General features: G+C 45.9%; 235 protein-coding genes and 6 tRNA genes (2 of these 241 only partly in view). 160 read left to right on the forward strand and 81 right to left on the reverse strand.

Annotated elements, in window-relative coordinates; all coding sequences use genetic code 11:
• Positions 1–309 carry the 3' portion of an FAD/NAD(P)-binding oxidoreductase gene (locus tag A2X74_RS04090; RefSeq protein ID WP_293624688.1) on the forward strand. It extends 1041 nt beyond the left edge of the window, so 309 of the gene's 1350 nt are visible here — the last part of the coding sequence; the start codon falls outside the window, past its left edge; the stop codon is at positions 307–309.
• Positions 310–323: 14 nt separating this feature from the next.
• Positions 324–653: a hypothetical protein gene (locus A2X74_RS04095; protein WP_293624686.1), complete on the forward strand. Its 330-nt coding sequence runs from the start codon at positions 324–326 to the stop codon at positions 651–653.
• Positions 654–671: 18 nt separating this feature from the next.
• On the opposite strand, the gene A2X74_RS04100 is transcribed toward A2X74_RS04095, so the two are convergent.
• On the reverse strand, positions 672–1163 hold the full coding sequence (locus tag A2X74_RS04100; RefSeq protein ID WP_293624684.1) for a hypothetical protein: 492 nt from the start codon (positions 1161–1163) through the stop codon (positions 672–674).
• A gap of 137 nt (positions 1164–1300) precedes the next feature.
• Between A2X74_RS04100 and A2X74_RS04105 the strand changes: the two genes are divergently transcribed.
• Positions 1301–1942 carry a peroxiredoxin gene (locus A2X74_RS04105; RefSeq protein WP_293624683.1) on the forward strand — a complete coding sequence of 214 codons (642 nt, stop codon included), beginning with the start codon at positions 1301–1303 and terminating at the stop codon, positions 1940–1942.
• A 57-nt stretch (positions 1943–1999) separates the two neighbouring features.
• On the opposite strand, the gene A2X74_RS04110 is transcribed toward A2X74_RS04105, so the two are convergent.
• A complete protein-coding gene (locus A2X74_RS04110; RefSeq protein WP_293624682.1) occupies positions 2000–2491 on the reverse strand; it encodes a Dps family protein in 492 nt (163 codons plus the stop codon).
• Positions 2492–2566: 75 nt separating this feature from the next.
• Complete coding sequence (locus A2X74_RS04115) at positions 2567–3115, reverse strand: YggT family protein (protein ID WP_293624681.1); 549 nt, start codon at positions 3113–3115, stop codon at positions 2567–2569.
• Positions 3116–3211: 96 nt separating this feature from the next.
• Here A2X74_RS04115 and A2X74_RS04120 point away from each other — a divergent pair, with 96 nt between their 5' ends.
• Both A2X74_RS04120 and A2X74_RS04125 read left to right on the forward strand, forming a co-directional pair.
• Complete coding sequence (locus A2X74_RS04120; RefSeq protein WP_293624680.1) at positions 3212–4570, forward strand: cytochrome ubiquinol oxidase subunit I; 1359 nt, start codon at positions 3212–3214, stop codon at positions 4568–4570.
• A gap of 2 nt (positions 4571–4572) precedes the next feature.
• A complete protein-coding gene (locus A2X74_RS04125; RefSeq protein ID WP_293624679.1) occupies positions 4573–5589 on the forward strand; it encodes a cytochrome d ubiquinol oxidase subunit II in 1017 nt (338 codons plus the stop codon).
• Between the two features lie 6 nt (positions 5590–5595).
• Here A2X74_RS04125 and A2X74_RS04130 read toward each other — a convergent pair whose 3' ends face one another.
• Together A2X74_RS04130 and A2X74_RS04135 are read right to left on the reverse strand one after the other, a co-directional pair.
• A complete protein-coding gene (locus A2X74_RS04130) occupies positions 5596–5784 on the reverse strand; it encodes a hypothetical protein (protein ID WP_293624677.1) in 189 nt (62 codons plus the stop codon).
• Between the two features lie 24 nt (positions 5785–5808).
• Positions 5809–6879 (reverse strand): ABC transporter ATP-binding protein, encoded by a 1071-nt coding sequence (locus A2X74_RS04135; protein WP_293624675.1) that lies wholly within the window; start codon positions 6877–6879, stop codon positions 5809–5811.
• Positions 6880–6947: 68 nt separating this feature from the next.
• Here A2X74_RS04135 and A2X74_RS04140 point away from each other — a divergent pair, with 68 nt between their 5' ends.
• Together A2X74_RS04140 and A2X74_RS04145 are read left to right on the forward strand one after the other, a co-directional pair.
• Positions 6948–8504, forward strand: coding sequence for an iron ABC transporter permease (locus A2X74_RS04140; protein WP_293624673.1), 1557 nt, complete (start codon positions 6948–6950; stop codon positions 8502–8504).
• Positions 8505–8626: 122 nt separating this feature from the next.
• Positions 8627–9622: an extracellular solute-binding protein gene (locus A2X74_RS04145; RefSeq protein WP_293624797.1), complete on the forward strand. Its 996-nt coding sequence runs from the start codon at positions 8627–8629 to the stop codon at positions 9620–9622.
• On the opposite strand, the gene A2X74_RS04150 is transcribed toward A2X74_RS04145, so the two are convergent.
• On the reverse strand, positions 9613–9921 hold the full coding sequence (locus tag A2X74_RS04150) for a hypothetical protein (RefSeq protein WP_293624671.1): 309 nt from the start codon (positions 9919–9921) through the stop codon (positions 9613–9615). The two genes, A2X74_RS04145 and A2X74_RS04150, sit on opposite strands and share 10 nt — an antisense overlap.
• A 131-nt stretch (positions 9922–10052) precedes the next feature.
• Between A2X74_RS04150 and A2X74_RS04155 the strand changes: the two genes are divergently transcribed.
• A complete protein-coding gene (locus A2X74_RS04155) occupies positions 10053–10322 on the forward strand; it encodes a hypothetical protein (RefSeq protein ID WP_293624669.1) in 270 nt (89 codons plus the stop codon).
• Positions 10323–10333: 11 nt separating this feature from the next.
• Here A2X74_RS04155 and A2X74_RS04160 read toward each other — a convergent pair whose 3' ends face one another.
• Entirely contained in the window at positions 10334–11224 is an 891-nt protein-coding gene (locus tag A2X74_RS04160) for a hypothetical protein (RefSeq protein WP_293624667.1), read from the reverse strand.
• A gap of 229 nt (positions 11225–11453) precedes the next feature.
• Here A2X74_RS04160 and A2X74_RS04165 point away from each other — a divergent pair, with 229 nt between their 5' ends.
• Positions 11454–11675: a YdcH family protein gene (locus tag A2X74_RS04165; protein ID WP_293624665.1), complete on the forward strand. Its 222-nt coding sequence runs from the start codon at positions 11454–11456 to the stop codon at positions 11673–11675.
• 52 nt (positions 11676–11727) lie between these two features.
• On the opposite strand, the gene A2X74_RS04170 is transcribed toward A2X74_RS04165, so the two are convergent.
• Entirely contained in the window at positions 11728–12075 is a 348-nt protein-coding gene (locus tag A2X74_RS04170) for a zinc ribbon domain-containing protein YjdM (RefSeq protein ID WP_293624663.1), read from the reverse strand.
• A 72-nt stretch (positions 12076–12147) separates the two neighbouring features.
• Between A2X74_RS04170 and A2X74_RS04175 the strand changes: the two genes are divergently transcribed.
• Positions 12148–13977 (forward strand): AsmA family protein, encoded by a 1830-nt coding sequence (locus tag A2X74_RS04175; RefSeq protein ID WP_293624662.1) that lies wholly within the window; start codon positions 12148–12150, stop codon positions 13975–13977.
• Between the two features lie 3 nt (positions 13978–13980).
• Here the strand turns inward: A2X74_RS04175 and A2X74_RS04180 are convergent, their stop codons facing one another.
• The 3 genes from A2X74_RS04180 to A2X74_RS04190 are packed head-to-tail and all read right to left on the reverse strand — an operon-like array spanning position 13981 to position 14831.
• Complete coding sequence (locus A2X74_RS04180) at positions 13981–14328, reverse strand: phage holin family protein (RefSeq protein ID WP_293624660.1); 348 nt, start codon at positions 14326–14328, stop codon at positions 13981–13983.
• 56 nt (positions 14329–14384) lie between these two features.
• Complete coding sequence (locus tag A2X74_RS04185; protein WP_293624658.1) at positions 14385–14588, reverse strand: SlyX family protein; 204 nt, start codon at positions 14586–14588, stop codon at positions 14385–14387.
• Positions 14589–14609: 21 nt separating this feature from the next.
• Complete coding sequence (locus A2X74_RS04190; RefSeq protein WP_215387492.1) at positions 14610–14831, reverse strand: hypothetical protein; 222 nt, start codon at positions 14829–14831, stop codon at positions 14610–14612.
• Positions 14832–14864: 33 nt separating this feature from the next.
• Between A2X74_RS04190 and A2X74_RS04195 the strand changes: the two genes are divergently transcribed.
• A complete protein-coding gene (locus A2X74_RS04195; RefSeq protein ID WP_293624656.1) occupies positions 14865–15881 on the forward strand; it encodes an LLM class flavin-dependent oxidoreductase in 1017 nt (338 codons plus the stop codon).
• On the opposite strand, the gene A2X74_RS04200 is transcribed toward A2X74_RS04195, so the two are convergent.
• Positions 15865–16287 (reverse strand): putative toxin-antitoxin system toxin component, PIN family, encoded by a 423-nt coding sequence (locus A2X74_RS04200; protein ID WP_293624654.1) that lies wholly within the window; start codon positions 16285–16287, stop codon positions 15865–15867. The two genes, A2X74_RS04195 and A2X74_RS04200, sit on opposite strands and share 17 nt — an antisense overlap.
• Positions 16284–16832 carry a YaeQ family protein gene (locus A2X74_RS04205; RefSeq protein WP_293624652.1) on the reverse strand — a complete coding sequence of 183 codons (549 nt, stop codon included), beginning with the start codon at positions 16830–16832 and terminating at the stop codon, positions 16284–16286. The genes A2X74_RS04200 and A2X74_RS04205 overlap by 4 nt, the downstream gene beginning before the upstream one ends.
• A gap of 89 nt (positions 16833–16921) precedes the next feature.
• On the opposite strand from A2X74_RS04205, the gene A2X74_RS04210 reads away from it, so the two are divergent.
• The 3 genes from A2X74_RS04210 (at position 16922) to A2X74_RS04220 (ending at position 20771) form a co-directional block, all read left to right on the forward strand.
• A complete protein-coding gene (locus A2X74_RS04210) occupies positions 16922–18532 on the forward strand; it encodes an NAD(P)/FAD-dependent oxidoreductase (protein ID WP_293624650.1) in 1611 nt (536 codons plus the stop codon).
• Between the two features lie 19 nt (positions 18533–18551).
• Positions 18552–19967: an oxygen-independent coproporphyrinogen III oxidase gene (gene hemN / locus A2X74_RS04215; protein ID WP_293624648.1), complete on the forward strand. Its 1416-nt coding sequence runs from the start codon at positions 18552–18554 to the stop codon at positions 19965–19967.
• 177 nt (positions 19968–20144) lie between these two features.
• Positions 20145–20771 (forward strand): OmpW family outer membrane protein, encoded by a 627-nt coding sequence (locus A2X74_RS04220; protein WP_293624646.1) that lies wholly within the window; start codon positions 20145–20147, stop codon positions 20769–20771.
• Between the two features lie 61 nt (positions 20772–20832).
• Here A2X74_RS04220 and A2X74_RS04225 read toward each other — a convergent pair whose 3' ends face one another.
• Positions 20833–21429 carry an ATP-binding protein gene (locus A2X74_RS04225; RefSeq protein WP_293624644.1) on the reverse strand — a complete coding sequence of 199 codons (597 nt, stop codon included), beginning with the start codon at positions 21427–21429 and terminating at the stop codon, positions 20833–20835.
• Positions 21430–21530: 101 nt separating this feature from the next.
• Here A2X74_RS04225 and A2X74_RS04230 point away from each other — a divergent pair, with 101 nt between their 5' ends.
• Entirely contained in the window at positions 21531–23450 is a 1920-nt protein-coding gene (locus A2X74_RS04230) for an ATP-binding cassette domain-containing protein (protein ID WP_293624642.1), read from the forward strand.
• Here the strand turns inward: A2X74_RS04230 and A2X74_RS04235 are convergent.
• The 6 genes from A2X74_RS04235 to A2X74_RS04260 all read right to left on the reverse strand — a co-directional run bounded on the left by A2X74_RS04235 (position 23447) and on the right by A2X74_RS04260 (position 28501).
• A complete protein-coding gene (locus A2X74_RS04235; RefSeq protein ID WP_293624640.1) occupies positions 23447–24331 on the reverse strand; it encodes an APC family permease in 885 nt (294 codons plus the stop codon). The genes A2X74_RS04230 and A2X74_RS04235 overlap by 4 nt on opposite strands.
• Positions 24279–24755 (reverse strand): amino acid permease, encoded by a 477-nt coding sequence (locus tag A2X74_RS04240; RefSeq protein ID WP_293624638.1) that lies wholly within the window; start codon positions 24753–24755, stop codon positions 24279–24281. Before A2X74_RS04240 ends, A2X74_RS04235 begins: the two co-directional genes overlap by 53 nt.
• Positions 24756–24761: 6 nt before the next feature.
• Positions 24762–25079 carry a chaperone modulator CbpM gene (locus A2X74_RS04245; protein ID WP_293624636.1) on the reverse strand — a complete coding sequence of 106 codons (318 nt, stop codon included), beginning with the start codon at positions 25077–25079 and terminating at the stop codon, positions 24762–24764.
• A 5-nt stretch (positions 25080–25084) separates the two neighbouring features.
• On the reverse strand, positions 25085–26065 hold the full coding sequence (locus A2X74_RS04250; protein ID WP_293624634.1) for a DnaJ C-terminal domain-containing protein: 981 nt from the start codon (positions 26063–26065) through the stop codon (positions 25085–25087).
• A 121-nt stretch (positions 26066–26186) separates the two neighbouring features.
• Positions 26187–27734 (reverse strand): altronate dehydratase family protein, encoded by a 1548-nt coding sequence (locus tag A2X74_RS04255; protein WP_293624632.1) that lies wholly within the window; start codon positions 27732–27734, stop codon positions 26187–26189.
• 65 nt (positions 27735–27799) lie between these two features.
• Positions 27800–28501 carry a pirin family protein gene (locus A2X74_RS04260; protein WP_293624630.1) on the reverse strand — a complete coding sequence of 234 codons (702 nt, stop codon included), beginning with the start codon at positions 28499–28501 and terminating at the stop codon, positions 27800–27802.
• A gap of 71 nt (positions 28502–28572) precedes the next feature.
• Here A2X74_RS04260 and A2X74_RS04265 point away from each other — a divergent pair, with 71 nt between their 5' ends.
• Positions 28573–29979, forward strand: a complete 1407-nt coding sequence (locus tag A2X74_RS04265; protein WP_293624628.1) for a TAXI family TRAP transporter solute-binding subunit — start codon at positions 28573–28575, stop codon at positions 29977–29979.
• Between the two features lie 32 nt (positions 29980–30011).
• Positions 30012–31364, forward strand: a complete 1353-nt coding sequence (locus A2X74_RS04270; RefSeq protein ID WP_293624626.1) for a DUF3422 domain-containing protein — start codon at positions 30012–30014, stop codon at positions 31362–31364.
• A gap of 50 nt (positions 31365–31414) precedes the next feature.
• Here A2X74_RS04270 and A2X74_RS04275 read toward each other — a convergent pair whose 3' ends face one another.
• The gene (locus A2X74_RS04275; protein ID WP_293624624.1) at positions 31415–32692 is read right to left on the reverse strand and encodes an NAD(P)/FAD-dependent oxidoreductase; all 1278 of its coding nucleotides are present in this window, start codon (positions 32690–32692) and stop codon (positions 31415–31417) included.
• Between the two features lie 9 nt (positions 32693–32701).
• Positions 32702–33031, reverse strand: a complete 330-nt coding sequence (locus A2X74_RS04280; protein WP_293624622.1) for a c-type cytochrome — start codon at positions 33029–33031, stop codon at positions 32702–32704.
• 184 nt (positions 33032–33215) lie between these two features.
• On the opposite strand from A2X74_RS04280, the gene A2X74_RS04285 reads away from it, so the two are divergent.
• Genes A2X74_RS04285 through A2X74_RS04295 form a run of 3 tightly spaced genes read left to right on the forward strand, consistent with a single transcriptional unit; the run spans position 33216 to position 36801 of the window.
• A complete protein-coding gene (locus A2X74_RS04285; RefSeq protein ID WP_293624620.1) occupies positions 33216–34937 on the forward strand; it encodes a phospholipid carrier-dependent glycosyltransferase in 1722 nt (573 codons plus the stop codon).
• Positions 34934–36181 (forward strand): sialidase family protein, encoded by a 1248-nt coding sequence (locus tag A2X74_RS04290; RefSeq protein WP_293624618.1) that lies wholly within the window; start codon positions 34934–34936, stop codon positions 36179–36181. The genes A2X74_RS04285 and A2X74_RS04290 overlap by 4 nt, the downstream gene beginning before the upstream one ends.
• Complete coding sequence (locus tag A2X74_RS04295; protein WP_293624616.1) at positions 36178–36801, forward strand: hypothetical protein; 624 nt, start codon at positions 36178–36180, stop codon at positions 36799–36801. The genes A2X74_RS04290 and A2X74_RS04295 overlap by 4 nt, the downstream gene beginning before the upstream one ends.
• A 101-nt stretch (positions 36802–36902) precedes the next feature.
• Here the strand turns inward: A2X74_RS04295 and A2X74_RS04300 are convergent, their stop codons facing one another.
• Genes A2X74_RS04300 through fabI form a run of 6 tightly spaced genes read right to left on the reverse strand, consistent with a single transcriptional unit; the run spans position 36903 to position 43263 of the window.
• Complete coding sequence (locus tag A2X74_RS04300; RefSeq protein ID WP_293624614.1) at positions 36903–37895, reverse strand: tripartite tricarboxylate transporter substrate-binding protein; 993 nt, start codon at positions 37893–37895, stop codon at positions 36903–36905.
• A 59-nt stretch (positions 37896–37954) separates the two neighbouring features.
• Positions 37955–38800 (reverse strand): CoA ester lyase, encoded by an 846-nt coding sequence (locus tag A2X74_RS04305; RefSeq protein ID WP_293624612.1) that lies wholly within the window; start codon positions 38798–38800, stop codon positions 37955–37957.
• 54 nt (positions 38801–38854) lie between these two features.
• Positions 38855–40225, reverse strand: a complete 1371-nt coding sequence (locus A2X74_RS04310) for an MmgE/PrpD family protein (RefSeq protein WP_293624610.1) — start codon at positions 40223–40225, stop codon at positions 38855–38857.
• A gap of 14 nt (positions 40226–40239) precedes the next feature.
• The gene (locus A2X74_RS04315; protein ID WP_293624608.1) at positions 40240–41124 is read right to left on the reverse strand and encodes a MaoC family dehydratase N-terminal domain-containing protein; all 885 of its coding nucleotides are present in this window, start codon (positions 41122–41124) and stop codon (positions 40240–40242) included.
• Positions 41125–41155: 31 nt separating this feature from the next.
• Positions 41156–42481 carry a chromate efflux transporter gene (gene chrA / locus A2X74_RS04320; protein ID WP_293624606.1) on the reverse strand — a complete coding sequence of 442 codons (1326 nt, stop codon included), beginning with the start codon at positions 42479–42481 and terminating at the stop codon, positions 41156–41158.
• Complete coding sequence (gene fabI / locus A2X74_RS04325) at positions 42478–43263, reverse strand: enoyl-ACP reductase FabI (protein WP_293624604.1); 786 nt, start codon at positions 43261–43263, stop codon at positions 42478–42480. Before fabI ends, chrA begins: the two co-directional genes overlap by 4 nt.
• A gap of 50 nt (positions 43264–43313) precedes the next feature.
• On the opposite strand from fabI, the gene A2X74_RS04330 reads away from it, so the two are divergent.
• From A2X74_RS04330 to A2X74_RS04350, 5 genes are all read left to right on the forward strand, one after another.
• Positions 43314–45185 carry an extracellular solute-binding protein gene (locus A2X74_RS04330; protein WP_293624602.1) on the forward strand — a complete coding sequence of 624 codons (1872 nt, stop codon included), beginning with the start codon at positions 43314–43316 and terminating at the stop codon, positions 45183–45185.
• Positions 45186–45196: 11 nt separating this feature from the next.
• Entirely contained in the window at positions 45197–46261 is a 1065-nt protein-coding gene (gene yejB / locus A2X74_RS04335; RefSeq protein ID WP_293624795.1) for a microcin C ABC transporter permease YejB, read from the forward strand.
• Positions 46258–47283: an ABC transporter permease gene (locus A2X74_RS04340; RefSeq protein ID WP_293624600.1), complete on the forward strand. Its 1026-nt coding sequence runs from the start codon at positions 46258–46260 to the stop codon at positions 47281–47283. The genes yejB and A2X74_RS04340 overlap by 4 nt, the downstream gene beginning before the upstream one ends.
• Complete coding sequence (locus A2X74_RS04345; protein ID WP_293624598.1) at positions 47280–48959, forward strand: dipeptide ABC transporter ATP-binding protein; 1680 nt, start codon at positions 47280–47282, stop codon at positions 48957–48959. Before A2X74_RS04340 ends, A2X74_RS04345 begins: the two co-directional genes overlap by 4 nt.
• A gap of 136 nt (positions 48960–49095) precedes the next feature.
• Positions 49096–49779, forward strand: a complete 684-nt coding sequence (locus A2X74_RS04350; RefSeq protein ID WP_293624596.1) for a C40 family peptidase — start codon at positions 49096–49098, stop codon at positions 49777–49779.
• An 8-nt stretch (positions 49780–49787) separates the two neighbouring features.
• On the opposite strand, the gene A2X74_RS04355 is transcribed toward A2X74_RS04350, so the two are convergent.
• Both A2X74_RS04355 and A2X74_RS04360 read right to left on the reverse strand, forming a co-directional pair.
• On the reverse strand, positions 49788–50744 hold the full coding sequence (locus tag A2X74_RS04355; RefSeq protein ID WP_293624594.1) for a hypothetical protein: 957 nt from the start codon (positions 50742–50744) through the stop codon (positions 49788–49790).
• 57 nt (positions 50745–50801) lie between these two features.
• The gene (locus A2X74_RS04360) at positions 50802–51716 is read right to left on the reverse strand and encodes a patatin-like phospholipase family protein (RefSeq protein WP_293624592.1); all 915 of its coding nucleotides are present in this window, start codon (positions 51714–51716) and stop codon (positions 50802–50804) included.
• A 201-nt stretch (positions 51717–51917) separates the two neighbouring features.
• Between A2X74_RS04360 and scpB the strand changes: the two genes are divergently transcribed.
• The 16 genes from scpB to A2X74_RS04440 all read left to right on the forward strand — a co-directional run bounded on the left by scpB (position 51918) and on the right by A2X74_RS04440 (position 69220).
• A complete protein-coding gene (gene scpB, locus A2X74_RS04365) occupies positions 51918–52691 on the forward strand; it encodes an SMC-Scp complex subunit ScpB (RefSeq protein ID WP_293624590.1) in 774 nt (257 codons plus the stop codon).
• 6 nt (positions 52692–52697) lie between these two features.
• Entirely contained in the window at positions 52698–54458 is a 1761-nt protein-coding gene (gene rluB / locus A2X74_RS04370; protein ID WP_293624588.1) for a 23S rRNA pseudouridine(2605) synthase RluB, read from the forward strand.
• A gap of 173 nt (positions 54459–54631) precedes the next feature.
• Positions 54632–55123 (forward strand): ribosome maturation factor RimP, encoded by a 492-nt coding sequence (gene rimP, locus A2X74_RS04375; protein WP_215303141.1) that lies wholly within the window; start codon positions 54632–54634, stop codon positions 55121–55123.
• On the forward strand, positions 55120–56601 hold the full coding sequence (nusA, locus tag A2X74_RS04380; RefSeq protein WP_215334709.1) for a transcription termination factor NusA: 1482 nt from the start codon (positions 55120–55122) through the stop codon (positions 56599–56601). Before rimP ends, nusA begins: the two co-directional genes overlap by 4 nt.
• Positions 56602–56614: 13 nt before the next feature.
• Positions 56615–59398, forward strand: a complete 2784-nt coding sequence (gene infB, locus A2X74_RS04385) for a translation initiation factor IF-2 (protein ID WP_299764626.1) — start codon at positions 56615–56617, stop codon at positions 59396–59398.
• Between the two features lie 14 nt (positions 59399–59412).
• Positions 59413–59781 carry a 30S ribosome-binding factor RbfA gene (rbfA, locus tag A2X74_RS04390; protein WP_015420788.1) on the forward strand — a complete coding sequence of 123 codons (369 nt, stop codon included), beginning with the start codon at positions 59413–59415 and terminating at the stop codon, positions 59779–59781.
• Positions 59782–59787: 6 nt separating this feature from the next.
• Positions 59788–60699 carry a tRNA pseudouridine(55) synthase TruB gene (gene truB / locus A2X74_RS04395; protein WP_293625901.1) on the forward strand — a complete coding sequence of 304 codons (912 nt, stop codon included), beginning with the start codon at positions 59788–59790 and terminating at the stop codon, positions 60697–60699.
• 53 nt (positions 60700–60752) lie between these two features.
• Entirely contained in the window at positions 60753–62570 is a 1818-nt protein-coding gene (gene typA / locus A2X74_RS04400; protein WP_293625903.1) for a translational GTPase TypA, read from the forward strand.
• Positions 62571–62664: 94 nt separating this feature from the next.
• Positions 62665–65034, forward strand: a complete 2370-nt coding sequence (locus tag A2X74_RS04405; protein WP_293625905.1) for a Tex family protein — start codon at positions 62665–62667, stop codon at positions 65032–65034.
• Between the two features lie 66 nt (positions 65035–65100).
• A complete protein-coding gene (gene modA, locus A2X74_RS04410) occupies positions 65101–65859 on the forward strand; it encodes a molybdate ABC transporter substrate-binding protein (protein WP_293625907.1) in 759 nt (252 codons plus the stop codon).
• Between the two features lie 37 nt (positions 65860–65896).
• Positions 65897–66226 carry a metalloregulator ArsR/SmtB family transcription factor gene (locus tag A2X74_RS04415; protein ID WP_293625909.1) on the forward strand — a complete coding sequence of 110 codons (330 nt, stop codon included), beginning with the start codon at positions 65897–65899 and terminating at the stop codon, positions 66224–66226.
• Positions 66223–66702 (forward strand): arsenate reductase ArsC, encoded by a 480-nt coding sequence (locus A2X74_RS04420; protein ID WP_215303160.1) that lies wholly within the window; start codon positions 66223–66225, stop codon positions 66700–66702. Before A2X74_RS04415 ends, A2X74_RS04420 begins: the two co-directional genes overlap by 4 nt.
• A complete protein-coding gene (arsB, locus tag A2X74_RS04425; RefSeq protein ID WP_293625913.1) occupies positions 66699–67751 on the forward strand; it encodes an ACR3 family arsenite efflux transporter in 1053 nt (350 codons plus the stop codon). Before A2X74_RS04420 ends, arsB begins: the two co-directional genes overlap by 4 nt.
• Complete coding sequence (gene arsH, locus A2X74_RS04430) at positions 67752–68471, forward strand: arsenical resistance protein ArsH (RefSeq protein ID WP_293625915.1); 720 nt, start codon at positions 67752–67754, stop codon at positions 68469–68471. It abuts the gene before it with no gap.
• 129 nt (positions 68472–68600) lie between these two features.
• Entirely contained in the window at positions 68601–68924 is a 324-nt protein-coding gene (locus A2X74_RS04435) for a type II toxin-antitoxin system RelE/ParE family toxin (RefSeq protein WP_293625917.1), read from the forward strand.
• Positions 68921–69220, forward strand: a complete 300-nt coding sequence (locus A2X74_RS04440; RefSeq protein ID WP_293625919.1) for a helix-turn-helix transcriptional regulator — start codon at positions 68921–68923, stop codon at positions 69218–69220. Before A2X74_RS04435 ends, A2X74_RS04440 begins: the two co-directional genes overlap by 4 nt.
• A gap of 27 nt (positions 69221–69247) precedes the next feature.
• Here A2X74_RS04440 and A2X74_RS04445 read toward each other — a convergent pair whose 3' ends face one another.
• The 3 genes from A2X74_RS04445 to A2X74_RS04455 all read right to left on the reverse strand — a co-directional run bounded on the left by A2X74_RS04445 (position 69248) and on the right by A2X74_RS04455 (position 70873).
• The gene (locus A2X74_RS04445; RefSeq protein WP_293625921.1) at positions 69248–69484 is read right to left on the reverse strand and encodes a hypothetical protein; all 237 of its coding nucleotides are present in this window, start codon (positions 69482–69484) and stop codon (positions 69248–69250) included.
• A 70-nt stretch (positions 69485–69554) separates the two neighbouring features.
• Positions 69555–69980: a universal stress protein gene (locus A2X74_RS04450; RefSeq protein WP_293625923.1), complete on the reverse strand. Its 426-nt coding sequence runs from the start codon at positions 69978–69980 to the stop codon at positions 69555–69557.
• 119 nt (positions 69981–70099) lie between these two features.
• Complete coding sequence (locus tag A2X74_RS04455) at positions 70100–70873, reverse strand: TSUP family transporter (RefSeq protein WP_293625925.1); 774 nt, start codon at positions 70871–70873, stop codon at positions 70100–70102.
• Positions 70874–70988: 115 nt separating this feature from the next.
• On the opposite strand from A2X74_RS04455, the gene A2X74_RS04460 reads away from it, so the two are divergent.
• The 7 genes from A2X74_RS04460 to A2X74_RS04490 all read left to right on the forward strand — a co-directional run bounded on the left by A2X74_RS04460 (position 70989) and on the right by A2X74_RS04490 (position 75928).
• Complete coding sequence (locus tag A2X74_RS04460) at positions 70989–71882, forward strand: pseudouridine synthase (protein WP_293625927.1); 894 nt, start codon at positions 70989–70991, stop codon at positions 71880–71882.
• Positions 71883–71889: 7 nt separating this feature from the next.
• Complete coding sequence (gene dusA / locus A2X74_RS04465) at positions 71890–72972, forward strand: tRNA dihydrouridine(20/20a) synthase DusA (RefSeq protein ID WP_299764649.1); 1083 nt, start codon at positions 71890–71892, stop codon at positions 72970–72972.
• 64 nt (positions 72973–73036) lie between these two features.
• Positions 73037–73112: transfer RNA gene (locus A2X74_RS04470), tRNA-His, on the forward strand.
• A gap of 61 nt (positions 73113–73173) precedes the next feature.
• Positions 73174–73944, forward strand: coding sequence for an SUMF1/EgtB/PvdO family nonheme iron enzyme (locus A2X74_RS04475; RefSeq protein ID WP_293625931.1), 771 nt, complete (start codon positions 73174–73176; stop codon positions 73942–73944).
• 19 nt (positions 73945–73963) lie between these two features.
• Complete coding sequence (locus tag A2X74_RS04480) at positions 73964–75289, forward strand: DEAD/DEAH box helicase (RefSeq protein WP_293625933.1); 1326 nt, start codon at positions 73964–73966, stop codon at positions 75287–75289.
• Between the two features lie 64 nt (positions 75290–75353).
• Complete coding sequence (locus A2X74_RS04485) at positions 75354–75602, forward strand: AbrB/MazE/SpoVT family DNA-binding domain-containing protein (RefSeq protein ID WP_215387881.1); 249 nt, start codon at positions 75354–75356, stop codon at positions 75600–75602.
• A 5-nt stretch (positions 75603–75607) separates the two neighbouring features.
• The gene (locus A2X74_RS04490) at positions 75608–75928 is read left to right on the forward strand and encodes a type II toxin-antitoxin system PemK/MazF family toxin (RefSeq protein WP_216226272.1); all 321 of its coding nucleotides are present in this window, start codon (positions 75608–75610) and stop codon (positions 75926–75928) included.
• An 8-nt stretch (positions 75929–75936) separates the two neighbouring features.
• Here A2X74_RS04490 and ggt read toward each other — a convergent pair whose 3' ends face one another.
• The 7 genes from ggt to A2X74_RS04525 form a co-directional block, all read right to left on the reverse strand.
• Positions 75937–77526 carry a gamma-glutamyltransferase gene (ggt, locus tag A2X74_RS04495; protein ID WP_293625935.1) on the reverse strand — a complete coding sequence of 530 codons (1590 nt, stop codon included), beginning with the start codon at positions 77524–77526 and terminating at the stop codon, positions 75937–75939.
• 13 nt (positions 77527–77539) lie between these two features.
• On the reverse strand, positions 77540–78265 hold the full coding sequence (locus tag A2X74_RS04500; RefSeq protein WP_293625937.1) for an LrgB family protein: 726 nt from the start codon (positions 78263–78265) through the stop codon (positions 77540–77542).
• A complete protein-coding gene (locus tag A2X74_RS04505) occupies positions 78262–78615 on the reverse strand; it encodes a CidA/LrgA family protein (RefSeq protein WP_293625939.1) in 354 nt (117 codons plus the stop codon). The genes A2X74_RS04500 and A2X74_RS04505 overlap by 4 nt, the downstream gene beginning before the upstream one ends.
• Before the next feature lie 23 nt (positions 78616–78638).
• Complete coding sequence (purU, locus tag A2X74_RS04510; protein ID WP_293625941.1) at positions 78639–79493, reverse strand: formyltetrahydrofolate deformylase; 855 nt, start codon at positions 79491–79493, stop codon at positions 78639–78641.
• Between the two features lie 45 nt (positions 79494–79538).
• Positions 79539–79970 carry a hypothetical protein gene (locus A2X74_RS04515; protein WP_293625943.1) on the reverse strand — a complete coding sequence of 144 codons (432 nt, stop codon included), beginning with the start codon at positions 79968–79970 and terminating at the stop codon, positions 79539–79541.
• Positions 79951–80358 (reverse strand): surface-adhesin E family protein, encoded by a 408-nt coding sequence (locus A2X74_RS04520; protein WP_293625945.1) that lies wholly within the window; start codon positions 80356–80358, stop codon positions 79951–79953. Before A2X74_RS04520 ends, A2X74_RS04515 begins: the two co-directional genes overlap by 20 nt.
• A gap of 71 nt (positions 80359–80429) precedes the next feature.
• Complete coding sequence (locus A2X74_RS04525; protein WP_293625947.1) at positions 80430–82895, reverse strand: penicillin acylase family protein; 2466 nt, start codon at positions 82893–82895, stop codon at positions 80430–80432.
• A gap of 134 nt (positions 82896–83029) precedes the next feature.
• Here A2X74_RS04525 and A2X74_RS04530 point away from each other — a divergent pair.
• Together A2X74_RS04530 and A2X74_RS04535 are read left to right on the forward strand one after the other, a co-directional pair.
• Positions 83030–83118 (forward strand) — tRNA-Leu (locus A2X74_RS04530).
• Positions 83119–83139: 21 nt separating this feature from the next.
• The gene (locus A2X74_RS04535) at positions 83140–83586 is read left to right on the forward strand and encodes a hypothetical protein (RefSeq protein ID WP_293625949.1); all 447 of its coding nucleotides are present in this window, start codon (positions 83140–83142) and stop codon (positions 83584–83586) included.
• Here the strand turns inward: A2X74_RS04535 and A2X74_RS04540 are convergent.
• From A2X74_RS04540 to A2X74_RS04560, 5 genes are read right to left on the reverse strand one after another with little or no spacing between them, the layout of a single operon-like run.
• Complete coding sequence (locus A2X74_RS04540) at positions 83583–83996, reverse strand: biopolymer transporter ExbD (RefSeq protein WP_293625951.1); 414 nt, start codon at positions 83994–83996, stop codon at positions 83583–83585. The two genes, A2X74_RS04535 and A2X74_RS04540, sit on opposite strands and share 4 nt — an antisense overlap.
• Positions 83997–83998: 2 nt before the next feature.
• Positions 83999–84691 carry a MotA/TolQ/ExbB proton channel family protein gene (locus tag A2X74_RS04545; protein WP_293625953.1) on the reverse strand — a complete coding sequence of 231 codons (693 nt, stop codon included), beginning with the start codon at positions 84689–84691 and terminating at the stop codon, positions 83999–84001.
• 4 nt (positions 84692–84695) lie between these two features.
• Positions 84696–85391 carry an energy transducer TonB gene (locus A2X74_RS04550; protein ID WP_293625955.1) on the reverse strand — a complete coding sequence of 232 codons (696 nt, stop codon included), beginning with the start codon at positions 85389–85391 and terminating at the stop codon, positions 84696–84698.
• Positions 85388–86194, reverse strand: a complete 807-nt coding sequence (gene murI / locus A2X74_RS04555) for a glutamate racemase (protein WP_293625957.1) — start codon at positions 86192–86194, stop codon at positions 85388–85390. Before murI ends, A2X74_RS04550 begins: the two co-directional genes overlap by 4 nt.
• Positions 86195–86236: 42 nt before the next feature.
• Positions 86237–87760, reverse strand: a complete 1524-nt coding sequence (locus tag A2X74_RS04560; RefSeq protein WP_293625959.1) for a fumarate hydratase — start codon at positions 87758–87760, stop codon at positions 86237–86239.
• Between the two features lie 165 nt (positions 87761–87925).
• Here A2X74_RS04560 and acs point away from each other — a divergent pair, with 165 nt between their 5' ends.
• From acs to A2X74_RS04590, 6 genes are all read left to right on the forward strand, one after another.
• Positions 87926–89899 (forward strand): acetate--CoA ligase, encoded by a 1974-nt coding sequence (gene acs, locus A2X74_RS04565; protein WP_293625961.1) that lies wholly within the window; start codon positions 87926–87928, stop codon positions 89897–89899.
• Between the two features lie 57 nt (positions 89900–89956).
• Positions 89957–90047 (forward strand) — tRNA-Ser (locus A2X74_RS04570).
• A gap of 233 nt (positions 90048–90280) precedes the next feature.
• Positions 90281–90853: a phasin family protein gene (locus tag A2X74_RS04575; protein WP_293625963.1), complete on the forward strand. Its 573-nt coding sequence runs from the start codon at positions 90281–90283 to the stop codon at positions 90851–90853.
• 200 nt (positions 90854–91053) lie between these two features.
• Positions 91054–91395 (forward strand): polymer-forming cytoskeletal protein, encoded by a 342-nt coding sequence (locus tag A2X74_RS04580; RefSeq protein WP_293625965.1) that lies wholly within the window; start codon positions 91054–91056, stop codon positions 91393–91395.
• A gap of 14 nt (positions 91396–91409) precedes the next feature.
• Positions 91410–91850, forward strand: coding sequence for a polymer-forming cytoskeletal protein (locus tag A2X74_RS04585; RefSeq protein ID WP_293625967.1), 441 nt, complete (start codon positions 91410–91412; stop codon positions 91848–91850).
• A gap of 17 nt (positions 91851–91867) precedes the next feature.
• Entirely contained in the window at positions 91868–92317 is a 450-nt protein-coding gene (locus A2X74_RS04590; protein ID WP_293625969.1) for a polymer-forming cytoskeletal protein, read from the forward strand.
• 4 nt (positions 92318–92321) lie between these two features.
• Here A2X74_RS04590 and A2X74_RS04595 read toward each other — a convergent pair whose 3' ends face one another.
• On the reverse strand, positions 92322–93260 hold the full coding sequence (locus tag A2X74_RS04595; protein ID WP_293625971.1) for a peptidoglycan DD-metalloendopeptidase family protein: 939 nt from the start codon (positions 93258–93260) through the stop codon (positions 92322–92324).
• 319 nt (positions 93261–93579) lie between these two features.
• Here A2X74_RS04595 and A2X74_RS04600 point away from each other — a divergent pair, with 319 nt between their 5' ends.
• The 8 genes from A2X74_RS04600 (at position 93580) to nadB (ending at position 103784) form a co-directional block, all read left to right on the forward strand.
• Positions 93580–95979 carry a DUF748 domain-containing protein gene (locus A2X74_RS04600; protein ID WP_299764665.1) on the forward strand — a complete coding sequence of 800 codons (2400 nt, stop codon included), beginning with the start codon at positions 93580–93582 and terminating at the stop codon, positions 95977–95979.
• A gap of 9 nt (positions 95980–95988) precedes the next feature.
• The gene (locus A2X74_RS04605) at positions 95989–96213 is read left to right on the forward strand and encodes a hypothetical protein (RefSeq protein WP_293625977.1); all 225 of its coding nucleotides are present in this window, start codon (positions 95989–95991) and stop codon (positions 96211–96213) included.
• A gap of 200 nt (positions 96214–96413) precedes the next feature.
• Positions 96414–98216: an NAD(P)H-dependent oxidoreductase subunit E gene (locus A2X74_RS04610; RefSeq protein ID WP_293625980.1), complete on the forward strand. Its 1803-nt coding sequence runs from the start codon at positions 96414–96416 to the stop codon at positions 98214–98216.
• Between the two features lie 36 nt (positions 98217–98252).
• Positions 98253–101147, forward strand: a complete 2895-nt coding sequence (fdhF, locus tag A2X74_RS04615) for a formate dehydrogenase subunit alpha (protein ID WP_293625983.1) — start codon at positions 98253–98255, stop codon at positions 101145–101147.
• Positions 101148–101260: 113 nt separating this feature from the next.
• Complete coding sequence (locus A2X74_RS04620; RefSeq protein WP_293625986.1) at positions 101261–101503, forward strand: PbsX family transcriptional regulator; 243 nt, start codon at positions 101261–101263, stop codon at positions 101501–101503.
• Positions 101503–101844, forward strand: coding sequence for an endoribonuclease MazF (gene mazF / locus A2X74_RS04625; RefSeq protein WP_293625989.1), 342 nt, complete (start codon positions 101503–101505; stop codon positions 101842–101844). The genes A2X74_RS04620 and mazF overlap by 1 nt, the downstream gene beginning before the upstream one ends.
• Before the next feature lie 2 nt (positions 101845–101846).
• A complete protein-coding gene (locus tag A2X74_RS04630; protein WP_293625992.1) occupies positions 101847–102074 on the forward strand; it encodes a hypothetical protein in 228 nt (75 codons plus the stop codon).
• A gap of 48 nt (positions 102075–102122) precedes the next feature.
• Positions 102123–103784: an L-aspartate oxidase gene (gene nadB, locus A2X74_RS04635; RefSeq protein ID WP_293625996.1), complete on the forward strand. Its 1662-nt coding sequence runs from the start codon at positions 102123–102125 to the stop codon at positions 103782–103784.
• A 1-nt stretch (position 103785) separates the two neighbouring features.
• Here the strand turns inward: nadB and A2X74_RS04640 are convergent, their stop codons facing one another.
• From A2X74_RS04640 to nadA, 4 genes are all read right to left on the reverse strand, one after another.
• On the reverse strand, positions 103786–104088 hold the full coding sequence (locus A2X74_RS04640; protein ID WP_293625999.1) for an addiction module antidote protein: 303 nt from the start codon (positions 104086–104088) through the stop codon (positions 103786–103788).
• A 9-nt stretch (positions 104089–104097) separates the two neighbouring features.
• The gene (locus A2X74_RS04645; RefSeq protein ID WP_293626003.1) at positions 104098–104388 is read right to left on the reverse strand and encodes a type II toxin-antitoxin system RelE/ParE family toxin; all 291 of its coding nucleotides are present in this window, start codon (positions 104386–104388) and stop codon (positions 104098–104100) included.
• A 74-nt stretch (positions 104389–104462) separates the two neighbouring features.
• Positions 104463–105317 carry a carboxylating nicotinate-nucleotide diphosphorylase gene (nadC, locus tag A2X74_RS04650; RefSeq protein WP_293626007.1) on the reverse strand — a complete coding sequence of 285 codons (855 nt, stop codon included), beginning with the start codon at positions 105315–105317 and terminating at the stop codon, positions 104463–104465.
• A 42-nt stretch (positions 105318–105359) separates the two neighbouring features.
• A complete protein-coding gene (gene nadA / locus A2X74_RS04655; protein WP_293626011.1) occupies positions 105360–106487 on the reverse strand; it encodes a quinolinate synthase NadA in 1128 nt (375 codons plus the stop codon).
• A gap of 105 nt (positions 106488–106592) precedes the next feature.
• On the opposite strand from nadA, the gene A2X74_RS04660 reads away from it, so the two are divergent.
• The 3 genes from A2X74_RS04660 to A2X74_RS04670 all read left to right on the forward strand — a co-directional run bounded on the left by A2X74_RS04660 (position 106593) and on the right by A2X74_RS04670 (position 107552).
• Entirely contained in the window at positions 106593–106856 is a 264-nt protein-coding gene (locus A2X74_RS04660; protein WP_293626014.1) for a type II toxin-antitoxin system RelB/DinJ family antitoxin, read from the forward strand.
• Positions 106843–107022 carry a type II toxin-antitoxin system mRNA interferase toxin, RelE/StbE family gene (locus tag A2X74_RS04665; RefSeq protein WP_293626016.1) on the forward strand — a complete coding sequence of 60 codons (180 nt, stop codon included), beginning with the start codon at positions 106843–106845 and terminating at the stop codon, positions 107020–107022. Before A2X74_RS04660 ends, A2X74_RS04665 begins: the two co-directional genes overlap by 14 nt.
• A gap of 104 nt (positions 107023–107126) precedes the next feature.
• The gene (locus tag A2X74_RS04670; RefSeq protein ID WP_299764674.1) at positions 107127–107552 is read left to right on the forward strand and encodes a hypothetical protein; all 426 of its coding nucleotides are present in this window, start codon (positions 107127–107129) and stop codon (positions 107550–107552) included.
• A 2-nt stretch (positions 107553–107554) separates the two neighbouring features.
• Here A2X74_RS04670 and A2X74_RS04675 read toward each other — a convergent pair whose 3' ends face one another.
• The 5 genes from A2X74_RS04675 to pgi form a co-directional block, all read right to left on the reverse strand.
• Positions 107555–107872 carry a CcdB family protein gene (locus tag A2X74_RS04675; protein ID WP_293626021.1) on the reverse strand — a complete coding sequence of 106 codons (318 nt, stop codon included), beginning with the start codon at positions 107870–107872 and terminating at the stop codon, positions 107555–107557.
• A complete protein-coding gene (locus tag A2X74_RS04680; RefSeq protein WP_293626023.1) occupies positions 107872–108129 on the reverse strand; it encodes a type II toxin-antitoxin system CcdA family antitoxin in 258 nt (85 codons plus the stop codon). The genes A2X74_RS04675 and A2X74_RS04680 overlap by 1 nt, the downstream gene beginning before the upstream one ends.
• A gap of 71 nt (positions 108130–108200) precedes the next feature.
• Complete coding sequence (locus A2X74_RS04685; RefSeq protein WP_293626024.1) at positions 108201–109586, reverse strand: phosphomannomutase/phosphoglucomutase; 1386 nt, start codon at positions 109584–109586, stop codon at positions 108201–108203.
• Between the two features lie 21 nt (positions 109587–109607).
• The gene (locus A2X74_RS04690) at positions 109608–109778 is read right to left on the reverse strand and encodes a hypothetical protein (protein ID WP_293626026.1); all 171 of its coding nucleotides are present in this window, start codon (positions 109776–109778) and stop codon (positions 109608–109610) included.
• Between the two features lie 32 nt (positions 109779–109810).
• Positions 109811–111301 carry a glucose-6-phosphate isomerase gene (gene pgi, locus A2X74_RS04695; RefSeq protein WP_293626028.1) on the reverse strand — a complete coding sequence of 497 codons (1491 nt, stop codon included), beginning with the start codon at positions 111299–111301 and terminating at the stop codon, positions 109811–109813.
• 140 nt (positions 111302–111441) lie between these two features.
• Here pgi and A2X74_RS04700 point away from each other — a divergent pair, with 140 nt between their 5' ends.
• From A2X74_RS04700 to A2X74_RS04775, 16 genes are all read left to right on the forward strand, one after another.
• Complete coding sequence (locus A2X74_RS04700; protein ID WP_293626030.1) at positions 111442–112578, forward strand: NAD(P)/FAD-dependent oxidoreductase; 1137 nt, start codon at positions 111442–111444, stop codon at positions 112576–112578.
• 20 nt (positions 112579–112598) lie between these two features.
• Positions 112599–112688, forward strand: a tRNA-Ser gene (locus A2X74_RS04705).
• 163 nt (positions 112689–112851) lie between these two features.
• Positions 112852–114117: a site-specific integrase gene (locus A2X74_RS04710; RefSeq protein WP_293626032.1), complete on the forward strand. Its 1266-nt coding sequence runs from the start codon at positions 112852–112854 to the stop codon at positions 114115–114117.
• A 2-nt stretch (positions 114118–114119) separates the two neighbouring features.
• On the forward strand, positions 114120–115022 hold the full coding sequence (locus A2X74_RS04715) for a hypothetical protein (RefSeq protein WP_293626034.1): 903 nt from the start codon (positions 114120–114122) through the stop codon (positions 115020–115022).
• Between the two features lie 123 nt (positions 115023–115145).
• Positions 115146–115388, forward strand: a complete 243-nt coding sequence (locus tag A2X74_RS04720; protein WP_299764681.1) for an AlpA family phage regulatory protein — start codon at positions 115146–115148, stop codon at positions 115386–115388.
• Positions 115385–115624 carry a hypothetical protein gene (locus A2X74_RS04725; RefSeq protein WP_293626038.1) on the forward strand — a complete coding sequence of 80 codons (240 nt, stop codon included), beginning with the start codon at positions 115385–115387 and terminating at the stop codon, positions 115622–115624. Before A2X74_RS04720 ends, A2X74_RS04725 begins: the two co-directional genes overlap by 4 nt.
• A complete protein-coding gene (locus A2X74_RS04730; protein ID WP_293626040.1) occupies positions 115621–116085 on the forward strand; it encodes a hypothetical protein in 465 nt (154 codons plus the stop codon). Before A2X74_RS04725 ends, A2X74_RS04730 begins: the two co-directional genes overlap by 4 nt.
• Positions 116082–117458 carry an AAA family ATPase gene (locus tag A2X74_RS04735; RefSeq protein ID WP_293626042.1) on the forward strand — a complete coding sequence of 459 codons (1377 nt, stop codon included), beginning with the start codon at positions 116082–116084 and terminating at the stop codon, positions 117456–117458. Before A2X74_RS04730 ends, A2X74_RS04735 begins: the two co-directional genes overlap by 4 nt.
• Positions 117455–117772 carry a hypothetical protein gene (locus A2X74_RS04740; protein ID WP_293626044.1) on the forward strand — a complete coding sequence of 106 codons (318 nt, stop codon included), beginning with the start codon at positions 117455–117457 and terminating at the stop codon, positions 117770–117772. The genes A2X74_RS04735 and A2X74_RS04740 overlap by 4 nt, the downstream gene beginning before the upstream one ends.
• Positions 117769–118269 (forward strand): hypothetical protein, encoded by a 501-nt coding sequence (locus tag A2X74_RS04745; protein WP_293626046.1) that lies wholly within the window; start codon positions 117769–117771, stop codon positions 118267–118269. The genes A2X74_RS04740 and A2X74_RS04745 overlap by 4 nt, the downstream gene beginning before the upstream one ends.
• Positions 118270–118662: 393 nt before the next feature.
• On the forward strand, positions 118663–119922 hold the full coding sequence (locus tag A2X74_RS04750; protein WP_293626048.1) for a nitrate regulatory protein: 1260 nt from the start codon (positions 118663–118665) through the stop codon (positions 119920–119922).
• Between the two features lie 225 nt (positions 119923–120147).
• Positions 120148–120972, forward strand: a complete 825-nt coding sequence (cobA, locus tag A2X74_RS04755) for a uroporphyrinogen-III C-methyltransferase (protein WP_216168212.1) — start codon at positions 120148–120150, stop codon at positions 120970–120972.
• A gap of 35 nt (positions 120973–121007) precedes the next feature.
• On the forward strand, positions 121008–123476 hold the full coding sequence (gene nirB / locus A2X74_RS04760) for a nitrite reductase large subunit NirB (RefSeq protein ID WP_293626050.1): 2469 nt from the start codon (positions 121008–121010) through the stop codon (positions 123474–123476).
• Positions 123477–123498: 22 nt separating this feature from the next.
• Positions 123499–123810 (forward strand): nitrite reductase small subunit NirD, encoded by a 312-nt coding sequence (gene nirD / locus A2X74_RS04765; RefSeq protein ID WP_293626053.1) that lies wholly within the window; start codon positions 123499–123501, stop codon positions 123808–123810.
• Between the two features lie 46 nt (positions 123811–123856).
• The gene (locus A2X74_RS04770; RefSeq protein ID WP_293626056.1) at positions 123857–124669 is read left to right on the forward strand and encodes a formate/nitrite transporter family protein; all 813 of its coding nucleotides are present in this window, start codon (positions 123857–123859) and stop codon (positions 124667–124669) included.
• 54 nt (positions 124670–124723) lie between these two features.
• Positions 124724–126460 (forward strand): bifunctional protein-serine/threonine kinase/phosphatase, encoded by a 1737-nt coding sequence (locus tag A2X74_RS04775; RefSeq protein WP_293626060.1) that lies wholly within the window; start codon positions 124724–124726, stop codon positions 126458–126460.
• 144 nt (positions 126461–126604) lie between these two features.
• Here the strand turns inward: A2X74_RS04775 and A2X74_RS04780 are convergent, their stop codons facing one another.
• The 5 genes from A2X74_RS04780 to A2X74_RS04800 all read right to left on the reverse strand — a co-directional run bounded on the left by A2X74_RS04780 (position 126605) and on the right by A2X74_RS04800 (position 130841).
• On the reverse strand, positions 126605–127147 hold the full coding sequence (locus tag A2X74_RS04780) for a hypothetical protein (RefSeq protein WP_293626064.1): 543 nt from the start codon (positions 127145–127147) through the stop codon (positions 126605–126607).
• Between the two features lie 11 nt (positions 127148–127158).
• Entirely contained in the window at positions 127159–127740 is a 582-nt protein-coding gene (locus tag A2X74_RS04785; RefSeq protein WP_293626066.1) for a hypothetical protein, read from the reverse strand.
• Positions 127741–127749: 9 nt separating this feature from the next.
• Positions 127750–130068, reverse strand: coding sequence for a VIT and VWA domain-containing protein (locus A2X74_RS04790; protein WP_293626068.1), 2319 nt, complete (start codon positions 130066–130068; stop codon positions 127750–127752).
• Positions 130068–130475: a helix-turn-helix domain-containing protein gene (locus tag A2X74_RS04795; RefSeq protein WP_293626070.1), complete on the reverse strand. Its 408-nt coding sequence runs from the start codon at positions 130473–130475 to the stop codon at positions 130068–130070. Before A2X74_RS04795 ends, A2X74_RS04790 begins: the two co-directional genes overlap by 1 nt.
• A 120-nt stretch (positions 130476–130595) precedes the next feature.
• Entirely contained in the window at positions 130596–130841 is a 246-nt protein-coding gene (locus A2X74_RS04800; protein ID WP_216229985.1) for a helix-turn-helix transcriptional regulator, read from the reverse strand.
• Positions 130842–131004: 163 nt separating this feature from the next.
• Here A2X74_RS04800 and A2X74_RS04805 point away from each other — a divergent pair, with 163 nt between their 5' ends.
• From A2X74_RS04805 to A2X74_RS04815, 3 genes are all read left to right on the forward strand, one after another.
• On the forward strand, positions 131005–132927 hold the full coding sequence (locus A2X74_RS04805; RefSeq protein ID WP_293626077.1) for an N-6 DNA methylase: 1923 nt from the start codon (positions 131005–131007) through the stop codon (positions 132925–132927).
• The gene (locus tag A2X74_RS04810) at positions 132924–133976 is read left to right on the forward strand and encodes a restriction endonuclease subunit S (RefSeq protein WP_293626080.1); all 1053 of its coding nucleotides are present in this window, start codon (positions 132924–132926) and stop codon (positions 133974–133976) included. The genes A2X74_RS04805 and A2X74_RS04810 overlap by 4 nt, the downstream gene beginning before the upstream one ends.
• Before the next feature lie 136 nt (positions 133977–134112).
• Complete coding sequence (locus A2X74_RS04815) at positions 134113–134655, forward strand: hypothetical protein (RefSeq protein ID WP_293626081.1); 543 nt, start codon at positions 134113–134115, stop codon at positions 134653–134655.
• Here A2X74_RS04815 and A2X74_RS04820 read toward each other — a convergent pair.
• Entirely contained in the window at positions 134592–135764 is a 1173-nt protein-coding gene (locus tag A2X74_RS04820; protein ID WP_293626082.1) for a helix-turn-helix transcriptional regulator, read from the reverse strand. The two genes, A2X74_RS04815 and A2X74_RS04820, sit on opposite strands and share 64 nt — an antisense overlap.
• 756 nt (positions 135765–136520) lie before the next feature.
• Here A2X74_RS04820 and A2X74_RS04825 point away from each other — a divergent pair.
• Positions 136521–137546, forward strand: coding sequence for a hypothetical protein (locus A2X74_RS04825; RefSeq protein WP_293626083.1), 1026 nt, complete (start codon positions 136521–136523; stop codon positions 137544–137546).
• Positions 137547–137839: 293 nt separating this feature from the next.
• The gene (locus tag A2X74_RS04830; protein ID WP_293626084.1) at positions 137840–138304 is read left to right on the forward strand and encodes a hypothetical protein; all 465 of its coding nucleotides are present in this window, start codon (positions 137840–137842) and stop codon (positions 138302–138304) included.
• An 87-nt stretch (positions 138305–138391) separates the two neighbouring features.
• On the opposite strand, the gene A2X74_RS04835 is transcribed toward A2X74_RS04830, so the two are convergent.
• Together A2X74_RS04835 and A2X74_RS04840 are read right to left on the reverse strand one after the other, a co-directional pair.
• A complete protein-coding gene (locus A2X74_RS04835) occupies positions 138392–138598 on the reverse strand; it encodes an AlpA family phage regulatory protein (protein WP_293626085.1) in 207 nt (68 codons plus the stop codon).
• A 267-nt stretch (positions 138599–138865) separates the two neighbouring features.
• Positions 138866–139474 (reverse strand): 3'-5' exonuclease, encoded by a 609-nt coding sequence (locus A2X74_RS04840; protein WP_293626086.1) that lies wholly within the window; start codon positions 139472–139474, stop codon positions 138866–138868.
• A gap of 170 nt (positions 139475–139644) precedes the next feature.
• On the opposite strand from A2X74_RS04840, the gene A2X74_RS04845 reads away from it, so the two are divergent.
• The 3 genes from A2X74_RS04845 to A2X74_RS04855 all read left to right on the forward strand — a co-directional run bounded on the left by A2X74_RS04845 (position 139645) and on the right by A2X74_RS04855 (position 142166).
• On the forward strand, positions 139645–140412 hold the full coding sequence (locus tag A2X74_RS04845; protein WP_293626087.1) for a metallophosphoesterase family protein: 768 nt from the start codon (positions 139645–139647) through the stop codon (positions 140410–140412).
• Between the two features lie 174 nt (positions 140413–140586).
• Positions 140587–140823: a helix-turn-helix transcriptional regulator gene (locus tag A2X74_RS04850; RefSeq protein ID WP_293626088.1), complete on the forward strand. Its 237-nt coding sequence runs from the start codon at positions 140587–140589 to the stop codon at positions 140821–140823.
• A 2-nt stretch (positions 140824–140825) separates the two neighbouring features.
• The gene (locus A2X74_RS04855; protein WP_293626089.1) at positions 140826–142166 is read left to right on the forward strand and encodes a type II toxin-antitoxin system HipA family toxin; all 1341 of its coding nucleotides are present in this window, start codon (positions 140826–140828) and stop codon (positions 142164–142166) included.
• Between the two features lie 68 nt (positions 142167–142234).
• Here the strand turns inward: A2X74_RS04855 and A2X74_RS04860 are convergent, their stop codons facing one another.
• Complete coding sequence (locus A2X74_RS04860; RefSeq protein ID WP_293626090.1) at positions 142235–142816, reverse strand: hypothetical protein; 582 nt, start codon at positions 142814–142816, stop codon at positions 142235–142237.
• Positions 142817–143064: 248 nt separating this feature from the next.
• On the opposite strand from A2X74_RS04860, the gene A2X74_RS04865 reads away from it, so the two are divergent.
• The 5 genes from A2X74_RS04865 to A2X74_RS04885 all read left to right on the forward strand — a co-directional run bounded on the left by A2X74_RS04865 (position 143065) and on the right by A2X74_RS04885 (position 148304).
• Positions 143065–143448, forward strand: a complete 384-nt coding sequence (locus tag A2X74_RS04865) for a DUF1924 domain-containing protein (protein WP_293626091.1) — start codon at positions 143065–143067, stop codon at positions 143446–143448.
• 11 nt (positions 143449–143459) lie between these two features.
• On the forward strand, positions 143460–143921 hold the full coding sequence (locus tag A2X74_RS04870; RefSeq protein ID WP_293626092.1) for a diheme cytochrome c: 462 nt from the start codon (positions 143460–143462) through the stop codon (positions 143919–143921).
• On the forward strand, positions 143918–144604 hold the full coding sequence (locus A2X74_RS04875) for a cytochrome b/b6 domain-containing protein (RefSeq protein WP_293626093.1): 687 nt from the start codon (positions 143918–143920) through the stop codon (positions 144602–144604). The genes A2X74_RS04870 and A2X74_RS04875 overlap by 4 nt, the downstream gene beginning before the upstream one ends.
• Positions 144605–144663: 59 nt before the next feature.
• Positions 144664–146106: a HAMP domain-containing sensor histidine kinase gene (locus A2X74_RS04880; RefSeq protein ID WP_293626094.1), complete on the forward strand. Its 1443-nt coding sequence runs from the start codon at positions 144664–144666 to the stop codon at positions 146104–146106.
• Positions 146107–146201: 95 nt separating this feature from the next.
• Positions 146202–148304 carry an alkyl sulfatase dimerization domain-containing protein gene (locus A2X74_RS04885; RefSeq protein WP_293626095.1) on the forward strand — a complete coding sequence of 701 codons (2103 nt, stop codon included), beginning with the start codon at positions 146202–146204 and terminating at the stop codon, positions 148302–148304.
• 88 nt (positions 148305–148392) lie between these two features.
• Here A2X74_RS04885 and A2X74_RS04890 read toward each other — a convergent pair whose 3' ends face one another.
• Positions 148393–149607 (reverse strand): CoA transferase, encoded by a 1215-nt coding sequence (locus A2X74_RS04890; protein WP_293626096.1) that lies wholly within the window; start codon positions 149605–149607, stop codon positions 148393–148395.
• Positions 149608–149720: 113 nt separating this feature from the next.
• Here A2X74_RS04890 and A2X74_RS04895 point away from each other — a divergent pair, with 113 nt between their 5' ends.
• A complete protein-coding gene (locus A2X74_RS04895) occupies positions 149721–150524 on the forward strand; it encodes an enoyl-CoA hydratase/isomerase family protein (RefSeq protein ID WP_293626097.1) in 804 nt (267 codons plus the stop codon).
• Between the two features lie 27 nt (positions 150525–150551).
• On the opposite strand, the gene hemW is transcribed toward A2X74_RS04895, so the two are convergent.
• From hemW to rph, 3 genes are read right to left on the reverse strand one after another with little or no spacing between them, the layout of a single operon-like run.
• A complete protein-coding gene (gene hemW, locus A2X74_RS04900; protein ID WP_293626257.1) occupies positions 150552–151760 on the reverse strand; it encodes a radical SAM family heme chaperone HemW in 1209 nt (402 codons plus the stop codon).
• On the reverse strand, positions 151744–152343 hold the full coding sequence (rdgB, locus tag A2X74_RS04905) for an RdgB/HAM1 family non-canonical purine NTP pyrophosphatase (protein WP_293626098.1): 600 nt from the start codon (positions 152341–152343) through the stop codon (positions 151744–151746). The genes hemW and rdgB overlap by 17 nt, the downstream gene beginning before the upstream one ends.
• A 16-nt stretch (positions 152344–152359) precedes the next feature.
• Positions 152360–153091: a ribonuclease PH gene (rph, locus tag A2X74_RS04910; RefSeq protein WP_293626099.1), complete on the reverse strand. Its 732-nt coding sequence runs from the start codon at positions 153089–153091 to the stop codon at positions 152360–152362.
• Positions 153092–153123: 32 nt separating this feature from the next.
• Here rph and A2X74_RS04915 point away from each other — a divergent pair, with 32 nt between their 5' ends.
• From A2X74_RS04915 to A2X74_RS04930, 4 genes are all read left to right on the forward strand, one after another.
• The gene (locus A2X74_RS04915) at positions 153124–154065 is read left to right on the forward strand and encodes a YicC/YloC family endoribonuclease (RefSeq protein ID WP_293626100.1); all 942 of its coding nucleotides are present in this window, start codon (positions 153124–153126) and stop codon (positions 154063–154065) included.
• 21 nt (positions 154066–154086) lie between these two features.
• Positions 154087–154737 (forward strand): guanylate kinase, encoded by a 651-nt coding sequence (gene gmk, locus A2X74_RS04920; protein WP_293626101.1) that lies wholly within the window; start codon positions 154087–154089, stop codon positions 154735–154737.
• Between the two features lie 45 nt (positions 154738–154782).
• On the forward strand, positions 154783–154986 hold the full coding sequence (gene rpoZ / locus A2X74_RS04925) for a DNA-directed RNA polymerase subunit omega (RefSeq protein WP_011902918.1): 204 nt from the start codon (positions 154783–154785) through the stop codon (positions 154984–154986).
• A gap of 102 nt (positions 154987–155088) precedes the next feature.
• Positions 155089–157347 carry a bifunctional (p)ppGpp synthetase/guanosine-3',5'-bis(diphosphate) 3'-pyrophosphohydrolase gene (locus A2X74_RS04930; RefSeq protein WP_293626259.1) on the forward strand — a complete coding sequence of 753 codons (2259 nt, stop codon included), beginning with the start codon at positions 155089–155091 and terminating at the stop codon, positions 157345–157347.
• A gap of 16 nt (positions 157348–157363) precedes the next feature.
• Here the strand turns inward: A2X74_RS04930 and greB are convergent, their stop codons facing one another.
• Positions 157364–157864, reverse strand: coding sequence for a transcription elongation factor GreB (gene greB, locus A2X74_RS04935; RefSeq protein WP_293626102.1), 501 nt, complete (start codon positions 157862–157864; stop codon positions 157364–157366).
• An 18-nt stretch (positions 157865–157882) separates the two neighbouring features.
• Here greB and A2X74_RS04940 point away from each other — a divergent pair.
• The 7 genes from A2X74_RS04940 (at position 157883) to A2X74_RS04970 (ending at position 164871) form a co-directional block, all read left to right on the forward strand.
• Positions 157883–157959: transfer RNA gene (locus A2X74_RS04940), tRNA-Arg, on the forward strand.
• Positions 157960–158049: 90 nt separating this feature from the next.
• Positions 158050–159222 carry an ABC transporter permease gene (locus tag A2X74_RS04945; RefSeq protein WP_299764711.1) on the forward strand — a complete coding sequence of 391 codons (1173 nt, stop codon included), beginning with the start codon at positions 158050–158052 and terminating at the stop codon, positions 159220–159222.
• Positions 159222–159989 carry an ATP-binding cassette domain-containing protein gene (locus A2X74_RS04950; RefSeq protein WP_293626104.1) on the forward strand — a complete coding sequence of 256 codons (768 nt, stop codon included), beginning with the start codon at positions 159222–159224 and terminating at the stop codon, positions 159987–159989. The genes A2X74_RS04945 and A2X74_RS04950 overlap by 1 nt, the downstream gene beginning before the upstream one ends.
• Positions 159986–160900, forward strand: a complete 915-nt coding sequence (locus A2X74_RS04955) for an MlaD family protein (protein ID WP_293626105.1) — start codon at positions 159986–159988, stop codon at positions 160898–160900. Before A2X74_RS04950 ends, A2X74_RS04955 begins: the two co-directional genes overlap by 4 nt.
• Positions 160897–161562 (forward strand): ABC-type transport auxiliary lipoprotein family protein, encoded by a 666-nt coding sequence (locus A2X74_RS04960; protein WP_293626106.1) that lies wholly within the window; start codon positions 160897–160899, stop codon positions 161560–161562. Before A2X74_RS04955 ends, A2X74_RS04960 begins: the two co-directional genes overlap by 4 nt.
• 40 nt (positions 161563–161602) lie before the next feature.
• The gene (locus A2X74_RS04965) at positions 161603–162388 is read left to right on the forward strand and encodes an SDR family oxidoreductase (protein WP_293626107.1); all 786 of its coding nucleotides are present in this window, start codon (positions 161603–161605) and stop codon (positions 162386–162388) included.
• Positions 162389–162393: 5 nt separating this feature from the next.
• Complete coding sequence (locus A2X74_RS04970) at positions 162394–164871, forward strand: FtsX-like permease family protein (protein WP_293626108.1); 2478 nt, start codon at positions 162394–162396, stop codon at positions 164869–164871.
• A 28-nt stretch (positions 164872–164899) separates the two neighbouring features.
• On the opposite strand, the gene A2X74_RS04975 is transcribed toward A2X74_RS04970, so the two are convergent.
• Genes A2X74_RS04975 through A2X74_RS04990 form a run of 4 tightly spaced genes read right to left on the reverse strand, consistent with a single transcriptional unit; the run spans position 164900 to position 167144 of the window.
• Positions 164900–165439, reverse strand: coding sequence for an RDD family protein (locus A2X74_RS04975; protein ID WP_293626109.1), 540 nt, complete (start codon positions 165437–165439; stop codon positions 164900–164902).
• Between the two features lie 13 nt (positions 165440–165452).
• On the reverse strand, positions 165453–166088 hold the full coding sequence (locus A2X74_RS04980) for a DUF3106 domain-containing protein (RefSeq protein ID WP_293626110.1): 636 nt from the start codon (positions 166086–166088) through the stop codon (positions 165453–165455).
• 25 nt (positions 166089–166113) lie between these two features.
• The gene (locus A2X74_RS04985) at positions 166114–166578 is read right to left on the reverse strand and encodes a DUF3619 family protein (protein ID WP_293626111.1); all 465 of its coding nucleotides are present in this window, start codon (positions 166576–166578) and stop codon (positions 166114–166116) included.
• Complete coding sequence (locus tag A2X74_RS04990) at positions 166575–167144, reverse strand: RNA polymerase sigma factor (protein ID WP_293626112.1); 570 nt, start codon at positions 167142–167144, stop codon at positions 166575–166577. Before A2X74_RS04990 ends, A2X74_RS04985 begins: the two co-directional genes overlap by 4 nt.
• A gap of 193 nt (positions 167145–167337) precedes the next feature.
• Here A2X74_RS04990 and A2X74_RS04995 point away from each other — a divergent pair, with 193 nt between their 5' ends.
• From A2X74_RS04995 to A2X74_RS05020, 6 genes are all read left to right on the forward strand, one after another.
• Positions 167338–169125, forward strand: coding sequence for an acetolactate synthase 3 catalytic subunit (locus A2X74_RS04995; protein ID WP_293626113.1), 1788 nt, complete (start codon positions 167338–167340; stop codon positions 169123–169125).
• On the forward strand, positions 169125–169616 hold the full coding sequence (gene ilvN / locus A2X74_RS05000; RefSeq protein ID WP_015420909.1) for an acetolactate synthase small subunit: 492 nt from the start codon (positions 169125–169127) through the stop codon (positions 169614–169616). Before A2X74_RS04995 ends, ilvN begins: the two co-directional genes overlap by 1 nt.
• 51 nt (positions 169617–169667) lie before the next feature.
• On the forward strand, positions 169668–170684 hold the full coding sequence (gene ilvC, locus A2X74_RS05005) for a ketol-acid reductoisomerase (RefSeq protein WP_293626114.1): 1017 nt from the start codon (positions 169668–169670) through the stop codon (positions 170682–170684).
• Positions 170685–170747: 63 nt separating this feature from the next.
• A complete protein-coding gene (locus tag A2X74_RS05010) occupies positions 170748–171395 on the forward strand; it encodes a phosphatidylserine decarboxylase (RefSeq protein WP_293626115.1) in 648 nt (215 codons plus the stop codon).
• Between the two features lie 27 nt (positions 171396–171422).
• Entirely contained in the window at positions 171423–172286 is an 864-nt protein-coding gene (gene pssA, locus A2X74_RS05015; RefSeq protein ID WP_293626116.1) for a CDP-diacylglycerol--serine O-phosphatidyltransferase, read from the forward strand.
• Between the two features lie 232 nt (positions 172287–172518).
• Positions 172519–174066 carry a 2-isopropylmalate synthase gene (locus tag A2X74_RS05020; RefSeq protein WP_215387643.1) on the forward strand — a complete coding sequence of 516 codons (1548 nt, stop codon included), beginning with the start codon at positions 172519–172521 and terminating at the stop codon, positions 174064–174066.
• Between the two features lie 43 nt (positions 174067–174109).
• On the opposite strand, the gene A2X74_RS05025 is transcribed toward A2X74_RS05020, so the two are convergent.
• Entirely contained in the window at positions 174110–174712 is a 603-nt protein-coding gene (locus A2X74_RS05025) for a YSC84-related protein (protein ID WP_293626117.1), read from the reverse strand.
• Positions 174713–174924: 212 nt separating this feature from the next.
• On the opposite strand from A2X74_RS05025, the gene rpsO reads away from it, so the two are divergent.
• From rpsO to A2X74_RS05155, 26 genes are all read left to right on the forward strand, one after another.
• Entirely contained in the window at positions 174925–175194 is a 270-nt protein-coding gene (gene rpsO, locus A2X74_RS05030) for a 30S ribosomal protein S15 (protein ID WP_015420915.1), read from the forward strand.
• Between the two features lie 270 nt (positions 175195–175464).
• The gene (gene pnp, locus A2X74_RS05035; RefSeq protein ID WP_293626118.1) at positions 175465–177633 is read left to right on the forward strand and encodes a polyribonucleotide nucleotidyltransferase; all 2169 of its coding nucleotides are present in this window, start codon (positions 175465–175467) and stop codon (positions 177631–177633) included.
• A 25-nt stretch (positions 177634–177658) separates the two neighbouring features.
• Positions 177659–178657, forward strand: a complete 999-nt coding sequence (locus tag A2X74_RS05040; RefSeq protein ID WP_015420918.1) for an NAD(P)H-quinone oxidoreductase — start codon at positions 177659–177661, stop codon at positions 178655–178657.
• 17 nt (positions 178658–178674) lie between these two features.
• Positions 178675–179433 (forward strand): triose-phosphate isomerase, encoded by a 759-nt coding sequence (gene tpiA / locus A2X74_RS05045; RefSeq protein ID WP_293626120.1) that lies wholly within the window; start codon positions 178675–178677, stop codon positions 179431–179433.
• Between the two features lie 22 nt (positions 179434–179455).
• Positions 179456–179803 (forward strand): preprotein translocase subunit SecG, encoded by a 348-nt coding sequence (secG, locus tag A2X74_RS05050; RefSeq protein WP_215303330.1) that lies wholly within the window; start codon positions 179456–179458, stop codon positions 179801–179803.
• 85 nt (positions 179804–179888) lie between these two features.
• A tRNA-Leu gene (locus A2X74_RS05055) sits at positions 179889–179973 on the forward strand.
• A 109-nt stretch (positions 179974–180082) separates the two neighbouring features.
• The gene (locus A2X74_RS05060) at positions 180083–180442 is read left to right on the forward strand and encodes an NADH-quinone oxidoreductase subunit A (RefSeq protein ID WP_011902892.1); all 360 of its coding nucleotides are present in this window, start codon (positions 180083–180085) and stop codon (positions 180440–180442) included.
• 5 nt (positions 180443–180447) lie between these two features.
• Positions 180448–180930 (forward strand): NADH-quinone oxidoreductase subunit B, encoded by a 483-nt coding sequence (locus A2X74_RS05065; RefSeq protein WP_293626123.1) that lies wholly within the window; start codon positions 180448–180450, stop codon positions 180928–180930.
• 3 nt (positions 180931–180933) lie between these two features.
• Entirely contained in the window at positions 180934–181533 is a 600-nt protein-coding gene (locus A2X74_RS05070; protein WP_293626125.1) for an NADH-quinone oxidoreductase subunit C, read from the forward strand.
• Between the two features lie 3 nt (positions 181534–181536).
• Positions 181537–182790 carry an NADH-quinone oxidoreductase subunit D gene (locus A2X74_RS05075; RefSeq protein WP_293626127.1) on the forward strand — a complete coding sequence of 418 codons (1254 nt, stop codon included), beginning with the start codon at positions 181537–181539 and terminating at the stop codon, positions 182788–182790.
• Positions 182791–182813: 23 nt separating this feature from the next.
• The gene (gene nuoE, locus A2X74_RS05080) at positions 182814–183320 is read left to right on the forward strand and encodes an NADH-quinone oxidoreductase subunit NuoE (RefSeq protein WP_293626129.1); all 507 of its coding nucleotides are present in this window, start codon (positions 182814–182816) and stop codon (positions 183318–183320) included.
• A complete protein-coding gene (gene nuoF / locus A2X74_RS05085; protein WP_293626131.1) occupies positions 183317–184615 on the forward strand; it encodes an NADH-quinone oxidoreductase subunit NuoF in 1299 nt (432 codons plus the stop codon). Before nuoE ends, nuoF begins: the two co-directional genes overlap by 4 nt.
• A 31-nt stretch (positions 184616–184646) precedes the next feature.
• A complete protein-coding gene (nuoG, locus tag A2X74_RS05090; protein ID WP_293626133.1) occupies positions 184647–186962 on the forward strand; it encodes an NADH-quinone oxidoreductase subunit NuoG in 2316 nt (771 codons plus the stop codon).
• 8 nt (positions 186963–186970) lie between these two features.
• Positions 186971–188044 (forward strand): NADH-quinone oxidoreductase subunit NuoH, encoded by a 1074-nt coding sequence (nuoH, locus tag A2X74_RS05095; protein ID WP_293626135.1) that lies wholly within the window; start codon positions 186971–186973, stop codon positions 188042–188044.
• A gap of 11 nt (positions 188045–188055) precedes the next feature.
• Positions 188056–188547, forward strand: coding sequence for an NADH-quinone oxidoreductase subunit NuoI (gene nuoI / locus A2X74_RS05100; RefSeq protein WP_215303350.1), 492 nt, complete (start codon positions 188056–188058; stop codon positions 188545–188547).
• A gap of 21 nt (positions 188548–188568) precedes the next feature.
• Positions 188569–189216: an NADH-quinone oxidoreductase subunit J gene (locus tag A2X74_RS05105; protein ID WP_293626137.1), complete on the forward strand. Its 648-nt coding sequence runs from the start codon at positions 188569–188571 to the stop codon at positions 189214–189216.
• A complete protein-coding gene (nuoK, locus tag A2X74_RS05110) occupies positions 189213–189521 on the forward strand; it encodes an NADH-quinone oxidoreductase subunit NuoK (RefSeq protein WP_114652695.1) in 309 nt (102 codons plus the stop codon). Before A2X74_RS05105 ends, nuoK begins: the two co-directional genes overlap by 4 nt.
• Before the next feature lie 2 nt (positions 189522–189523).
• The gene (gene nuoL / locus A2X74_RS05115) at positions 189524–191584 is read left to right on the forward strand and encodes an NADH-quinone oxidoreductase subunit L (RefSeq protein WP_293626139.1); all 2061 of its coding nucleotides are present in this window, start codon (positions 189524–189526) and stop codon (positions 191582–191584) included.
• Positions 191585–191608: 24 nt separating this feature from the next.
• Positions 191609–193075, forward strand: coding sequence for an NADH-quinone oxidoreductase subunit M (locus tag A2X74_RS05120; protein WP_293626141.1), 1467 nt, complete (start codon positions 191609–191611; stop codon positions 193073–193075).
• Between the two features lie 10 nt (positions 193076–193085).
• Positions 193086–194591, forward strand: coding sequence for an NADH-quinone oxidoreductase subunit NuoN (gene nuoN, locus A2X74_RS05125; protein WP_293626143.1), 1506 nt, complete (start codon positions 193086–193088; stop codon positions 194589–194591).
• A gap of 105 nt (positions 194592–194696) precedes the next feature.
• Entirely contained in the window at positions 194697–195299 is a 603-nt protein-coding gene (locus tag A2X74_RS05130; RefSeq protein WP_293626145.1) for an NUDIX hydrolase, read from the forward strand.
• A 61-nt stretch (positions 195300–195360) separates the two neighbouring features.
• Positions 195361–195888, forward strand: coding sequence for a DUF1178 family protein (locus A2X74_RS05135; protein ID WP_293626147.1), 528 nt, complete (start codon positions 195361–195363; stop codon positions 195886–195888).
• Between the two features lie 81 nt (positions 195889–195969).
• Positions 195970–196722: a transporter substrate-binding domain-containing protein gene (locus A2X74_RS05140; RefSeq protein WP_293626149.1), complete on the forward strand. Its 753-nt coding sequence runs from the start codon at positions 195970–195972 to the stop codon at positions 196720–196722.
• A 44-nt stretch (positions 196723–196766) separates the two neighbouring features.
• Complete coding sequence (locus A2X74_RS05145) at positions 196767–197420, forward strand: amino acid ABC transporter permease (protein WP_293626151.1); 654 nt, start codon at positions 196767–196769, stop codon at positions 197418–197420.
• Positions 197421–197442: 22 nt separating this feature from the next.
• Complete coding sequence (locus A2X74_RS05150) at positions 197443–198174, forward strand: amino acid ABC transporter ATP-binding protein (RefSeq protein ID WP_293626153.1); 732 nt, start codon at positions 197443–197445, stop codon at positions 198172–198174.
• Positions 198174–198839 (forward strand): amino acid ABC transporter permease, encoded by a 666-nt coding sequence (locus tag A2X74_RS05155; RefSeq protein ID WP_293626155.1) that lies wholly within the window; start codon positions 198174–198176, stop codon positions 198837–198839. The genes A2X74_RS05150 and A2X74_RS05155 overlap by 1 nt, the downstream gene beginning before the upstream one ends.
• A gap of 89 nt (positions 198840–198928) precedes the next feature.
• Here the strand turns inward: A2X74_RS05155 and A2X74_RS05160 are convergent, their stop codons facing one another.
• Positions 198929–200449 (reverse strand): CoA-acylating methylmalonate-semialdehyde dehydrogenase, encoded by a 1521-nt coding sequence (locus A2X74_RS05160; RefSeq protein ID WP_293626156.1) that lies wholly within the window; start codon positions 200447–200449, stop codon positions 198929–198931.
• Positions 200450–200596: 147 nt separating this feature from the next.
• Between A2X74_RS05160 and A2X74_RS05165 the strand changes: the two genes are divergently transcribed.
• From A2X74_RS05165 to A2X74_RS05175, 3 genes are read left to right on the forward strand one after another with little or no spacing between them, the layout of a single operon-like run.
• The gene (locus A2X74_RS05165; protein WP_293626157.1) at positions 200597–201718 is read left to right on the forward strand and encodes an NADH:flavin oxidoreductase/NADH oxidase; all 1122 of its coding nucleotides are present in this window, start codon (positions 200597–200599) and stop codon (positions 201716–201718) included.
• Positions 201719–201770: 52 nt separating this feature from the next.
• Entirely contained in the window at positions 201771–202430 is a 660-nt protein-coding gene (locus A2X74_RS05170; protein WP_293626158.1) for a SprT family zinc-dependent metalloprotease, read from the forward strand.
• Between the two features lie 52 nt (positions 202431–202482).
• Complete coding sequence (locus A2X74_RS05175) at positions 202483–203550, forward strand: tartrate dehydrogenase (RefSeq protein ID WP_293626261.1); 1068 nt, start codon at positions 202483–202485, stop codon at positions 203548–203550.
• Between the two features lie 18 nt (positions 203551–203568).
• Here A2X74_RS05175 and dnaQ read toward each other — a convergent pair whose 3' ends face one another.
• The 5 genes from dnaQ to A2X74_RS05200 form a co-directional block, all read right to left on the reverse strand.
• Positions 203569–204279, reverse strand: coding sequence for a DNA polymerase III subunit epsilon (gene dnaQ / locus A2X74_RS05180; RefSeq protein ID WP_293626159.1), 711 nt, complete (start codon positions 204277–204279; stop codon positions 203569–203571).
• Entirely contained in the window at positions 204279–207377 is a 3099-nt protein-coding gene (locus A2X74_RS05185) for an efflux RND transporter permease subunit (protein ID WP_293626161.1), read from the reverse strand. Before A2X74_RS05185 ends, dnaQ begins: the two co-directional genes overlap by 1 nt.
• Entirely contained in the window at positions 207374–208657 is a 1284-nt protein-coding gene (locus A2X74_RS05190) for an efflux RND transporter periplasmic adaptor subunit (protein ID WP_293626165.1), read from the reverse strand. The genes A2X74_RS05185 and A2X74_RS05190 overlap by 4 nt, the downstream gene beginning before the upstream one ends.
• Before the next feature lie 113 nt (positions 208658–208770).
• Positions 208771–209208, reverse strand: coding sequence for a ribonuclease HI (rnhA, locus tag A2X74_RS05195; protein ID WP_293626263.1), 438 nt, complete (start codon positions 209206–209208; stop codon positions 208771–208773).
• A 22-nt stretch (positions 209209–209230) separates the two neighbouring features.
• Positions 209231–210046 carry a class I SAM-dependent methyltransferase gene (locus A2X74_RS05200; RefSeq protein ID WP_293626169.1) on the reverse strand — a complete coding sequence of 272 codons (816 nt, stop codon included), beginning with the start codon at positions 210044–210046 and terminating at the stop codon, positions 209231–209233.
• Between the two features lie 6 nt (positions 210047–210052).
• Here A2X74_RS05200 and gloB point away from each other — a divergent pair, with 6 nt between their 5' ends.
• The 7 genes from gloB (at position 210053) to A2X74_RS05235 (ending at position 219885) form a co-directional block, all read left to right on the forward strand.
• Positions 210053–210859, forward strand: a complete 807-nt coding sequence (gene gloB / locus A2X74_RS05205) for a hydroxyacylglutathione hydrolase (RefSeq protein WP_293626171.1) — start codon at positions 210053–210055, stop codon at positions 210857–210859.
• Positions 210859–212265, forward strand: a complete 1407-nt coding sequence (locus A2X74_RS05210; RefSeq protein WP_293626173.1) for a transglycosylase SLT domain-containing protein — start codon at positions 210859–210861, stop codon at positions 212263–212265. The genes gloB and A2X74_RS05210 overlap by 1 nt, the downstream gene beginning before the upstream one ends.
• Positions 212266–212300: 35 nt before the next feature.
• Positions 212301–214184 (forward strand): propionate--CoA ligase, encoded by a 1884-nt coding sequence (locus tag A2X74_RS05215; RefSeq protein ID WP_293626175.1) that lies wholly within the window; start codon positions 212301–212303, stop codon positions 214182–214184.
• A 245-nt stretch (positions 214185–214429) separates the two neighbouring features.
• Positions 214430–215623, forward strand: coding sequence for a glutamine-hydrolyzing carbamoyl-phosphate synthase small subunit (gene carA, locus A2X74_RS05220; protein ID WP_293626265.1), 1194 nt, complete (start codon positions 214430–214432; stop codon positions 215621–215623).
• A complete protein-coding gene (gene carB / locus A2X74_RS05225; protein ID WP_293626177.1) occupies positions 215623–218886 on the forward strand; it encodes a carbamoyl-phosphate synthase large subunit in 3264 nt (1087 codons plus the stop codon). The genes carA and carB overlap by 1 nt, the downstream gene beginning before the upstream one ends.
• Positions 218887–218905: 19 nt before the next feature.
• Positions 218906–219382, forward strand: coding sequence for a transcription elongation factor GreA (gene greA, locus A2X74_RS05230; RefSeq protein ID WP_293626179.1), 477 nt, complete (start codon positions 218906–218908; stop codon positions 219380–219382).
• Positions 219383–219426: 44 nt separating this feature from the next.
• A complete protein-coding gene (locus tag A2X74_RS05235; protein WP_293626181.1) occupies positions 219427–219885 on the forward strand; it encodes a DUF4149 domain-containing protein in 459 nt (152 codons plus the stop codon).
• Positions 219886–219994: 109 nt separating this feature from the next.
• On the opposite strand, the gene A2X74_RS05240 is transcribed toward A2X74_RS05235, so the two are convergent.
• Positions 219995–220621, reverse strand: a complete 627-nt coding sequence (locus tag A2X74_RS05240; RefSeq protein WP_293626183.1) for a YhbY family RNA-binding protein — start codon at positions 220619–220621, stop codon at positions 219995–219997.
• Positions 220622–220759: 138 nt separating this feature from the next.
• On the opposite strand from A2X74_RS05240, the gene A2X74_RS05245 reads away from it, so the two are divergent.
• From A2X74_RS05245 to phoB, 10 genes are all read left to right on the forward strand, one after another.
• Entirely contained in the window at positions 220760–221434 is a 675-nt protein-coding gene (locus A2X74_RS05245; protein WP_216133141.1) for an RlmE family RNA methyltransferase, read from the forward strand.
• A gap of 126 nt (positions 221435–221560) precedes the next feature.
• Positions 221561–223438, forward strand: a complete 1878-nt coding sequence (gene ftsH / locus A2X74_RS05250) for an ATP-dependent zinc metalloprotease FtsH (protein WP_293626186.1) — start codon at positions 221561–221563, stop codon at positions 223436–223438.
• A 24-nt stretch (positions 223439–223462) separates the two neighbouring features.
• Positions 223463–224335, forward strand: a complete 873-nt coding sequence (folP, locus tag A2X74_RS05255) for a dihydropteroate synthase (protein ID WP_293626188.1) — start codon at positions 223463–223465, stop codon at positions 224333–224335.
• A gap of 49 nt (positions 224336–224384) precedes the next feature.
• Positions 224385–225728, forward strand: coding sequence for a phosphoglucosamine mutase (glmM, locus tag A2X74_RS05260; RefSeq protein WP_293626190.1), 1344 nt, complete (start codon positions 224385–224387; stop codon positions 225726–225728).
• Between the two features lie 115 nt (positions 225729–225843).
• Entirely contained in the window at positions 225844–226866 is a 1023-nt protein-coding gene (gene pstS, locus A2X74_RS05265) for a phosphate ABC transporter substrate-binding protein PstS (RefSeq protein ID WP_293626192.1), read from the forward strand.
• A gap of 84 nt (positions 226867–226950) precedes the next feature.
• Complete coding sequence (pstC, locus tag A2X74_RS05270; protein ID WP_293626194.1) at positions 226951–227940, forward strand: phosphate ABC transporter permease subunit PstC; 990 nt, start codon at positions 226951–226953, stop codon at positions 227938–227940.
• Entirely contained in the window at positions 227937–228803 is an 867-nt protein-coding gene (gene pstA, locus A2X74_RS05275) for a phosphate ABC transporter permease PstA (protein ID WP_293626196.1), read from the forward strand. The genes pstC and pstA overlap by 4 nt, the downstream gene beginning before the upstream one ends.
• 56 nt (positions 228804–228859) lie before the next feature.
• Positions 228860–229648, forward strand: coding sequence for a phosphate ABC transporter ATP-binding protein PstB (pstB, locus tag A2X74_RS05280; RefSeq protein ID WP_293626267.1), 789 nt, complete (start codon positions 228860–228862; stop codon positions 229646–229648).
• A gap of 12 nt (positions 229649–229660) precedes the next feature.
• Positions 229661–230368 (forward strand): phosphate signaling complex protein PhoU, encoded by a 708-nt coding sequence (gene phoU / locus A2X74_RS05285; RefSeq protein WP_293626197.1) that lies wholly within the window; start codon positions 229661–229663, stop codon positions 230366–230368.
• A 26-nt stretch (positions 230369–230394) separates the two neighbouring features.
• On the forward strand, positions 230395–230686 hold the 5' end (the start) of the coding sequence (gene phoB, locus A2X74_RS05290) for a phosphate regulon transcriptional regulator PhoB (protein WP_293626198.1). It continues 422 nt past the right edge of the window; only the first 292 of its 714 coding nucleotides appear in the window; its start codon is at positions 230395–230397; the stop codon falls past the right edge of the window.

Consider the following 230686-nt stretch of genomic DNA (forward strand, 5'->3'; position numbering starts at 1 on the left):
GGCGATATCAACGGAACGCCGCGGGGTAAGACGGCGGCTACTGTGAAAAAGAGCGCTCCGATTGTTGCTCAAAATATGATTGATGCTATACAAGGAAAAGCGCTATCAGGCGATCGTTTTGACGGCTACACATCCTGTCCACTGCTTCTCAGAGAGGGCTCAGCGATGTTGATTGAATTTGATTACGCTGGCAAATTAACCCCCACTATCCCATTTATTGAGCCTTTGCAGGATAGCTATTTCGCATGGTTGATGAAATATCGATTCTTAAAGCCTGCTTATATCTCTGTCGCCAAAGGGCGCGTTTAATTTAGGAGTTATCTATGTACGAGATTTGGTTAGGTATCAATATTTTCTACGAATTGGCTTTGATGTATTTGCCATTGTTGTTTGTGCTCTTTGTGGTTTGGGCTGGACTAATGGTTTATGCATTCCAGAAGAAGGCCCACTGGTCCAAAGGCATTAAAGGTGCAATTATTGGTGGCATCATCGCCACCATCATTGCCTTTTTAGTAGTTCCAGGAATCACTAAGTCATCCTTAAGCGAATTAGGCTACTGGTTTGACTATGTTGCCTTATTAGGAATTGCGGCGATGTATGGCGCCGTCGCAGCGGCCTTGATTTGGCCACTCAGCTCTCCCAAGGCGCGCTAAACAAAAGTTGGGTTCCGTTTATTGTTGGTCAAGAGTTTGCTGAAGAGATTCAGCATTCTTGATGTATTCAATTTTGGCGATTTTTCCTTGAGTTAGAAAGATGGCTGTTACGGCATCTTCCTCTTTTGGCCATCCTTTACTGTCTTCACTATTCAGAATGATGCCAACTGAGTAGGGTAGATCGCGCATTGATGGTAGGGCAAAAGTTTTGGTAATAAATCCTGGCATTTTGCTCAAGTCAGAAAAATAGACGGTTTTCTTGCTGCTTAAATAGTCTGCGCCTTTTTGGCTCAAAATGCTTTGCACGATAGTGTTGGCATTTCGACTGCCGCTAAAAAGTATGAGTTTTGTATCGGCAGGAATTAACCATGGCTTCTCATGCTGATCATTGATGGCCATTTTAGGGGTGGGGTCACCTACCTGGAGTAGTGGTACTTGCGCCCATATTGTCGAGCACATGACTGTGAGTGCCAGCGCTAAGCCCGCGAAGCTTCTTTGAATATCTTTCATTTCTTTCCTCTTTGCTTTGCAAGGCCTTAATAGCCTTACTCAATGTACGTAATATAAAAATACATTATATATTTTTATATATTAGTGTACTATGAAGTTGTGACAATAACGACGCTAATGAACTAAAGGAAACCATCATGAGTGAAATGACAGTGCAATTCCCAAGATTAAACGAGAGAGCTCCAGAATTTAGGGCTAAGACGACTTTTGGAGAGAAGAAGCTATCTGACTATGAAGGTAAGTGGTTGATCCTATTCTCACACCCGGCAGACTTTACTCCGGTATGTACAACTGAATTTATTGGCTTTGCTAAAGCTGCAGAGACCTTCAAATCCATGAATTGTGAGTTATTGGGCTTGTCAATCGACAGTCTCTTCTCTCACTTAGCTTGGGTCAGAAACATTGAGGAGAAGTTTGGTCAAAAGATTACTTTCCCAATCATTGAGGATATTAAGATGGAAGTTGCCTCTGCCTACGGTATGGTTCATCCAGGTGCAGCCGATACACAAGCAGTACGCGCTACCTTCTTTATCGACCCTAAAGGCATCCTACGTGCCATGGTTTATTACCCAATGAGCAATGGCCGCTCAATTAATGAATTTGTTCGCTTATTGCAGGCAATGCAAACTAGCGATAAGAATTCAGTAGCGACCCCAGAAGGTTGGACTCCAGGTTGCGATGTGATCGTGCCGCCGCCAAAAACTTCAGAGGCTGCCGATAAGCGTGCTAGTGAAGGCTACAACACGGTAGATTGGTACTACAGCACTAAAAAACTGTAATGCTTGCAAATCTGACTTAGATTAAATCCCCATCCATAAGATGGGGATTTTTTTGGATTACTCTTCCAGCAAGCTTCTTAACATCCAGGCAGTTTTCTCATGGACATCCTGCCTTTGAGTGAGTAGATCAGCGGTTGGTTGATCGCAGGCTTTCTCTACCAATGGAAAAAGTTTGCGCGCTGTTTTTGCTGTGGCTTCCTGCGCCTTAACTAATAGTCTTACCATATCCATCGCCTTGGGAGTGCCTGACACCTCCTCGATGGAGGTTAATTTGGAAAATTCTTTATAGGTACCTGGAGCGGGCTCGCCTAAAGCCCGGATTCGTTCTGCAATCAAATCTAGGGCGGCCCATTGCTCCGTATATTGAGCCATAAACATAGTGTGAAGTGTGTTGAACATTGGACCTTTTACGTTCCAATGAAAATTATGAGTCATCAAGTACAAAGAGTAGCTATCCGCCAGAAGGGCGGAGAGGCCCTTGGCAATTGCTTTGCGGTCCTTTTCACCGATGCCGATATCAATCGTGAAGTTAGCTGGTTTGGCACCCATATTGTTCCTTAATTTGAAATGATTAATCAAACGAGTTGATCTCAAATCAATATTGCCACAGTTAACAACAGGCTACTAAATTTTTAAATTCCCAAGAATAATCTGAAGTATCTGAAGGATAAGTAGTAGAGCGAGTGGGGATAAATCTAAGGCACCAAAGTTGGGTATTACCTTTCTAATCGGAGCGAGTAGGGGGTTCACTAACAGTGACACTAGAAACTGAATTTGAGTTCCTGTGCCAACCCAGGAAAGAATGATGCTGACAAAGACCAGACCAACAAGACCCGAAAGAGTCAGATTCAGCATATCAACTAATGCCAGCGCTAACCAAGAGATATCAATCGAAGTAGTGCCAGAGATAAATAGCAGGATCGAAATTTTGGCCAAAATTAAAAGATAGGCTGCGACACAACTCGCTAGATCAAAGCGACCAATACTGGGTACGAAGCGTCTGAGCGGAAGAACAATCCAGTTACTTAAAGGCAGAATATAGGTGCCAATAGACTTACTTTGTCCTGCGCCTAAATTGAAGGCAAGCCACTGTAAATAGCAGCGTAAAAGGCAGGCTCCCGCAACAATGCTAACGAGTACCTGAAGAATGAGATTGGCAATTTGTATCAACATAAGCATATTGTAGGGTGTTTAAACGGCAAGGGTTCAGCAGCATTATTCAATTGGTGCAACAATCAAATATAGAAAATTCAATTATTAGGAGCTGCCGTGCTCGATTCACTTTTATTCAGTCGTATTCAGTTTGGCGCTAATATTTCTTTTCACATTCTGTTCCCGACAATATCGATTGCTTTAGGTTGGTTTCTATTGTTTTTCAAGATCCAATTTAATCGCACGGGATTGGAGTACTGGCAAGAGGCTTATCAGTTCTGGGTCAAGATTTTTGCTTTGACATTTGCTTTGGGTGTAGTGAGCGGCATCACCATGAGTTTTCAGTTTGGGACTAATTGGCCTGGCTATATGGAAACTGTCGGCAACATTGCTGGGCCATTACTAGCCTATGAAGTATTAACAGCCTTTTTTCTAGAGGCCACTTTTTTAGGCGTCATGCTTTTTGGTGCAAAGCGCGTCTCCGCCAGAATGCACACCATAGCCACTTTCTTGGTTGCTTTTGGAACCAGCTTGTCTGCCTTTTGGATTATTGCCTTGAATTCTTGGATGCAGACCCCGCAAGGTTTCATCATGATTGATGGCAAAGCTCATGCGGTTGATTGGATGACCATCATTTTTAATCCATCCATGCCTTATCGCTTGGGCCATATGTTGCTCGCTTCATTCTTAACAGTCTCATTCTTTATAGCTGGTATCTCTGCTTATCGTTATTTACGTAATAGTCGATCAATAGCGAATGCCATGGTGATGAAATTTGCGCTTACAGTAGCGATGGTTTTAATCCCTGTGCAAATTATGCTGGGCGATATGCATGGTCTTAATACCCTAGAGCACCAGCCAGCCAAGCTCGCAGCGATGGAGGGTATTTGGGAAAGTGGCTCTGGAGTGCCTGCAGTCATCTTCGCAGTTCCTAACCAGGAAACTCGCTCTAATGATTATGAGGTGAGCATCCCCAAATTAGCTTCGCTGTATTTAACGCATAGTTGGAATGGAGAGGTAAAAGGTTTAGATGCTTTTGGAGACAAGATTCCACCAGTGGTCCCAGTATTTTTTGCGTTTCGAATTATGGTGGGTGTAGGTGTTCTCATGCTCTTAGTTTCGTGGTTTGCACGCTGGCAACTGCGGGGTACTCGAGTCTTGCCTGAGTGGACAGCTAAAGTTCTAGTTCTAATGACTTTCTCTGGCTGGGTAGCTGTTTTGTCAGGTTGGTATGTAACAGAAATTGGTCGCCAACCTTATCTGGTGACTGGGGTGCTAACGACTGCTCAAGCGGTAACCACATTGCCATCGAATATGGTCCTATCGACCTTGCTGATGTATATCACGGTCTATATTGGATTACTAACCGCTTATATGTGGGCAGTGTTCTATTTGGCGCGTCAAGCAGATGAGAAGGGCGCCTCTGAAGTCTACACTGCGAAGGCGGCACCCGTTAAAACTCCACTAGGTACCTAATCATGAACTCCATGGATCTCACCCAAGCATCGGTATGGTTGCCACTATTTTTCTTTGTGGCTATGGGTATTGCGATGTTGTCGTATGTTGTGCTCGATGGTTATGACTTAGGCATTGGGATGTTATTGAACCGTGCCTCTGATCATGACAAAGACATGATGATTGCATCCATTGGCCCCTTTTGGGATGCTAATGAGACTTGGATTGTATTGGGAGTTGGTTTGCTATTGGTGGCATTTCCATTGGCGCACGGCTTGATCTTGACCGAGCTCTATTTACCGGTCGCAGTAATGTTGCTAGGCCTCATTTTGAGGGGTGTTTCTTTTGACTTCAGGGTCAAGGTCAATATTGAACAAAAGCCTTTATGGAACTTTTTGTTTTATGTGGGTAGCCTGTTAGCGGCGATTTCCCAGGGCATCATGATTGGGCGTCTGATTGTGGGTTTTGAATCGGGCCTCTTAGGATGGTTATTTTCTATCTTGGTCGCTATTTGTTTGCCAGCAGGTTACATCTTGCTTGGATCAACTTGGCTTATTTTAAAAACAGAAGGGAATCTGCAGAAGCGTGCTTTTATATGGGCCAAAACCAGTCTCTGGTTAACGGCCTTTGGAGTCGCATTAGTTTCTTTGGCAACGCCTTACTTTAGCCCTGAGATCATGCATAAATGGTTTGCATGGCCGCAGATTCTTTGGCTATCTCCGGTGCCTGTTGCAACCGCAATTTTGTTTTTACTAACGCATCATTTTATTAATGCTGTTGAAAAGAAAACCAGCACCCGTGAATGGTTGCCATTTGCCTGTGTAGTTGCCATCTTTTGGCTGTCATTCTTTGGGATTGCTTACAGCATCTTTCCTTACGTCATTATCGGAGAGATGACCTTATGGCAGGCTGCCGCTGCCACCGAATCTTTGTGGGTGATTTTTTGGGGTGCGATAGTCGTGTTGCCCACCATCTTGGGCTACACCCTGTTTTCTTATCGCATCTTTAAGGGTAAGGCTAGTGCACTGACTTACTACTAGGAGTGCTCAGCGTTTATTGAGTTCTTTTAGAAGTGTTCTTTGCACTACAAATGCTAGGGGCAGAGCAAGCCAGCTGAGCCATAAATAAGGAGAATCTGCTGGCAGTGATTTTCTGACGAGATATTCAAAAATGAAGGCGGCAGCAATAGCAATTGTGCTGGAGGTAATAACGTTTTTATCTATTTTCTTACGCATAACATCTCTAATCAGTAAAAGGGTTTAATCGTTAAAGGTCACAACGTGATCAGCCACCAAATGGATACCAATTTTTTCTCCAATGGCATGATCGTGGTGGCTTGGAACAAAAGCAAAAATCTCTACTCCAGAGTTGAGTTTAAGTGTGTATAAAAAATCAGCGCCACGGAAAATCTTGCGTACTACTTCTGCTTGCATAGGGCTGTGATCATCATGGGAGATATCATCTGCACGCAAGAGAACATCAATCTGATCACCTACTTTTCCGTTGTGTCCAGGCTCTAAATCTAATTCACCTAATTCGATTCTGACTTTATTGTTAGGCTGAACCAGTCCTTTTACAAAGACGCCGCGACCAATAAAGTCTGCAACATATCGATTGACTGGTTGGTGATAGAGCTCATATGGAATATCCCACTGAATGACTTTGCCGTCAGCCATGACACCTGTTTTATCGGCAATTGCAAATGCCTCAAATTGATCATGTGTCACGAGTAGGGCGGTAATATTATTTGCCTTGAGAATTTCTCGGGTCTCACCTGCAAGGCGCTCCCTCAGTTCAATATCGAGACTTGAGAAAGGTTCATCTAGCAAAATTAAGTCAGGCTCCGGGGCCATCGCCCTTGCCAGTGCCACTCGTTGCTGTTGTCCGCCGCTCAGTTCGTGAGGGTAGGCATCAGCCTTGTTCGAGAGCGAGACTCTTTCAAGCCATTCCTTGGCAACGCTGGATCTTTGCTGGCTGGGGAGGTGCTGAAGGCCAAAGGCAATATTTTCTAAAACACTCAGATGAGGGAAGAGGGCGAAGTCTTGAAAGACCATGCCTACTTTTCTTTGATTCGGTGGAGTATGAATGGAGGCAGAGCTCACAATCTGGTCTCGCAACAGGATCTCACCTGCTTTTACTGGCTCAAATCCACAAATAGCTCGAAGAACGGTTGATTTCCCACAGCCTGAGGAGCCCAGTAGGCAGCCAATTTCACCTTGGGCAAGATCTAGATTGAGGCCTTTGACAGCCGTGACGCGCCCTTGACCATCCAGGCTGGGATAGTCAATTTCCAGCTGTTTGATAGAAAGCAGTGTGTGAGTCGAGTTCATCCCTATAATTTTCTCATTAATGCTAGTGGTTTAATACATAGCTAGAGTCTAAACGGATTGTGGGTCGAATGAATCGTATTGTGGTGCCGCTTGCCCTGTTGTTATTTTTGCCCCTATTTGGCTTGGCAGCGCCATTCCTATTTCCGGGAAGTGATTTATTAGCCAGCGGCACCCTGAGTCATTTGTGGAACTTTGTGTTGGGTGGATATATTGCCTCCACCTTAGTACTCATACTCGGTGTTGGGGTAGGGGTATTTATCCTGGGTGTAGGTAATGCCTGGATCATCGCTAGCTATGATTTTCCGGGTAAAAAAATATTTGAGTGGGCTTTAATTCTCCCCTTGGCTGTCCCTACTTACGTCATGGCTTATTTATTTGTAGATCTGCTGCAGTTTTCTGGGCCGATACAAAGTGGTCTTCGTAGCATGCTGGGAATGGAGTCGCTATGGTTCTTTCCGGATCCGCGTTCATTGAGTGGGGCTATTTGGTCGTTTTCATTCTGCCTCTTTCCCTATGTCTACCTCATTACTCGTACTGCATTTCTAGAGCGTAGCGGTCGATTGATTGAGGTTTCAGAAACGCTTGGCTACAGTCCTTTGCAAGGGTTTATGAAGTTAGTGCTACCTATGGCAAGACCAGCCATCTTCGCCGGCATGGCCTTGGCACTCATGGAGGTCTTGGCTGATTTTGGAGCGGTTTCTTACTTTGGTGTACAGACCTTTGCAACGGGCATCTTTAAGGCTTGGCTTTCTTTTGGTGACCGTATAGCTGCGGTACAGCTAGCCTTGGGCCTATTGAGTTTTGTCTTGCTCATCTTCTTTATTGAGCAAAGTAGCCGTTCTAAATTGCGTTATGCCTCTTCATCAAGAGGTAAGACATTGGCTAAGTCTTTGCGCGGTAAGAGAGCCTTTTTTGCATTTGCATTTTGTGGTGCTACGCTCTTGTGCGGCTTCTTGCTGCCAGCATTTGCACTTGTGCAATTACTCTTTAAGCAAGGCCTGACAATTGATATTCGATATCTAGATTGGTTGAGTAATTCTTTATCTGTTTCGGTGTTGACTGCAGTTATTTCAGTTGTACTTGCAGTATTTTTTGCTTACTCGGTGAGGATGAATGCTCGCTTAAGCTGGGTCAATCGATTACTTGGCTTTGGTTATGCACTCCCAGGCGCAGTACTGGCTATCGGCATCCTTTCTTTTCTAGAAATTTTTCAGCTTGCTTGGTGGATGTCTGCGAGCATGCTGGTTCTGGTCTACGCTTATTTGGTGCGCTTTCTATCCTCCAGCTTGCAAAGTGTGGAGGCGGGGCTTGCCCGCATTACTCCATCTATGGATGCTTCGGCGGCTCTATTAGGCTTGTCTAAAGGACGGATTTTGAGGCGGGTACACGTACCCTTGCTAAAGCGGAGCCTCATTACAGCAGGCCTCTTTGTCTTCGTGGATGTGATGAAGGAGTTGCCAGCAACCCTACTATTACGCCCCTTTAACTTTGATACTTTGGCTGTGGCCACCTATCAATTGGCGGCCGATGAGCGCCTTGCTGAGCTGGCTTTACCCTCCTTAACGATTGTTTTAGTAGGGCTTTTCCCGGTTTTATTGCTTTCCAGGGTGATTTCTAAATCTTAATTGATAATCATTCGTATTTGTGATACATTAGATTTATTCTAATTCTGATCGTAAATACAACAATGGCAAGTCAATCAATATCCCAATTCCTAGTCAGAACCACATTGGTTCTGAGCTTTTTTATGGCTTTGCCAGTGCATGCCCAGGATGCTAAAGAATTAAATCTCTATTCGGCTCGTCACTACCAAACCGATGAAGCGCTTTACAGTGACTTCACTAAAAAGACGGGGATCAAGATTAATCGTATTGAGGCTGATGACAATGCCCTAGCTGAGAGGCTCAAAAGTGAAGGCGCCAATAGTCCGGCAGATGTTATTTTGATGGTAGATGCAGCTCGACTCTGGCGCGCACAAATTGATGGCTTTTTTAAGCCAATACATTCGAAGTATTTAGAGGGTCGTATCCCGGCTAATTTGCGATCTAAGCCTGACGCTGACGGATCAACCTGGTTTGGTTTTTCAACTAGAGCTCGTCTCGTTGTCTACAACAAAGCTAAGGTAAACCCGCAAGATGTGGACACCTATGAGAAATTAGCTGAGCCGATGAATAAAGGTAAGGTCTGTACACGTTCAGGTGCTCATCCTTACATGCTGTCACTGATCGGAGCCATGATTGAGCGTCGTGGGGAGGCTGCTACAGAAGAGTGGGCCAAAGGTATGGTGGCTAATATGGCGCGCCCTCCAAGGGGTGGCGATACCGATCAAATCAAAGCAGTTGCATCTGGCGAGTGTGGCGTAGCCTTAACCAATTCTTATTACTTAGTGAGGCTCCTGCGTTCCACTAAGCCAGAAGATCAAGCCATCGTTGCTAAGATTGGTTTTGTTTGGCCAAATCAGAAAACTACTGGTACGCACATCAATATTGCAGGTGGTGGCGTGGCCAAGAATGCACCTCATTCACAAGCCGCTATCCAGTTCCTAGAATATCTAGCGAGCGATTCAGCGCAAGAATATTTTGCCAATGGCAATAACGAGTGGCCTGTAGTGAAGTCAGTGAAGATTGAAAATGAAGGGCTAAAAATGTTAGGACCTTTTAAGGCTGAAAACATTTCTGTTGCGGCTATTGGTAAAAACCAAATTGCCGCCCAAAGATTGCTCGATAGGGTGGGTTACAAATAAGTTACCCGCTTTAGTAATTCTTCGGCGTTGATGATGGCAGACTGAAAGGTCTTGCCATCTTGACTGTTAACGATCACGCCAATTCCGGCAACCGGCGCAAGACTATCGACTTTAAAGCGGCCCACATTGCCCTGTTGCCTGATGAAGCATTCTTCATCAAAGAAGAGTCGATCACCGTTATCAATTTCATCTGAATCGATCGTGCTAAAACCAATGAGTTCTTGAAGCGCCTCTTTTGTATCGGCGATTTCCACAGCATGGATTTCTTTTGTGAGGGGATTGATGGCAAATACTTGCATAGCGATCTTTCGGTAGATTGATGTTGGAATAAGTTCAATCCTAATTGAAATTCACTTAGCCTGCTTAAGGCATTCATTTATGAAAGCTCGTTAGAATGATTCAATATTTATTTGATATAGGATGTAAGCCCATGAAACTTCCCCTAAAGATTTTGGTGTCTAGCCTTAGTCTATTTCTATTGGCTTGCTCAACACCGCCAAGCGAGTTTGGGGTTTATCGACAGTCGGATGGAGCGGTTGGGGTGCATGCTCCTAAATCCGCTAAGGAGACTGAGGCTCAGGCAGCCGCAGTGGAAGAGTGTAAAAAACTAGGAAAGCGAGGCGCCACTATTGTCGAATCTCGTAAAACGGTGAACGACCGCTTTCCTATGACCTACATTTTTGTGTGTACTAACTATTAAGGTGCGGCAGCTTAGCTAAGCAACCATTTCTTAATCGACTTATTCACACACATTGCATCTAAGGCGAGTCCGAAGAACTCTGAACCGTTGGTAACCATGCTTTCAATGGCCTCAACCTTGCCTGATTTCACGCCACGCAAATACGTTGCAGCACGATAGCGTAGGAAGTGTTCATTCTCACCTTCTTCGTTATCTGTGGAGCAGATCTCGAGGCTGCCATAACGGGTTTCTGGATTGATATTCAGAGTAGAGAGACCTAATGCACCAATTAACTTTTCTGGTACAGGAATAGGCACGTAAGAGTAGAGTGAAACTAGTTGCTCTTGTTCATCCACTTCAATAATGTGGTCCACATCAAACACATCTTTTTCTGTCAATTCAGTTTCACCGGAATCGCCACCACCAAAGGTAGACTCAAATTGCAACATCGCTGTATTGCTATCTTTGGAGATATCGATCATGTCAGGGTAGCCAAGCAGGCCTTTCCACCAGTACATCAGCGAGAAGGTGCAAGGTTTAACTTCAACTAAACCCTTATTGGTTGATTTGGCAAAGTACAAGCCATAGAACTCATCATCTTCTTCAAGTCCGTATTGATCGACTTTCAGTTTCTTTGGCGCAGCCGCCTTAGGTGATTTCTTGGCAGCTTTCTTTGGGGCAGGCTTTTTAGCTGCCGGCTTCTTTGCCGCTACTTTTTTAACCACTTTCTTAGCTACTGGCTTTTTAGCAGTCGTCTTTTTAGCGACAGGCTTTTTAGTTGCTGGTTTTTTCACTACCTTCTTTACGGCCTTTTTGGCTACCGCTTTTTTAGCGACAACTTTTTTAACGGCTTTCTTTGCAGGGGCTTTTTTTACCACCTTAGTAGCTACTTTCTTTTTTGCTGGAGACTTCTTTGTAGCCATGGTCTATTACCCTTCCTATTGGTAGTTAATGTGCTTGGTGCACAAGTGGATATTACTTCAGTTCTACCCACTTTTGCTGATACCTATATGGGGATTTACCTTGCAATATCAAGGGTCAAGACCTAATTGTTTTTTAGTTGTATTGAAGAGGGGTGGGGAACTTGAATTTGACTGCTAACTTGCTACACTGGAGTGGCAGTTATGAATAACCTCAACCTAAAGAGAATCTATGTTCCCTGAATATCGCGAGTTAATTACTAAGCTGAAAACATCAGATCGTCACTTTTCTCATTTATTTGATAAGCATAACCATCTGGATCAAAAGATTCAGAGAATGGAGGCACATACCGAACCCAGTACCCCCGAAGAAATTGAGACCCTGAAAAAGGAAAAGCTTTTACTCAAGGATCAGCTGTATACAGTCCTGAAAAAGGCTAGCGCTACTTCTTAATAGCTTTAGACCATCGGAGCTCGTATTGAGTCTGATGGTCTTTTGTTTAGAACTACGCCTTCTTTAAGAAGCAGGCTTTGAGCAACATATTGCCAGCCTCTGTCTTGCAGTCAACCTCGTGATCGCCAGAAACCAGGCGAATACCCTTAATCTTTGTTCCAACCTTGAGGGTGGTTGATGACCCCTTTACTTTGAGATCCTTAATCAGGGTTACGGTGTCGCCATCAGCTAGTAAGTTGCCATTAGCATCCTTTACGATGAGGGTGCCTTCATCCTCTTCAACGCTAGCTGCCATGGGCCACTCATGACCACATTGAGCGCAAACAAAATTCTCACCGTCAGGATAGGTCATATCCTCCTGGCAGGCTGGACATTTTGGAAGGTTGGCAGTGGTATTCATGGGGATCTTAGTTAAAAATAGATTCATCTATTCTAGTCGACAGCGAGCAGGGTAATTTAGAATCGACTGACAATGAGTAAATCAATCAAGATCATCATCAGCGCTTTGGGCGGGATCATCCTCCTGTTGATATTGGGGGCTTGGTATGCAAGCTCCACAGTAGATCCAGTTCAACTAACGAAGTTGCTCTCCAGTTCAGTGAAGGCAGCTACTGGACGAGATTTAAAAATCAGCGGTCCTGTGACCTTGAGTTTTTTTCCGGGAATTTCTGTTACAGCGGAGCGCTTAAGTTTGAGTAATGCCTCTTGGGCATCCAAGCCAGAAATGCTCACTCTCAAGCGGATCGAGTTGGATGTTAAAACTCTACCGCTACTCAGTAAGCGTATTGAGATTGGCAGTGTGAAACTTGCCGGCTTAGAACTGTTTCTCCAAAGAAGTCCATCTGGTCAAGAAAATTGGGATATGAATGCAGAAATGTCTAGCGCTGCTCCCGCTTCTGCTTCTGCTTCTGGTAATGACGCTACGGATACTTCTTCGCTTGGTAATAATTTGATCTACATGAATAGTATTTCTGTTGTGGACGCTCTAATTCAGTATCAAGATGCTGCTAAGCCAATCTCAAGCTACCAAATTAAACGGATGTCGCTGGCAGAGAGTGGCGATAAAACAGTCATCTCCCTGGACATGCAGACTCAAGGGCAGGCTATTGGGCTAAGTGGTAAAACAGGCCCACTTTCTGGGTTATTCAAACAATGGGATATTGCATTAACCAAGTTCCCGCTGGAACTAGCTCTCAATATGAATGGCAAATCTTTATTGATTAAGGGCGAGATCGTCAAGCCTCCAAAAGCCATGCCCTCGATTAATTTGGCCTTAAGCTCAAAGTCATTTGGCTGGCCAACTCTCGATGCGCCGACTAATTCCGCTCCTCAGGCTGTGGGTGGCGCTCAGCCAGCGCCAGCAGTGCGCCAAGCCCAAAAGCCACAGTCCAGATATGTATTTAGTGATGAGATCATTCCTTTTGAGGCAATACCGCAGGCCAAGGGGAAAATTGTCATAGATATTACTGAGTTGGGTTTACCAAAGCGCAAACCAATCGAAAATCTCCAGGCTACTTTGCAGTTGGATGGCAGTGCAATTGATATCCCAAATCTCAGATTTCAGATAGGGAAGGGTAGCGCTGATTTGCAGGTGAATCTCTCAAAGACCAACACTGCAAATCCTACATTAGCAGCAAAAGGTGTGACAAAAGATTTCACGCTAGAGGATTTATTGGCCAGGCTTGATCCAAGCTCCAAAGTGAGTGGTGGTGGCATGAAGTTGGCATTTGATGTCAAAACTTCAGGAAACAGTTTTCATCAGTTCGCGGCTAATTCAAGTGGCAAGATTCAGTTGAGTATCAATCAAGCTCGCATGGGAACCAATTTTTTAAATGATGCCGGTGATTTCGTAGTCACACTATTAGACTCTATGAATCCCCTGCGTAAAAAAACGAGCGATACGGTGTTGGAGTGTGCGGTTGCCTACCTACCAATTAATAATGGTCTGATCAATATAGCCAATACGGTTGGGCTTGAAACGGATAGGCTAGATGCAGTCTTGGCTGGCTCGATCAATCTGAAAACTGAAGCGGTTAATCTCACAATTGATCCACGAGAAAAATCAGGTCTCACTAGCGGTCTTGATTTAGCAGGCTTGGTAAAGATGGGTGGCACACTAACCAATCCTAAAGCGGGTATTAACCAGGCCGGGGTCGTCAATAGCGCCGTTTCAATTGGGCTTGGATTCTTAACGGGTGGTGTCAGTATTTTGGCGGAGAATGCTAAATCAATGACTTCAAAATCTCACCCCTGCCGAGATGCGCTCCACCCCTGGTCTGATATTTACCCTGGGGCGGAGTAATTCTTAAAACAGTAAGCCGCTGATAAACAGGCTGAATAGAGAAATAAAAATGCTAGCAAAGAATGCGGTCCAGAAGCTGGAGATCGTAAAGCCACTCACAACAGCAGAGACCAGCATCAACACTAAGGCATTCACTACTAACAAAAAGAGCCCCATGGTAAGGACGGTGAGAGGTAGCGTGAAGAGAATTAATAAAGGCTTCACTATGGCATTGGCAAAGCCAAGCAGCAGGGCGGCGATGAGTAGTGAACCGCCATCTGCGAAGCGTAATCCACTAAAAAGGTAGCTGGCGACCCAGAGGGATAGGGATGTTAAACCCCACTGAACTAAAAACGGCACTAAGTTGCCCATAACAAACATCCTTTTTTAAATGAACTGTAATATTTACCTTAAATATTATCAGGGCTTTAATAGTGTGGAGGAACTTCATCTTTAGGGCTGGTATTGCTTGCACCATCTCCACCGCTGGCCTGCTCTTTAATCGACTTTAGTTCACGATATAAAAACTCAATCTGCTGCTGTTGCTTGTAAATAGTTTGATTTAGTTGATCAATCAAATCTTCAGTAAAGCTAAGTTTAATTTCAAGGTTGGTTATGCGATCTTCAGTCATTTCATTTCCTCTATCTTTAGCTTAGGCATCGATCAATTCAAATCGACCATCTTCCATCTCCGCTTTTGGTCTGATCCAAAAGTCATGCGACTGGAGAGATTCATAGACGTAGGCTGGCTCAAGATTGGCTTCTACGTTAGCAAGCAGCACTACTTTATAAAATCCGCCTGTCTTAATATGCCTTAGTTTGCTACCTGGCTTAAAGAGGCCGTCATCAGCGTCTGCCATTTTTGGTTTACTCATGTCAAGTATGTACTTTCTCGGTATGATTTACGAATGACAAATTCTGTCCCGTACTCCATTCTAGATATATCTCCCATTCCTCAGGGATTTACTGCTGCAGATGCCTTGCGCAATTCCTTGGATGTTGCCCAGCATGCCGAGGCTTTGGGATATACCCGCTATTGGGTGGCTGAGCATCACAACATGGCCGGCAATGCTAGCTCTGCTACCGCTGTCTTGGTTGGCTATATTGCTGGTGGTACAAAAACCATTCGGGTTGGCTCTGGTGGGGTGATGTTGCCAAACCATGCTCCATTGGTTATTGCAGAGCAATTTGGCACACTAGCGTCACTTTACCCAGGAAGGATTGAATTGGGCTTAGGGCGTGCGCCTGGAACCGATCAAATGACGGCCAGAGCTTTACGTCGAGATTTATTGGGAAGTGATGATCGCTTTCCGCAGGATGTACGAGAGTTGCAACATTACTTTGGCCCTATTCAGGAGGGGCAGTCTGTAAAGGCTATTCCCGGGGCAGATACCGAAGTACCAATTTGGATATTGGGCTCCAGTTTGTATGGTGCTCAATTGGCAGCTCACTTTGGCCTGCCTTATGCCTTTGCTTCACACTTTGCCCCTGAGCAGCTTGTTGATGCAATGTCCACCTATCGTGAATTATTTAAACCCTCCGATAAGCTGGCTAAGCCGAACAGTGCATTTGTGATGAATGTAGTAGCTGCCGATACAGATGAAGAGGCTGCTTACCTTTTCACGACCTTGCAGCAAAACGTGATTCGTATGCGCCGCAATACTCGCGGACAATTGCCGCCACCGATTAAAAATTTAGATGACTTTTGTGAGGCTCACGAAAAAGCTACTGCCGCTCATGCATTGCGCTGCTCCGCAGTTGGATCTATGCAGACAATCAGAAAAGAGATGCAGTATTGGCTCGATCAAACGGGTGCTAACGAAGTGATTATCACTGGGCAAATATTCGATCATCAAGCCCGCTTGAGATCATTTGAGATTGCCGCTGAAGCGGCCAAGGAATTGCGCTTTAGCTCTCAGGCCTAAAGGCGTTGTAGTCGCTGGTAATCAAAATATTTTCTTGAGCGGCTCGACTGGCAATGCGCAGTACTGCATTGTCTTTGCTAATGAGTATCGATGGTCTTAATTGATAAGCTAGATCTAAGAAGATTTGATCATCGGGGTCTTCGCATTTCCAAGGCGCGCTAGCTAGATTGGAATCATCGTATAGCTGTGCGATAGATTGCCATTGAGTCAAAATGCTTGCTTGAGCTGCGCTGTCAAGTTTAAAGAGCGGGCGAGAGATGACATCAGCAAACTCCAACAATGTCTTTTGACTCGCGATAACTGGAGTGCCCCCATTCATAATCGCCTGTTTGAGATTGGCGGCCCTTTCGTCATCAAAGACAAAAACATCTAACAAGATGTTGGTGTCTAAAACTACTGGCTTCATTGCTGTTGATTGCGCCAGATTTCTGGGGTGATAGTAACTTGCCCCATATCTGAAGAAACGTAAGCCTCCCCATCTTGAACATTGACATGCAGAACCATGCTGCGCTCGACTAGCTTGTTAAGTTCATTGGCCTGCTCCGCAGGAATCGAGATCACCTGAAGGTTACGGGCACGAGTGAATTTATTCACAATTCCATCCCACCAGATTTTGCTAGTGTGTCCGCCATAGCAATAGACGATAACTTGATCTGATCGACTGCAGGCTTTGAGGATACGTCGTTCATCAGGTTGACCGACTTCAATCCAAAGCTTGATGGCATCCGTCAGATCTTTAACCCAGAGGTCAGGCTCATCGGTATCACTTAAGCCTTTAGTGAAGACCAGATCTTCCTGAGCTTGAAGGGCAAAAGCAATGATGCGGACCATCATGCGCTCCTCGGTTTCGGAGGGATGCTTGGCAATAGTGAGGGAATGACTGCTGTAATAGTGGCGGTCAGAGTCTGCGACGTGGAGGTCGGCTTTGTGGATAGTTGCGCGTAGAGCCATGGCGCATTATCGCCTTTTAAAGGGGGTAGACCAGATCTCCCAGTATTATTTAGAAAATTACCCTGATTTACTGTGTATCGTAGAGTCCCATGATCCGTATTACCGAACTTCGCTTGCCTATTAGCCATGCCCCTGAAGCATTGGAGGAGGCAATCTTGAAGCGCTTGAATATTCAGGCTCAAGACTTGATTCAGGTTGACGTTTTTAAGCGTAGCTACGATGCCAGAAAAAATGTGGCTCTTGCCTTTATCTATACCGTTGATTTATCGGTAAAGAATGAAGAAAAATTGCTGAAGCAGTTTGCGAACGACGTGCACGTTAGGCCATCGCCAGATACCAGTTATCACTTTGTAGCCAATGCCTCCCAAGTTAAGACTCAAAACTTTGAACGTCCTGTTGTCATTGGATTTGGCCCTTGCGGAATTTTTTCTGCCTTAGTGTTAGCGCAGATGGGCTTTAAGCCCATCGTATTGGAGCGTGGCAAACCTGTGCGCGAGCGAACCCAAGATACTTGGGCTCTATGGCGTAAGAATGTCCTTAATCCAGAATCTAATGTGCAGTTCGGTGAGGGTGGGGCAGGTACATTTTCTGATGGCAAGCTCTATAGCCAAATTAAAGACCCCAAGTTTTATGGACGTAAGGTCATTGCCGAATTTATTAAAGCAGGTGCCCCAGAAGAAATTCGGTATGTAGCAAAGCCGCATATTGGCACTTTCCGTCTAGTTGGCGTTGTTGAAAGAATGCGCCAAGAAATTATTGAATTAGGTGGAGAGATTCGCTTTTCTCAGAAAGTCATTGGTTTTGATATTCAGAATGATCGGATTACTGGAGTCAAAATTGAGGGGCATCCAGATTTGCCTGCTAATCACGTAGTGCTAGCCCTTGGGCACAGTGCTCGCGATACCTTTGAGGCATTGCATGCAGCAGGCGTGTATATGGAGGCAAAGCCTTTTTCAGTAGGCTTCCGAATTGAGCACCCACAATCCTTGATTGACAAAGCACGCTTAGGTCCTCACGCTGGTAATGAGCTTATTGGAGCTGCGGATTACAAGTTAGTTCACCATGCCAAGAATGGTCGTGCAGTCTATAGCTTTTGTATGTGCCCCGGTGGAACGGTAGTTGCTGCCACTTCTGAACCAAATCGTGTTGTGACAAATGGCATGAGTCAGTACTCCCGTAATGAACGTAATGCCAATGCAGGAATTGTTGTTGGCATTACTCCGGAAGACTATCCCGGTGGTCCACTAGCGGGCATTGAATTTCAGAGGGCTTTGGAGTCTAAAGCGTATGAGTTGGGCGGGTCCACTTACGAGGCCCCAGGCCAATTGGTGGGTGACTTCCTCGCTGGTAAGGCCTCTACAGACTTTGGTTCCGTAATACCCTCTTATAAGCCCGGCGTTCACCTGACGGACCTTGCTGATGCCTTACCTCCTTATGCAATTGAGGCAATTCGTGAGGCGATCCCTGCATTTGAAAAGCAGATTAAGGGGTTTTCAATGAAAGATGCGGTATTAACCGGCATTGAAACGCGTACTTCATCTCCTTTGCGAATTACTCGAGGCCCAAATCTCCAGAGCCTAAATGTCAAAGGTCTTTATCCTGCGGGTGAAGGTGCTGGCTATGCGGGCGGTATCTTGTCGGCAGGGGTTGATGGGATTAAAGTGGCAGAAGCGGTCGCACTTGACTATCTTTCTCAATGATTCCATAAGCTGATTTTCGATGAGCTCTGTAATTTCTGAATCCAAGCAAAATGAAAAAGAAGTACTTTTTCATCCGGAGTTATTGCAGAAGTTTGATATCAATGGCCCGCGCTATACCTCATACCCTAGTGCTGATCGCTTTCACAATGAGTTTTGTGAGTCTGATTATTTGGGGGCATTACAACGCGTAGCTAAGGTCGATGAGCCGCTATCCCTGTATTTCCATTTACCGTTCTGCCCCAATATTTGTTACTACTGTGGTTGCAACAAAATCATTACTAAAGATCATGGTCGCAGTGCTAAATACATTAAGTATTTGGCTAAAGAGATGGCAATGGTTTGTGCTGCCATGGGTGCCCAGAAAAAAATACCAGTAACCCAGTTGCATTGGGGTGGGGGTACACCGACATTTTTATCTCACGAAGAGATGATTGAGTTGATGCATCACACTCGCGAGCATTTTGACCTACTTCCTGGCGGCGAATACTCGATAGAGATTGATCCACGACGAGTCACTGAGGCCAATATTGCCTTATTGGCTGAGTTAGGCTTTAACCGCATCAGTCTTGGTGTTCAAGACTTTAATCTCGAGGTACAGCAAGCAGTGCATCGCGTGCAGACCATTGAAGAAACTCAGGCAGTAATGGATTGGTCTAGGAAGTATGGGTTTAAATCCAGAAGCGTTGATCTGATTTATGGCTTGCCGAAACAGACTCCAGAGACTTTTAAGGAGACTGTTGATGCTGTTCTGAAGATGAGTCCTGACCGCCTCTCGGTTTACAACTATGCACATTTACCCCACATCTTTAAACCCCAACGCAGAATTGCTGAGGTAGACTTGCCTGGAGCTGCGGACAGGTTGGATATCTTGTCAAACACGATCGAGAGGTTAGGCGAAGCTGGCTATGTCTTTATTGGCATGGATCACTTTGCCAAGCCAGATGACGAATTGGCGATTGCGCAAACAGAAGGCAAGCTTCATCGAAATTTCCAAGGCTATTCCACACAAGCTGAGTGCGATCTCTTGGCTTTTGGGATTTCGTCGATTGGTAAGGTTGATGATAGCTACTCACAAAATGTCCGCACACTAGACGAGTATTACTCAGCAATCGATGATGGCCATCTGCCCACACTCCGAGGTCTGCAATTAGACAAGGATGATTTACTGCGCCGTGAATTAATCGGTGAGTTAATGTGCCAATTTGCACTGGATACGGATTTATTTGCCAAGTCTCATCACATTGACTTCCCAAGTTACTTCAAGACAGAGATTGAAGAGTTAAAGCATCTGGAAGAGGCTGGCCTTCTTGAGTGGCAGGGTGCCGAGATGGTTGTGCCTATCAAAGGCCGACTCTTGGCTCGACGTGTGGCAATGACCTTCGATCGTCATCTGAGGGAATTTCAAGCTAAGGGCACTTATTCCAAAGTGCTTTGATCAAATAAGCATCAAAAATTGATCGATTTGATCTAGATCAAAAACTCATCAAAATAGTGTTGGTTTAAAACCAAGAATAAATTTCTGCAGCCTCTGTATTTGATTTGCATCAAATTACAGCACCATCTTCAATTTGAAAATAGATTCATCGAATTGATAACAGAAAAGGGGTACAACATGCGCATTAAAACTCTAGTAGCCGCTATGGCAGCAGTAGCTTCATTAGCTCCAATCGCCGCTCAAGCTCAATCTTCAAACGAGAACCCATGGATGGTTCGTGTCCGTGCTGTTGATTTACTTTGGACTAATGGTCAGTCAGGTAGCGTTGTTCAAGGCGCCAATGTAAAAGCAAAAGATCAAATTATTCCTGAGCTCGATATTTCATATTTCTTCACTAAAAATATCGCTGCTGAGTTGGTATTGACTTATCCACAAACCGTTCAAATTGACGTGGGTGGCAATAAGTTGGGTACGATTAAAGCATTGCCACCATCACTACTGTTGCAGTATCACTTCACAGATTTTGGTGCATTTAAGCCATATGTCGGTGCTGGTGTGAACTATACAATCTTCAGCAGTCGCAACAACTTGGGTAATGGTGCATTTTCTGTAGATAACTCTAGTTTTGGCGCTGTAGGTCAAATTGGTATGGATTACATGTTTGATAAAAATTGGGGTTTAAACGTTGACCTTAAATACGCAACAATGTCTACAAACGTAACGGATACATCTAATGGGGCAAATGTCGGTAAGTTGACTTTAAATCCTTGGATGCCAGCCGTTGGTGTGACTTACAAGTTCTAAGAATTCAGTTCTTAGTTCTTGAGATAGGGCCCCTTAGGGGCTCTATTTTTTTGTCTACTCTTTACTGAATCAAGTGATCAATTAGCTTCTCAAATCTGGCTTCATCAAAATGTAGATTATCGAAGCGCTGTATTGCAATATGCTCTGGAGGATTCAATCTGCGTTTAGTGTATTGATCCCAGTGTTTGAGTTTGTATTCATCTCGAGGGTCTGCGCGCTTTTCCATACGATGCTTTGCTTCGCTTTCATCGAGATCTATCCAGGCAATTTTGATGCTGGATACGCTGGGGACTCCTAGTTCTTCGGGATTGAACATTCGGCCACTTTGGATTTCACTTGAGAATGGACCTACCAGGATGACGTTGACACCCAGCTGGAGGTTTTCTTTGGCGATGGCGATGAGGCCTGCGTATTCCCAATCCCTGAGGTTTTGAAGATAGAAGGGGCTATCACGATCATTGGGGTTATTGGTAGTGAGCTCCATGACATGAGCGCTATAAGCGCCATAGACCGTATCTTTATCTAAAAAGAAAAAGCTCTCGCCCGTCTTTTCCACAATGAGGGGAAGTGCCTTTTTTGCTAAAGTGGTTTTACCAGTGCCAGCATGTCCGGCAAAGAGGATAAGTCGTGGTGCGCTAGGACTGAGCTTACAGGTCATTTATCTCTTTATTTGGGTGTATTGCCTGGGTAAATTCTACTTCTCAATCCCATGTTTATTGGAAATATCACCACTTTGAGTGAAGTGACGATAATGTCGCCATGGCTTTAATCGTACTCACTGATGCAAAACTGGCTTTTGGCCACGTTGACCTCCTCGCAAATACTGCTTTCTCATTGGAATCTGGGGAGCGGGTTGGCTTAATTGGCCGAAATGGCACTGGTAAATCTTCCTTACTGAAGATTCTAGCCGGCATAGAAAAAATGGATGATGGCTTGCTGCAATATCAGCAAGGCCTCCGTATTGCCTATGTTCCTCAGGAGCCTATTTTTGAGGCTGAGGAGACTGTATTTGATGCGGTATCTAAGGGTGTGGCCCAAGCCAAGGCTCTGCGCGAAGAATATGAAGCTCTGAGCATAGGAGAGTGGGACGATGCCGCCCACCATCGTCTTGATGAAGTGCAATCCCAATTAGAGGCCTTAAGTGGCTGGAATTGGGAGCAGCGCGTTCATGAGACTTTGGATCGTTTGCATTTAGAGGCTGAGGTCAAGATCAATACACTATCGGGCGGCACTAAGAAGCGTGTTGCTTTAGCGCGTGCTCTAGTAGAAATGCCAGATGTCTTGCTATTAGATGAACCTACTAACCATTTGGATTTGGATTCGATTTCTTGGTTGGAAGATTTGCTCAAGGAATACAAAGGCTCGGTGATTTTGATTACCCATGATCGCGCCTTCTTGGATAACGTCTGTACGCAAATTGTTGAACTCGATCGCGGCATCTTGCGCACCTATCCAGGTAATTTCTCGGCCTATGAGGTATTAAAAGATCAGGAAATGAATTCTGAGTCTTTGGCCAATGCGCGTGCGGATAAATTGCTCGCTCAAGAAGAGGTTTGGATTCGTAAAGGGGTTGAGGCAAGACGTACTCGCAGCGTTGCCCGTATAGCGCGCCTCGAAGCACTGCGTACCACTCGATCACAAAGACGTGATGCGGTTGGGCAGGTCAAGCTAGCAGTGTCTGCTGGAGATAGAAGCGGCAAGATTGTTGCTGATCTGCAGAATGTTTCTAAATCTTACGATCGTCCGATTGTGAAGGATTTCACGGCAACCATTTTGCGTGGCGATAAGGTTGGTCTGCTTGGCCCTAACGGTGCTGGCAAGACTACGCTTCTTAAATTAATACTTGGGACAATTGCGCCAGATTCTGGAACGGCAACCATGGGCACACGCATTGAGGTAGCCTACTTTGACCAGATGCGCGAAGGCTTAGATCTCAATGCTTCGCTAGAGGACTACATTAGCCCTGGTAGTGAGTGGATTGAAATTAATGGCAATAAGAAGCATGTTAAGAGCTATCTAAGTGATTTCTTATTCGCACCTGAGCGCACCAATTCACCAGTCAGCACATTGTCTGGTGGAGAGCGCAACCGCCTATTGTTGGCACGCTTATTTGCTCGTCCTGCAAACGTCTTGGTTTTAGATGAGCCAACCAATGACTTGGATATCGATACTCTCGATTTGCTTGAGCAGTTATTGCAGGACTACAAAGGCACTGTGTTTTTAGTGAGTCATGATCGTTACTTCTTGGATAACGTAGTCACCAGCATCATTGCTAATGAGGGTGATGGATTCTGGCGTGAGTATGAAGGTGGTTACGAGGATTGGAAGATCCAGAAAGCGCGCTCAGATAAGATTCGTGCCGCCAGTGGTGGCCTTAAGTCTGAGCCGAAACAAGAGCTAAAGGTCGAACCAAAAGTTGAAGCTAAGCCTGTGGCTATAAAAAGCAGCGTGCAAAAGCTCAATGGCAAGGAGCGTCAGGAGCTTGAGGTATTGCCTTTGCAAATCGAGACGCTAGAGACGGAGCAGGCGGATATTGGTATTGCGATGAGTAATCCAGACCTTTATAAGAACGAGCCTGAATTAGCGGCCAGCATGCAAGCACGCTTATCTGAAATTACTGCCGATCTCGATATTAAGTTACAGCGCTGGGAATTACTCTTAAGTCGTTCAGAGTCTTAATCTAATTTATGCTGCTTGGATTTGAGCAGTGAAAATGCCTCAAGCCCAAAAGATGCTACAAGAGCAATTAGCAGGGCAATGGCACTCGATGGTGCGGTCTTGATTGTATTAATTAGTAGGGCAGTGAATAAACTCAGATTAATTGCAATTGCGCACCACAAAATTTTAGGGCTAGCCCCTGTCTGCTTATGTACGCGAATATGTCCGTAGCTCACAACGGCATAAACCAATAGAAACGCCAGACTAGCCATCTGACCTACTTCACTTAGCGGGAATAGTAAGGCCAGAATAATTACGCCAACGGAGGAGACGGTAAGTGCACGTAGCTTGCTCTTCAGCACGGAGTTTCCTAGGGCGCTAGAGACTTCATGTTTCTCTGTAAGGTCTGCTGCGATATTGGAGGCTGCAAAAATAGTGGCATTGACTGCTGCAGCGCAGGCCAGTAAGGCGGAAATGCTAATAACAATAAAGCCAAGTTTACCTGCCACGATTTTTGCAGCATCAGCAAGCACGTGGCCATTATCCACTTGCATAACGTTTAAGGGCATGAGCAATACAACTGCCGTACTCACTGCTAGATACGCAATCGTCACCAAGATCAGCGCTGAAAACATGGCAAGAGATAATTCTTTTTGTGGACTCTTCATGGCTGATGAAGAATTAGTCACTACCCCGAAGCCTTGAAAATTAATGTAGAGAATGCCTGCAGCCACTGCAATGCCTTCAATCGAACCGCCAGCCATGTGATAGCTTTTGAAATCTGCCTGATGAAATCCCATGGCTGAGAATACAAGAAGGCTAATCACAACCAGACCAATTGCAAATGTCTCAGCCTTGCCAACCAAACTTGGCCCCAAAAGATTTAAGAAAGTACAAATCAAGATGATTGCTGCGGTAATGCATTTCAGCAGTATGGGGGAGAGGTCGCCCCCCAAAGATGGTATTGGTGTATTCAACGAAACCTGCTGCGTATAAAGCGGCAGCAATGAGGTAGGCAATGTATTGAAATAGATTAATGCCGCCAGAAATAATTCCAGGGCCATAACTCATGACTGTGAAGGTCGCTGCACCACCACTGCTCGGAAAAGTGGCGCCAAGTTTTGCGTAAGAGTACACCGAGAAGGAGGCTGCGATGGCCCCAATCAGAAAGGCTAGTGGCACGTGAGTGCCAGCATGTGAGCTCGCTAAACCTAAGAGGGAGTAAAGACCTGCACCCATCATCCCGCCGATACCGAGTGCGGTCGCAGAAAAAAGACTAATGTCCTTGGCTTGCTTAGGATTCCGTTTGAGTAAGCCTGAATTCAATCGCAATTAACCTAAATTGCTACGAAGCAGTTGGCTGCGTAGGCGAGTGATTTCATCTAGGAGATCAAGCGCTAAGGCAACCCCAGGGGTATTGAGTTCGAGGTCATGTGTCAGGTGAGCGGCAGTTTTTGCACGCTTGAGAGAGTCCCCACTAAAACGCCAGTCTTCAGGTGAGGAGCCGGTGGGACTCAAGACGCCCTCTGTTACCCATGACATGATGAGATCCTCTGGTGCACGCGTGGCCTGTGAAATTTCCACGATGCTCATGTGCACTTCTTCCTCAACAAGACTACCTTCAATCCAGGTGATTTTTGTTTGTGTCATATTCATCATCCCTTCAGGTGGGTTCTGGGGTTGAAATCAAAAGCTTTCTCTAGAGATTGATAAGCTTCTTTCTGGGCATCGGTGTCGGCGCTAGGCAAAACAATATTTGGTACAACGTATAAGTCACCAGCTTCTTTGCTGGGGATACCTTTTCCTTTGAGCCTCATCTTGCGACCGGTTGCTGTGCCAGCTGGAATCTTTAATTCCAGAGTGGAGCCCGCAGGGGTGGGGATGTTAACGGTTGTACCTAGTGCAGCTTCCCATGGGGCTAACGGCAAATCCAGATAAACATCTTTTCCGTCGACGCGGTAAGTGGGGTTTGCATGAAAATCAATCTCAAGGTACAGATCACCTGCACCACCTGTACCCATACCTGGACCGCCTTGCCCAGCTAAGCGTAGATTCTGCCCAGCCTTGATGCCCTTGGGAATGCTGACATCAAGTTTGCGTTCCTGTGTACTGACATGACCATTGGCATCTTGCGTAGGCATATGCAGGGAAATAGTGCGTTTTGCGCCGTTATAGGCATCAGCAAGATCAATCAAGATTTTGGCATGATGATCTTGGCCTTTAAAGTTCATGCCTTGACGTGGGTTGCCACCTCGTCCGCCTTGAGTATGGCGGCCTCTGCCAAAAAGAGATTCAAAGAATTCGCTTTGGTCACCCTCGTAGCCGCCACCAAATCCACCATGGCCGCCACCATAGTTACCATCGGAATATTCAAAGCCTTCATTCCAGTTTGGAGGTGGAGTGAAATCTTGACCATTTTGCCAATTGGAACCCATGCGATCGTATTCCGCACGCTTCTCGGTGTCCTTCAGTACGGAGTAGGCTTCGCCAACAGCTTTAAATTGCTCTTCTGCGCCAGCTTCTTTATTCACATCTGGGTGATATTTACGGGCTAGCTTGCGGTAAGCCGCTTTAATTTCTGCTTCGGTTGCACCACGTGCTACACCGAGTGTTTCGTAGTAGTCCCTGAATTTCATAATCCTAATGAAGTCCTGATTAAATCAATAAGCTTCATTCTACAATCCCTCAGCTTCTTTTTGGGCAAAGAAAAAGCGGGCATTAAGCCCGCCTAGAACTACCATTCTCCTGAGGCTGAACTTAACTCATGACCCCAACTTGCCATGGTACGAATTCATAATCTCCAAGACCCAGTTGTTCACTTTTAGAGGCCTCTCCTGAGGCTGTTCTCAGGAAGAGCTCAAAAATCCGTTGCCCCATTTCCTGAACTGAAACCGTGCCATCTAAGATCTCACCGCAATTAATGTCCATGTCTTCGGTAAGTCGCTCATACATCGGTGTATTGGTGGCAAGTTTGATGCAAGGCGCTGGCTTTGATCCAAACATGGAGCCACGCCCTGTGGTAAACGCAATTAAGTTAGCACCGCCAGCAATTTGACCTGTCGCTGAGACTGGATCAAAACCAGGCGTATCCATAAATACAAAGCCTTTAGCTGTAACTGGCTCTGCATATCGATACACTTCCATTAGCGGTCCCGTTCCACCTTTCATGGATGAGCCAAGGGACTTTTCAAAAATATTAGCTAGGCCACCGATTTGATTTCCGGGGCTGACTTGTCCATTGATCTGAACATCGCGGCCAACAGAATATTCATCTTTCCACCAGCGAATACGTTGGATTAATTTTTCACCAATGGCCTTGCTTGCTGCTCGGCGAGTAAGCGTGTGTTCAACACCATAAATCTCTGGCGTTTCAGAGAGAATGCCAGTGCCACCATGGCGCGACAAAATATCAATTGCTGCACCCAAGGCTGGGTTAGCGGTAATCGAAGAGAAGCCATCCGATCCACCGCATTGCAAACCAACGCAGAGGTGGCTTGCAGAGACGGTTTGCCTTTTTGCTTTATTAGCTTCTGGGAGGAGTGCTTTTACAGCCTCAATTCCTGCTTCAATTGTTTTGCGTGTGCCACCAGTCTCTTGCATGATGAAAGTATGCAAAGTGGAATTTTCTTGCAAAGCTTCTTGATCCATCAATCCTTTGAGTTGATTACGCTCACAACCCAAGCCAATGATCAGGGCGGCAGCCAGGTTGGGGTGCTGTGCGTATCCAGCCATAGTTCGGCGCAGCAGCTGCATTGGCTCGCCACTCATTTCCATTCCGCAACCAATACCATGACTAAATGCAACCACCCCGTCGATATTAGGAAAATCTTTCAAACGTTCAGGGGTAAACCACGCTGCAATTTTGTTCACTACAGTTGCGGAGCAATTTACAGTAGATAGAATGCCAATGAAATTGCGTGTACCTACTTTGCCATTAGCGCGCACGTAACCTTGAAAAGTCGCACGTTCAGATTCTGGTAAAAGGGTAGTGGGTTTATATTCGCTAGCATAGGCATAGTCGCGATCGAATTCACGAAACTCCGTGTTATGACTATGAACCATCGTGCCAGGCTCAATATCGGTATTGGCGAATCCTACGGTCACGTTGTATTTCAGAATCGGCTCACCCTTGAGAATTTTCTGAGCTGCAATTTTGTAGCCTGCTGGCACTTGACTGCGGCTCGTGAAATTCTCGCTCGGCACCACTTCGCCAATTGCCACATCTACCCGTGCAACCACAATATTGTCGTTGGGGTGGAGTCGAATAATGGGGCCAATTAGGCGCTTCTCTGAGATTTCAATCATTGAGTTTCTATGCTTATTTCGGGTTGTTATTTACATACTGATCGTAAGACTCAAACACTAAATTTTTAATGACTCAGGTCAAAGATAATGACTTCAGCATCTTTACCATTAGCGATTAGTAGATTGCTCTCGTTTTCTATCAATAGCGCATCACCAGTGGACAGGAGTATGCCGTTGACCTGTAAAGAGCCTTTCACAAGATGAACGTAGGCTTTACGCTCTGGATTGAGTTCTAATTTCTGGGATTCGGACCCATCAAATAAACCTGCATATATTTTGGCATCGGCATGAATTTTGACCGCGTTACCCTCGCCATCAGGGGATGCAATTAAGCAAAGCTTACCTTGCTTGTCCAAGAGTGGAATGGATTTTTGCTCGTAACTGGGTTGAACTTCCATAACATTTGGTTGAATCCAAATTTGCAGGAAGTGGGTGGTCTGATCTTTAGCGTGATTGAATTCACTATGGGTGACCCCCGTTCCGGCGCTCATGCGTTGAACATCCCCGGGTGGAATGCCCTTCACGTTCCCCATGCTATCTTCGTGAGCTAATTCACCAGATAAAACATAGCTGATGATTTCCATATTGCGGTGGCTATGTTTACCAAAACCCATGCCTGCCGCTACTCGATCCTCATTAATGACCCTTAGATTGCCCCAGCCCATAAATTGAGGGTCGTGGTAGCCGGCAAAAGAGAAGGAATGAAAGCTTTTAAGCCATCCGTGGTCTGCATAGCCACGTTCTTGGCATTTTCTGAGGACTAACATCTTGGCTCCTTTTCGGAAAGCGAATAAGCCTATTATCATTAGCTTTTGACATATTTGCTGATTGGTCATCCATGGGAAGTATCAAACAAGACATTAAAGAATCTGCCCTTGGTTTTGCTGAGGCCGCCCAAGAAAAATGGAGGGATTTGGTCCAGTTTCTCCAAGAGGCCTGGCCAATTCTTGCTTTGCTCTTCATTCTACTGGTCGGCATATGGTTATATGCCGACCCACCACCTCCGAGACAGGTCTTAATGGCTACGGGAACTGAGGGTGGTTCATATGAGGTGATGGCCAAAAAATATGCAGCTTTTTTTGAGAAAAAAGGTATCAAGCTTGAGCTGGTGAAAACCAAGGGCGCTCAAGAAAACTTAAAACGCCTTGCTGATCGCAAAGATCCCTTGCAAGCAGCATTTGTTCAGGCTGGGACATTTAATCCCGACGGAATTGGTGGTATTGATTCACTAGGTGCGGTCGATTATGAGCCTATATGGTTTTTTTATCGCGGGCCAGAAATTAAGGCGTCTAATTTTAGAGAAGCGAATGGTCAAATGAAATATTTCCTTAAAGGGAAAGTTTCTATCGGTGCTGTTGGTAGTGGCACCCACTCTCAAGCTACGCGCTTGATAGAGGCATCTGGACTTCAGAAAGAAGCCCATTTCTTATATTTACCTAATCATGAGGCAGTAAATGCTCTAAAGAAGGGTGAGATTGATGGTGCTTTTTTGGTTGATGGCTATCAATCAGAAAATGTTCAAGCATTACTGAGCGATCCACAAATTCATCTCGCTGGATTTGAGCGAGCCCAGGCATATACCCATCTCTTACCTTACTTGCATACCTTAAAAGTGCCTATTGGTGGATTTAGTTTGCCTAGAAATAATCCCGATACTGACATACAGTTGTTATCAACAACGACCAATCTATTGATTGATGATCGCATGCATCCTGCGCTTCAATTTCTTTTTTTAGAAGCGGCGCACGAGATTAACGGTAAAGCTAATTTTTTTGCACGGCGCGGAGAATTCCCTTTCTTTGGAGATTCTCATTTCCCGGAGAGCCCAGTCGCTTTGCATTATGAAAAAAATGGTTCGCCTTGGTTAATGACCTATTTCCCATTTTGGCTAGCAGAGCTCGTCAACCGTTTACTGTTTGTGTTCTTACCATTCTGCATGATCGCTTATCCAGCCCTCATTAGTCTTCCTGGTTATCGAAATAAGCGAATGCGACGCAAGATTAACTCCCTGTATGGGACTCTCAAAGCCTATGAGCAGGAGATGATTGAGGGTTTCTCATCAGTCTCTGGTGATGAATATCTTAAAAAGCTGGATCTTTTGGAATACGAAGCGCTCCAGCTAAAAGTTCCCAAGAGCATGGCTGGCGACTACTACACTCTGAGGACTAATATTGATTATGTGCGGAACTGCTTAAATCGAGATACTAGACCATATCAACTCCAAGATGGTAATGTTGATATTTGATACGACATATTGCTTAAATAAAGATTCGCCTTATGAGACCTTACGACCACCCGGCCAGAAGACAGCTGCACGATGAGGTCCATGCGCGCCCCCCAATTGCGCTGTGGCCAAACGAAAGAGTGCTATCCCAATCTTTTCTGCTCGATGCAAATTCTCGTCAAACTCAGATTGCGTGGATTCAAAAGTTAAGCGCTGCATTGGGCGTGCCCAATGATGAGCAGGACCACTCTTTCAAAATATTGACCCTGACTCCTGAGCCCCAGAGAGTGCTGATCAAATGGGAGTTGCATGGTGAGTTTGCAACTATCGCGGCCATTGTGCATAACCCAGTCAAAATTACTGGGCCGCTGCTAGACTCTCGCCTTGCTCTGGAAAAGAGCTTGGATAAATTATTTCAGGACCTAGGCTGCCCAACGATTGTTGAGGCAGGTGGCGACAGAATTTCAGCATTAGATATCGCATTTGAGCATCGTCCTCTATTTTCTGAAGCTCAAGAGGTTTCCGCTATTTTTAGTGGAAATACCGTACTCGGAAGTTACATTTTGTTGAGTAAGAAAGCTCAACTGTGGACGGATTTAAGTTTGGATGAAGATGGCTTCATCTCTTACTTTATTCCGCACGATATTTTGGGCTCACGACAGGCTGGTCGTATAGCACGAGCTCTTGCTGAAGCGGAAACCTATCGTATGGCAGCCATGATCGCATTCCCAGTGGCGAAGAGTCTCTCTATGCCACTCAGAAGTGCGGAGTCGGAATTGGCAGATCTTTCTAAGAATATTTCTCAGCTCCAAACCGAGCCTGGTATCCATACTGAAAAGGATGGACAGTTTTTAGGTGAGCTTTCTCATTTAGCCTCAAGAGCCGAGCAGTGGATTTCTGGCTATGGATTGCGCTTTACTGCCTCAGAGGCATACAGCCAATTGCTTAGTAAGAACTTATATGAGTTAGCAGAGTCTCCGATTCCAGGTGTGCAGTCCTTATCGGAGTTTATGGATCGGCGTTTTCAGCCTGCGATGGGTACCTGTATTTGGACTCAGCGTAGATTAAAAGAGCTGTCTGACCGTATCTCGAGAACTACTCAAACCTTGAGGACTCGTATTGAATTTGTAAATGAGGAGCAGACGCAGAAATTGCTTGCTAGCATGGATCAGCGGGCACGTTTGCAATTACGTCTGCAAGAGACAGTAGAGAGCTTGTCAGTTCTGGTATTGACTTACTATGCAGTGAGTTTATTGGCCTATGTCGCTAAAGGCGGCAAAGAGGCTGGTCTTGCTATTCATCCAGAGATTGTTGCCGCAATTGCAGCCCCAGTGGTCGCGATCATCTTCTTGTTGATTAGTAAGCGGCGACGCAAGCGAATTGTAGAGATGGGCAAATCGCTCTAGACATTAAAAAAGAGGCCGAGGCCTCTTTTTTAATGAGCGTAGATACTTTATTAACCCAAGCTGTCTGCCCAGATATTGTGTGCCCAGCCCCAAGCATAAACACCCTCGAGAGTGGTTGGGGCCGGTGAGAGGCCACCAGCTCCTTTAACAGGCAAGAAGGTTTTTTTCTCAGCATCATATTGATGCACGCTAGCCACGTGAACCACATCCCTGGTATTAACAAAGCTATAGCAAGTATTGGTGACTACTGGCGCTGGATTGACTTCCCAGCCGCTGAGTTCAGCAACAATAGCTGCTGCAGCAACCTTGGCATGCTGATTAGCCATATGCCCTGACTTTGGCATCGTTGGAGCAATCTGAATCGAGTCACCCAAGACGTGAATATCTTTACGCGCTGTTGATTCAAAGTTGAGGAAGTTCACATTCACCCAGCGTCCATTGGAGTTGGCTAAACCTGTCTTCATGGCAATTTCACCGGCAGACATTTGCGGCAAGACATTCAACACGTCAGCCTTCACATCATCAGCAACTTCCAGTTTGAGTGTTTTGGTTTTAGCGTCTACACCAACCACATTATGTTTAGGTCGATACTCAATAATGCCAGCGTACTGCTCGGCCCATACCTTCTTAAACAAACCTCCTTTGGAGGTGACATCCTGGTTAGCATCCAGAATTAATACCTTACCCTTAGGATTATGTTGCTTGAGGTAATTTGCAACCTGGCAAGCACGCTCATAAGGTCCAGGAGGGCAGCGATAAGGCGCCTCTGGAATGCTAATTGCAAAAGTACCACCTTCGCGCATAGCCGCGATTTGTTTATGTAGGGCAACAGTTTCAGGACCCGCTTTCCAGGCTTGCAGGGTTACGCCATCTTTGTTAGCTTGTGCTAGGCCCTCAATGCTCTTGAAATTCAGTGATATGCCGGGAGACACGACAGCCTTGTCGTAACGCAAAGTTTTGCCGGAGGCAAGGGTGACTGTTTTCTTATCCGGATCAATGCTGCTGACGCTGTCTTGAATAATCTTGATGCCATGACGCTTGCTCAGTGTGTCATAAGGTGATGTGATTTCAGCTAGAGTTCGTGAGCCGCCAACAACCAAATTGGACAGTGGGCACGAGATAAAAGAGGTATTTGGCTCTATGAGAGTCACTCGCGCTGTGTTGTTTGAGAATAGTCGCAAATACTTAGCGGCAGTAGCGCCACCATATCCGCCACCGATAACGAGAATTTCTGCTTTTTGTAAATTGGCTGCTTTTGTTTGGGTAGACAACCCTGCAAGTAGACCTACTGCTGCAGCGCTCTGACCTATAAAATGTCGACGATCCATGGCGCCTCCTTATTGTTTCTTGCCAAGTTGATTGGCAATAGTGGTGAGTTGTTCATCGGTATAGCCTTTTGCTAGCTGGGGCATGATGGTCCCCTCTAAGGCGCCAGACTTGTAGGCTTTGAGTTTTGCCAGCATCTCTTGGCTGGTCAAGTTGTTGATAAGTGGCATCCCACCGTCAACTACACCTTTGCCATCTGTACCGTGACAATTAGCGCAGGTTGCAGCAAGGCTACGGTTGTATAGTTGTTCAGCACTCTGTGCAAAGCTGAGGCCGCTCCACTGGCTCAAGCCAATCAAGGTGCCAGCCACCAAAATAGGTTTTAGGTACTTCACTCGCATAGGGATAGTCTCCGTCATACACACAGCAGTTTTAAGAATGATGCTTACAAATAGTATCTTAATCAGATAGTGATTAGATTGGTGGTTTTACTTAGATGAATTTTCAATATGCTTAGAGTAAAAAGTGAGGGTATTGATGCCGATAGTTTTTAGCTTTTAAGCCCAAGACCTATAAACTAGCGATATGCGTGGCTCTTTTACTTACCGAAATGCACTTTTTATCCTTCTTCTAGGTGTATTCACCTACTTTTATGGTTTAGATAGTCGCTTCGCCCCAAAAAATGGGGATGAATATCCCTACATGCACATCGTTCGGATGACTGCGGATGTTGGGGCTTGGCTACCCCTTCAATCCGAGATGGATGGTATTAAAAATACTAAGCCTCCCCTGGTGTTTTGGGAGGGTATCGCTAGTACTGCTTGGGGCAGTGATTGGAGCCTTTTCGCGCTACGCTGGCCTAGTGTTTTATATACAGGCTTAACAGCATTTTTCTTATTTTTGGCTGTTGCTCGGTTTAGTGGAAAAAAGCAGACCGGACTGCTGGCAGCTTTAGTGTGGCTTTCTTTTTTTGCAAGCTATCGTTATGGCCGCCCATTCCTCACTGATCCTCCCGAAGTATTTTGGTTGAGCTTGCCATTCTTTGCGCTTCTCTATTGGGGTAAAGCTGCTTTTGAATCTAAGCTCTTATTTCCGCTGTTGGCGGGCGCCTCATTTGGTATGGCCTTATTGTCAAAGTCCTTTGCTTACATTGTTCCTGCTGCGTTTGCCTTAGGCCTTTTTTACTGGCGCTGGCGAGAGTGGAGTATTCCAAAAGTCTTATTGAGAGACTTATATAAAGTTATTTTGATTACTCTACTTGCTCTGGGTATATTCGCGCTCTGGTTTGTGCTGGATCCTTTTCCAGAGGCAGTTTGGAAAGAGTTTGTTCTGGGTGAGAACGCTGGCAAGTTTGAGGCACGGAGCTCGCATTACCTGCTTGATCTAGTGCGTGGAGGGGATAGCATTTGGATGCTGGCCTTAACGACTCTAGCAAATGCTGGTCTTTTCACTTTCGTTTTGATTTCTGCTTTGATTCAATGCTGGAGAGAGCGTCGATTTATATCTCTTGAAGAGGGCTTGCTACTCCTCTTGGCTTTGGCATTTTTTATTGTGTTTAGTTTGCCAAGCCAGCGATCTGGTCGATATCTGCTGCCAGTGATGCCGGTATTCGCTGCTCTTATTGCAATTTACTGGGATCGATTGCCTTTATGGGGGTTTTGGATTGCATTGCTTTTGCAGCTGATCTTGCTTTCTGCGCTTTCTTGGGTTGGCGGAAACTTACAGTTATCGGATTTCTTGGGCCAGTCTGGCATTTGGAATTACTCCCCATGGCATTGGGTATTCATGGCGGCTTCAATTGCCTTGGTATTGCTAGGTATATTGCATCGAGACCGTAGCAAGGTAATTGCTTTGGCGGGTTGCTTTCTTTGCTATTGCGCACTCACCACTAGTCTGTCACCCCTTGAAGGTGCTTTAGGTCGATATTCTGAATCCACTATTCAGGATGTTGCAGGAAAAGATGTTTGGGTGCCTTGTGACTATCGCGCTAAAGATGAGGAGTATCGACTCTTGTTACCAGGTGCAATATTGCATGGCTATTTGGCAAAGGATGCGACCCAGATTGATTTGCTCAGCAATACTTATCCATTAGTGGCTGTTCAGTCGTCAATAGGTGTAGAGCCAGCACTTTGTGAATCTTGCCAGATCGTAGGTAAGCGTATGGAGATGCGGGCCCGGCATTCTGATGCTGAGATTCAGGCGATACTTAAAGGCCATATTGGAGAGCATTTATTTGTGAATGAGTATTTAATTTCTACACCCGCAACGATGACCTTGCCATTGGTAGGTAAGGACGCTTGTCGATGAACCGCGTAGTTGCTTTTTGTTTTTTATTACTTGCTTCTGTGCTGGGCTATCTACATATTGATAGTCGCCCAATATGGGCTCCATTTGCAGGTGAATATCCAGTCCACAGTGTGCAGCAAGCGGATGATGTTCCTCAGTCAATCGAGGATGTAAAGCCAGCAAAGAATCTTAAACATATTGCGCCAACAAAGATCGCACAGCCAAGTCTCAGGATAGATTGGTTGCCAGATACTGGCGCTCCTTCAGTGCATGCCGCCTCCTTAATTGCGCTGAAAGATGGTGTGATTCGAGCCTTCTGGTTTGCAGGGAGTCGCGAAGGTGCACCAGATGTGGTGATCAATACATCTGTTTTTGATCCACAGGCAGCCAGGTGGAGTGCTCCAACTGTTGTAATGGATCGAGTTAGTGCAGAAAAGGGTCTGTCCCGTTACATTGCTAAATTAGGTAATCCTGTTCCAGTAAGAATGGCTGATGGTCGCATGCAGTTATTTTTTGTCACCGTATCGATTGGAGGTTGGGCAGGCAGTTCAATCTCTTCAGTGATCTCGGATGATGAGGGTTTAACTTGGGATCGGCCTCAGCGCTTGATTAGCTCACCCTTAATTAATCTCAGCACCTTGGTAAAGTCACCGGCTATCCCATTTGCCGATGGCCGCTTGGGTTTGCCCGCTTATCACGAATGGATTGGTCGCTTTGGGGAGTTCCTCAGAATCGAGGCAAGTCAGGTTATTGATAAACGACGTATGAGCTCTGGTAGAAGTGCGATTCAGCCTGCAGTTTTTACTGATGGGCCTCAAGAGGCAAGCGCTTTTTTCCGTCAAACACGGTCAAGCTCGCAGCCAAAGCAAATCCCCGTCAGTGACACCAAGGATGCTGGACAGTCATGGGTTGTAACGAAAGATCTTGAAATTCCCAATCCAAACTCAGCCCTTGCTGCACTTACTTTAGCTAATGGCACAAAATTAATGGTGCTCAATAATATTGAAGCAGCGCGTTATCGATTGGTAATGGTGATGTGTGAGCCAAACTCTACTCAATGGCGAGTGATTCAGGTACTTGAAGATGATGAGACTTTGCTCAATAACTTGCATCGAGAATTCTCATACCCATATTTAGTATCTGCGAATGGTGAGGATGCCCATCTTGCCTATACCTGGAATAGACAAAAGATTAAGCATGTGCACTTTCCGGCTGCTTGGTTTAACTATGCCGTAAGCAGTTTTAAAGAAAAGGATGCGCAATGATGGCTCCTTATTTACAAATCATTGCATTACTTGAAATGTCAATTACTTGTGCGGTAGTGTTGATGATTCTTCTTCAAAAACTATCCTCATTAGAGATCCCATTTTTAATTCGACTGCTGATGGTTTTATTACTAGCCAACCTATTTTTCTGGCCGCTGGGAATGTCGCTTGAGTTACCTTTGTCTGCCTATGTCCGTGGAGTCACTGGGGAGCTTAGTATCGTGACAATGCTTTTGTTGTGGAGCTCCATATTGCCTGCTGCACAAAAGACGCCGCTGGGATTCAAAGCCCCTTTAGCAATCATTGCAATTGTGTTTTATCCCCTAGCGCTAGGCTTTGGAATGTTCGATCCCTATGTATGGGGCTATGGCTCCATTGGATTCTTGGGCGCCGTTATTCTATTTGCCATTGTCTGCGGTCTAGCTGGATGGACTAAGGGTGTTTGGCTTATTTCGGTTGCAATCATTGCTTGGGCAGCCCATTGGCATGAGTCAGCAAATCTCTGGGACTATCTCTTGGATCCTTTCTTGGCCATTTGGGCTCTGCTTGCTATCCCCAGCGCAATCCATCAGAAGCGTCGTGAGAAGGCGCAGTCAGGATATCTTTTTAGGGCGGGTTAATTGACTATAAAGTAGGCAATGATCCTGCCGATGATATTGGTGCAATAAAAAAGGCCAGCTAGAAGCTGGCCTTTTGACAACATTTGCGATCCGGTTAAGGATTAATCAGAAATCTTTGATTTACGAATCAATGGACCCCACTTATTGAGCTCTGAATCAACTTGAGCCTTAAGAGATTGTGATGTGACTTTATCCATTGAAACAATATCAATACTGGACTCATCAAGACGCTTCTTAATATCTGGATCTTTCAATGCAGCTTTCAGGGCAGCATTAATTTTGGCAACTACAGCTGGAGGAGTGCCTTTAGGTGCATAGATACCATGCCAAACTTTAACGTCAAAGCCTTTTAAGCCTTGCTCATCTAAAGTAGGAATATTAGGCAAGCTTGGCAAGCGCTTTGGTGTTGTTACACCAAAAGTTTTCACTTTGTCTGCTTTGATGTATCCAACAGTCTGAGTAGTTTGATCGCAGAGCAGATCAACCTGACCGCCTAACAAATCAGTAAGGGCAGGACCTGTACCTTTGTAAGGGATGTTAGTTAGCTTCACGCCTAAACGACTTTGGAACAGTAAGCCGCAAAGTTGAGAAACTGCGCCTGGGCCAGCATTAGCCATAGTTACTTTAGAACCATTGGCTTTGATGTAGGCCTCGAGTTCTTTAAAGTTATTGGCTGGCAAATCTTTTTTACCTAAGAGCACCATTGGCACATCAACAACTTGACCGATGTATTCAAAGCTCTCTAATGGATCGTATGGGAGCTTGTCATACAGGGCTGGCGCAGTTGCCATACCGATGTGATAAATAAACAGTATGTAGCCATCTGGTTTTGCGCGCGCTACTTTAGTAGCGGCAATTGTGCCTCCTGCACCAGTAACGTTTTCAACTACGACAGTTTGTCCAAGTGATTTGCCCATTGGTACGGCAATCAAACGGGCAACAGTATCTGTAGGCCCACCGGCTGAGAATGGAACCACCAAGGATATGGGCTTCGTTGGAAATGGCTCATCCGCTGCTAAGGCTTGTGTCGATAAAAGGCCGCTGGCAAGAAAAAGCGTTCCTACGCTAGCTAGCAAAGTTTTCTTTAATTTCATTTAAGTCTCCGTTAATGTGTAATGCGAAGTAATTTTGCCACTTTTAATTACTATCGCCTTTAGGGTTTACCAGTAATTGCTAGTGTTCTTTGCGCCAATAAGACTACTGGGCGGTCAATCATGCGGCCATCTAATTTCACTGCGCCACCCTTAGATGCTTTATCCGCTTCAATCACGCGATGCGCCCAAGAGACTTCTGCGGCAGTGGGCATAAAGGAGGTCTTCACTAGGGAAACCTGTTTTGGGTGGATGCATAGCTTGCCACCAAAGCCCATTCTTTTCGCTCGCTCCGCATCATCAGTGATGCGCTCAATGTTGTCAGTAGAGGGACTAACCCCATCAATTGGAGGGGCAATCTGTGCCAAGCGTGAGGCCAACACAATCTGAAAGCGTGCCGTATGTAGTTCGGATTCTTGGGGGTCGCACACCATTCCCAAGTCTGCCTGCAAATCAATATTGCCCAAAGCCAAACGTAATACCTGCTCAGAGTTTGCAATCTCATTAAGGCGATCAAGGCCAATAGCAGTTTCAATCATCGGAATGATTGCAGTGTTTGGCAGGATTTGTGCTGCGCCATTAATTTGGTCGAGAGATTCACTCTTAGGAATTAATAGACAAGCTGCATCTAATTCTTGAGCCAAGATTAGATCTGCTGAATAAAAATGGCTGCCAGGAGAATTCGAGCGAATAATCAGACGCTTTTTTTGTTCTGCACTAAACGTAGGCCAAGCAGAGCGAATGGCTGCGCGTGCAGACTCTTTGTCTTCCTCAGCAACTGCATCCTCTAGGTCGATGATGACGCCATCGGCGCCACTATCTAAGGCTTTAGTGAAACGCTCTGGGCGTGTGCCCGGAACAAATAAGAAGGTGCTGCTAAAGCCAAGGGGTGTATCAAGTGGGTTCATCAATGAGGCTTTATTAAAAATGAAACAAAAGAGAAAAAATAAACGATTCTGAAGTTAAGGGAGTAATTGGCCTATCTTGGACTGATTGCGGATATTCCACAAGCGCTCGATAGCAGCACTCATCTCGCTTGGGCTTGCGCCACCACTAAATGCAGCAAGACGCATCGCCTTATCTGTAATCTCAGCACGGCTTAAGGTGTTGCCAGGGTCTCCCTTGGGCTCATCAACACGACCTTCTAATGCTTCACCATTATTTAAATAGACTTTGACTTTGCCGATCCAGCTTTGGGGGTAGGCACTATCTACCTCAGAATCTAAGATCATGGTGACGCGATCGCGGAATAAGCAAATTTCTTGATCATGAAAATGTTGATCAAATTCTTGTAAGCCGGCAAATTGATAGTGGGCAACTAGCGCTAATACAGTTCCCATAGAGAACTTAGATTGATGCACGGTGGCAGGATCTATTACTGGACCCAAGACATCAATTGCTCCTTGGTGAACCAAGGTTTCTACCTTGGCGATATCGCTAGGCTTGAGATGGTGTTTCAACATGATTTGCAATAAGGCATCGGCAGCAGGGTGGGTATGACGACAAGAGGCGTGATATTTGAAGCTAGTTTCTGCAATGGTCCAACGCGTTCCCAGTCGATTAATTAATTTGCTTGGATCAGCATCACTCGACATGCCGGCAGCCAAACCTTGTTTACCTTCTAAGATATGCTCAGCACCAGTGAAGCCGGATTGCGCTAAGTAGGCTGACATCAAGCCGGTTGAGGCGGCATGTGCTGTATGTAGTTGCTTAGAGTCGGCAGCATCGCGCAGAAATTCCCAAAGACCGGCAGATTGTGTACCAGCCGAACCAAAAGCATGCAGCATTTGGCTTGGGTTGAGTTTAAGAAGATGACCTACAGCAGCTGCAGCAGCTAAGGTGCCGGCAGTGCCTGTAGTGTGAAATGTTTTGTAGTGTGAGCGGCCTAAAAACTCGCCAACCCGAATGCCGACCTCATATCCTGCAACTGCGGCTACGAGCAGATCTTTTCCTGAGGCATCTATGGCTTGAGCCGTTGCGAGAGCGGCAGGAAATACGATAGTTCCTGGATGAAATACAGAGCCATTGTGCACGTCATCTTGTTCAGCCACATGCGATGCAGCTGCATTTGCTAATGTCGCTAAGAAAGGGCTTGATGTTGTGCGGTGAATGAGGATTTCAGCAGAGCCAGGGTTGGTGTCATTGAAGCCACCCATACTTTGTGCAAACTTTGTAATTGCCTCTACCGGGCGCGAACCTTTGCCAGCAATCGCAGAGCCAAACCAGTCCACTAGTAAATCTTCGGTGCGGGCAATGACCTCTTCGGGGATATCGCCAATTTTTAACTCAGAAGCAAATGTAGCTAAGGCCTTGGATAAATGCGGAGTAGTCATAACAAAATCATTCCCTAGGCTAAAACTGCAGTGGCTTGCATAGTGAGCCAGCCTTCGTGATCTTCAGCCCAAATAGAGATGGTTTTTCCAGATGGATCTCTCTCGAGATCGGGTTTTGCGCTGACTTTAAAAGGATTGATATCAAAAGTAGGGCGAATGGCGCGGAACTCAAAGCTCTTCAACCTGCAGCCTGGAATGCTTTGGCGCACCAGATCTACCAATAAGGTTGCAATTAAAGGACCATGAACAATAAGGCCAGGATAGCCCTCTACTTCAGTGACGTATTTGCGATCGTAATGAATGCGATGGCCGTTAAACGTTAGTGCTGAGTAGCGAAACAATAAAACATCATCAGGTGTAATAGTCTTTGTCCACTGTGCATCTGTGGGTGCTGGTGTGGGTGCAACGGGCTTATCGTCTGGGCCAGGTGCATCGCGATACACGATGTCATGCTCTTCAATTAAGGCTAAGCCATTTTGATTGGAGATTGCATGCTTTACCAATACGAAAATGAGATCACCAGTGCGACCTGCTTTGTGTGTCACAGATTCAATTCTGGAGACGCGCTCGATCTCATCACCTACTTCGAGCGGAGCTAGCCATTGAACTCGGCTGCCGGCCCACATCCGACGTGGTAGCGGTACGGGTGGTAAAAATCCGCCACGCTTAGGGTGGCCATCAGGTCCGATTTCAGATTGAAGGGCGCAAGGCAAAAAATAGAGCCAATGCCATAACTCCGGAAGAAAAGTGCCGTCATTCGGTGCAGGGTCTGGTCGATCGAGCGTTGCCGATAAGGCTTTGACTGGAGCTGCAGTAACAATGTCTTGAAGAGTCTCGGTTTTGCCGAGCCACTCTTGAAGATGGGTGATGGTTTGAGGTTCGATTCGCATAACTTCCATTATGCCAATTTCAGCTCTAAATGCGATGGGTCTAGATCAATAAACTCGCTAATAAATAACTGAGTAAGCCGGCTAAGGCTGAGCCAGTTAACACGCTAATCACACCTTTTTGAAACTTAAACAGCGCTAAGCCTGCAAGCAAGGTAATTGCAATCGAAATCCAAGAGATGGAGCCGCCTAGACCATGTGGAAAAAAGACGTGATAGGCAAAGAACAGCCCAAGATTGGCAATGACGCCAACTACAGCGGCAGAGATTGCTGTGAGTGGAGCAGTAAAACTTAACTTGCCATGTGTGGATTCAATGAGCGGTCCGCCGACCAAGACCAAGAAAAAAGAGGGAAGGAAAGTAAACCAGGTGGCAACGCAGGCACCAAGTACGCCAAACCAAAATGGATTGCTATTGCCGATGAGATGTTGAATGTGGCCAGCTAGGTAGCCAACAAAAGCCACCACCATGATGAGCGGTCCAGGGGTAGTTTCTCCAAGCGCTAACCCATCCATCATTTGACCGGCGCTGAGCCAATGAAATTGATCGACAGCGCCCTGATAAACATAGGGCAGAACTGCATAAGCACCACCAAAGGTGAGAAAGGCGGCCTTAGTGAAAAACCAAGCAATTTGCGGATAAAGTGTTTTCCATCCAAAAATCAGGGCCAATGCAATAAATGGAATAAGCCAGAGCGCTGTAACTACTGAGCTATGTATTACAAACCGCTCTCTGGAAAACTTGGCATGCTCTGGAGTTGGCGTGTGATCGTCAATGATGGCAGGGGCATGCGTCTCACCCACTTTATTGTGAGGAGTAGTTTGTTGAAAATATTCTGGGAAACGCTTACCACCCCAAATGCCAATCAAGGCCGCAAAGATAACAATGATCGGGAAAGCCAGGTTAAATATAAAGATCGCCAGAAAAGATCCCAGTGCAATCCAACGTAGTGCGTGATTGTGAATTGTACGCTTACCAATACGGACTGCAGCATGCAGAATGATGGCGGTAACGGCAGGTTTGATGCCAAAGAAAATAGCGGCAATCCAGGGTACTTGGCCAAAAGTTAGGTAGACCCAAGATAGGCCAATCAAAATAAAGAGAGAAGGCAAAACAAAGAGGGTGCCGGCTAGAACCCCACCCCAAGTGCGATGCATGAGCCAGCCAATATAGGTGACTAATTGCTGAGCCTCTGGCCCCGGTAACAGCATGCAATAGTTCAGCGCATGTAAAAAGCGCCGCTCAGAAATCCAGCGACGCTTTTCAACAAGCTCTTGGTGGAGGACAGCAATTTGCCCCGCGGGCCCACCAAAGCTAATAAAGCCTAGCTTGGCCCAAAATTTCAGGGCTTTGCGAAGTGGAACGCTCAAACTTCGTCCATTCCACCAACAACTTGGCTAAAGCCATTATCAACATAAATAATTTCAGCGGTGATTCCGTTTGCTAAATCAGATAGCAAGAAGGCGGCGGTATTGCCAACATCATCAATGGTGACGTTACGACGCAGTGGTGCAGTTTGTTCAACGGCCTCTAGGATCTTTCCAAATCCTTTAATGCCTGAGGCAGCCAAAGTTTTAATTGGGCCAGCAGAGATGCCGTTAGCACGAATACCTTTAGGGCCAACGGAGCCGGCGAGGTAACGAACAGAGGCTTCAAGGGATGCCTTGGCTAAACCCATGGTGTTGTAGTTAGGTACATTCTTCATTGAACCTAAGTAAGTGAGAGTCAATAAGGATGACTTGTCACGCAACATTGGCAAAGCTTCTTTTGCCATCGCTGGGAAGCTGTAAGCAGAAATATCATGAGCAATTTTGAAGCCTTCGCGCGACAGACCTTCTAAAAAGTCGCCTGCAATAGCCTCGCGTGGCGCAAAGCCAATTGCGTGAACAAAGCCATCAAACTGCGGCCAAGTCTTCGCTAAATCCTTAAAGAGGGCTGAAATCTGTTCATCGCTACCAACGTCGCAGTCAAAAATCAGCTCGGTATTGAATTCTTTAGCGAAATCAACAATGCGGTCTTTAAAGCGCTCACCAACGTAGGTAAAGGCTAATTCAGCCCCTTCGCGGTGGCATGCCTTGGCAATGCCATAGGCAATTGAGCGGTTAGAAAGAAGGCCGGTAATCAGAATTTTTTTGCCAGCGAGAAAGCCCATATCGTGTCCTTTGCTTCAAATGTGGTTTGCTATCTACAATTGTTGCATATATGCCCATGCACCCTGCCATCCGCCAAATCCCCACTTTGCTGCTCTTAGCCCTTCTGGCTGGGGTAGCAGTCAATTCGGCTCAGGGTGCCCAGGGAATTGCTCAGTACGGCAAACCCAAGTACGCGGATGGATTTAGCCATTTTGACTATGTGAACCCGAATGCTCCTAGGGGTGGCACGCTCACTTTGCCCAACCCGGACCGCCGGACAAGTTTTGATAAGTTCAATCCATTTACCTTACGTGGCGTGGCTGCCCCTGGCATAGCTCAGCTGATGTTTGAATCCTTGGCGGTAGGCAGTGCGGATGAGGTCTCCAGTGCCTATGGTCTGATCGCAGAAGATATTGCGGTCGCACCCGACAAGATGTCTGTGGTGTTTCGGATTCGTCCAGAGGCGAAGTTTTCGGATGGCAGTGCGATCTTAGCTAGTGATGTCAAACACAGCTTTGACACTTTGATGAGTTCACTTGCTAATCCGCAATTTAAAACGGTCTATGCCGATGTGAAGCAAGCGGTAGTGGTTTCTGATCGGGTAATCCGTTTTGATTTTAAGAATCGCAATCCTGAATTACCGGTGATGGTGGGTACCTTGCCAATCTTCTCTCGTAATTGGGGCAAGAAGCCTGATGGCACGATTACGCCATTTGATAAGTTAACCTTTGAGCTACCGATAGCGAGCGGTCCCTATGTCATTGAGTCTTACAAAGCTGGTAAGACCATGATCTTTAAGCGCAACCCAAATTACTGGGCTGATCAGGGCGGTAAGACGCTTAATGTCCGTGTCGGTTTTTATAACTTTGATCGCGTGAACTACAAGCTCTATAGCGATGATGCCGTTCGCCTAGAAGCCTTTAAAGCTGGAGAGTTCGATGCTCTGGTTGAGTACCGCGCTAAGAATTGGGCAAAGAGTTATGTTGGCCCCAGATTTAATGACGGCACTCTAGAGAAGAAAGCTTTTTTAAATCACAACGGCGCAGGCATGCAAGGTTTTGCCATGAATGTACGCCGTCCGATTTTTCAGGACCCGCGTGTGCGACAAGCCTTGGGTTATGCGCTCGACTTTGAGTGGTTAAATCGCCAGCTTTTCTTCGAGCAATACAGCCGTATTAATAGCTACTTTACCAATAGTGATCTGAGTGCTAATTTTGATGGTCCTCGCAAACCCACTGAAGCGGAATTGAAATTACTTAAACCTCTGAAGGCGCAATATCCTAAGTGGGTGCCGGATGCAGTCTTTGGTCCAATGCCTCCTGCACCTTCAACTGCTGCCCCTGACAGCTTGCGTCAGAACCTGCGCAAAGCAAGAGATTTATTGGCTCAGGCTGGCTGGCAATATCGAGATGGTGCCTTACGCAATATGCAAGGCGAGCCTTTCCGTTTTGAGATGGTCGAAGATGGCCCATTCTTTTTAAGAGTGATTTCTTCCTATGTGCGTAATTTAGAGAAGCTGGGTATTCAGGTGGATATTCGGACAAGTGATTTTGCTTTGCATCAGAAGCGCATGGATGAATACGACTTTGATATGACTACCATTCGTTTCCCGGACTCACAAAGCCCCGGTAATGAATTGTGGGATCGCTTTGGAAGTCAGGCTGCAAAAGAAAAAGGCTCTGACAATGTGATCGGGGTTCAATCTCCAGTGGTCGATGCCTTAGTGGACGCGGTTGTTAAAGCCCAGACCCGTGAAGAGTTGCGTGCAGCTACTAGAGCTTTAGATCGTGTGCTGTGGAATAGTTATTACGTGATTCCGCAGTGGTACAACCCGACACACCGAATCGCGTATCGTAAAGAGATGCGCTACCCAGAACCTCCTTTGTATTACACCGCCGAATCTTGGATTTTGCTCAATTGGTGGAAAGAAGGGGCGCGCTAATGCAAGGGCAAATGTGGTCTTATATTTTCAAGCGCGTGCTCTTGATGATTCCCACCTTATTAGGTGTTTTAACTCTTACCTTTGCTGTAGTGCAGTTTGTGCCGGGCGGTCCAGTAGAACAGTTGATGCTGGAGTTAAAAGGCAAGGGTGATGCCGCAGTCAGTGGTGCTGAATCTTCAGGTGGCGGAAGCAACTATCGTGGCCGCCAAGGTGTAGATGCCGAGCGCTTGGCTGAGGTTAAGGCTTTATATGGTTTTGATAAGCCGCCAGTAGAGCGTTATTTCATGATGCTCAAGCGTTTTGCGAAATTTGATCTCGGTCAGAGTTACTACCAACATCAAAGTGTCTGGCAGTTAGTGGTTTCTAAATTGCCAGTATCTATCAGCATAGGTTTATGGACTTTCTTTCTCACTTACTTGGTGTCGATACCCTTGGGTATTGCCAAGGCGGTCAGGGATGGCTCTCGCTTTGATGCGGTGACGAGCACGATGATTTTGGTAGGCTATGCCATCCCAGGATTTGTATTGGGTGTTCTCTTGCTCGTCATCTTTGGCGGTGGTAGTTTCTTGCAGATTTTCCCGCTGCGCGGACTCACTTCAGATAACTGGAGTGAGTTGAGCATGATTGGGAAGGTCATGGATTATTTGTGGCATTTGGTTTTGCCGATTACCGCTTCAGTTTTAGGAAGTTTTGCAGTGATCACGATGTTGACGAAGAACTCCTTCCTGGAAGAGATTCGTAAACAGTATGTGTTAACTGCGAGAGCCAAAGGCCTCACCGAGAAGCAAGTGCTTTGGAAGCATGTCTTCCGTAATGCGCTCTTGCCTTTGGTGACAGGCTTCCCAGCAGCATTCATTGGTGCCTTCTTTACTGGATCGTTGCTGATTGAAACTCTGTTTTCTTTGGATGGCCTGGGTTTACTGTCTTATGAGTCTGTTATGAGACGTGACTATCCGGTGGTTTTCGGAACGCTCTATCTTTTCACCTTGATTGGCTTGTTCACTAAATTGATCTCGGATCTTTGTTATGTCTATATTGATCCGCGCATTCAGTTTGGTGCTGGAGGTGGCTCATGAGCCGCTGGCATCGATTTAAAAACAGCCGTATGGGTTATGCCAGTCTTTGGATCTTTATGACCTTGTTTGGCCTATCTCTATGCGCTGAGTTTATTGCCAATGACAAGCCCTTGATAGTCCGCTACGAAGGTAAGTTTTATTTCCCGATTGTGAAATCACAACCCGAGAGAGTGTTTGGAGGCGACTTCGCTACACCAACAGATTTTTTAGATCCCGATATTCGTCGCAATATTACGAGCAATGGTAATTGGGCGATTTATCCCCCGATACCTTATAGCTACGAAACACTGAACTACTTTTCAAAAGTACCCAATCCTGCGCCACCATCTTTTGACAACTGGTTGGGTACTGACGATCGGGGGCGCGATGTTCTCGCGCGCTTGATTTATGGTTTCCGTCTCTCAATTCTGTTTGGTTTAGCACTCACTATTGTTGGTGTGAGCGTAGGTATCATCACCGGCTCTTTAATGGGATTCTTTGGCGGTAAGTTTGATCTGGTTTCTCAGCGCTTGATTGAAATTTGGTCTGCGATGCCAGAGTTATATCTGCTGATCATCTTTGCTTCCATCTTTAACCCGAGCATTTGGCTCTTGATTATTTTGCTAGCAGCATTTGGTTGGATGGGTCTTTCTGATTATGTGCGTGCTGAGTTTTTCCGTAATCGTGCATTGGAATATGTGCGAGCTGCCAGAGCGTTGGGCTTAACGAACTTACAAATCATGCGTCGTCATATCCTGCCCAACAGCTTGACACCAGTCATTACCTTTCTGCCCTTCAGAATGAGTGCGGCGATTTTGTCTCTCACGAGTTTGGATTTTTTAGGTCTTGGTGTGCCGCCTGGCACTCCCAGTCTTGGGGAGTTACTTTCTCAAGGAAAAAGTAATTTAGATGCTTGGTGGATTTCACTATCGACCTTTGTGGTCTTGGTAGCCACTTTGCTCTTGCTTACCTTTATGGGTGAGGCCTTGCGCGATGCTTTTGATTCTCGCAAGTCTGGTGCTATGCGTGGAGGGCGTTCATGAGTTCCACAGCAAAACTGAATTCAGAAACTTCGCCATTACTTCGCTACGAGGATTTTTCAATTTCCTTCGGTACTGGTCGGCGTGAAAAATTTGCCGTTAGCCATCTTGATCTCGAGATTGGGGTGGGTGAGCGCGTTGCCTTGGTTGGTGAGTCTGGCTCAGGCAAAACTCTGACTGCCTTAGCGCCACTGCGTCTTGAGCCCGAGGGTGCAAAAACATCGGGCCGCATTTTGTGGAACGGTCAGCATACAAATGCTGGCAATCAAGCAGTCAATTTGCTGGATTTACCGATTCAAGATATTCGTGAGATTCGGGGTCGTGAGATTGCCATGGTCTTTCAGGAGCCCATGACTGCACTTAACCCTTTATTCACCATTGGCAATCAAATTGTTGAAGCTGTGCAGGTATATCAACCTTTAATTTCTAAAGCAGACTCGATGTCTGCAGCAATTGAGTTGCTTAAGAAGACGGGTATCCCGGAGCCAGAGAAGCGCTTCCACTCCTACCCACATCAATTGTCTGGTGGGCAGCGTCAACGGGCCATGATTGCCATGGCCTTAGCGTGCAAGCCGAGATTGCTCATTGCGGATGAGCCGACCACCGCTTTAGACGTTAGTCTGCGTTTGCAGATTTTGGATTTACTCAAAGAGTTGCAAGAAGAGTCTAGGGATCATGGTGGCATGGCCATTCTCTTGATTACGCATGATCTCAATTTAGTAAAGCATTTTGCTCATCGTGTTGCCGTATTGAATCAGGGAAACTTGATGGAAGTTGGGTCAACTAAGCAAGTGTTCGAACACCCAGATAATCCTTATACAAAAGCCTTGGTAAATAGCGCGCCTGTGCGTGATCTGGCGCCAGTAATGCCATTGGCACCCGTCCTGCTCAAGACGGAGCATTTATCTGTCTCTTACCCAGGGACTGAAGCTGCTGCTTGGTTTAAAAAGCCTCCAGGTCATCAGGTCTTGCGTAAGGTAAGTTTTGAACTCAAGCAAGGACAAACCATTGGTGTCATTGGTGAGTCAGGCTCAGGTAAGACTACTTTAGGCATGGCAGTCTTAGGATTATTGGGTGACACTGCCGCAGAAATTACGGGCGATGTAGATGTGCTGGGAAATGATTGGCAAAAGTTAAAGCCAGCAGAGCGCCGCGCTATGCGTTCCAGTTTGCAGGTAATTTTTCAAGATCCTTTTGGTTCACTTTCTCCACGCATGAATGTGATGCAAATAGTTTCAGAAGGTCTGGATGTGCACTTTCCAGATTTGTCTGCGCCAGAACGTGAGTCGCGCGTCTTAGATATTCTTCGAGAAGTCGGCATTGATCGTTCTGCACTCACGCGTTATCCCCATGAATTTTCGGGTGGCCAAAGGCAACGTATTGCAATTGCCCGCGCTCTGATCCTCAAACCACAGATCTTGGTCTTAGATGAGCCCACCTCAGCATTGGATGTATCAATTCAAAAACAAGTGCTTGCCCTATTGACTGAGCTCCAGAAAAAATACAACTTGGCCTACCTGATGATTAGTCATGATTTGGCAGTTATTCGAGCAATGTCCCATGAGGTCATGGTGCTCAAAGCGGGTAGGGTGGTGGAGTTTGGTGATACTGAGACTATGATTCAGCACCCTCGCCAAACCTATACCAAAGAGCTATTCACGGCTGCTGAGCTAACTTAAGCTTTAAGTAGGCGCCCCAATAAGGTGCCATTTTGGCGCATTTATGCACCGTAATAGAAAATACTTGTTTTAAAACAAGGCATTAGCCTCAGAGCTAGCGTTTGTTGAAATAGCTCTTCTTTGTTAGAATGGATTGATGTCACTTAAAAAAGACCTCTTGCCAGCGCTGCTTAAGCAAATGTCAACGGCTACGCTGATTGCATTCGCGTTTGCTACGCATCCTGCGTTGGCAGCAGATACTGCATTGGATGATTCAAAAGAAGCTCCAGTTGAGGCGTCTACTGAAGCTCCTAAGCAAAGCATGTTCCAAACAGGTAAGTCTTACTTTATTCGTGCATCAGATCGTTTGGCAGATTCAGTTACCGGTAAATCAGATGAGTTGATTAATCGCGCCATGGAAGTGATTGGTGTGCGTTATCGTTGGGATGCAGAGTTGCCACAATCCGGTTTGGACGGCAGTAGTTTTGTGGGCTATGTTTTTAAAGATAAATTGGGTTTTTTATTGCCACGCAAATCCACTCAGATGAGTCGCGTAGGTAAGCCCATCACCCGCGAAGAATTGCAGCCTGGTGATTTGGTGTTCTTTAACACCATGCGTTTAACTTTCTCTCACGTTGGCATTTACGTTGGCGACAATAAATTTATCCACTCTCCATCCAAGGGCACTAGTGTGCGTGTAGACGATCTTAGTAGTCTCTACTGGGATAAGCGTTTTGATGGTGCGCGCCGTTTAGATGGTAGTGACAACTTGGGTGATGCAGAGCGTCAAGAGTTGTTGAATGAAGTGAATAAACTCAAACGCAAATCTCGCAGCCTCTAATTTTTACTTTAGAAGCTTGCTGCTAAGCCTATAGAAGTTCCTCGGACGTTCTGTCCAAATTGATACCGAAAAACTAGTCGCACCCTACTAAACATGGGGTCTGAGGCACTACGATCAATTTCTATTCCGGTGCCTACAGAGGAGAGTGAATCGAACCCAAGAGCCCCGCGGAGCTGGCCAAGAAACTCGGTATGCGCCACCTCAAAGACAGCTCGTAATGGCCTCTCTAATACGGTTAGAGGTGTGGGGTATCTGGCTCTGGCCCACAATCCTAAACTTTGAGAGTCTGCAGATCCTTGAACGGCGGTGGAGCTATCAAAGGTGTTGATGGCGATATTGGTGTAGCGCAACTCTGCATCGTATTCACGTTCGGGTTTGTAGTCCTCATAGTCAAGCATTAATGAGCCACCAAGACCATAAGCATTCATTCGACCTCCATTTAAGAACTGTAGGTCTACTCCTGTTTTATTTTCTATGATGCGACCTGCAATCGAGAGGTCGCTCTCGACGTGGCCCAGCATGACGTTGGCAATTGGGCGAATGCGTAGAGTATCTGTTAGCGGGAAGTCCCAGCCGACACCGCCGGTTCCGGTAATGCCAGTCCATTTGACGGGCACCGTAACACTCGTGTTACCTATGCCGTCAGTAAATGTTGGATCGTAGCGATTAAATGCAATCGTGCCCTCAAGATAGAGTGGGAAGTTGGCGCTAATACGGTCTCCACCCCCAAGAGAAATCATTTGTAAATTTTGATTTTCTCCGCCTTTATCGGTAATCGAGAGTGATCCGGTGGTGACATCTGGGGTGAGTGAGTAGCCCGTGATGGTCATGAAGGCATCAGTACGTTTCTTAAGGTAGTTATTGGCTGCCGTTGTGAATTGGCCGCTCTGCGCATAAACGAGATGCACTTGCGTACTCAGTGCCAGCGCGATCAAAACTTGTAGAAGGGTGGGGATAGATTTCATAAACAATTGCACCGAATCCTAAATCAATCACCCCATCTTGGGAAGTTAGCCCTGGGGCTAGGATCGAAGTTTTTCTTTTAGAGCTGCCATCTGCTCTTGAGCGGCTTCCTCTCCTGCGAGGATGGCTGCATTTCTGGATTTGAAATCACTGCTATTCATTTGCTTGAGGTGAGGAGTGATCACAATATCAGCACTTTTAAGTTCGTACTGATTAATACTTCGCTGCATGATGGAGATCGTCTGCTGCATGATGCCAATGGTTCCACTGGCATCTTGATGAACTGGTTCCGAAGAGATATTGACTGCAATGACTAGAGTTGCACCCATCTGTCTTGCATAGCTTGCAGGAACTGGAGCGACTAAGCCGCCATCGACATATTCTTTGCCGCTAATGACTGCTGGCTGGAATACGCCTGGAACACTACATGAGGCGCGCACTGCTAGACCTGTGTTGCCAGAGCGAAACAAAATGCCTTTGCCCGACTGCAGGTCAGTCGCCACAATTCCTAATGGGATGCGCATTTGCTCGATCGATTTATTTTGCACTTCACGATTGACCATGTTTTGAAGGGCATCCCCTTTGATGAGGCCACCAAATCTTCCGACAAAAGGAAGTCCCCAGTCGGCAATAGTGGCTTCATCCAGATTTAAAGCAAGTCGGTTTAGGTCATTGCCGGTAGCGCCAGAGGCAAGTAATGCAGCAATGACGCTGCCAGCGCTGCTCCCGACCACAATATCGGGCCGAATACCTTGAGCTTCTAGAGCCTTAATGACCCCTACATGGGCAAAGCCTCGGGCTGCTCCAGCGCCAAGAGCTAGGCCGACTACAGGCTTGCGGTTGCTCATTAAGCTACACCCAGTTAGGCCTGAGCCCCCAATGAGGGCGCCTAAACCTAGGCTTAAACCTAGAAAACGGCGCCTTGTATCAGTCTCGAGGGATGAGGCTTGGGGTGGGACTGTAATTTCATGCATGTGGCTATTGTATTGAGCCTCCCTTATAATGGCCAAACGGTGAGCGAAAAAGACTTCGTTTCAGCGCGGGCAGCTCTCCCATAAGGAATTTCGGAGATGAATTGCCCGTAGTAGCTAAATAGAGCCACCAGAAAACCACCAACCCATTACTGAAATACATTTTTATAGTCTCATCAGGCCCTCCCTGATAGCCCGAATTTTATGGATGATCACAATAAACGCGTAATTGAAACAGCCCTCTTGTGCGCGCAAGAACCACTCACAGTTGCCGATCTGACGCGCTTATTTGCTGAAGATATTGCTGCTGGCGAAATTGATGATGCTCTATTGGAGCTGCAAAAGGCCTGGGAAGATAAAGGCATGGAGTTGGTGCATATTGCTACTGGCTGGCGTTTTCAGAGCCGCTTAGCAATGCGCGAATATCTCGATCGTCTGACTCCTGAAAAGCCGCCAAAGTATTCCCGTGCGGTGATGGAAACATTAGCGATTATTGCTTACCGTCAACCAGTAACCCGTGGTGAAATCGAAGAGATTCGTGGGGTTGCGGTGAGTAGTAATGTGATGAAACAGTTGGAAGATCGTGGTTGGGTCGAAGTCATTGGGCATAAAGAGACTATCGGCCGCCCAGGTTTATACGCGACTACCAAACAATTTTTAGATGACTTGAGTCTCACGAATTTACAAAGTTTGCCAATGTTAGAAGACGCTGCGCCGATGGCTGCAGCAGAACAATTGGGTCAAGCGGTGATGGAGTTTGATCCGAGCGCTACGGTGGAAACAGTCATCGAGTTGGATGAAAACGGTCAACCGATTATTCAGTCAGCAAGCGAAGAATTAGCGCATGAAGAATCCAACAACGAAGAATCCAACAACGAAGAAGTTGAGATTGCTGATGATGAAATCAGCGAAGAGACAAGTGAAGAAGTAGAAGAAGTTACCCCAGAGTCTGAAGACAAATCAGACGAACAAAAATAATTATTAATGACAAGTCATAACGAAAACGATTCATCTCCGATTAAACCGACATCGGACAATTCCCCTAGCTCTGAAGCCGCACCTAATCCCGCAGAAGGTGCGAGGGGTGAAGGCCGCGAAGGGCGTGAAGGCGGCCAGCGTCGTCCACGCCGCCAAGGTGCGGGCGCTAGCAAGCATCCATTTAATAAGAAACGCCCATTCAATAAAGATCGGCCTCGTCGTGAGGGCGGTGAGTCTGGTGGCCAGCGCGAGGGAGGCAATAATGCATCCGCTAAGCTCGCACCAAATCCAGCAGAGAGCGAAGCCTTATTTGCATCAGTGGTTTCTGGAGAATTCGATGCTGCATTAGATGCACCAGAGGTTGTTGAAGTTAAAAATCCTGATGGCCTTAACGAGAATGAGATTTCTCATCAGACTGGTGCAGAGCGCCGCGCGCAACGTGTGCGTCATGATGATGATGCTGATATGCCTAGCGATGATGAGATGAGCAGTTTGCAATTTGCAAACATCGATGATTTGCCGCTGAGTTTGCGTGATGAAGTTTGGTCCGACCTAGATGGTTTAGACGACGACGCTGACGACGAAGATACCGTGAAGTTGCACAAAGTGCTGGCTGATGTCGGCATGGGTTCACGTCGCGATATGGAAGACCTAATCATTCAAGGGCGCGTATCTGTAAATGGTTTACCGGCACATATTGGCCAACGTATCGGACCTACCGATCAAGTGCGTATTAACGGTAAGCCAGTGCATCGCAAGATACAGACTAAGCCGCCGCGCGTCATCATGTATCACAAGCCTGCCGGCGAGATCGTAAGTCAATCTGACCCAGAAGGCCGTCCAACCGTATTTGATCGTTTACCAAAACCGCGTCAAGGGCGCTGGATTGCAGTAGGCCGCTTGGACTTTAATACCGAAGGTCTTTTGTTATTCACCACGTCTGGTGAGTTAGCCAATCGCTTGATGCATCCTCGTTACGGTGTTGAGCGTGAGTACGCTGTCCGTATTTTGGGTGATCTGAGCCAAGAGAATATGGCTCAATTAAAGAGCGGCATTACCTTAGATGATGGCCAGGCTAAATTTTTACGTCTTTCCATGGGTGGTGGGGAAGGTGCAAACCGTTGGTATCACGTTGCTTTGACTGAGGGTCGCAACCGCGAGGTTCGCCGCATGTTTGAGGCGGTTGGCCATACGGTATCGCGCTTAATTCGAACTCGTTACGGCATTTTCTTGTTACCCCCACGCTTGAGAAGGGGTAAATGGGAGGAGATTGAGGCTGGCGGTATCTATAACCTGATGAAGTTTGCAGGTTTAAAAATGCCTCAGCCACAAGATAAAGGCCGCAATCCAAATCCTCAGGGTCGCGATCGCCGCTCTCCTGCTGGTGAGGACTTTCAGCCCGATCCAATGCAAACCTCAGTTTCTTACTGGGGTTCACGGGATGCGCTCACCCAGGCCAGTGGCCATGGTGCCTTAACCCATCAAAGCAGAGGTGGAAAGCCTGGTGGCAGTGGTTCTGGCGAAGGTCGTGGTCCTTTCCGGGGTCGCACCCAGGGTGGTCGTCCAGGCGCTGGTGGTCAGGGTGGCGGTCAGGGTGGCCAAGGTCAAAACCGTAATAAAGGCAAAAAAGTCCATCATGGACAGTCTGCTTTTGTGACTGCAAGCCCCCAAAGTCCTGGAAATGGCCCTAAACGGGGAGCACCAAAAGGGCGCAAACCTTTCAATAAAGGCCCTAGAAAACCTCGAAATCCAAGCGAAAGCTTCTGATTTCTATCAGTTTTCCTCTAAATCGGCTATAATTTTGGTCTTACAGCAGTTCGCTGCTGTTTTGAGTTGTTACCGACTGATGTTGCGATCAACGTAAGTCGGCCTGTTCTGAATTTCGAGAATATGGGCTTTGAAGCCCATTTTTTTTTGCCGTTTTGGATTGAAGGGTATTCGTGAAAGATCAGCGGATTATTTCTGCAGAAGTAGAAAACCTAGGGTACACGCTAGTCGATATCGAGCGTGAAGCCGGAGGTTTGCTGCGCGTCACGATTGAAAACCCGGATTACGAGCGCTTGATTAATGTCCAGGATTGCGAAAAGGTAAGTCACCAACTGAGCTACACCTTGCCAGTGGAAAACATTCCCTTTGAGCGTCTAGAGATTTCCTCTCCTGGTCTGGATCGCCCTGTGAAGTCAGCGGCTGATTACGAGCGCTTCTCTGGAATGGAAGTGGATTTGAAGTTGCGAGTTGCCGTTGGCGATCGCAAGAAGTTTCGTGGTGTGTTGCAAGGTTTGCTGAGTGGTGAATTAGATTCGCCTGATGCGAAATTTGGTTTGTTGTTTGAAGGTGCTGATGGCACTGAATCTCAATTGGAGTTTTCTTTAGCCGAGGTCGATAAGACTCGGTTGGTCCCTGTTATTGATTTCAAAGGAAGAAAGTCATGAGCCGAGAAGTTCTCATGTTGGCAGACGCCTTAGCGCGTGAAAAGAACGTAGATCAAGCGATTGTGTTTGAGGCGCTAGAAATGGCGTTGGCATCAGCCACTAAGAAGCGTTATCCGACAGAAGATGTGGATATTCGCGTATCGATTGATCGTGAGTCTGGTGAATACGAAACCTTCCGTCGTTGGTTGGTTGTTCCTGATGAAGCTGGTCTCCAAGAGCCAGATAAAGAAATCCTTCATTTTGAAGCGCTTGAGCAATTCCCTGACATGGAAGTTGGCGAATACATTGAAGAGCAAATCGAATCTTTGGCCTTTGGCCGTATCGGCGCACAGGCTGCTAAGCAAGTGATCTTGCAGCGTATTCGTGATGCTGAGCGTGAGCAGATTTTGAATGACTACCTTGAGCGTGGCGAAAAAGTCATGACCGGTACCGTCAAGCGTGCTGATAAGAATGGTTTGATCATTGAATCTGGCCGTGTTGAAGCGTTGCTCCGTCGCGATCAAATGATCCCTAAAGAGAACCTCCGTTCTGGTGACCGCGTCCGCGCCTACATCCTTAAAGTAGATCGTGAAGCCCGTGGCCCCCAGATTGAACTCTCACGTACTTGCCCTGATTTCTTGATCAAGTTGTTTGAGAACGAAGTTCCAGAGATGGAGCAGGGTTTGTTAGAGATTAAGGGCGCAGCTCGTGACCCTGGTATCCGCGCAAAAATTGCCGTGATTACTTATGACAAGCGTATCGATCCAATCGGTACTTGCGTTGGTGTTCGTGGCACGCGTGTTACTGCAGTTCGTAACGAAGTAGCTGGCGAAGCAGTGGACATCGTATTGTGGTCAGAAGATCCAGCACAGTTTGTGATTGGCGCTTTGGCTCCAGCTCAAGTGTCTTCCATCGTTGTTGACGAAGAGCGTCACGCCATGGATGTGGTGGTTGATGAAGAGAACTTGGCAATTGCGATTGGCCGTAGCGGACAGAACGTTCGTTTAGCTAGTGAATTGACTGGTTGGCAGATCAACATCATGACTCCAGAAGAGTCTGCTGAGAAAACAGAAAAAGAAGCGGCTTCTGTACGTCAATTGTTCATGGACAAATTGGACGTTGACCAAGAAGTTGCTGACATCTTGATTGAAGAAGGTTTCAATACTTTGGAAGAGGTTGCTTATGTACCACTTTCTGAAATGTTAGAAATCGATTCTTTCGACGAAGACACCGTAAACGAGTTGCGTACTCGTGCACGTGACTCTCTCTTGACTATGGAATTAGCCAAAGAAGAGCGCGTTGGCGAAGTCTCACAAGATTTACGCTCCCTCGAGGGAATGACTACTGAATTGATTGCGAAGCTTGCTGACAATCAAGTTCACACACGTGACGACTTAGCTGAACTGGCTGTTGATGAGCTAGTTGAGGCGACACAAATTGACGAAGAAACCGCGAAAACGCTCATCATGAAAGCGCGCGAACATTGGTTTACTTCATGAGAGGAAGTAGTACATGGCAACAACAGTAAAAGTACTCGCTAAAGAATTAAAACGTACCGCGCCTGACCTTCTAGAGCAATTGAAGGCGGCCGGTATCGAAAAAGGTTCTGAGGACGACAGCATTACCGAAAAGGACAAGACTGTCCTTCTCGAGCATTTGCAAAAAGAGCATGGCAGTGCGGATACAGGTAGCCGTAAAAAGATTACCTTAATCAAGCGCGAAAACTCCGAGATTCGTCAGGCAGATTCTGCTGGGCGTACTCGCACCGTTCAGGTTGAGGTTCGTAAAAAACGCGTACTAGTTAAAGCGGGAGATAAAGCTCCTGAAGAGACACCGGCTCCAGCTGCTAAAGAAGTTGCTCCTGCGGCACCTGCTAAACCCATCCTCTCTGCTGAAGAGTTAGAAAAGCGTGCGGCTGAGGCAACTCGTCAAGCGGAATTATTAGCACGTCAAGAAGCGGAAATGAAGGCGGCAGAAGATGCTCGTCAAAAAGAGGCTGATGCTGTAGCTGCCGCAAGTGCAGCTGAGCCTGTTGTTGAGAAAGCAATCAAGTCCGATGACGATGGTTCTGCTGCGGCTGCAAAAGCTGCTGACAAGAAAGCGCAAGCGGATAAAGTTGCCAAAGATGTCGCTGATGCCAATAAAGCACAGTTAGCTGATATTACAAAACGTCGTGCCGCTGCTGAAGCTGAAGCTTTAGCGATTCGCGACATGATGAGCACGCCAGCACGTGTTCTCAAAGCGCCAAGTGAAATTGCTGCCGAAGAAGCTAAAAAAGGCACGCTACATAAGCCCGCTAAAGCTGAAGGTGCGGACGATAAGAAAAAAGCAGTTGCTAAGGTTGGTGGTAAGACAATTAAGTCTGCAGAGACTTCATCTACTTGGCAAGAAGAAGGTGCCAAGAAACCTGGTGGCCTCAAGACTCGTGGCGACAGCTCTGGTGGTGTAGGCGGTTGGCGTTCGGGTGGTGGCAGAAGAAAGCAACGTCAAATTGCAGAAGCCAACGTCGATACCAACTTCCAAGTTCCAACAGAACCTGTTGTACGTGATGTTCATGTTCCTGAAACCATTACTGTTGCTGAGTTAGCTCATGCAATGGCCGTGAAGAGTGCTGAAGTGATTAAGCTCTTGATGGGCATGGGTCAGATGGTAACGATTAACCAGATCTTAGATCAAGATACTGCCATGATCATCGTAGAAGAAATGGGTCATACAGCCCATGCTGCTAAGTTAGATGATCCAGATTTAGATCTCGGCATTACTGGTCACGATGCAGAGTTATTGCCGCGTCCACCAGTTGTGACGGTGATGGGTCACGTTGACCACGGTAAAACATCCTTGCTCGATAAGATTCGTGCGGCTAAGGTTGCTACTGGCGAGGCTGGTGGTATTACTCAGCACATTGGCGCTTATCACGTTGAAACTCCGCGCGGCATGATTACTTTCCTTGATACTCCGGGTCACGAAGCCTTTACGGCAATGCGTGCTCGTGGTGCTAAGGCTACGGATATCGTGATCTTGGTTGTTGCAGCCGATGACGGCGTGATGCCACAAACGAAAGAAGCGATTGCCCACGCGGTAGCTGGTGGCGTTCCGATTGTTGTAGCTATCAATAAGATTGATAAGCCAGAAGCGAACTTAGAGCGCGTTAAGACTGAGTTAGTTGCTGAGCAAGTCGTTCCAGAAGAATACGGTGGTGATGTGCCATTCATTGGTGTCTCCGCAAAAACGGGTGACGGCATTGATGCCTTGCTTGAGAACGTACTCTTGCAAGCAGAAATTTTGGAACTCAAGGCAGCGAAAGATGCTCCTGCGCAAGGTCTCGTTATCGAGGCGCGCTTGGATAAGGGTCGCGGTCCTGTTGCCACTATTTTGGTTCAGTCTGGCACGCTCAAGCGTGGCGATATGTTGTTGGCGGGTTCAACCTACGGTCGCGTTCGTGCGATGTTGGATGAAAACGGCAAGCCATGTAACGAAGCTGGCCCATCTATCCCTGTAGAGATCCAAGGTTTATCCGAGGTTCCTGCTGCGGGTGAGGCGGTTCAAGTAGTCCCTGACGAGCGTAAAGCACGTGAGATCGCACTCTTCCGTCAAGGCAAGTTCCGTGATGTGAAGTTGGCTAAACAGCAAGCATTCAAACTCGAAACCATGATGGAAAACATGGAAGAGGGTGCGATTGAGGCGAAGTTGTTGCCATTGATCATTAAGGCGGACGTACAAGGCTCTCAAGAGGCGCTGTCACAGTCATTGCAAAAATTATCTACTGCAGAGGTGAAGGTGCAAATCGTTCACGCAGCGGTGGGTGGCATTACTGAGACTGACGTTAACCTAGCTGTTGCTTCTAAGGCGGTCATTATTGGCTTTAACTCTCGTGCGGATGGTGCGGCACGTAAGTTAGCCGAAAACAATGGTGTCGATATTCGTTATCACAACATTATTTATGACGCAGTTGATGAAGTGAAAGCAGCCTTAAGCGGCATGTTGACACCAGATAAGAAAGAAGAAATCACCGGTATGGTGGAGATTCGTCAAGTCTTCTTGGTATCTAAAGTTGGTGCGATTGCGGGTTGTTTGGTGCTCGATGGTGTTATTAAGCGCACCTCTAGTGTCCGCCTCTTGCGTGACAACGTAGTGATCTGGACTGGCGAATTAGATTCTCTCAAGCGCTTTAAAGATGATGCAAAAGAAGTTCGCGCTGGTGTTGAGTGTGGTCTGTCATTAAAAGGCTACAACGACATTAAAGAGGGCGATCAACTCGAAGCATTTGAAGTTACTGAAGTAGCTAGAACACTTTAAGAGTAATCGAGTTAATGCATAAAACTAGTCCTCATCGTAACCAGCGTCTCGCCGATCAAATTCAGCGGGACCTGGCCGAGCTAATTCCCCGTGAATTGCGTAGTCCGAGCTTGGGCTTGATTACTTTACAAAGTATTGAGCTCACGCCAGATTTGGCCCATGCAAAAGTCTTCTTTACCGTCTTAGGCGCTGAGCCTGAAGTGGCATTGAAGGCTTTGCAGGATAAGGCGGGCTACTTACATTCCCTACTGTTTAAGCGTTTGCATATCCATACTGTGCCAACTCTGCATTTCCACTACGACAGTTCTGTTGAGCACGGTATTGAAATGTCGCGCTTAATTGATCAAGCGGTGGACAGTGATCGCAAAGACGAGAACGCGTAAATAGCTATGTCTGTACGTATCGATGGCGTAGTCTTGCTTGATAAACCTGCTGGCATGAGCTCACAAGGCGCAGTCACTGCCGTGAAGCGCACCTTCAATGCAGAAAAAGCGGGGCATACTGGCACTCTAGATCCCATGGCTACAGGCTTACTCCCGATTTGTTTGGGTGAAGCAACGAAGTACTCCCAGGATTTATTAGAGGCCGATAAAACCTATATCGCTCAAGTGAAATTTGGTCAGCGTACTGATACTGGTGATGCTGAAGGTTTAGTCATTGAAGAATTACCTTTACCTGTATTTGCGGATGAAGTGGCTATCAAAATTGCATTAGATGCTCTATTGCCGGCATTCACTGGTCCGATTAGCCAGGTGCCTCCAATGTATTCCGCGCTCAAGCGCGATGGCAAACCTCTATATGAATACGCTCGTGCCGGTGTTGAGTTGGAACGCGCTCCACGAGATATTACGATTCATGCAATTCGTTGGACTAATGTCAATTGGCCAGAAGCGACTTTAGAAGTGAGCTGCAGCAAAGGTACTTACATTCGCGTATTGGCAGAAGATATTGGTAAGGCATTGGGTTGTGGCGCTCATTTAGTTGGCCTGCGTCGCACTGAAGTTGGTCACCTCACTTTAGAACAGTCTTTCACAATCGAGTCGATTCAAAAAGGCTTGCAAGATAGCTCAAGTTATATCTTGCCAGTCGATGCGCTCTTGCAAACTTTGCCCCACTTAACTGTGGATGAGCAGCAAGCAAAACGTTTGGAGATGGGTCAACGCGTCCCACTGAATTTACCTTCGATAGAGGCGCTGGTGCGTATCTATCGTGCAACAGCAGCTCCACATAACTTTATTGGTACTGGTGATTGGCGTTCTGGGGTTTTGCATCCCAAGCGCTTGATTTCTTCGGCACATTAAACATATTTAACCCCTTTATTCATTAACCCTATTCTTAACTTCAGAAGCTTCACATGACTAAACGCGCACTTCGTAATATCGCCATCATCGCCCACGTTGACCACGGTAAAACTACTTTGGTTGACCAACTCTTGCGCCAATCAGGCACATTCCGTTCCAATGAAAAAATGACCGAACGCGTCATGGACTCAAACGACTTGGAAAAAGAGCGTGGCATTACTATTTTGTCCAAGAACTGTGCGGTTGAGTATGACGGCACACACATCAATATCGTAGATACACCGGGACATGCTGACTTCGGTGGTGAAGTAGAGCGTGTGCTCTCTATGGTTGATGGTGTTTTGCTCTTGGTTGACGCGGTTGAAGGTCCTATGCCACAAACTCGCTTCGTAACTAAGAAAGCCTTGGCTCTCGGCTTGAAGCCGATCGTGGTGATTAATAAGGTTGACCGTCCCGGTGCTCGTACAGACTATGTGATCAATGCAACTTTTGAGTTGTTTGATAAGTTGGGCGCAACCGAAGAGCAGTTAGACTTCCCAGTGGTTTATGCATCTGGTCTGAATGGCTATGCTGGTTTGACTGATGATGTACGCGAAGGTGATATGCGCCCATTGTTTGACACTGTGCTAAAGCATGTTCCAGTACGTGATGACAATCCAGAAGGTCCTTTGCAGTTGCAAATTACCTCTATTGAATACAGCACTTACGTAGGTAAGATTGGTGTAGGCCGCATAAACCGTGGAACTGTGAAGCCTTTGATGGATGTGGTTTTCATGGACGGTCCTGATGGTGTTCAACGCAAAGGCCGTATCAACCAAGTATTGAAATTCCGTGGCTTAGAGCGCGAGATTGTTGATGAGGCGCAAGCAGGCGACATCGTATTGGTAAACGGTATTGAAGATTTGGCCATTGGAACAACAATCTGTTCCCCTGATACCCCAGAAGCATTGCCAATGCTCAAAATTGACGAACCTACTTTGACCATGAACTTCATGGTGAACACGAGCCCATTAGCTGGTCGTGAAGGTAAGTTTGTTACTAGCCGTCAGATTCGTGAGCGTTTAGATCGTGAATTGAAGTCCAACATGGCTTTGCGTGTAAAAGAAACGGATGACGACACCGTATTTGAAGTGTCAGGCCGCGGCGAATTGCACCTCACCATCTTGGTAGAAACCATGCGTCGTGAAGGTTACGAGCTGGCAGTTTCCCGCCCACGCGTGGTATTCCATGAAGTAGATGGCGTGAAGATGGAGCCGTACGAGAACTTAACGGTTGACGTAGAAGATACAACTCAAGGCGCCGTCATGGAAGACTTGGGTAAGCGTAAGGGCGAGTTGCTTGACATGGTGAGCGACGGTAAAGGTCGCACACGTCTTGAGTACCGTATTCCTGCGCGTGGTTTGATCGGTTTCCAAGGCGATTTCATGACCATGACTCGTGGTAACGGTTTGATGAGCCACACATTTGATTCTTATGCGCCTGCAAAAGACGGCATCTTGGGTGAGCGTCATAACGGCGTATTGATCAGTCAAGATGATGGCGAGGCAGTTGCTTACGCTTTGTGGAAATTACAAGACCGTGGCCGTATGTTTGTGAGTCCTGGCGATCCTTTGTATGAAGGTATGGTCATCGGTATTCATAGCCGTGACAATGACTTGGTTGTTAACCCAATTAAAGGTAAGCAATTAACCAACGTTCGCGCTTCTGGTACTGACGAAGCAGTTCGTTTGGTTACACCAATCGCCATGAACCTCGAGTACGCTGTTGAGTTTATCGATGATGATGAATTGGTAGAAGTAACGCCGAAGAGTATTCGTATTCGTAAGCGCTACCTCAAGGAGCATGAGCGTAAGAAAGCATCACGCGACTAAGCTGCTTCAAGCTACACAACAAAAGTCACCTCCGGGTGGCTTTTGTTCTTCATTGAAATCCATATTCGAAAAATAATAGTAAAAATAGATCCCCATGCTGCCTTCCATTGAACAACGCCTTGCCCAAGAGTTATCCGCTAAACCCGCTCAAGTAGCTGCTGCTATTGCTTTGATGGATGAGGGCGCTACCGTTCCTTTTATTGCCCGTTATCGTAAGGAGGCCACTGGCGGTTTAGATGATGCGCAGTTACGCTTGCTAGAAGAGCGTTTGAGTTATTTGCGTGAGCTAGAGGATCGTCGCAAGGCAATCGTGGCATCAATTGAGGAGCAGGGCAAGATGACCCCGGAGTTGCTCAAGGCCATCATGCTTGCCGAGGATAAGACTCGCCTGGAGGATCTCTATCTTCCATATAAGCCAAAGCGTAGAACCAAAGCCCAAATCGCCCTAGAAGCAGGATTAGAGCCGCTAGCGAATGATTTGCTCGCTAATCCCAATTTAGATCCTGAAATAGAGGCCACCAAATATATTAAAGAAGCATTTGACGTAGATGGCACGAATAACCCTGGAGTTCCTGACGTGAAAGCGGCTCTTGAAGGTGCCCGCCAGATTTTGATGGAGCGCTTTGCGGAAGATGCTGGCTTAGTGCAGTCACTCAGGACCTACCTACAAGAACATGGTGTAGTGGAGTCCAAGGTGATCGCCGGTAAGGAGCAAGAGGGTGAGAAATTCGCTGATTATTTTGATTACTCTGAACCTATTGTTGCAATTCCGTCACATCGTGCCTTGGCATTATTTAGAGGTCGTCGTGAGCAGATGTTGATGGTCAATTTGCGCCTGGATACTGAGGAAGAAAAACCCAAATGGGATGCACCTCATAATCCTTGCGAGTCCCGTATTGCTAATCAGTTCAAGATTAAAAATGAAGGTCGTCCAGCGGATCAGTGGCTAGCAGAAACCGTACGTTGGACTTGGCGTATTAAGTGTTCGATGCATTTGGAGTCCGAGCTGATGAGTGCTTTGCGTGAACGCTCTGAAGCTGAAGCGATCAATGTGTTCGCGCGCAACCTCAAGGACTTGTTGCTTGCTGCACCCGCAGGACCAAAGGTCACTATTGGTTTAGATCCTGGGATGAGAACGGGCGTGAAGGTTGCGGTAGTCGATGCAACTGGCAAGGTAGTGGATACGGATGTGATTTACCCACATCAGCCTAAGAATGATTGGGATGGTTCATTACATACCCTTGCGAAATTAGCCGAGAAGCATAAGGCAAACTTAATCTCGATCGGTAACGGAACCGCATCACGTGAAACAGATAAGTTGGCACAGGATTTAATCAAAGCTAAACCTGAGCTCAAACTCACAAAGATTGTTGTATCAGAAGCAGGGGCATCGGTTTACTCTGCCTCTGAGTACGCCTCAAAAGAATTGCCTGGCATGGATGTGTCGCTCAGAGGGGCAGTATCGATTGCGAGAAGGTTGCAAGATCCACTGGCAGAGCTGGTCAAGATTGATCCAAAGTCCATTGGTGTGGGTCAGTATCAGCACGATGTAATGCAGACTCAATTAGCCAAGTCATTAGTAGCAGTCGTAGAGGATTGTGTGAATGCGGTTGGCGTAGATGTCAATACCGCTTCAGCGCCTTTACTGGCAAGGGTTTCAGGGCTAAGTAGTACGGTTGCTGAGGGTATTGTTTCTTATCGGGATAGCAATGGCGCCTTTCAGACTCGGGCGGATTTGCGGAGCGTGCCACGCTTAGGTGACAAGACCTTTGAGCAGGCGGCCGGTTTCTTGCGCATTATGAATGGCAAAGATCCATTAGATGCATCGGCAGTCCACCCGGAATCCTATCCCTTGGTAGAGAAAATTCTGAAAGATATCAAGAAGGGCGTCAAGGAAGTGATTGGTGACGCAACGATCCTGAAAGGTCTAAGCCCAGAAAAGTATGCTGATGAGAATTTTGGATTGCCAACAGTTACCGACATCATTAAAGAATTGGAGAAGCCTGGTCGTGACCCACGTCCTGAATTCACAACCGCAACCTTTAAGGATGGCGTAGAAAAAATCAGCGACCTCAAAGCGGACATGATTTTGGAAGGTGTTGTGACGAACGTTGCCGCCTTTGGTGCATTTGTGGATATTGGCGTTCATCAAGATGGCCTGGTGCATATCTCTGCATTAGCCAATACCTTTGTTAAAGACCCACATAGTGTAGTTAAAGCAGGTCAGGTTGTGAAGGTCAAAGTGCTTGAGGTGGATGAAAAGCGTAAGCGTATTGCTTTGACGATGCGACTATCTGATGAGGCCCCTAAAGCATCGCCAGGTGCAAAGTCTGAGCAAAGAACAAATAGGCCAGGAACTCCAAGAACCCCAGATATTAGAAGGCCGCAGGAAGATAGAAGATCTGTGCCCCCAATGAATAATGCAATGGCAGATGCTTTACGTAAGCTCAAGAGTGGCGGTTAGTAGAGGTTATGAAGTGTTAGTAAGAAATCGTTACACTACATGAATAGCGAGCATTGGAGAGATTGAATGACCATGGTTAAAAGTATTATTTTGGGATTCTTGTCTCTCTTTATCTCGACCTCTATTGCTCAAACTGCGCCAACAGTGGCTGCTGCCTCAGATCTCAAGTTTGCTGTCGAAGAAATTGCCGCTAACTATAAGGCTGATAAAGGGCAAGACGTCAAACTGGTGTTTGGCTCATCTGGTGTGCTGTGGCAGCAAACCAAAAATGGCGCACCATTTAGCTTGCTGATGTCTGCTGATGAGGCTTATGTAGATGACTTATCTAATAATGGCTTAACTGTGGACGAGGGAACCCTGTATGCAATCGGCAGAATTGTTCTTTTGCAGAAAAAGGGATCCGCAATTCAGCTCAACGCTGACAAAGACGGCCTCACGAAGGCAATACAAACATCTAAGAAAATCGCTATCGCCAATCCAGATCATGCTCCCTATGGCAGGGCAGCAAAAGAATATCTTATTAGTATGGGGGTCTGGGATCTGGCCCAGCCCAAGCTTGTATTTGGAGAAAATATTTCTCAAGCAACGATGTTTGCTCTAACGGGGTCGGCTGATTTTGCGATCTCCGCTTTATCTCTAGCTTCTTCCCCACAGATTCAAACTCAATCATCATCTGTGCTGATACCAGATGGTCTTCATAAACCGCTGAAGCAAAAGATGGCTTTGATCAAAAACACTGCACCAAGCGCTAAAGATTTTTACCTCTACCTACAAGAGCCAAAATCGAAGCAAGTGATGAGGCGCTATGGTTTTGTTGCGCCGTAGTCATCAATTTGTAATATATTTCTATTATTATCGAATTATGAAAAATACCGAAGCAATACAAGCATTCGTTGCCCTAGGGCAGGAGTCGCGCTTAAACGTTTACCGCCTCATTGTGCAAAAGGGCGATACAGGTTTAATGCCGTCGCAAATTCATGAGATGTTGGGCATTCCCAATGCGACCCTCAGCTTCCATCTAAAAGAGCTCTATCAGGCCAATCTCATTACTGTCGAACGCCAAAGTCGCAACCTCATCTACAGGCCTAACCCTGGCATGGTTGAAGAGCTCAGTGAGTTCTTGCTAGCTAACTGCTGCGGCGGTAAATCTTGTAAAACACCAAAATCTCTAAAAAAGGTAAATGCTCAATGAAACAGTACAACATTCTTTTTTTATGTACCCACAATTCTGCTCGATCAGTGTTGGGTGAGGCTTTAGCATCAACGCACCCAAGTGGCAAGTTTGTAGGTTATTCAGCGGGCTCAACACCAGGTACAAGCGTTAATCCAATTGCTGCTGATATCGCAGAGGAGCTGGGTATGGACCGCACACTCCTAAAGTCAAAAAGCTGGGATGTATTTGGTGGTCCTAATGCCCCCCAAATGGATTTCATTATTACAGTATGTGATAACGCTGCTGGTGAGGTTTGCCCATTTTGGCCTGGTAAACCAGCTACTGCGCATTGGGGATTTCCTGACCCATCGCAAGTGCAGGGTACTGATTTAGAAAAGAGAGCAGCATTTCATGAGGTCAAGAATGGTCTTAAGAAACGCTTAGATATCTTGGCTGCAATGCCATTGGAAAAACTCGACTCGATGAGCCTTAAAGAAATTCATACTAAAGCATGAGCTCGATCACCAAAAAACTCTCTTTTCTGGACCGCTATTTAACGGTCTGGATCTTTGTAGCAATGGCAGTTGGCATTGCCTTAGGCCACTTTATTCCGGGTATTGAAGGGTTTATTAATTCCTTCCAGGTCGGCACAACGAATCTTCCAATTGCTATTGGCTTGATCTTGATGATGTACCCACCGTTTGCTAAGGTGCGCTATGAAGACTTGCCTGACGTATTTAAAGATAAGCGCATCTTCGGTATATCCATTTTGATGAACTGGATTATTGCACCGACTTTAATGTTCTTTTTGGCGATTACTTTTGTTCCCGACCAACCAGAATACATGGCTGGCCTGATATTGATTGGTATTGCACCATGTGTTGCGATGGTCATTATTTGGAATGATTTAGCCAAGGGCTCTACTGAATACGCTGCTGGCCTAGTAGCATTTAATGCTATTTTTCAAGTACTGTTCTTTAGTGTCTATGCCTATTTCTTTTTGACTGTATTGCCGCCTTACTTTGGCTTGGCGGGCTCCAGCGTCAGCGTCGGTATGGGGCAGATTGCAGAGAGTGTATTTATCTACTTAGGCATTCCCTGTATTGCCGGAATATTGACTAGGGTAGTCATGCTCAGGTTCGTGACTAAAGAGCATTACCACGAGCATTTTGTACCTCGTATTGGCAAGATCACTCTAATTGCTTTGCTATTCACCATCATCGTGATGTTTAGCCTCAAAGGGGGCGTCATCTTAACGCTGCCAATGGATGTCGTGACTATTGCTGTGCCACTGTTGGTTTTCTTTCTCATCATGTTCTTACTGACTTTCTTGGTGACTGGCAAGATGGGAATCGATTACAAACGATGCTGTACGCTTTCCTTTACCGCTTCCAGTAATAACTTTGAGCTGGCTATTGCCGTTGCAATTGCGGTATTTGGAATTAATTCTGGTGCAGCCTTTGCGGCAGTCATAGGCCCATTAGTAGAAGTGCCCATCATGATTGGCTTAGTCACTGTAGCCTTATGGTTTAAGGAAAAGTATTTTCAAAAGGATGTATCTTAAGTGTTTGAGTCTCCACTTCAATTGCCTGCCTTAGTAGAGGATCTGTTTCAGATCCCTGAATTAGAAAAATTGAGCATCCAGGCTGGCGATCATGCGCCTCGGTTTCTGATGCTATATGGTTCACTGCGTGAGCGATCCTATAGCAGGCTCCTTACTTTCGAGGCGGCGAGGCTATTAACCGCTATGGGTGGCGAAGTCAAAATTTTTGACCCTACTGGCCTACCTCTAGTTGATGGCGCACCCGATACCCATCCAAAGGTTCAAGAGTTGCGTCAATTAGCCTTGTGGGCAGAGGGGATGGTTTGGACCTCACCGGAACGACATGGTGCCATGACCGGCTTGCTAAAAACACAGATTGATTGGATTCCGTTATCTGAGGGTGCTGTTAGACCAACTCAAGGCAAGACCTTGGCTGTAATGCAGGTTTGTGGGGGATCTCAATCCTTTAATGCGGTGAATCAAATGCGCATCTTGGGTCGATGGATGAGGATGATTACTATCCCCAATCAATCCTCGGTTGCCAAGGCTTTTACAGAATTTGAGGAAGATGGGCGTATGAAGCCATCCTCCTTTTATGATCGCGTTGTCGATGTCATGGAAGAGCTCTATAAGTTCACATTACTGACTCGTGGAGTAAGCGAATACTTGACGGATCGCTACAGCGAGAGAAAAGAGTCTGCCCAGGAGCTATCTAAGAGGGTAAATCAAAGGGCAATTTAACCCCTGAAGATTTGCTATCAACTCTAACTTCAATGCCGGGTTTATTTGTGAGGTCAATATACCCTCACTGTTGGATGGCCCTTGCGCAACATGGTTGTTTGATGCTAACATATTTGTTAGCATCATTGAATGACTCATACCATTCGCTATTACAGCCCCGATGTATTGGAGCAAATTTTTGATTTACCTATTTCTTTGCAGGCGCGCTACATTGCTTTGACACAGCGCATGATTGAATATGGGCCGCATTTAGGTTTGCCGCATACCGATTCGTTTGGCGGCGGTTTATTTGAGCTTAGGCTAAAGGGTGTTGAGGGCATTGCAAGAGTTTTCTTTTGTACCGTGGTGGAGCGAGAGATTGTGATGTTGCATAGCTTTGTTAAGAAATCTCAGAAAACTCCCGATAAAGAACTAAGGCTAGCCAAGTTGAGAATGAGGGAAGTGAAATTATGAAGACAAAGACATTGACCCACAAACAAGCAGTTGGCAAGATGTTAAAAAACCCAGCAGTCAAGGCTGAGGTTGAGCGCTTAAATAAAGAGGAGTTTGCGATTCTTGATGAAATACTGCAGGCTCGTAAAGCCGCAGGTTTATCTCAGGCTGAAGTGGCTCGCAGAATGGGTACACAAGCTCCTGCAATAGCCAGACTCGAAAGCTCTTTGGCAACTGGAAAGCACTCCCCAAGTTTAAGTACACTGCGAAAGTATGCTGCTGCCTTGGGTAAGAGGGTCGAATTACACCTAGTCTGATGCCAATTAATTTTAGGTTATTGTTTGTTATGTCCTAAATGGCCTAACCAGATTCTCTAAGGCAAAAGCATCATTAGTTTGCCGAAGTTCATCAATCGATGTACGCAGTTTCTTGAGCTCTTTGCATGACAACTTACGCAATTTTTTGCGATCCATCCCATAGGTATCTACTAGATAGCGGACCCTGGATAGGCAGATCTGTAGGCGGATGAGCCAAACCAGGGCAAATAAGCCTGGTGCAAATAATAGAAGCAAAATACTCATTTACAAATCCATAAAAAAGGCCGTCACATAGACGGCCTATTGAAGTTAATCTGTTGATTAACCCTTGCGCTTATTTAATTAATAAAACTGGTTGCTTAGCGTTGTTGCTAACCTTTTGAGCTACTGAACCCATGATTGCATCTACGATACCGCTGCGACCCTTTGATCCCATCACAATGAGGTCAAATTTTTCTTTATTGGCCAAAGCAATGATTTCGCTGGCAATGTGACCGCGCTTAATCACCATGCTGTGCTTTACACCAGCAGTATCAAGAGTCTTTTGAGCTCCTTTGAGGTCTTTCTCGCTGACTTCACGAAGGTAATCATCGATTACGCTATTAGCGACAAATTGCTTTACATGGCCAAGTCCAATATCGTCATGAACGCTGATCAATGTGACTGCGCATTTGCTGCGCAAATCTTTAGACAACTTCGCAACGTACTTAGCCGCATTGAGCGAAGATTTGGAGCCGTCAACTGGTAATAAAATTTTCATTTGTCCCTCTATTTTTGTAGTGAATAAACTGCAACTGCATATGACTAATTTACTATGAAAATCACCATAAATCTACGAAAAAATCCCATATTCACTAGGGCTGTTGTCTGGAGCTTGATTTACTTTAGGAACGCATCGTAGAAGGTTTTGATAATCAGTATGGTGACCAGAATAAAGAAGCCTTTACGGATAAAGGTATTGCCATGTTTGATGGCAATTTTAGTACCAATTTGGCCGCCTACGAGATTGGCGCTAGCCATCAACAAACCAAGCTGCCAGTCAAAAAAACCGAGATAGAAAAAGACGCAGAGTGCCCCTAAATTGGAGGCAATATTGAGGTACTTCGCAGGCGCTGCAGATCGTAAAAAATCAAATCCCAATACTCGGGTGTAGAAGAGTTTATAAAACGCACCAGCTCCAGGCCCCAGAAAGCCATCATAAAAACCAATGATGCCTGCACCGGTAGAGGCGATTGCTTTTTGTTTGTGATGCTCATGCTTAGGTGCATGCACTAGACCAGCACTGGATTTGATATTAAAGATCAGCAGTGCAAGCAATAAAAAAGGTAGAGCGCCTCTGAGCCATTCGGTTGGTAATTGAGTGACGAGGTAAGCGCCTGCAACTGAGGCAAAAAATGCAAATGATGAAGAAACAATGACTAGGCCCCAAGGGCTTTTATTGGCCCGACTGTACTGAATAGCTGAACCAATAGTCCCGACAATCGAACCAAACTTATTAACTGATAGCAGGGTGGCTGGCGGAAAGCCCGGTAAAGCAGCAAAAAGGGCTGGCACCTGAATCATTCCTCCGCCACCAATAATGGAGTCGACCAAGCCTGCAAATAAAGCACACGCTAGCAATAAGCCAAGGTCAAATGCGGAGAGTTCAAGCATGTTGTCTATTATTTTCTAGTTCTTATGGGTGTTGCTGGCTCATTTTAGAGGGGTTTCTGGATAGTCGTATTGAGATTCTTTTATTCCTCTGGGTGAAGTGGATAATCTAGTCCAAATGAAAGTCAATTCTGAAGGAGTCTCCTCATCCAAGGTGTATTTGCCTGCCGGACAGGATTACGCCTGTCTGTTGGATTTCTTTATTGCCAATTTCCCGCATATTGATAGAGGTGAGTGGGAAGCTCGTTTTGAGGAAGGCCTGGTGTTTAACCAAGAGGGTGAGGCGCTTGCTGCGGGCGATGCCTATCTTCCTAATACACATTTACTGTATTTCAGGCGCTTAGCTCGAGAGCCAGAAATTCCTTTTGAGGAAGCCATTCTTTTTCAGGACGAACATATTCTGGTTGCAGATAAACCCCATTTTTTACCGGTAACACCAAGCGGTCTTTATTTGCATCAAACTTTGCTTAATCGTCTGAAGAAAAAAACTGGGATTCAGGACTTGAGTCCGATTCATCGGATTGATCGCGATACGGCGGGCCTAGTCATTTTTTCAGTGAATCGGCAAGAGCGGGCCCAATACCAAAATTTATTTAGAGATCGCGCAGTCAAGAAGGTCTATGAAGCAATCGCAACCTATTCAGAAGATCTGATTAAGCAATTACCAATGACTTATCAAAGTAGATTGGAGGAGTCTGAACACTTTCTGCAGATGGAGGAAGTGGAGGGCGAACCCAATACTGATACCTTGATAGAATTACTTGAGGTAAATAATCCTTGGGCCAGATATCGTTTGACTCCTGGTAGCGGCAAGAAGCATCAACTGCGTTGTCATCTCAATAGCCTAGGCATCCCTATTCAGCATGACCAGATCTACCCTGTGCTTACCCCTTACCAAGAGTATGATTTGGACTTTTCCAAACCCCTCCAACTTTTAGCAAAAGAGATTTATTTCAGCGACCCGGTAACGGGGCAAGAGAGATCTTTTGTGACCCAGAGAGTATTAGCTTGATATTGGTATGACTGTAAAAACACCCAAACGCTTAGCGGTTGCCCCGATGATGGAGTGGACGGATCGTCACTGCCGTTCTTTCCATCGTACGCTCACCAAAGAAGCGGTTCTCTATGCCGAGATGGTGACTACCGGCGCTCTTATTCATGGGGATGTGCCACGTCATTTAGATTATTCGCAAGATCAGCATCCTGTTGTTCTTCAATTGGGCGGCTCTGAACCCTCTGATTTGGCTAAAGCTGCAGAGTTAGCACAGCAGTGGGGCTACAACGAAATTGATCTTAATTGCGGTTGCCCTTCAGAGCGCGTACAACGTGGCGCCTTCGGTGCTTGCCTCATGGCAGAGCCACAACTCGTTGCCGATTGTGTGAAAGCAATGAAGGCTGCTGTTGATACTCCCATCACGGTGAAGCATCGTCTTGGTTTAGATTCCATGGATGCTGCTAACTCTGAAGTGGACTATCAATTTGCATTGAACTTTATTCTTGCTGTAGCTGATGCAGGCGCAAGTCAGGTAACCATCCATGCACGCAATGCGGTGCTGAAGGGTTTATCTCCCAAAGAGAATCGCAGCAAACCACCATTACGTTATGAAGTGGCTGCAAAGCTTCGCTTGGATGCCCAAAAGCAATTTCCTAATCTCAAAGTCTTGCTTAACGGTGGCCTGGAAACCAATGATCAAATCGCCGGTCATTGGGATGACTTTGATGGCTTTATGGTTGGAAGGGCGGCCTATCATTTCCCGGCATTGCTGTTGGGTTGGGATGACATGATTCATACCAATGGCGATGCGGCTGGCTATCTCTTTAGTGAAACTGAATGGCATCGCATTCAGATTGCATTGGTTAAGCAAGTGCAGGCTTGGTTTGATGAGTGCCAAGCCAAAGGAAAGCCTTTTTATATTGGCGCATTCACCCGCCATATTTTGGGGCTAGCTCATGGCAGGGCAGGTTCCCGCTACTGGCGTCAGCGCCTTTCTGATCACCATGCCCTGGCTAAAGTTCAAAGCAAGGCTGCTATTTTGGATTTCTTTATCGATGCGAGCTTATGCCTTGGGGATTGGGCTGCCTTTGAGTTTGAAGGTGCCTAAATCAGTAATCTAGGCCATTTTTGACAGGGTTTTGGCTCAAAAGCTATAATCTAAGTCTTCAGTGGCGGACGTAGCTCAGTTGGTAGAGTCCCAGATTGTGATTCTGGTTGTCGCGGGTTCGAGCCCCGTCGTTCGCCCCACCGAATATTGCATTATCCTAAGGCTCCCTTCGTGGAGCCTTTTATTTTTGAGATCATTCTGATGAAAAAATTCGATATTCTCCCAATTCTGTTTGGCTTAGTACTATCGGTTATTGCTGCGTACTTTATGTTGCGATCTACGCCCGCTAATAGCGCACCTGCATCGACTATTCCTGTGCTTAAAGTGGGCACTGTATCTTGGGATCAAACTGAGATGACTATTGCCGATGTCAAAACTTTTGCTGATGCCACTGGTTTTGTAAGTCAAGCCGAGAAGAATGGTGGTGGACTTTCATATGAATATGGCTTCGTCAAAAAACCTGGCTGGACTTGGAAAACCCCTTATGGCGTTACTCCCAAATCCAGCGAGCCTGCAGTACATCTCAATCAATCTGAAGCTGCTTCTGTTTGTCGCTTCTATGGGAAGCGTTTACCAACGGATGCGGAATGGACCTCTGCAGCATTTGTGGAGCAAAGAGAAGTCCCTCCAGCTGGCTACACCAAAGGTCAACGATATCCCTTTCCAGGTGGAGCAACTCCGGTTGTCTCCCATTGCTTGAATGGTTGTGGTGATTACAAGGGCGTAGCACCAGCGGGTGCGTTAAATCGCGGCACTGGTCATGTACCTGCTGGCACCACTAAGCCTGGAGTCAATGGCTTATTGGATATGGGTGGCAATGTTTGGGAGTGGACTGCAACTGAGCGTCATGGTGGTTTCATTACCCGAGGTGCTTCGTGGTGGTATGGCCCAGAGAGACAAAAAGAGTCTGATGTGGAGTCCAAGCCAGCAGATATCGGTGTGGTGTATATCGGCTTTCGCTGCGTTAGTTGATCCCATGAAACAATAGGGGATGACCAATCCCGTAGTAGACCCATCTGCCATTGAAATTACTCCTGAATACCAGGAGGTAATCGACGCTATCGAGCGTCACGACCCTTATATTTTTGTGAGTGGTAAAGCGGGTACCGGCAAGACCACCTTAATTGGCTATCTGCGTGAGAACATCCCAGGTAATGTCGTGGTGGTGGCACCAACCGGTGTAGCTGCATTACAAGTGAAGGGTGTCACGATTCACTCCTTCTTTCGCTTGCCGCCACGCTTGATCTTTCCAGAGGAGGATATCAAGCCTTTAAAAGATAAGCGTCTCTATAAAGATATCCGTCTGCTCATCATTGATGAGATCTCCATGGTGAGAGCAGACGTGATTGATGCAATGGATTTGTTTCTGCGTGCCAATGGCCCCCATAAGAGCCAACCCTTTGGCGGAATTCAAGTGATGTTTGTGGGGGACTTATTTCAATTGCCTCCAGTAGTATCCCAGGCGGACATGCTGGTGCTAGCTGAGCGAGGCTATGAAGGTCCTTACTTCTTCTGTGCGATGGCCTTGCATCGTAAGGATGTGACGATGGTAGAGTTGTCTAAGATCTTCCGTCAGAAGGATGCTCACTTTGCAGGACTTCTCAATCAGATCCGGATTAATCAAGATATTGGTGAGGCGCTCAATATTCTGAATGAGCAGTGTTTTGAAAATGCACCAGAAGTAGATGATCAAACAATTACGCTGACTACAACCAATGCGCGTGCTGATCAAATTAATAATGCAGGCCTGCGTGCATTAACAACCGATGCCAAGGTCTATACCGGCAATAGCACCGGTAAGTTCAATGTAGATGATCGTAATTTGCCATCGCCAAATCACCTCACGCTAAAAGTGGGTGCCAAGGTCATGTTTACCGCGACTGATAGCAACTTTCCTAAGCGTTGGGTCAACGGCACAATTGGAGTAGTGCGTGAATTGTTACCCAATAGCGTGAAAGTCATGGTGCAGAACGGCCCTTACTCCAATACGGTTGAAGTAAAAGGGCATCAGTGGGAATCTTATCGCTATGACCATGACATGATGTCCGGAAAGATTTCACCAAACATTATTGGCACCTTTGTGCAGATCCCATTAATGCTAGCTTGGGCTGTCACCATTCATAAGAGCCAGGGCAAGACCCTCGATAAGATCAAAGTAGATCTCTCATCGGGAGCATTTGCATCTGGGCAGGTCTATGTAGCCCTGAGTCGCTGCACCTCAATTGAAGGGATCACCCTAGAGCGACCCATACAGCCCAAAGATGTGAGCTGCGACCAAGAGGTGAAGCGTTTCTATCTCAACTGTTTGCCTGGTTAATCTGTATCAAGCCTTGACTTTGCAATAAAATAGTTATAACATTGTTATTACTATGAAAAAACAGTTGCATCTTCAAATCCGTCAAATAGGTAACTCTCGTGGAGTGGTTATTCCTAAGGCTATCCTTGAGCAGGTAGGGTTTGATGATCAGGCTGACTTGGTGATTGAGGGTGACAGGCTCGTATTAAGTAAACCCAAAAAAAAGCCCCGTGAAGGTTGGGCTGAGGATTCAAGAGCCATTGCCGAGGCTGGTGAAGACGAATTAGTGTTGGGCGACTTTATGAATGAAGCTGATGAGGATTGGGTTTGGTAAAAAGTATCGTTTCACGCGGAGATATTTGGTTAATTAATCTAGATCCAACTATGGGAAGTGAGATTAAAAAGACTCGACCATGTGTTGTTGTATCTCCGCAAGAGATGCATGACTTTTTGCGAACCGTGATTATTGCGCCAATGACCACAAAAGGAAGATCAGCATCCTATCGCGTGCCGATTACACACGATGGTAAAAAAGGTTTAGTTCTCTTGGATCAGATTCGCACAATAGATAAGGCCCGCCTAGTCAAAAGATTAGGCGCAGTCAGCAATAAAACATTGGGAGCTAGTCTCGATATATTGCAGGCAACTTTTACGCCGTAGTTGGAAATCTAGAATCCCGCCGCCAATCCATCGCGGCGATGATCGCTACCAGCAATATAGGCATCTTTAGTTTCTTCGCCGAGCAGCGCAATTGCTTGGGCGCTACCAAAATCCAAGCTATTTGCTGGCATCACAGTGACTTCATGCCCCATCGCCTTTAAGCCTTCAACCACCGCTGTGGGCATAGAGGCTTCTACTGTGAGTTTGCCAAGATCATCAATTCTCCAGCGGGGTGCATCAGAGCAAGCTTGCGGATTGAGATACTCATCAACAAATCGCATGACAAACTGAATGTGTCCTTGTGGCTGCATATTGCCACCCATCACACCAAACGCCATAGTAGGTTGATTACCCTTTGTTAAAAATGCAGGAATGATGGAGTGAAAAGGGCGCTTACCTGGCCCTACTTGATTGGGATGACCATCAGTCAGGCTAAAGCTCATGCCGCGGTTATGGAGTGCAATGCCGCCGGGAGCAACCACTCCGGAGCCAAAGCCCTTAAAGTTCGACTGAATGTAAGAAATCATCATGCCGGATTCATCTGCAGCACAAAGGTAAACGGTGCCACCAGCATGTGGATCTCCAGCGCCATATGTTCCCGCTTGATTGTGATTAATGAGTGCAGCACGGCTAGCCAGATAATCCCTATCTAATAAAGCACTTGCTGCCACCTTCATCGAGCTGGCATCAGATACGTAGGCATAAGCATCTGCAAAAGCAATGCGCATTGCTTCTACTTGAAGATGAATACGTTGTGCAGAATTGGCGGGATATTGTTTTACATTGGCTGCCTGCAAAATACCCAGCGCCATTTGTGCAGCGATGCCCGAGCCATTGGGTGGTATTTCATGGAGAGTGTATTCACCATAATCAAATGCCAAAGGCTCAACCCATTCAGTTTGATTATTCGCAAAGTCAGTCATGGTGAAGCAACCACCAGTACTCTGTGCAAAGTCAACCATGCTTTGCGCTAACTTACCGGTATAAAAAGATTCACCTTCAGTCTCAGCAATTTCACGAAGTGTTTTTGCTTGAGCCGGGTAGCGCCATATTTGGCCGGCAACAGGAGCCTTCCCGTCGATCAAAAAAGAATCACTAAAGCCAGGTTGATTCTTTAGGATCGGAACTGCTTCGCGCCATTGGCGAGCAATCACCGGCGAAACTGGAAAACCATTCTCGGCATAATCAATTGCGCGCTTAAAGAGTTGCGCAAAAGGTAGCTTGCCAAATTTACGAGATAACTCAATCCATCCAGACACCATGCCTGGCACGGTTACGGTATTCCAGCCAATCAAATCCATTGCAGCTTTGCCTGAAAAATAGTCTGGCGTCCATGCACTGGGTGCCCGACCAGAGGCGTTCATGCCATGCAGTTTTTTGCCATCCCAAATCAATGCGAAGCCATCCCCACCGAGACCATTCATAGTGGGCTCAACTACGGTGAGTGTGATTGCTGTCGCTAAAGCCGCATCAACCGCATTTCCTCCATGTTGAAGAACTTCAATGCCAGCTTGGGTTGCTAAAGGCTGTGAGCTAGCAACAGCATTTTTAGCTAACACTGGGGCGCGGGCGCCACTATAGGGAGGAGAAATCAACATAATTGCAATTTTCTTAGTTAAAGATGTGATACAAAATCGGAATAGCTACCGCACTAATCACGCCGTTCATGCCCATAGCGAGACTGGCATACGTGCCTGCCTCAGGATGAATACTAAATGCTCGCGAGGTGCCGATACCGTGAGCGCCAATGCCAATGGCAAAGCCACGTTGCCACCATGCCTTCATGCCCAGTGCATTCAGAATAAATGGCGCCAAAATAGCCCCCAGAATTCCGGTGGTGACGGCAAAGATAGCGGTGAGGGTTGGGGATACGCTAATACGCTCGGCGATACCCATGGCAATTGGTGCGGTTACCGACTTGGGATACATGGCACCAGTGATGCTGGAATCTGCGCCGAATAACTTGGCGATATTGACGGCGCTGATGATGGATACCAAGCCACCTACAACTAAAGACGCTAGCAAGGGAAAAGATCGACCCTTAAGACTGCTGAGTCCTCTATATATTGGTATTGCCAACGACACAGTGGCCGAGCCTAATAAGAAATGAATAAATTGAGCACCTTCAAAATAGGTGGAATAGGGCATCTCAATCAATTGAATCATGCTGGCCACCAAGATGATGGCAATAGCTACTGGGTTCGCCAGGGGATTTTGTTTAGTCGCTCTATAGATCAAGAGGCCAATTTGATAGGCTGCCAAAGTAATAAAGAGGGCAAATAAGGGGCTAGCCGAGAGGTAAACCCAAATCTCTACGATGGAGTGCTTTTCACTCATGATTCTGTGCTTTGGTGTTTTGCACTCAAAAAGCGGACAACAATTGCCGTTGTGGCGATTGTGAGAATAACGCTACCCACTAAGGCGCTCACAATAGCCAGTGCATTGGCTTTGAGTTGAGGTAAAAATAGAACCACACCTACTGCTGCCGGTACGAATAAGAGTCCAAGGTATTGGCTAAAGCCGTCTGCGACCATGGCGAGATCGTTGTTAATCCCTTTGCGTAGTACCAGCCAAATAATCAGTAGTACCAAGCCAATCACAGGACCCGGAAGAGTCGGCAAGGCGAACTTGGATACGAGCTCGCCTAGACTCTGGAATAACAGTATTTGAACAAGGCCGGAGATCATAGATAAGGCCTCAGAGATTCAACTTAATCGGAGAAGACAACCGAAGTGGCTCCATTAATCAAGACGCGGTCATGCAAGTAATAACGAAGAGCGCGTGAAAGCACGGTGCGCTCTAAATCTCGACCTTTGCGAACCAAGTCTTCAGGTGTATCGCCATGGGTGACGCGAGTCACGTCTTGTTCAATGATCGGACCTTCATCCAAATCGCTAGTAACAAAGTGTGCTGTAGCGCCAATCAGCTTAATGCCTCGCGCATGAGCCTGGTGGTAAGGCTTGGCACCTTTGAAGCTAGGCAAGAATGAGTGATGAACGTTAATGCAGCGTCCAGATAATTTGGTGGACAAGTCATCTGACAGAATTTGCATATAGCGCGCCAAAATAACCATATCCACTTTGGACTCAGCAACAATTTCCAAGAGTTTGGCTTCTTGTGCTGGTTTGGTTTCTGGTGTGACGGGAAGGTGATAAAACGGAATATCGGCAAAATCAATGCTGGAGTAAACCTCGCGCGGATGATTGGAAACGATTCCGCAAATAATCATTGGTAATTCACCAATACGCCAGCGATAGAGTAAGTCTACCAGGCAATGATCTAGCTTAGATGCCATGATCAATACGCGCTTTAAATCTTTGACGGCACGCAAGTCCCAAGTGAGATCAAAACGGTCAGCGATTTCTACAAAGCCAGTTCTCAAAGTGTTGCTATCAGCACTACAGCTAAAACTCACGCGCATAAAGAAACGTTTAGAAGCTTTGTCATCAAACTGTTGAGCTTCTTCAATATCACCACCCAATTCATAGATGTAGGTTGAAACTGCGGCAACAATGCCTGGACGATTAGGGCAGGTAAGTGTGAGGTAGTAATTTTCTGTAGTCATGGCTTTAGTAAATGGGATTGCTTATAAGGCCTAATTTTAGACTGCTTATTTAGAAGTGGTCAGGCTATCTGCAGGGCCTGGATAAGGCTCGCTCATATCTTTGATGGTGGGGACGGGAATATCGCTGCAAATGGGTTTAGGTCCCAAAGCATTGAGGAAATTGCAATCTTGCTTGGTGGCTGCAGAAGCGGCGTGTTCTAAGGGGGATTTTCCGGTGGTGGCCGTAGAGATGGCGCTCACCGCAGTTGAAGGATTTGCTACTGCTACTGAGACGGCAGCAGTCCCAGCAGAGCTAGCTACACCAGTTGCTGAACTACCTAGGGCTAAAAGAGGGGCTGCGCAACCCATCATACCGAGGCAAAGGGCAGCGCCTCCAAGGATGGCGGTTAGATAAAAGCAAAAAGCAGACCAGCCCGATGGGTTTGGTCTGCTTAGGCAGGCATTCAAAGAAATGTAATTATTTGCGCTGGCAGACAACGTTAAATACTCCTGCTGCCCATGATTCATTTACAACAGGTTCAAATTCACTATCTGGAGTCTTGTTATCTGAAACTACTGCGCCGCTACCTTTATTGCCAGCAAACTCTTTGTATTCGATTGGGCGATAGCTAATAGCTGGACAGTTGTATTCATTGATCCCAATGATTGAGCTAACAGGCTGCTTTGTTTTGGGATTTACGCCAGGTTTTTTAAAATCTAACATCGACATAATCTGTGCTTTTTCACCAGAAGCGCTAACGGTATCTAGATCTACATAAACCACCATTAACTCATTTGATCCCAATTCTTTCCACTCAGCGAAACTGCTGGAGAATGGAAGTAGGGAGAGGGCGGTAAAAATAGTGAGTGTGTGTAATTTTTTCATATTCAATAGCGTTGCCAATCAATCAGTTAAACCCCAATCGGGCCTCTAGCCCCTATTCTAAACTCCCCGGCTTATTTTTCCTTAATATTCAGATCCAGCTGCCTGCTAATTTTTTTGGGTTTCATTTGCTGTGGGAGATATTCATTTTGAGCCCAAAGTCCACTCATATTCCGATAGAGCTTACTTTGCACCCAGCCAGATTGACCAGTTTGATAAATAAAGAGAGATTGCTCTAAATCAGACAAATCAAAGAGCGTCCGAAGGCTTGGGGCCTGCTTGGTTTCAAAAGGATTGTCGGCTCTCAGAAGTTCCAGGCGCCCCACATTGATGCTAAAGCTATCCCCGGGAAAAGGCTGCGTCAAATTGAAGAGGCTTCCCAAGAGAGGGACCTTGCTTAATGGTCGATGCTCTGAGACGGCAATATGTGCATTGCCCCAAGTCCAATTTTTGGGGTTATTGCCAAATTGGGCGCTCAGCTGCTCTAGTGCTTTATCAAGTGCCGCATTGGAAGCGTCCGCACAACTTTCAATTTGTTCAGTATTGGGATCATTGCACCAAGGGCTATCTGGATTTTGCAATTGCAAAATCAAAGGCTGTCTAAAGTTGCGTGCCCCGTAATTTTCTGTGAACAAATATCCCAAACGAGAAAAAAGTTTTCTTGATAGCTGATCAGCCCAAGCGTTGAATATGAGTGCACCAGCACTATCTATTTTCATATCGCCATCAAAGTTTCTGCTCGGCTCAATGGCTTGTTGAGCTAAAGGATGTTTTGATTGAGCGGACTTAAATAATTCTAATAATGGTGTAGCGCCCAAAGAGAGGGTATCTGCTTGCATTGATTTCATGGAGGCAAGATCATGCACAGATTTGCCTTTGATGAGATCTACGATTCTGTCGTAGCGGGTTGGCAAATCCCAGTCGCCAGTGAGCGGGTTGGGATCGTTGCTAGACAATATTCTTTGGTTGGCTGTGGCTATCCAGTTTGCGTCTGGGTTATTGCTACTGGGTAGTTGATCAAATGGAACGTATCCAGCCCAGTCATATTGCTTCTCCCAGCCCAGTGCAGGTGCTACTCCATATAGCCCTTGGTGCAAGGTGCGCTTAGGGGCAACACCAGCCGCCTGAAGTGAAATATTTCCATCGACATCTGCCATCACTACGTTTTGCATGGGTGCATAGTTTTTGCGCAACGCTTGCTTAAACGCATTGATATCTTTTGCGTGATTCATATCGAGCAAACCAGCAACAGATTGATTTTCAATATCCAGGGCAGTCCAGCGTAAGCTGAGGGCAAAACGATCGGTATCAATAGCTCGTTTGGCTCGTGCATATGATTCTGAAATCACGGGGCCATGTCGAGTCTCTTTAACCAAAAAGCGAAGCGGGGGCTGACCTTTGATGTCGATGATTTCTTGTCGCACTTTAAATGGAAGCGATCCTTCTGGGCCTCGATAGACACCAGGATTTTTTGGGTCTAATTGCTCAATATATAAATCCTGAACATCTGGGCCGGTATTCGTAAAGCTCCAAGCGAACTTATCAGTTCTACCCAATACCACCGCCGGAATACCAGGCAGGGTAGCGCCAATGACATTAAGGCTTGGTGCCTCCATATGAGCCATATACCAAATGGCTGGCGCTGATAAGCCGAGATGTGGGTCATTAGCAAGTAACGGTTTGCCAGAAGCTGTGAGCTTCCCGCTCAGCGCCCAGTTATTAGACCCAAGGCCATCCTTGCCGCCTGGCACTTCATTGATGGCCAATTCAGTGGCAGGTAGCTTTTTCGACTTTTGATCGCGTGTGAGCGGATTCGGATTAAATACATTGATGTCCCGATACATTTTGGCAAAGTCAACATTGCTCACAGGGTCGCCTGGCGTATATGCTGGCATCACTTCCCATACTTGCTTCGTAGTCAAAAATTGCGAGAGCTCAAGTCGCTGCAATTCTTTATGCCAGTTACCACCCAGATCTAGTGCCATCATCAACATCCATGCCACGCTGTCCGTAGGGGACCAATGACCTGGTTTAGATCCAGTTAAAAAATATTCAACCGGCAGGGCCCAACCCAAGTGAGCATTGCCAGCATTGACTCCATCCGCATAGGATTGCAGCAATCGCTTGGCGGCAATAGGGTAGCGATCAAACTGTTTTTCAGCGGCATGTTTAATGCCTAAGGTACGAATAAAGCGATCAATCGCTAGAGTTTCTTTACCGAGGATTTCAGAGAGTCGACCGCTGGATAGGCGGCGGTTAATTTCCATTTGCCAGGAACGTTCGCTAGCATGTAAATAGCCCAAGGCAAAGAGTGCGTCGCTTGAGCTTTTTGCCTGAATATGCGGAATGTCGCTCTCATCAAAGCTAATCGCAACGGAATCCCCAAGGGTTTTAATGACCCGCTTACCGGAGGGGTTGGTTTGAGCTGAAACAAGGTAGATTATTCCAGCTGTAATGAGCAATATTAGGCCTGCAGAACCAAGCCAAAAGACGGCTTTGAATAGAGCCTTGAGACCTGGGCTTGGAGCGGATATTTTCATGGGAATAGTTTAGTGGGTTTGCCTTGGCTGCCAGACCAGCCCAGATGATTGGTGGCTTCCCGCCCCAAATGAGCCTCGCATGCTAAAATTTTGCTTGTCTTGATTTATTTAGTACGGCTTTATTGCTCGTGCGAGCCCGAGTGGTGAAATCGGTAGACACAGCAGATTTAAAATCTGCCGACTCAAAAAAGTCGTGCCGGTTCGATTCCGGCCTCGGGCACCAATCGATTGATTTCAGGCATCTTTGAAATACCTTCCTATTCTTCTACTATTTCTATTTGTCACTCCCTGTTTGGCGGTAGAGCCTCTGGTTTTTACTTGTGAGCGCACAGAAAAGAATTACACCGAAACCTACGATCTCAAGCTTATTCCCGCCTCAAAAAATCAGAAGGCAAAAGTCTTTGTTGATGATCGAGATTTAGATCAGTCAGATGAGTTTGGTCGGCAAATAGTGAAGAACGTGCTTATCACCGAATCCACAGTACTGATTTCGATGGAGGCTCACTTTCCTCCAGAGAGTTTTGACGGTGTTCAGTACGGGGCGGGTTCAGTCATCACAGCGATAACGATTAATCGTGCCACTGGTCAGTTGAGAAAAGCGGAGACCATAAAAGGTGGAATTCTGTCAGCAACCCTCGGTGAGGGTACAAAGACTTACCAAGAGCAGTGCACAGCCGCTAAAAAACCTTAGTTAGGTTCGGTTACAAATCCAAGCTTAGTTAAACCAGCTCTGCGCGATGCGGCTAGCACTTGAGCAACATACTCATACTTCACAGACTTATCGGCGCGCAAATTAATTTCCGGTTGCGGTTCTTTCTGAGCAGCTTTTTCTGCATAGCCATCAAACGTCTTTAAATCAATTTGGGTGCTATTCCAAAATATGTGACCCTGAGCATCAATCGAGAGCTGCACTGACTCTGGCTTCACTTCATTTCTGACGCTATTCGCTTTTGGCAATTCCACTTTGACTGCTTGCTGAATGACCGGCAGGGTGATGATGAAAATAATTAACAGTACCAACATGACATCCACCATTGGAGTCATGTTGATTTCGGACATGATGCCGCTGTCCTCGGAATCGCTCTGAAGATTAAAAGACATACTTATTCTCCGGACTTCACGCGGGCGCCAGTTACAAAATAGGCGAGTAGATCATTGCCAAAGCGATTGAGATCGGCGACCAATAATTTATTGGCGCGATTAATGGCATTGAATCCGAGCACCGCAGGAATTGCCACTGCTAGGCCTAAGGCGGTCATGATAAGTGCTTCACCAATAGGGCCGGCAACCTGATCAATCTGCGCGCTGCCTGAGCTACTGATCGCGATTAAGGCATGGTAGATGCCCCATACGGTTCCAAATAGACCCACAAACGGTGATATTGCACCAGTAGAACCCAAGAAGGTGAGCCCTTTTTGGAATTGCGCTGCTACGCCGTCAATGCTGTTCTTGAGGCTTCTCGCCATCCACTCAGAGTAGTTCAGCGTTTGCAGAAGCTCGCGATGATTAGTGGATTGACTCTGATGGTGGATCGAAGCGCCGCTTGCTGCCTTCGCAATCTGATAGTAAGGGTTGCTTGCATGGCTAGTAAATGCGTTCAGACCTTGATCATATGAGGTGGCACGCCAAAATTGATCAACCTCTACCTTCAATTTGTTCAGAGTACGCAAATCCCAAAAGCGTGACAGGAGAATGACCCAGGTCACAACAGAGCAAGTGAGTAGGATGATTGCTACAAAGCGGGTAACAGCATCGCCTTCAAGCCAGAGATTTGCTAAGCCAAATGGTGTATTCATAATATTAATTCTTTAAATTAAATTTAATTAAAAGGTTGGTAGAAATTCTTTGCGGTGAACCATTTACCAGGAATGGCTTAAAGCGATAACGACGACCAATCTCTGTTGCTGCACGATCCAACCTTGGAAAAGAGCTGGAGCGTAATAAAGCCACATCCTCAACACTGCCAGATTCATCAATGATTAATCGAACCACTACTTCACCTTGCTCGCCAGATCGTTTAGAGAAGGAAGGATAGTAGGCATCTGCATCAGGCTGATAGACCACAACCAGTTTACCAATGTCGGTCTGGATCGGTGTACCGCTTGAACCAGAGGTGGTGGCAGGTGCAACCGTAGCATTTGGGGTCTGTGAGTCGCTACTAGATTGCTGTGGTGTTGGTGGGGTAGCCGTTTGTTGCTGAGTTTGCGGCGGTGTAGGTGCCTGGGTGGATTTCTCATCCACGGTTTTCTTCTTCTGCTCTTGCTTGGGTTTTGGTGGGGGCGCAGCTGGAGCCGCTTGAGGTTGCTTAGCAGCCTCAGGGCTCACGAGGTTGGCCATAACCCGCGTGTCATCTAGATTGTTATCGTTGTCAGGTTTCATGCCGCTTTGAAAGCCAATCAAAAAGAGGAAATGCAAACCAAGAACGATGCCAATAATGATGCGTTCGCTTGTATTGAATGGCAGGCGTGCATTCACTCTGCTGAAGAAAGTGCTCATCTAAAGGTGCTCACTAACTGAGATTGAGTGCTGCGCTCAGTGAGATCCGATTGCATCAGCTCATGCGCCATTTGATGCAAAAGCTCGGCATCTTTGCTGCTAATGAATTGAATGGAGCCCTGATCGCCATCATTCAATTGCTTGCCTTGTGCCTCTAATTTTCTTTTAAGCTGACGTACTACAGCATCACTGGTATCAATTAAGTTGATTGAGTCTCCCAGCAGTTTGCGAATAGCTTTGCGTAGAAAAGGGTAGTGCGTGCATCCCAACACTAGGGTATCTGCTCCCGCATCTTGAATGGGCTCTAGATGCTCGGCGAGTAACTCCAAAGTTTCTTCACCATTGGCTTGGCCTGCTTCTATTAGAGGGACTAAACCAGCGCCAGCTTGTTTTACAAATTTGCAGTTCGGAAGTGTTGCCAGCAAAGCGCTAAATTTATCGCTCTTGAGCGTAGCTTCAGTTGCGAGTACGCCAACGATGCCATTGGCTGACTGCATTGCTGCAGGCTTGATGCCAGGCTCAACGCCGATGATCGGAATATTGCTAAGCTCATTGCGAATATGTGCAATAGCTTCGGCAGTAGCAGTGTTGCATGCAACCATAATCGCATCACATCCACGTGCTGCTAGGTATTGGCACAATTCCATACTGCGTGAAGCTATCCACTCGCTAGACTTTTCTCCATAAGGTGCATTGATGGAGTCTGCTAGATAAATATAGTCATGCTCGGGAAGCTGGCGCAAAGCCTCATCCAAAATGGATAAGCCTCCAACGCCAGAATCAAATACCCCGATGAGTGCCAAGTAAAGGTCGCTTAACTAACGGTAGTCACTTGAATGAATAACTTAAGCAATCTTGACTGGAATGCCACCAATCTTTGCTTGCCACTCTTTTGGACCTGTCTCATGCATCGAGATTCCGGCGGAGCTGACAGCTACTGTCACTGGCATATCTTTGACATCAAACTCATAAATCGCTTCCATGCCCAGGTCAGCAAAGCCAACTACCTTTGCCGTCTGAATTGCTTTGGAGACCAAGTAAGCAGCACCGCCAACGGCCATCAGATAAGCAGACTTATGTTTCTTGATTGCCTCAATTGCAGTAGGACCGCGCTCTGCTTTACCAATCATGGAGATCAAGCCAGTCTTAGCCAACATCATCTCAGTGAACTTATCCATACGTGTTGATGTGGTTGGGCCTGCTGGACCAACTGCTTCATCACCTACAGGATCAACTGGACCAACGTAATAGATCACACGGTTCTTGAAGCTCACTGGCAATTCTTCACCCTTAGCTAGCATGTCCTGAATGCGCTTATGTGCCGCATCACGACCGGTCAAAATTTTGCCGTTGAGAAGGAGTGTTTCGCCTTCTTTCCAGCCAGCTACTTCCTCAGCTGTCAAAGTATCCAAGTTCACACGCTTGGATTTCTTGGTATCCGGAGTCCAGGTGACATCTGGCCAGTCAGCTAAGGAAGGCTTTTCTAATACTGCTGGACCATCGCCATGTAAGTGGAAATGTACGTGACGAGTCGCGGCACAGTTCGGAATCATGGCTACTGGCAATGAAGCCGCATGCGTTGGGTATTCCATTATCTTGATATCAAGAACGGTAGCTAAACCACCAAGGCCTTGTGCACCAATACCGAGTTGATTAACTTTTTCATATAGCTCTAAGCGCAATTCTTCAGCGCGAGTCTTCGCACCGCGTGCGATCAGTTCTTGAATATCAACTGGACCCATTAATGACTCTTTTGCCATCAACATGGCTTTTTCTGGGGTTCCGCCAATACCAATGCCCAAGATACCGGGAGGGCACCAGCCCGCACCCATGGTTGGAACAGTCTTGAGTACCCAGTCTACGATCGAGTCAGATGGATTGAGCATGACCATCTTGGCTTTGTTTTCAGAGCCACCACCTTTGGCAGCGCAGATGACTTCAACATCGTCACCTGGAACGATTTCGTAATGGACAACAGCGGGGGTGTTATCGCCCGTATTTTTACGTTTACCAGCGGGATCTGTCAGAACTGAGGCACGTAGAGGGTTACCTGGGTTCATGTAAGCGCGACGCACACCCTCATTGACCATCTCAGTAACACTCATCGTGGCATCGCCCCATTGGACATTCATACCAATCTTAAGGAAAACGACTGCAATACCGGTGTCCTGGCACATCGGGCGATGGCCTTCGGCACACATACGGCTATTGGTCAAAATCTGAGCAATCGCATCTTTAGCCGCAGCACCCTGTTCCAACTCGTAAGCCTTGCCCATGGCGGAGATGAAGTCTTTTGGGTGGTAGTAAGAGATGAACTGAAATGCGTCTGCAACGCTTTGAATAAGGTCGTTTTGTTTGATATTTGTCATGTTTTAGGCTTAATTTGTAAGGTTTCGTCTATTTTAAGGGTTTGCCATAGAGCAAATCTAGCGTGTTTTCACTTATCTTATTAGCTCTTGGGGGTGTATTCCCCCAACTCTGCGCTATTTTTTGCGGAAAAGATGACTGATTATTAAATAGAAGGGCTGTGAAGCATGGAACCATTGATGCAAGAAAACCGCGTATTTAACCCACCTGCAGACTTTGTTAAAGCTGCGGCCATTCCTGGAATGGAAGCTTACAACAAGCTTTGTGCTGAGGCTGAAAAAGATTATGACGGTTTTTGGGGTCGTCTTGCTAAAGAAAACATTTACTGGAAAAAACCATTCACCAAAGTTTTGGATGAGTCTAAGGCGCCTTTCTATAAGTGGTTCGAAGATGGCACAACGAATGCTTCATACAACTGCTTAGATCGACAAGTTGAAAACGGTCTCGGCAATAAGACTGCATTGATTTTTGAAGCTGATGATGGTTCCGTTACAAACGTAACTTATCAAGACTTGCTCGAGCGCGTTTGCAAAATGGCAAATGCACTTCGCAAGATGGGCATCAAGTCTGGTGATAGCGTCATTATTTATATGGCGATGACTATTGAAGGCATCGTTGCTATGCAAGCCTGTGCCCGTATTGGCGCAATTCACTCTGTTGTGTTTGGCGGTTTCTCTGCACAAGCTTTACGTGACCGAATCATTGACGTAGGTGCCGTTGCAGTGATTACTGCTGATGGCCAATTCCGTGGCGGTAAATCATTGCCATTGAAGGCAATTTGCGATGAAGCCCTTTCTACCGGTGAGTGCGGCAAGGTTAAGCATGTCATCGTAAACAAGCGCACAGGCTCTGAAGTCACGATGACTGCAGGTCGTGATGTATGGATGCAAGAAATCGTTGCTAACGAATCTGCTACATGCGAGCCAGAGTGGGTTAGTGCTGAGCACCCACTATTTATTTTGTACACATCTGGATCAACAGGTAAGCCAAAAGGCGTACAACATTCAACCGGTGGTTACCTCTTGTGGGCAATCCTCACAATGAAGTGGACCTTTGACATTAAGCCAAATGATGTGTTCTGGTGTACTGCGGATATTGGTTGGGTAACAGGCCACTCCTATATTACTTACGGCCCTTTAGCTGTAGGCGCTACTGAGATCGTGTTTGAGGGTGTTCCAACCTATCCAAATGCTGGCCGTTTCTGGGAAATGATCCAAAAACACAAAGCGACTATTTTCTACACAGCTCCAACAGCAATTCGTTCACTGATCAAAGCATCTAGCAATGATTCAGCAGTGCATCCAAAGAGCTATGACCTCTCTTCATTACGCCTCTTGGGTTCAGTCGGCGAGCCGATTAATCCAGAAGCTTGGATGTGGTACTACGAGAATGTTGGTGGCTCACGCTGCCCAATCGCAGATACCTTCTGGCAAACCGAAACTGGTGGCCACATGATTTCACCATTGCCAGGCGCAACACCAATGGTTCCAGGTTCATGCACATTGCCATTACCAGGTATTCAGGCAGCCATTGTGGATGAGGCTGGCGTTGATGTTCCAAATGGCCAAGGCGGTATCTTGGTTGTGAAGCGCCCATGGCCTTCCATGATTCGTACGATTTGGGGTGATCCAGATCGCTTCGTGAAGTCTTATTTCCCAGAAGAATTGGGTGGCACTTTATATCTTGCTGGTGACGGCGCAATTCGCAATAAAGAAACTGGTTACTTCACCATTACAGGTCGTATCGATGACGTACTAAACGTTTCTGGTCACCGCATGGGCACGATGGAAATTGAGTCTTGCTTAGTTGCCAATCCATTGGTTGCTGAAGCAGCGGTAGTGGGTCGTCCAGATGAAATGACTGGTGAAGCTATCTGTGTATTCGTGGTTCTTAAAGGTGGTCGCCCAACTGGCGATGATGCTAAGAAGATCGCTACAGAGTTGCGTAACTGGGTGGGTAAAGAGATTGGTCCAATTGCTAAACCTAAGGACGTTCGTTTTGGTGATAACTTGCCTAAGACCCGTTCCGGCAAAATTATGCGTCGCTTGTTGCGTGTGATTGCTAAAGGTGAAGAAGTGACTCAAGATACTTCAACCCTTGAAAATCCAGCAATCTTAGAACAGCTCAAAGAGTCTGTTTAAGCGGTCTAGGTTTTTAGAGGCAAACCCTTCCGGCAATCGTATAATCAATGGCTGTACGGAAGGGTGGATGAGCGGTTTAAGTCACACGCCTGGAAAGCGTGCGTAGGTTAATAGCCTACCGCGGGTTCGAATCCCGCCTCTTCCGCCAGTAGTTTGAAACCACCTTCGGGTGGTTTTTTCATTGTTTTTGCCTGATTTTTTTTCTAAATCGGCCTCAGGATGCATGTTATTTAGCCCCACAACCCGCTGTTTTTAATCAAAAAATGGGGTTTTTGGTCTTTTTGTTGCATTGCCGCAAATAATTCTTGCAGTGCATCAAAAAACTTTTTACAATGGTGCATCGCAATAAATTTTATCAATATAAAAGAATAGGAAAACATCATGTTCCAAAATCAATTAAATGACCAAATCTCACAAGCTCAAGCTAAAGCTGTTGAAAACGCAAAGTACTTGGCTCAAGTAGCTGTTGAAAGTGCAAAAGAATTAGCGGAAATCAATCAAGCTGCTGCTAAAGATGCTTTAGTTGTTGCTCAGGATGCAAGCGCACAATTATTGGCAATTAAAGATGCTCAACAATTGGCAAAATTGGCTCAGCCAGAAACTGCTCAAGAAGCTGCTAAGTACGCTGCTGCTTACCAAGCTAAGGTAAACAAAGTTGTACGTAACGGTAACAAAGAAGTTGCTCAAGTAGTTGAGGCTTCTATTGATGACGCACGTGCTGACATGGTTAAGTTTGTTAAAGAAGCTACTAAGACAGCCCCTGCTGGTTCTGAGGCATTTGTATCTGCATTTAAAACTGCATTCGAAACTTCACTCCAACAGTTTGACCAAGTTCGCGCTTCAGCAACTGACGCTTTCGCAAACTTTGAGAAAAGTGTTGACGCTGCATTGGCTAACATTCAAGGTCAATACGCAGTAGCTAAGCCAGCTGCAAAAAGCCGTAAAGCTGCTTAATTCGTTTTAACTGCTTCATGTGAGAAACCGCCTTCGGGCGGTTTTTTCTTTTTCGGCCTCCCAGACCCGCTGGACATGGTTTGACCGCCAATTGACTCAATTTAAGAATGTGTTCAATATGATAAAATTGCAAAATTGATTCGTAATCTTGTAAGAAACGGGTCACATTTTTTCCCACCAAATCATTGAGAGGGTCTTCAGTGGCCGAAAGTAATCAGCAAGGTTGCCTATTTGTAGGCGAAGGGGTTGTGCTAAAGGGTAACTTTGAAGTTCCTGACATTGCATCTATTTCTGGAACGATCGAAGGCGAGCTCACTGCTAAGCAAGTGATTGTTGAGTCTACTGGCACCATCCGCGGAAAAGTCACCGGTGAAATGGTTGATATTCGTGGTGAGGTTGTTGAATACCTTGCCTCCACTCAGTCTTTGATTATTCGCTCGACCGGCAAGGTGAGTGGCGCAATTCATTACTCAGAAATTGAGATTGAAAAAGGCGGTCATATTTATGGTGATCTGCATATCGCTGGATCTTCCCGTAGCTAATCTCAAAGAAGCTTATGTTTTCTAAAAAACCACCAGTAGCGCCTGTAGACGAAATTACTTTGGATGAATCAGCTGAGATTCCAGAGCAGGGTGAGAGTGACGCTGACATCAACTCTGAGCAATCGGCCGTTAGTGCACCACGGGTTCCTAGTAAGCCTTCCATCATCAGCGAGGGCTTTGAATTTGTAGGCACAATTACCTCCGAAGGTACATTGAATATTGCTGGCGTTGTTAAAGGCAAGATTACAGCTAAATCTGTTTTGGTGGATGTGGAAGGCCTAGTAGAGGGTGAGCTCAATGCCGACCTATTGATGGTTAAAGGTAAAGTGACTGGTGATGTGAAGTGCCAAGATTTAAATGTAGGCCCTAGGGCATTCGTAGATGGCACTATTGCATATCAAAATATCCACATTCAACGTGGCGGCAAGGTAGCCGGTAAATTCAATAAGAACTGATTTCGTTCTTAAATCAAATGTTTTTTAAAAAAAAGTATGTAGATGAATTGCTACATCCGACTATTGAGGATTTCGACACAATAGTTGGTGCCACTACTGTGATTCATGGCCGGATTGTGACAAATACAGGTTTGCGTATTGATGGCACAGTCATTGGCGATATTGAGGCGCAAGCTGACGGCAAAATCTCTGTGGCTCTAGGTAAGACCGGGAAGGTCGAAGGCGATATCCATGCCCATCGTGTACTGATTGCTGGCAATGTTGAAGGCAATATTTATGCCTCTGAGCGGGTTGAGCTCCATTCCGGGGCCAGGGTTAATGGTGATGTGACCTATGGGCAGCTTGGAATCGAGTCAGGAGCAACGATTAGTGGCCTCATGATCTCAAAAACTGGTGAAGCTCCTGTTGGTAATTATGACTCTAGCATGCTGGTACGCAGTGAATTTTCAGCCCCTAAAAGCAAGTAGTTTTTTACTGAGGGCCTACTGATTGGTAGCGACCAGCTAGCGCTTGAATGGGGTTGATAAGCGAATTGTTGTGTCTGACTTCATAGTGCAAATGTGGGCCGGTAGTACGGCCAGTACTACCAACCTCAGCAATTGTTTGGCCGCGTGTGACTGGCTGACCTTGCTGCACATGAATCTTTCTGGCATGCGCGTACTTAGTAACAAATCCATCAATGTGCCTAATCTCTATAAAGAGGCCATAAGCATAATCATTTCCAGTGCGGATGACGATCCCATTTCCAGCAGCTAAGATCGGCGTACCTGGGGGTGCTGAAAAATCAATGCCGGGGTGTTGTGCAATACGCTTAGTAATTGGGTCGATGCGAGGCCCGTAGTTGCTTGATAAGCCAGTAATAGTGGCGATTGGAGCCCCTATTGGCAGTTGGCTGAGCCAGCGATATTGGCGATTCCAATTTTGCTCTAGCTTTTCAACTGCTTTCAGCAAGTTTTTCCCGCTATCCACCGAAGTGTCTAGATCTTTAATTAGTGAATCTTTAGATTTTGGGTTGAACTGAATGGGAAGATGAGGGCCACCTTTTCCACCCTCATCATGAATTCTGGATCGGATAGGCACGGGGGTTGCAAGCTCAGTAAAGCGCTCTTTGAGAGTTTGCAATTTACCAATTTGATCGGCTACTTTAATGAGCTGACTTTGTAAGGTCTCTAATCGTTCCCGATAGGCCGATTCTATTTCCTCTTTTTCTTGCAGGGTGATCACGCCACCCATTTCCCGCGCAAGATCTGGCTTAAATTGCACTGCAATTCTGAATCCAAAAAAATGAATGCCTGCGCCAATCAAAATAAATGCGATACATGAAGCTGCCGCAATCTTGAATAGACCAAGACCGGTGATGTTAATTCGTTTAATTTGTGAGGTTGATCCGGAGATCCAGATAATCTGCATATGGCGGCTAATTCAAATCTATTGAGGCAAGTCTCTATTTTAATAGATTTGAGTTAGCCCAAGGGGTTATTTCGACCGAGATATATACCCCTTTAAGATAATAGCCCTTAATTGAATCATTTCTAGATAGTCTAGACTGGTGATTGAGGCCTAGTACCGCTGAATTGCGTATGTAGGCTAAAAATCTGAAGGTGATAAAGCTACGGTGGGTAGTTGGCTGGCCATGCATTTAATAATGGGCGGTTGTAATAAGTAGAATTTTCACCGGCAATGTAAATCCAGTTTTGTATTTCTATTTAAGATTCAAATGACTTTAAGCATGACAGCCTCCAAACTCTTCACTCTACGAACCTATTTACTCCGAATAATTGGGGGCTTTTTTGTACTCACCTTTTTATTCTGGGGCGCGTGTCATCTTTGGGTGCCGAGTGCCATTAAGAATGCTGTGCAGGGTTATGGCAAAAAGATTGGTTATGAAATTGGCTATCAAGATCTCAGCATTTCTCCTTTGCGACTACGCATCGAAATTGATGGCTTGCAATTAGTGAATAAGCAACAAGGGCAATTGCTTGACTTAAAGAAATCGGTAGTAATGCTGAAGTGGTCTCACCTCATTATTGGGGAATTGGGATTCGATGAGATTCTGTTGGATGGGCCCAGCATTAAGCTCGAAAAGACGGCCTCTAAAGGTGTGGGGTCATGGAATTGGCAGGAGTTGATAGCTGCAATTACGCGCAATTTACCTCCCGTGGATTCAACTGCGCCTAAGAAGGACATCAAAATTTCAGTTGATGAATTCAAGGTCTCAAATGGTTCTTTTGAGGTATTTGATCCTCATACCAATTTGCAAGAGCGATTTAAGTCGCTTTCTATCGAGCTGCGTGATATTGCGAACTACGATCAGCAGGGCGATGTCAATGGTGTGCGTGGCCAGTATGGTCTCAATCTAGGTGCACTGAGTTTTACTTTGCCAGGTTTGAATAAAAAGATTGCCCTTAAACATGTGGCTATAAAGGGTTCGTTAGATAATCCAGCGCCTGATGAGCTGGGTGCTCAGATTGACCTCGAGATTGATGATGGACGCATCGGCTCTCATTGGAATTTCAAAGTAGATAAGTCGATTGCGGGCCGAGTTCAAATCAACAATGTTTCAATTGCGCCTTTTGTTACATTACTTCCGGTCAATAAAGAGCTATTGACTCAGGGCGGGGCTATTCAGTCTGTTATGGATGTCAGTCTGAAAGATGATGCGCTTGCTATCTCAGGAGATTTGCATTTGCTGGGCTTGGATTTGCTTGAGCAAGGACAAAAGCAATCACTCATGAAATGGAAATCTGGCGATGTGAGTCGATTTGTTTATCAGAGTACAAAGGGCTCTGGTGCAAGTCTGAGTATTGAGGAATTATCGGTTTCTCAACCAGCGCTCCAGTTTGAAATTGATGAAAAGGGCTTCTCTAATTTCAGGCGTTTATTTTCGAAGCAGGAGAGTGATCTGAAACTTGATCCACCCGTTGTGGAGGCAAAAGAAAAACAGTCATTTGCCTTGGAAATCAAATCATTGCGCTTGCGTGATGGCGAGGTACAGTTTTCTGACTTGGCTATGAGGCCCAATTTCAAGGTCAATCTTAGAAAATTTAATGCTAGGTTTGCAAATGTCAATAATCTCCCGGGCCATTCATCAACTATGACCTTAGACGGCATGTTGGCTGAATCTGGATCGATTCGGGGTAAGGGTCAAATTTCATTTGATGATCCACGCCGTAATAACGATGTGACGCTGAACTTCAAAAATGTTCCACTCAACGCCTTTAATCCAGCAGTTATGACCTTTGCTGGATACCAAATTGCAAGCGGTCGGATCAATTTGAATTTGCATTACAGCGCCAAGGATGGAGATCTAAAGGGAAGCAATCAAATCATCATTAAGAAGATTGAGCTTGGCGAAGAGGTGGCTGATTTTCAGGGTAAAAAATTGCCGCTGGGTTTAGCAATTGCATTGTTAGAAGATTCTGACGATACGATTGATGTCACTATCAATATTGCTGGCAATGTAGACTCACCTGAGTTCAGTGCAAGCGGTCTAGTGTGGCAGGCAATCAGCAATGTGTTGACTAACGTCGCCACTGCACCATTTAGAGCTTTGGGTGCGCTCCTAGGAATGGGTGCTAGCGATGGTGTGAATGCGGTCTTGGGCGAGGCTGTGTACTTGCCGCCAGATCAGGATCGCTTACAAAAATTTGGCGACTTTTTGGTGAAGAAGCCCCATGCCACATTAGAGCTCGTAGGCACCTATGACCCCAATGCAGACAAATCTGCTTTAGCACGGGCCACCGCAGATTTGGCTATTCTGAACGCGGCTGGAATCAATATCTCTCCGAATGATCCCATTCCCACGCCTGATTTCTCGGATACCAAGGTCCAGGCTGGCTTGAAGTCAGCCTACGCTCAATCCGTTGGCCGAATCAAATTGGGCCAACGTTTAATTACCCTGCCGGATGGATCGGAACGCAATGAACAATTACACGCAGAGCTGATTGCCAGCATTCCTGTGACAGAGGAAGATTTGAAGAGTCTAGCTAAAAATCGGGCCAAGTTAGCACAAAGCTTGATGGTGAAAAGTAACCCAGGGCTAAATGATCGGATTAGTTTGGGTGAGGTCAAAACCGTTAGCGCGGCCAAGGAGGGCGTTCCCCTCGAAGTTGAAGTCAGAATCAAGTAGACTTGAGGTATGAATTTACCTACATTGCGCCCCTTAGTCATTCTTGCCTCTTTTGCTGCCATTACCCTGGCTGGATGTGGCTCCATTGAGTCAGCAGCCCAAGATGACTGCACTTCGATTGGCTGGCAAATTGGTAGCAAGGGATACAACGAGTGCTTTAAGGCGCGCGTTTATGAGCGCAAGTTGGACTACTCACTCCCACCTGGCGACCAGCCGTCCCCATCAGTTATTTAACCTAGGGTTTACCCTGAATATATTCACTTGAGCTCCGTCAAGGACTTGAGTGTAGAAATAACCCAAAATCATTCGTGATTTTGGGGATTTCCTATATATAGCGCGGCAAATCATTGTTCGTTATTTCAGGCGTTCTCAAGCCAGGCTTTGTGCACATAAAACAGCATCATTATTGCGATAAGAAATTAGAGACTAAAACTATGAATCACCCAAAACCCTCTGGAGAGATCCAGGCTGTTGCTGTCGCAACTGCGGATGACTTAAGGGAAACCATTCGTCGCAAGAGCAAGCTCAAAGGCCGTCAAGCAGATGACACCTCTTTAGCCGAGGTTCGCCAGTTGATTGGTGATGCGCCTCATCGCCGTGATTTATTAATAGAAAATTTACATAAGCTCAATGATGAATACCGTGCTTTGCATGACCGTCATTTAGTTGCCCTCGCAAAAGAAATGAATTTGCCGATGGCTGAAGTTTACGAAGTTGCCACTTTCTATCATCACTTTGAAGTGGTACGTGGCAATGATCCTGTTGCCGACATCACGGTGCGTGTGTGTGATGGCATTGCATGTGAATTAGCTGGTGCACAAAACCTATTGGCAAAGTTACCAACAATTTTAGGTAATCCTAAAGTCAAAGTAGTTGCAGCCCCATGCGTAGGCCGTTGTGAGCAAGCGCCTGTAGCGGTAGTGCACCAGTACCCAGTATTGTTTGCTACCGCCGACAAAGTGAGTGCTGCCGTCAAAAATAATCTGACGACCCAACCAATGGCCAAGGACAGTGCCAATTTTGATCCAGCAGCTTTGGCCGAAAAAGGTGTATCTCCTCAAGGTGAAAATCAGGCAGTCTCTCCAGACTATGTTGGTTATGAGTCTTATCGCGCACAAGGTGGATATGCTTTAGCCAAAGAAATTATTGATGGCAAAAAAGATGCTGAGAGCATCATTAAGGCCATGGAAAATTCTGGTCTTCGTGGTCTTGGTGGTGCAGGTTTCCCGGCGGGGCGTAAGTGGCGGATTGTGAAGGATCAAGCTGCGCCTAAGTTGATGGCGGTAAATATTGATGAAGGTGAGCCAGGTACATTTAAAGACCGTACTTATTTAGAGCGTGACCCACATCGTTTCTTGGAAGGTTTACTGATTGCAGCCAATGTAGTGGGTATTGATGCTTGCTATATTTATTTGCGTGATGAGTATCACGGTTGCCGTGAATTACTCGAAGCCGAGTTGTCTAAGCTCAAGGCTAACCCCCCATTTAAGTTGCCATTGATCGAGTTGCGTCGTGGTGCCGGTGCTTACATTTGCGGTGAAGAATCCGCCATGATTGAAAGCATCGAAGGTAAGCGTGGCGAACCTCGTATGCGTCCTCCATACATTGCTCAAGTGGGACTATTTGGTCGTCCAACACTGGAGCACAACTTTGAAACTCTCTACTGGGTGCGTGACATTGTTCAGCGTGGCCCAGAGTGGTTTAGCTCTTTTGGTCGCCATGATCGCAAAGGCTTGCGTAGCTATAGCGTCAGCGGCCGAGTCAAGAACCCTGGCGTGAAGCTTGCTCCTGCTGGCATCACGATTCAGGAATTGATTGATGAGTACTGTGGTGGCATGCAGGATGGTCATCAGTTCTACGGTTACTTGCCAGGCGGCGCTTCTGGTGGCATCTTGCCAGCAACCATGAACGACATCCCGCTTGACTTTGATACCTTGCAGCCCTACGGATGCTTTATTGGTTCAGCTGCAGTCATGGTCTTTGGGGATAAAGACAAAGCACGTGATATGGCGCTCAACGTCATGCACTTCTTTGAGCATGAGAGTTGTGGTCAGTGCACGCCATGTCGTGTGGGTACGAGTAAGGCTGCCAAGCTCATGCAGTCCAAGTCTTGGGATAAAGAAACTTTAGAAGACTTAGTAGCTGTGATGGTTGATGCCTCCATCTGCGGTCTAGGCCAAGCTGCACCCAATCCAATTCGCTGTATTGCTAAATATTTCCCGCAAGAAGTTGCTTAATCAGCGACAAATCACCAAGGGAAAAACGAGACAAATATGAACGCACCAGTAAATCCTAAAGAGCTTGAGTTGCAAACCGTAGAGTTCAAGCTAGATGGTCAAACCATCATTTCTTACGAAGGTGAGACCATTCTCAAGGCGGCTAAACGCCATGGTATTGATATTCCGCATCTGTGCTTCAAAGATGGCTATCGTCCTGACGGTAACTGCCGCGCCTGTGTTGTGGAGATTAATGGTGAGCGTACCTTAGCGCCAAGTTGCTGCCGAAGCGCCACTCCAGGAATGGATGTCAAAGCTAATAGCGAGCGTGCATTGAAGAGTCAAAAGCTCGTGTTGGAGATGCTCTTATCCGATATGCCAGATGAAGGATTTAAGTGGGTTGGCGATAGTAAGGAAGAGGAGCAAAAAAACCAACACGGTGAGCTCAGTACTTGGGCTGCTCGTATGGATGTTACGGTACGCCCTGAGCTCAAGGCATTGCGCCGTGAAAAAGTCAGCAATGACGTATCTCACCCAGCAATGGCGGTGAACTTAGATGCGTGTATTCAATGTAACCGATGTGTGCGCGCTTGCCGTGAAGAGCAGGTGAATGATGTGATCGGCTACGCAATGCGTGGCGCGCATAGTGAGATCGTATTTGATCTGAATGATCCAATGGGCGATAGTACTTGCGTTGCTTGTGGAGAGTGTGTGCAGGCTTGTCCAACAGGCGCATTAATGCCTAAGGGTTTGATTGGTTCGCAAACAGTAGATCGTAAAGTGGATTCAGTATGTCCTTTCTGCGGCGTTGGCTGTCAAATTACCTATAACGTTAAAGATGAAAAAATTGTGAGCGTTGAAGGTCGTGATGGCCCAGCTAACCACAATCGTCTTTGCGTTAAAGGTCGCTTTGGTATGGACTATATCCATAACCCACAGCGCTTAACTAAGCCGCTGATTCGTAAGGCTGGGGTTGCTAAAGACGAAGCCTTACTCGAAGGCAATCAGGATTGGTCCAACATCTTCCGTGAAGCAACTTGGGAAGAGGCCTTGGAAGTTGCCGGTGGCGGCCTCAAGAAACTTAAAGATCAATACGGCAATAAGGTATTAGCTGGCTTTGGCTCTGCTAAAGGCAGCAATGAAGAAGCGTATTTGTTCCAGAAGCTGGTGCGTACTGGCTTTGGTAGTAATAACGTAGACCATTGCACGCGTCTGTGCCATGCATCTTCTGTGGCTGCGCTATTAGAAGGTGTTGGTTCTGGTGCGGTAAGTAATCAAGTGAACGATGTAGAGCACTCTAGCTTGATCTTGTTGATTGGATCAAATCCAACCGCAAATCACCCGGTAGCTGCTACTTGGTTCAAGAACGCCGCTAAGCGTGGTGCGAAGATTGTGTTGTGCGATCCGCGTAAGACGGATATTGCTAAGCATGCTTGGCGCACAATGCAATTCAAGCCAGATACTGACGTTGCCATGCTCAATGCCATGATATATACGGTCATTGAAGAAGGCCTTGCTGATAAAGAATTTATTGCCAATCGTGCGAATAACTTTGAAGCTCTTAAAGAAAATATCAAGGGCTATAGTCCAGAAGCAATGGCACCAATCTGCGGTATTCCGGCAGAGACCTTGCGTGAAGTAGCACGCGAGTTTGCTACTACGAAGTCAGCAATGATTTTGTGGGGCATGGGTGTAAGTCAACACGTTCATGGAACTGATAATGCCCGTTGCTTAATTGCCTTGGTTAGTATCACTGGTCAAATTGGTAAGCCAGGTTCTGGTTTACATCCATTGCGTGGTCAGAACAATGTTCAGGGCGCCAGTGATGCCGGCTTGATTCCGATGATGTTCCCGAACTACCAGCGCGTAGATAACCCAGAAGCGCATGCTTGGTTTGAGAAGTTCTGGGATACGCCATTAGATAAGAAGCCGGGTTACACCGTTGTAGAGATCATGCATAAGATCACTGCTCCAGATAGTGACCCCGATAAGATTCGCGGGATGTATGTTGAGGGTGAGAACCCTGCAATGAGTGATCCTGATTTGAATCATGCTCGCCATGCTTTAGCTTCATTAGATCTCTTAGTTGTACAGGACATCTTCATGACTGAGACAGCATTGCTAGCAGACGTAGTATTGCCTGCAAGCGCATGGCCAGAGAAGGTTGGCACTGCAAGCAATACCGACCGTATGGTGCAAATGGGTAAGAAGGCAATTAATCCACCTGGTGATGCGAAGCCTGATTTATGGATCATTCAAGAGATTGCTAAACGCATGGGTCTCAATTGGAATTACCAGGGCCCAGATGATGGTGTTGCAGAAGTCTATGATGAGATGCGTCAAGCAATGCATGCAGCAATTAACGGTATTACTTGGGAACGCCTGGAAAAAGAATCTAGCGTAACTTACCCATGCTTATCTGCTGAAGATCCAGGTCGTCCGATTGTGTTTAATGACAAGTTTGATACCAAAGATGGCAGAGTGAAGTTAGTGCCAGCCGATATCATTCCTGCAAATGAGCGCCCAGATGCGGAGTATCCATTTGTGCTGATTACTGGTCGTCAGTTAGAGCATTGGCATACCGGCAGTATGACGCGCCGTGCAACCGTACTAGATGCGATTGAGCCTATGGCTACCGTGTCCATGAATGGCGAAGATATGACTCAGCTAGGCGTTTCTGCTGGTGATGTCATTACCGTTCAGTCGCGCCGTGGTGAGGTAGGTATTCATGTGCGTAGGGATGACGGCACACCTCGTGGTGTGATCTTTATTCCATTTGCTTACTTTGAGGCAGCTGCCAATCTGATTACCAATCCTGCATTGGATCCATTTGGCAAGATTCCGGAGTTTAAGTACTGCGCAGTCAAACTTGCTAAAGGTGGTCAAGCTTCAGTGTTTATGGGATACGGCACGAATGATCCTAAGAGGCAAAAGGCTACATCGGTTTCGTAAAAGATAGCGCTTCAACCAAACCCCATCTTTAAGGTGGGGGTTTTTATTTTTAGGTTTGACCATCTGTAGAAGTGTAGATACAATGTAGATACATTTTAAAGAAGGGTGCATCCATGCAAACCATTATTAAAAAGTGGGGCAATAGTCCCGCGTTGCGTCTAAATACTGCTGTCATGAAGTCTGCCCACTTGAATATTGATCAGCTTGTCTCGGTTAAGGTTCAGAGAGGTCGAATCGTTATTGAGCCGATTGTTCAGAAGGAATACCAGCTTGATGAATTGCTAGCTGGGATAACTGCGAAAAATCTTCATCATGAAAATGATTTTGGTGGGCCCGTAGGTGAAGAATTACTCTGATGGCTAAGACTTATACTCCAAATGCGGGAGATATTGTTTGGTTAGAGTTTGATCCTCAATCTGGACACGAACAAGCCGGGCGACGTCCCGCAGTGGTTTTAACGCCAGAAGCGTATAACAAGAAAACAAATTTGATGATTTGTTGCCCCTTGACTACGAAAATTAAGGGCTATCCATTTGAAGTTTTGGTGGAAATTGATGGCATTCAATCCGCGATTCTTTCTGATCAAGTTAAGTCCTTGGATTGGAAAACTCGAAAAGCGAAATATAAGGGTGCAGTCAGTACTTTTGCCCTTGCTGAGGTGCGAAGTAAGGCTAAGGCACTTCTTTCAATAGTGTAAATATGTCGCAATTAGTTCATTTGAATTTAAGTGGGCATATGCTGGCACTGCTTCGCAAGGAAAGCAATATTCATGCTATTGATCAGCAAGTTAATTTTTGGGTAAGGCTAGGTAAGGCATGTATAGAAAATCCAGAATTGCCAACCACCTTTGTGGCTGAGTGTTTGACGTCTCTTAGTGAGGCGAAAAGTAAGGGATTTATACCTTTTATCCCTCGCGCGACTGATTAACGGGATAAAAATACCCAAATCATGATTGCCCTTTAGAATTAACCCTCCATGGCCAGTTCAAAACCCTCAATCCCCCAAGCTGATAGCAAAGCAGAGCTTCCTGTTCTCATTATTGGTGCAGGCTTAGCTGGTCTCACTGTTGCCCTACACTTGGCCGAGTCCCAGCCGGTGATTCTCATGGCCAAGCGTGGCCTTGGCGAAGCGGCAACGGCTTGGGCACAAGGTGGCATTGTGGGGGTGGTGGATAAAGAGCATGACAGTATTGATTCTCATGTGGCTGACACCTTAGATGCAGGCGCAGGTCTCGTAGTCGAATCAACCGCACGTTATATCGCTGAAGAAAGTGCCGAAGCAATTCGTTGGTTGGTAGAGCAGGGTGTACCGTTTACTACCGATGAGTCAGGACCAATGGGTTTGCATTTAACTCGCGAGGGCGGCCATAGCCACCGTCGTATTGCGCATGCTGCAGATGCTACGGGTAAAGCAATTCATGAAGTGTTGCTGGATAAAGCAAAAGCACATAAAAATATTCAGATCTTGGAGCACTGGATTGCTTTAGATCTGATTACCAATCGCCATCTAGATGTAAAGACGCAGCGCACTAAGCCCAATCGTTGCTACGGTGTGTATGCCTTAGATATTCAAAACAATCGCGTAGAAACAATTGAAGCCAAGTCAGTGGTATTAGCCACTGGTGGTGTGGGTAAGGTCTATCGCTACACGAGCAATCCTGATACTGCTACTGGCGATGGCATTGCTATGGCTTGGCGTGCAGGTTGCCGTGTCGGTAATATGGAATTTATTCAATTTCATCCGACATGCTTGTATCACCCGAGTGATCGCACCTTCCTGATCACCGAAGCAATGCGGGGAGAGGGTGGCTTACTCAAGCTGCCAAATGGCACGCGCTTTATGCCTGAGCATGATGAGCGCAATGAGTTGGCTCCTCGTGACATTGTTGCCCGAGCCATTGACTTTGAGATGAAGAAGCACGGCTTAGATTACGTGCATTTGGATGCCACCCATTTGGGTGAAGAATTTATTAAAGAGCATTTCCCAATGATCTATGCCCGTTGTATGACTCTGGGTCTGGATATCACCAAAGAACCCATACCTGTGGTGCCTGCAGCGCACTACACCTGCGGCGGTGTGGTGACAGATCTCAAAGGAAGAACGGACTTGCCAGGCTTATATGCTGTCGGTGAGGCGACCTATACGGGGCTTCATGGCGCTAATCGATTGGCCAGCAATTCATTGCTAGAGTGTGTGGTGATTGGTAAAGCTGCTGCTGAAGATATCTCACAACTCAAAACACCCCTAATGCCAAAACTTCCACTGTGGGATGAGAGTCAGGTAGAAGATGCTGATGAGCAAGTCGTTATTTCCCATAACTGGGATGAGCTGCGTTCGTTGATGTGGAACTACGTTGGTATCGTGAGAACCAATCGAAGGCTAGAGCGTGCATTACATCGTATCAAACTCCTCAGATACGAAGTTCAAGAGTATTACGCCAACTTTAAAGTCACGCGCGACTTGATCGAGTTGCGCAACCTACTGGAATGTGCAGAGCTGATTGTGAGATCAGCCCTGATGCGCAGAGAGAGTAGGGGATTGCATTACAGCCGTGATTACCCAGGCACTTGGGCAGTTTCCTATCCAACCATACTGACGCCTCAGGCTGAAGGCACTTCAGAAAATCCGGAGACTTAATTTATTTTTTGATAGCGGGTGCAGCATGAAGGCTTAAGCCTAATGCAGCAATGACTTTAAGGATGGTATCAAAACCTGGGCTTCTTTCGCCTGAGAGGGATTTATATAGGCTCTCTCTAGTTAGCCCTGAATCTCTAGCAACCTGAGTCATTCCTTTGGCTCTTGCAATATCCCCTAGTGCCTTGGCAATAAATGCAGCATCTCCATTTGCCTCTTCTATACAGGCCTCTAGGTAGGCGGCCATTTCTTTTGGTGTGCGTAGATGTTCAGCTACATCATATGGTGTTGTGATTGTTTTTTTCATAATAGTCTTTTATAGATTTCTCGCTAAACGTTGGGCTAGTTTGATATCTTGATTTTGTGATTTTTTATCGCCACCCAATAATAGAATGGTAATTTTCTGGCCCTGTTTGGTGTAGTACACCCGGTACCCGGGGCCAAAGTCAATCCTCATCTCAAATACTTTTTCACCTACTGATTTAGTATCGCCCGGATTTCCTTCGGATAACCTTTTGATTCTTGCTTGTATCTTTGCTCTTGCTGTTAAATCAAATAGGTTATCAAGCCAGACTATAAATTCCTCTGTTTTTCTAATTTCGATCATACCTTAGTGTATCCAATAGGATACACTAAGTCAAAGAATAGTCTTGATGTTGATCCGGGAATGGGGGGATTGACTTATAAAATTCTCATCGAGAAATCCACTGCCTGAATATCCTTTGTGAGTTTTCCTAAGGAGATACGATCAACGCCGGTAGCAGCAATGGCGCGCATCTGATCTAAGTTGATACCACCAGATGCTTCCAGTAGTGCGCGTCCTTTGGTAAAGGCAACGGCTTCCTTCATCTGTTCAGTGGTGAAGTTATCAATCAAGATGCTTTTTGCACCCGCATTTAAGGCTTCTTCAAGCTCAGCAAAATTCTCGACCTCTACCTGAATATCCACTCCCGAGTTAAGAGCTTGCGCCGCTTGAATGGCAGCAGCGACACCGCCTGCCGCAGCAATGTGATTCTCTTTAATCAGAATGCCATGCCATAAAGCCAGGCGTTGATTTTGACCGCCACCTACTAGCACTGCATACTTTTGAGCACGACGTAGCCCAGGAATTGTTTTGCGGGTATCTAGCACCGCGCAGCCATTAGGATTGGGGCTTACACCCGCAATTGCCTCCACATGCTGACGCGCAATACTGGCAGTCCAAGAGAGGGTTTGTAGGAAGTTGATGCAGGGACGTTCGGCAGAAAGGAGGGCACGTGAGTCAGCTTCAATGTCACAGACTTTGCTATCGGGCTTCATTAAATCACCCTCTGAGTAATGCCAGGTGACTTTTGCATTGGGATCTAGTTTCTTGAGAGTGCCATCAAACCAATCTACTCCACAGAGAACAGCTTCTTGACGAACAATGAGCTGTGCATGAACAGGCTTGCTGGGAACGAGCATGGCTGTCCAGTCACCTGTGCCGATGTCTTCCATCAAGGCATCCTGAATATTGCGATGACGGGCCTGCTCTAAGGATTCGTTGTACTCAAACATGAATAAATCGATCTACATTAAGAAAATATCAAAAGATAACAACTAAGCAACACCAATGTTTTTCACAAAGCCATGCTGTGCTTTAGCTAGAAGATCAGGATATTTTTGTGTGAATTCCAGCATGCGCTCAATGCAATCTAATGCTTTCACTCGAACACCTTCTTCGACGAAGATTTCACCAGAAGCATTCTCTAAACAATCCAAAATTCCCTGCAAACCATTCATGGCCATCCAAGGGCAGTGCGCACAGCTCTTACAGGTGGCGCTATCGCCAGCAGTGGGGGCCTCAATCAAAATCTTATTTGGAGCCAGCTGACGCATACGATGCAAGATGCCATTGTCCGTGGCCACAATATATTCGCTAGCACTGCCTTCCACTACAGCCTTAATCATGGCGGAGGTAGAGCCTACAACGTCTGCAAGGTCGACTACAGCTTGGGGAGATTCAGGGTGAACTAGAACCATGGCATTAGGATGTGCCGCCATCAACATTTCTAATTCAACGGCTTTAAATTCATCATGAACAATACAAGCGCCATTCCAAAGCAACATATCGGCACCAGTTTGCTCTTGAATGTAGCGACCTAAATGACGATCAGGTGCCCAAAGAATTTTCTTGCCTTCAAGATGTAATTGATGAACGATTGCCAAGGCGCATGAACTGGTCACCATCCAATCAGCCTGTGCTTTAACGGCGGCACTGGTATTTGCGTAGACCACCACTGTACGGTCAGAATGCAAAGCTCTAAATGCAGCAAAGTGATTTGCATCACAGCCTAAATCGAGAGAGCAGGTAGCCTCTAAATCCGGCATAAAGACGCGCTTCTCAGGGCTGAGAATCTTGGCAGACTCACCCATGAAGCGCACACCAGCCACAATCAAATTCTTGGCTGAATGATTCTTGCCAAAGCGAGCCATCTCCAAAGAGTCAGAAACAAAACCACCTGTTGCTAAAGCCAAATCTTGAATATCACCATCGACATAGTAGTGCGCTACCAATGCAGCATCTTTCTCAATCAGTAACTGCTTAATACGTGCAATCACTGCAGATTTATGTTCTCCATGCAATGGAGGGGGTGTTTTAGCCCAGGCTTGGGCGGTACAGGTCACACCAGCAGCATTTTGCTGGGGGTAATCAAAGGCAATAGGGGCGCTAACTGTAGAGGTCATATGCAATTTTAGCCTCCTTGGGCATGGATTTAATCGGCTTGAATATTCAATTATATGTAGCTACAATGTAGCTACATATAATTGAAAGATACCTGAGGAATAAATATGGCTGCTAATGCGGTGGTGCGCGCTCGGATAGATCAGGGTATTAAGAATGAGGCGAGCCTTGTGCTGGAGGCGATGGGATTAACAGTGTCTGATGCTCTGAGGATGATGTTGACAAGGGTAGCGATTGAAAAGTCACTCCCGTTTGAGCCCTTGGTCCCAAATGAAAAGACTATAGCGGCCATGAGAGAGGCGAGGGAGCGACAACTAATGTCATTCGGATCGGTAAAGGGATTATTAAAAGATTTGAATGAGGAGGATTGAGCGCACCACTCAATTTAAAAAAGACTACAAGCGAGAAATACAAGGGAGATACAGATCTCAGTTGGCATCGGAATTGATTGAGGTGCTTAACCTCTTAATAGATGGTCTTGAATTGCCAGCGCGTTATTTTGATCATGCCTTAATAGGGCGGTGGAAAGATTTTTGAGATTGTCGCATCAAGCCCGATCTACTTCTCGTATATGCGAAGCCCAACCCAGAAATACTCATACTCACTAGACTGGGTTCACTCGTCGAATCACGTTGTTTATCTTGGCGGCGACCCAACATCTCACGGTCAATAATTTAGAAAAAATGCACACTCCTGATGTAGCAAAGGCCATTGCCGATTTTGACAAAGAAGTCATGCAGGGTAATCCAGAGTCGCAGGGCGTTTCAAAATCTGAGGCCTTTCAACCTGCCTCAAACTACCCCTTAGGGGCTGATCCTTTGCTTGTAATGGATGCTAAATGCACTCCTGAGAAGCAGGGTCTCGAGGACGGAGTATCGCTAGATCTCGTTTTACCTGGCGGCGCCAATCTCAACGTCAAGATGGCGGGTCCCACATTGCAGGCTCTGTGTGCCTTATTGAATCAGTTGCGCGAGCATGCCAAGTGGGGTGATGTTCCTTTGGTGGTGAAGTCTGATACCGGAGTTGAGATTGCCGCGCAAGAGACTAAGAAGCCCTCTGTGCATTAGGTTTAGAACCCGTGAAAGAGTCTATCGATTGCTGTGATGATTTGATGCTGCTGACTCTTTAGGCTGCCAATTTCCTTTTTCAGAATTTTTCTTGGAACTGCAGCCATCTTTGGTGTCTCTAAAGCAAATTCATCGCCTTTGATTGAGAAGATGGGTATTAAATCTTGTGGAAGCTTTATCTTTTTATAGAGACTGGCTTTTCTTAGTGGAATCACCATCCTGGTATCCAAGCCACTTAGTAGATCTGTTTGTACATCTACCAAGAATGGCGTATTTTTGGCGTGCTCACCAGTATTTTCATAAATGCTAAATCTGGCCATTAGAAAGTTCTCCAGCTGTCCAAGGGGAGGCCTTCATCTTCAATGGTCTTGTTATAGCTAGCAATAAATTCTGCGTTTTCTAGTTTCCAACGACGCTCTTTTTCTTGTTTTACAAGCGACTCCAAAAAGGCATCGCATGCCTTTGATATATTGATGCCCAATTTTTTTGCTTCGGCTAACACCTCGGTATTTAAGGTGAGGTTAGTCGCCTTTTTTAGGGCCTTATCTTGAATGCGGGTGGAGTCATGGATGATCATGACTCAATTGTACGCATAATTTATACGCAGTCAATATGCGCATAAATTGTGTGGGTATTGCTATGGGGGTTCTAGAAAGGCAACTTCGCTTCAGGCTTTGCGGCCAATAAAACAGTCTTAAACTCCGCCTGAATACGTTTAATTGCTTCTTCACTATCTGCCTCAAAGCGCATTACTACCACCGGGGTGGTATTAGAGGGCCTAGCCAGACCAAAGCCATCGGCGTATTCCACGCGCACGCCATCAATCGTATTAATTGATTCTGATGTTGGGAACTTGGCATTGGCTTTAATAGTTTCTAGCAAGGCAAAAGGTTCACCTTCAGCACAAGCCAGCTGTAACTCCGGGGTGCAGATCGCATTCGGTAAGTTATTGAGGGTGTCGCTCGGATTCTTTTCCTTGCTGAGGATTTCCAACAAGCGTGCACCCGTATAAAGGCCATCATCAAAGCCAAACCAACGGTCTTTAAAGAAGATATGGCCGCTCATCTCGCCAGCGAGTGGGGCGCCAGTTTCCTTTAACTTCGCTTTAACTAGGGAATGGCCAGTTTTCCACATGATAGGTTCGCCACCATGTCCTTTTACGTAAGTTGCCAGGTTGCGGGTGCACTTCACATCGTAAATAATTTGACCGCCTGGATTGCGGGAAAGGACATCCTTAGCAAACAACATCATCTGACGATCTGGGAAGATCACCTGACCATCTTTAGTGACAACGCCCAAACGATCGGCATCGCCATCAAAGGCGAGACCTAATTCATTATCGGTAGTCTGCAAATTCTTGATGAGATCTTGTAAGTTTTCAATATGAGCAGGATCAGGATGGTGATTGGGGAAATGACCATCGACTTCACAGAATAATTCTTGTACTTCGCAACCCAGGGCGCGGAAAAGTTTTCCTGCGAAGGCGCCACCAACACCATTACCGCAATCTACCGCAATCTTCATGGGGCGAGCGAGCTTGATATCTCCTACGATGTAATTGATATACATCGGGAAAATATCAAAGGTGCTTCGGGCGCCTTGGCCAGTAGCAAACTTCTTTGATTCAATGCGCTTACGCAAATCCTGAATTTTTTCCCCGTAAATCGCCGCTGTTCCCAAAACCATTTTGAAGCCGTTGTAGTTCGGGGGATTATGGCTGCCAGTAATCATGATGCCGGACTTCGGCGTCTTGCCACCAATGGTGTGGTTAGCAGCAAAGTACACCATTGGCGTAGCAACCATGCCCAAATCAATCACATTGATGCCAATAGAGAGCAGGCCTTCAGTTAGCGCTTCAATCAGGCTAGGGCCAGATAGGCGGCCATCGCGACCGATAACGATATCGGTTTCACCAAGCTCACACATTTCAGTGCCAAATGCTTGACCAATTAGTTTGGCGATAGAGGGATCTAAGGTCTCATCAATAATGCCGCGGATGTCATATGCTTTAAAAATTGAGGGGGATAGTTGCACGGTTAATCCAGTATTGAATAGTTATTCTGCGTTGAAAATTTCGATACCAGTCAATGGGGCGGCCATCAGCTCGCCACCATGTAGGTGAATATCGAAGCGTTCTAGTTTTTGACTTAGCGAGAGTGAATTCGATCTCAAATTGCTCGAGTCATTATTGTCAGACTGTGCCACCTTATTGACTTTACTTGCCATAACTAGAAATCCCAACGAATGTGAATTAGATCTTAAGGATTTAATAAATTAATACGAGTGGCGGTGACAGCATCAATATCAGCACTTGCCGCAATATCATGTTGATGGCTTGCGAGGGCTTTCTCAATCGGCTTAGCAAGGACTTTGCCGTACTCAACACCAGGCTGATCGAAGCTATTGATATTCCAGAGTGCTCCTAGAGTAGCTGCACGGTTTTCGTATAGAGCAAGTAGGGCGCCGAGATAAAACGCATTGAGCTTAGGCAGTAGTAGGAGATTGCTAGGACGTTTGCCGGGGTAAACATTATTTGGATTGCTGTCAGTCTTGCCATTAGCTAGCGCTTGAGCTTGCGCTAAACAGTTCGATAGCAAAATACGGTGATGTGCAATCGCCTCAGGCCGATCACTCATGGGTTCACGTACAGCAATGAAGTCAATTGGGATGATTTCAGTACCTTGGTGAAAGAGTTGGAAGTAGGAGTGCTGGGCATTACTACCAGCACTGCCAAATACCACCGGCGAGGAATGCTTAACAGGCTTGCCGTTGCGATCAACGCTCTTGCCATTACTTTCCATGTCCAGCTGTTGCAACCACTTCGGAAACCAATCTAAAGCATCAGCATAAGGAATAGCGGCATAAGCCTTGATGTCATGTTTCTCTTGCTGATATAGCAAAGAGAGTGCCATGATGACGGGTAGATTTTCCTCTAACGGTGCATTCTTAAAATGCAGGTCCATGGCTTCAGCGCCAGCTAAGAATTGCTTAAAATTTTCAAAGCCATATTGCAGAGCAATCGGCAGACCAACTGCTGACCAAACTGAATAACGACCGCCGACCCAATCCCAAAAAGGAAAGATGTTTTCTTCGCTTACACCAAATTCTTTGGCGGCAGGAATATTGGCAGTGACAGCATATAAAGCATGTGCAATTTGACTGTGAGTACAGCCACTATCTTTAAGCCAAGCCACAACGGCTTTGGCATTCATGGAAGTCTCGAGAGTCGTAAATGACTTTGAGACCACAATCACGCGAGTGCTATGAGGCTGAGCGCGCGCCAAAATGCGGGCTAACTCGGCAGTATCAATATTGGCCAAGAAATGCATGCGCATGCCGCGGCTCTCAATGCCGGGGACATGGGCTAAAGCTTCAATAGCGAGGCGAGGACCAAAGTCGGATCCACCAATGCCAATATGGATGACATCAGTTACGCCAACCCACTTATTGCACAACGCTTCAATGCGATGCCACACTTCAGAAACTGCTGGCATGACATCTTTACCGTCGATCAATACAGGAGTTTTGCTGAGATTGCGAAGTGCGGAATGTAAGGCAGGGCGATCTTCGCTATTGTTGATGTGCTTGCCAGCGAACAGATCTGCAATGAACTGTTCCAATCCGGCTTTACGTGCATTTGCAAATAGTTTTACCCAGTTACTGGCATCAATGCCTTGATAGGCGGTATCGAGGACCACATCAAGGGCAGAGTGAATACTTTTGGTAGCTAATTGGGCTTGCACAGACATTTCTAGATTTTATCAATAAGGGCGTCAAAATCCCCTTAAAACGCTGAAAATGTTACGATTTCATGAATAACAAGGCTTTAGCTTAGGTAAAAGTCATTACAAAATTGAGACATATCTGAAATCAGGTCAGGAATAGCCGAATGGAGCAGGTTGATTGCGTCGTAGTGGGCGCTGGAGTGGTTGGATTAGCGGTTGCCCGAGAAATGGCACTACAGGGTCGAGAAACTATCTTGCTCGAGCGCGAGGATTCGTTCGGAACTATCAGTAGTGCACGCAATAGTGAAGTCATTCACGCTGGAATCTATTACCCAAAGGATTCTCTCAAGGCCAAGCTATGTGTAGAGGGTAATCGCCTTTTATATGAATACTGTCGCAGTCATCAGGTGAGTACACAAGCCTACGGCAAACTCATCGTGGCAGCCAATGCTAGCCAGCTAGATGACCTTCAGGCTATTTTGTATAAAGCCCAAAACAACCAAGTGCCTGATATCAAGATGATTTCAGGGGATCAAGCTAAAGTACTTGAGCCACAACTGCAATGTGAGGCAGCAGTACTCTCAGGTTCCACAGGTGTAGTAGATAGCCATGGCCTCATGCTCTCATTACTTGGCGGTTTTGAAGATGCGGGTGGCATGGTTGCATATCAATCCCCATTGTTAAGCGCAAAGCCGATCGGTGCTAATGCTGAAGGGGGCTTTGAGCTCACCATTGGCGGTGCAGATGGCATGACTATTCAAACAAAGTTGTTGATTAATTGCGCTGGACTGAGTGCACCAGCACTAGCTCAAAAAATAGAAGGTCTCTCGAAAGATTTGATACCTAAAGCCTACTTCGCAAAAGGCAACTACTTCTCTTTATCTGGAAAATCGCCATTCAGTCATTTGATTTATCCAATCCCCGAGCCGGGTGGATTAGGCGTTCACTTGACCTTGGATATGGGTGGTCAGGCGAAGTTTGGTCCCGATGTGGAATGGCTGGATATTGATCAAGAAAGCCAAATTAACTACACGGTTGATCCCAAGCGGGGAGAGGGCTTTTATGCTGCCGTAAGGCAATACTGGCCCGGTCTAAAAGATGGCTCTTTGCAGGCTGATTACTCTGGTGTCAGGGCCAAAATCGTTCCGCCAAACGCCCCGGCAGGAGATTTCTACTTTGAAGGACCCCAGCAGCATCAGCTTCACGGCCTATTTAACCTTTATGGCTTTGAGTCCCCAGGCCTGACCTCTTGCTTGGCTATTGCCCAGCATTTGGAGGCGCAAATCAAAAGTTCTCTATAATCTAGGACTCAAATCGCAAAGGAAGAGTGGCAGAGCGGTTGAATGCACCAGTCTTGAAAACTGGCGAGGATGAAAGTCCTCCGTGAGTTCGAATCTCACCTCTTCCGCCAATGGCTAGTCTCACAGGTTCTCAAAAAGACCCGAAAAGCCAATGTATATAAGGGCTTAACCCCAAAGTCAATCATCACAAGTTTGCATAAGTTCTCATAAAATTGCATAATCTATGGTGGGTAGGATGAAGGGTAGCTTCATTCCCTGAGATAGGAATGCCAAATGCCAAAAATTGCCAAAGAACTAGGTGCGCTGGAGGTTTCCCGCCTAAATACTGTAGGTTTTCATGCTGTCGGAGTTATCGCTGGGCTTGGCTTGCAAATCACCAAGACGGGCGCAAGGTCATGGATTCTTCGTAAAAAGGTCGGTAACAAGCGTCCTGAAATAGGTTTAGGAGCTTACCCGGCCGTTACCCTAGCGCAGGCTAGGGATAAGGCTAGAGCTGTTATAGAGAAGATTGAGAGTGGTGTTGATCCTGTTGCTGAGAAGCGAGAAAACCGCATGGCACTTAAAAATGCCCAATCTCGACTTACTTTTGAAAAATGCGCGATTAAATATATTGAGTCCCATGAAGTGGAGTGGCGCAACTCAAAGCATGTCAGTCAATGGCGTAATACGATCAAAACATATGCCAATCCCGTAATCGGTAATTTATATCCATCAGAAATTACCAACATTCACATTATGAATATTCTTGAGCCAATTTGGCTTACTAAGAATGAAACGGCTGTTAGATTGCGTGGTCGATTAGAGCAAATCCTTGATTGGGCTAAAGTTCAGAATATGCGCTCGGGTGAAAATCCTGCTGCATGGAAGGGAAACTTAAGCCAATTGCTTCCAGCCCCAAGTAAGGTACAAAAACCAAAGCCCTTTGCCTCTTTGGATTATTACAGGATTGGTGAATTCATGGTCAAGCTTCGCAAGGAGGGTGCTATTGGGGCTAAAGCCCTTGAGTTAGCAATTTTGACGGGTGGGCGCGCTAGTCAAATCATTGGCGCTACTTGGGATGAGTTTGATTTGAAGATTGGCGTATGGACTATTAGAGGTGATCGTATGAAGAACGGGGATTATCATACCGTCCCCTTGTCTCGACAGGCGATGGAGTTGATCTCTGAGTTAAAGGGGATTCGTAGCAATGAATATTTATTTGCAGGACGCAGGGGTAAAACCATTAGCGATGGCACGATGAATAAGTACCACTTTGACTATTTAGACAAAGATGATGGCGAGAGAAAAATTACCGTCCATGGTTTTAGGTCCACCTTTCGTTCATGGGCTGCCGCTAAGACCAGTCATAGTTTTGAGGCTATGGAGAAGGCGCTAGCCCATTGTGAAAGAGACAAGACGGTTAGAGCCTATCAGCGCGATGACTTAATAGAAAAGCACATGCGACTTATGAAAGATTGGGCTGATTATTGTGATGCAATCCATGAGAAGACTGATGATGTTATTCCGCTTTGGCAATCGATTGATTTAGCGTCAGCTTAACGATGGCCACTCAGAAAATATTTCCAAAATGGGCGCCGCCAGAGCTTATTAACAGTATTGGCGAAATAGATGATCACGGAAGGTATAAGAACCTCACGAATGACATTATTAATATTTTCAGTCGACTTGGTACGGATGAGCGCATGAAGGAGGTCTGGGGTCGATTGTTGCCAAAATGTACATCCAGCCCACGAACATTTATTAAAAAAATAGAAGCTGCTGTTTCGCACGCAGTTATTTTTAGAACCATGGGTGCTGATCCAGATCATCACTCCCCCAAGATTCATTTACAAAAGATGAATCAGCTGGTTGCAAAAATTGCAGAATTACTTGCCTTAATTAATGGTAGCGAACAAGCCAGGTGGATGGTGAGTCGCATACATCAGCAAATCTTAGAATGGGAATTTTCTGATCGATCTGATCTGGAGATTCATGAGAATCACACAGGGTACATAGAGGTAGGTTTGAATGAGCCCTCTTATTCAGAATGCATTACGAATGTGAATCGTTTGAGTGCGCAGATAGCGGAAGATTCAAAGCGTATACCGTGGGGCAAACTTACCCAGGAGCAAAAACTGGCCTGGTATGCAAATGAGCAATCAAAAATTGGATTAAGGGATCTCTTGGATAAGCTAGCATTCCAAGCCAAAGCTGGTGCCTATAGTGCAAGGAATCAGGTTACCCAAAAAGTGACCAGACCTATTTCGGCGTCGATGAAGGTTAATTTGATTTCTCCCCTGTACAGCGCTCTTAAATCTGAATTTGGAAGGGTTCCCCGCAAAGATTTTTGTACCATGGTTGCGGTACTCCTTGGTGATCGGGAGTATCGGGATTTCAACTATGCAGAGTATTGGGACAACGTAATTAGCTCTCCGCTAAAGCGCCCCGCAATAGGGTGTGAATAAAAAAAGGGGGGCAAAGCACCCATCGCAAAACCCTACTTTGCCCCCGCATAAGAGGGTAATTGATTATTACGATCTCTCTTAATCGCATAACGCATCGTGCGTTATCGAAAAATGGAGAATCAAATGGATATTAAGTTGTTACGGTTACCCAAGGTGAGGGAACAAACGGGGCAGAGTACGGCTACGATTTACCGTCAAATTAAGGCGGGGACGCTTCCTAAGCCAATTTTTGCATCGCCAAGAACCGCCGGTTGGCTAAAGTCAGAATTAGAGGCGGTATTGCTCGCGCGGATTGCCGGCAAATCAGAATCCGAAATTAAAGAGTTGGTTGCCATGTTAGAGGCCGATAGGAGATGTGTTAAATGAGCGACATCCTAATTGGCTTATATGCTAACTTTTTGCATCGATTGCTGGACATTGCAGGTAAACGCGATTTTATTCCTGCGCCTGAAGTGGCCCAGGTATTTAATGTGGCAAGCCAAACGGTTCGAAAAAACTACTCTTTAACAGGCGAAGCCTACGGCATTAGACCTACCAAAATTGGCAATCGCCTGCTTTGGTCGGTAGCCCAAATTGCTGACAAACTCAGGGGCGCGCTATGAGCTTTGATAGATCTCGCTTGCCTGACCCTCAGAGTTATTACGAAAGCCAGGGTCTGAAGCTGTCAAAAGGTAAGAAATGGGTCACTACATCCTGCGTATTTCATGGTGGAAGCGATTCGATGCGGATTAATTTAATGAGTGGCGCCTTCTCTTGCATGGCGGGTTGTGGTGCAAAAGGGGGTGATGTAATGAGTTACCACCGTGCAATTAAAGCCTGGGATTTTGTAACCGCTTGTAAGGATTTAGGGTGTTGGATTGAAGATGGGAAAGTATCATCTAAGCCTCCTAGACCGACCCCATTATCACCAAGAGATGCGCTGACTTTAATTGGGTATGAATCCCTTCTGGTAGCTGGTTTTGCCTCTAGTATGGGGCACAATTATCGGCTGACTCAAAGTGATCAAAAGCGTTTGCTTGAGGCTTGTGGTCGTATTCAGATGATTGAGGGGTTCTATTTATGAATAACCTCGAAAGCATGAAAAATATTCAGCGACTGCAGGCAAAAGTGGATGAATTTGTTTCCGATCAATCATTACCTGATTTAATTGATCCACCTTCTATGACTGATGGCTTGTATAACCCTCGAGATCCTGCTGAGTATGGAAAGGGTCAAGTGAATAGTAAAAAGACGGGTACTGCACCTACTCAGAAAGCTAAGTCAAAAATAGAGGTACAACTCATGAAGGGCTCAAATGTCGAAATGCGACCCATCACTTGGTTGATAGACCAGTGGCTACCAATGGGAAAGTTAACACTTTTGGCTGGGGCTGGGGGTACTGGGAAGACCACGTTAGCACTTGGTATTGCAGCTGCTATTACGAGCGGTGGAACCTTCCCTAGTGGCCAAAAATATTTGGGTAGATCCAACGTATTGATCTGGTCAAGTGAAGATGATCCTGAAGATATTTTGATGCCAAGATTGGCGGCTATGGGTGCGGATTTGGAGAGAATATACATTCTCAAATCCGTACGAGAAGATGGTGATGATCGCACTTTTAATGCAGCAACAGATTTAGATAGTCTCAAGACTGTGGTTGATTCTATTGGCGGTGTCGTCTTAATCTTGCTTGACCCGATTATCGGATTGGTAAAGGGAAACTCAGATAAAGCTAATGATGTGAGAGAGGGGCTTGACCCATTGGTGGAGTTTTCACAAAACCAGCGATGCGCCATTATTGGCATCTCCCATTTCAGTAAAGGTGGACAAGGAAAGGATCCTGCTGAGCGAGTGTTAGGTTCCCAAGCATTTACTGCATTGCCTAGGATGGTATGGGGCACCATCATCGATAAAGATACTGGAGATCGAGTGTTAGTAAGGCTTAAAACAAACTTAAGCGCAAGGGATGGAGGCTTTTTATATTCGGTTGAGCAGACTCAGTACAACGGAATCGACACTTCAATTGTGACCTGGAAAGGGCCAATTGAAGGAAGTTCCCATCAAATTATTAGTAATGCCGAGGCAGTTGATTTTGATGGAGAAAATGGTTCTGAGTTGGGGGATTGTGCTCAGTGGCTCAAATCATATTTAGAGGATGTGGGTGGTAGCCAAGAGAAAAAGGTTATCGCTGATCTTGCTAGGGCGAACGGATATGGAAACTCATCTCTTTATAGGGCAAAAGATGCGCTGAAATTAGTAGCAAAAGTAGAGGGCTTTGCCAGCTCAAGGCGCAGTATTTGGATGTTATCGATCAATAGTAAAAACTCCAATATTCCCAATAATTCTCATAATTCCCGTGCTTTGAACAACTGGGATTCTGGGAATTATGGCCAGACAGGTGGGAATTTAACTTGCAAGGCTGATGCAGATCATTTTGATTGGGGTATTGTTTTATGAATTCCTTTAATGCCGGTTTGGATGATCAAAACAGGCCTGAAGATCGCCCTCAGAGCCAATTGGGACATGGCGAAGCCTCGACCCCTACCCCCGTCAATAGCATGAGCAAAATCAGGCTCAATGATGCCGAAACGATCCGGATGGAGATGGCAAGGCTCTATAGGGATATGAGGATGGGGCGCATTGATACGCAAGATGGCACGCGTTTGGCCTATGTCTTAGACATGGTGCGCAAAGCCCATGAGACATGCGAGCTGCAGCGTAGGGTGGAAGTAATCGATCAGGTGAACAAAATTAGGAAACTCAAAAAATGAATCAAAGACCATTAAATGCTGCTTATGAGCACATGACCAACCATCAGCTGGCTGCCGTAGCGTATGCCGATATAGGCAATGAATTGGAGTCGCTACGGATCCAATCAGTAGTTCCCAGGAAAACCTACTCCATGCTGGATGCTGAATTTAATAATGCCTTAGAAAATATCCATACCGCCACTCTTCATTGGAGTTGTGAGTACTGGCGACTTCAGTATGTTTATAGCGTGGATGTTTTGAGGATGGCGTACGCTCATATTCAGGATGAGCTAAAGAATGAGGATGATTGTGCCGAGTTAATTGCAAAAGGACAGAGAATGATTGCTGCTCATTTTGCAGCCTTAAAAGAGGTTTGTGGGGTTCGTGGGATTGACTATCAGACAGTACTCAAGAGAAATTACATCACCGAGCAGGTCGACCAAGCATGGGATATTGATCTGGAGTATAAAACTGTCGTTATTGCAGCACTTGAGACGTACCTAGTTATTGGCGAGTGAGTTATTTGTTCTCTTTTCAGCTTATTAAAATTGATATTTCACGAATTTTGACCGGCAATTAACGGCCAGAAGCGGTCCTTTAATGCGCCACAATAGCCCCATTACAGTGCGCTTTTATGCTCTAGTGACTTTTAAGTGATGTATGCTTAAAAGCACATTAAGGCTGATAACTGTTACAGCACTTGATTTCTTTAATCCTGCGTAACAGTCGTCCTCTCTAACGAATTAGAGCAGCATTCATCCCCAAAAAAGTAGATGGTATAGATGAAGGATCCAATGAGGGACCATGCCGCTCTAAATTTGAAGTTGAGTGAGAGGCGCGAGCTCAAGGCAAAGCTGGCCGCTCTAGAAAAATCAAGTGGCTAAATTAAATTTATTGAGAAGTTTAGGGTAATGAAAATCGCACTGAATTACGTAGCACAAGCTCAGCAATGCCGAATTAACGAGCTTGAACAGTTATGCCGTATATGCGCGCTGATGGACGTAGCTGGCGACTTAGTGCATTGTTTGCAAAGCGAGCGCGGCTCATCCAATGTGTTACTTGCGTCAAAAGGCGTGAGTTTTCGAGAAAAATGGATTGCCTTTGGCGCTAATACTGATGGGGCAAGCGGCCGCCTGCACTGTTGGCTTGACATTAACAAGCGCTCAGATGGCATGGTGAGTAGCTCTCGGTTTCTAATGCGTTTGGCCTTAGCAATTCATGGAATAAATGACTTGCCTAAACTTCGTCAAAAAATACTGAATCAGGAAATTTCTGCCGCTGAGTCGACTGGAATTTATAGCTCGGTAGTAAACGCACTTTTAGCGCTGGTATTCGAGGCTGCTGATATTGCTGTCGATCCATCAGTCAGTAAGGGACTAGTTGCGCTTTTCCATCTGATGCAGGGCAAGGAATTTTCAGGGCTAGAGCGAGCAACTGGCGCAAGAATCTGCGCATCTGAAAAGTCCGATGAATTATTGCAAGCCCTGGGAAATTTAATTGAATTACAGGAGCATTGCATCGAACGATTTGAGGATTTTTCCTCGACAGATATTGTTGAGCAGTGGTTAGCCATGACAAAATCTATGCCCATGATTGAGTTTGAGAAGATGAGGCGAAAGCTGTTGTCGCCCAAGCTGGTTGATGAGTCTATTCATGCAGATGAATGGTTTTCGATGTGCACTCGTCGGATAGATGCAATGCATATGGTGGAGAAATACCTTACCAATAGTCTGGCTACTAAATGTGACGCCCTCATTAGAGAGGCCCATACCCAATTAAATGATCAGAATACGCTTTTATCCGCATTATCTAATGAGCAGCCAAACTCACCAATCTCGCTGTTAGTATCTAATTTACCTTCAGGGCGAAAAGGTGATGGGGTATTGATCGATAAAATCGGCTCAAACTTATCCATGGAAATATTAGATGTTTTGCAATCACAATCAAAACAGTTATCAGCGATGGGTGATGAGCTTTTGGCTGTAAGGGCCACCATTGAGGAGCGCAAGGTTATTGAGCGAGCCAAAGGGATGCTTATGGCTCACCAAGGATTGTCTGAAGAAGGGGCTTATTCGGCCATGCGAGATAAGGCGATGTCACAAAATCAAAAGTTGATCGATGTGGCCAAATCAATTCTTTCTCTCTCTGAATTCCTTAAATTGAAGCATTGATGCACTCTAAGCGTGCATTACTGAAAATTTCGGTGCATTAAAAAAAATTCAAGTTAACGGTATTAAGTAATCTCCTTCTTAGAGGTGGCCAACGATGGTCAACTCTAAGGCGGCGATCTGTTTAGATCGTTTTGCCCAAAGGATAAAGACGTCCAATTATGTTCAGCATTGCGCTGGAAGTAATTGGACGTCTTTTTTATTTGTATTTTCTTAGGGTGGGCAATGATGAATATAGAAAAAGACATTCGATTTACATCTCAATTGAATGCTAGTTACGGAAGTGTCACGCTTGTTGGCGCGGGGCCTGGTGACCCCGAGCTTCTTACCATCAAAGGTATGCGCGCCATTTTTGAGGCAACTATTTTGCTTGTTGATGATCTTGTGAATCCAGAAATCTTGCAATATGCATCCCCATCTGCACGAATTATTCAAGTTGGAAAACGCGGCGGTTGCGTTTCAACCCCGCAGAGCTATATAGAAAAATTAATGATTTCAGCTGTAGCCAAAGGCGAGAAGGTGGTTCGACTGAAAGGTGGGGACCCATTCATTTTTGGAAGGGGTGGCGAAGAGCAAGAGCACCTTCAAGCCTTGGGGATTCCGGTAAAGGTTATTAGCGGAATTACCTCTGGGCTTGCAGCATCGACAGCACTAGGAGCGCCTCTAACCCATCGCGACTATGCTGTTGGTGTCCTCATGATTACTGGACATAACAAGCCTGGAAGAAATGCGACGGACTGGGCGCAAATTGGAAAAGTTGCTCAAGATACTAAGCTTACTTTAGTAATTTATATGGGCATAACGGGGATTGACTCAATTCAATCTGGCTTACTGGAGTCCATGTCTTCAGATACACCTGTTGCCATTGTTCAAAAGGCAACTTTGCCCGATCAACGTATTGAGAAATGCACATTACGGGAAATGGTAAGCAAGATTCACGAAACAAAGATGGGCAGCCCATCCATCATCGTGATTGGTGATGTCTTGCAGGCGCTTACTCAAATTGCCAATGATTCGGTGGCACCTGCCTTCCAAAATATTAAAGCTGCATAAGCATCCATTCACGAAATTCGGACAGAAAGTTGATCATGAAAAAACAAAAATTAGTTCTTATTGGGAATGGAATGGCTGGTATTAAGGCCATTGAAGAATTATTAAAGCTTGATCCTGAGATGTACGACATTACCGTCTTTGGTACCGAACCTTACGGTAACTACAACAGAATTTTGCTATCGCCAGTATTAGCCGGGGAAATGAAGTTAGACGACATCATGTTAAATGACTTGGAATGGTACAAATCAAACGGCATCACTTTGTATTCTGGCAAAAAAGTGACCAAGATCGATCGTGCCGTTAAAAAAGTATATTCAGATGACGGGACTGAGGTTCAATACGATCGATTGGTATTGGCTACGGGATCCACCCCCTTTATGCCACCTATTCCGGGAATAGATTTACCTGGTGTACTGGCTTATCGTGACATCGCAGATACGGAGTTAATGATTGCGGCTGCAGCAAGCTACAAGAATGCCGTTGTTATTGGCGCTGGTCTATTGGGTCTTGAGGCTGCTAATGGCCTTTTGTTACGCGGGATGAATGTCACAGTAGTCCACTTGGCCGACTGGATTATGGAGCGTCAACTCGATAAGGTTGCTGCGGATATGCTGCAGACTTCTCTCGAGGCAAAAGGGATGAAGTTTCTATTGGGGCGTAATACCGAAGCCTTGATAGAGGGAGACGAGAGTAGGGTAGGGGCTATCCGGTTTAAGGATGGCATGCAACTTGCCACTGATCTTGTAGTGGTTGCGGCTGGCATTCGTCCAAATTACACGCTGGCAGAGTCATCCGGTTTATTTTGTGGATCTGGCCGCGTACGGGGTATCCATGTCTCCGATACATTGCAAACCATTACTGATCCTTCCATTTATGCAGTTGGTGAGTGCGTCGTGCATCGCGGAATCGCCTATGGATTGGTAGCACCACTGTTTGAGCAGGCTAAGGTTTGCTCAAATCATTTAGCAAATATTGGCATAGCTCAATACAAGGGCTCTGTTACTTCAACCAAGCTGAAAGTTACCGGAATCGATGTCTTCAGTGCGGGTAACTTTAGCGGCGATGATGAAACCGAAGACATCTTATTGCATGATAGGCAGGCAGGAATTTATAAGCGCATTGTGGTGAAGCAGGATCGGGTGGTGGGATCAGTTCTATACGGCGACACGTCTGACGCTGCTTGGTATTTCCAGCTAATGAAGGATGGTCAAAGTGTTCACGAAATTCGCAGCCATCTGCTTTTTGGAAATTCATCAGGCTCTCATTTGGGCGATGCTGGCCATAAAGGGCAAAATCTGGCAGCCACCATGGCTGATAGCGCTGAGGTTTGTGGCTGTAATGGGGTTTGCAAAGGAACGATTGTTAAATCTATTAAACAAAATGGTCTCTTTACAGTTGATGAGGTACGTAAGCATACAAAGGCTTCTTCATCATGTGGGTCTTGTACTGGCTTAGTAGAGCAAATTCTGGCGTCAACGGTAGGTGGGGCGTATACACCCAAAACCAATGAGAGCAAGCCGATGTGCGGGTGTACAGAGCATACCCATCAGATTGTTAGAGATGCAATCTATGCTGAGCATTTAATTAATAAAGAATCTGTCTTTAAATCTTTGGGTTGGAAAAATGAGAATGGTTGCGAGAAGTGTAGGCCAGCGATCAACTATTACTTGATTTCTAGTTTTCCGCATGAAGCTAAAGACGACCCACAATCACGATTTGTTAATGAGCGTATGCATGCCAATATTCAAAAGGATGGCACTTTTTCAGTGATCCCAAGAATGTGGGGCGGATTAACAAACCCAAAAGAACTGCGTGCCATTGCTGACGCCGCTGAAAAATATCATGTACCAACAGTAAAGGTGACTGGCGGGCAACGGATTGACCTTTTGGGCATACGTAAAGAGGATCTCCCGGCTGTTTGGGCGGATTTAAATGCGGCCGGAATGGTCTCTGGTCATGCATACGGAAAATCTATTCGGACTGTTAAGACCTGCGTGGGGGCAGAGCATTGTCGCTTTGGTACCCAGCATTCAATGGACACTGGCATTCTCTTGGAAAAAATGTTGTTCGATATGTACGCGCCTCATAAGGTAAAGCTTGCAGTATCTGGTTGCCCTCGTAATTGCGCTGAATCGGGCATTAAGGATGTAGGAATTATCGGAGTTGACTCGGGTTTTGAGATTTATGTGGGTGGTAATGGTGGTATCAAAACTGAGGTTGCGCAATTTTTCTGCAAGGTGACTACAAATCAGGAGGTGATGGAATATTCCGGCGCATTCCTGCAACTCTACCGCGAAGAGGGTTGGTATCTCGAGCGGACCTCTCACTATCTTGAGCGCGTTGGGCTTGGTTACGCCAAATCAAAAATTCTTGAAGATGAAAAAGGCCGAAAAGATCTATTTGAAAGATTAATTGATTCCTTGAAAAATGCAAAAGACCCGTGGGAAGTGATGCAGACCAAAGAGCCAGTAAAGCAATTTATCCCAATCGCAGTTGAAGCATAACCGCATCAGAAAGGAGCAAATGATGAATGAATGGAAATTAGTTTGCGGAATAGAAGATATTCCTAGATTGGGGTCTCGGGTAGTAACGCGTACTAGCGGAGGGGATATCGCTATTTTTAGAACCTCTGATGACGAGGTCTATGCGCTACACGATAAATGCCCTCATAAGGGCGGACCCCTTTCTCAGGGAATCATTCATGGCAAGACAGTGACCTGTCCTTTGCATTCCTGGAATATCCAATTGCAAGATGGGCATGCAATTGCGCCAGATGTTGGGTCTTGTGATTCGATCAAGATCAAGCTCGAAGATCAAAATGTTTTTTTAGCCATTTAAACCACTACAGAAATATTTAAATTCATCAAAATTAAAGGAATACATCATGTCATATTTAATGCCCTCTGAATTTGTTACAAAGATGGTTGATGCAGGGGAGTCAAAAGTATTTATGGCTACTCGCGATACCTTGATAAGAGCGTATATGGCTGGAGCAATTCTTGCCCTAGCTGCTGTATTTGCTATTACTGCAAGTGTTCAGACAGGGTCTCCACTCATTGGGGCTATTTTGTTCCCTGTAGGTTTTTGTATGCTCTATCTCTTGGGATTTGATCTATTGACAGGTGTATTTGTATTAACCCCGCTTGCCTTGATTGATAAAAGGCCTGGGGTGACATTAAAAGGTATTTTAAGAAACTGGGGGCTGGTATTTGTCGGTAACTTTGCTGGGGCCTTGACTGTTGCATTTATGATGGCCTTCATTTTTACTTATGGATTTAGCCTGGAGCCGAATGATGTTGGCGCGAAGATTGGCCACATTGGTGAATTGCGCACTTTGGGTTATGCCAAGTTTGGATTTATGGGTTGGATGACCATCTTCTTCAGAGGAATGCTATGTAACTGGATGGTATCTACTGGAGTGGTCGGTGCGATGATTTCAACGAATGTTAGCGGAAAAGTGATCGCTATGTGGATGCCGATCATGCTGTTCTTTGCAATGACATTTGAGCACTCAGTAGTTAATATGTTTCTCTTTCCATCTGGGTTAATGATGGGCGGTAACTTCTCAATCTTGGATTATTTCATCTGGAATGAAATTCCAGTGGTGTTGGGTAATCTTGTTGGCGGCATTGCCTTTACAGGATTAACTCTGTATGCCACTCACATCAAGACCGGCGCAAAACGCAAACTTGTTTAAGTTACTGAATAAGCGCAATGCCTTCAATCATGAAGGTATTGCGAGAGGAATTTGATGATTCAAGAGCTAAAAATTTCACTTGGGCAATATTCAAGCAAGGGTCGTAAAGAAATCAACCAAGATTTTTATGGGATTTGCTTCCCTAAGGAGCCATTACTCAGCAGTAAGGGGGTAGTTGCGGCAATTGCAGATGGCATCAGCTCTAGCGGTGTTAGCCACATTGCTAGTGAATCGGCAGTATCTAGTTTCTTGGAGGATTACTACTCAACATCAGAAGCCTGGTCTGTTAAAACCGCCGCCGAGCGAGTTTTAAGCTCTACAAATTCCTGGCTTCATTCTCAGACCCAACAAAGTCAATATCACTTTGATATGGATAGGGGTTATGTTTGCACCTTTTCTGCCCTGATCTTTAAATCAAATAAGGCGCATATATTTCATGTTGGGGATACGAGGGTCTATAAACTCGCCCGCAAATCATTGGAGCAGCTGACAGAGGATCATCGTGTATATGCGTCATCTGAAAAGAGCTATTTAGCCCGTGCTTTAGGGGTAAATAGACACTTAGATGTTGACTATGCTGTCACAGATATTGAGGTTGGCGATGTCTTTATTCTGGCCACTGATGGCTTATATGAATACTCTAATTTTGAAATTATTAGCTCAGCCATTCAGACTTATTCTGATGATTTAAATCTTGCTGCACAAAAAATTGCCGAGCAATCTTATCAACGAGGGAGCTCTGATAATCTCACTTTACAGATCATTCGCATTGAGCAGTTACAAGATATTAGCCATAACGAAATAAGTAATCGCATCACAGAGTTGCCATTTGCTCCAAATTTAGAGGAAAAGATGGTTATCGATGGTTACAAAATTTTACGGGATATCAAAATTGGCAGTCGCAGTTATATTTATTTGGCTAGCGATGAGGAGACCGGAGCTCAAGTTGTTTTAAAGGTGCCCTCTATTGGCATGAGGGATGATGTCTCTTATCTAGAGCGGTTTCTTGTGGAGGAGTGGGTCGCCAGAAGAATTAATAACCCCCACGTTCTTCATTTATGCCCACAAACTAGAAAGAAAAATTACTTATACATCGCATCTGAATATATTCAGGGCCAAAGTTTGACTCAGTGGCTATCTGATAATCCCACGCCTGATCTTGTTTCAGTAAGGGAGATGATTGGCCAAGTAGGAAAGGGTCTGCAGGCCTTCCATCGTCTCGAGGCAATTCATCAAGATTTAAAGCCAGAGAACATCATGATTGATGAGAATGGCGTAGTAAAGATCATTGATTTTGGTGCCACTAGGGTCGCTGGTATCGAGGATATGAATCTACTAAGCGAAGAAATTAACTTTTTAGGCTCAGCTCAATATGCTGCGCCAGAATATTTTTTAGGTGGGCTGGGTACAACTTCTTCCGACATATTTTCTCTTGGCGTGATCGTCTATCAGATGCTATCGGGACGGTTTCCCTATGGTTCAAAAGTTTCCAGAGCTCGAACTGCTAAGGCTCAGAAGAAACTTGTATACGAGTCCGTCACTTTGCACAACCCGAAAGTACCTGCGTGGGTTGATGAGGCCATTCGAAAGGCCGTTCACCCCAATCCAGCAGAGAGGTATCAAGCGGTTTCCGAATTTCTGTTTGATCTCGAAAAACCAAATGCTGTGCTGATCGATAAAAGAGTGGTTCCGTTTATTGAGCGTGACCCCATTGCTTTTTGGAAGGTTATTTCTGCATTGCTGTTTACTGCTTTGATTTTTTCTAATGTTTTAGGTCATCTTTCTCGCTAGGAGTATTAATTTCATGTATTTGATGACCCCAGGAATGTCTCTTATGGGTCGTTTTCTGACTGATGGATTAAGCTGAGGTTTTGGAGGCTGGTTTAAAACTTGAATACTTCTTTCTGGTTAAAATAAAAACAGAGTCAACTGTAGTTATTCAAAAATTAAATCAATTCGCTTGATATTAATTTCATGTTGATGAACCTCGAGTTCCCCGTACTCATCTTTTTCGGCAAACTTTGGATCGGATAAATCAAAAAAACTGTCGCTGCATACGAGATGAATGGTGGCGGTGACAAAGCTAGCGCTACGAACGTCACTCAGAATTCTACTGAGGGTCAATGGATCATCTATCGACCAGAAAATACTAGTCTCAAATTGCTTCCCAGCATGATCAAAACGAAATATTCTGGCGTCTTCATCTTCTATTTCGACCAATGGATTTGAAGATCCATAAATACTTAGATTGGTGATGTGGTTTGTAAATAATTCATGGATGATAGGTCGGCATTTCAGTAAATAGTAGTCCCGAACCGTGGGCTTAAAAAGTAGACCTTTAATTGAAAGCGCACTCGTGATTTCAGACCAATGCTCATCTTCAATCATTTCACTGTCGGACCTATAAGAGGTGCAAACTCCATTCTTTAGGTTTCTCCAAAAGGAAAGCGATACTCTTTGTTCTATCTCTGGATTCATGGTGGGGCCCTTTAGAAGCAGTAGCTTGTACTGCCGTAGTAATTACAGATACGAGGTGGTGGCGTGATGGATTGCCCAAAAGAATTGGTAAAGGCCTTGCCGATGCCATTAAGCATTGTGGCTATAGCAGCAGTATTGGCTGGATTTTGTTGGGGTGGTTGATATTGCTGGGTCGCCTGATATTGACTATAAAACTGACCTACTTCTTGGGCTGCTTTCGCTGCTGAAAATCTCTCCAATATCGCTTGACGAAAGGTATCTGTAGCGGAGGAATCAAGCTCACTTATTTGGTCATCTGATAACTGATTACGCTGGGCAAATTGAGCCATCACCAGATTTTGCCTATTGATGTTGGCAAGCAGGCCATCTCTTGGATAAAGAGAGTCTGATAATGCGACTGCTTTTTGAGCTGCCTCAAGGTTGGATAATTCTTTGTTTTTTACCTGAACATCCAATTGCTTTGCTGCCTTGCTATATTGATCAAACTTAGTGGCGCACTGGGGAAGATAGTAGTCACATATATCGCTTTGGCAAAAAGCTGGGGTCGAGATAAGCCCAAATATCAGGACAAATAGCCATTCAGTAAATTTCATGATTGTTCCTTATTCTGCCAATTTACGTAACCAGTTGATGGGGCTCCAAGCACTCTTAGCTTCTATCGGTAAGGTAGCCTCAAAAAAAGTGCCTAGGTAAAGATTGACAATAGTGAGCGAGGTCTTAAGCTGGCCTACAGGCAATTCATTGGCCGCAGCTTCAATTACCAACCTCGTTTTTAGTTTCCACTTTCCTTTGGTGCCCGAGTTAATCAATAGCCAAGATAGAATGACAGTCCAGGCGTCTTTATTAGATAAGAGTGGGGTAATTTGATTTAGTAAAGACGTTAGATTTGCATCTATCAATTGCGCTTGAATCGCCTTGATGAATTTCTCAATATCCGCGGGATTTTGAATCCATTTATTAGCAATGCTGATGATTTCATCAAGCGTGAGTGGTCTTTGAGTCTTTTGATGGCCCACTTTTATTGGCGGCGCAATATCATTCAATAGGTCGCATTCCTCACCAGCATCTTTGAGACTAATCTTTGAGCTAGTTACGCTTCTAAAGACTCTAGGTGAGCTCTGAAATAAATTAGTTGTTGATGGCCTGCTTCTAGAAAATAACACTACAGGTCTATCTATTCCCTTGCTAATCCCAGTGCCACCCCAGCCTGCAGCTAGCATCTGACTGACTTTTTGTAGCTCTGGTAATTCGCCTACTTTTTCATCTTCTGGGCGAATGTGCGTAAGTAGGTAATTTGTATTTTGGGTGACGAGTTGGTAACTGAGGGCTAAGGCCGTTTGATTCTCTTCGGACATGTTTCTGAGCCTTTGCGCTGCCCCTAAACGAGAAATGATATTTGAGACTGACTGGATTAGAGTGCTTGCTTGCACCGAATATCTTTTAGGATTATTTCCAAGCTGAAAGGATAGGGTAGCGGGGTGCTGGGGTGGAGTTTTAAAACCTGCAAATATATGACTAGTGTTGAGATTAAAAATAGCGGTACTGATGCCGCTGACCCACTCAGGCTTTTCTTCATGACCCCAATCGATTTGAATATCACGCGCTCTGGGTTGACGCAATCGATGAAACATGCGGGTAATTGCCATTTGAATATCACCATTTGGCGGTACTAGTTCACAAGCGCCTCCAGTAGCTTCAGCTAGTTCTTGCAGGAGTGTTTCGGCAGGGGCATTGCCAACGCCAATGGCGAAGATACGTTGCCCAGATTGCTTAGCAGCTTTAATGATGTTGGCGGTATCCCAAACTTCACCGTCGGTAATAAGTAGAACATCTGCCTGAGCATCATTCTCTTTGAGTCTAAAGGTGGAAAGCAGGGCATGTTCAATCTGTGTGCCGCCCATATTAGCCTGCGTATTACTAACAAAAATTGATGCTGCGGCAACATTAAATGGGGTGGCTGGTTGAAGTCCCTCAAAGGCATGCTCCACCGTATCCCCAAACTGGGAGTAGCTAAGCTGGTCATCGGGATTAAGGCTTATTAAAACCTGATGCAATGCTTCCTTGGCTGATTCAATGCTATCGCCATTCATCGACCCTGAGCAATCGACCAATATCTTGAGGGCAACTGGTTGTGCAAACTTATCGTTATCGATATTGGGATTAAAGCTAGTTAATACAGTGCAAGCTTGCGAGCCCATATGTTTATCGGGTGCAACCATGTAAAAAGATTGGTTTTTGAGTCCGCTCAAATTCAGAATAAAGTCGCGATCTAAAAATCCATCACGAGTAAGCTCTACAATTGTTCCGGAGGTGTTTTGCGTTACGTCAATGTGATGGCTGGGCGACTCAATCGTGCATTTTTCTGTACCGCCACTAAGCAGCAATGAAAGAGTGAGAGGGTACTGCACCAACATATCTGCTTGGGTGCTTTGATGCTCTTGAATTCCGCCAAAGTGCTCTTTTCCGTACCGTGGCGCAATGGTAGTGGGTAGGCAAATTCTGGCACACCCTTCTTCAACTTGCAGTAATTGCGCATAGCGATACTCAATAGTTGCCGCTTCACCGGGTTTTAGATTACCCAGACTGGCGGTATAGATGCCTTCGGAGTTTTTCTCGAGCATGATGGGGGTGTCACCATCAGCAATCGCTTTTTCATAGCCCGTAATTGCCGCCTGTTTTTCGATGACTAAGCCGCGAAGTCTCTTGCCTGCAATTTCTACATGGAGATCCATAAAACTAGCGCCCCAGCCCATTGGAAAGGTATAGGAGGCCTCAAGGTTATCTTGCGTGCAATTCTGATACTCCTGGCGAATAGTCATCTCCAGCACGAGACCTTGGACTATTCCTGTGGCTTTAACTGATTGCAGCGCCATTAATTGATTGCGCTCAAAAAGCAGTGAGGTTGTATTTTGAAAGGTCATCACTTGCTATCCTTTGCTATCTTTTCGTAGGCCTGCACCACATTTTGTAAAAACTCACGCAATTGCTCGGGGCTTAAATTTGCCGATTCTGGGGAGACCTGGAGCTCAACACCATCTGCAATCCAAAGATGGGTTTTTACTTCAATGTGACCCGGTTTTTTGATGCGAACGGGTATGGACAAAGTCTCGCCGGATAAAACCTCACGTATCCGCTCTAGCGATATACCTGAATCAGATAATTGCTTGATGCGCAGAGCTTTTTCAAGGTGAAGGCTGGTGTAGTGAGCTGCCCTTGTTTGCCCTATAGGCTTATCAATTAAGCCAATTTGGGTGTAGTAGCGCAGAGTGCGTGAACTTAAGCCCGATAAGGCGCAAAGTTCATCAAAGGTGAGTTTTTGAGTTTCCATACAGTTATATTAACACTAATAATGTAAATATAACTGTAAATATATGGAATGGGCTCCTAGGGCATCAAATCTCAATTGATGGGTTCTAAATCAGATTTTCGCTAAGAGCCCATGAAAATATCAACGCAGAGATGCTTGCTCAATTCTAAGTTTGACGAGATCCAGAAGCTCAAAGAAGGATAGGCCAAGCCCCTTGGCTATCACTTCTATGGCGTTGATGGTTGGATTGGCGCTTCCATTCTCTATGCGGCTTAAGTATGTTTGATAAAACCCACATTTTTCACCAAACACAATTTGACTCATGCCAGCCTCTTTTCGCAAATCGCGAATAGTGCTTCCTAGGTGGTGAACAAGCGCTTGGGTCATGTCCCAAATATTCACGGATATACTCTAATTCACATAAACACTAATTCATATATTTAGTACTTTTGTAGAAAAATTAAGAAAAGTGATGGCGCATTCCTACGTGGCAGTTGCCATACCCATTTGGGTAGGCTGCACTTATTGTTGGTAAGGGAAATTAAGGTAGATGGCAAAAAAAGAAGCTGTTACAGATCTTTGGGTTCACGGACTATTGCAAAAGGCTGGTGTAAATCTGGAGCCGCAAGGGAGCACTATTTTTGAAATTAACGAAGCGCTAAAGTCTGCCTCAAAAAGCGGTAGTGGCAAGGTTGGTTTCCCTGAATACGTTGGCGTTATAAAAGATTTTCTGCTTGTAATTGAAAACAAGCCTGAAATTTCAAAGCACTCGAAGATAACTGAGAGTGGGGTTATTAGCAATGAATCCAAGGACGTTAAAAATTATGCGGTAAATGGCGCATTGTTTTACGGCAAGCATTTGGCAAAAAATACCTCATACAAGAAGGTGATTGCATTTGGCATTTCGGGCGATCAGAAAAAGCATAGAATTTCGCCTATTTATATAGATGAAACAGAGTATTACCGGGAATTACCAGATGTTGAATCGTTCATCTCGTTTACAGATAAGAATATAGAGGAGTACTACGTTCGGGAGATCCTTAAGGAGGAAACTGATACCCAAAAAGAGCTTTCTGAAATCTTAAAAGATGCGGCTGCACTTCATGAGGATCTAAGAAATTACGGTAATTTAAAAGATATTGATAAGCCTTTAATTGTCTCGGGGATATTGCTTGCGCTAAGAGAGGCCGAATCAAGGAACTTTTCAATCGAGGAGTTAACTGGCGATGATGTAAGTACTGATGGGCAAAAGATTTATGGTGCTATTCAGTCCAATTTAACAAGATCAAAGGTCGCCCCTGAGGTAAAAAAAGACAAAATATTAAGTCAGTTTTCGATCTTTAAAGATTCGGTTAGGTTAAATGAGGTAAATAAAACTTTGGGTAAAACCCCATTGAAACATTTTGCTGAATTTCTCAATGATAGGATTTACAAAAGCATTAAATATTCAAGTACTTCGGAGGATTACTTGGGCCGTTTTTATGGTGAATTTATGTCATATTCCGGGGGTGATGGACAGACTTTAGGAATTGTTTTAACACCCAAACATATCACCGACTTATTTTGTGATTTAGTGGACATTAAATTTGATGATGTGGTTTTGGATCCGTGCGCCGGTACCGCTGGATTTTTAGTTGCAGCTATGCACCATATGCTTGCAAAAACTGAAAGCGAGGTTGAAAAGAAGAAGATTCGACAAGAGCGTTTGCACGGAATTGAAGATCAAGAGTATATGTTTACGATTGCTACAACAAATATGATCTTGCGCGGCGATGGCAAAAGCAATTTGATTAACGGAGATTTCTTAAAAGAAAATCCAAGCAAGATTCAATTAAAGCAAGCCTCTGTTGGGATGATGAATCCACCTTATTCGCAGGGTTCAAAATCTAATCCCTCCTTATATGAAATATCTTTTACTGAGCATTTGCTTGATTCCATGACGGCTGGCGGTAGAGTCATCGTAATTATTCCGCAATCATCCGTTACTGGTAAGACTAACGAAGAGCAAGCAATCAAATCCAATATCCTCAAGAAGCATACCTTGGAGGGCGTCATTACCTTAAATAAAGATACTTTTTATGGTGTTGGAACAATGCCATGTATAGCTATTTTTACTGCTGGCGAGCGTCATCCGGTTGATAGATTATGCAAGTTTATTGATTTTAGAAGCGATGGATATAAGGTAAGTCCGCATATTGGCCTAATTGAAACTGAGCAGGCAAAAGATAGGAAGCAGCATTTACTTGATGTTTGGTTTAATCGAATTGAGGCTGATAGTAGGTTTTGCGTCAACACAACTGTAGAGCCTGATGATGAATGGCTCCATAGTTTTTATTACTTTAATGACGACGTACCAACTGACGATGAATTTGAGAGGACTATTGGAGACTACCTATCCTTTGAGTTTTCGATGATTATGCAAAACCGTGGCTATTTATTCGACCTCCCTGAGTCAAAAAAGGAAAAAGAATGACGGTCGGAAGCAGGAGGTGGAAGGAGTTCTTCCTTAAAGACATCTTCGTTGTTGCCCAAAGGGGAAAACGATTAACTAAAGTTAATCAAATTTATGGGAGCAAGGCTTACGTATCATCTACAGCCTCAAGCAATGGCATTGACGGTTTTATCGGCAATAGTGAAGGTGTCAGAGCTTTTGCAAATTGCCTGACTATAGCTAATAGTGGAAGTGTGGGAGCTAGTTTTTATCACCCATACGAATTTGTGGCAAGCGACCATGTTACGCATTTAAAAAATGATAGCTTTGGGCCTCTTGTCTATCTTTTTATCGCAACTCAGACTGGGAGGCTTTCAGAAAAATATAACTTTAATAGAGAGATCAACGATAAGCGAATCTCTAGGGAGAAAGTCATGCTTCCTATCGGGGTTGATGGGGAGCCTGATCATGCCTATATGGAGCAATTCATTAGAAGTCTTATCGATAAAAAAAGGTCGGAATATGAAGCGCGCGCTAACAGGGAGTTGCGGGCTCTAAAATTTGTAAAAATTCCACCCTTAGCTGACAAGACTTGGAAGCCATTTAAGATTAAGGAAATCTTTGGCGCCGATAAGGGGGTTTATTTAAATAAGAAGGACATTGTTGAGGGTAATACGCCGTACATAACAGCAACTGCAAGTAATAACGGTATCAGCGGATTCATTGGCAACAGATCTCTATTTCCCAGAAATACTATTACTGTTGAGAAAATATCCTTGGCCCCTTTTTATCAGGGAAATGAATATTATTGCTCTCATGACGTCTCTGTTTTAAGCAGTCCTAGCCTTAATAAATTTAATGCATTGTTCATTTCCACCATGATCAAGCGTCAGGGCGGTAAGTATTCCTATGGAAGACAGGCTCAGTTGGGGGTGGTAAAAAGAGAAACGGTCTATCTTCCGGTTTTGTTGGACGGAAGCCCGGATTATGAATATATGAAGCAATACGCGCAAAATTTATATTGCAAAAAAATAAAGCAGTATCTGGACTATCTTAATGCTGTCGAGGTTATGGGTCACCCTGATAATTAGCGTCTCTAGGCTTGCGATATGATGATGCATGACTAAGCCCATAACCAAAGTTATTGTCGATACTAATTGCTATGTTCGGCTTTATTTTTCCCCTATTCGCCCAATACTTGGGTCTACTTTTTTTGGTTATCAATTGATGACAATATCTGAAACACATATTGAGGTTTCATCGGGCTCCAATGTTGTAAGCCGTTACCCCTGGCTTTCAGAGGAGGTGCTGCAAAGTGAGGTTTCAGCCTCATGTTTAAAGCTTAGGGAGCCTAAAAAGGGCAACATAGAGAAATTAGCTAAATATATTAGGCAGCATGGCAACGTGTTACTTGAAAAATTATTGACTGATGGAAAGTTGAGGGAGCCAAGACAAATTTCATTGGTGGATGCTAAGGTGCTCGCAACTGCTGAAGTCTTATCTGCAGCGGTAGCAACCGATGAATGGCCATTAACTTTGGTTGCGAATGAGCTATCTGAAGTCCATGAAAATGGAGGATTATTAAATAGCTTGGATTTATTGAGTCTGATGGAGTTAGGTGGCAATCTCGATAAAGGGCAGAGGGTTGAAACTGTTCGCTCTTGGTGCCAAAACGGGGAGCTGCTCCCAAGAAACTGGCAGGAGCATTATGTAAGGCTTTTTAATGAATCTCCGCCTGATGGCCAATCTTCTGACATCCAAAGTATGTGAGACATCTCAATCGCGGTATTTAAATCTAGGTTAAGTGCCGAAGAAATAAAAGCAGGTGAGCGTCCACCTTGAATTTTCTGCCATTTAGCGATAGCGTGAAAAATTGGTGTATGAAAATGCTTTTCACTATTTCGTATTGCGTCCTCCAAGTTTAGATTATCTATGCCGAAGAGTCCCTTTGCTACGGTAGGTTTGGAGGATTTTTCAGACTTCCATTTTGCATAAAATGCGGGCGTCTCAAGTTTTGGCGCCACTTCACCGCGTAGTTTAGCGATTCTATTGATGGCCTTTATGACTGTAACTACCGATACATTATGAGCGCCTGCAATTGACCGTGCCACCTTAAGGGGGGCCTTTGAATTGCTGACTGCAATGAGGGCTTCTTCAGCAATTTTTTCAGGAAATAGTAGGGCCTGAGCAAATTTCTCGGAAAATTTTTCACCCTCATCCCCTTGAAGGGTGTGAAGAGTTAGGCAGTGTGCGAATTCATGGGAAAGCCAATAATTAAAATCATCCAACCTGCAGCCGAGGTTAAATAAAACCCACGAAGATTTACTATCTGGAAGGTACACACTCATTGCATTTTCGTGACCGTCTTTATCCTCACCCCAAAATACGGGAACTAGAAAAGCTCCAAACTCATGAAATAAGTTAATTAGATGGTTGTGAGTAACTGGCTCAATATCGGTAAGGCCCAATTGCTCTCTCGTGGCACTGGCAATTTTTGCAATGTAATCATCATCAAGCCTTGGGTTAACCAAGTGTCTGGGTGAGAAAACAGAATTGGAGCCAGTTAAGGGAAGAAGTTGTTTTAGGTGTCTGCCAATTTCTTCGCCTGCAGTTTGAGCTGCAAGTGATGGTGCGCGATTATTGCGCGTCCTATATGCAATTACCGGCTCTTTGGAAGCATCATTTTCAATAGAAAAAATTTCATCCAGGGATAGCTTGAGGGCATCTGCTAATGCTAAAGCTTTGCGAGCTCTTGGAATTGACTCTCCTGAGAGCCAGTTAGAGACAGCCTCTTTACTGACGCCGCACTTTGTTGCGAGATTGGCTTGGGATAAGCCAAGTTTTTTTAGAGTGCTTCTTATGAGTTTCGTGTCCAACATGATGCTGTGACTATAAAAGCCTTAAGAGGCTTCGTCAAGTTTCGTCAAGTTTCAACATTTTAAGTGTGGTTTTTTACTGTTACTGCTCATTATTTGGTTACATGGCGGTTACATGAGCCAAAGAATCAAAAAAGGCTTTCAAGTCGATTGACCTGAAAGCCTTATGAATGCTGGTTGCGGGGGCAGGATTTGAACCTACGACCTTCGGGTTATGAGCCCAGTCATCGATTTACTCGATCGCCCAGGTCACTTAAATTCCTTGAATTAGTGTCCCCAATAAAGGGCATGACAACTACGTCGCGATATTAAAAACTCCCATGAGTTTCTTTATTTGTTAGTTTTGATGACAACGAGGGGGTGTTGAAGTATTGGGGGTATGGATGGGGGGTAGAAAATTTTATAGAGATTAAACCCTTTTTATATATAAATATATGGCAGACACCTCTTCCGCCATATACGACAGCAGAGCCCCTAACCATGGGGCTCTATGTTTTTGGGGCTCTTTGCGTCAATAAAATTGCCTATTTCCAGGTTAAATGATCAACATTGTCAATAAAAATGCCTATTTGATCTATTCTTGTCAATAAATCGGCTGATATGGCTCGGGTTAAATAATTGCTAACGGGGGTGATTATTAATAGCCCTTCACCCAATAAAAAATTGTTAACTAATTTAATAAAATCAATTAATTAACATACTTTACTTTCTATTAACATAGTGTATGTTAATAGCTAAAAATAGTGTTAAAATGGATGCATGAGGAATGCACATGAGCTATTTAACCAAGCAGGCATTTACTTGCAGCAAGCCCTAGGAGAGGATTTGCTGCACGAGGGTGCTTGGGAGAAAGGGGCGCAATTACCACGCTATCTTGCCCAAACATACGATATGGGCAAAGCTAGGCTGGCTGGAATCGAGGTTCTTTTGATGGCCAATAAAGACGGGGTTCAAGCATTGCCAGCGTTACTTAAACAAAGGGCACTTATTCAGAAAGAGGCTGGGGTGCCGGTCATTTGGGTTGGAGATGCTCTTCAGGCTTATGCGCGCAGAGAGATGGTTGCGAGGCGAATGCCTTTTATCATTCCGTTTAAACAGGCCTACCTACCCCCGTTGGGAGTGGATTTTCAAGAGCACGCATTGGCAAGGAGGGTCGATGTCAAAGAAAAGCTACATGTGGCAACCCAAGTATTTTTGATTAATACGCTGCTTGGTAATTTACCTGACACATTAAATCCAAAAGAGATTGCCATGTACTTGGGCTATAGCCTTATGACTATGACTCGTATTAAAAGCGAGTTGATGGAGCATGGTTGGTTAGATATGGATGCTTATAGAGGAGGGCGACTCTGGCGACTGACGGTTGAAGGGGGCGAGCTCTGGAAAGCCATTAAGCCTTATTTACAAACCCCGGTACGTAAACGCCTGTGGATTCGAAATCCAAATCCACATATTGAGGGCCTGCCTCTTGCAGGATTGAGCGCCTTGGCTGATCAAACTATGCTTGAAGAGCCGCCAAATATTGTGCGAGCAATTGGAGAATTGGACTGGCGTAAATTAGAGCGCGAGTTGGATGCCGATCACATTGTCCCAGAGGCGATCGATGGCAGTTTGGAGTTAGAAGTTTGGCGTTATGCGCCACAAAGAATTAAAACCCTCAATACCAAAGAGAGTGATGCGAATAACGGCATCGTAGATCCATACTCTTTGTTTTTAAGTCTTGAGGCCATGGATGATGATCGAGTTCAAGTGGCGTTAAAAGAATTGTTGAGAGGGATAGGTTAATGGCAACGCAAGTAGGGCTGAAGGTCTTTGAGGAAGCATTTAAAGGATTTGAGGATCAGTATGTGCTCATAGGTGGTAGTGCGACGCAGTTGGCCATGGAGAATGCTGGACAATAATTTACCCGCACTACTAAAGACTTGGATATTGTTGTGATTGTTGATGCACTGACCCCTGAGTTCATTGAGAAATTTTAGGAATTTGTGAAGGCGGGCGAGTACGAGATTCAGCAAAAGAGCGATGCCACTAGGCAGTTTTACCGCTTTAAAAAACCTAAGACCGCTGGATACCCCTTCATGCTTGAACTCTTTTCAAGGAAACCAGACTTTCTTAGAGAGAGGGATATTGGCGATATGCGGGCGATTCCTCTAGCGGAGGATGTTTCTAGTCTTTCCGCGATTTTGTTGGATGATGATTATTACGGTTTGATAAAAAGAGATAGAAAACCTGGTTTTATCTGGGTGGATGCCCCCGTTCTGATTCCGCTGAAAGCAAAGGCCTGGCTTGATTTGAGTGAGCGCAAGCGTGCTGGTGAAAAGATTGATTCAGATGACATTAAAAAGCATTTGCGAGATGTATTGCGACTGGTATCAATTCTGCCTCCTGATTTTGAGTATGAATTGCCAGAATCAATAAGGCGAGATATGGGGCAATTTTTAGACCAAGCTAAGGATGAATCTGTTGATCTAAGCGGGTTAAATCATCCGAAGGGATCAAATTTAGTGGATGTCTTGAGTCAGGTTAAACAAGCCTTTTTATGAATTGGGCCTGACTTTAAAATTCAATAAGAGTTTACAAAGCATATGTCACTTGAGCCCCCAGTAGAAGGGCCCAAGTTTTTTGTAAACTTAATTAACCTGATCTACCTTTTCTTTGATAAAAGATTGAACCTGTTCAATTGTCCAAAATGATGATCTACCAATTTTAATTGGCTTTGGAAACTCCCCCTTTTGCACCATCAGCCAAAACTTTGATTTGGAAATTGGCATGACTTTTAATATTTGCGGAATTCTCATTAGGGTAATGGGTGGCACTTGATTTTGTTTATTGTTCATTAGAATCTCCATAAAGGATTGATAAAAGATTTGGCAGCCAATTTTTTGGATGCCGCCCTGAATCTAATAAACCTACGTTTCAAATCAAGTAAATGCAATAAAACCTTTCTTCTAGAGTGGATAAATAAGACAGTTCAATTTCATGACTAAAAAATTTGACTGGGCGGTGTCAAGACATTCTTTTAAGTAGGGGTGTGATAGCTTTGCTGCTTACATTTTGAATGGGTTTCTTTATAAAAATTGATTAAGTGCACTAAGAATCAATGGTCAAATTTTTATTACATTAGCATTTTTAACCAACTGATAAATTTGATGCTGTCTTTGCATCATCTCAAAGAAAAGTCGTAGCGTATTAAAGGCATCATCATCCGCTCGGTGGGGTATGCCGTCAAAATGAAGCTTAAAGCTAGCAAGCGCAGATGATAGTCCGCCACTTGGTTTCTTTCCTATTGCCAGTATATGCAAGGTATACCAAGTTTTTACATCAATCCATCTGCGCCCAAAATAGGGAAAATGAACGCCTCGATTTTTGAACTCAAGCTTCAACTCTGTTGAATCGCCACCACCCCAGCTAATCGGGTTGATGAAGCACTGGTGAGCTTCGATCAACTCTCCGATTTCCTTGGCGACCTGTTCATGGGGCACGGCATTTCTGAAGATATCTTCATTAGAAATGCCAGTTAATTTGGTGATGAATTCGAAGATCGGCTCTTGTGGATCTAGATACCATTTGTACTTAGCAATGCTGTTATTTTTGTAATCTAAATAACTCCCAATAGCAATTCCTACCTGAATGATCTTGGGACTTATTGTTGTATTGTCTTGTGCATTATTCAGCTCAAGATCTAAGGAAAAATAACACTGTTTTTGATCCATTTGATTTTTCTAAATTGGGTCGGCAATAAATTAATTTAGGTTGCAGCAGTGTAGTAGTCAACTGCATCCTCAATTCCTTGTAGGGTGGCATGGTTAATTGATTTAATACAATCCTCACCTCGAGAGGAAATTCATCTTCTTCATTCCAAAAAACTAATCAAACTGCGCATATGAAAATTCATATTTTGAGCGACCTTCACTTAGAGTTTGCCGCTTTCAATCCCGAGCCAACTGATGCGGATGTTGTGGTTCTAGCCGGAGATATTAATGTCCGCTCTAGTGGTATTAAATGGGCGCGCGAGACTTTCCCAGATCAAGAAATTATCTATGTTGCCGGCAATCATGAGTTTTATGGATCTCAGCGACTTGAGCTTATTTCGAAATTACAAGAGCAATGCGCGCTTTATGAAGTTCATTTTTTAGATGATCGAGCAATTCAGTTGCAAAGTGCTAATGATAAAAACCCCGTCCGATTTTTAGGTGCCACCTTATGGACGGATTTCTTATTGTTTGGCGATGAGTTGAGAGAGCAATGCATCATGTATGGCGAAATGTATTTAAATGATTTCAGGAGAATCGGTGATGGACGAATTGGCTTCTCGCCACAAAAGTCGATCCAATTGCATGAGCAGTCACTCTTTTTCCTTAGGGGAGAGTTGGATATTCCCTTCGATGGTGAGACTGTAGTTATCACTCATCATCTTCCCTCAATACATTCTGTTGCAGAGCGTTATAAACCTGATTTGTTGTCAGCGTGTTTTGCATCAGAGTTATCTCATTTCTTTGGCAAGATGTCTGTCTGGATTCATGGCCATACTCACGATTCTTGTGACTATGAGGTGAATGGCACTAGAGTGGTGTGCAACCCCCGTGGATATGTTCGCTCCAATCATGCAGAAAATCCACGTTTCAATCCTTCATTGATCATTGAGGTATAGGAAGTTAAAGGAAGTTGAGTCAGCCGCCTTTCTATTAATATTTACAATTTTTAAGTTGTAATGCTAATATACAATTTATTTATTGTTATTTCATATTACAATTTTAAAGTTGTATTAATAGTGAGGCTGAAAATGGTATCGACTTATCTAATTCAAACCCTAGAGTCCTTGCCCATGTTTATTAAGGCCTTCCGAAGGCAAAAGGGGGTCACTCAGGCTGATATGGCAGAAAAACTCGGAATTAGTCAGCAAGCTTACGCGCGTTTTGAGGGCAATCCGCAATTAGCCACTCTTGAAAGATTGTTCCTGGTCTTGCGGATCCTGGGTGTAAACATATCACTGGAGCAGATCATTAAAAACTCAAAAGAAGCAAAAACCAACATGGAATCTGAGTCCAAGGAGATTTGGTAGTCATGGTGGTTCGCTCAAAATCAAGAGGGCTAAACATTTGGATGAATGGTATTCAAGTGGGCACTTGGCAAATCACAAGACAACTTGAAAGATTCTCCTATTCCGATGAATGGATTTCGCGGCCAGAAGCGAGGCCCTTATCGCTATCCCTTCCTTTCTTGCCAGGCAATGAAGCGTATCAAGGCGATTCTGTTGATTATTATTTTGATAACTTATTGCCTGATAGTGACGTGATTCGTAGGAGGTTAGCGAGTCGCTATCAGGTAAAAAGTTTGGGCGCTTTCGACTTGTTATCTCAGCTTGGCCGCGATTGTGTTGGAGCCATACAACTCTTGCCCGAGGGTGAGTTGCCAGCAGAAATTTATCAAATTCAAGGTCGAGCATTGAGCAACGGGGAGATTGCAGACCATCTTCGTCGGGTCTCGTCGGATTTGATTTTCGGGCAAGTGGAGCTCAGCAATGATCTAAGGCTATCGATTGCTGGAGCTCAAGAAAAAACTGCACTTTTAAAGCACGATGGGCGGTGGTTTATTCCTCAAGGTAGTACACCAACTACGCATATCTTTAAGTTGCCCTTGGGTTTGGTTGGTCATATGCGTGCCGACATGCGAACATCAGTTGAGAATGAGTGGCTCTGCTCTAAAATTATGGCTGCATATGGTATTCCAACTGCTTCCTGTGAAATTGGCTGTTTTGAAGATCAAAAAGTATTGATCGTAGAGCGCTTTGATCGTAGATTGGCTGCTGATGGGCAATGGATTATGCGCCTCCCTCAGGAGGATTTTTGTCAGGCACTGGGCATATCGCCAATGAGCAAATATCAAGCGGATGGAGGTCCGAGTATCACATCTGCAATGAAGTTATTACTGGGGTCGGTGAACGCTGAACAAGACCGAATACATTTCTTTAAAACGCAAATTATTTTTTGGATCTTAGCTGCAACTGATGGGCATGGTAAAAACTTTAGCATTGCACATCTGCCGGGCGCCAAATACCAAGCAACTCCAATTTATGACGTGTTATCGGCGCACCCAGTAATGGGATTTGAGGCAAATCAAATCGCACCTCAAAAAGCAAAGCTAGCAATGGCTGTTCGTGGAACGACTAATCACTATCTGCTAGATAAAATTCACTATAGACACTGGCTGGCTCAGGCTCAGCAGGCAGGTCTTGGTGCTAACGTAGCACGGCAACTAATTGGGGAAGTTATTGAGATGACTGGGTTTGTCATCAATCAAGTAAGGGCGAGCATTACAGGGCCATTTCCACTGGATGTAGCCGATTCTATTTTTACGGGAATGGAAGAGAAGGCCCAAGTGTTGGCCTCCCAATTTTCAACCTAGAAAATAAAAACCCCAGCAATCACTTGCTGGGGTTTTGTCTTTCTAGTAACTAGAAAAGATTTATTACATTACTTCTTAGCAGCTGGTGCGCTAACTACTGCAGCAATCGCTTCTGTGTAAACCACTTTAACTTGATCGTTTACGGCGATGTCCTTCATTAAGTCAGGATTCTGAACTTTAACTTTGAAGATATTTCCTTGAGGGCCTTTTAATGAAACAGTGCTCTTTGCTGTATCAATTGCCTCAACGCTAGCGGTTGCAGTAACAGTGTTAGTAGTGATCATGCCTGGCTTGTCACCTTGTGGGGCGGTAGTAGTGCTAGTAGTAACTTGCTCACTAGTTGTGCCTGGGTTTTTCACCTTAACCAATTCAATCGCAACAGCAAGTTCGTAGACAACGTCAAAACGGTCACCAACTTTAATTTCAGCAAAGTTCTTCACTTCTGGGCCGGCAACGATAGTGGATTCACCATCTTTGTTTTTAAGTGTCACTGTACGAGTTGCTGCGTCAATCTTGATGACTTCGCCATCATAGATAAGGGCAGTTTCTTGAGCAGCTACGCCAGCAATCGGAGCTTTCGGTTTGTTGAGCATGAAGTAAGCGCCTGCAGCAATAGCAGCAAGTACAACAATGATGACTAGTTTTTTCATAACGGTATTAATCCTTAATATATTGAGGTGCATTAGCTGTAGGCAGTAATGCGGTAATTGATAAATGCAGTTAATTAGCATTTATGTAGATTGTATTACTCATGCTAATCATCAGAATCATTTTTGAGGGTAGTTTTAGTCAATAAGCACTAAATACCCGACTATTTTGCTTATTTATCTAAATGAACTGTCATATCAATGGCGCATACTAGGTGGGAGATATGGGTAGTGCTAATAGAGGAGTGGGTATGTTTTGGAAGTTATTTTCGGGATTTGTCTTCATCGGTCTGGCTATTACAGTCAGTGCAGCAACACCGCAAGATTTGCTGAAGGCCTATGAGGCTCAATCGAGTAAGGCATCGCCGGCTCGTGGAGAGCAGTTCTTCAATGCTAAGCACGGTAAAGAATGGAGCTGTGCGTCCTGCCATGAAAATCCCCCAAATCACGACACTAAACACATTGTTACTGGGAAGGTGATTAAGCCATTAGCCCCTAGCGCAAATCCAGCTCGCTTTACTGATGAGGCTAAGGCTGAGAAGTGGTTTAAGCGTAACTGCAATGATGTACTCGGTAGAGACTGCACTGCACAAGAAAAAGCGGATGTTCTATCTTGGTTGCTAACTGTTAAATGAGTCTTATCAATATGAAAAAAACTATATTTATTGTTGCCTCCTTGCTCCTGGCATCTTCGGCCACGTTCGCCGCCAAAATGGCAATGCCTGCAGATGCGCCAGCCTCTTATGAGGCTGAGTGTGCAAGTTGTCACATGGCTTATCCGCCAGCATTATTAGGCGAGCAAAGCTGGAAAAATGTCATGTCTGGCCTATCCAAGCACTTTGGCACTGACGCTAGTGTGGACGCAAAGACCCAGACTGAAATTACAAGCTGGTTAGTAAAAAATGCCGCTACTAGACAGAAGTACAGCGAGACTGCCCCTGAAAACCGCATTACTAAAACTTCATGGTTTATTCGTAAGCATGATGAGGTGAGGGCAGATGTTTGGAAGCGGGCAAGCATCAAGAGCCCTGCCAATTGTGGAGCTTGTCATATTGATGCTGCAAAAGGCATTTTTAGCGAGAACAATATTAAGATCCCAGCGAAATGAGCCATCAGATGAATGAGTCAATTCATGATGCAGTTGGAGCCACTGGCAGGGTAAGAGAAGCCATTATGGTGTGGGACATGCCGGTGAGGGTGTTTCATTGGCTCTTAGTAATTTGTTTCGCTGGTGCTTGGCTTAGCTCAGAGAGTGAGCGATGGGCCATGATTCACTATGCATTCGGATATACCGCGTGCTTACTTGTCCTCATTCGCTTGGTGTGGGGTCTGATTGGCACTCGCTACGCCAGATTCAGTCAGTTCCTCAAAAGTCCAAAGGCGGTACTTGAGCACTTTATGGCGATGTTACGTGGTCATCCCCATCACGATGTGGGCCACAATCCGGCAGGTGGTCTGGTGATGTTTGCGCTGATGCTACTCATCTTGCTCATTGGATTGAGTGGTTATTTATCCCTTAAAGAGTTTTTAGGTAATGTTGCTTCAGAGGTGCATGAGGCAGTTTCTGGTTTAGTTCTGGGTCTAGTCATCGTTCATATTATTGCGGCGGTAGGCATGAGTTTGATCGAAAGACAAAATCTCGTCAGATCCATGGTGACAGGTAAGAAGCAGGGAATGCCAGAGCAGGGAATTCGTTATCCGCAATATCTAATCGGTGCCCTTATTTTTCTTGGCGCCATCTACTTCTTCTATCTAACTTTAACTGGCAGATTGCCCGGCCTGACTCAGTAAAAGTCTCCCCGACTGAAGATTGAGATCAGGGATATTCACCTCGTTGTACGATAGATAGCATGAAGCTCCTGATAGCCCTGTATTTCTTTATTCTGGCCATGATCCAGCTGGGTTTGTTATTGGGCATCTATCACTATCACCGATCCCAAAGTGAACTCAGACCCAATCCTTATTGGATGGGTTCATTAATATTGAATATTCTTGCTCTAGTGACCTTTGGTGGTGGCATCATGGTGATTCAGAGTGTTGAAAAGCCTGAATTTAATTTCACCATCGCGAATTCGCTGTTTTATATTGCCGCCATTTTTCAGCTCTTATTTTGCAAATCACTGATTGGTCCAATTAGTAAGCGCCTGCAATATGGCTTTGCGTTATCCGCCGTGATTTTTATCCCGACTTTCGAGTTTCTTCGCATTTATGGAAACTACGAGATGCGCACTACGTTTATGTGCGTAATAGGAATCATATTTTTCTCTTGGCAAATTATGATGCTCAGGCGCAAGAGAAGTTTAGAGCCTTCTCAGCAGTTAATGTATATGCAATATGCAACTGCAGTTGAGTTATGTTTTTCCTTCGGCCGCCTGGGGGTTTTGGCTTCAACCGGTTTTACTATCAGCAAGATGGAGCAACTTCCGCAACTGCTGATATTGCTGACGGTTGGTCAGTTGGTCGTTAATACGCTTTCTTACATTGCCCTTGGGGGTTATTGGGCTGAAAAAGTCGCCTTGGCAAATACAAAATCAAAAAGTGAAAATGATGAAATTAAAGTCTTATTAATCGAGCGTGAGAATTTAATTTCTAATTTACTTAAAGCCAATAAAACTGCGGCAACAGGGGCCTTGTCTGCCTCTATTGCTCATGAGCTTAATCAGCCCCTAGGGGCATCGCAGCTCAATATTCAATTTCTACAGAGGAGGTTATCTGAGGGACATTTAACTACCGAGCAAAATCAAGAGATCTTGACCGCCTTGCTAGCTGATAACCAGCGGGCCACCAACATCATTCAATCTTTGCGATCCATATTTTCAGACGGAAAGATTGGGGTTGAACACATTGATATCGCTGCGTTGATTGAGTCAGTTCTCAAAATTGCTAAGCCAGAAATTCAGGCGAAAAATATCCAAGTGGTTCTAGATCTGAACTCAACTTCAGCAATCAATGTTAATCGTGGCGAGATTGAGCAAGTGCTTCTGAATCTCATTAATAATGCAATCCAGGCCCTAAGTAAATCCACTCGATCCTCTCGAACACTCCAGATTGAGAGTCGAGATGTTTCTGGGGGGATTCAATTGCTTATCTCTGACAATGGCGGCGGCGTGCCGATTGATGCCCGGATGCACTTATTTGAATTGCTCTCCAATAGCAACAAGCGTTCAGGTATGGGCTTGGGTTTATGGCTTTGCCAGCACATTGTTTCTCGTCATGGTGGCCGCATTCGCTATGAAGATGCCCCTAGCGGTGGCGCGCAATTCACTGTCTTTTTGCCATCCACCCAGGAGTAGCTTACTAGCTGTAGGGCTAATTGCCCAAAGACCATCGATTCTTTACATTCGATAAGTACCTTTTTTACCAATACTCGTATTACTTTAAGGCTCTCATGAAAACCCAATTAACCCTACTGGCTGCATCTATCGCACTCATTTCTGGAAATGCTGTTTTTGCAGCAGGTGGAGGTGGAGTAGTCGCCGATCCAGGCGCAATGCAAGGAAAGCATTTTGACCCTAAAGGTAAAGCTCCTTCAACTTTTACGGTAGAGCTTCAAAACGGCTTACGCAAAACATTGCCTTTCGAAGATAAGCGTGACTTTGAAGAGTCCAAGAGGGGATTTATTGCAGCCCCCGCTTATAAAACAATCATGGCAGATGCAGGTAACGTAGCCTGGGATATGGGCAGTTATGAATTCCTATTGCAAGGTAAGGATTTCGATAGCGTTCATCCCTCATTGCAGCGCCAAGCCATTCTCAATATGGGTTATGGCCTTTATGAGGTAGTGCCAGGAAAGATCTATCAAGTTCGTGGCTTTGATTTATCCAATATCAGTTTTGTTAAAACCAATACCGGTTGGATTGTCTTTGATCCATTGACCTCCAAAGAGACTGCAAGAGCAGCTTTGGAATTGGTTAATGAGAAGCTAGGCAAGCGCCCAGTGGTTGCGGTGGTGTATTCCCACTCTCATGCTGATCACTTTGGTGGTGTGCGCGGTGTAGTGGAAGAAGCTGATGTGAAGAGCGGTAAGGTCAAGATTATTGCTCCAGCTGGCTTTATGGATCACGCCGTAGCAGAGAATGTCTACGCTGGTAATGCAATGACACGCCGCCTGTATTTCCAGTATGGCGTTTTATTGCCACGTAGTCCATTTGGTCACGTTGACCAATCCATTGGTAAAAACACTGCCGCAGGAAATCTCGGTTTAATTGAGCCGACCATTCTGATTAATGAGCCATTTGAAAAAATGACAGTGGATGGCGTGGTGATGGAATTCCAAAATACGCCAGGTACAGAGGCTCCTGCTGAGATGAATACCTATTTCCCGCAAATGAAAGCATTCTGGGCTGCTGAAAACATCACCGGCACTATTCACAACATTTATACCTTGCGTGGCGCTTTAGTGCGCGATGCCTTGGCATGGTCTAAGAATATTAATAATGCTTTATATCGTTATGGCAATGAGGCGCAGGTTATGTTCGCCTCTCATTCATGGCCACGCTGGGGTAATGATCGCGTTCAAGAGGTGATGCGCACACAGCGTGACAGCTATGCACACTTGAACAATGAAGTTCTTCATTTGGCGAACAATGGCGTCACGATTAATGAAGTGCATAACGTTTACAAGCAGCCAGAGAGTTTAAAGTCTCAGTGGGCAGCACATAGCTACCATGGCTCAGAAGAGCACAACAGTCGTGCGGTAATCAATCGTTACCTAGGTTACTGGGATGCTAATCCTGCAACTTTGATTCCCTTGTCACCAAAAGATTCTGCACCGCTGTATGTCGAGATGATGGGTGGTTCCGGCAAGATCATGGCAAAGGGTAAGCAACTCTATAAGCAAGGTAAATACCGTGAAGCAATGGAGATTGTGAATAAGTTGGTTTATGCAGAACCAAACAACACAGCGGCCAAGGATTTGCTGGCGGACATTTTTGAGCAGATTGGTTATCAAAAAGAAAGCCCAAGTGTGCGCAATAGTTTCTTGGGCGCGGCCTATGAACTTCGTCATGGCATGCCTTCTGGAGCATCGCCAAAGACTAATGGCCCTGACATGATCAGAGCCATGACTACTGAGTTATGGCTCAATGCCTTAGCCATCAGTATGGATAGCAAAAAAGCTGCCGGCATGAAGTTCACTATTAATCTCGACACCCCAGACAATGGTGAAAAGTTTGTAATCGAGATGAGTAATTCCGCGCTAACGAATATCAAAGGCTATCAGGATAAAAAACCAAACCTGACTATCACTGTGAATCGTAGTGACTTAGAAAAAGTCATGGGCGGTCAAACTACTTTTGAAAAACTCCAAGCCGAAGGAAAAGCGAAGTTTGAAGGCGACCGTAAAGCATTTGATCAATTGCGAAGCACGATGACAACCTTTACTCCAGACTTTGAGCTGATGCCTGGTACGAAGGCTAAAAAAGCCTCACCTGCCCAACCAAGCAAAGACCCATTTGAGGCCCCTCCAATTGCCAATTCAGATGGCGCTTAATGAAGTCCCATTGTGTTTAGGTGGGTAATTGTGAAATAGAAAATGGGCTCCTTGGAGCCCATTTCTTTTATCTGAATGCATTGTTAGCTCAGGCCGCAAATGCGCCACCATCTTCCAATGCTTTTAGCTCGCTACCTGCAATACCCAATTCCTGAAGCACCTCATTAGTGTGTTCCCCAAGCAGTGGGGGATGTCTAGATACCTGCTGTGGGGTCCCCATCATCTTGACTGCGAATCCAATATTAGGAACCTTGCCCTCAATTGGATGATCAATTTCCATGCGCATCTTGCGATGCTTGCCATGTTCGCTATCAAACGCCTGAGGATAGGTGTTGATTGGCCCAGCTGGGATACCAGCCGCCAGCAGGAGATCCACCCATTCTTCACTGGTTTTAGTAACGAAAGTCTTTTCAAGTTCAGATGCCAGTATTAAGCGATTGGCAAGACGTAAGGGATTCGTTCTAAATAACGGATCCTCGAATAACTCAGGTCGCCCAATTTTGTCGCAGAGCAGTTTCCAAAGCTTTTGATTCGTAGCGCCCATGACAAAGTAGCCATCTGAGGCTTTCATGGCTTGATAGGGCGCGCTCATATGATTGGCGGTACCTAGCTTATAGGGCTCAACGCCGGTGCCCCAGTACTGGGCTGTATCCCAAATTGAAAACGCTAGCGCGGAATCAAATAAGGAGGCATCAATAAATTGGCCTTCACCTGATTTGGTTTTACCAATGTAAGCAGACAGAATTCCATAGACTGCAAAGAGGGCGCAACCAATATCGGCTACTGGAACACCTGCTTTGACGGGAGGCCCATCTGGATAGCCAGTCACACTCATGACGCCAGACATAGCTTGTGCCATCAGATCAAAACCCGGGCGATCTGCCCATGGACCTGTTTGACCAAAGCCGGAGATACTGGCGTAGACCAAACCAGGGTTGATATCTTTGAGTGTTTGGTAATCGATACCGAGTTTTTTCATGACCCCGGGTCGATAGTTTTCTACCAAGATGTCTGCAGTCTTCACTAACTCAAAGAAGACTTTTTTGCCTGCGTCGGTTTTCAGATTGAGGGTGACGCTGCGTTTGTTGCGATTCATATTCAGAAAGCCCATGCTATCTGAACCTTTCATCTTGAATCCCATGGCACCACGAGTTTGGTCACCTGTGCCTGGCGGTTCAATTTTGATGACATCCGCACCCAGGTCGGCAAGCAACATACAGCAGTAGGGGCCCGCCATGACTTGACTCACATCAAGTACTCTAACGCCCGCCAGTGGCAGGGGCTTACTATTTGAAGCGTTCATTTTGTCTCAATTATTTTTATGTTTAGAATGAAGTGCTAATAATAGCTGTCAATATAAATCAAATAGAGAGACCTTGTTGTGAGCCTAGCCCATAGGCTTCATTGATCAATTTCATGGCTAATACCGAAGCTCCCAAAATACCGTCACTTGCCGAAGTTCATTTAGAGCTTCGTAACGGTATGGCATTCATTACCTTTGATCATGTAGCTGCGCGCAATGCCATGACTGCGCAGATGTATCAAAGCTTAAAGACCATTTGCCAAGATTTGGCCAAGAACTCAGCAGTGCGGGTGGTGATTTTGCGTGGTGCTGGTGGTAAATCATTTGTCTCCGGTAGTGATATCGCCCAGTTCGCCAGCTTTACATCTAGTGAGGATGGTATTCGCTATGAGGAAGGAATTGATGACTACCTCGCTCCATTAGCCATGTTGCCCATCCCCACCATTGCAGTCATCGATGGGATGGCAGTAGGCGGTGGGCTTGCTATCGCCAGTTGCTGTGACTTTCGTATCTCTACGCCAGATGCGCGCTTTGGAGTACCCATTGCCAAGACGCTGGGCAATTGTTTATCCGCCGGCAATGTCGCTTGGCTTGCTGCACATCTTGGTATCAACATCGTCAAGCGCATGTTGCTGCTAGCCGAGTTGGTGACTGCGCCAGAATTACTCCAGCAGGGCTATCTATTGGCTACGTATCCTGCTGAAGAACTTGAGTATGAAGCAAATCAGTTGGCAGAGCGTTTAATGAAATTAGCTCCTATTACACAGAAATCCACCAAGCAAACTCTAACAAGAATGATGAAGAACAACTTGCCGGATTGCAGTGATTTGATTCGGGAGTGCTATGGCAGTGATGACTTTAAGAATGGGGTTGCTGCATTTTTGGATGGGAAGCCACCCGTGTGGACAGGAAAGTAATTCAATTCCTGTATCTGTAGATAGTTCTTACAAAAACATCTCTTGTAAATTATTCAGGTAACGCAAACCTTGTTCGGTAGCTTTAAGCTTGTTCGGGTTTGAATCTAACAAACCTTTTTTACAAGCCTCATCTAATCCTTTTGCAACTACATTGAGTGGCAAGCCTGTGCGCTCGCTAAAGGTGATGGTGTCCACACCATCAGTGAGACGCAATGTATTGAGCATGAATTCAAAAGGGAGGTCTTTGCTTGGAATCTCCCTAGCTTCAATCAAGGCATTACCATTGCTTTCCATTGCCTGCATATAGGTCTCAGGGTGACGCTCGCGCACTTGTCGGGTGATTTTGTCAGGGAAGGAAACCTTGCCATGGGCTCCTGCACCAATCCCGATGTAATCACCAAAGCGCCAGTAATTGAGATTGTGTTTGCACTCTTGATCTTTCTTGGCATAGGCAGAGACTTCGTAGCGTCTATAGCCTGCTGCTTCAAGAAGGGCTAAATTCTGCTCAAAGATCGCATCAATCTGATCTTCATTGGGTAGCTTTGGCGGGAAATTAGCAAAGTAGGTATTTGGCTCAAGCGTCAGGTTATAGAAGGATAGATGTGGCGTCTTAAATGACAGAGCTGTTTCAATATCTGCTTGAGCTGCTGCCAAGGTTTGATTTGGTAGACCATACATCAAATCTAAATTGACTGACTTGAAGTGCTGCAAGGCAATCGCAATCGCGCGCTTGGCTTCTTCACCATTATGAATACGTCCCAAGGCTTTCAACTGTTCATCCTGAAAGCTCTGGATCCCCAAAGAGACTCTATTAATACCTGCCTTAGCAAAGCCTACAAACTTATCAGTCTCCACTGAGCCGGGGTTAGCTTCCATCGTGATTTCACAATCGGGCTCTAAATTTACTCTTGCCCGAATAGCTGACAGCAATTCATTCATACCGTCAGCAGATAACAAGCTAGGCGTGCCCCCACCAATAAAGATGCTGTGGACTTGACGACCCCAGATGCGAGGCAACTCTGTCTCGAGATCAGTAATGAGTGCATTGATATAGCGCGCTTCATCAAATCCTTGTGAAGCTTTCTCGCCATTATTTGCATCTTTAATTTGATGTGAGTTGAAGTCGCAATAAGGACACTTCTTTTCGCACCACGGAAAATGAATGTACAAAGACAGCGGGGGTAGGGCGGTGAGTTTTGGCGTAGTGGCCAAAACGGGATTAAGCGTATTCAGCACGGCTTTGAAGTTTTGCAATGAGTTCGCGCAATGCTTGGCCGCGGTGGCTAATGAGATTCTTCTCTGAAGGCTCTAGTTCTGCAGCAGTGATACCGAGCTCAGGCAAAAGGAAGTGAGGGTCATAACCAAATCCATGTCCTCCCTTGGCCTCATCAATGATTTGCCCATACCAACGGGTTTGCACAATGAGTGGCTCTGGATCATTAGCGCTATTGACCATCACCAGCGCGCAGACATAATGCGCTCCACGATCAGTTTTTCCTTGCAGTGCTGCAATGAGTTTTTGATTGTTGGCAGCGCTATCCCCATCAAGACCTGCATAACGAGCTGAGTGGACACCGGGTACACCATCTAATGCATGGGCACAAATTCCGGAATCATCGGCAAGTGCGGGTAGGCCGCTGGCAGCGCTGGCATGGCGTGCTTTAGCCAAAGCATTCTCAACAAAGGTGTGGTGAGGCTCTTCTGTCGATGGAATCCCTAATTCACCTTGAGGGACAACATGAAAATGGAATGGCGCCAAGAGCGCCTGAAACTCCCGAACCTTGTCAGCGCTATTTGAGGCCAGTACAAGCTTTTGCACAATCTACCTTTGCTCTTTATTGAAACGCTTTATGTTGAAGCTGGGTTAAATCTTGGATACCTTGCTCTGCTAAATCTAATAGTGCATTTAATTCAGCGCGGGAGAACGCTGCGCCTTCGGCTGTACCTTGCACTTCAATCATGCCGCCTTTGCCAGTCATGACGACATTCATATCGGTATCGCAAGAAGAGTCTTCTGGGTAATCTAAATCAAGCACAGGTACGCCTTGATAGATGCCCACGGAGATCGCTGCAACACTATCAATAATCGGATCGGCCTTCAGTGCACCACTTTGCAAGAGGGTATTGATCGCATCGCGCGCGGCAACATAGGCGCCCGTAATCGATGCAGTTCTAGTCCCGCCGTCAGCTTGCAAGACATCGCAATCTAAATGGATAGTTCTTTCACCCAGGACTTTCAGATCAAAAACGCTGCGCATTGCGCGACCGATCAAGCGCTGAATCTCTTGTGTGCGACCCGACTGCTTACCTCGAGCAGCTTCACGATCACTACGAGTATGAGTGGAGCGGGGGAGCATGCCGTATTCAGCAGTCACCCAACCTTCGCCAGAGCCTTTTTTATGTGGGGGTACCTTTTCGAGAACGCTGGCCGTGCAGAGTACTTTAGTGTCACCAAATGCAATCAGAACTGAACCTTCTGCATGCTTAGTAAAAGCACGGCTAATAGTCACTGGACGCAATTGCGTGGGGGTACGGCCGCTAGGGCGGGTGATGTTGGGCTTGGTCATGGGGTTTGGTCCTAAAGATCTACAATGTCCATATGATATCGAGCATGACTGGTTATGGCAGCGCTTCACGCCAAGTCTCCCTAGGAGCTGGCGTAGTAGCTGATCTGCAGGTGGAATGTCGGGCTGTCAACAGCCGCTTTCTGGATTTGGGCTTTCGTCTTCCGGACGAGTGTCGCGGGGCTGAGCCTGCCTTAAGAGAGATGGCGACTCAAAGCCTATCCCGAGGTAAGGTCGAGTTTCGGGCTGCATGGCGCGTTAATTCAGGTGCAGCTGGGGCGGCCAAAGCCAACCCCCATGCCTTGGGCGCCTTAAACAAAGATCGTTTAGATGCTTTGTATACCCTTCAGGAGCATGCTCACGTCGCCTTTCCTAATGCCGAAGCATTACGTATCGCCGATATTTTGCGTTGGCCAGGAATTGTTTCTGAGCCAAGAGGTGAGGAAGAAGGTTGGATTGCAGCAACCGTAGAAGCGGGTCGTGCCGCTTTGGCTGCCCTCATGGATAGTCGCCATGCAGAGGGCAAAGCGCTTGTGACGGTATTAACAAACATCACTACCAAGATGCGTGAGATCGTGAAAACGATTGAACCCAAGGTTCCGGTTTATGTTGCCCAGTATCAAGAAATGCTCACAGAGCGCCTTGCTGAGGCATTGGCTGCCCAAGAGCAGGGTAAAGGTAACGGTGGCTCTGGTACTGAATTGATGGAGCGTATTCGTCAAGAGGTGGTGCTTTACGCGGTTCGTATCGATGTTGCGGAAGAGTTTGCTCGACTCAAGACTCATCTTCAGGCGGTGGATACTGCGTTGGCAGGTAAAGGGCCAGTAGGAAAGCGTTTAGATTTCCTGATGCAAGAGTTGAATCGCGAAGCGAACACTTTGAGTTCCAAATCTGTTTCAGAAGAATGTACTCAAGCTGCCTTAGAGCTCAAGCTCTTGATTGAGCAGATGCGTGAACAAGTCCAAAATTTAGAGTAACCATCCCTTAAACAAATTATTATGGCCAGCCCTAAACCTAAAGCTAACCTATCTCCTGCTTACCAAGGCAGCATGTTGATGATCGTTGCCCCATCGGGCGCTGGAAAATCTTCTTTGGTGAACGCCTTATTGCAAGAAGATGCAGCGCTCAAGCTCTCGCTTTCAACTACTACACGTGCGCCAAGGCCAGGTGAGGTTGATGGCAAGGACTATCGCTTTATTAAACGAGAAGAATTTGTAACTGAACGCGACCAGGGTAATTTCTTGGAGCATGCGGAAGTGCATGGTAATTTTTACGGCACTTCTAAAGCTTGGATCGAAACCCAGATGAAAACCGGTCGCGATGTCATGTTGGAAATCGACTGGCAGGGTGCTCAGCAAATTCGGCAGATTATTCCTGAGGTGCAGTGGATCTTTATTTTCCCGCCTTCATTTGAGGCTTTAGAGGAGCGCTTGCGCAAGCGAGGGCAGGATGACGAGGCAACCATTCAGAGAAGGTTAGCTGCAGCGCATTTAGAGCTTCAGCATGCCCATGAGGCAGATTTCATTGTCATCAACGATGATTTTGAGCAGGCTTTAATTGATTTACGCCAGATTGTTGCAGCCAGTCGCCTACGCTCAGGGCCGATTATGGCTCGCAACCCTGCGCTTTTAAGGCGGCTTGGGGTCTAATCAGTTATCCTATAGGTATTGAAGCTAAATTTAAGTGAGTTCAGCATGGCCCGTATTACTGTAGAAGATTGTCTAAAAACTATCCCAAATCGTTTTGAGCTGGTATTGGCCGCGACTTATCGCGCACGTCAATTAGTTCAAGGTCACTCCCCACGTGTTGAGTCCAGAGATAAAGCAACTGTAGTTGCGTTACGTGAAGTTGCTGCTGGTGTAACTGACCGTGACATGTTGACCAAAGTACCTTTGTAATTCAGGGGTTCCGTTGTGGAGCTCCCCTTAGGCGACCCAAACACATCGGAATCCAAAGGGCAGGTCTCGCCTAAAGAGACTGCTAATAGCGATAAGTCTTCGATCATCGCAACCTTGTTGGCTCAATCGAGTCGACATTTATTTGGCCCTACATCTGCGCCAGCATTGCCACTAAAGCATCAGGTTGTTTCTATTGATGGGCTGATTTCTAAATTAGGCTATCTCAAGCCTGAAGAGGTTGCGCTCATTAAGCAAGCATTTCATTTTGCTGATGCAGCCCACCTTGGGCAGTATCGCCATAGTGGCGAGCCTTACATTACCCATCCTGTATCGGTTGCTGAACTGTGTGCCACCTGGCATTTAGATGCGTCCTCCATCATGGCGGCATTACTGCATGATGTGATTGAAGATACGGGATGCACTCAAGCGGATCTAGTTGGGAAATTTGGTAGCAAAGTAGCTGAGCTTGTAGAAGGCCTGACCAAGCTGGATAAGTTGGAGTTCCAAAGTCATGCTGAAGCGCAGGCAGAAAGCTTTCGCAAGATGTTTATGGCAATGGCTCGTGATGTGCGAGTTATTTTGGTCAAACTGGCTGATCGCACGCACAATATGCGCACGCTCGATGCTGTGCCAATGGAAAAGCGTCGCAGGGTAGCTGCTGAAACAATTGAGATCTATGCTCCGATTGCACATCGCTTAGGCCTCAATATCATTTACCGCGATCTACAGGACTTGAGTTTCCGTTACTCGATGCCTATGCGTTTTAGGGTGATCGAAGATGCAGTGAAGCGGGCGCGAGGTAATCGCAAGGAGATGGTAGAAAAGATTTTGCAGAACGCTCGCATGGCCTTTGCAAAAGTGAATCTCGAAGTTGACCTACAAGGCCGAGAAAAAACGCTCTTTAGTATTTACAGCAAAATGCGCAGCAAGCATCTAAGTTTTTCTCAAGTGCTCGATGTCTACGCTTTTAGAGTTACCGTACATTCGATTGATGAGTGCTATCGCGCCCTCGGAATTTTGCATGCTCTCTATAAGCCAATGCCTGGCAAGTTTAAGGATTACATTGCGATTCCTAAGCTCAACGGCTATCAGTCTTTGCACACAACACTCTTAGGGCCATCGGGTGTCCCGGTTGAGTTCCAGATACGCACTAGTGATATGCATGCGGTTGCTGAGGCTGGCGTTGCTGCACACTGGGCTTATAAAGATGGTGGACCTGATATGAGTGAGGTGCAAAATCGTGCTCATCAATGGCTGCAATCCTTGATAGATATTCAGGACAGTAGTGGGGATTCACAAGAATTCTTAGAGCACGTCAAAATTGATTTGTTCCCAGATGCAGTTTATGTTTTCACGCCAAAAGGTCAGATTAGGGCCTTGCCACGTGGCGCTACCGCCCTAGACTTTGCCTACTCGATTCATAGTGATGTGGGCAATACCTGCGTTGCTGTCAAGATTAATGGCATGCAATTACCACTACGTAGCGAGTTAAAGAACAGCGATATTGTTGAGGTGGTGACATCGGCTAACTCCCAGCCAAATCCTGGCTGGCTAGCATTTGTCAGGACGGGTAAAGCTCGCGCATCTATTCGTCATTCACTGAAGACCAAGCATTACGCCGAATCACTTCAGCTAGGAGAGCGCCTCTTGGCTCATGCTTTACGTCAACAAGGGGTAGATGCTGGACTTTTATCGCCAGAGATTTGGGAAAAGTTATTGCATTGGACTGGTGATAAAACGCGCGAGGAGGCTTGTGTCAATATTGCCTTGGGTCGCAGATCCGCTCAAGAGTTAGCAATTCGATTAAAGATCTTGATTGATGATGAGGGTGGTTCGGAGCAAATGCGCCTGGGCGCGGCAGATTGGGTTGCTCCTCATCAAGAAATTAGCTCACACCATCATCAGCGTCAGGCTATTTTGGTAGATGGTCGCGAAGGTAATTCAATTAGCTTCCAAACTTGTTGCCACCCGATTCCAGGCGATAACATTATTGGTTATCTCGGCAAAGGTGAAGGCTTGCAGGTGCACACGAATGATTGCCCAGTAGCGCTCAAAATGCTTTCAAAAGACAGCGATAAGTGGGTAGAGGTCGAGTGGGGCAAAGAGGTTAACCGAGAGTTTGAAGTTGACCTGGCAATCGATACGCGCCAAGGGAAGGGTGTTTTGGCAAGAGTGGCAAGCAGTGTGACTGCTGCAGATTCCAACATCATGAACGTATCTATGGATGACCGATATAAAGAAGATGCCGTTACGATTCGATTCACAATACAAGTATCAGATCGTTTGCATCTCTCCAAGGTAATGCGTAGTCTGCGCACCAATCATGATGTGATGCGTGTAACCCGAGTACGGGGTAGTTAATTCCTGTATTTACCAGCTACTGGTACTGAACTTCTAGAATTTCAATTTCGCTAGGGCCGCTGGGGGTCTGAATTTTGACGCAATCACCCACGCGTGCTTTGATCAGCGCTTTAGCAATCGGGGAGACCCAACTGACGTGCCCTAGCTCTAAATCAACCTCATCAACCCCCACAATGGTGATGGTTGTTTCCTTGCCTGCATCATCTCCCTCTAGGCTTGCATAAGTCACAGTCGCCCCAAAAAAGACTTGCTCAGCATCTGCATCCCCTGATTTTCGGGCCTGGTTATCGACTACTGCAGCAAATTCCAGGCGCTGGTTCAGGAAGCGAATCCGTCGATCTATCTCCCGAAGTCGCTTTTTTCCGTAGATGTAGTCCCCATTTTCAGAGCGGTCGCCATTGGAGGCGGCCCAGTGAACAACCTTGACAACCTCAGGCCGATCAAGGTTCAGGAGCTGTAAAAGCTCGCTTTTGATACGTTCATGACCGGCGGGTGTGATGTAGTTCTTCTCTTCCATGGCATAATTATGGCTGTTGCGGCTGTAGCTCAGCTGGATAGAGTACTTGGCTACGAACCAAGGGGTCGTGGGTTCAATTCCTGCCAGCCGCACCAACCTATACAGGGCCTAGTTTAAAAACTGGGCCCTTTTTTCTTTTTGAGCCATTTCTGAGTGTTTTAATGCAAATCCCTTATAGTTTGCCTATGGCCATTTCAGACGCTCATTCCGCGATTTCACCATCTCCAGTAGCTATTTGGACGCAAACCGACTCAATGCGTGCTCAAGTTAGTTTGAGTGGTGCAGTCAATGTGTACACCTTGGCTGGTGTATGGACTGATATTCGGGAAAAGCAAAACCTCTGGTTAGGCCAGGGTAATGCCCAAAGTCACTCCTTGGTTTTTGATGCTTCAAAAGTGAGTTCTTTAGATGGATCTGCATTTGCATTTTTAATTGACGTACAAGAGGCTCAGCAAAAAGCGGGTGGACAATTCGAGATTCAAGGGCTAGATCCAAAGTATCAGCCGCTATTGCATGAATTTGACCCCATCAATAAATTATTTCCGGTTCCTGCAGCAAAACCAAAAACTAGTTTTGTTGTTAGTGTCGGCATGGCAGCACAATATTTTCTGGATGATGTACGCGGTTTGGTGATCTTTGTTGGCCATCTCTCTGCGGATTTGGCATGGTCAATTCGCAATGTTAGGCAAGTGCGTTGGGGGGATTTTGTTAATGCGGCCGTAGAGGCAGGCATTTCTGCATTACCGATTGTTGGCCTCGTTGCCTTTTTGATTGGTGTCATTCTATCTTTTCAGGCAGCCATTGGTATGCAGCAGTTTGGAGCTGTTTCTTTTGTGGGCCCCTTGGCTGCCTTAGGCATTGTGCGTGAGATGGGCCCTTTGATTACCGCGATCTTATTGGCTGGGCGCTCGTCTGCGGCATTTGCTGCTGAGATTGGAACAATGACTGTTAACAGTGAAGTAGATGCCTTGGTCACTGGCGGTTTAAGTCCAGTTCGATTCTTGGTTGTGCCAAGAGTGTTGGCGGGCATCTTGGTAGCGCCAATTTTGACGCTATATGCAGATATCGTCAGTATTTTTTCATCGATGCTAACGATGCAAATTTACGGTATCCCCTTTATTAACTTTTATAACGGCATGTTGGCTGCTGTTGATATTGAGGATGTGCTCTCAGGTCTTGTAAAAGCCACTTTATTTGGCGTAGTTGTTTCTGCGATGGGTTGTTTGCGCGGCATGCAAACCGGAACCGGTGCTGCTGCGGTAGGTATCTCTGCAACGAGAGCGGTGGTGAGTAGTATTGTCATGATTGTTTTGGTGGATGGCATCTTTGCCTATATTTCTTATAGGACTGGATTCTGATGGCTACTTCAGATAACGCAATCGATGTTCAAAATCTCACTGTGGGGTACGGCTCTAAAGTACTGCTCCAGAACCTGAATTTTTCCGTTACTAATGGTGAGATTTTTGTCATTCTAGGTGGATCAGGTTGTGGCAAATCCAGCCTCTTAAAGAATTTATTCGGTCTATATCAACCGCTCGCTGGGGATGTATTGATCGAGGGTCAAAACATCACCACTGCCCAAGGCGCAGATCGTCAAAAGATTATGACCAGCTTTGGGGTGATGTATCAGCAAGGCGCTTTATTCGGCTCCATGAATTTGCTGGATAACGTGACGCTTTTCATGGAGGAGTACACCCAGCTGACTAAAGATCAAATGAATCTATTGGCGCGCTGCAAGCTTGACTTAGTAGGCCTACTCCCATATGAAACTTATATGCCTAGCGAGATTAGTGGTGGAATGCAAAAGCGTGCGGCGATTGCAAGGGCGATGGCGCTAGATCCAAAGATCTTATTTTTGGATGAGCCTTCAGCTGGTCTCGATCCCATTACATCAGCCGATCTCGACAGTACGATTTTGGATTTATCTAAAAACTTAGGATTTACCTTTGTGATTGTTTCTCACGAATTAGCCAGCATTTATTCCATTGCCGATAAAGTCATCATGTTAGATAAGGATGCTAAAGGCATTATTGCTGAGGGTGACCCTAAAGTATTAAGAGATACGAGCAAAGATCCTCGGGTGCATCAATTCTTTAATCGCATTATGAGCAAGGACGCAGCATGAGTAATAACTCCAATCCCAACTATTTCCGCTTAGGCCTTTTTGTTCTAGCGGCAATCGGTGCATTGCTAGCCATTATCTTAATTTTTGGCTCTGGGCAGCTTTTCAAAAAATCGTTCATGGTTGAGACATATGTCAAGCAATCAGTGACCGGTTTAGATGCTGGTGCAGCAGTGCGCTTTAGGGGGGTCAAAATTGGACAGGTAACCTCAATCGGATTGTCGGGTGACATGTATGAAAAAGATATTCCCATGATCCAAAAGCAAGAGTATGTTGTGGTTCGAATGCAAATTTTTGGAGATGCCATCGAGAAAGATCATCTCGAAACTTTTATCAAAGATAACTTGCGCGCACGCATTAGATCGATGGGTATTACCGGCGTGAATTATGTGGAGCTAGATTTTTATCCCAAATCTGATCAGAGCTATACCCTCAAATATCCATGGCATTCAGAATATCCAGTAGTGCCATCGATGCCAAATCAGGCCGATGAAATCATTTCCGGTATTCAGAAGTTGATTGGTGCTTTAAATTCATTGGATGTTGATGGAACTCAGAAGAAGTTTGATGCGCTCTTAGGTAATCTGAATAAGCTAATGGCTGGTGATGGAAAAGATAATGCCGGCCTTATCAATTCAGTAAAAGATCTCAATGTTCTCATGGATCGAATTGCTAAAGTGACGGACAAAGATCAGCTCAACATTCTGATGCGTGAATTGGTTGCCACTATGGTTTCTTTGCGCCAAACCGTGACCAGCGTTCAGGGTGATACCACCGCAACTCTAGAGAATCTTCGTCAAGCTAGTGAGCAGTTAAATGAATTTACGCGCGTGGCCAGTCAATCACCGTCTACCTTAATTTGGGGCGAGCCACCTGCACGTATTACGCCTCCAATGAATGGAGCCCAGAAATGACATCAATGAAAATTCAGACGATGAAAAACTCACGCCTAATTAAGTTTGCTGCTTTAGCATTCATTGTGACTGCATTAAGCGCCTGCTCTTTGCCTAAAAGACCAGCGTCGGAGACTGCTAGCTGGATGGTTGCACCCGAGCGCACAGGGGTGCCATACAAACCGCGTAGCGATTTATGGCTCAAGATGGGTTCTGTCTCGACAACGCCTCCTTTTGATGGGAAGTCCTTGGTTTATCGTCTTGGTGACCAGCGTTATGAAAAGGATTTCTACAATATTTATTCTGCGTTGCCAAATGAGATGTTGGGCAATGCCACTCGCCAGTGGTTGAATAACGCTCAAATCTTTTCCATGACAGTAGGGCAGGGAAATAGCTTTTTCCCTTATTACAATCTGCAAGTCTCTGTGGAAGAGTTTTATGGTGATTACCGCGTCCGTCCTGAGGCAGTTGTCACAGTAGAGTTTTTCCTAACAGCAACCGACCCGCAAAAGCGCAATCCAGTCATTGGTAAAAATCGCTATACCAAGAGAGTTGCCCTTACAGACAACACCCCTCAAGCATTGGTCTTGGGTCAGCAAGAGGCCTTAGCGCAAATTTTGAAAGAGTATGAGGTAGTACTTTATAAGTACGCCGGAAATCTGCCCCCACCTTTAGGGCAATAGTCATTTTAGAATTACGATAAATATAAAAAGTGGAGAAGACATGGATTTAGGACTTAAAGGCAAAGTGGCATTGGTGCTGGCATCTAGCCGAGGTTTAGGCCAGGCAATGGCAGTTTCTCTGGCTCGTGAAGGTGTTAAGGTCGCAGTGACTGGTCGCAATCCCGAGGGTCTAAAAAAATCTGTTGAGTTGATTGAAGCTGCTGGTGGAACTGCTTTAGCTTTGAGTTGGGATTTATCGGATCCCTCAGTCATTGATAACCTAGTTAGCAAAATAGAAAAAGAGCTTGGCCCGATTGATATCTTGGTGAATAACACTGGCGGACCTCCTCCAACTCTAGCTACTGGTCAAGATCCTGCTTTATGGCAAAAGAGCTTTAATGACATGGTCCTATCACTTATCAGCATTACTGATCGTGTTCTTCCAGGTATGCGCCAGCGTAAATGGGGGCGCATTATTACTAGCACTACTTCTGGTGCGATTGCCCCAATTAAAAACTTGGCAATTTCTAATACCTTGCGCGCTGCGCTGTTGGCATGGTCTAAAACCTTGTCAGCCGAAGTTGCTGCCGATGGGGTTACTGTCAATGTGATCATGCCGGGTCGTGTAGCAACGGATCGCTTGCGTCAATTGGATGAGGCGCGTGCACAACGCGAGAACATCAGCTATGACTCTGTTGTGCAGGCTAGCTTGAAACTGATTCCAGCGGGCCGTTATGGTGATCCCCAGGAATATGGTGATACTGCCGCGTTTCTAGCAAGTCAGAATGCTTCCTTTATCACTGGGTCAGTGATCCGTGTTGATGGTGGCCAGATTCAGGCGATTTAATCGCAGTGCTAGCGAGCTTTCTGCGGGATATTCGGCGGGATCTGCGATCTAGTGAGCTGATTGCTTTACTAGTCGCTCTCACTCTCTCTGTAGCAGCGTTATCCAGCGTCAGTTTTCTGGCGGATCGGATGCAGCGTGCCTTTCAGTTTGATGCTCGCCAACTGCTTGCTGCAGATCTACTGCTTGTTTCTGACCAACCTTTACCCGAGCGATTTATTCGAGAGGCGGTAGATCGGCAACTTAACGCCGCTCAAACTGTTGTCTTCCCGAGTATGGCCACTGTTGGGGCGCAGAGTAAGCTGGCCTCTCTCAAGGCTGTTACTAAGGCCTATCCATTGCGTGGGTCTTTGCAGGTCTCGCCTTTCCAGACAAATCTCACCCCACCAGCCGCTTCTGTCTGGGTTGATCCAGCCATGCTCAATGCATTGAAGGCGAAGGTGGGCGATCAGATGCTCTTGGGAGATAAGACGTTTTTAATTAGCGGCATCTTGGAACGTGAGCTCGACCGTGGTGCTGGCTTTATGAACTTTGCGCCACGTGTGATGATGTCATTAGATGACTTGCAGTCAACGGGTCTCATTGGTTTGGGTAGTCGTGTTACTTATCGTCTATTACTGGCGGGTAATGATCAGGCTATCTCTGATTATGAAAAATGGGCTACACAATGGATTGAATCTGAGGGTCTCAGAGGAATGCGTATTGAGACCCTGGAAAACGCGCAACCGACGATGCGTAAAACGCTAGAGCGTGCAGAGCGATTCTTATCTTTGGTTGCCTTGCTAACCGCAATGGTGGCTGCAGTAGCGATTGCATTATCTGCGCGGCGTTATGTTTTAAAGCAGGCTGATGTATGTGCGGTCATGAAATGTCTTGGGGCAAGTCAAAGGACAATTCTGGTAAATCAAATCAAGGTATTGGGCACTCTCTGTTTATCGGCCGCTCTGATGGGCGCTGCTATTGCTTATGGAGTTCAAGAAATATTAATTCGTATTTTGGGCAATTTAGTCTTTGCTAACTTGCCTGTGATTTCCCTTTGGCCATTAACTTGGAGCATCTTGTTCTCATCCTGCCTATTAATTGGTTTTGCTGGCCCACCATTATTTAGCTTGGTGATGATTTCACCGGTACGGTTGATTCGCAAGGAGTTAGGTTCAGTCAATATCAAAGCACTTTGGGTTGCACTCTTTGGCATGATTACTTGCCTAGTTTTAATCGCTATCGCAGCGCAGGATTTAAAGTTGGCTTCTTGGGTTGCGATTAGCTTTACTTTGGCCGTTGCTCTTTTTGCCATAGTTTCTTGGTCATCACTACGCCTACTCAACCTTGGGTTTTTGAGGTGGAGTACTAAGAGCTTTGCTCTTCGCTTTGCATTGACTGCACAAGCACGCCGCGCAGGATTTGCAGTGATGCAAATTACTGCTCTAGGCATTGCTTTGATGGCTTTGCTGCTGATTCTCTTACTTCGTCAGGATTTATTAGTTACGTGGCAAGGAAATATTCCAGTGGATGCACCTAATCGCTTCATGATTAATATTCAGGAAGATCAAAAGTCAGGCATTACTCAGTCCTTGCTAGGTGCGGGAGTAGCCAATCCTAGTTTTAGTCCAATGGTCCGTGCACGCCTAGTTGAGGTTAATGGCAAAGCCATTGGGCCGAATGATTACGTTGATGAGAATGCGCGTCGCTTAGTCGATCGAGAATTCAACCTCTCTTATACCGAGCAATTGCCGGATGGTAATCGTATTACTTCTGGAAAGTGGATTGAAGGGGCTGCGCCGCAAGTTTCTTTGGAAGCGGGTATTGCAAAGACTTTAAAGCTCAAGCTGGGTGATCAAATGACTTTTGAGCTCGCTGGTGAAAAAGTGACTGCACCAATCACATCCCTTCGTAAGTTGGATTGGAGTTCCATGAAGGTGAATTTCTTCGTCATCATGCCACCCGCCATGCTGGCTGACATGCCCCAATCGTGGATTACCTCGTACTATCAAAGCCCCGCCATTGAGGGGCTTGATTACCAGCTTGCACAGAGCTACCCCAATCTGACTATTGTCGATGTAGCGACCTCTTTGCAGCAGATACAAGATGTCTTGGATCGACTGTCTTCAGTGCTGGGTCTATTGTTTGCGTTTACGATCGCAGCAGCGATACTGGTGCTAGTAGCTGCAATTGCAGCTACTCAAGATGAGCGCTTTAGGAGTGCCGCATTGCTCAAGGCGGTAGGTGCATCACGCGCTTTATTGAGAAAAATAGCTCTGGCTGAACTGCTGATTATTGGAGTGCTCTCTGGAGTCCTGGCTGGACTCGCTGCTGGAATAGCTGCATGGGCGCTTGGCCGATTTGTATTAGAGATTGAGTTCAACGCATTCGCACACTCTTTGGCGATGGGCATGATCTTTGGAGTTGCTGCTTGTCTCTTGGCTGGATATCGCTTTCAGAGAAAAATTCAGACAACGACTGCAATGGACTGTTTGCGCGAGATTTAGGGCGAACCCGCTAACTTAGAATAGTATTTTAGGAGAGCGTTACTAAGTTCTTTGGCAGCTCTACTAAGCGTGTTCTACCCAAGCGATCTGGCAAGCTTTGGCGTAGTAGCGGGTTAACGCGATCCAAGTAGATGCTTAAGGGCCATAAAAATAAAGCCACCGCGAATAGCATCTCAATAATTTGCCATCTCTGTAACTCGAAAAGCCACTGCAGAAGAACGCAGGGTATGAGCCATAGGGATCCATAGACATAGCGCCAGATTGCTTGCTTGCGAGTGAGGTTGTAGCCCCCTGGACCAATCATGCGTATCCGCCAAGTTTGCATCGCCAGCGTCTGTCCAGACTTTGTCCAATACCAAACAAAGTAAATCCCAAGGACGACATAGAGATACAGGAAGGTGAGCCAACTTGGCAATGAGATGCCAAACAGAATACCTAGGCCTAAATTAGGAAGTAAAAATGTCAGAGCTATTACGCCCAGCAAAACTAATTGCTCATAAAGCGTACAAGAGACGCGCCGCCAAAATTGCGGGGCGGGGAGTGCATTTAATTCCGCTGGGGTAATCACGACTGACGAATTCTTATTGATTGTTTGAGTCGCTATCCGAGCTTGCGCCTTGCGGTGCAACTTCTTGAGCTGGAGGAGCTGCAGCAGCAGGTAATGTCGGAGCTAGGTTCGACTGCTGAATGATGGGGTGTTGTTGCAAGGTTGGCGCACTCACGACAGTGGGTTTCTTCTTTTGATTTAATTCAGCCTGAGCAAGTTTATTTTTTTGCTCAGCACTCAGTTTTTGATAGGCGCTCCAAGCTTCAGCTTTTTTCTCAGGTGGAAACTTGAGGCTGCTTAGGTAATTCTCTCGTGCAATACGACGATCTTTTTGAGACAGGTTTGACCAGCTGGCCATGCGAGACTGAAGCCGTTGTTGGTCTGCCGCTTTCATCCTGGGGTAGAGGTTGGCTACCTGTGTCCATCGTTTACGACTTTCAGGCAACATGTAGTCCCAATCACCCTCGAGAGGGGCCAGAATTTTTTGTTGTTCAGGTTTTAGACCTTCCCATGTCCCATCCGGTTTTCTCTCTGGGGTAACAGTGCTTTTACCGTGACTGCTTGTTGCTGTCTGAGCAAATGCGGTGGGCGAGGTTAGAGCGCTAACAGCTAGCGTAAGGGCTGAGCTGATGCTGAGGACTGCACAAATAGAGCGTAAGTTTTTTAGCATGCGCTATTTGAGTTTTCGTTTGATATTAAGAAGGTGATTTGGGCGTATCCAAGCCATCTTGCTCTGCATCGGCTAAGGGGCCATTCTTGAGGAAGCGCATAAAGCCGCTATCAGCATAGGCATCAGGAGGCACATCGTCGCTCAACAGTGCTGCATCCAACTCGGCAATGTCATTAATCCGGGAGTTATCTTGCCATTGAGCAATTCCAACTAAGCCAAAAACAAGAACAACAAGAGGGATCACCCAACCCACGTTATTCCAAAATGAGCGAGAACCCGAAGACCAGTTCCCAGAGGTGCTGGCCAAAGCATATTGCTTGATACGCACTTTTTCTGGCTTTTTGACGGAAAGTGCCTTTAAGCGTGCTGCATAGAGACGATCTTTGATGCCGGCTGGCAAGGATTGAGATCCTTGGCGGAGCAGGGCAGCAGCGGACTGGCCAAATTGGTCAGCTTCTGTTGGGTTTAGGATGTCTTGATTGCGGTTCACAGCGTAATTCCTTTTAATTTCAATGCTTTAGCTAGAGCCTGGGTGGCTCTTGAGCAGTGGGTTTTGACGCTTCCCTCGCTACAACTCATGGCAAGGGCAGTTTCAGTAATACTCAGCTCATCCCAATAACGCATCAGGAAGGCTTCTCGTTGACGGGCGGGCAATTTTGATATTTCTGACTCCAGGGACTCCAAAAGCTGACTACGTTCTAGCTTAAAGGCACCATCTTGGTGAATTTCACTATCATCCGGCGCTGAAAGTGACTCCAGGGGGTCAAAATCATCGTTTTCATCCGATTTCTTACCCATATTGGAGAACAAGGTTACCCAAGTATTTCGAACCTTTTGACGTCTAAACCAGTCATGAATGCGGTTTTGCAGAATTCTGGTGAAAACCAGGGGTAGTTCGGCTGCTGGGCGGTCACCATATTTTTCGGCCAACTTAATCATGGCATCTTGAACAATGTCTAAGGCTGCATCGTCATCCCGCACAGCATAGACCGCTTGCTTGAAAGCACGCTGCTCAACACTGCTGAGGAAGTCAGAAAGTTCTTGGGGTGAGGCCATTCAGTGGATTAGACCTGAATCAGAGGGAATTGGTCTATTTTAGGGGATTGCTATAGAATGTAGGGCTTACTACCTAGAATCTCATTCAAGAAGTGGTTTTTTCCGGTAGCAGCGCCGTTCGAACTCAGGCCACAAGCAGGAGACAGAACAGACCAAACAATTTTTTGCCGAAAATTGCAAAGGACGAAAGAAAATGAATACAAGCAGCGCCGAATTTTTAGCTTCTAAAGCTAACCAAGACACAGCAAACCCAAATTCCACAGCGAATGCGCCTGAAATGATTGGCGCCGAGATGTTGGTTAAGGCATTGCACAAAGAGGGAGTTGAATACGTTTGGGGTTACCCGGGCGGTTCTGTTCTCTTTATCTACGACGAAATCTTTAAGCAGGACAAGTTTGAACATATTCTTGTTCGCCATGAGCAAGCAGCAGTTCATGCGGCCGATGGCTACGCACGTGCAACCGGTAAGGTTGGCGTTGCTCTAGTGACATCAGGCCCTGGTGTAACCAATGCGGTTACCGGAATTGCTACTGCTTACACTGACTCCATTCCGATGGTGGTCATTAGCGGCAACGTGCCTACGTACGCGATTGGTGAAGATGCTTTCCAGGAAGCAGATACCGTAGGTATTACTCGCCCAGTGGTAAAACACAATTTCTTAGTGAAAGATGTAAAAGACCTTCCTTTAGTGATTAAGAAGGCTTTTCACATCGCACAGACCGGTCGTCCAGGCCCAGTATTAATTGATATCCCTAAGGATGTCTCTGCTGCGAAGGGACCATTTGTTTATCCAGATACCCTCGAGATGCGCTCCTATAACCCAGTTATTAAAGGGCATAGCGGGCAGATTCGTAAGGCAGTTTCTTTATTGCAAGAAGCAGAGCGCCCATACATCTATACCGGTGGTGGCGTTATCTTGGCTGATGCCGCACCCGAGTTAAAAGAGTTTGCTGATTTGCTAGGCTATCCAGTAACTAATACTTTGATGGGTCTTGGTGGATTCCCGGGAACAAGTCCGCAATTCCTCGGCATGCTCGGTATGCACGGTACTTACGAAGCCAATATGGCGATGCAGCACAGCGATGTGTTGATTGCGATTGGCGCTCGATTTGATGACCGCGTGATTGGTAATACCGCACACTTTGCAAGTCATCCACGCAAGATTATTCATATTGATATCGACCCATCCGTGATTTCGAAGCGGGTGAAAGTAGATGTTCCTATCGTTGGTAATCTCAAGGAAGTATTGCAAGAGATGACTGCTCAGCTCAAAGCTGCTGGCCCACGCAAGAATGATGCGAAGCTTGCTGCATGGTGGGAGCAGATTAACGAGTGGCGCAAAAAAGATTGCCTGAAATACGACGAAGCTTCACAAATTGTTAAGCCTCAGTACGTAGTTCAGAAGTTATGGGAACTTACTGGCGGCGATGCATTCATTTGCTCTGACGTAGGTCAGCATCAAATGTGGGCTGCGCAGTTCTATAAGTTTGATAAGCCACGTCGCTGGATCAACTCTGGTGGTCTGGGTACGATGGGCGTTGGCTTGCCGTATGCCATGGGCATCAAGAAGGCATTCCCTGATAAAGATGTATTCACCATTACAGGTGAGGGTTCGATTCAGATGTGTATTCAAGAGTTGTCTACTTGTAAACAGTACGACACGCCTGTGAAGATCGTGTCATTGAACAACCGTTACCTCGGTATGGTTCGTCAGTGGCAAGAGTTGACTTATAACAAGCGCTATTCAAGCTCTTATATGGATTCTTTGCCAGACTTTGTGAAGTTGGCTGAGGCTTTTGGCCACGTTGGCATGCGCATTGAGAAGAAGTCAGATGTTGAAGGCGCCCTCAAAGAAGCGATTCGCCTAAAAGATCGCACTGTGTTTATGGATTTCCAGACTGACCCAGAAGAAAACGTTTGGCCAATGGTTCAAGCAGGTAAGGGTATTACTGAAATGCTTTTGGGTAGCGAGGATCTCTAATGCGACATATTATTTCTGTATTGATAGAGAACGAACCAGGGGCATTGTCTCGTGTGGTTGGCTTATTCTCAGCCCGTGGCTACAACATTGAAACACTCAGCGTTGCACCTACTGAGGATCCCTCACTGTCTCGCATGACGATTGTTACGATTGGTTCAGAGGATGTCATTGAGCAAATCACAAAACACTTAAATCGCTTAGTTGAGGTGGTGAAGGTGTTTGATTTGACTGAAGGTCCTCATATTGAGCGCGAGCTCATGATGATCAAAGTTCGCGCTGTTGGTAAAGAGCGTGAAGAGTTGAAACGTACAACGGATATCTTCCGTGGTCGCATCATTGATGTGACTGATAAGAGTTACACCATTGAATTGACTGGTGATGGCGCTAAATTGGATGCCTTTATTGATTCGATTGATCGTGCATCGATTCTGGAAACTGTCCGTTCAGGTGGTTCTGGTATTGGGCGCGGCGAACGCATCCTCAAGGTTTAATTTTTTTAACTGATTACTGAATTAACTACATTTTCAATACAAGGAAAGAGCATGAAAGTTTTTTACGATAAAGACGCTGATTTGTCCCTCATTAAAGGCAAAAAAGTAACAATCATTGGTTACGGTTCACAGGGCCACGCACATGCTTTGAATCTCAAAGATTCAGGCTGTAACGTGACTGTTGGTTTACGTAAAGACGGTGCTTCTTGGAGTAAGGCTGCGAATGCTGGCTTAACAGTTAAAGAAGTTGCTGAAGCTGTTAAAGATGCAGATGTAGTCATGATGCTTTTGCCTGATGAGCAAATTGCTGAGGTGTACAACAAAGAAGTGCATCCAAATATTAAGCAGGGCGCTGCATTGGCATTTGCTCACGGCTTTAACGTTCACTACGGTCAAGTTCAGCCACGTGCTGACTTAGACGTAATCATGATTGCCCCTAAAGCACCAGGCCACACTGTGCGTGGTACTTATGCTCAAGGTGGTGGCGTTCCCCATTTGATCGCTGTGTACCAAGATAAATCTGGCTCTGCTCGTGATGTTGCTTTGTCATATGCAACAGCAAACGGTGGCGGTCGTGCCGGCATCATCGAAACAAATTTCCGTGAAGAAACTGAAACTGACTTGTTCGGTGAGCAGGCTGTTCTTTGCGGTGGCGCAGTGGAATTGATCAAAGCTGGTTTCGAAACTTTGGTTGAAGCTGGTTACGCTCCTGAAATGGCTTACTTCGAGTGCTTACATGAGCTCAAGTTGATTGTTGACTTGATCTACGAAGGTGGTATCGCCAACATGAACTACTCTATCTCTAACAACGCTGAGTACGGTGAGTATGTGACTGGTCCACGTGTAGTGACTGAAGACACCAAGAACGCAATGCGTCAGTGCTTGAAAGATATTCAGACTGGTGAGTACGCTAAGAGCTTCATCTTGGAAAACAAAGCAGGTGCGACTACTTTGATTTCACGTCGTCGCTTGAATGCTGAGCATGACATCGAAGTGGTTGGTGCTAAGTTGCGCGCCATGATGCCTTGGATTGCAAAGAACAAATTAGTTGATCAGACTAAGAACTAAGCAAGAACAAAGTAATAAGTAGTTAGAAACTAATAGCTGTAACTGAAAAGGCTCAGAACAAAGATGATGTATCCGCACCCCATTATTGCGAAAGAAGGTTGGCCGTATTTGGCATTAGTGGGGGCTGTCACTTTGCTAGTCCACTATTTAGGTGGTATTGCATGGTCATGGCCTTTGTGGATCATTTTTATCTTTGTTCTGCAGTTCTTCCGCGATCCGCAGCGTATCGCTGCTATCGGTCGTGACTTAGTGTTATCTCCAGCCGATGGTCGTATCGTTGTGGTTGAAGTAGCGAACGATCCTTACGCTGGTCGTGAAGCTTTGAAGATTAGTGTTTTTATGAACGTATTTAACGTTCACTCCAACCGTAGCGCAGTTAACGGTTTGGTAAAAGAGATTCAGTATTTTCCTGGCAAGTTTGTGAATGCGGACTTAGACAAAGCCTCTACAGAAAATGAGCGCAATGCCGTAGTGATTGATGCCAACGGTCAAATCGTGACTTTGGTTCAGGTTGCAGGCCTCATCGCTCGTCGTATTCTTTGTTACATCCATGTTGGCGATAGACTCAAGGCAGGTGAGCGTTACGGCTTTATTCGCTTTGGCTCCCGTGTCGATGTATATTTACCCTTAACAGCTGAGCCTTTGGTCAGCGTGGGTGATAAAGTTTTTGCTACTAACACCGCTTTAGCGCGCGTACCCGGCTTAGATTAATTAAGTCCTTTTAACTGGGAATATTCTTTGAGTACATTTCGTCGTCGTGGCCGCATTGACCGTAGTCGCTTGGCGCGTACCCGCACCGATCGCACTCAAGATGAGTGGGCAGAGGATCTTGGGGATGAAGTTGATTTCGAGGTAGAAGCGTTGCATGCGGATAAGCCGCGTAAACGCAGCAAAGGTATCTACTTACTTCCTAATGCATTTACAACTGCTGCTTTGTTCTGCGGTTTCTTTGCCATCGTTAATGCGATGAACCACCACTTTGAGATAGCAGCCATTGCCATCTTCGCATCTTTAGTTCTGGATGGCATGGATGGTCGCGTTGCGCGCATGACGAATACTCAAAGTGCTTTTGGAGAGCAGTATGACTCTCTAGCTGACATGGTGTCATTTGGCGTGGCCCCAGCATTGGTGGCTTATGAGTGGGCTCTGAAAGATTTAGGTAAGTGGGGTTGGTTGGCTGCTTTTACCTATTGCGCCGGTGCCGCTTTGCGCTTAGCCCGTTTTAACGTCAATACTGGTGTTGTGGATAAGAAATTCTTCCAGGGATTGCCTAGTCCAGCTGCTGGTGCGTTGATGGCGGGTTTTATTTGGCTGGCCGATGACAATAAGATCCCTGTCCGCGATAGCGCCATTCCATGGATTACTTTCTTCTTGGCCGTTTATGCCGGTTTGACAATGGTGTCTAACGCCCGTTTTTATAGCGGCAAAGCCTTGGATGTTCGTTACCGGGTTCCATTTGGCGTGATGGTCTTAATGATTTTGACCTTCGTCTTGATCTCCTCGAATCCTCCATTAACTCTATTCGGCCTTTTTGTTGTGTATTCCATTTCAGGTTATGTCATTTGGGCATGGGAACGGGTGAGCGGTCGCCGTTTTAGCTAAAACCGGATTTTTAGGTTATATTTAATCCATGTTGATGAATTTCTCACTTTTATCTAGCCTTCTTCTACTGGCACTAAGCTTACAGCTTGGGGCAGGTAAGGCCTGAGTTAATGAGATTAAAGTAATTCATTAACCACCGCATACCAGCCCCAGCAAATTGCTGGGGTTTTTGTTTTTAGATTCGTAATGAAGTAATAAACACCATTAAGTAATACTGAACCGGAGAGTAGTGATGAGCGACAAAGTAATCATTTTTGATACCACCTTACGTGATGGTGAGCAATCACCAGGTGCCTCAATGACGAAGGACGAAAAGGTACGTATTGCTCGCCAGTTAGAGCGTCTCAAGGTTGATGTGATCGAGGCTGGGTTTGCTGCGAGCTCAGAGGGCGACTTCCAGGCGATCTCTGCAGTGGCTGCTGCAGTAAAAGATTCCATCGTATGCTCACTCGCACGTGCTAACGACAAAGACATTACGCGCGCAGCGGATGCTTTGAAGGCTGCCAATGCAAAACGCATTCACGCATTCTTGGCAACCAGCCCATTGCATATGGCGGTGAAATTGCGGATGTCTCCAGAGGAAGTGTTGGAGCAAGCGAAGCGCTCCATTCGCTTCGCCAGAAACTTGGCTGAAGATATTGAGTTCTCAGCCGAAGATGGCTATCGCTCAGAAATGGATTTCTTGTGCAGAGTGGTGGAGGCGGTGATTAATGAAGGTGCAACCACCATCAATATCCCCGATACCGTAGGCTATGCCACACCAGAGTTATATGGCGAATTCATGAAGACTCTGCGTACCCGTGTCCCCAATTCAGATAAAGCGGTCTGGTCCGTACATTGCCACAATGACTTAGGTATGGCTGTTGCTAATTCATTGGCTGGCGTGAAGATTGGTGGCGCGCGTCAAATTGAGTGCACGATTAATGGCTTGGGCGAGCGTGCTGGTAATACGGCCTTGGAAGAGATCGTAATGGCTTTGCGTACTCGCAAAGATTACTTTGATATGGTGTGCGGCATTGATGCTACTCAGATCGTTCCAGCTTCTAAATTAGTATCACAAATTACTGGTTTTGTTGTTCAGCCAAACAAGGCAGTTGTTGGCGCCAATGCTTTTGCACATACTTCCGGCATCCACCAAGATGGCATCTTGAAGAATCGCGATACCTATGAAATCATGCGCGCAGAAGATGTGGGTTGGTCTGCTAACAAGATTGTGCTTGGCAAGTTGTCGGGCCGCAATGCATTCAAACAGCGCTTACAAGAGTTAGGTATTGCGATTGAGGCTGAAGCGGATTTGAATGAAGCATTTGTGCGCTTTAAAACATTGGCTGATCAAAAATCAGAAATTTTTGATGAAGATATTATTGCCATTATGTCGGATTCTGCTGCAGCGGAAGAGGGTGAGTTTTATAAATTTATCTCTTTGAGTCAGCATTCTGAAACAGGTGAGCGACCAAAATCTAAGGTCACCTTCCGGGTTGGCGATAAAGAGACAAGCTCTGAGGCAGAAGGTAATGGCCCGGTTGATGCTAGCTTGAATGCGATTGAAGAGATTGTGAAGAGTGGGGCAGAGCAATTGCTTTACTCAGTCAATGCAATCACTTCGGGTACGCAATCTCAGGGTGAAGTGACTGTGCGTTTGGCTAAGGGCGGTCGCATCGTCAATGGCGTTGGGACTGATCCCGACATTATTGCTGCATCAGCGAAAGCCTACTTATCTGCACTGAATAAATTGCATGATCCTAGCCAAGCTAAACTCAATGCACAGATGACGCCTTAAGAATTTCAAGCATCATCTGCAGCATCTGATTGATGAACCCTTCTTATTTATTGAGGTCTGTGCTCTTGTAGTACTTGGTGCCCTTGCCGGTGATTTCAGCGGCAAGGCCTGAGTCTGTTAGTTGATACATTAATACGCTAGGCGCTACTGTTGTTGCGCCCTGGTAAGCGCTACCGCTAGTCTCGTATTTGGCGGCAGCAGTCACTTGACCACCAAAGGTCCATCCAGAATTTACGAAGTCATTTAAGGCTGCCTCTGTCTGGAATACAAAGATATTCTGGAAGGATTTAATTCCAATGCCCAGGCCTGCTTGCACTTCGGCCATATTCATATAAATCGGCTTAATCCCATCTTTTTGGACAACGACGCCGCTGCCCGTTCCGCCACCCGCAATCAAGATCTTCATACCAAAGTTGCTAAAGGTGGCATAGCCAATTGATTTTTCAATGACCTCTTTTGCCTTGGGCTGAACTTGGTATAGCGCCTTGAGGGTGTCATTGCTCGATTTAAGAATGTCTTCCCGTTGCTGAGAAACCGTCTTTTGAGATGCAAAAGGATTAGAAAATTGGGCAAAAGCACTGTTATTGAGGCAAAAAGCACTCAAAACCAGGGTAAATATAGGGGTAGTGAGGCGATTAATTTTCATAAGTTATTGATTTTATTGATTATTTAGGTATTTTCTACTCAAAGGATTCCTAGAGAATAGCAAGTTATTAGGGGGAGAGCCCTCATTTTTTGGCTTCTCTCTGCTACAATTCGAGGGCTTTGATTTTTAAAGCTTTTTTGTTTTATTTGATTAATAAATGCACGACACAAATTGGGTGAAAGCTCAGGTGTTCGCAAGTTAGGAGTATGAAAATGGCAGTTGCTGATATTAAAACGGCGGAAATCGTCAAAGAAAACGCGCGCAGCGCAAACGATACGGGTAGCCCTGAAGTTCAAGTTTCATTGCTTACAGCCCGCATCAATGAATTAACCCCCCATTTCAAAGCTAACGCTAAAGATCATCACAGCCGTCGTGGTTTGTTGAAGATGGTTTCACGCCGCCGCCGCCTCTTGGATTACCTCAAGGGCAAGGATTTGGGTCGCTATCGCGCATTGATCGAGAAATTAGGTCTCCGCAAGTAATTCTTATCGGTATGCAATGCCATCTATCTTAGGGTTGTTTCTTAACGGAATCAGTCTTAAGCAGATGGCATGTTTTTTGAGCGCTTCAAGATTATTTGTGTAGGGGATCGTGTCATTCCAATGAGTTTCTGAGTTAAAGAATTCAGTGCCTCCCTGGAATGGCATCCCTTGTGATCTTTAATCGCTCCAGTGTTGTCGTGACACTGCTTTATCCCACGACAAGCGTAAAAACCATGTGGCTTTTACGTGAACAATTTGGAGAAGATCAGAATGACGATGTTTAAAAAAGTAGTAAAAACGTTTCAATGGGGTAACCATCAAGTCACTATGGAAACAGGCGAGATCGCTCGCCAATCTGGTGGTGCTGTCATCGTTAACGTTGATGACACAGTAGTAATGGGCACAGTAGTTGCTTCTAAATCAGCTAAGCCAGGCCAGTCATTTTTCCCATTGACTGTTGATTACCTCGAAAAAACTTACGCCGCAGGAAAAATTCCTGGTGGCTTCTTCCGCCGTGAAGGTCGTCCATCAGAAGGCGAGACATTGATCTCCCGCTTGATCGATCGTCCATTGCGTCCATTGTTTCCAGAAGGCTTCTTAAACGAAGTTCAGGTAGTAGTGCATGTGTTGTCTATCAACCCAGATGTGCCTGCTGATATTCCTGCGCTGATCGCTGCTTCTGCAGCTTTGGCAGTTTCAGGCATTCCATTTGCTGGCCCAGTTGGCGCAGCACGTGTTGGTTACGCTAACGGTCAATACCTCTTGAACCCAACTCGTACAGAGCAAGCTACCAGTGAGATGGATTTGATTGTTGCTGGTACACAAGCTGCTGTATTGATGGTTGAGTCAGAAGCCAATCAGTTGTCAGAAGAGATCATGTTAGGTGCGGTTGTATACGGTCATGACCAAATGCAAACTGCGATCAACGCAATTAATGATTTAGTGCGCGAAGCTGGCAAGCCAGAGTGGGATTGGACTGCCGCACCTAAAGATGAGCCATTCATTGCTAAGGTCACTGCATTGGCTGAAGCGCCATTGCGCGAGGCTTATCAGATTCGTCAAAAGGGTGCTCGTTCAGACAAGCTTAAAGAAATTACTAAAGAAGTAATGGCTAAGTTATCCGAAGAGGGTGATGTTGATGCTGTTGCTGTTAACGACATCCTGTTTGAAATTGAAGCGAAGATTGTTCGTAGCCAGATTTTGAATGGCGAGCCACGTATCGATGGTCGTGACACACGCACTGTTCGTCCGATCGAGATTCGCAATGGTGTATTGCCACGCACACACGGTTCAGCATTGTTTACCCGTGGTGAAACACAGGCTCTCGTAGTAGCTACTTTAGGTACTGCACGTGATGAGCAGATCATTGACGCGCTCGAAGGCGAGTACCGTGATCGCTTCATGTTCCACTACAACATGCCTCCGTTCGCAACTGGCGAAACAGGTCGTGTAGGTAGCCCTAAGCGTCGTGAAATTGGTCACGGTCGTTTGGCTAAACGTGCTTTGATTCCAGTATTGCCAAGCGCAGAAGATTTTGCATATAGCATTCGTGTGGTTTCAGAAATCACTGAGTCCAATGGCTCATCTTCAATGGCTTCCGTTTGCGGCGGCTGTTTAGCCATGATGGATGCTGGCGTTCCAGTTAAAGCACACGTTGCTGGTGTAGCAATGGGCTTGATTTTGGATGGCAATCGTTTCGCTGTGTTGACAGACATCTTGGGTGACGAAGATCACTTAGGCGATATGGACTTCAAAGTGGCTGGTACTGCAAACGGTATTACTGCACTTCAGATGGACATTAAAGTTCAAGGTATTACTAAAGAAATTATGCAAGTTGCATTGGCTCAAGCTAAAGAAGGCCGTTTGCACATTTTGAGCAAGATGCAAGAAGCAATGGGTTCAGTTCGCACTGAATTGTCTGCACATGCTCCACGTATGGTTTCTTTCAAGATTCATCCAGACAAGATTCGTGAAGTAATCGGTAAGGGCGGCGCAACAATTCAAGCCTTAACTAAAGAAACTGGTTGCAGCATCGACATTAAAGATGACGGTACTGTAACGATTGCTTCTACTTCTGCTGAAGGTATGGCTGAAGCAAAAGCACGTATCGAAGGCATTACTGCTGAAGCTGAAGTGGGCAAGATCTACGAAGGCCCAGTTGTGAAGTTGCTCGAGTTCGGTGCTTTGGTAAATATTCTTCCGGGTAAAGACGGCCTCTTGCACATCTCTGAAATCTCTAATGAGCGTGTAAAAGAAGTTAAAGACTATTTAGCAGAAGGCCAAGTAGTTCGCGTGAAGTTGTTGGCTGCTGATGAGCGCGGTCGTTTGCGTTTGTCTCTCAAGGCTGCAATGGCAGATGAGGGTGGCACGATTGCTCCTTTAGCTGGCGCAACCGAGGCTGCTGCTGAAGCGGCTCCTGCATCTGGCGAAACTGCTTAAGTAAAGTAAGCGAGCGGGAGTTCATATGCGCGTAATGGAAATCAAAGAATTTGGTGCACCAGAAATGTTGGTTGCTGCCACTCGTCCTGATCCAGTGGCTCCGGCTGCTGGTACGGGTGAGATTTTGATTAAGGTAATTGCTGCTGGGATTAATCGCCCGGACGTTTTGCAACGTAAAGGTCATTACCCAGTTCCAGCAGGCGCATCAGATATTCCTGGTCTTGAAGTGGCTGGCGAGATTGTCGGCGGTGACTTAGCTCACGCTGATAATCTGTTTGGCCTCAAGGTTGGTGATAAGGTTTGTGCGCTTGTGCAAGGCGGTGGTTACGCAGAATTGTGTACCGCTCCCATTGCACAATGCTTGCCTTATCCAAAAGGATTTACCGATCAAGAAGCAGCCTCATTGCCTGAAACTTTTTACACTGTGTGGAGCAACGTCTTCATGCGTGGCGAGTTATCTGAAGGTGAGACTTTGCTCGTGCAAGGTGGCTCCAGCGGTATTGGTGTGACTGCTATTTTGATTGCTAAGGCTTTAGGTCATAAAGTATTTGTGACTGCCGGTACTGATGAGAAGTGCGCTGCTTGCGTTGCTTTAGGTGCAGACTTGGCGATCAATTACAAGACACAAGATTTTGTAGAAGAAGTAAAAAAAGCTACAGACGGCAAAGGTGTCAATGTAGTGCTCGACATGGTCACTGGTACCTACGTACAAAAAGAAATTGATTGTTTGGCTGATGATGGCCGCATTGTGATTATTGCGATCATGGGCGGATCAAAGGCTGAAGTAAATACCGGACAAATTTTGCGTCGTCGTTTAACCATTACTGGTTCTACTTTGCGCCCACGTCCAGTGTCATTTAAGAAGCAAATTACTCAGCAGCTACATGCACGTATCTGGCCTTTGCTAGATGCAGGCAAGTTGAAGCCAGTGATTTATAAAACATTTACCTTGGATCAAGCTGCTGACGCCCATCGTTTGATGGAGTCTTCTGAGCACGTTGGCAAGATTGTCTTAACTGTTTAAGTATTGAGCTAGATTTAATGCGCCCACTCACTGTTATCGGTAACTGGAAAATGAACGGCAGTCTTGCAAGCAATGCAGACTGGGTCAAGACCGTTTGCCGTAGCATGGAGCAGGGAATGCCGGCAGGTCGCAAGTATGCGGTGTGCGTTCCTGCTCCTTACTTAGCGCAGTGCGGTGATTTAATTCGTGATTGTTCGTTGGCTTTTTTAAGCTTAGGTGCTCAGGATGTATCGGCTTATGCTGACGGTGCGTATACAGGCGAAGTTGCTGCTTCTATGCTGAAAGAGTTGAATTGCGCTTATGTGATTGTTGGCCACTCTGAGCGTCGCCAATATCACCACGAGGTGGATGAACAGGTTGCTGAGAAAGCCCTTCAGGTACTCGACAACGGCATGATCCCAGTAATTTGTGTCGGTGAGTCTGCTGATGAGCGTAACTCTGGTCGTGAGGTTGAGGTAGTGCGAGGTCAAATCTCAAAGCAAGTCGCTATTTTGCAAGACCGTTTGGCTGACTGCCTGATTGCTTATGAGCCTATTTGGGCTATTGGCACAGGTAAGGTGGCAAGCGCTCAGACGGCCCAAGATATGCATCGCGCAATCCGCTTGCAGTTAGCGGAGTTCGATGAGGACGTAGCTTCCCACGTGGGAATTTTGTATGGCGGCAGTGTTAAACCTGATAATGCCGTTGAACTGTTTGCAATGCCGGATATTGATGGCGGATTGATTGGGGGTGCTTCATTGAACCCACAAGATTTTCTGGCCATTTGTCAGGCCTAGTTTTTTTATTTGGAGATAAGCCATGGAATGGTTTAAGACTTTATTGATCGTTTTGCAGGTAATTTCAGCTTTGGCTGTGATCTTGCTGGTGTTGTTGCAGCAAGGTAAGGGCGCTGATATGGGAGCTGCTTTTGGTTCTGGATCCTCAGGTAGCTTGTTTGGCGCCAGTGGTTCAGCCAATTTCCTATCCCACACAACTGCTATTTTTGCGGCAGTCTTTTTTGTCTGCACTTTAGGCATTACTTGGATTGGCAATAAAAAGGAAGTTAGCCCTGGAATTTTGTCTGGCACAGTAGCGCCGGTTGTGGCTCCAGCCCCAGCGCCAGCTGCTCCAGCCCAGGATCCGACTAAGCCGGCTGTTCCAAAGTAAAAAAAGTAGGTTTTAAGCACTCAGCACCCCTATTTTGGGGTAACTCAGTGGTGCAATGCAGTAGAATTGATGGGTTTTACAAGATGCCGACGTGGTGAAATTGGTAGACACGCTATCTTGAGGGGGTAGTGGCTTAGGCTGTGCGAGTTCGAGTCTCGCCGTCGGCACCAAATTGTAGAATTTGTAGGGGTTTATGCTGTAAATCAAGGTTTTGTATACCGGAATAATTGATAATTTGTAGCTAATTAGGACTTACCAGACGAACGACTTAGGGCCATTTTGAATCTCGCTAACTACTTTCCCGTTCTGCTTTTCATCCTCGTAGGTATTGGGGTGGGTTTAGTCCCCATGTTCCTCGGAAAAATTTTGGCTCCTTCGAAGCCAGACGCTGAAAAACTGTCTCCATATGAGTGTGGTTTTGAGGCCTTCGAAGATGCGCGTATGAAATTTGACGTGCGCTACTACCTTATCGCCATCCTATTTATCTTATTTGACTTAGAAACTGCCTTCCTATTCCCGTGGGGTGTGGCTTTGCGTGACATTGGCTGGTTTGGCTACGCTTCCATGGTGATTTTCTTATTGGAATTCATTGTGGGCTTTGTGTACATCTGGAAAAAGGGCGCTCTCGACTGGGAGTGATCGATATGGCATTAGAAGGCGTTCTCAAAGAAGGATTTGTTACCACTACTGCAGACCAGTTAATTAACTGGACGCGTAACGGCTCTCTATGGCCAATGACTTTTGGTCTTGCTTGCTGCGCTGTAGAAATGATGCATGCGGGCGCATCCCGTTACGACTTAGATCGATTTGGTGTGGTTTTCCGCCCATCTCCACGTCAATCCGACTTGATGATTGTGGCTGGCACCTTATGTAACAAGATGGCCCCAGCGCTGCGAAAGGTCTATGACCAAATGCCTGAGCCACGCTGGGTACTCTCCATGGGTTCTTGTGCCAATGGTGGTGGTTATTACCATAACTCGTATTCAGTAGTTCGCGGTTGTGACCGTATCGTGCCAGTGGATATTTATGTTCCTGGTTGCCCTCCAACTGCAGAAGCGTTGATTTACGGAATCATTCAGTTGCAATCCAAGATCGCTCGTACTAGCACGATTGCGCGGAAGGCTTAAATCATGTCAGATCGTTTAGTTCAACTCGCCGCCAATCTAGAAAAAGTTTTAGGTAAGCGCGCTCAGTCAATTGAAATCGCTTTGGGTGAAGTTACTGTTGTTGTAAATGCAGATACTTATTTTGAATCCGCCATATTATTGCGCGACGACCCTTCCTTGGCTTTTGAGCAATTGATTGATTTATGCGGTGTAGATTATCAAGACTACCGCGAAGGACAGTGGGGCGGTCAGCGCTTTGGCGTTGTCTCACATCTCTTGTCCATTGCCCATAACTGGCGTTTACGCGTCCGTGTATTTGCTCCGGAAGATGCTTACCCGATTGTTGCTTCATTAACCCCAGTTTGGGCTGCTGCTAACTGGTTTGAACGTGAAGCATTTGACCTCTACGGTATCTTGTTTGATGGTCATGAAGACTTACGCCGTATCTTGACTGATTACGGTTTCATCGGTCATCCATTTAGAAAAGATTTCCCAATCTCTGGAAACGTAGAAATGCGCTATGACCCAGAGTTAAAGCGTGTGGTGTATCAGCCTGTCACGATTGAAGCGCGTGAAATTACACCGCGTATCGTGCGCGAAGAGCAGTACGGAGGTCCGGTTTAAGTCATGGCACAAATTAAGAACTACACCCTCAATTTTGGCCCTCAGCATCCTGCGGCACACGGCGTATTGCGTCTAGTGTTAGAGCTTGATGGTGAGGTAATTCAGCGTGCTGATCCGCACATTGGTTTATTGCATCGCGCTACAGAAAAATTAGCAGAGACACGTACCTGGATTCAGAACGTTCCTTACATGGATCGTCTGGATTACGTATCAATGATGTCTAACGAGCATGCTTACGTGATGGCGATCGAAAAATTGCTGCAAGTAGATGTGCCTTTGCGTGCGCAATACATTCGCGTGATGTATGACGAATTAACCCGTTTGCTCAATCACCTCTTGTGGATTGGCTGTCATGGCTTAGACGTTGGTGCCATGGCTGTGTTCTTGTACGCCTTCCGCGATCGTGAAGATATTTTTGATATGTACGAAGCCGTTTCAGGCGCTCGTATGCATGCTGCTTACTATCGTCCAGGTGGTGTTTATCGCGACCTGCCAACGCAGATGGCGCAATACTCTAAGTCAAAGATTCGTAGTGCGTCTGCAATTAAGCGTTTGAATGAAAACCGTAGCGGTACTTTGCTCGACTTCATTGAGCAGTTCTCAAATGGTTTTGATGCCAACGTAGATGAGTATTGCAATCTCTTAACGGATAACCGTATTTGGAAGCAACGTTTAGTAGGTATTGGCGTTGTTTCACCTGAGCGCGCTTTGCAGCTCGGCTTCACTGGTCCGATGTTGCGTGGTTCTGGTATTGAGTGGGACTTACGTAAAAAGCAACCTTACGAAACTTACGACAAACTCGACTTTGATATTCCGGTTGGCGTAAATGGTGACTCTTATGACCGCTATTTAGTGCGCATGGAAGAAATGCGTCAATCTAATCGCATCATTAAGCAGTGCGTGGCTTGGCTCAAGGCAAATGATGGTCCCGTCATGAGTGACAACCATAAAGTATCTCCGCCAAAGCGCGTAGATATGAAGACCAATATGGAAGAGTTGATTCACCATTTCAAACTCTTTACTGAAGGTATGCACGTTCCTGATGGAGAGGCTTACTCTGCGGTTGAGCATCCAAAAGGTGAGTTTGGTATCTATTTGATTTCTGATGGCGCCAATAAACCATACCGTATGAAAATTCGTGCGCCAGGATTCGTACATTTGTCCGCAATGGATGAGATGTCACGTGGCCACATGTTGGCCGATGCCGTAACCATTATTGGTACCCAAGATATCGTATTCGGGGAGATTGACCGCTAATACAGCGCGCCAAGGATGAATTCATGACAACAACTCTTCAACTATCTGACAAAACGCTCGCAGACATTGCACGCAATGTCGCGAAATACCCTCCAGAGCAAAAGCAATCTGCTGTGATGGCTTCCTTAATTGCTGCTCAAACTGAGGTAGGTTGGGTGTCACCTGAGGTAATTGAAACAGTTGCCCAGATTTTAGAAATGCCTACCATTGCGGTGGATGAGGTAGCTACTTTTTACAACATGTATGACACCAAGCCGATTGGTAAGTACAAATTAGTGATTTGCACAAATCTACCTTGCCAGTTAACTCATGGTGAAACTGCTGCAACGTATTTAAAAGAAACATTAGGCATCGGCTATAACGAGACAACTCCTTGTGGCACATTCACCTTGAAAGAGGGCGAGTGCATGGGGGCTTGTGGAGACTCTCCAGTAATGCTGGTGAATAACAAGCGTATGTGTAGCTTCATGAGTAAAGAAAAGATTGACGCTCTATTAAATGAGCTCCGTGCAGAAGGGAAAGCAGCATGACCAGCTTGCACGATAGACACATTAAGCCTTTGATCCTTGCTGGATTGAATGGTGAGAACTGGCGTTTAAAAGATTACGAAAGCCGTGGCGGATATCAACAGCTGCGTCGCATTATTAATGACAAAGTCGCACCGGATGCGATCATTGCAGAATTAAAAGCATCATCCTTACGTGGTCGTGGAGGCGCAGGCTTCCCAACAGGGTTGAAATGGAGCTTTATGCCCCGTCAATTCCCTGGCCAAAAATATTTAGTTTGTAATAGTGACGAAGGTGAGCCAGGTACATTTAAAGACCGCGACATCATGCGTTACAACCCACATGCCTTGATTGAGGGCATGATTATTGGTGCCTACACTATGGGCATCACTGTGGGTTACAACTATATCCACGGCGAAATTTGGGAAGTCTATTCCCGTTTCGAAGAGGCGCTTGAAGAAGCCCGTGCTGCTGGATATCTTGGCGACAAGATCATGGGTAGCGATTTCAACTTCCAATTGCATGCTGCCCCAGGTTGGGGTGCATATATCTGCGGTGAAGAGACTGCGCTTTTAGAGTCACTTGAAGGTAAGAAGGGTCAGCCTCGCTTTAAACCACCATTCCCTGCAAGCTTTGGTCTGTATGGCAAGCCAACCACGATCAATAACACTGAAACTTTTGCTGCTGTGCCATTCATCATGGCAATCGGCGGCCAAGCGTATTTAGAGTTGGGTAAGCCAAATAACGGTGGCACAAAGATTTTCTCTATCTCCGGCGATGTTACTTATCCAGGCAATTACGAGATTCCATTGGGTACCCCGTTTGCTGATTTATTAAAGCTTGCTGGCGGTATGCGTGACGGCATTCCACTGAAGGCAGTTATTCCTGGTGGATCTTCTTCCCCAGTGATTCCTGGTGCCGAGATGATGACTCTCACGATGGATTACGACAGCATTGCCAAAGCAGGTTCGATGTTGGGATCTGGTGCTGTGATTGTGATGAATGAAACCCGCTGCATGGTTCGCGCCTTAGAGCGTCTGTCTTATTTCTATCACGAAGAATCTTGCGGTCAGTGCACCCCATGTCGTGAGGGTACTGGCTGGTTATGGCGCATCGTTCATCGTATTGAGCATGGCGAAGGTCGTCCAGAAGATTTGGATTTATTAAACGATGTAGCAGCAAACATTCAGGGTCGCACAATTTGCGCTCTAGGTGATGCGGCTGCTATGCCGGTTCGTGGCATGTTGAAGCATTACATGAATGAATTTGCGTATCACGTAGAACATAAGCGCTGCTTAGATTCTGCAAAACCTTTATAAGACATTGAGCACGGGACATCTTAAAGTGAGCATGGTTGAAATCGAATTAGATGGTAAGGCAGTAGAAGTTCCGCAAGGTTCGATGGTGATGCACGCCGCGAACAAGCTCGGTACTTATATTCCTCACTTCTGCTATCACAAGAAATTATCTATCGCTGCTAACTGCCGTATGTGTTTGGTAGAAGTAGAGAAGGCGCCAAAGCCATTGCCAGCTTGCGCAACACCAGTAACGCAGGGCATGAAGGTATTTACCCATTCCGCTAAAGCAGTTGAAGCTCAGCGTTCTGTAATGGAGTTCCTGCTCATCAACCATCCTTTAGATTGCCCAATTTGCGATCAAGGTGGTGAGTGCCAATTACAAGATTTAGCGGTGGGTTACGGTAAATCGAATTCACGCTACGAAGAAGACAAGCGTGTTGTATTCCATAAGAATGTAGGCCCACTCATCTCCATGCAAGAGATGACGCGTTGTATTCACTGCACCCGTTGCGTACGTTTTGGCCAAGAAGTTGCCGGCGTCATGGAATTGGGTATGGTCAACCGTGGCGAGCATTCTGAAATCACGACTTTTGCAGGTCAAACCATTGATTCAGAGCTATCTGGAAACATGATTGATTTGTGCCCAGTAGGTGCATTAACCAGCAAGCCTTTCCGCTACGCTGCGCGTACTTGGGAATTGGGTCGCAAGCGTTCTGTAAGTCCGCATGACAGTCTTGGTGCGAACACGACTATTCAAACAAAAGCTAACAAAGTGATGCGCGTTGTTGCTTTGGAGAATGATGCAATTAATGAGTGCTGGATTAGTGACCGTGATCGTTTTGCTTATGAAGGTCTCAATAGTGCAGATCGCATAACTACACCAATGGTGAAGCAGGGCGGTCAGTGGTTAGAGACTGACTGGCAATCCGCACTAGATTACGTTGCCCATTCACTCAAAACGATTTCTGCTGAGAGCGGTCCTGAAGCAGTTGCTGCTTTAGCCCATCCAATCTCCAGTACTGAAGAGTTGTTCTTGCTCCAAAAAATGGTTCGCGGTTTGGGTTCTAAGCAAGTTGAGACTCGTTTACGTCAAACTGATGTGAAAGGTGCTGCTTCTGCCCCATGGTTAGGCATGCCGATTTCTAAAGTCAGTGAGCTTGATCGTGTTTTGGTAATCGGTAGCTTCTTACGTAAAGAGCAGCCATTGATTGCTGCACGTTTACGTACTGCAGCCAAGCGTGGCCTGCAAGTTTCACGTATTGATGCGGGTGGCGATGATTGGTTGATTCCTGCTACTGGTATTGCTGCTGCTCCAAGCGCATGGGTTAACACATTGACTGAAGTTGCTTTGGCGGTGGCTAAAGCAAAATCTGCTACTGCTCCAGCGGGTACACCGAACTTAACAGTTTCTGCTACTGCACAAAAAATTGCGGATAGCTTGCTGTCTGGCACGTCTACTTCAGTATTGCTAGGTTCTGCTGCAATTGCGCATCCTCAAGCATCTGACTTACATGTCTTGGCGCAATTCATTGCCGAGCAAACTGGTGCTACTTTAGGCTTCTTACCGGTTGGTGGTAATGCTGTTGGTGCTAGCTTGGTCAATGCCAATGGTGTTGGTGTTGAATCAGTGCTTTCTGGTGATCGTCGTGCTGTCATCTTGATGAATATCGAGCCAGACGCTGACTTGCCAAATCCTACACAAGCGCGTGCTGCTTTGGCTAAAGCCAATACAGTGATTGCCTTGAGTGCATATAAGAGTGCTGACCTCCTAGAGGTAGCCGATGTCATTCTGCCGATCTCTACATTCACAGAGACGGTTTCTACTTTTGTTAATTCAGAAGGTCGTGCACAAACGATTCAGCCCGCGGTAAAACCGTTGGGTGATTCTCGTCCAGCATGGAAAGTTTTGCGCGTTTTAGGTGGTTTATTGAATTTAGATGGCTTCCTGTACAACATGCCTGAAGAGGTATTGGGTGAAGCGCTTGGTGAAAACTATTGCACTAAGTTATCAAATCAATCTACTGCAAGCGGATTGACTAACGGAAACGCTGCTGTAGCAGCAGGTTTAGAGCGTTTATCTGATGTTGGTATTTACGCCGGCGACCAAATCGTCCGCCGTTCATCAGCATTGCAGTTAACGCGCGATGCTAAGCGCGGTAATCAAGTTGGATTAGGTCAAGCGCTCTTTAATGAGCTGGGCTTGAAAGAGGGTGATGCTGTGCGAGTGACTCAAGATGGTCAGTCCGTAGATTTGCCGGCCACATTGGAAGCGAATTTAGCTCAGGGTGCTGTCAGAATTTCTGCGGGCACTATGGCTAGCGCTAAATTGGGATCGATGTTCGGTCCTGTAACTGTTAGCAAGGCATAAGGGACGAGATGGATAATTTCTTGAACCTCATAACCACCCAAGGTGAGGCCATCTTTGGCTCACTATGGCCATTAGTTTGGGCTTTGGTGCGTATCGTGATCATCGTGCTGCCGATGTTTGGTGCTGTTGCTTATATGACTCTTTGGGAGCGTAAGTTAATCGGCTGGATGCATATCCGACTCGGACCAAACCGTGTTGGCCCATTAGGTTTGCTACAACCTATTGCTGATGCTTTGAAGTTGCTTATGAAGGAGATTATTTCTCCCACTCGCTCTAGCAAGGTTTTGTATTTCATTGCACCAGTAATGGTGATCATGCCGGCTTTTGCCGCTTGGGCGGTAATTCCATTCCAGGCCAAAATGGTCTTGGCAGACGTCAATGCAGGCTTGCTGTACGTAATGGCAATCTCATCTATTGGTGTTTATGGTGTGATCTTGGCGGGTTGGTCATCTAACTCTAAATATCCTTTCCTTGGTGCAATGCGTGCTTCAGCGCAAATGATTTCTTACGAAATTGCGATGGGTTTTGCATTGGTCACAGTATTGCTGACTTCAGGCTCCTTGAATCTGAGTAGCATCGTTGCCTCTCAAGAGCAGGGCTACTTTGCCGGTATGGGATTGAACTTCCTCTCTTGGAATTGGTTGCCATTGCTCCCAATGTTCGTGATCTACTTTATCTCTGGTGTAGCTGAAACCAATCGCCATCCATTTGACGTGGTTGAGGGTGAGTCCGAGATTGTTGCAGGCCATATGGTTGAGTACTCCGGTATGGCTTTTGCAATGTTCTTCTTGGCTGAATATGCCAACATGATCTTGATTGCTGCATTGTCTGCAACGATGTTCTTGGGCGGTTGGTTACCTATTGTGGATTTGCCAATTCTGCGTGATATCCCAGGCTTCTTCTGGTTATTTGCTAAAACCTTCTTCCTCTTGTCCTGCGTCATCTGGTTGCGTGCCACATTGCCACGCTATCGCTATGACCAAATCATGCGTTTGGGTTGGAAGATCTTTATTCCCATCTGCGTATTCTGGGTGGTTGTCGTTGGCGCCTGGGTTGTATCCCCATGGAATATTTGGAAATAAGTTGATCAATCATGTTTAAGAAAATTTCCCAATTCCTCGATAGCTTGATGCTCAAAGATATTTTGACTGGTATGTCGATTACCGGTCGCTATCTCTTTAAGCCAAAAATTACTGTTCAATATCCAGAAGAGAAGACTCCACAGTCTGTGCGCTTCCGCGGTTTGCATGCTTTACGCCGTTATGAAAATGGGGAAGAGCGTTGTATTGGTTGCAAATTATGTGAGGCAGTATGTCCTGCATACGCAATCACGATTGAAACTGCTGAGCGTGATGATGGTACTCGTCGCACCAGCCGTTATGACATTGATTTAACTAAGTGCATTTTCTGTGGCTTTTGCGAAGAAGCTTGCCCAGTAGACGCTATTGTTGAAACAAATATTTTTGAGTATTTCGGTGATAAGCGTGGAGATTTGTATTTCACTAAAGAAATGCTTTTGGCTGTAGGCGATAAGTATGAAAAAGATATTGCCGCTAACCGCGCAGCTGATGCGCCTTATCGTTAATCGAATAGAGCACAACGACATATGACATTCGATACTTCTACACTCTTCGCAGTCTTCTTTTATGCCTTTGCTGGGCTCTTGGTGATTTCAGCATTGCGCGTGATTACTGCACGCAATCCCGTACATGCGGCTCTGTTCTTAGTTCTCGCTTTCTTCTGCGCATCTGGTCTATGGATGCTTCTGAAAGCAGAGTTCTTAAGTTTGGCTCTCATTCTTGTTTACGTTGGCGCTGTGATGGTGCTCTTCTTGTTTGTGGTCATGATGATGGATCTTGATCTGGAGCATTTACGTCGTGATTTCAAGAAGTTCTTACCCGTAGCTTTCTTAATGGGTGCGGTCATCGTCTTAGAGCTGTCTATTGTCTTGATTCGCAGCTTTATCGGTACAAGCGCTCCAGTACAGCCGATGCTTGAAGAAATGGGTATGGGAAATACCCAAGCTTTGGGTATGTTGATCTTTGTTGATTATGTTTATGCTTTCGAAGTTGCTGGCGTCATTCTCTTGGTAGCCATCATTGCCGCTGTTGCTCTGACCCTGCGTAACCGCAAAGATTCCAAGTCCCAGAATATTCATGAGCAAGTGAACGTGAATTCTGCTGATCGCATGCGTATCGTGAAGATGGACTCTGATATGGCCGCCAAGCAGGATGCTCGCGGAGAGAAGAAATGACTATTACCTTAGCCCACTATTTAGTGCTTGGCGCAATCTTATTTGCGACTAGCGTCATTGGTATCTTCTTGAACCGTAAGAATGTCATTGTGCTTTTAATGGCAATTGAATTAATGCTTCTCTCGGTAAACATGAACTTTGTAGCCTTCTCCCATTATTTGGGTGACATGGCTGGTCAGGTATTCGTATTCTTTATTTTGACTGTGGCTGCTGCTGAGGCGGCAATTGGTTTAGCAATCCTTGTTGTGCTTTTCCGTAAGGTAGACACCATTGATGCAGATAACCTTGACCACTTAAAAGGCTAGTCATGCAATTTACCTTAACTCTTCCTGTTCTCTGCGCAATTCCACTGGCGCCATTATTTGGCTCAGCTATTGCAGGATTCTTTGGTACTAAATTAGGCGGTAATCGCATCGGAAACGGCGCTTGCCAGTTTGTCACCATTCTCGGTGTGATGGTCGCTTTTGTTCTGTCTTGCTTTGTCTTAGTGCAGGTAATGGATGGCTTTTATTTCAATGGTACCGTCTACCGCTGGATGCAATTGGGCGAGCTCAATCTTGATATTGGCTTCTTAATTGACCCGCTGACAGCGACCATGATGTGTGTAGTGACCTTTGTTTCTTTGATGGTTCACATTTACACCATTGGTTATATGAAGGGTGAGGAGGGCTATAACCGCTTCTTCTCATACATCTCACTCTTTACCTTCGCTATGTTGATGTTGGTGATGAGTAACAACCTCTTGCAACTCTTCTTCAGCTGGGAAGCAGTGGGTGTGGTTTCTTACTTGTTGATTGGCTTCTACTACGAGCGTCAATCTGCTGTATTTGCCAATATGAAGGCCTTCCTGGTTAACCGTGTTGGTGACTTCGGCTTCATCCTGGGTATTGGCTTGCTATTGGCAAGCACTGGCTCTATGCAATACGACGTTATTTTTGCTCAAAATAATGCATTGGCTGCGCAAACATTGCCTGGTACTAGTTGGAATTTGGTGACTGTCGCTTGTATCTGCTTATTTATCGGCGCGATGGGTAAGTCAGCTCAGTTCCCATTGCACGTTTGGCTGCCAGATTCAATGGAAGGTCCAACTCCAATTTCAGCATTGATTCACGCTGCAACGATGGTGACGGCCGGCATCTTTATGGTGTCCCGCATGTCACCCCTATTTGAGTTATCTGATGCTGCATTGAGCTTCATCTTGGTAATCGGGTCGATCACTGCGCTCTTCATGGGCTTCTTGGGCATTGTTCAAACCGATATTAAGCGGGTGATTGCCTATTCAACACTCTCACAATTGGGTTACATGACTGTTGCCTTGGGTGTATCTGCTTACCCAATCGCCATCTTCCATTTGATGACGCATGCATTCTTTAAGGCGCTTTTGTTCCTTGCAGCGGGAAGCGTGATTTTGGGTATGCACCACGAGCAAGATATGCGCAAGATGGGCGGGCTCTGGAAGTACATGCCAATCACTTGCCTAATGATGTTATTGGGTAACCTGGCGTTGATTGGTACGCCATTCTTCTCTGGCTTTTATTCCAAAGATTCCATCATCGAAGCGGTAGCTGCCAGCCACATTCCTGGCTCTGGCTTTGCTTACTTCGCAGTGATGGCTAGCGTATTTGTAACAGCTCTGTATTCCTTCCGTCTATACTTCTATGTATTCCACGGTAAGGCGCATTGGGGACATGCTGATGCTCACGCACATGATCACCACCATGATCATGCAGAGCAGGGCGATGATCATGCGCATCATGGTTTGGCTCCAGGTCAAAAACCGCATGAGTCACCATTTGTTGTGACTCTACCTTTAATTCTGTTGGCGATTCCTTCAGTGATTATTGGCTACTACACGATTACGCCTTTGCTGTTTGGCACTTATTTCGGCGATTCAATCTTTGTGGATATCGGTAAGCATCCAGCGATGAAAGAACTGGCTGAAGAGTTCCATGGCCCGATCGCGATGGCAATGCATTCTTTGACTTCACCAGTCTTGCTGCTCGTTGTTCTTGGCGTTCTGACTGCTGCGATTGGTTATCTCTGGGCACCAAAGTTGCCTGGCGTGGTTGCGCAAGCATTTGCACCAATCAAGAAGCTCTTGGATAACAAATACTATCTCGATGATTTAAACCAAGCAGTGTTTTCTAAAGGCTTACTGTGGATCGGTGGTGTCTTATGGCATCGTGGCGATCAACAGGCTATTGACGGCTTCTTGGTTAACGGTAGCGCGCATGCAGTAGGGCGCTTTTCTGCAGTGATCCGCCATTTGCAATCCGGTTATCTCTATCACTATGCCTTTGCAATGATTGCAGGCTTGGCGGTATTGCTAGCTTGGGTTTTGTACGCTTACCTGCCTTTTGTTCGCTAGGCCTTTGTTACTTAAGTAGCCATCATGATTCTTTCTTACGCCATCTGGATTCCGATTTTCTTCGGCATCATTATTTTGTTCTACGGTTCAGAGAGACCGACGGCCGGCGTTCGCTGGTTGGCTCTCTTTGGTGCTGTGCTGGGCTTTATTGCTACCCTCCCGCTGATTATTCATTTTGATATTGCCAATCCTGGCATGCAGTTTGTAGAAAAGATCAGTTGGATCCCTCGCTATGACATCAACTATCACCTCGGTATTGACGGTATCTCTGTCTGGTTCATTGTTCTAACAGCATTCATTAATATTTTTGTAGTGATTGCTGCATGGGAAGTGATTGACAAGAAGGTTTCGCAGTACATGGCTTCTTTCTTAATCTTGTCTGGATTAATGATTGGCGTCTTCGCTGCTTTAGATGCCTTGTTGTTCTATGTATTCTTTGAGGCAACCTTAATTCCAATGTACATCATCATTGGTGTGTGGGGTGGTCATAACCGCATCTACGCCGCATTTAAGTTCTTCTTGTACACCTTGCTTGGCTCATTACTCACTTTGATTGCCATGCTGTACTTGTACAACGTGACAAATACCTTTGAAATCTTGGCTTGGCACAATGCTCGCCTCGATATCGTTGAGCAAATCCTCTTGTTCTTTGCCTTCTTCATGGCATTTGCTGTGAAGGTGCCAATGTGGCCTTTGCATACTTGGTTGCCAGACGTTCACGTTGAAGCGCCAACAGGTGGTTCGGTGGTATTGGCGGCAATTATGTTGAAGCTGGGTGCTTATGGCTTCCTGCGTTTCTCATTGCCAATCGCCCCAGATGCAAGTCAATATCTTGGTCCATTTGTGATCTTCTTATCTTTAGTGGCTGTGATTTATGTTGGCGCCGTAGCCTTAGTTCAAAAAGACATGAAGAAGTTGGTGGCCTACTCATCAGTGGCACACATGGGCTTTGTGACTCTCGGTTTCTTCCTCTTTAGCCCGTTGGGTATTGAGGGCGGTATTGTGCAGATGATTTCTCATGGCTTCGTTGCTGGTGCCATGTTCCTCTCAATTGGTGTGTTGTATGACCGTATGCATACCCGCCAAATCGCGGATTACGGTGGTGTGGTTCACCGTATGCCTGCATTCACTGCATTTGCGGTCTTGATGGCAATGGCGAACTGCGGTTTGCCAGCTACCTCTGGTTTCGTGGGTGAGTTCATGGTGATTTTGGCTGCCGTAGATTACGACTTTGTAATTGGTATCTTGGCTGCAACCGCTTTGATACTAGGCGCTGCATATTCCTTGTGGATGGTGAAGCGCGTTTTCTTTGGCGCAATCACCAATAAGCATGTTGAGGAATTAAAAGATCTCAATGCGCGTGAGTATTTCATGATGACAGTACTGTCCATCTGCGTAATCGGAATGGGTGTTTATCCAAAGCCGTTTACCGACATCATTCATCCGTCTGTGATTAATCTGCTGCAGCACGTTGCTGTAAGCAAACTCTGAGTACAAGCTAATGCAAGAATTTGATCTATTCGCCATCCTGCCGGAACTTGTTTTACTTGTAGCTACCTGCCTACTATTGGTAGCTAGCGTTTATGTACCGGAGCGCCAGCCATCTACACCCGGCGTAGAGCACGATATTTTCCATACGCCGCGTGGAGTTGGTTTCGTCTACTTCTTTACGATTATCTTGCTGGTCTATCTGGTTTTTGATTTTCTGGCGCGGATGGCTGATCCATCTGTTGTTGCCATGAATGGTTTGTTTCAATCAGACCCCATTTCCAATCTTCTTAAGGCATGCTCATGCGGTGCCGTGTTAGTGAGTTTGGTGTATTCAAAGCAATACCTTAGTGATCGTGCACTATTCCGCCCAGACTTTATTGTTTTGGCTTTATTGGCCTTGTTGGGGCAGTGCATTCTGATCTCTGGCGCCAATCTATTAACTCTTTATTTAGGTCTTGAGTTAATGGCTTTGCCTACTTATGCCTTGGTAGCTATGCGTCATAGTAGTGAGAAGAGTGTAGAGGCTGCCATTAAGTACTTTATTCTGGGTGCATTGGCTTCTGGTTTCTTGCTCTACGGTATGTCTATGCTTTATGGCGTAACCGGCTCACTTGATTTAATTGAAATCTTCAGAACAGTTGCTGATCCACGCGTTAATCATTTGGTGATGGCTTTTGGTTTGGTATTTATTGTTTCTGGTTTGGCTTTCAAGTTAGGTGTTGTGCCATTCCATATGTGGGTACCAGATGTGTATCAAGGCGCACCAACAGCAGTGACCTTGATGATTGCCGCAGCCCCAAAGATCGCTGCATTTGCTCTGTTATTCCGTCTTTTAGTAAATACTTTATTGCCCTTGATGGGTGATTGGCAGCCAATGCTGGTCTTGTTGGCGGTTCTGTCCTTGGTAGTGGGTAACATCACCGCTATTGCGCAAACTAATATGAAGCGCATGCTGGCTTATTCGGCTATTGCTCAAATGGGTTTTGTATTGCTGGGCATGTTATCTGTATTTGATGACCATGCTTTTGGTGCATCCATGTTCTATGTGATCACTTATGTACTAACTACATTAGGTAGCTTCGGCCTCTTAATGATGTTGTCGCGCAAGGGCCATGATTGCGAAACCATTGATGATCTCAAGGGCTTGAATAAACGCCATCCATGGTTTGCCTTTATTGGCCTGGTAATGATGTTCTCTTTGGCCGGTATTCCGCCGACAGTAGGTTTTGCTGCTAAGTTGGGTGTACTTGAAGCCTTGGTAGATGGTGGACACACATTCTTAGCCATCATTGCTGTGATTGCCTCATTGATTGGTGCTTTCTACTACCTCAGAGTAGTTAAGGTGATGTATTTCGATGAGCCAAAAGAAGAGCATGCTGAGGAGTTTTCTGGATCTGGCTTTGCTCGCGGACTTTTGAGTTTGAATGCAATTTTCGTTTTGGCTCTAGGTATCTTTCCAGCGGGACTGATGGCTGTTTGCCTCGATGCAATGCGCCGCACTTTGTTGGGCTCATAGTCAAGCAACTCAAACTGATTTTGATGAAGGCTCCGAATAGGGGCCTTTCTCTTTTTTGTCATCTAGATTTTGTATGATGGATATTCAATTGACGAAAGACCTGCTATGAGTGAAAAATCCTTTAAAGACTTGCCAATTGGGGATGCCCATTTGAGAGAGGAGCGCTTATCTGGTGAGGATATTTACGGCGGCATCTTTTTGAATATGAAGCGCGATCAAGTGAGCTTGCCCGATGGCAATCAAGCAGTCCGTGAATACCTGACACATCCTGGAGCAGTTGCTATTTTGGCTATCCTGGATGATGGCAGGGTGCTGATGGAGCGCCAATATCGCTACCCAATTGCAAAAGCTTGCATTGAAATCCCTGCTGGAAAGTTGGAGATTGGTGAAGATCGATTGCTGTGTGCCCAGAGAGAGTTGGAAGAAGAGACGGGTTATTCGGCTACTAAGTGGAGTTTTATCCGTCGCATTCATCCAGTCATCTCCTACTCGACAGAATTTATTGACATCTATCTCGCTGAAGGTTTGGTATCTGGAAAAAGCCATCTAGATGATGAAGAGTTTTTAGATGTATTTGCCGCTCCTCTAGAGCAATTATTGGAGTGGGTGGAGCAGGGTGAAGTTACAGACGTGAAGACGACAATTGCAACGTACTGGCTGGATCGTTATCGTCGTGGTCTTGTGAGCCCTAAGCCTATAGCGGGGTAATTTCATAATCCTATTAAAATAGGGCTATTGAATTTAGTACTTTTGCCCCTATATAGGTCTTATGAAAGTTTATAACCTCGCTTGCCCACTAGATCATCGCTTTGAGGGATGGTTTGCCTCTGAGGAGGATTGCCTTGCCCAGCAGGACAAGGGAATGCTTGCGTGTCCTATTTGCGATAGTACTGAGATTACCAGGATGCCATCGGCTCCACATATTGCTAAATCAAGCTCTAGCAAAGATGTCTCAACTTCAACCGAGCTGACTGTTGCCAGTCCTGCGACAACCGATCACTCTGGTGTCAGTGGCGGCCTCACTGGTGACGTTGTGGCCCTGACTGGAAGTGATCATTCTCAATTAGAGGCACAAGTCCAGGCCGCCTTTTTAAAGGGTATGCGTGAGTTGATGGGGCGTTCTGAGGATGTTGGTAGCTCGTTTGCAGAAGAGGCTCGCAAAATTCACTATAAGGAATCTCCTGAGCGGAGTATTCGTGGTCAAACCACTCTAGATGAAGCTGAGGCTTTGCGTGACGAAGGAATTGAGGTCATGGCAATGCCCATGCTACCTGCCTTTAAAAACACGTTGCAGTAGCCAGCCTCACCCCAATTCCCCTATACTTGGTGTGAACCCAAGATCTGGGTGTAACTATTTATTAGGATGGGAGAGGTACTTATGAAACGCTTTTTTCTGGCACTGTTTGCCGCTGTTCTAGCGCTCACGGTTGTAGCTTGCTCCAAGTCCTCCGATTCCAAAGAAATTAAGGTTGCCGTATCCCCTGCATCTCCGCCGATGTTGTTTGACGACAAAGGTCAGATCGTTGGTGTAGATATGGATATTTTCCAGGGCTACTGCCAGTCTCGCGGCTGCACTTTTAAGGTAACTCCTTATGATTGGGCTGGAATGCTAGGTGCTGTTTCTAGTGGCCAAGCAGATGTTGCCTTCTCTGGCATCTCTATTACGGATAAGCGTAAAGAGGTCATGGATTTCTCTCAGCCTTACTATGACAATGCTTGGCATTTAGTGAGTATGAAGAATAAAAATATCCAAATCACGGATTTGAATCAGCTGAAGAAATACTCCATTGGTTATCCGCGTGGCATGGCTTACGACGACCTTATTAAAAATGAGTTGGAGCCAAAAGGTTACTACTCCTTGAGCAAGGTCAAGCTATATCCTTCATATGCTGAAGTGATTACCGATCTGCAAAATGGCAATCTCGATCTGGCATTTATTGAGGAGCCTGTATTTCTCAATTATGAGAACAAGTTGAAGCTACCGATTCAGAGTAGCTATGTATTTACAGGTTTTGATAAGCTCGGCTTTGCTTTTGCTAAAGGCTCTAAGTTGCGTGATGACTTTGATAAATACCTCAGTGAACTCGGCCCAGATAAAATTAAGACCATTCTAGATAAGTGGATGAAATAATCGCTACCGATCAAAGTCTTAATTAGTAGTCGAAAGCCTGCCCTGTGACTTTTCTGGATATTCTCACCCAGTTAGCCCAGGGCATTTCTTATACGGTGCTAGTAACGCTCGTTTGCTCTGCAACGGGTTTAGTGGTGGGTTTATTTCTGGCAAGCCTGCGTCGTATGGATATTCCTTGGCTCATTCCGATGATTGACGGCTATACCTATGTATTTAGGGGTGTACCAGTTTTAGTTTTGCTGTTTATGGTGTACTTTGGCTTGCCGGGTATTGGTTTTAAAGTCCCACCCTTAATGGCGATGGCTCTCAGCCTAGGTTTGGTTGCTTCAGCGTATTTGGCGGAGGTATTTCGGGGGGCATTCAATTCTATAGATCCTGCTGAAGTGACTGCTGCTCAAGCCATGGGTATGAGCCGCATTCAGGTTCTCAGGTTTATCGAGCTACCGCAGATGTTGCGATATTCGGTTCCGGGGATGGTCAATGAGTTCACCTCAGTTTTAAAGTACTCACCATTTGCTTACACCGTTGGGATCCCAGAGATTACCAAGCAAGCCATGACCTTGACCTCGACAACGCTACGAGGTATTGAAATCTATCTAGCAGTGGGCATTCTCTATTTTGTGATTTATAAAATCTGCTTGCTTGGCGTTCAGTTACTAGCTAAGCGCTATCAAATTCCGGGGATGAGTCCAGCATGACATTATCAAAAGAGGTAATACTGTGGCACTAATTCAAGTAAGAGATTTGGTTAAGGAGTTTGGTGGACAAACAGTTCTGTCCAATGTCAATCTCGATCTCAATGAGGGCGATGTGCGCGTCTTGATGGGTGCATCAGGCTCTGGTAAGTCTACTTTATTGCGCTGCCTCAATCGCTTGGTTGAGCCTACTTCCGGATCGATCGTTTTTAGGGGTAGGGAAGTACTAGGCCCTGATGTTGATGTGCGAGAGTTGCGCAAGCAAATTGGTTTCGTATTTCAGCAGTTTGCTTTGTATAGTCATTTGACTGTTTTGGATAATGTTTCATTAGGTCTGCGCAAGCTTCACGGGATGGGCAAGGCAGAGGCGAAAGAAAAGGCTTTATTTGAGTTGTCTCATTTTGAAATGACGCCGCATCAAGATAAATACCCCTCACAGCTTTCAGGAGGGCAGAAGCAACGCGTAGCCATTGCAAGGGCGCTTGCTATGGATCCAGCAGTCTTAGTCCTCGATGAGCCCACTTCAGCATTAGACCCTGTGATGTCTAGAGATGTTGCTGATCTGATTAATCGCTTGCATGGCGAAGGTATCACCATGATCTGCGTTACTCATGACCTCAACTTGGCCCGCAATATAGCGGATACAGTGATGTTCTTAGATCGCGGTGTGATTCGTGCTGATGATCGGATTGATGCTTTGAGTAAGCACGCTGATCCAGAAATCAATGCCTTCTTTGGCGCAGAGGAAAAGCGTTAATGGGAGGGTGGTCATCATTCATCCGTGATCTCACGGAGCAGATGCCCTTAATTCTGACTGGGCTTGTGAATACTTTGCAATTAGCAGGCTTGATTAGCATCTCAGGATTGCTATTGGGTATCGTGGTGTTTTATCTCACCCTCAGCAAGAATCAGTATCTGCGCAGTGCTATCAATTCTTATATCTCCTTCTTTATTGGGATGCCCTTAATTGTTCTGTTGTTCTTAATGTATTACGGCTTACCGCAATGGGGTGTTCGACTCTCTCCATTTACAGTGGCTTTTATTGGCTTTACTTTCAATGTGGCTGCCTACAACGCAGCGTATTTAAAGACTGCCTTTAATGGTTTGGATAAGACCCAACTTGAGGCAGCGAGTGCGCAGGGATTTAGTCCTTTGCAGATTTTTAAGTTCATTACTTTGCCGCAGGTCATTCGCCTTTCCATTCCTGCACTCACCAATCAAGTGATTGCGAATCTAAAAGACAGTTCGGTTGCATTTTTGATTCAGTACACCGAGTTCTTTGCTCGCATACAAGAATTGGCTGCTACAAACTTCCAATTCTTTAAAGCCTACTTCTTAGCTGCCTTGGTGTATCTAGCTTTGGTCTCAGTAATTGTCTTATTCGCTCGCGCGATTGAGCGGCGTTACTTTATTCCTGCCTAAGGATATTCCTCAGTTATACGGTTGAGGGATAAAAAAATAGCGACCCGAAGGCCGCTATTTTTATTGATAGATACTTACCGTAGCATCAATTATTTCGAAGTTGGCATTACAAACTCTGCGCCTTTAGCAATGCTCTCAGGCCAGCGCTGCATTACGCTTTTCTGCTTGGTATAGAAGCGAACACCTTCTTTGCCATAAGCATGCATATCGCCAAAGAGGGACTTCTTCCAGCCACCAAAACCATGCCAAGCCATTGGAACTGGAATAGGCACGTTGATACCAACCATGCCCACCTGAACACGACGGGCAAATTCACGGGCAATATTGCCATCGCTTGTAAAGCAAGCTACCCCATTGCCGTACTCGCAAGCATTCACTAAATTTAATGCTTCAGTGAAGTTCGCTACGCGCACGCAAGATAGAACTGGGCCAAAGATTTCTTCTAGGTAGATCTTCATCTCTGGGGTGACGTTGTCAAAAAGGGTGCCACCAATAAAGAAGCCATTGTCATGACCTGGTACTTTCAAGCCGCGACCATCTACGAGTAACGTGGCGCCTGAGGCTACACCACTTTCAATGTAGCTAGTAATACGCTCTAAGGCGGCCTTCGTAACGATAGGGCCCATTTCAGCATCGAGCTCCATGCCGTTCTTTACTTTAAGAGTTTTGGTGCGCTCAATCAGTTTTGGCATGATTTTCTCTGCAACATCGCCAACTAAAACGGCTACTGAAATTGCCATGCAACGCTCGCCAGCAGAACCGTAGGCTGCACCAATCAAAGCATCAATTGTTTTATCGATGTCCGCATCAGGCATGACAACCATATGGTTCTTAGCGCCGCCCAATGCTTGCGAGCGTTTGCCAAAGTGTGCGCAACGCTCATAGATGTAGTTAGCAATTGGGGTTGAGCCGACAAAGCTCACTGCCTTGACATCGGGGTTTTCAATTAAGGCATCAACAGCCTCTTTGTCGCCCTGAACAACGTTAAATACACCGTCAGGTAAACCGGCCTCTTTTAAGAGCTTGGCCATCAACAGGGAAGCTGAAGGATCGGTTGGGCTTGGTTTCAGGATGAAGGTATTACCGCAAGCAATGGCCACCGGGAACATCCACATTGGCACCATTACGGGGAAGTTAAATGGGGTGATACCGGCAACCACTCCCAAAGGTTGACGCATGACCCAGTTATCAATATCGGTAGAGACTTGCTCGGTGTAATCACCTTTGAGCAATTCTGGAATGCCAGTAGCAAATTCAACGATATCAATACCGCGCGTGACTTCGCCCTGGGCATCAGTAAATACTTTGCCATGCTCGGCAGTAATAATGGCGGCTAATTCATCACGATGAGCATTGAGTAGTTCAAGGTACTTGAACATGATGCGTGCGCGGCGCAATGGGGAGGTTTGGCTCCAGCTTTCAAAGGCCTTTTGGGCAACTGCCACGGTAGCGTCAACATCCTTGCGGCTGGCTAAAGAAACGCGTCTTGCAACGGCTCCTGTAGAAGGGTTAAAGACATCGGCAAAACGACCGTCTTTCGGATTGACGACTTTACCGTCAACAAAATGGCCAATATCTTCTTTTGATTCAAAGGCTTGTGGTGCGCTCATAGATTTTGCCTAATATTTTTTCTAGTTTTAGGGTCAATAGACTTGGATGACTTGGTATCCGCAGAAGTCTATGGTCTCGTTTATCCTACTCATTCTATTTTATCGCTTTCATTACCTTTTCGCTTTTCAAGATCCAAGGGCATTTAAATGAGTCTTCTATTTTCCAGCTACACGCTGAGCTCTCCTAAGGGCGGTATAACGCTCCCCAATCGCATCGTAGTGGCGCCCATGTGCCAATACTCGGCTGTGAATGGCGAGGCTCAGGATTGGCATTTAATGCACTGGGGTAATCTCCTGAATAGCGGGGCAGGCTTGTTCATTATTGAGGCCACTGGTGTGACGCCAGAGGGGCGCATTACCCCTGCCTGCCTTGGTTTATGGGATGACCGTACTGAGGCTGCCCTAAAAGACAAGCTGAGTCGAGCTCGTAAGCTGGCCCCCAAAACCCCTGTTTTCATTCAGTTGGCGCATGCTGGCCGAAAAGCCTCTAGCGCTACCCCCTGGGAAGGCGGGCAATTGCTCTCTAAAGAGCAGGGTGGTTGGGATACGCTTGCCCCATCAGCTATTCCTCAGTTAAAGGATGAGCGTTTACCTCATGAACTTTCTAAAGCAGAATTGGCAGAACTCATAGCAGCATTTGTTGTTGCGGCGCAGCGTGCTGATCGCATTGGCGTAGATGGTATTGAGTTGCATGGGGCTCATGGCTACCTCCTGCATCAATTTTTATCGCCAATCGCCAATCAGCGCACTGACGAATATGGCGGCTCTTATGAGAATCGCATCCGCTTCCTCTTGGAATTATTTGCAGCAGTACGCAAAGCATATCAAGGCGTCTTGGGTATTCGGATTTCTGCCAGCGATTGGATTGAGGGTGGCTGGACTCCCCAGGAAACTGCAGATTTTGCATCCCGCCTAAAACCATTGGGATGTGATTTTGTACATATTTCATCGGGGGGTATTTCACCCTTGCAAAAGATCGCGATAGGGCCAAATTACCAAGTGCCATTTGCCAAAATCGTAAAAGATCAATCTGGCTTACCTACGATGACAGTTGGCTTGATTACAGAACCCCAGCAAGCAGAAGATATTCTCCAAAAAGGGGATGCAGATTTGATTGCCTTGGCCCGAGCATTTTTATATAAGCCACGATGGGCTTGGGAGGCTGCTGCAGCCTTGGGCGGTACCGTACCATCGAATGAGCGCTATTGGCGTTGTCTGCCGCGTGAAGCCCAAGCCATATTCGGGGATGTCAAAGTAGGACAGCGATAATAGATCCCTATCCCGTATTCAACCCCTAATATTAAATATCACTGAGTTAGTTATGAAGCAACACTCCGTAAGAGAATCTTGGCTGGAAGATGCCGTAAGACATTTAGAGCCCGTGTTTTCAAAGGCGGGCTACGCAATTCCGCCCGTTCGCGTATCGTGCGGATTTCCAGCCTCTAGCAGTCCGAGAACAACGCTAGGACAGTGCTGGCCCCGCGAGCGTTCTGGTGGTGGAGTAAATGAGATTTTCATTTCTCCAAAGTTGGATGATCCAGTGCAATTGTTAGATACCTTAGTACATGAGTTATGTCATGCGGTAGATGATTGCTTTAGTGGTCACGGCGAAGACTTTAAAGGCATCGCCCAGACCGTCGGTCTAGAAGGCCCTGCCAGAATGGCGCATGCTACTGAAGAGTTGATGGTACGTCTGATGATGATTAGCCAAGAGCTTGGCCCATATCCTCATCAAGCGATTGTTTTTCCGCCACCAATACCGAGCAATGCAAGTCGCAATAAAGCCAAATGTGCCCAGTGTGGATATGAGGTGACCTTATTAAAGAAGTGGGCTACATACGGAGCTCCAATTTGCCCAAAAGATAATATTCGGATGCAGGAGACTGTCGCCGAGACAATTGAAAATACAACCGAGCACGATACAGAATCGGTAACTGGTTCCAAACCCAAGGCCGATGAGATTCGTCGGGCGATTAGCTAAACCCATGCATGCAAATAATCGGATGACCCATTAAATGAAGAAAAATAAAGTAATTCAGAATCCAAAAATCGCCGTTATTGCTGGAGACGGAATCGGTAAAGAGGTCATGCCAGAAGGCGTTCGTGCACTAGAAGCCGCTAGCAAAAAGTTTGGCATTGGTATGCAGTTCGACCATTTTGATTTTGCAAGCTGCGACTACTATCTTCAGCACGGCAAGATGATGCCGGATGATTGGTTTGATACGCTGATGCAATACGATGCCATCTTCTTTGGCGCCGTTGGTATGCCAAATATCCTTCCAGACCATGTCTCTTTGTGGGGAAGTCTCATTCAGTTTCGTCGCTGCTTTGACCAATACGTCAATTTGCGACCAGTGCGACTGCTTCCCGGTGTGCCATGCCCATTAGCAAACCGCAAGCCGGGGGATATTGATTTTTACGTTGTACGTGAAAATACCGAGGGTGAATACTCCAGTGTTGGCGGAAAAATGTTTCCTGATACTGATCGAGAGTTTGTAATTCAAGAATCTATTTTTACAAGGCAGGGGGTTGACCGCATTCTTCAGTATGCTTTTGATCTAGCCCAAAGTCGTCCTAAGAAACATTTAACCTCCACTACTAAGTCCAATGGCATTGCAATCACCATGCCCTATTGGGATGAGCGAGTTGAGGCGATGGCTAAGCAATTTGGCGATGTCAGAATGGACAAATACCATATCGATATCTTGGCTGCGCACTTCGTGATGAACCCAGACAGGTTTGATGTTGTGGTTGCCAGCAATTTATTTGGAGATATCTTGTCGGACTTAGGTCCAGCATGCACCGGAACAATTGCAGTTGCACCATCAGGAAGTATTAATCCAGAAGGTAAATTTCCTTCTTTATTCGAACCAGTGCATGGATCAGCGCCCGATATCTTTGGCAAGATGATTGCTAATCCAATTGGGCAAATTTGGTCTGGGTCGATGATGTTGGATCACCTAGGCTATCCAGAGGCAGGCAAGGCTATCTTTAATGCAATTGAGCGAGTTCTTGCTGCAGATAACTCCCCACTGACGCCTGACTTAGGTGGCAAGTCTCGTACGGATGACTTGGGTAAGGCGATCGCAGCAGAAATCTAATTGGTTTTAGTTAGCCTATTAGTTAGTTGCAGCAGAAGGACTCCATACGGGGTCCTTTTTACTTGCCTTTGCAATCTCAGCTAGGATCTTTTCGTGCAGCTGGCAATCCTCTTCACTTGCAGTCATGAGCTTGAGCTTGCTTGGTAAGGCTTTGATTTGGCCGGATGCATCGGTGCCAACGGTGTAATCAATCAGATCAATGGATAGATCTTCTTGCCCACGTGTCATGGCTACATAGACCTCCGCTAATAACTGAGCATCAAGTAAAGCGCCGTGCAAGGTGCGATGTTGATTGCTAATGGCAAAGCGTTCACAGAGGGCATCTAAGGAATTACGTTTACCCGGAAACATTTGACGGGCATCAAGTAGGGTGTCGGTAATTTTGGAGGCAAGGCCTCTAAATGGTGGGCGCTTGAGTAAAGCAAATTCGTTATCCAAGAATCCCAAGTCAAAGGCTGCGTTATGAATGACAACCTCAGCACCATCAACAAACTCAATCAACTCTTCAACAATATTCGCAAATACCGGTTTATCGGATAAGAATTCACGAGATAGGCCGTGAACTGCAAAAGCACCTGCATCGATATCGCGCTCAGGATTAATATAGTAATGGAAAGTGCGATCAGTTAGTCGACGACCCACCATCTCAACGCAACCGATTTCAATAATACGATCACCAGTCGCAGGATTAAGACCAGTAGTTTCGGTATCGAGAATAACTTGACGCATTAGGTGCCTTCCAACACAGATTCTGGGATGTTCATGGGCCCATTACCCGCATATTTATCTAAATAGAGATAGATCACAGGAGTAATGATTAAGGTGACAAATTGAGAGAAGATCAAACCACCGGCTACGCTAATGCCTAAAGGTTGACGCAGTTCGGCGCCCGCACCTAAACCAAGCGCAATCGGCAGTGCTCCCATGAGGGCAGCAATGGTCGTCATCATGATAGGTCTGAAGCGCAGGATACAGGCTTCGCGAATTGCTTTTTCAGGTGAAAGCCCTTTGTTGCGTTGCGCATCTAGCGCAAAGTCAATCATCAGAATCGCATTCTTTTTCACGATACCAATGAGCAGCAGGATGCCAATGGATGCAACGATGGTTAGCTCAAATCCAAAAATGCGCAAGGCTAGAATGGCGCCAATCGCAGCAGAGGGTAGGCCGGCCAAAATAGTGAGTGGGTGAATATAGCTTTCGTACAAGACACCTAGGAGAACATAAATAACTCCCAAGGCCCCAAGTAACAAAATAATTTGGCCAGATTGATTGCTTTTAAATACTGCCGCATCACCACCATAGCTAGTGATGATTGAGGCTGGCAACTTAATTTGCTCTGCAAACTTATCAATCGCCTTGGTGGCATCTCCTAGAAAGACATCCGGCGCTAAATTGAAGGAAATCGTCACCGCCGGAATTTGACCTTGATGGTTAACAGATGTCGGCCCCACTGTGCGTGTAAACGTTGCTAAGCTCGAGAGAGGAATAAGTGTATTGGTTGATCTACCTCGGACGTAGACTTTATTGAGATCGGTTTCAAATTGTCGATCGTTTTCGGCAGTCTCTAGAATGACTCGGTAGGTGTTGACGGGCGTATAAATCGTCGAGACTTGGCGTTCACCAAATGAAGAGTAGAGCGCTGTGCGGATATCTGCAACAGAGACGCCAGCACTAGCTGCTTTTTCACGGTCAATATCAATTTTGACGTTTAAGCCTTTTAATTGGGAATCGCTAGTGACATCTCTAAATATAGGGTCAGAGCGCATCTTCTCGAGCATCTTTTCAGCCCACTCATTCACACCTTCAAACCCGACGCTTTGAAGTGTGTATTGATAGCGGCTTTTGCTGCTACGGCCACCAAGTTGTAAGTTTTGCACCGGACTCATATAAATCTGAATACCTGGGATTTCTTTAAATTTAGCCCGCAATCCCTCCATGACCTTGCTCATCTTCTGGCGTTCACTCTTGGGTTTCAGAATCACAAAGAATCTACCGGTATTACGCCCTGAGCTCATACCCCCACCCAAAATCGAGATGGATGTTTCTACATTGGGATCTTCATCTACGATCACTGCAGCACGATCTTGTAATTCAAGCATTGTTTTAAACGAGGTATCTTGTGCTGCCTCAACTGTGATGCGGAGTTGCCCAATATCTTCTTCTGGGAAGAATCCCTTTGGACTAAATACAAAGAGGGCAATCGTGACTATGAAAGTGGCTAACGTTCCCCACAACACTTTTTTTCTATTAAGCAGTGCTAAGTCTAAATAATGGGTGTACGTATTGAGAGACCAGGTAAATATGCGATCAAAGCCCTTTGTGAGTCGATAGCTTTTGGATTCGCCATGCTGCTCTTTGAGAAATCGACTGCATAGCATGGGCACTATAGTGAGCGAGACTACGGCTGAGACAAGAATTGAGAGGGTGACAACGACTGCGAATTCTCTAAATAGAAGTCCGATAGGCCCTGCCATAAAAAAGAGCGGAATAAATACAGCAACAAGAGATAGTGAGATGGAGACGATCGTAAATCCAACCTCTTTACTTCCCTTCAGTGCAGCCTTTAGTGGGCTCATGCCACCCTCGATGTAGCGCATGATGTTTTCTAGAACAACAATTGCATCATCCACTACTAATCCAACCGCTAAAGTAATGCCTAAGAGCGAAATATTGTCTAGGCTATACCCCATAAAATAAAAGACAAAGAAAGCGCCAATAAGAGAAATCGGCAAGCTAATAGAAGGGATGACAGTAGCTGCAATATTTTTAAGAAATAAGAAGATGACGAGCACAACCAATGCAATTGTTAATAGCAGGGTGATATTGACATCATGGATCGATTCAATAATCGATGTTGATCTATCGTTAACGAGGCTGAGCTGAATAGATTCTGGTAGCTGAGCTTTAAGAGTCGGGAGTAAACGTTTAATCTCGTTGACGACTTCTACTGTGTTTGCATTGGGCTGACGCATTACTCCCATTGCAATTGAGCGCTCGCCTTTAGCGCTCGCAAAGGTTTTAACATCCTCATAACTCTCTTCAACAACAGCAACATCTTTGAGGTATACCGGGAAGCCATTGCGTTGCGCAATGATCAGATTGCCAAATTCTTCAGCTTTAACGAGTTGCGGGTTTGCATAGATCGTAATCAGTTGTCTTGGGCCATCAAGCGTGCCGATAGGGCTATTGGTGTTGGCTTTATTAATAGCTGCAGCCAACTCATCCATGGTGATATTACGATTACCTAGGGCGTCTGGTTGAGCGCTAACGCGAATCGCATATCGTTTGGCGCCATACACATTCACTTGCGAAACGCCGCTGATGGTGGACAGATTGGGGGCCATCAAATTTTCGGCGTAATCATTAATCTCGGATAGGCTGATAGATGGTGAGCTCATCCTAATAATGATGACCGGAGTATCTGCTGGATTAATTTTGCGATATGACGGTGGAATCGTCATCTCAATTGGCAGGCGTCTTTGGGCTCGCAATAAAGCTGCTTGAACATCAACAGCCGCCTTATCAATATCGCGATCATTATTAAACTCGAGAGTAACGCTGGTAGCCCCTAGGGTGCTATTTGAGCTAATGATTTTGATGCCATCAATAGTAGAAAACTCTTTTTCTAAAGGTAGCGCTACAGCTGAAGCCATATTCTCCGGTGAGGCACCCGGTAGAGTTGCTGTGACCGAGATGATCGGCGTATTAAAGCTGGGTAGGGCGGCAACCGGAATCTTAAAATAGGCGACGCTGCCAGCGATCACGGTTGCTAGCGAGAGCAAAACCGTCATTACCGGTCTTCTAATGCATAATTCTGAAAGTGTCATTTTGCTTGGGCTGCAGGAGCGTTAGCTGGTTTAGCTTCACGCACTTTGCTTCCTGTACGCAGATTTTGTTTGCCTTCCACGACAATTCGTTGACCAGCTTCCAGGCCGTTTACAACAGAAGTGCCTTGGTATTCATAGCTCACAGTGATGGGTTTAGATGTCACCTTGCCATCCTTATCCACAATGTAGACCAAGCGGCCTTTAGGATTCAAGACAATCGCCTCCGATGGAATGGCAATGACATCTTTTAAGGTGTTGGCATTTAAAGAGACGCGCGCAAATTGACCTGGTAGCAGCTCGTACTTCTCATTCGGTATTTGTGCTTTAACACGCACTGCCGCAATGAGAGGATCAACTTGGTTATCAACCACAAGCACTTCACCATTGAAAACACGTTGAGTGTTGTTGCCAACAGTCACTTGTACTTTCATGGGTGCATCACTTTGTTTGTTTTCTAGAAGAACGGGAATATCTTTTTCTGGAATGACAAACTGAACGTTAATTGGATTGAGTTGCGTAATGGTGACCATTGAACTGGTGGTGGAGGTCGAAGATGCATTGGTTGCACTGATCACTGTATTGCTGGCCTGCACCAGTGTTCCTGGGAAAACGTTGATGATGCCAGCCTTGCCATCAATAGGGGAGCGAATGAAGTCGAAAGAGAGTTGCACGCGAGCAGTCTCTGCTGCAGCTTGGGCTGACTTTGCATTGGCTAAGGCAGTTTCTAATCCTGCTTTTGAAATAAAGTTCTTAGCAACCAATTCCTTAGCACGTAAGTATTGTTTTTGAGCATCATCAGCTAATGCTTTGAGCTTTTCATAGTTAGCCGTGTCAGTGCGATTGTCGAGAGTAAATAAGAGTTCACCCGCTTTGACATCTTGACCATCTTTAATATGAATCTTCTCAACCTTGTTGGTGACCATTGGACGAATATCCACAATGCTGTTGGAAACAATTGTTCCAGTAGCTTCAATCACGAGTGGGATATCTTTCTTTTCAGTCACGATGCTGGTGATGGTTTGAACTGCACCAGCTTTGCCGCTAGGTGGGAAAAAGTAATCGTAGGCTTTTGATCCTGCAAATAGGACGAGCGCCACAATCAAAATACGCCACTTGTACTGTATTACCAAAGCTTTGCTAGTGGGGTAATCTAATTTTTTTAATGAAAAGAATGCAGGAGAGATCTTTTGCCACACTTTGCACAAGCGTGTCATGACCCAGTTTTTGAGTAATGGCAATTTGGCAACAGTTTTATCTAGCGCAGATTCTATTTTGGACACGTTCTCGATTTTTCTTGGATTTATAAGGATTGAGGGCTCTTTTTGGAGCTAATTTACATCTTTTCATTCTCTCACAAGACCACTGAAAACGGGCTTGAGGGCAATGCTTTGGCTTAAGGCAAAAATTCCTCTACACCCCGATTGGCCAGTAAGTCAGCCAACTCATTTCCGGGGTGGCCATTGTGTCCACGAACCCAATGCCAAGAGATCTTGTGTTCAGGGATAAGGGCATCCAGCTCTTGCCATAAATCGGCATTCTTAACCGGATCCTTGCTGGCTGTCTTCCAACCTCTTTTTTTCCAACCCTCAAGCCACTCAGTCACACCTTTTTGGACGTACTGCGAGTCAGTCCAAAGCTCTACAGTGCTAGTTTGCTTCAGGGCTCGTAGCGCATGAATGACTGCGCTAATTTCCATGCGGTTATTGGTGGTGTGCTCGGCGCCGCCATGCAAATGCTTCTCATGGCCGCCTGAGCGTAAAACTGCCCCCCAACCACCAGGGCCAGGATTGCCTTTGCAGGCACCATCGGTATATATGACGATATGGGGCAGGGATTTGGTATCAGTCATTCCGTTAATTTACTTTGTCTTGGTTATTGGCTAAATTCTGTCGACTTTCAGTTGCCGGGCTTAATTGGGTGAGTGCTGGAATCCGTAAACCCTGAACCTGGCCAATGAGACGGATGCCTTGCTGACGTTTAATGGCTGAAACTAAAAAAACTGCTCCAAAAATAGGCCACCAGCGGTTACCAGCAGGCTCCATAAAATCCATTCTACCCATGCCTGATGCACTGCTCAGGGGGAGCTTGTAGCACCCAAAATGACCGCGATCTAATGAGAAGTTCAATAGTTGCAACCAGTCTTTCACTCTGAGTAGGCTAATAAATTGCCCGTCTCTAGGCAGGTAGGGGCTGCCAATCAATCGGCTGAGATATTGGCGCATACCCCAAAGACTAGCCGGGTTAAAGCCCGAAATAATAAGACGACCCTCTGGGCGCAGGACACGCTCTGCCTCCCGCAGAATTTGATGGGGGTCCGCAGCAAACTCCAAGACATGCGGCAGTACCAATAAATCGATGGTTTCGGATGCAAAAGGCAGTTCGCTAGGATCGCCTTCAACCTGATGCCAATTGAATTCGGTAAGCTGTTTTTGGCGATCATTGGAGTGAATCAGGAGCGCATGCAAAGGCATACGGTTTTCTGCCAAAGTGTTGATTTGTGGCAAACCGATTTGTACGGCATAGAAACCAAAGACATCCGCTACGATCTGATTGAAGCATTTTTGCTCCCAGGCCAGCACATAGCGTCCTGGAGGCGATTGCAGCCACTTTTCCCATGAACTCCATGGTGGTGCAGGCATCTGGGATGGGGAGGGTGGGGTTGGTATCATGGGCGTATGGTGAAGAATACTTTATTGCATGTTTGGCCGATACCGGCTTTTGATGACAACTACATCTGGTGCATTCATGATGGTCATTCTGCCTTGATCGTAGATCCGGGTGATGCAGAGCCTGTCTTGAAATACCTGGGGCAAGAAAACCTCACTTTGACTGGTATTTTAATTACCCACCACCATACTGACCATACCGGCGGCATTCTGAATTTATTACAGGCCCTGGGATCTGTTCCGGTCTATGGCCCCGCTAGTATTGACATTCCTGGTCGCACGAACGCCATGATGGAGGGCGATAAGATCGAAGTGGCTGCGCCACGCATTAGCTTTGAGGTGTATGAGGTGCCGGGCCACACTCTAAGTCACATTGCTTACTTTGCGAATATGCAGGCCAATGTTGTTGAGCCGATGTTGTTCTGTGGCGATACTCTATTTGCCTCTGGCTGTGGCCGCTTATTTGAAGGCACCCCGACGCAGATGAGTCAATCTCTCGCTAAGTTCATTGCCTTGCCGAAAAATACACTGGTGTATTGCACCCATGAATACACCTTATCGAATATCCGCTTTGCTTTAGCAGTTGAACCCAATAATGCCAACCTCATTACTTGGGCAGAAACTGCTAAGGCTCTGCGAGATCAACATCTACCAACCTTGCCAACGACTATCGGTCAGGAATTGCAGGTGAATCCTTTTATGCGCTGTGACCAACAGGCTGTAATTAATGCAGCTATGGAAGTCTCTGGTGAAAAATTATTGCCAACACCCGCACATGTTCTAGCGGTGATTCGGGCCTGGAAGGACCGGTTCTGATGTTGTGGCGCTATGCGGCGATCCTATTGATTGCCGCACTCTCTGGTTGCGCGAGTACTGGAGACTGGTCTTCGGATTCCGCGGGCCAATCAGATCCACGGGCGGCAAAAGCGAAGCGGGTCAATCTCAAGAATCAATCTGTCAGCGGTATTTACGCCCCGTCAAGCAACCTGTGGATACGAATTCGCGATGGCTTTCAGATGGAGCCGATGAATACTCCCTTGGAGATAGAGCAAGTTCGCTGGCTTAGCGCAAGACCTGACTATGTTCATCGCTCCATGGCTAGATCGTCTCGCTATTTGTTTTATATCGTGCAAGAAGTGCACACACGAAATATGCCGATGGAGATTGCACTCCTACCCTTTATCGAGAGTGCCTTTGTAACGCATGCTAAATCCAGTGCAAAGGCGATGGGCTTATGGCAATTTATGCCGGCAACCGGAAAAGACTTTCAGCTGACACAAAACGTTTTTAGAGACGAGCGTAGGGATGTACTGCAATCGACCGATGCTGCCCTCGATTATTTGCAGCGTTTACATAAGCAATTTGGTAGTTGGGAGCTTGCTTTAGCGGCTTATAACTGGGGTGCGGGTAATGTGGCTAAAGCCCAGAAGCGCAATTTGGCTGCCAGGCTGCCTACTGATTACCTCAGCCTAAAAATGCCTAATGAGACTCGTAACTATGTTCCCAAGCTCATGGCTTATCGTCAAATCGTTTTAGATCCTGAGGCTTATGGAATTGTCTTGCCTGAATTGGAGAATCATCCTTACTTTGTGGCGGTAGATGTTGGTAGTGATATTGACGTTGATTTAGTGATTAAGTTGGCAGAGATTCCATCCGAAGAGTTTCATAATCTCAATCCATCATTTAATAAGCCAGTGATTTTAAGTAATGCCAATCAGCAGATCTTGCTGCCTTTTGGGCATGCAGAGATCTTTCAAGAAAACCTCAAAAAGTACACCAAGCCACTCTCCACTTGGACCGCGGTGCGCATTGCAAAAACTGAGCCAGTAGATAGGGCTGCTAAGACCTTGGGGGTTGATCCAGACGCCCTACGTGATATCAATGGCATTCCAAAGGGGATGCGTATTCGGGCGGGGTCAACTGTATTAATCCCAAAAACTAGTCAACATACTGGCGATATCTCGCTGGCAATGGCCGAGAATGCCAATCTCAGTTTGGTTAAACCAGCTCCAGCGCTTAAAAAATGTGCAAAAGGGGCCAAGTGCGCATCAGGAAAGTCCTCAAAAACAGCGGCGCAGGGCAAATCCGCCCCAAATAGCGCTGGTTCTCAGCATAAACACGCATCGACAGGGCTTGCAAAATCTGCGAAAAATGGAACTGCGAAAGTTACTAGCCCTGCAGCTAAGACGTCAAATGCCAAAGGAACTAGCAAAATCCAATAATTTCAGAATCTTTAATTTACTTATTTAGGTTGACCATGTCCTATAAATCAGAACACGAACGCTCCATTAAAGACCCAGATGGTTTCTGGGGAGAGCAGGCAAAACTCATTCACTGGGAGAAGCCATTTAACAAGGTTCTGGATTACGCAAACCCTCCGTTTGCGAAATGGTTTGAAGGCGGCTTAACCAATCTTTGCTACAACGCAGTTGATCGCCATCTCAAGGATCGTGCGGATCAAATTGCTCTCGTTGCTGTGTCAACAGAAACCAATGTAGAAAAAGCATACACATTTAAAGAGCTCTACGAAGAAGTCAATCGTATGGCTGCTATCTACAAAGCCAATGGTGTGCAAAAAGGCGATCGCGTATTGATCTACATGCCGATGATTGCTGAAGCCTGTTTTGCAATGCTCGCTTGCGCCCGTATCGGCGCTATTCACTCTGTAGTGTTTGGTGGCTTTGCATCCCATAGCCTAGCTTCACGTATTGATGATGCAAAACCAAAGATGATTGTGACTTCAGAGGCAGGATCACGTGGTGGCAAATCAGTTCCTTACAAGCCATTGCTGGATGAAGCTATTACTCTGGCAAGTTACAAGCCAGAAAAAGTATTGATCGTGAATCGCGGTTTAACTGAGTTCACTACAGTTGCTGGACGTGATTTGGATTATGCGAGTGAGCGCCAAAAACACTTAAATGACTTGGTGCCTGTTGAGTGGGTTGATGCTACGCATCCTTCTTATATTCTGTATACATCCGGTACAACCGGCAAGCCTAAGGGCGTGCAGCGTGATACCGGTGGTTACGCTGTGGCCTTGATGTCCACGATGAACCACATCTTCTGTGGCAAGCCTGGTGAAACCATGTTTACTACTTCAGATATTGGTTGGGTTGTTGGTCATAGCTACATCATCTATGGCCCATTGCTCAATGGTATGGCTACGATCATGTATGAGGGCACACCATTGAGCCCAGATGCAGGTATTTGGTGGAAGCTGGTAGAGAAGTACAAAGTTTCTGTCATGTTCTCTGCGCCAACAGCAGTTCGTGTTTTGAAGAAACAAGATCCTGCATTCTTAACAAAATATGATCTTTCAACATTACGTGCCTTGTTCTTGGCAGGCGAGCCTTTAGATGAGCCGACTGCAAGCTGGATTCATGATGCGATCAAGAAGCCGATTGTTGATAACTACTGGCAGACAGAAACTGGCTGGCCTATGTTGGCAATTCAGCGTGGTGTTGAAGTCATGCCGCATAAATTTGGTTCACCTGGCGTTCCTTCATTTGGTTACAACATGAAGTTGCTTGATGATGCGACTTCAGAAGAGTTGGGTTCAGATAAGAAGGGCGTGATTGCCATCGAAGGACCTCTGCCTCCAGGTTGTATGCAAACTGTTTGGGGTGATGACAAGCGCTTTGTCAGTACTTACTGGGAAACCATTCCTGGTAAGACGATTTATTCCACCTTTGACTGGGGTATTAAGGATGACGACGGCTATTTCTTCATCTTGGGCCGTACCGATGATGTGATTAACGTTGCCGGCCACCGTTTAGGCACTCGTGAGATCGAGGAGAGTATTTCTGGCCATTCCAATGTTTCAGAAGTGGCGGTAGTGGGTATTGAGGATAAGCTCAAAGGGCAGGCTGCGATTGCTTTTGTGATTCCTAAGGATTCTTCGAATACCGCAACTTTGGAAGCGGAGTGCATGAAAACTGTGGATTCCACATTAGGCGCGATTGCTCGTCCAGGACGTGTTTATATTGTGACGGCCTTGCCTAAGACGCGTTCTGGCAAGATTGTCCGCCGCGCACTCCAAGCAGTGGCTGAAGGGCGTGATCCTGGTGATATCAGCACCATGGAAGATCAGACTGTTTTAGCTCAAATTAAGACCATCATCGAGCAAAGCGCCAAGTCTTAAATTTCCTCAGGAAATGATCAAAATAAGCCCCTCAGTCGGATGACTTGGGGGCTTATTACCTTCCAGGCTTGATTGGCTGGGAATCCAAGGGTTTATACGCAAAACTGGTATCATTATTAGGTTCAAAACTTAATAAATTACCCTAGCGCTTAAAGACACTCACCTCCCGCACAAACAGTCCTGGGTTGGTCTTTTTGGGGTGTTGAGCGTCGGATGGAGCAGGGACTGGAGATGGTTTGTCACCCTTGCTTCCTTCTTTTCCTCCCGCCGTGTTGGCTCTAGCCGACGGCACTGTATTTCCCGGTCTTAGTATTGGCGCCCCTGGCGAAACTACCGGCGAAGTCGTTTTCAATACCGCACTCACTGGCTACCAAGAGATCATTACTGATCCGAGTTATTCACGCCAAATCGTGACACTGACTTATCCCCATATTGGTAACGTTGGGGTGAATGCTCAGGATGCTGAGTCGGATCAAATTCATGCGGCTGGTTTAGTCGTCAAGGATCTCTCCAAGCGCGTATCGAATTTCCGCTCTGAAGAAAGCCTCGATAGCTACCTGACTAAAGCAGGTCTAGTGGGTATCTCAGGCATCGACACTCGCAAACTTACTCGCATCCTGCGCGACAAAGGCGCTCAGTCTGGCGCAATCGTTGCTGGCAAGATGGGCGATGACGTAGAGGCTCTCGGTAAGAAAGCTTTGGAATTGGCTAAAGCTTTCCCGGGTATGGCTGGTTTAGATCTGGCTAAGGTAGTGACTACCAAGTCCCCATATCAATGGCGCGAAGCCGAGTGGGATCTTCATGGTCCAGACGGCAAACCTGCATACAGAACTTTAGATACGAGTAAGCCAATCAAAAAAGTCGTTGCTTATGACTTTGGTGTGAAGCGCAATATTTTGCGCATGCTCACCGAGCGTGGTTGTGAGTTAACGATTGTTCCGGCACAAACTAGTGCTGCGGAAGTATTGGCGATGAACCCAGATGGCGTGTTCTTCTCAAACGGCCCCGGCGATCCCGGTCCTTGTGATTACGCGATTGCTGCTGCAAAAGAAATTATTGAAAAGGGTGTTCCAACATTTGGTATTTGCTTGGGTCACCAGATCATGGGCTTAGCTGCTGGCGCTAAAACTTTGAAAATGAAGTTTGGCCACCACGGTGCAAACCACCCTGTAAAAGATTTGGATACTGGGCGCGTAGCGATTACCTCCCAGAACCATGGTTTTGCAGTCGATGCGAATACTCTGCCTGACAACATTCGTGTGACGCACGTCTCTTTATTTGACGGATCCCTACAAGGTTTGGCTTGGAAAGATAAGCCTGCTTTGTGTTTCCAAGGTCACCCTGAGGCCTCACCAGGTCCTCATGACATTGCCTATTTATTTGATCGTTTTGTGGAGCTCATGAATGCTGCCGCTGTTGGTAATAAGGGGGGCAAATAATGCCTAAGCGTAGCGACATTAAAAGCATTCTGATTATTGGTGCAGGTCCAATTGTGATTGGACAGGCCTGTGAGTTTGACTATTCTGGTGCGCAAGCTTGTAAAGCACTGCGTGACGAAGGTTACAAAGTTATCTTGGTCAATAGCAATCCTGCAACCATCATGACTGACCCAGAGATGGCGGATGTGACTTACATCGAGCCAATCACATGGGAAGTAGTAGAGCGCATTATTGCGACTGAGAAACCAGATGCGATTTTGCCAACAATGGGCGGACAAACTGCCTTGAACTGTGCACTCGATTTACATCGCCATGGCGTTCTCGAGAAATACGGTTGCGAATTGATTGGTGCTTCACCCGAAGCAATTGATAAAGCGGAAGATCGTCAAAAGTTTAAAGATGCAATGACCAAAATTGGTCTAGGATCTGCCAAGTCTGGTATTGCGCATTCGATGGATGAAGCGCACGAAGTTCAGCAACGCATTCAGAAAGAAACTGGCAGCTTAGGTTTTCCGGTAGTCATTCGTCCTTCATTCACGATGGGTGGATCAGGCGGCGGTATTGCCTATAACCGTGAAGAGTTTGAAGAGATTTGCAAGCGCGGCTTAGATTTATCACCAACCCGTGAGCTCTTAATTGAAGAGTCTCTCTTAGGTTGGAAAGAGTTTGAGATGGAAGTTGTGCGTGACCGTGCCGATAACTGCATCATCGTTTGCTCAATCGAAAACTTAGACCCGATGGGTGTGCATACCGGTGACTCGATTACTGTCGCGCCTGCACAAACCTTGACGGATAAAGAATATCAATTGATGCGTAATGCATCAATTGCAGTATTGCGTGAAATTGGTGTTGATACTGGCGGTTCAAACGTGCAGTTCTCCATTAACCCAGTAGATGGTCGCATGATCGTCATTGAGATGAACCCTCGGGTTTCACGTTCATCGGCGCTGGCCTCTAAAGCAACGGGTTTCCCAATCGCCAAGATTGCTGCGAAGCTGGCAGTGGGTTACACCTTAGATGAGTTGAAGAACGACATTACCGGTGGTGCAACCCCAGCATCCTTTGAGCCATCAATCGATTATGTAGTTACGAAGATTCCTCGTTTTGCGTTTGAGAAATTCCCGCAAGCGGATTCTCGTTTAACAACACAGATGAAGTCAGTTGGCGAGGTGATGGCAATCGGCCGCACCTTCCAAGAATCATTCCAAAAAGCATTGCGCGGTTTAGAGGTTGGTGTTGACGGTCTGGATGAAGTTTCAACAGATCTAGATGACATCATTCAAGAAATCGGCGAGCCAGGCCCAGATCGTATTTGGTATTTGGCGGATGCATTCCGTATGGGAATGGGTTTAGACGAGGTTTACAACGAGACTAAGGTGGATCCTTGGTTCTTGGAGCAGATCGAAGAACTCATCACAATGGAGACGGAACTCAAACAGCGCAAGATTGATAGCCTGTCAGCCCCTGAGTTGCGCTTCATTAAGCAAAAAGGTTTCTCGGATCGTCGCTTAGCGAAATTATTGGGGGTCGATGCTTCCTCTGTTCGTGCAGCTCGTCATCGTCTCAAAGTAGTCCCTGTATATAAGCGTGTGGATACCTGTGCAGCAGAGTTCTCTACAAATACTGCGTATTTGTATTCCACCTACGAAGCAGAGCACGGCGAGTGCGAATCTCAGCCAACAAACAAAGACAAGATCATGGTCTTGGGCGGTGGTCCAAACCGTATCGGTCAAGGTATTGAGTTTGACTACTGCTGCGTACACGCTGCTTTAGCAATGCGCGATGATGGATATGAAACCATTATGGTGAACTGCAATCCAGAAACCGTTTCTACTGACTACGACACATCCGATCGTTTGTATTTTGAACCATTGACTCTAGAGGATGTTTTAGAGATCGTAGCTATTGAAAAGCCTAAAGGTGTGATCGTTCAGTATGGCGGTCAGACTCCATTGAAGTTGGCTTTGGATCTTGAGGCGAATGGTGTTCCGATCATTGGCACATCACCAGACATGATCGATGCTGCAGAAGATCGTGAGCGCTTCCAGAAGTTATTGCATGAATTGAACTTGCGTCAGCCGCCTAACCGGACAGCGCGTGCGGAAGATGAGGCTCTGAAGCTTGCTGAAGAAATTGGTTACCCATTGGTAGTGCGTCCATCCTATGTATTGGGTGGTCGCGCCATGGAAATCGTCCACGATGGTCGTGATCTCGAGCGCTATATGCGTGAGGCAGTCAAGGTTTCTCATGACTCACCAGTATTGTTAGATCGCTTCCTAAATGATGCGATTGAGTGCGATGTGGACTGTATTAGTGATGGTCAACGTGTGTTTATTGGTGGTGTGATGGAGCATATTGAACAAGCTGGCGTTCACTCTGGTGACTCTGCCTGTTCATTGCCGCCATACTCACTATCTGATGAGACGATCGCAGAAATCAAACGTCAAACTGCGGCGATGGCCAAGGGCCTTAATGTAGTTGGTCTAATGAACGTGCAGTTTGCGATCCAGAACGTTGACGGTAAAGATGTCATTTACGTCCTCGAGGTAAACCCGCGCGCTTCCCGTACTGTGCCATTTGTATCGAAGGCAACCGGTTTGCAGTTAGCCAAGATTGCAGCGCGCTGCATGGTTGGGCAGACTCTGGATCAGCAGGGCATTAAATCAGAAGTAAAGCCTGCTTACTATTCAGTGAAAGAAGCAGTATTCCCATTCAATAAGTTCCCTGGCATTGATCCAATCCTGGGGCCAGAGATGCGTTCTACTGGTGAAGTCATGGGTGTTGGTAAAACCTTTGGCGAAGCCTTATTCAAATCTCAGCTAGGCGCTGGCATTAAATTGCCTAAGAGCGGAACTGTGGTGTTGACTGTTAAGAATGGTGATAAGCCTAAAGCAGTAGAGGTCGCTAAGCTCTTGCATCAATTGGGCTTCCCAATGGTGGCTACCAAAGGGACGGCTGCCGCTATTGAAGCAGCTGGTTTGCCAGTTCGCGTAGTCAATAAAGTAAAAGATGGTCGCCCACATATTGTGGACTTGATCAAGAATGGTGAAATCTCTTTAGTATTCACTACTGTGGATGAGACTCGTACAGCCATTGCTGACTCACGCTCTATTCGTACAAGTGCACAGGCTAATAACGTGACTTATTACACTACGATTAGTGCGGCACGTGCAGTAATGGATGGTTTAATGACTTCACAAAATGGCAACAAAGAGTCTCTTGAAGTGTATTCGTTGCAGAATCTGCATAAGACTCTCAATTAATTTAAGTTAGGTAAGAAGCATGAGCACAATTCCGATTACTAAGCGTGGTGCAGAACTCCTCAAGGAAGAGTTACATCGCTTAAAGCATGTAGAGCGCCCATCAGTGATTAATGCTATCTCTGAGGCGCGTGCACAGGGTGATCTTTCTGAGAACGCTGAATACGATGCCGCTAAAGAGAAGCAGGGCTTCATTGAAGGCCGCATTCAGGAGCTTGAGGGAAAACTCTCTGCAGCCCAAATTATTGATCCAGCAACTTTGGATGTGAATGGCCGTGTAGTGTTTGGTGCGACTGTAGATCTTGAGGATCTAGAGGATGGTACTAAGCTCACCTATCAAATCGTTGGTGATGATGAGGCTGATATTGAGCTCAATAAGATCTCCATTAGTTCACCAATTGCCCGCGCTTTGATTAGCAAAGAAGAGGGTGATGTTGTTTCAGTTCAGGCCCCTGGTGGTAATCGCGAAGTAGAAATTCTTGCGGTTCGTTACATCTAATACAAGTCAGAATTAATATGCAGAATCTAGGGGCTCCGAATCATATGGGAGCTCAAAGACTCTTTATCGTGATTGCTGGTTTATGGGTAGGTAGCTTGCTCGCCGTAGGCTACTTGGTTGCCCCAGCTATTTTCAGCACGATGAGTGACCGTCAGGCAGCAGGGATGGTTGCTGGCAGCATTTTTAAATTAGAGGCTTACCTCAGCTTGATTGTCTGTATCGGCCTCATGGTTTTGGCTAACCTCTTAGTGAATCGTGACCTCAATCAATACAGACTCATTCGCTGGCTTTTATTGGCCATGTTGCTATGTTCTATTGCTGCGGCTTTTGTCTTCATCCCCTGGATGAATGCTCTGAGAGATGTCGCTTTAGCTCAAGGCATGCCTGTAATGCTCTCACCATCAGCAACTTTGTTTGGCAGGCTGCATGGTGCCTCCAGCATTCTATTTATGCTGCAGAGTCTTCTGGGCATCTTCTTGGTTTGGCGACTCACTAAGAGATGAAATCGGAGCCAAGGTAAAAGTTAAACCAAGAGTTAAGCAATAAAAAACGCCGACTAGCGGCGTTTTTCTATTTCTGACGAGCGCTCTCGCTCCCATCACACTTAATGGATCAAGAGCCCAATGATTTCTTTTTGGTGCTGCTCATACGTACCTTGCGCTTCTTAATTGGGGCAGGTACTGCAACTGCTTTGCGATAGCCTGGCGATGACCAACCAATTTTGGATTCAGCAGCATCAGCGCGTAGGACGCGTTTCTTCGGGGTGGCGCTTTTTACAGCTGCAGCTCTTTCGAATGGTGACTTGCTAGCAGCAGAGCGTCGATCCGATCTCTCGGAAGTGCTGGTGCGAACACCGGTTTTTGCTACTACACGATTCGGTTGACGTTTAGTGCGGGGTGCTTGCAATGATTTCTTAGTTTGCTTGCTGGATCGACCCAAATTGAGCATTGCTGCGTCAACGATATCGATAGGCTTCCACAGTACGAGTAATTTTCCGATGTGCTGAACTGGAGCTGCACCCAGTTTGTCGCAGAGCTCTTCATAGATGGCAATGCGCGCATCACGATCATCACCAAATACGCGAACTTTAATCAGTCCATGATGAGAAATAGCTAGCTTTGCCTCTTTAATGACCGCAGGGGTCAGGCCGTCGCCACCAATCATGACAACTGGGCTTAGTCCATGGGCGTCAGCTTTAAGGGATTTACGTTGTGCGGGGGTAATAGTAAGTGCAGTCATGGGCTCGATGATAGAGCATTAGGGCTTGTAAAACAGGGCTTTTGACCCCATATAAGACCATATGAAGATGATTTAAGTCGATTCCTTTTGCCTTGTAGGGCATAAACAAGGAAAATGGACGTCGAAAGTGGGTAAGTTGTGGCAAAGAATAAATTTAATAAAAGTTGGTTGCAGGATCATCTAAATGATCCGTACGTGAAGATGGCTCAAAAAGAGGGTTATCGTGCACGAGCCGTTTATAAGCTGAGTGAGATAGACGAGCAGGACCGACTGATCAAAGCAGGAATGACCATTGTGGATCTTGGGAGTGCGCCTGGGAGCTGGTCTCAGTACGCCCGTAATCGCCTAACTGAACTTGGTAAAAATAATCCGAATATTGAATCCGGAAAGCCGGATGGAACCATCATCGCGATTGATATTCTGCCGATGGAGGATATTGCTGACGTTTCCTTTATTCAAGGAGACTTCCGTGAGGATGAGGGTTTAAAGGCGCTTGAAGCGCTTTTGCCTGCTGATGCGGATGGTAAGGTCGATTTGGTGATGTCCGATATGGCACCCAATTTATCTGGTGTTGGGGTGGCAGATGCTGCTCGAATGGCCTTTTTAGCTGAAATTGCCCTAGATTTTTCGGTTCAGCACCTCAAGCCCGAGGGGGCCTTACTAATTAAGTGCTTTAACGGTAGTGGCTATAGTCAAATCGTTGAATCCTTTAAGAAGGTCTTTAAAACAGTAGCTTCCAGAAAGCCCAAAGCCTCCAGAGCAAAGTCCTCGGAGATCTTTTTGTTGGGTAGAGACCTTAAACCACCTAAATAACCCCCTGAGAGTAGGGGTTTATTAAATAAATTGGGTCTCAACCCTTGAAAAAGCCTGGTAGTAGAATCAAATACTTAGGTATAGCAATCCGCTTTAACTCCCGGATTAATCCGGCAAAGGTCTGTTTTGAATAACAACATGCTGCAAAAAATTGGTGTTTGGCTCATCGTGGGTCTCGTGCTCTTTACTGTTTTTAAACAGTTTGATAAGCCAAGAGACGCCAATCAAGTCACCTATTCTCAATTTATGGACGATGCCAAGACTGGCAAAGTAAAACGAGTTGATGTGCAAGGTCGCACTCTGCAAGTGACGCCGAATGACGGCAGCAAGTATTCCATCATCTCCCCAGGAGATATTTGGATGGTTGGCGATTTGATGAAATACGGTGTTCAAGTAACCGGTAAAGCCGATGACGAACCGAATATGTTGGTTTCTGCTTTGTATTACCTCGGACCCACTTTATTGATTATTGGTTTCTGGTTCTTCATGATGCGTCAGATGCAGGGTGGCGGTAAGGGTGGGGCATTCTCATTCGGTAAATCCAAAGCGCGCTTGATTGATGAGAATAGCAATACTGTTACTTTTGCTGATGTTGCTGGTTGCGATGAAGCTAAGGAAGAAGTCTTTGAGATTGTGGATTTCTTAAAAGACCCGCAAAAGTTTCAAAAGCTCGGTGGTCGCATTCCGCATGGCGTATTGCTAGTAGGCCCTCCGGGTACTGGTAAGACCCTGTTGGCTCGTGCGATTGCAGGCGAAGCAAAAGTTCCTTTCTTCTCCATCTCTGGTTCAGATTTCGTAGAGATGTTTGTTGGTGTCGGTGCATCACGTGTGCGCGACATGTTTGAGAACGCCAAGAAAAATTCCCCTTGCATCATCTTTATTGATGAGATCGATGCGGTTGGTCGTCATCGTGGTGCTGGTATGGGCGGCGGCAATGATGAGCGCGAGCAAACTCTGAACCAAATGCTGGTTGAGATGGATGGTTTTGAAAGTAATAGCGGTGTAATCGTTGTTGCTGCAACTAACCGCTCTGATGTTTTGGATCGCGCCTTATTGCGTCCAGGTCGTTTTGACCGTCAAGTACACGTTGGCTTGCCAGACATTCGGGGTCGCGAGCAAATCCTGCAAGTGCATATGCGCAAAGTTCCGATTGATCCAGACGTAGACGCAGCTGTATTGGCACGCGGCACTCCTGGTTTCTCCGGTGCTGATTTAGCAAACTTGGTCAATGAGTCTGCATTGTTTGCAGCGCGTCGTAATAAGCGTGCAGTGGATATGAAGGACTTCGAGGATGCTAAAGACAAGATCTACATGGGTCCTGAGCGTAAGTCTGCAGTCATGCGTGAAGAAGAGCGTCGTAATACGGCGTATCACGAGTCTGGTCATGCTGTGGTTGCTAAGGTTCTACCTAAAGCCGATCCAGTACATAAGGTCACCATCATGCCGCGCGGTATGGCTCTTGGTGTGACATGGCAGTTGCCAGAGTTTGATCGTGTGAACTTGTATAAAGATCGCATGATGGAAGAGTTGGCGATTTTGTTTGGCGGACGTGCTGCTGAAGAAGTCTTCCTGCATTCCATGAGTACGGGTGCATCTAATGACTTTGAACGTGCCACCAAAATGGCGCGTGATATGGTGACGCGTTACGGCATGAGTGATAGTTTAGGTACGATGGTCTACGTTGATACCGAGTCTGAGAGCATGTTCGGTCGTACTAGTTCGAAGACAGTTTCTGAATTAACTCAACAAAAGGTGGATTCAGAGATTCGCGCCTTGGTTGATAGCCAATATGCATTGGCAAGATCCATCCTTGAGCAAAATCGTGACAAAGTTGAGGCGATGGTTGCTGCTTTGCTGGAATGGGAAACCATTGATGCTGAGCAAATCAATGACATCATGGAAGGTCGTCCACCACGTGCACCAAAGCCGCCACCAGCAACCCAGTTTGGTAACTCTGCTGGTACGCCAGGTCCTGCTGCCGGTGCTGCACCAGCGACTGCTTAATTAGCCCAAGCTAATAGCAAGGTGATGAAGCAAAATCTGCCCGCAACATGGCGTTGCGGGCGTTTTCTTTTTGACTTCAGTAAACGTCAATGCCCACTCGTGATGGGCATTCTCAATGCCACACCGGATTCCTTTTCGGATGGTGGCAAGTTCAAAACGCCAAGTGATGCTATTGCGCAAGCAGAGCGCATGATTGCTGATGGTGCTGACATCATTGATATTGGTGGTGAATCTACTCGCCCTGGTGCGGAGCCTGTTTCTCTACAAGAAGAATTGGATCGCGTCTTGCCTGTCATTGAGGCTATAAAAGATTGCGGCGTAGCCTTGTCAATCGATACCTATAAAGCTGAGACTATGCGCCAAGCACTCAAGTCTGGAGTCGATTGTGTGAATGACATCTGGGCGTTACGGCAAGAGGGCGCAGTAGATGCAATCATAGAGAGTGATCAAGATAATCCAGATAAGCAATGCGGCATTGTTTTGATGCACATGCAACGTGACCCACAAACAATGCAATTTGATCCTGAGTATCAAGATGTGATTGCGGAAGTAAAAGAATTTTTACAAGAGCGCGTTAACTTGCTGGTCAATCGAGGCGTTGCTAAAAATAGAATTGCCATCGATCCTGGTTTTGGATTTGGGAAGAGCTTGGAGCATAACCTCAAGATGCTGGCCGATTTTGATCAATTCTCCCAATTGGGTTATCCGGTCTTAGCAGGGATTTCTCGTAAATCCATGTTGGGCAAACTAACAGGCCGTGATACCAACGATCGTGTGGCTCCTAGTGTGGCTGCTGCCATTCTGGCGGCAGATCGGGGTGCTCGCATCATCCGCGTCCATGATGTTCAAGAGACCGTTGACTCCCTCAAGCTCTGGGAAGCTATTCAAGACGAATAAGTCAATAAAACATGTCAGATAAAAGCTCACAAGTTTTATAATTAAGCCCATGAAAAAACAATACTTTGGAACTGATGGCATCCGCGGTGAAGTAGGGCAATTTCCGATTGTTCCGGAGTTTATTACCCGCCTTGGCTATGCTGCTGGAAAAGTGCTGGTGCAAAACGCTAAGCCAGGTGAGCGTTGCAAAGTATTGATTGGAAAAGATACCCGTGTTTCTGGTTATTTATTGGAAGCTGCTTTAGAGGCTGGCTTTGCTGCTGCTGGTGTTGATGTCATGCTGTGTGGACCAATGCCTACCCCAGGTGTTGCTTACCTGACTAAGGCCTTGCGCTTATCCGCCGGTGTAGTGATTTCAGCATCACATAATGCTTATCAAGATAACGGTATTAAATTTTTCTCTGCCGAAGGCGGTAAGCTCACCGACGAGTTTGAGTTAGCAATCGAAGCTGAACTTGCTAAACCGATGGGCTGCGTTAGTTCAAAAGAATTAGGTAAGGCCTTCCGTTTAGATGATGCTGCCGGCCGTTATATCGAATTTTGTAAATCCACCTTTCCTGGCGAGCTCAATCTCAAGGGAATGAAGTTGGTAGTCGATTGCGCAAATGGTGCCGCATATCACACGGCTCCCCATGTTTTTCATGAGCTCGGTGCAGAAGTGATCTCGATTGGTGTTCAACCAGATGGTAGAAACATTAATGATGGATGCGGTGCCACTGCTCCAGCGGCACTCATTGAAAAAGTCAAAGAGACTAAAGCGGATCTTGGGATAGCTTTGGATGGAGATGCTGATCGTTTACAGATGGTTGATGCTTCAGGCAGATTATTTAATGGCGATGAGCTCTTATACGTACTCGCAAAAGATCGTCTTGCCCGCGGAAAAAATTTAGGCGGTGTGGTTGGTACTTTGATGACCAACCTCGCTGTTGAAAATGCCATCAAAGCTTTGGGGATTGGATTTGAGCGCGCTAATGTGGGCGATCGTTATGTCTTGGAGCTGCTCAAGCAAAAAGGGTGGATTATTGGTGGTGAAGGCTCTGGCCATCTCTTGTGTCTAGATCAGCACTCCACTGGTGATGGCACTATCGCTGCATTGCAGGTATTAGCCGCTATGAGTCAGGCCAAGAAGACGCTGGCACAGCTACTGGAGTCCGTGAACCTATTCCCCCAAGTCCTCATTAATATCAAATTTAAGGCTGGCTATGACTGGAGGGCTGATAACACCCTCAAATCCCAGATTACTCAAGTAGAAACAGAGCTTAAAGACACGGGTAGGGTGCTGATCCGCGCCTCTGGCACTGAACCCGTCTTGAGGGTCATGGTTGAGGCGAATGATGGTGCGGTTGCAATGAATGCAGCCAAGAGTATTGCTAGTCTAATCCCATCATCCTAAGTCATTGAATTTACTGAGGTAATTTTCAGTAAATTTACTGTCACAAAAGAGTCATACTCAATCCGTATTGTTCAGTTATCGCAATGTTGCGTGAACTATACGAGGATTACTCCACATGAAATCATTCTTGAAAAAAGCACTAGTTATTGGTGCGATTTCAGTAGCCCCAGTTGCATTTGCAGCCGATATGACCGGTGCTGGCGCAACATTCCCATACCCAATGTACGCCAAATGGGCAGAAGCCTACAAAGCAAAAACAGGCTCCAACTTAAATTATCAATCCATTGGTTCTTCCGGTGGTATCAAGCAAATCAAAGCAAAGACTGTAGATTTTGGTGCATCAGATAATCCAGTCAAATTTGAAGATTTGGAAAAGGATGGTTTAGTCCAGTTCCCAGCAATCATTGGTGGTGTAGTACCGGTAATTAACGTTGAAGGTGTTAAGCCTTACGAGCTCAAGTTATCACCAGATACTTTGGCTGATATTTTTCAAGGTGTGATCACCAACTGGAATGACAGACGCCTTGTGTTGAATAACCCTGGTTTGAAGATGCCTGACATGCCAATCACTGTTGTTCACCGTGCGGACGGTTCTGGAACTACTGCAATTTTTACCAATTACCTGGCTAAAGTAAGTCAAAACTGGAAAGAAGCTGTTGGTGAAGGTGCAGCAGTTAAATGGCCAGCTGCCTCTTCTGTAGGCGGCAAAGGTAACGAAGGTGTTGCTGCGAACGTATCTCGTGTTAAAGGTGCGATTGGTTACGTGGAATATGCGTATGCTAAGAAAAACAAGCTGATTAGCGTTTCTTTGAAAAACAAAGATGGTCAATTTGTTCAGCCTGACGACACTACTTTTGCAGCAGCAGCAGCAGGTACTGATTGGTCTAAGATTCCAGGTATGGGTACATTTATTACCAATGCTACTGGTGCAAAATCATGGCCAATTACTGGCGCATCATTTATCTTGATGTACAAAAACCCAGAGAAGAAAGCTAACTCTGCAGAAGTGTTGAAGTTCTTTGACTTTGCTTTCAAAGAAGGCAAGCAAATGGCTCTTGAGCTTAACTATGTTCCAATGCCTGACGTAACTACTGACTTTATTCGTAAGAATGTATGGTCTAGCATTGCCACTAAGTAATTTGTTAGATTGATTGTTTAATCTCAACACTGAAACAGCTCCACCTTTGTGTGGGGCTGTTTCATCATTAAATGAAGTCAAAACATGATTGAATCAACACAGTCACACTCAGCACCAACGCCCCAGGCTTTGCGTATTGCTAAGTTGCAACGTATTCAAGATTTCTTATTCCATGGAATAACTCAATTTTTTGCCTTATCTGTGCTGATTGCGCTGATTGGTATCATCATTTCCTTGGTGATCAACGCTTGGCCAGCATTGGATAAATTTGGCATTAGCTTTTTCTTCACCAAAGAGTGGGACATTATTAATGGTGAATTTGGTGGCCTCATTGCCATCTATGGCACCTTAGTAACCTCTCTGATTGCCTTACTGATTGCTGTTCCTTTAAGTTTTGGTATTGCGGTATTTCTGACTGAACTTTGCCCAGCCCCTCTTCGTAGACCGCTGGGTACCGCTGTTGAGTTACTCGCAGCTGTGCCATCCATCATTTACGGTATGTTTGGCTTGTTTATCTTTGCACCTATTTTTGCTGACTATATTCAGCCCGCATTGCAAGGAACTTTGGGCCACATCCCTGGTTTAGGAATTCTGTTCTCAGGCCCAATGAATGGTATCGGCGTTTTATGTGCTGGCCTGATTTTAGCGATGATGGTTTTGCCTTTTATTTCGTCCGTCATGCGCGACGTCTTTGAAATCGTTCCACCAGTTCTGAAAGAATCAGCCTATGGTATTGGCTGCACTACTTGGGAAGTGGTTAAGAATGTTGTGCTCCCTTATACAAAAGCCGGTGTGATTGGCGGCATTATGTTGGGATTGGGCCGGGCACTTGGTGAAACTATGGCGGTTACTTTTGTGATTGGTAATGCTCACCGTCTTTCTGCTTCATTATTCTCACCAGGTAATTCGATTGCCTCAACATTGGCTAATGAATTCGGTGAGGCTGAGCTTGGAGCCCATTATTCATCTTTATTTGCATTAGGCCTTGCGCTATTCATGATTACTTTTGTCGTGTTAGCGATTGCCAAGTGGATGCTCATCAGCATGGAAAAAAAGCAGGGACTTAAAACATGAACGGCTTATCTAATATCAATCCGGCAATTTTTGCTAGACGGAAGCGTGCCAATAAGATTGGCTTAGTTCTATCTACTGCTGCTATGGCATTGGGAATGGCCTTTTTGCTATGGATTTTGAGTGTTTTATTTTTAAAAGGCTTTTCTTCTATCAGTTTGGATGTATTCACTCAAAGCACGCCTGCACCTGGTTCAGACGGTGGGGGTTTAGCGAACGCGATTGTTGGTAGCTTAATGATTGTAGGAAGCTGTACTCTGATTAGTACGCCGATTGGCGTATTGGCCGGCTTATATCTCTCAGAGTATGGAGATAGAAGCAAGGTGGCCTCAGTAACCCGCTTTGTGACCGACATCATGCTATCTGCGCCATCGATTGTGATTGGCTTGTTTGTTTACGCCATTGTGGTCGCACAAGTAAGACATTTCTCAGGTTGGGCCGGCACGATCGCATTGGCTTTAATTGCGATACCAGTGGTAGTTCGCACAACTGAGAATATGCTGCGCTTAGTACCCGGAAGTTTGCGTGAGGCTGCCTATGCCTTAGGTACTCCAAAGTGGAAAGTAGCATTCATGATCACTTTGCGCGCTGCCCAAAGCGGTGTAATTACTGGTATTTTGCTGGCACTTGCCCGAGTAAGTGGTGAAACAGCGCCATTACTCTTTACCGCCCTGAATAATCAGTTTTTCTCAAGCAATATGAATGCACCGATGGCCAATTTACCGGTGGTGATTTTCCAATTCGCAATGAGCCCTTACGATAACTGGGTTGATTTGGCCTGGGCTGCAGCTTTACTAATCACCTTTGCTGTACTGGGTCTGAATATTCTTGCGCGTGTAGTTTTCCGCCAGAAAGTACAGAGTTAATGAGTAATATGAAAACCATGTTTGACTTAAATACGATTGATAGTCAAGGAATAAGAATGAACGATACAACTACACCAGTAAAAAAAGACGTTAAAAATGCCTTGGAGGTTCGCAACCTGAACTTTTACTATGGCTCATTTCAGGGTCTAAAGGATATTAATTTAGATATTGAAGAGGGCAAGGTAACAGCATTTATTGGTCCATCTGGTTGTGGCAAGTCAACATTGCTGCGCACACTCAATCGCATGTATGACCTCTATCCAGGTCAGCGCGCTGAAGGTGAAATCAACTTTTATGGCCAGAATATTCTAGAGCCTGGACAAGATCTTAATCTCTTGCGCTCACGAATTGGTATGGTTTTCCAAAAGCCAACTCCATTCCCAATGTCAATTTATGAAAATATTGCCTTTGGTGTACGGCTTTATGAAAAGCTTTCTCGCTCTGAAATGGATGAGCGCGTAGAGTGGGCTTTGAATAAAGCCGCTTTATGGAATGAAGCTAAAGACAAGTTAAATCAAAGTGGTCTTTCATTATCAGGTGGTCAGCAGCAGCGTTTATGTATTGCTCGAGGCGTTGCGGTAAAGCCTTCCGTGATCCTTTTGGATGAGCCAACTTCAGCATTGGATCCGATTTCAACTGGAAAAATTGAAGAGCTCATTAACGAACTGAAGCATGAGTACACGATTGCGATTGTGACCCACAATATGCAGCAAGCAGCCCGTGTATCGGATTACACTGCTTATATGTACCTTGGTAGCTTGATTGAGTACGGTAAAACCGATGAAATCTTTATTAAGCCTAAGCGTAAAGAAACAGAAGATTACATAACCGGTCGATTCGGTTAATTGGAGATGAATATGCCAGATAAACACCTTTCCTCACAGTTTGATGCCGATTTAAATTCTCTCTCCAGTAGATTGCTGGAGATGGGCGGTCTTGTTGAATCCCAAATATCTTCTGCCATGCGTGCTTTTACGCAAATGGATATTGATACTTGCAATGTCGTCATCGCTAATGAAAAGACCGTCAACGATCTCGAAATTCAAATCGATATGGCTTGTACTGAGTTGATTGCACGTCGCCAACCTACTGCTCGAGATTTGCGTTTGGTGATGGCAGTATCAAAGGCTATTACTAATTTAGAACGCGCTGGTGATGAGGCAGAGCGTGTTGCTAAAAGGACCAAGCGATTGATTGAATCTGGTGTCGCTAACAATATCAACGTAGCTGAGATTCGCTTATCAGGTCAGATGGCCATTTCTTTGTTACGTCGTAGCTTAGATGCTTTTGCTCGCTTAGATACTGTGGCAGCAGCGGAGGTAGTTCAGGAAGATCGCCAGATCGATGAAGAATTCAAGGGCTTTGTTCGTAAGTTGATTACTTACATGATGGAAGATCCGCACACGATTTCCACTGGTTTAGATATGCTCACCATTGCTAAAGCCATTGAGCGTATTGGTGATCATGCGAAGAATATTGCAGAGTTTGTGATTTATATTGCTAAAGGTTCAGATGTGCGTCATATCCCCCACGAGGACTTGGTTCGCGAGGCGAATAAACCGTAACTATTGATACCAAGACGGAATTTGCTATGACTCACCGGATATTGATTGTTGAAGATGAGCCTTCGATTGCTGAGCTCATTGCAATTAATTTAAGCCATGCAGGATATGAGGTGCAAAAGGCACTTCAAACTGAAGTTGCGGCAAGCTTGATGCGCGAGGAGCTTCCAAGTCTGCTCATCTTGGATTGGATGCTCCCTGGTAAATCTGGCGTTCAATTTGCTCGAGAACTCAGGGCAAATGAACGCACTAGGTCTTTGCCAATACTCATGCTCACTGCCAAGAGTGAAGAGAACGACAAGGTCTTAGGTCTTGATTCTG

This window comes from Polynucleobacter sp. GWA2_45_21 (assembly GCF_001830325.1).
GTDB lineage: Bacteria > Pseudomonadota > Gammaproteobacteria > Burkholderiales > Burkholderiaceae > Polynucleobacter.

Bases quoted from the DNA above. Each gene is read 5' to 3' on its own strand.
- A2X74_RS04095 (WP_293624686.1), top strand. From the start codon at position 324: ATGTACGAGATTTGGTTAGGTATCAATATTTTCTACGAATTGGCTTTG.
- A2X74_RS04100 (WP_293624684.1), bottom strand. From the start codon at position 1,163: ATGAAAGATATTCAAAGAAGCTTCGCGGGCTTAGCGCTGGCACTCACA.
- A2X74_RS04105 (WP_293624683.1), top strand. From the start codon at position 1,301: ATGAGTGAAATGACAGTGCAATTCCCAAGATTAAACGAGAGAGCTCCA.
- A2X74_RS04110 (WP_293624682.1), bottom strand. From the start codon at position 2,491: ATGGGTGCCAAACCAGCTAACTTCACGATTGATATCGGCATCGGTGAA.
- A2X74_RS04115 (WP_293624681.1), bottom strand. From the start codon at position 3,115: ATGTTGATACAAATTGCCAATCTCATTCTTCAGGTACTCGTTAGCATT.
- A2X74_RS04125 (WP_293624679.1), top strand. From the start codon at position 4,573: ATGAACTCCATGGATCTCACCCAAGCATCGGTATGGTTGCCACTATTT.
- A2X74_RS04130 (WP_293624677.1), bottom strand. From the start codon at position 5,784: ATGCGTAAGAAAATAGATAAAAACGTTATTACCTCCAGCACAATTGCT.
- A2X74_RS04135 (WP_293624675.1), bottom strand. From the start codon at position 6,879: ATGAACTCGACTCACACACTGCTTTCTATCAAACAGCTGGAAATTGAC.
- A2X74_RS04140 (WP_293624673.1), top strand. From the start codon at position 6,948: ATGAATCGTATTGTGGTGCCGCTTGCCCTGTTGTTATTTTTGCCCCTA.
- A2X74_RS04145 (WP_293624797.1), top strand. From the start codon at position 8,627: ATGGCTTTGCCAGTGCATGCCCAGGATGCTAAAGAATTAAATCTCTAT.
- A2X74_RS04150 (WP_293624671.1), bottom strand. From the start codon at position 9,921: ATGCAAGTATTTGCCATCAATCCCCTCACAAAAGAAATCCATGCTGTG.
- A2X74_RS04155 (WP_293624669.1), top strand. From the start codon at position 10,053: ATGAAACTTCCCCTAAAGATTTTGGTGTCTAGCCTTAGTCTATTTCTA.
- A2X74_RS04160 (WP_293624667.1), bottom strand. From the start codon at position 11,224: ATGGCTACAAAGAAGTCTCCAGCAAAAAAGAAAGTAGCTACTAAGGTG.
- A2X74_RS04165 (WP_293624665.1), top strand. From the start codon at position 11,454: ATGTTCCCTGAATATCGCGAGTTAATTACTAAGCTGAAAACATCAGAT.
- A2X74_RS04170 (WP_293624663.1), bottom strand. From the start codon at position 12,075: ATGAATACCACTGCCAACCTTCCAAAATGTCCAGCCTGCCAGGAGGAT.
- A2X74_RS04175 (WP_293624662.1), top strand. From the start codon at position 12,148: ATGAGTAAATCAATCAAGATCATCATCAGCGCTTTGGGCGGGATCATC.
- A2X74_RS04180 (WP_293624660.1), bottom strand. From the start codon at position 14,328: ATGGGCAACTTAGTGCCGTTTTTAGTTCAGTGGGGTTTAACATCCCTA.
- A2X74_RS04185 (WP_293624658.1), bottom strand. From the start codon at position 14,588: ATGACTGAAGATCGCATAACCAACCTTGAAATTAAACTTAGCTTTACT.
- A2X74_RS04190 (WP_215387492.1), bottom strand. From the start codon at position 14,831: ATGAGTAAACCAAAAATGGCAGACGCTGATGACGGCCTCTTTAAGCCA.
- A2X74_RS04195 (WP_293624656.1), top strand. From the start codon at position 14,865: ATGACAAATTCTGTCCCGTACTCCATTCTAGATATATCTCCCATTCCT.
- A2X74_RS04200 (WP_293624654.1), bottom strand. From the start codon at position 16,287: ATGAAGCCAGTAGTTTTAGACACCAACATCTTGTTAGATGTTTTTGTC.
- A2X74_RS04205 (WP_293624652.1), bottom strand. From the start codon at position 16,832: ATGGCTCTACGCGCAACTATCCACAAAGCCGACCTCCACGTCGCAGAC.
- A2X74_RS04210 (WP_293624650.1), top strand. From the start codon at position 16,922: ATGATCCGTATTACCGAACTTCGCTTGCCTATTAGCCATGCCCCTGAA.
- hemN (WP_293624648.1), top strand. From the start codon at position 18,552: ATGAGCTCTGTAATTTCTGAATCCAAGCAAAATGAAAAAGAAGTACTT.
- A2X74_RS04220 (WP_293624646.1), top strand. From the start codon at position 20,145: ATGCGCATTAAAACTCTAGTAGCCGCTATGGCAGCAGTAGCTTCATTA.
- A2X74_RS04225 (WP_293624644.1), bottom strand. From the start codon at position 21,429: ATGACCTGTAAGCTCAGTCCTAGCGCACCACGACTTATCCTCTTTGCC.
- A2X74_RS04230 (WP_293624642.1), top strand. From the start codon at position 21,531: ATGGCTTTAATCGTACTCACTGATGCAAAACTGGCTTTTGGCCACGTT.
- A2X74_RS04245 (WP_293624636.1), bottom strand. From the start codon at position 25,079: ATGACACAAACAAAAATCACCTGGATTGAAGGTAGTCTTGTTGAGGAA.
- A2X74_RS04250 (WP_293624634.1), bottom strand. From the start codon at position 26,065: ATGAAATTCAGGGACTACTACGAAACACTCGGTGTAGCACGTGGTGCA.
- A2X74_RS04255 (WP_293624632.1), bottom strand. From the start codon at position 27,734: ATGATTGAAATCTCAGAGAAGCGCCTAATTGGCCCCATTATTCGACTC.
- A2X74_RS04260 (WP_293624630.1), bottom strand. From the start codon at position 28,501: ATGTTAGTCCTCAGAAAATGCCAAGAACGTGGCTATGCAGACCACGGA.
- A2X74_RS04265 (WP_293624628.1), top strand. From the start codon at position 28,573: ATGGGAAGTATCAAACAAGACATTAAAGAATCTGCCCTTGGTTTTGCT.
- A2X74_RS04270 (WP_293624626.1), top strand. From the start codon at position 30,012: ATGAGACCTTACGACCACCCGGCCAGAAGACAGCTGCACGATGAGGTC.
- A2X74_RS04275 (WP_293624624.1), bottom strand. From the start codon at position 32,692: ATGGATCGTCGACATTTTATAGGTCAGAGCGCTGCAGCAGTAGGTCTA.
- A2X74_RS04280 (WP_293624622.1), bottom strand. From the start codon at position 33,031: ATGCGAGTGAAGTACCTAAAACCTATTTTGGTGGCTGGCACCTTGATT.
- A2X74_RS04285 (WP_293624620.1), top strand. From the start codon at position 33,216: ATGCGTGGCTCTTTTACTTACCGAAATGCACTTTTTATCCTTCTTCTA.
- A2X74_RS04290 (WP_293624618.1), top strand. From the start codon at position 34,934: ATGAACCGCGTAGTTGCTTTTTGTTTTTTATTACTTGCTTCTGTGCTG.
- A2X74_RS04295 (WP_293624616.1), top strand. From the start codon at position 36,178: ATGATGGCTCCTTATTTACAAATCATTGCATTACTTGAAATGTCAATT.
- A2X74_RS04300 (WP_293624614.1), bottom strand. From the start codon at position 37,895: ATGAAATTAAAGAAAACTTTGCTAGCTAGCGTAGGAACGCTTTTTCTT.
- A2X74_RS04305 (WP_293624612.1), bottom strand. From the start codon at position 38,800: ATGAACCCACTTGATACACCCCTTGGCTTTAGCAGCACCTTCTTATTT.
- A2X74_RS04310 (WP_293624610.1), bottom strand. From the start codon at position 40,225: ATGACTACTCCGCATTTATCCAAGGCCTTAGCTACATTTGCTTCTGAG.
- A2X74_RS04315 (WP_293624608.1), bottom strand. From the start codon at position 41,124: ATGGAAGTTATGCGAATCGAACCTCAAACCATCACCCATCTTCAAGAG.
- fabI (WP_293624604.1), bottom strand. From the start codon at position 43,263: ATGGGCTTTCTCGCTGGCAAAAAAATTCTGATTACCGGCCTTCTTTCT.
- A2X74_RS04330 (WP_293624602.1), top strand. From the start codon at position 43,314: ATGCCCATGCACCCTGCCATCCGCCAAATCCCCACTTTGCTGCTCTTA.
- yejB (WP_293624795.1), top strand. From the start codon at position 45,197: ATGTGGTCTTATATTTTCAAGCGCGTGCTCTTGATGATTCCCACCTTA.
- A2X74_RS04340 (WP_293624600.1), top strand. From the start codon at position 46,258: ATGAGCCGCTGGCATCGATTTAAAAACAGCCGTATGGGTTATGCCAGT.
- A2X74_RS04345 (WP_293624598.1), top strand. From the start codon at position 47,280: ATGAGTTCCACAGCAAAACTGAATTCAGAAACTTCGCCATTACTTCGC.
- A2X74_RS04350 (WP_293624596.1), top strand. From the start codon at position 49,096: ATGTCACTTAAAAAAGACCTCTTGCCAGCGCTGCTTAAGCAAATGTCA.
- A2X74_RS04355 (WP_293624594.1), bottom strand. From the start codon at position 50,744: ATGAAATCTATCCCCACCCTTCTACAAGTTTTGATCGCGCTGGCACTG.
- A2X74_RS04360 (WP_293624592.1), bottom strand. From the start codon at position 51,716: ATGCATGAAATTACAGTCCCACCCCAAGCCTCATCCCTCGAGACTGAT.
- scpB (WP_293624590.1), top strand. From the start codon at position 51,918: ATGGATGATCACAATAAACGCGTAATTGAAACAGCCCTCTTGTGCGCG.
- rluB (WP_293624588.1), top strand. From the start codon at position 52,698: ATGACAAGTCATAACGAAAACGATTCATCTCCGATTAAACCGACATCG.
- nusA (WP_215334709.1), top strand. From the start codon at position 55,120: ATGAGCCGAGAAGTTCTCATGTTGGCAGACGCCTTAGCGCGTGAAAAG.
- infB (WP_299764626.1), top strand. From the start codon at position 56,615: ATGGCAACAACAGTAAAAGTACTCGCTAAAGAATTAAAACGTACCGCG.
- rbfA (WP_015420788.1), top strand. From the start codon at position 59,413: ATGCATAAAACTAGTCCTCATCGTAACCAGCGTCTCGCCGATCAAATT.
- truB (WP_293625901.1), top strand. From the start codon at position 59,788: ATGTCTGTACGTATCGATGGCGTAGTCTTGCTTGATAAACCTGCTGGC.
- typA (WP_293625903.1), top strand. From the start codon at position 60,753: ATGACTAAACGCGCACTTCGTAATATCGCCATCATCGCCCACGTTGAC.
- A2X74_RS04405 (WP_293625905.1), top strand. From the start codon at position 62,665: ATGCTGCCTTCCATTGAACAACGCCTTGCCCAAGAGTTATCCGCTAAA.
- modA (WP_293625907.1), top strand. From the start codon at position 65,101: ATGACCATGGTTAAAAGTATTATTTTGGGATTCTTGTCTCTCTTTATC.
- A2X74_RS04415 (WP_293625909.1), top strand. From the start codon at position 65,897: ATGAAAAATACCGAAGCAATACAAGCATTCGTTGCCCTAGGGCAGGAG.
- A2X74_RS04420 (WP_215303160.1), top strand. From the start codon at position 66,223: ATGAAACAGTACAACATTCTTTTTTTATGTACCCACAATTCTGCTCGA.
- arsB (WP_293625913.1), top strand. From the start codon at position 66,699: ATGAGCTCGATCACCAAAAAACTCTCTTTTCTGGACCGCTATTTAACG.
- A2X74_RS04435 (WP_293625917.1), top strand. From the start codon at position 68,601: ATGACTCATACCATTCGCTATTACAGCCCCGATGTATTGGAGCAAATT.
- A2X74_RS04440 (WP_293625919.1), top strand. From the start codon at position 68,921: ATGAAGACAAAGACATTGACCCACAAACAAGCAGTTGGCAAGATGTTA.
- A2X74_RS04445 (WP_293625921.1), bottom strand. From the start codon at position 69,484: ATGAGTATTTTGCTTCTATTATTTGCACCAGGCTTATTTGCCCTGGTT.
- A2X74_RS04450 (WP_293625923.1), bottom strand. From the start codon at position 69,980: ATGAAAATTTTATTACCAGTTGACGGCTCCAAATCTTCGCTCAATGCG.
- A2X74_RS04455 (WP_293625925.1), bottom strand. From the start codon at position 70,873: ATGCTTGAACTCTCCGCATTTGACCTTGGCTTATTGCTAGCGTGTGCT.
- A2X74_RS04460 (WP_293625927.1), top strand. From the start codon at position 70,989: ATGAAAGTCAATTCTGAAGGAGTCTCCTCATCCAAGGTGTATTTGCCT.
- dusA (WP_299764649.1), top strand. From the start codon at position 71,890: ATGACTGTAAAAACACCCAAACGCTTAGCGGTTGCCCCGATGATGGAG.
- A2X74_RS04475 (WP_293625931.1), top strand. From the start codon at position 73,174: ATGAAAAAATTCGATATTCTCCCAATTCTGTTTGGCTTAGTACTATCG.
- A2X74_RS04480 (WP_293625933.1), top strand. From the start codon at position 73,964: ATGACCAATCCCGTAGTAGACCCATCTGCCATTGAAATTACTCCTGAA.
- ggt (WP_293625935.1), bottom strand. From the start codon at position 77,526: ATGTTGATTTCTCCTCCCTATAGTGGCGCCCGCGCCCCAGTGTTAGCT.
- A2X74_RS04500 (WP_293625937.1), bottom strand. From the start codon at position 78,265: ATGAGTGAAAAGCACTCCATCGTAGAGATTTGGGTTTACCTCTCGGCT.
- A2X74_RS04505 (WP_293625939.1), bottom strand. From the start codon at position 78,615: ATGATCTCCGGCCTTGTTCAAATACTGTTATTCCAGAGTCTAGGCGAG.
- purU (WP_293625941.1), bottom strand. From the start codon at position 79,493: ATGACTACAGAAAATTACTACCTCACACTTACCTGCCCTAATCGTCCA.
- A2X74_RS04520 (WP_293625945.1), bottom strand. From the start codon at position 80,358: ATGAAAAAATTACACACACTCACTATTTTTACCGCCCTCTCCCTACTT.
- A2X74_RS04525 (WP_293625947.1), bottom strand. From the start codon at position 82,895: ATGAAAATATCCGCTCCAAGCCCAGGTCTCAAGGCTCTATTCAAAGCC.
- A2X74_RS04540 (WP_293625951.1), bottom strand. From the start codon at position 83,996: ATGTCTTTTAATCTTCAGAGCGATTCCGAGGACAGCGGCATCATGTCC.
- A2X74_RS04545 (WP_293625953.1), bottom strand. From the start codon at position 84,691: ATGAATACACCATTTGGCTTAGCAAATCTCTGGCTTGAAGGCGATGCT.
- A2X74_RS04550 (WP_293625955.1), bottom strand. From the start codon at position 85,391: ATGAGCACTTTCTTCAGCAGAGTGAATGCACGCCTGCCATTCAATACA.
- A2X74_RS04560 (WP_293625959.1), bottom strand. From the start codon at position 87,760: ATGACAAATATCAAACAAAACGACCTTATTCAAAGCGTTGCAGACGCA.
- acs (WP_293625961.1), top strand. From the start codon at position 87,926: ATGGAACCATTGATGCAAGAAAACCGCGTATTTAACCCACCTGCAGAC.
- A2X74_RS04575 (WP_293625963.1), top strand. From the start codon at position 90,281: ATGTTCCAAAATCAATTAAATGACCAAATCTCACAAGCTCAAGCTAAA.
- A2X74_RS04585 (WP_293625967.1), top strand. From the start codon at position 91,410: ATGTTTTCTAAAAAACCACCAGTAGCGCCTGTAGACGAAATTACTTTG.
- A2X74_RS04590 (WP_293625969.1), top strand. From the start codon at position 91,868: ATGTTTTTTAAAAAAAAGTATGTAGATGAATTGCTACATCCGACTATT.
- A2X74_RS04595 (WP_293625971.1), bottom strand. From the start codon at position 93,260: ATGCAGATTATCTGGATCTCCGGATCAACCTCACAAATTAAACGAATT.
- A2X74_RS04600 (WP_299764665.1), top strand. From the start codon at position 93,580: ATGACAGCCTCCAAACTCTTCACTCTACGAACCTATTTACTCCGAATA.
- A2X74_RS04605 (WP_293625977.1), top strand. From the start codon at position 95,989: ATGAATTTACCTACATTGCGCCCCTTAGTCATTCTTGCCTCTTTTGCT.
- A2X74_RS04610 (WP_293625980.1), top strand. From the start codon at position 96,414: ATGAATCACCCAAAACCCTCTGGAGAGATCCAGGCTGTTGCTGTCGCA.
- fdhF (WP_293625983.1), top strand. From the start codon at position 98,253: ATGAACGCACCAGTAAATCCTAAAGAGCTTGAGTTGCAAACCGTAGAG.
- A2X74_RS04620 (WP_293625986.1), top strand. From the start codon at position 101,261: ATGCAAACCATTATTAAAAAGTGGGGCAATAGTCCCGCGTTGCGTCTA.
- mazF (WP_293625989.1), top strand. From the start codon at position 101,503: ATGGCTAAGACTTATACTCCAAATGCGGGAGATATTGTTTGGTTAGAG.
- A2X74_RS04630 (WP_293625992.1), top strand. From the start codon at position 101,847: ATGTCGCAATTAGTTCATTTGAATTTAAGTGGGCATATGCTGGCACTG.
- nadB (WP_293625996.1), top strand. From the start codon at position 102,123: ATGGCCAGTTCAAAACCCTCAATCCCCCAAGCTGATAGCAAAGCAGAG.
- A2X74_RS04640 (WP_293625999.1), bottom strand. From the start codon at position 104,088: ATGAAAAAAACAATCACAACACCATATGATGTAGCTGAACATCTACGC.
- A2X74_RS04645 (WP_293626003.1), bottom strand. From the start codon at position 104,388: ATGATCGAAATTAGAAAAACAGAGGAATTTATAGTCTGGCTTGATAAC.
- nadC (WP_293626007.1), bottom strand. From the start codon at position 105,317: ATGTTTGAGTACAACGAATCCTTAGAGCAGGCCCGTCATCGCAATATT.
- nadA (WP_293626011.1), bottom strand. From the start codon at position 106,487: ATGACCTCTACAGTTAGCGCCCCTATTGCCTTTGATTACCCCCAGCAA.
- A2X74_RS04660 (WP_293626014.1), top strand. From the start codon at position 106,593: ATGGCTGCTAATGCGGTGGTGCGCGCTCGGATAGATCAGGGTATTAAG.
- A2X74_RS04665 (WP_293626016.1), top strand. From the start codon at position 106,843: ATGAGGAGGATTGAGCGCACCACTCAATTTAAAAAAGACTACAAGCGA.
- A2X74_RS04675 (WP_293626021.1), bottom strand. From the start codon at position 107,872: ATGGCCAGATTTAGCATTTATGAAAATACTGGTGAGCACGCCAAAAAT.
- A2X74_RS04680 (WP_293626023.1), bottom strand. From the start codon at position 108,129: ATGATCATCCATGACTCCACCCGCATTCAAGATAAGGCCCTAAAAAAG.
- A2X74_RS04690 (WP_293626026.1), bottom strand. From the start codon at position 109,778: ATGGCAAGTAAAGTCAATAAGGTGGCACAGTCTGACAATAATGACTCG.
- pgi (WP_293626028.1), bottom strand. From the start codon at position 111,301: ATGTCTGTGCAAGCCCAATTAGCTACCAAAAGTATTCACTCTGCCCTT.
- A2X74_RS04700 (WP_293626030.1), top strand. From the start codon at position 111,442: ATGGAGCAGGTTGATTGCGTCGTAGTGGGCGCTGGAGTGGTTGGATTA.
- A2X74_RS04710 (WP_293626032.1), top strand. From the start codon at position 112,852: ATGCCAAAAATTGCCAAAGAACTAGGTGCGCTGGAGGTTTCCCGCCTA.
- A2X74_RS04715 (WP_293626034.1), top strand. From the start codon at position 114,120: ATGGCCACTCAGAAAATATTTCCAAAATGGGCGCCGCCAGAGCTTATT.
- A2X74_RS04720 (WP_299764681.1), top strand. From the start codon at position 115,146: ATGGATATTAAGTTGTTACGGTTACCCAAGGTGAGGGAACAAACGGGG.
- A2X74_RS04725 (WP_293626038.1), top strand. From the start codon at position 115,385: ATGAGCGACATCCTAATTGGCTTATATGCTAACTTTTTGCATCGATTG.
- A2X74_RS04730 (WP_293626040.1), top strand. From the start codon at position 115,621: ATGAGCTTTGATAGATCTCGCTTGCCTGACCCTCAGAGTTATTACGAA.
- A2X74_RS04735 (WP_293626042.1), top strand. From the start codon at position 116,082: ATGAATAACCTCGAAAGCATGAAAAATATTCAGCGACTGCAGGCAAAA.
- A2X74_RS04740 (WP_293626044.1), top strand. From the start codon at position 117,455: ATGAATTCCTTTAATGCCGGTTTGGATGATCAAAACAGGCCTGAAGAT.
- A2X74_RS04745 (WP_293626046.1), top strand. From the start codon at position 117,769: ATGAATCAAAGACCATTAAATGCTGCTTATGAGCACATGACCAACCAT.
- A2X74_RS04750 (WP_293626048.1), top strand. From the start codon at position 118,663: ATGAAAATCGCACTGAATTACGTAGCACAAGCTCAGCAATGCCGAATT.
- cobA (WP_216168212.1), top strand. From the start codon at position 120,148: ATGAATATAGAAAAAGACATTCGATTTACATCTCAATTGAATGCTAGT.
- nirB (WP_293626050.1), top strand. From the start codon at position 121,008: ATGAAAAAACAAAAATTAGTTCTTATTGGGAATGGAATGGCTGGTATT.
- nirD (WP_293626053.1), top strand. From the start codon at position 123,499: ATGAATGAATGGAAATTAGTTTGCGGAATAGAAGATATTCCTAGATTG.
- A2X74_RS04770 (WP_293626056.1), top strand. From the start codon at position 123,857: ATGTCATATTTAATGCCCTCTGAATTTGTTACAAAGATGGTTGATGCA.
- A2X74_RS04775 (WP_293626060.1), top strand. From the start codon at position 124,724: ATGATTCAAGAGCTAAAAATTTCACTTGGGCAATATTCAAGCAAGGGT.
- A2X74_RS04780 (WP_293626064.1), bottom strand. From the start codon at position 127,147: ATGAATCCAGAGATAGAACAAAGAGTATCGCTTTCCTTTTGGAGAAAC.
- A2X74_RS04785 (WP_293626066.1), bottom strand. From the start codon at position 127,740: ATGAAATTTACTGAATGGCTATTTGTCCTGATATTTGGGCTTATCTCG.
- A2X74_RS04790 (WP_293626068.1), bottom strand. From the start codon at position 130,068: ATGACCTTTCAAAATACAACCTCACTGCTTTTTGAGCGCAATCAATTA.
- A2X74_RS04795 (WP_293626070.1), bottom strand. From the start codon at position 130,475: ATGGAAACTCAAAAACTCACCTTTGATGAACTTTGCGCCTTATCGGGC.
- A2X74_RS04800 (WP_216229985.1), bottom strand. From the start codon at position 130,841: ATGACCCAAGCGCTTGTTCACCACCTAGGAAGCACTATTCGCGATTTG.
- A2X74_RS04805 (WP_293626077.1), top strand. From the start codon at position 131,005: ATGGCAAAAAAAGAAGCTGTTACAGATCTTTGGGTTCACGGACTATTG.
- A2X74_RS04810 (WP_293626080.1), top strand. From the start codon at position 132,924: ATGACGGTCGGAAGCAGGAGGTGGAAGGAGTTCTTCCTTAAAGACATC.
- A2X74_RS04815 (WP_293626081.1), top strand. From the start codon at position 134,113: ATGACAATATCTGAAACACATATTGAGGTTTCATCGGGCTCCAATGTT.
- A2X74_RS04820 (WP_293626082.1), bottom strand. From the start codon at position 135,764: ATGTTGGACACGAAACTCATAAGAAGCACTCTAAAAAAACTTGGCTTA.
- A2X74_RS04825 (WP_293626083.1), top strand. From the start codon at position 136,521: ATGAGGAATGCACATGAGCTATTTAACCAAGCAGGCATTTACTTGCAG.
- A2X74_RS04830 (WP_293626084.1), top strand. From the start codon at position 137,840: ATGCTTGAACTCTTTTCAAGGAAACCAGACTTTCTTAGAGAGAGGGAT.
- A2X74_RS04835 (WP_293626085.1), bottom strand. From the start codon at position 138,598: ATGAACAATAAACAAAATCAAGTGCCACCCATTACCCTAATGAGAATT.
- A2X74_RS04840 (WP_293626086.1), bottom strand. From the start codon at position 139,474: ATGGATCAAAAACAGTGTTATTTTTCCTTAGATCTTGAGCTGAATAAT.
- A2X74_RS04845 (WP_293626087.1), top strand. From the start codon at position 139,645: ATGAAAATTCATATTTTGAGCGACCTTCACTTAGAGTTTGCCGCTTTC.
- A2X74_RS04850 (WP_293626088.1), top strand. From the start codon at position 140,587: ATGTTTATTAAGGCCTTCCGAAGGCAAAAGGGGGTCACTCAGGCTGAT.
- A2X74_RS04855 (WP_293626089.1), top strand. From the start codon at position 140,826: ATGGTGGTTCGCTCAAAATCAAGAGGGCTAAACATTTGGATGAATGGT.
- A2X74_RS04860 (WP_293626090.1), bottom strand. From the start codon at position 142,816: ATGAAAAAACTAGTCATCATTGTTGTACTTGCTGCTATTGCTGCAGGC.
- A2X74_RS04865 (WP_293626091.1), top strand. From the start codon at position 143,065: ATGTTTTGGAAGTTATTTTCGGGATTTGTCTTCATCGGTCTGGCTATT.
- A2X74_RS04870 (WP_293626092.1), top strand. From the start codon at position 143,460: ATGAAAAAAACTATATTTATTGTTGCCTCCTTGCTCCTGGCATCTTCG.
- A2X74_RS04875 (WP_293626093.1), top strand. From the start codon at position 143,918: ATGAGCCATCAGATGAATGAGTCAATTCATGATGCAGTTGGAGCCACT.
- A2X74_RS04880 (WP_293626094.1), top strand. From the start codon at position 144,664: ATGAAGCTCCTGATAGCCCTGTATTTCTTTATTCTGGCCATGATCCAG.
- A2X74_RS04885 (WP_293626095.1), top strand. From the start codon at position 146,202: ATGAAAACCCAATTAACCCTACTGGCTGCATCTATCGCACTCATTTCT.
- A2X74_RS04890 (WP_293626096.1), bottom strand. From the start codon at position 149,607: ATGAACGCTTCAAATAGTAAGCCCCTGCCACTGGCGGGCGTTAGAGTA.
- A2X74_RS04895 (WP_293626097.1), top strand. From the start codon at position 149,721: ATGGCTAATACCGAAGCTCCCAAAATACCGTCACTTGCCGAAGTTCAT.
- rph (WP_293626099.1), bottom strand. From the start codon at position 153,091: ATGACCAAGCCCAACATCACCCGCCCTAGCGGCCGTACCCCCACGCAA.
- A2X74_RS04915 (WP_293626100.1), top strand. From the start codon at position 153,124: ATGATATCGAGCATGACTGGTTATGGCAGCGCTTCACGCCAAGTCTCC.
- gmk (WP_293626101.1), top strand. From the start codon at position 154,087: ATGGCCAGCCCTAAACCTAAAGCTAACCTATCTCCTGCTTACCAAGGC.
- rpoZ (WP_011902918.1), top strand. From the start codon at position 154,783: ATGGCCCGTATTACTGTAGAAGATTGTCTAAAAACTATCCCAAATCGT.
- greB (WP_293626102.1), bottom strand. From the start codon at position 157,864: ATGGAAGAGAAGAACTACATCACACCCGCCGGTCATGAACGTATCAAA.
- A2X74_RS04945 (WP_299764711.1), top strand. From the start codon at position 158,050: ATGGCCATTTCAGACGCTCATTCCGCGATTTCACCATCTCCAGTAGCT.
- A2X74_RS04950 (WP_293626104.1), top strand. From the start codon at position 159,222: ATGGCTACTTCAGATAACGCAATCGATGTTCAAAATCTCACTGTGGGG.
- A2X74_RS04955 (WP_293626105.1), top strand. From the start codon at position 159,986: ATGAGTAATAACTCCAATCCCAACTATTTCCGCTTAGGCCTTTTTGTT.
- A2X74_RS04960 (WP_293626106.1), top strand. From the start codon at position 160,897: ATGACATCAATGAAAATTCAGACGATGAAAAACTCACGCCTAATTAAG.
- A2X74_RS04965 (WP_293626107.1), top strand. From the start codon at position 161,603: ATGGATTTAGGACTTAAAGGCAAAGTGGCATTGGTGCTGGCATCTAGC.
- A2X74_RS04980 (WP_293626110.1), bottom strand. From the start codon at position 166,088: ATGCTAAAAAACTTACGCTCTATTTGTGCAGTCCTCAGCATCAGCTCA.
- A2X74_RS04990 (WP_293626112.1), bottom strand. From the start codon at position 167,144: ATGGCCTCACCCCAAGAACTTTCTGACTTCCTCAGCAGTGTTGAGCAG.
- A2X74_RS04995 (WP_293626113.1), top strand. From the start codon at position 167,338: ATGAATACAAGCAGCGCCGAATTTTTAGCTTCTAAAGCTAACCAAGAC.
- ilvN (WP_015420909.1), top strand. From the start codon at position 169,125: ATGCGACATATTATTTCTGTATTGATAGAGAACGAACCAGGGGCATTG.
- ilvC (WP_293626114.1), top strand. From the start codon at position 169,668: ATGAAAGTTTTTTACGATAAAGACGCTGATTTGTCCCTCATTAAAGGC.
- A2X74_RS05010 (WP_293626115.1), top strand. From the start codon at position 170,748: ATGATGTATCCGCACCCCATTATTGCGAAAGAAGGTTGGCCGTATTTG.
- A2X74_RS05020 (WP_215387643.1), top strand. From the start codon at position 172,519: ATGAGCGACAAAGTAATCATTTTTGATACCACCTTACGTGATGGTGAG.
- A2X74_RS05025 (WP_293626117.1), bottom strand. From the start codon at position 174,712: ATGAAAATTAATCGCCTCACTACCCCTATATTTACCCTGGTTTTGAGT.
- rpsO (WP_015420915.1), top strand. From the start codon at position 174,925: ATGGCAGTTGCTGATATTAAAACGGCGGAAATCGTCAAAGAAAACGCG.
- pnp (WP_293626118.1), top strand. From the start codon at position 175,465: ATGACGATGTTTAAAAAAGTAGTAAAAACGTTTCAATGGGGTAACCAT.
- A2X74_RS05040 (WP_015420918.1), top strand. From the start codon at position 177,659: ATGCGCGTAATGGAAATCAAAGAATTTGGTGCACCAGAAATGTTGGTT.
- tpiA (WP_293626120.1), top strand. From the start codon at position 178,675: ATGCGCCCACTCACTGTTATCGGTAACTGGAAAATGAACGGCAGTCTT.
- secG (WP_215303330.1), top strand. From the start codon at position 179,456: ATGGAATGGTTTAAGACTTTATTGATCGTTTTGCAGGTAATTTCAGCT.
- A2X74_RS05065 (WP_293626123.1), top strand. From the start codon at position 180,448: ATGGCATTAGAAGGCGTTCTCAAAGAAGGATTTGTTACCACTACTGCA.
- A2X74_RS05070 (WP_293626125.1), top strand. From the start codon at position 180,934: ATGTCAGATCGTTTAGTTCAACTCGCCGCCAATCTAGAAAAAGTTTTA.
- A2X74_RS05075 (WP_293626127.1), top strand. From the start codon at position 181,537: ATGGCACAAATTAAGAACTACACCCTCAATTTTGGCCCTCAGCATCCT.
- nuoE (WP_293626129.1), top strand. From the start codon at position 182,814: ATGACAACAACTCTTCAACTATCTGACAAAACGCTCGCAGACATTGCA.
- nuoF (WP_293626131.1), top strand. From the start codon at position 183,317: ATGACCAGCTTGCACGATAGACACATTAAGCCTTTGATCCTTGCTGGA.
- nuoG (WP_293626133.1), top strand. From the start codon at position 184,647: ATGGTTGAAATCGAATTAGATGGTAAGGCAGTAGAAGTTCCGCAAGGT.
- nuoH (WP_293626135.1), top strand. From the start codon at position 186,971: ATGGATAATTTCTTGAACCTCATAACCACCCAAGGTGAGGCCATCTTT.
- nuoI (WP_215303350.1), top strand. From the start codon at position 188,056: ATGTTTAAGAAAATTTCCCAATTCCTCGATAGCTTGATGCTCAAAGAT.
- A2X74_RS05105 (WP_293626137.1), top strand. From the start codon at position 188,569: ATGACATTCGATACTTCTACACTCTTCGCAGTCTTCTTTTATGCCTTT.
- nuoK (WP_114652695.1), top strand. From the start codon at position 189,213: ATGACTATTACCTTAGCCCACTATTTAGTGCTTGGCGCAATCTTATTT.
- nuoL (WP_293626139.1), top strand. From the start codon at position 189,524: ATGCAATTTACCTTAACTCTTCCTGTTCTCTGCGCAATTCCACTGGCG.
- A2X74_RS05120 (WP_293626141.1), top strand. From the start codon at position 191,609: ATGATTCTTTCTTACGCCATCTGGATTCCGATTTTCTTCGGCATCATT.
- nuoN (WP_293626143.1), top strand. From the start codon at position 193,086: ATGCAAGAATTTGATCTATTCGCCATCCTGCCGGAACTTGTTTTACTT.
- A2X74_RS05130 (WP_293626145.1), top strand. From the start codon at position 194,697: ATGAGTGAAAAATCCTTTAAAGACTTGCCAATTGGGGATGCCCATTTG.
- A2X74_RS05135 (WP_293626147.1), top strand. From the start codon at position 195,361: ATGAAAGTTTATAACCTCGCTTGCCCACTAGATCATCGCTTTGAGGGA.
- A2X74_RS05140 (WP_293626149.1), top strand. From the start codon at position 195,970: ATGAAACGCTTTTTTCTGGCACTGTTTGCCGCTGTTCTAGCGCTCACG.
- A2X74_RS05155 (WP_293626155.1), top strand. From the start codon at position 198,174: ATGGGAGGGTGGTCATCATTCATCCGTGATCTCACGGAGCAGATGCCC.
- A2X74_RS05160 (WP_293626156.1), bottom strand. From the start codon at position 200,449: ATGAGCGCACCACAAGCCTTTGAATCAAAAGAAGATATTGGCCATTTT.
- A2X74_RS05165 (WP_293626157.1), top strand. From the start codon at position 200,597: ATGAGTCTTCTATTTTCCAGCTACACGCTGAGCTCTCCTAAGGGCGGT.
- A2X74_RS05170 (WP_293626158.1), top strand. From the start codon at position 201,771: ATGAAGCAACACTCCGTAAGAGAATCTTGGCTGGAAGATGCCGTAAGA.
- dnaQ (WP_293626159.1), bottom strand. From the start codon at position 204,279: ATGCGTCAAGTTATTCTCGATACCGAAACTACTGGTCTTAATCCTGCG.
- A2X74_RS05185 (WP_293626161.1), bottom strand. From the start codon at position 207,377: ATGACACTTTCAGAATTATGCATTAGAAGACCGGTAATGACGGTTTTG.
- A2X74_RS05200 (WP_293626169.1), bottom strand. From the start codon at position 210,046: ATGATACCAACCCCACCCTCCCCATCCCAGATGCCTGCACCACCATGG.
- gloB (WP_293626171.1), top strand. From the start codon at position 210,053: ATGGTGAAGAATACTTTATTGCATGTTTGGCCGATACCGGCTTTTGAT.
- A2X74_RS05210 (WP_293626173.1), top strand. From the start codon at position 210,859: ATGTTGTGGCGCTATGCGGCGATCCTATTGATTGCCGCACTCTCTGGT.
- A2X74_RS05215 (WP_293626175.1), top strand. From the start codon at position 212,301: ATGTCCTATAAATCAGAACACGAACGCTCCATTAAAGACCCAGATGGT.
- carB (WP_293626177.1), top strand. From the start codon at position 215,623: ATGCCTAAGCGTAGCGACATTAAAAGCATTCTGATTATTGGTGCAGGT.
- greA (WP_293626179.1), top strand. From the start codon at position 218,906: ATGAGCACAATTCCGATTACTAAGCGTGGTGCAGAACTCCTCAAGGAA.
- A2X74_RS05235 (WP_293626181.1), top strand. From the start codon at position 219,427: ATGGGAGCTCAAAGACTCTTTATCGTGATTGCTGGTTTATGGGTAGGT.
- A2X74_RS05240 (WP_293626183.1), bottom strand. From the start codon at position 220,621: ATGACTGCACTTACTATTACCCCCGCACAACGTAAATCCCTTAAAGCT.
- folP (WP_293626188.1), top strand. From the start codon at position 223,463: ATGAAGCAAAATCTGCCCGCAACATGGCGTTGCGGGCGTTTTCTTTTT.
- glmM (WP_293626190.1), top strand. From the start codon at position 224,385: ATGAAAAAACAATACTTTGGAACTGATGGCATCCGCGGTGAAGTAGGG.
- pstS (WP_293626192.1), top strand. From the start codon at position 225,844: ATGAAATCATTCTTGAAAAAAGCACTAGTTATTGGTGCGATTTCAGTA.
- pstC (WP_293626194.1), top strand. From the start codon at position 226,951: ATGATTGAATCAACACAGTCACACTCAGCACCAACGCCCCAGGCTTTG.
- pstA (WP_293626196.1), top strand. From the start codon at position 227,937: ATGAACGGCTTATCTAATATCAATCCGGCAATTTTTGCTAGACGGAAG.
- pstB (WP_293626267.1), top strand. From the start codon at position 228,860: ATGAACGATACAACTACACCAGTAAAAAAAGACGTTAAAAATGCCTTG.
- phoU (WP_293626197.1), top strand. From the start codon at position 229,661: ATGCCAGATAAACACCTTTCCTCACAGTTTGATGCCGATTTAAATTCT.